At 37.4% G+C, this 167,264-nt stretch carries 159 protein-coding genes, 3 rRNA genes and 1 riboswitch; of the genes, 113 read left to right on the forward strand and 49 right to left on the reverse strand.

Features of this window, described 5'->3' with window-relative positions; translation table 11 throughout:
• Positions 1-265 precede the first annotated feature (265 nt).
• Both mutT and ACZ11_RS23855 read left to right on the forward strand, forming a co-directional pair.
• Positions 266-664: an 8-oxo-dGTP diphosphatase MutT gene (gene mutT, locus ACZ11_RS23850; protein ID WP_049669030.1), complete on the forward strand. Its 399-nt coding sequence runs from the start codon at positions 266-268 to the stop codon at positions 662-664.
• 24 nt (positions 665-688) lie between these two features.
• Positions 689-3,580 carry a DUF3427 domain-containing protein gene (locus ACZ11_RS23855; protein WP_049669031.1) on the forward strand — a complete coding sequence of 964 codons (2,892 nt, stop codon included), beginning with the start codon at positions 689-691 and terminating at the stop codon, positions 3,578-3,580.
• Between the two features lie 726 nt (positions 3,581-4,306).
• On the opposite strand, the gene ACZ11_RS23860 is transcribed toward ACZ11_RS23855, so the two are convergent.
• The 7 genes from ACZ11_RS23860 to ACZ11_RS23895 all read right to left on the reverse strand — a co-directional run bounded on the left by ACZ11_RS23860 (position 4,307) and on the right by ACZ11_RS23895 (position 9,208).
• Positions 4,307-4,525 carry a hypothetical protein gene (locus ACZ11_RS23860; protein ID WP_049669032.1) on the reverse strand — a complete coding sequence of 73 codons (219 nt, stop codon included), beginning with the start codon at positions 4,523-4,525 and terminating at the stop codon, positions 4,307-4,309.
• 151 nt (positions 4,526-4,676) lie between these two features.
• Positions 4,677-5,117 carry a hypothetical protein gene (locus ACZ11_RS23865; RefSeq protein WP_049669033.1) on the reverse strand — a complete coding sequence of 147 codons (441 nt, stop codon included), beginning with the start codon at positions 5,115-5,117 and terminating at the stop codon, positions 4,677-4,679.
• A gap of 402 nt (positions 5,118-5,519) precedes the next feature.
• Positions 5,520-5,882: a hypothetical protein gene (locus ACZ11_RS23870; RefSeq protein WP_082172881.1), complete on the reverse strand. Its 363-nt coding sequence runs from the start codon at positions 5,880-5,882 to the stop codon at positions 5,520-5,522.
• A gap of 15 nt (positions 5,883-5,897) precedes the next feature.
• Entirely contained in the window at positions 5,898-6,593 is a 696-nt protein-coding gene (locus ACZ11_RS23875) for a hypothetical protein (protein ID WP_053093243.1), read from the reverse strand.
• Positions 6,594-7,420: 827 nt separating this feature from the next.
• A complete protein-coding gene (locus ACZ11_RS23885) occupies positions 7,421-7,861 on the reverse strand; it encodes a cell wall hydrolase (RefSeq protein WP_049669035.1) in 441 nt (146 codons plus the stop codon).
• A 192-nt stretch (positions 7,862-8,053) separates the two neighbouring features.
• Entirely contained in the window at positions 8,054-8,494 is a 441-nt protein-coding gene (locus ACZ11_RS23890; protein WP_049669036.1) for a cell wall hydrolase, read from the reverse strand.
• Positions 8,495-8,656: 162 nt separating this feature from the next.
• Positions 8,657-9,208 carry an ECF transporter S component gene (locus tag ACZ11_RS23895; RefSeq protein ID WP_049669037.1) on the reverse strand — a complete coding sequence of 184 codons (552 nt, stop codon included), beginning with the start codon at positions 9,206-9,208 and terminating at the stop codon, positions 8,657-8,659.
• A 189-nt stretch (positions 9,209-9,397) separates the two neighbouring features.
• On the opposite strand from ACZ11_RS23895, the gene ACZ11_RS23900 reads away from it, so the two are divergent.
• The 4 genes from ACZ11_RS23900 (at position 9,398) to ACZ11_RS25420 (ending at position 13,518) form a co-directional block, all read left to right on the forward strand.
• A complete protein-coding gene (locus tag ACZ11_RS23900; protein ID WP_049669038.1) occupies positions 9,398-10,246 on the forward strand; it encodes a pyridoxamine kinase in 849 nt (282 codons plus the stop codon).
• A 92-nt stretch (positions 10,247-10,338) separates the two neighbouring features.
• Complete coding sequence (locus ACZ11_RS23905; protein WP_049669039.1) at positions 10,339-10,632, forward strand: hypothetical protein; 294 nt, start codon at positions 10,339-10,341, stop codon at positions 10,630-10,632.
• A 266-nt stretch (positions 10,633-10,898) separates the two neighbouring features.
• Positions 10,899-12,092, forward strand: a complete 1,194-nt coding sequence (locus tag ACZ11_RS23910) for an alpha/beta hydrolase (protein WP_049669040.1) — start codon at positions 10,899-10,901, stop codon at positions 12,090-12,092.
• Positions 12,093-12,160: 68 nt separating this feature from the next.
• A protein-coding gene (locus ACZ11_RS25420) for an IS3 family transposase (RefSeq protein WP_134008815.1) occupies positions 12,161-13,518 on the forward strand; the annotation gives its coding sequence in 2 pieces (ribosomal slippage) (positions 12,161-12,632 and positions 12,632-13,518; 1,359 coding nt in all).
• Between the two features lie 65 nt (positions 13,519-13,583).
• Here the strand turns inward: ACZ11_RS25420 and ACZ11_RS23925 are convergent.
• Together ACZ11_RS23925 and ACZ11_RS23930 are read right to left on the reverse strand one after the other, a co-directional pair.
• Positions 13,584-13,919 (reverse strand): CHY zinc finger protein, encoded by a 336-nt coding sequence (locus ACZ11_RS23925; RefSeq protein WP_049669041.1) that lies wholly within the window; start codon positions 13,917-13,919, stop codon positions 13,584-13,586.
• Positions 13,920-13,975: 56 nt separating this feature from the next.
• Complete coding sequence (locus ACZ11_RS23930; protein ID WP_049669042.1) at positions 13,976-14,548, reverse strand: DinB family protein; 573 nt, start codon at positions 14,546-14,548, stop codon at positions 13,976-13,978.
• Between the two features lie 115 nt (positions 14,549-14,663).
• Here ACZ11_RS23930 and ACZ11_RS23935 point away from each other — a divergent pair, with 115 nt between their 5' ends.
• On the forward strand, positions 14,664-15,161 hold the full coding sequence (locus ACZ11_RS23935) for a GNAT family N-acetyltransferase (RefSeq protein ID WP_049669184.1): 498 nt from the start codon (positions 14,664-14,666) through the stop codon (positions 15,159-15,161).
• 135 nt (positions 15,162-15,296) lie between these two features.
• On the opposite strand, the gene ACZ11_RS23940 is transcribed toward ACZ11_RS23935, so the two are convergent.
• Both ACZ11_RS23940 and ACZ11_RS25425 read right to left on the reverse strand, forming a co-directional pair.
• On the reverse strand, positions 15,297-15,506 hold the full coding sequence (locus ACZ11_RS23940) for a hypothetical protein (protein WP_049669043.1): 210 nt from the start codon (positions 15,504-15,506) through the stop codon (positions 15,297-15,299).
• A gap of 555 nt (positions 15,507-16,061) precedes the next feature.
• The gene (locus ACZ11_RS25425; RefSeq protein WP_082172883.1) at positions 16,062-16,223 is read right to left on the reverse strand and encodes a YvrJ family protein; all 162 of its coding nucleotides are present in this window, start codon (positions 16,221-16,223) and stop codon (positions 16,062-16,064) included.
• 357 nt (positions 16,224-16,580) lie between these two features.
• Here ACZ11_RS25425 and ACZ11_RS23950 point away from each other — a divergent pair, with 357 nt between their 5' ends.
• Positions 16,581-17,171 (forward strand): sigma-70 family RNA polymerase sigma factor, encoded by a 591-nt coding sequence (locus tag ACZ11_RS23950; RefSeq protein ID WP_049669045.1) that lies wholly within the window; start codon positions 16,581-16,583, stop codon positions 17,169-17,171.
• A 3-nt stretch (positions 17,172-17,174) separates the two neighbouring features.
• On the forward strand, positions 17,175-17,375 hold the full coding sequence (locus ACZ11_RS23955) for a hypothetical protein (RefSeq protein ID WP_049669046.1): 201 nt from the start codon (positions 17,175-17,177) through the stop codon (positions 17,373-17,375).
• 314 nt (positions 17,376-17,689) lie between these two features.
• Here ACZ11_RS23955 and ACZ11_RS23960 read toward each other — a convergent pair whose 3' ends face one another.
• The 3 genes from ACZ11_RS23960 to ACZ11_RS23970 form a co-directional block, all read right to left on the reverse strand.
• The gene (locus ACZ11_RS23960; protein WP_049669047.1) at positions 17,690-18,589 is read right to left on the reverse strand and encodes a 3-hydroxyacyl-CoA dehydrogenase; all 900 of its coding nucleotides are present in this window, start codon (positions 18,587-18,589) and stop codon (positions 17,690-17,692) included.
• Positions 18,590-18,804: 215 nt separating this feature from the next.
• Positions 18,805-19,455 (reverse strand): hypothetical protein, encoded by a 651-nt coding sequence (locus ACZ11_RS23965; RefSeq protein WP_049669048.1) that lies wholly within the window; start codon positions 19,453-19,455, stop codon positions 18,805-18,807.
• A 17-nt stretch (positions 19,456-19,472) separates the two neighbouring features.
• Positions 19,473-20,105, reverse strand: coding sequence for a LexA family protein (locus tag ACZ11_RS23970; RefSeq protein ID WP_049669049.1), 633 nt, complete (start codon positions 20,103-20,105; stop codon positions 19,473-19,475).
• A gap of 317 nt (positions 20,106-20,422) precedes the next feature.
• Here ACZ11_RS23970 and ACZ11_RS23975 point away from each other — a divergent pair, with 317 nt between their 5' ends.
• From ACZ11_RS23975 to ACZ11_RS24055, 18 genes are all read left to right on the forward strand, one after another.
• Entirely contained in the window at positions 20,423-20,821 is a 399-nt protein-coding gene (locus ACZ11_RS23975; RefSeq protein WP_049669050.1) for a DUF1492 domain-containing protein, read from the forward strand.
• 411 nt (positions 20,822-21,232) lie between these two features.
• Positions 21,233-21,541, forward strand: coding sequence for a hypothetical protein (locus ACZ11_RS24770; RefSeq protein WP_053093244.1), 309 nt, complete (start codon positions 21,233-21,235; stop codon positions 21,539-21,541).
• A gap of 250 nt (positions 21,542-21,791) precedes the next feature.
• Positions 21,792-22,139, forward strand: a complete 348-nt coding sequence (locus ACZ11_RS23990; protein WP_049669052.1) for a hypothetical protein — start codon at positions 21,792-21,794, stop codon at positions 22,137-22,139.
• 20 nt (positions 22,140-22,159) lie between these two features.
• Positions 22,160-22,735 carry a major tail protein gene (locus ACZ11_RS23995; RefSeq protein WP_049669053.1) on the forward strand — a complete coding sequence of 192 codons (576 nt, stop codon included), beginning with the start codon at positions 22,160-22,162 and terminating at the stop codon, positions 22,733-22,735.
• A gap of 108 nt (positions 22,736-22,843) precedes the next feature.
• Positions 22,844-23,167 carry a phage tail assembly chaperone G gene (gene gpG, locus ACZ11_RS24000; RefSeq protein WP_134008643.1) on the forward strand — a complete coding sequence of 108 codons (324 nt, stop codon included), beginning with the start codon at positions 22,844-22,846 and terminating at the stop codon, positions 23,165-23,167.
• A 188-nt stretch (positions 23,168-23,355) separates the two neighbouring features.
• Positions 23,356-28,395 (forward strand): phage tail tape measure protein, encoded by a 5,040-nt coding sequence (locus ACZ11_RS24005; RefSeq protein WP_049669054.1) that lies wholly within the window; start codon positions 23,356-23,358, stop codon positions 28,393-28,395.
• The gene (locus tag ACZ11_RS24010) at positions 28,392-29,204 is read left to right on the forward strand and encodes a distal tail protein Dit (RefSeq protein ID WP_049669055.1); all 813 of its coding nucleotides are present in this window, start codon (positions 28,392-28,394) and stop codon (positions 29,202-29,204) included. Before ACZ11_RS24005 ends, ACZ11_RS24010 begins: the two co-directional genes overlap by 4 nt.
• A gap of 23 nt (positions 29,205-29,227) precedes the next feature.
• Positions 29,228-32,020 carry a methyl-accepting chemotaxis protein gene (locus ACZ11_RS24015; RefSeq protein WP_049669056.1) on the forward strand — a complete coding sequence of 931 codons (2,793 nt, stop codon included), beginning with the start codon at positions 29,228-29,230 and terminating at the stop codon, positions 32,018-32,020.
• A 34-nt stretch (positions 32,021-32,054) separates the two neighbouring features.
• On the forward strand, positions 32,055-32,297 hold the full coding sequence (locus ACZ11_RS26475) for a hypothetical protein (RefSeq protein WP_049669057.1): 243 nt from the start codon (positions 32,055-32,057) through the stop codon (positions 32,295-32,297).
• Positions 32,298-32,606: 309 nt separating this feature from the next.
• On the forward strand, positions 32,607-33,347 hold the full coding sequence (locus ACZ11_RS27145) for a hypothetical protein (RefSeq protein ID WP_049669058.1): 741 nt from the start codon (positions 32,607-32,609) through the stop codon (positions 33,345-33,347).
• Between the two features lie 96 nt (positions 33,348-33,443).
• Entirely contained in the window at positions 33,444-33,629 is a 186-nt protein-coding gene (locus ACZ11_RS26100) for a hypothetical protein (protein ID WP_134008646.1), read from the forward strand.
• A gap of 12 nt (positions 33,630-33,641) precedes the next feature.
• Positions 33,642-34,082 carry a hypothetical protein gene (locus tag ACZ11_RS24030; protein WP_049669059.1) on the forward strand — a complete coding sequence of 147 codons (441 nt, stop codon included), beginning with the start codon at positions 33,642-33,644 and terminating at the stop codon, positions 34,080-34,082.
• Positions 34,082-34,192, forward strand: coding sequence for a CD1375 family protein (locus ACZ11_RS27325; RefSeq protein ID WP_269079341.1), 111 nt, complete (start codon positions 34,082-34,084; stop codon positions 34,190-34,192). The genes ACZ11_RS24030 and ACZ11_RS27325 overlap by 1 nt, the downstream gene beginning before the upstream one ends.
• Before the next feature lie 164 nt (positions 34,193-34,356).
• A complete protein-coding gene (locus tag ACZ11_RS24035) occupies positions 34,357-36,189 on the forward strand; it encodes a phage tail spike protein (protein ID WP_049669060.1) in 1,833 nt (610 codons plus the stop codon).
• Positions 36,190-36,209: 20 nt separating this feature from the next.
• Positions 36,210-36,404, forward strand: a complete 195-nt coding sequence (locus ACZ11_RS24040) for a hypothetical protein (RefSeq protein ID WP_049669061.1) — start codon at positions 36,210-36,212, stop codon at positions 36,402-36,404.
• A 92-nt stretch (positions 36,405-36,496) separates the two neighbouring features.
• On the forward strand, positions 36,497-36,901 hold the full coding sequence (locus ACZ11_RS24045; RefSeq protein ID WP_049669062.1) for a phage holin family protein: 405 nt from the start codon (positions 36,497-36,499) through the stop codon (positions 36,899-36,901).
• Positions 36,898-37,566: a M15 family metallopeptidase gene (locus ACZ11_RS24050; RefSeq protein WP_049669063.1), complete on the forward strand. Its 669-nt coding sequence runs from the start codon at positions 36,898-36,900 to the stop codon at positions 37,564-37,566. Before ACZ11_RS24045 ends, ACZ11_RS24050 begins: the two co-directional genes overlap by 4 nt.
• A 514-nt stretch (positions 37,567-38,080) precedes the next feature.
• Positions 38,081-39,091, forward strand: a complete 1,011-nt coding sequence (locus tag ACZ11_RS24055; protein WP_049669064.1) for an S-layer homology domain-containing protein — start codon at positions 38,081-38,083, stop codon at positions 39,089-39,091.
• Between the two features lie 39 nt (positions 39,092-39,130).
• Here the strand turns inward: ACZ11_RS24055 and ACZ11_RS24060 are convergent, their stop codons facing one another.
• The gene (locus ACZ11_RS24060) at positions 39,131-39,817 is read right to left on the reverse strand and encodes a ZIP family metal transporter (protein ID WP_236690941.1); all 687 of its coding nucleotides are present in this window, start codon (positions 39,815-39,817) and stop codon (positions 39,131-39,133) included.
• Between the two features lie 323 nt (positions 39,818-40,140).
• On the opposite strand from ACZ11_RS24060, the gene ACZ11_RS24065 reads away from it, so the two are divergent.
• On the forward strand, positions 40,141-41,829 hold the full coding sequence (locus ACZ11_RS24065) for an FAD-binding protein (protein ID WP_049669066.1): 1,689 nt from the start codon (positions 40,141-40,143) through the stop codon (positions 41,827-41,829).
• Between the two features lie 121 nt (positions 41,830-41,950).
• Here ACZ11_RS24065 and ACZ11_RS24070 read toward each other — a convergent pair whose 3' ends face one another.
• The gene (locus ACZ11_RS24070) at positions 41,951-42,631 is read right to left on the reverse strand and encodes an NUMOD4 domain-containing protein (RefSeq protein WP_049669067.1); all 681 of its coding nucleotides are present in this window, start codon (positions 42,629-42,631) and stop codon (positions 41,951-41,953) included.
• Positions 42,632-43,250: 619 nt separating this feature from the next.
• On the opposite strand from ACZ11_RS24070, the gene ACZ11_RS24075 reads away from it, so the two are divergent.
• From ACZ11_RS24075 to ACZ11_RS24105, 8 genes are all read left to right on the forward strand, one after another.
• Entirely contained in the window at positions 43,251-43,694 is a 444-nt protein-coding gene (locus ACZ11_RS24075) for an SACOL1771 family peroxiredoxin (protein ID WP_049669068.1), read from the forward strand.
• A gap of 445 nt (positions 43,695-44,139) precedes the next feature.
• Positions 44,140-44,778 carry a sugar transferase gene (locus ACZ11_RS24080; RefSeq protein WP_236690936.1) on the forward strand — a complete coding sequence of 213 codons (639 nt, stop codon included), beginning with the start codon at positions 44,140-44,142 and terminating at the stop codon, positions 44,776-44,778.
• 90 nt (positions 44,779-44,868) lie between these two features.
• Positions 44,869-44,991, forward strand: coding sequence for a glycosyltransferase family 4 protein (locus tag ACZ11_RS27330; RefSeq protein ID WP_135811380.1), 123 nt, complete (start codon positions 44,869-44,871; stop codon positions 44,989-44,991).
• A gap of 300 nt (positions 44,992-45,291) precedes the next feature.
• Entirely contained in the window at positions 45,292-46,974 is a 1,683-nt protein-coding gene (locus ACZ11_RS24085) for a GNAT family N-acetyltransferase (protein WP_236690937.1), read from the forward strand.
• Positions 46,955-47,701, forward strand: coding sequence for a hypothetical protein (locus ACZ11_RS24090; RefSeq protein ID WP_236690938.1), 747 nt, complete (start codon positions 46,955-46,957; stop codon positions 47,699-47,701). Before ACZ11_RS24085 ends, ACZ11_RS24090 begins: the two co-directional genes overlap by 20 nt.
• The gene (locus ACZ11_RS24095; RefSeq protein WP_049669071.1) at positions 47,689-48,714 is read left to right on the forward strand and encodes a polysaccharide deacetylase family protein; all 1,026 of its coding nucleotides are present in this window, start codon (positions 47,689-47,691) and stop codon (positions 48,712-48,714) included. Before ACZ11_RS24090 ends, ACZ11_RS24095 begins: the two co-directional genes overlap by 13 nt.
• Before the next feature lie 393 nt (positions 48,715-49,107).
• A complete protein-coding gene (locus ACZ11_RS24100) occupies positions 49,108-50,097 on the forward strand; it encodes an agmatinase family protein (protein ID WP_049669072.1) in 990 nt (329 codons plus the stop codon).
• 134 nt (positions 50,098-50,231) lie between these two features.
• Entirely contained in the window at positions 50,232-51,119 is an 888-nt protein-coding gene (locus ACZ11_RS24105) for a 5'-3' exonuclease (RefSeq protein ID WP_049669073.1), read from the forward strand.
• 592 nt (positions 51,120-51,711) lie between these two features.
• On the opposite strand, the gene ACZ11_RS24110 is transcribed toward ACZ11_RS24105, so the two are convergent.
• Positions 51,712-52,215 (reverse strand): C39 family peptidase, encoded by a 504-nt coding sequence (locus tag ACZ11_RS24110; protein ID WP_049669074.1) that lies wholly within the window; start codon positions 52,213-52,215, stop codon positions 51,712-51,714.
• A gap of 162 nt (positions 52,216-52,377) precedes the next feature.
• The gene (locus ACZ11_RS24115; protein ID WP_328008647.1) at positions 52,378-52,722 is read right to left on the reverse strand and encodes a thioredoxin family protein; all 345 of its coding nucleotides are present in this window, start codon (positions 52,720-52,722) and stop codon (positions 52,378-52,380) included.
• Positions 52,723-53,086: 364 nt separating this feature from the next.
• On the opposite strand from ACZ11_RS24115, the gene ACZ11_RS24120 reads away from it, so the two are divergent.
• From ACZ11_RS24120 to ACZ11_RS24215, 21 genes are all read left to right on the forward strand, one after another.
• The gene (locus ACZ11_RS24120) at positions 53,087-55,471 is read left to right on the forward strand and encodes a 3-hydroxyacyl-CoA dehydrogenase/enoyl-CoA hydratase family protein (protein ID WP_049669076.1); all 2,385 of its coding nucleotides are present in this window, start codon (positions 53,087-53,089) and stop codon (positions 55,469-55,471) included.
• 310 nt (positions 55,472-55,781) lie between these two features.
• Positions 55,782-56,954, forward strand: a complete 1,173-nt coding sequence (locus tag ACZ11_RS24125; protein WP_049669077.1) for an acetyl-CoA C-acetyltransferase — start codon at positions 55,782-55,784, stop codon at positions 56,952-56,954.
• 120 nt (positions 56,955-57,074) lie between these two features.
• Positions 57,075-58,859 (forward strand): acyl-CoA dehydrogenase family protein, encoded by a 1,785-nt coding sequence (locus ACZ11_RS24130; RefSeq protein WP_049669078.1) that lies wholly within the window; start codon positions 57,075-57,077, stop codon positions 58,857-58,859.
• 531 nt (positions 58,860-59,390) lie between these two features.
• Positions 59,391-59,564, forward strand: coding sequence for a hypothetical protein (locus ACZ11_RS26110; protein WP_161804490.1), 174 nt, complete (start codon positions 59,391-59,393; stop codon positions 59,562-59,564).
• 101 nt (positions 59,565-59,665) lie between these two features.
• Entirely contained in the window at positions 59,666-60,022 is a 357-nt protein-coding gene (locus ACZ11_RS24135) for an arsenate reductase family protein (RefSeq protein ID WP_049669079.1), read from the forward strand.
• A gap of 261 nt (positions 60,023-60,283) precedes the next feature.
• On the forward strand, positions 60,284-60,664 hold the full coding sequence (gcvH, locus tag ACZ11_RS24140; protein WP_049669080.1) for a glycine cleavage system protein GcvH: 381 nt from the start codon (positions 60,284-60,286) through the stop codon (positions 60,662-60,664).
• A gap of 185 nt (positions 60,665-60,849) precedes the next feature.
• Positions 60,850-61,191 carry a toprim domain-containing protein gene (locus ACZ11_RS24145; protein WP_049669081.1) on the forward strand — a complete coding sequence of 114 codons (342 nt, stop codon included), beginning with the start codon at positions 60,850-60,852 and terminating at the stop codon, positions 61,189-61,191.
• Positions 61,192-61,207: 16 nt separating this feature from the next.
• Positions 61,208-61,510, forward strand: coding sequence for a thioredoxin family protein (locus ACZ11_RS24150; RefSeq protein WP_049669082.1), 303 nt, complete (start codon positions 61,208-61,210; stop codon positions 61,508-61,510).
• A 64-nt stretch (positions 61,511-61,574) separates the two neighbouring features.
• Positions 61,575-61,679: riboswitch (SAM riboswitch) on the forward strand.
• A gap of 101 nt (positions 61,680-61,780) precedes the next feature.
• On the forward strand, positions 61,781-62,809 hold the full coding sequence (locus tag ACZ11_RS24155) for a methionine ABC transporter ATP-binding protein (protein ID WP_049669083.1): 1,029 nt from the start codon (positions 61,781-61,783) through the stop codon (positions 62,807-62,809).
• Positions 62,799-63,467, forward strand: coding sequence for a methionine ABC transporter permease (locus ACZ11_RS24160; RefSeq protein WP_049669084.1), 669 nt, complete (start codon positions 62,799-62,801; stop codon positions 63,465-63,467). Before ACZ11_RS24155 ends, ACZ11_RS24160 begins: the two co-directional genes overlap by 11 nt.
• A 111-nt stretch (positions 63,468-63,578) precedes the next feature.
• Positions 63,579-64,427 (forward strand): MetQ/NlpA family ABC transporter substrate-binding protein, encoded by an 849-nt coding sequence (locus ACZ11_RS24165; RefSeq protein ID WP_049669085.1) that lies wholly within the window; start codon positions 63,579-63,581, stop codon positions 64,425-64,427.
• A gap of 497 nt (positions 64,428-64,924) precedes the next feature.
• A complete protein-coding gene (locus ACZ11_RS24170) occupies positions 64,925-65,809 on the forward strand; it encodes a response regulator (protein WP_049669086.1) in 885 nt (294 codons plus the stop codon).
• A complete protein-coding gene (locus tag ACZ11_RS24175) occupies positions 65,806-66,852 on the forward strand; it encodes a HEAT repeat domain-containing protein (RefSeq protein WP_049669087.1) in 1,047 nt (348 codons plus the stop codon). Before ACZ11_RS24170 ends, ACZ11_RS24175 begins: the two co-directional genes overlap by 4 nt.
• Positions 66,849-68,273 carry a glycosyltransferase family 2 protein gene (locus ACZ11_RS24180; protein WP_049669088.1) on the forward strand — a complete coding sequence of 475 codons (1,425 nt, stop codon included), beginning with the start codon at positions 66,849-66,851 and terminating at the stop codon, positions 68,271-68,273. Before ACZ11_RS24175 ends, ACZ11_RS24180 begins: the two co-directional genes overlap by 4 nt.
• A complete protein-coding gene (locus ACZ11_RS24185; protein ID WP_049669089.1) occupies positions 68,270-71,446 on the forward strand; it encodes a hypothetical protein in 3,177 nt (1,058 codons plus the stop codon). Before ACZ11_RS24180 ends, ACZ11_RS24185 begins: the two co-directional genes overlap by 4 nt.
• Positions 71,447-72,048: 602 nt before the next feature.
• Positions 72,049-73,215 carry a dicarboxylate/amino acid:cation symporter gene (locus ACZ11_RS24190; RefSeq protein ID WP_049669090.1) on the forward strand — a complete coding sequence of 389 codons (1,167 nt, stop codon included), beginning with the start codon at positions 72,049-72,051 and terminating at the stop codon, positions 73,213-73,215.
• Between the two features lie 730 nt (positions 73,216-73,945).
• Positions 73,946-75,271 carry a nucleotide sugar dehydrogenase gene (locus ACZ11_RS24195; protein ID WP_049669091.1) on the forward strand — a complete coding sequence of 442 codons (1,326 nt, stop codon included), beginning with the start codon at positions 73,946-73,948 and terminating at the stop codon, positions 75,269-75,271.
• A 10-nt stretch (positions 75,272-75,281) separates the two neighbouring features.
• Complete coding sequence (locus tag ACZ11_RS24200) at positions 75,282-76,718, forward strand: polysaccharide deacetylase family protein (RefSeq protein WP_236690939.1); 1,437 nt, start codon at positions 75,282-75,284, stop codon at positions 76,716-76,718.
• A gap of 5 nt (positions 76,719-76,723) precedes the next feature.
• On the forward strand, positions 76,724-78,586 hold the full coding sequence (locus ACZ11_RS24205; protein WP_049669092.1) for a glycosyltransferase family 2 protein: 1,863 nt from the start codon (positions 76,724-76,726) through the stop codon (positions 78,584-78,586).
• The gene (locus ACZ11_RS24210) at positions 78,583-80,334 is read left to right on the forward strand and encodes a polysaccharide deacetylase family protein (RefSeq protein ID WP_049669093.1); all 1,752 of its coding nucleotides are present in this window, start codon (positions 78,583-78,585) and stop codon (positions 80,332-80,334) included. Before ACZ11_RS24205 ends, ACZ11_RS24210 begins: the two co-directional genes overlap by 4 nt.
• A gap of 21 nt (positions 80,335-80,355) precedes the next feature.
• Positions 80,356-81,402, forward strand: a complete 1,047-nt coding sequence (locus ACZ11_RS24215; RefSeq protein ID WP_049669094.1) for a glycosyl hydrolase family 18 protein — start codon at positions 80,356-80,358, stop codon at positions 81,400-81,402.
• 199 nt (positions 81,403-81,601) lie between these two features.
• On the opposite strand, the gene ACZ11_RS24220 is transcribed toward ACZ11_RS24215, so the two are convergent.
• Together ACZ11_RS24220 and ACZ11_RS24225 are read right to left on the reverse strand one after the other, a co-directional pair.
• Positions 81,602-82,504: a LysR family transcriptional regulator gene (locus ACZ11_RS24220; protein WP_049669095.1), complete on the reverse strand. Its 903-nt coding sequence runs from the start codon at positions 82,502-82,504 to the stop codon at positions 81,602-81,604.
• A 130-nt stretch (positions 82,505-82,634) separates the two neighbouring features.
• On the reverse strand, positions 82,635-82,922 hold the full coding sequence (locus ACZ11_RS24225; protein WP_049669096.1) for a hypothetical protein: 288 nt from the start codon (positions 82,920-82,922) through the stop codon (positions 82,635-82,637).
• A gap of 564 nt (positions 82,923-83,486) precedes the next feature.
• On the opposite strand from ACZ11_RS24225, the gene sufC reads away from it, so the two are divergent.
• The 6 genes from sufC to ACZ11_RS24255 all read left to right on the forward strand — a co-directional run bounded on the left by sufC (position 83,487) and on the right by ACZ11_RS24255 (position 90,517).
• Positions 83,487-84,266, forward strand: a complete 780-nt coding sequence (sufC, locus tag ACZ11_RS24230; protein ID WP_049669097.1) for a Fe-S cluster assembly ATPase SufC — start codon at positions 83,487-83,489, stop codon at positions 84,264-84,266.
• An 18-nt stretch (positions 84,267-84,284) separates the two neighbouring features.
• Complete coding sequence (sufD, locus tag ACZ11_RS24235; RefSeq protein WP_049669098.1) at positions 84,285-85,592, forward strand: Fe-S cluster assembly protein SufD; 1,308 nt, start codon at positions 84,285-84,287, stop codon at positions 85,590-85,592.
• Positions 85,592-86,821 (forward strand): cysteine desulfurase, encoded by a 1,230-nt coding sequence (locus tag ACZ11_RS24240; RefSeq protein WP_049669099.1) that lies wholly within the window; start codon positions 85,592-85,594, stop codon positions 86,819-86,821. Before sufD ends, ACZ11_RS24240 begins: the two co-directional genes overlap by 1 nt.
• Positions 86,811-87,239 carry a Fe-S cluster assembly sulfur transfer protein SufU gene (gene sufU / locus ACZ11_RS24245; protein WP_049669100.1) on the forward strand — a complete coding sequence of 143 codons (429 nt, stop codon included), beginning with the start codon at positions 86,811-86,813 and terminating at the stop codon, positions 87,237-87,239. Before ACZ11_RS24240 ends, sufU begins: the two co-directional genes overlap by 11 nt.
• A gap of 103 nt (positions 87,240-87,342) precedes the next feature.
• Positions 87,343-88,740, forward strand: a complete 1,398-nt coding sequence (gene sufB / locus ACZ11_RS24250) for a Fe-S cluster assembly protein SufB (protein ID WP_049669101.1) — start codon at positions 87,343-87,345, stop codon at positions 88,738-88,740.
• A 418-nt stretch (positions 88,741-89,158) separates the two neighbouring features.
• On the forward strand, positions 89,159-90,517 hold the full coding sequence (locus tag ACZ11_RS24255; protein WP_049669102.1) for a lytic polysaccharide monooxygenase: 1,359 nt from the start codon (positions 89,159-89,161) through the stop codon (positions 90,515-90,517).
• A gap of 124 nt (positions 90,518-90,641) precedes the next feature.
• Here the strand turns inward: ACZ11_RS24255 and ACZ11_RS24260 are convergent, their stop codons facing one another.
• Entirely contained in the window at positions 90,642-91,517 is an 876-nt protein-coding gene (locus tag ACZ11_RS24260; RefSeq protein WP_082172885.1) for a ferritin-like domain-containing protein, read from the reverse strand.
• A gap of 369 nt (positions 91,518-91,886) precedes the next feature.
• On the opposite strand from ACZ11_RS24260, the gene ACZ11_RS24265 reads away from it, so the two are divergent.
• The 3 genes from ACZ11_RS24265 (at position 91,887) to ACZ11_RS24275 (ending at position 93,694) form a co-directional block, all read left to right on the forward strand.
• Positions 91,887-92,324, forward strand: a complete 438-nt coding sequence (locus ACZ11_RS24265; RefSeq protein WP_049669190.1) for an Rrf2 family transcriptional regulator — start codon at positions 91,887-91,889, stop codon at positions 92,322-92,324.
• Between the two features lie 88 nt (positions 92,325-92,412).
• Positions 92,413-93,012 carry a DsbA family oxidoreductase gene (locus ACZ11_RS24270; RefSeq protein WP_049669103.1) on the forward strand — a complete coding sequence of 200 codons (600 nt, stop codon included), beginning with the start codon at positions 92,413-92,415 and terminating at the stop codon, positions 93,010-93,012.
• A 79-nt stretch (positions 93,013-93,091) separates the two neighbouring features.
• The gene (locus ACZ11_RS24275) at positions 93,092-93,694 is read left to right on the forward strand and encodes a nitroreductase family protein (protein ID WP_049669104.1); all 603 of its coding nucleotides are present in this window, start codon (positions 93,092-93,094) and stop codon (positions 93,692-93,694) included.
• Between the two features lie 63 nt (positions 93,695-93,757).
• Here ACZ11_RS24275 and ACZ11_RS24280 read toward each other — a convergent pair whose 3' ends face one another.
• Positions 93,758-94,582 carry a GNAT family N-acetyltransferase gene (locus ACZ11_RS24280; protein WP_049669105.1) on the reverse strand — a complete coding sequence of 275 codons (825 nt, stop codon included), beginning with the start codon at positions 94,580-94,582 and terminating at the stop codon, positions 93,758-93,760.
• 364 nt (positions 94,583-94,946) lie between these two features.
• On the opposite strand from ACZ11_RS24280, the gene ACZ11_RS24285 reads away from it, so the two are divergent.
• The 9 genes from ACZ11_RS24285 to ACZ11_RS24325 all read left to right on the forward strand — a co-directional run bounded on the left by ACZ11_RS24285 (position 94,947) and on the right by ACZ11_RS24325 (position 102,818).
• Complete coding sequence (locus ACZ11_RS24285) at positions 94,947-95,804, forward strand: DUF72 domain-containing protein (protein WP_049669106.1); 858 nt, start codon at positions 94,947-94,949, stop codon at positions 95,802-95,804.
• Positions 95,804-96,625 carry a sulfite exporter TauE/SafE family protein gene (locus tag ACZ11_RS24290; protein WP_049669107.1) on the forward strand — a complete coding sequence of 274 codons (822 nt, stop codon included), beginning with the start codon at positions 95,804-95,806 and terminating at the stop codon, positions 96,623-96,625. The genes ACZ11_RS24285 and ACZ11_RS24290 overlap by 1 nt, the downstream gene beginning before the upstream one ends.
• Positions 96,626-96,686: 61 nt before the next feature.
• A complete protein-coding gene (locus tag ACZ11_RS24295; RefSeq protein WP_049669108.1) occupies positions 96,687-98,051 on the forward strand; it encodes a bifunctional metallophosphatase/5'-nucleotidase in 1,365 nt (454 codons plus the stop codon).
• Between the two features lie 41 nt (positions 98,052-98,092).
• Entirely contained in the window at positions 98,093-99,196 is a 1,104-nt protein-coding gene (locus ACZ11_RS24300) for an HD-GYP domain-containing protein (protein WP_049669109.1), read from the forward strand.
• A gap of 123 nt (positions 99,197-99,319) precedes the next feature.
• On the forward strand, positions 99,320-100,033 hold the full coding sequence (gene yunB / locus ACZ11_RS24305) for a sporulation protein YunB (RefSeq protein ID WP_400959842.1): 714 nt from the start codon (positions 99,320-99,322) through the stop codon (positions 100,031-100,033).
• Between the two features lie 145 nt (positions 100,034-100,178).
• Positions 100,179-101,102, forward strand: coding sequence for a lipoyl synthase (lipA, locus tag ACZ11_RS24310; RefSeq protein WP_049669110.1), 924 nt, complete (start codon positions 100,179-100,181; stop codon positions 101,100-101,102).
• 32 nt (positions 101,103-101,134) lie between these two features.
• The gene (locus ACZ11_RS24315) at positions 101,135-101,491 is read left to right on the forward strand and encodes a YutD family protein (protein ID WP_049669111.1); all 357 of its coding nucleotides are present in this window, start codon (positions 101,135-101,137) and stop codon (positions 101,489-101,491) included.
• Positions 101,492-102,031: 540 nt separating this feature from the next.
• Complete coding sequence (locus tag ACZ11_RS24320; RefSeq protein WP_049669112.1) at positions 102,032-102,559, forward strand: D-glycero-alpha-D-manno-heptose-1,7-bisphosphate 7-phosphatase; 528 nt, start codon at positions 102,032-102,034, stop codon at positions 102,557-102,559.
• Positions 102,560-102,599: 40 nt separating this feature from the next.
• Positions 102,600-102,818, forward strand: a complete 219-nt coding sequence (locus ACZ11_RS24325) for a hypothetical protein (protein ID WP_049669113.1) — start codon at positions 102,600-102,602, stop codon at positions 102,816-102,818.
• Positions 102,819-102,984: 166 nt separating this feature from the next.
• Here ACZ11_RS24325 and ACZ11_RS24330 read toward each other — a convergent pair whose 3' ends face one another.
• Entirely contained in the window at positions 102,985-103,251 is a 267-nt protein-coding gene (locus ACZ11_RS24330; RefSeq protein WP_049669114.1) for a DUF3055 domain-containing protein, read from the reverse strand.
• An 88-nt stretch (positions 103,252-103,339) separates the two neighbouring features.
• Here ACZ11_RS24330 and ACZ11_RS24335 point away from each other — a divergent pair, with 88 nt between their 5' ends.
• Entirely contained in the window at positions 103,340-103,792 is a 453-nt protein-coding gene (locus ACZ11_RS24335) for a DUF86 domain-containing protein (RefSeq protein WP_049669115.1), read from the forward strand.
• Positions 103,789-104,550, forward strand: coding sequence for a TIGR01457 family HAD-type hydrolase (locus ACZ11_RS24340; RefSeq protein WP_049669116.1), 762 nt, complete (start codon positions 103,789-103,791; stop codon positions 104,548-104,550). Before ACZ11_RS24335 ends, ACZ11_RS24340 begins: the two co-directional genes overlap by 4 nt.
• Positions 104,551-104,689: 139 nt before the next feature.
• On the opposite strand, the gene ACZ11_RS24345 is transcribed toward ACZ11_RS24340, so the two are convergent.
• Positions 104,690-104,926 (reverse strand): YuzB family protein, encoded by a 237-nt coding sequence (locus tag ACZ11_RS24345; RefSeq protein ID WP_049669117.1) that lies wholly within the window; start codon positions 104,924-104,926, stop codon positions 104,690-104,692.
• A 358-nt stretch (positions 104,927-105,284) separates the two neighbouring features.
• On the opposite strand from ACZ11_RS24345, the gene ACZ11_RS24350 reads away from it, so the two are divergent.
• Complete coding sequence (locus tag ACZ11_RS24350) at positions 105,285-106,349, forward strand: NAD(P)/FAD-dependent oxidoreductase (RefSeq protein ID WP_049669118.1); 1,065 nt, start codon at positions 105,285-105,287, stop codon at positions 106,347-106,349.
• A gap of 62 nt (positions 106,350-106,411) precedes the next feature.
• Here the strand turns inward: ACZ11_RS24350 and ACZ11_RS24355 are convergent, their stop codons facing one another.
• The gene (locus ACZ11_RS24355; RefSeq protein WP_049669119.1) at positions 106,412-106,747 is read right to left on the reverse strand and encodes a YuzD family protein; all 336 of its coding nucleotides are present in this window, start codon (positions 106,745-106,747) and stop codon (positions 106,412-106,414) included.
• An 83-nt stretch (positions 106,748-106,830) separates the two neighbouring features.
• On the opposite strand from ACZ11_RS24355, the gene ACZ11_RS24360 reads away from it, so the two are divergent.
• Positions 106,831-107,067 (forward strand): NifU family protein, encoded by a 237-nt coding sequence (locus ACZ11_RS24360; protein WP_010857481.1) that lies wholly within the window; start codon positions 106,831-106,833, stop codon positions 107,065-107,067.
• 49 nt (positions 107,068-107,116) lie between these two features.
• Here the strand turns inward: ACZ11_RS24360 and ACZ11_RS24365 are convergent, their stop codons facing one another.
• Entirely contained in the window at positions 107,117-107,809 is a 693-nt protein-coding gene (locus ACZ11_RS24365) for a DUF2225 domain-containing protein (RefSeq protein ID WP_049669120.1), read from the reverse strand.
• Positions 107,810-107,994: 185 nt separating this feature from the next.
• Here ACZ11_RS24365 and ACZ11_RS24370 point away from each other — a divergent pair, with 185 nt between their 5' ends.
• A complete protein-coding gene (locus ACZ11_RS24370) occupies positions 107,995-108,366 on the forward strand; it encodes a HesB/IscA family protein (RefSeq protein ID WP_049669121.1) in 372 nt (123 codons plus the stop codon).
• A 121-nt stretch (positions 108,367-108,487) separates the two neighbouring features.
• Here the strand turns inward: ACZ11_RS24370 and ACZ11_RS24375 are convergent, their stop codons facing one another.
• The 3 genes from ACZ11_RS24375 to ACZ11_RS24385 form a co-directional block, all read right to left on the reverse strand.
• Positions 108,488-108,874: a hypothetical protein gene (locus ACZ11_RS24375; RefSeq protein WP_134008648.1), complete on the reverse strand. Its 387-nt coding sequence runs from the start codon at positions 108,872-108,874 to the stop codon at positions 108,488-108,490.
• Positions 108,875-109,072: 198 nt separating this feature from the next.
• Positions 109,073-109,462 (reverse strand): hypothetical protein, encoded by a 390-nt coding sequence (locus ACZ11_RS27150; RefSeq protein ID WP_049669123.1) that lies wholly within the window; start codon positions 109,460-109,462, stop codon positions 109,073-109,075.
• Between the two features lie 313 nt (positions 109,463-109,775).
• Entirely contained in the window at positions 109,776-110,267 is a 492-nt protein-coding gene (locus ACZ11_RS24385; protein WP_049669124.1) for a CarD family transcriptional regulator, read from the reverse strand.
• Between the two features lie 144 nt (positions 110,268-110,411).
• Here ACZ11_RS24385 and ACZ11_RS24390 point away from each other — a divergent pair, with 144 nt between their 5' ends.
• Complete coding sequence (locus ACZ11_RS24390; RefSeq protein ID WP_049669125.1) at positions 110,412-110,855, forward strand: MarR family winged helix-turn-helix transcriptional regulator; 444 nt, start codon at positions 110,412-110,414, stop codon at positions 110,853-110,855.
• Positions 110,856-111,187: 332 nt separating this feature from the next.
• Here ACZ11_RS24390 and ACZ11_RS24395 read toward each other — a convergent pair whose 3' ends face one another.
• The gene (locus ACZ11_RS24395; RefSeq protein WP_049669126.1) at positions 111,188-111,739 is read right to left on the reverse strand and encodes a hypothetical protein; all 552 of its coding nucleotides are present in this window, start codon (positions 111,737-111,739) and stop codon (positions 111,188-111,190) included.
• A 182-nt stretch (positions 111,740-111,921) separates the two neighbouring features.
• Between ACZ11_RS24395 and ACZ11_RS24400 the strand changes: the two genes are divergently transcribed.
• The 4 genes from ACZ11_RS24400 to cstA all read left to right on the forward strand — a co-directional run bounded on the left by ACZ11_RS24400 (position 111,922) and on the right by cstA (position 116,857).
• Positions 111,922-112,419 carry an NUDIX hydrolase gene (locus tag ACZ11_RS24400; RefSeq protein WP_049669192.1) on the forward strand — a complete coding sequence of 166 codons (498 nt, stop codon included), beginning with the start codon at positions 111,922-111,924 and terminating at the stop codon, positions 112,417-112,419.
• Between the two features lie 23 nt (positions 112,420-112,442).
• On the forward strand, positions 112,443-114,194 hold the full coding sequence (locus ACZ11_RS24405) for a sensor histidine kinase (protein WP_049669127.1): 1,752 nt from the start codon (positions 112,443-112,445) through the stop codon (positions 114,192-114,194).
• A 4-nt stretch (positions 114,195-114,198) separates the two neighbouring features.
• Positions 114,199-114,945, forward strand: a complete 747-nt coding sequence (locus ACZ11_RS24410; RefSeq protein WP_049669128.1) for a LytR/AlgR family response regulator transcription factor — start codon at positions 114,199-114,201, stop codon at positions 114,943-114,945.
• Positions 114,946-115,063: 118 nt separating this feature from the next.
• Positions 115,064-116,857, forward strand: a complete 1,794-nt coding sequence (gene cstA / locus ACZ11_RS24415) for a carbon starvation protein CstA (RefSeq protein WP_049669129.1) — start codon at positions 115,064-115,066, stop codon at positions 116,855-116,857.
• A 60-nt stretch (positions 116,858-116,917) separates the two neighbouring features.
• Here cstA and ACZ11_RS24420 read toward each other — a convergent pair whose 3' ends face one another.
• On the reverse strand, positions 116,918-117,157 hold the full coding sequence (locus ACZ11_RS24420; protein WP_134008651.1) for a hypothetical protein: 240 nt from the start codon (positions 117,155-117,157) through the stop codon (positions 116,918-116,920).
• A 541-nt stretch (positions 117,158-117,698) separates the two neighbouring features.
• Between ACZ11_RS24420 and ACZ11_RS24425 the strand changes: the two genes are divergently transcribed.
• Positions 117,699-118,028, forward strand: coding sequence for a YuiB family protein (locus tag ACZ11_RS24425; RefSeq protein WP_049669131.1), 330 nt, complete (start codon positions 117,699-117,701; stop codon positions 118,026-118,028).
• 352 nt (positions 118,029-118,380) lie between these two features.
• Here ACZ11_RS24425 and ACZ11_RS24430 read toward each other — a convergent pair whose 3' ends face one another.
• Positions 118,381-118,863: a divergent PAP2 family protein gene (locus ACZ11_RS24430; protein WP_049669132.1), complete on the reverse strand. Its 483-nt coding sequence runs from the start codon at positions 118,861-118,863 to the stop codon at positions 118,381-118,383.
• A 113-nt stretch (positions 118,864-118,976) separates the two neighbouring features.
• Between ACZ11_RS24430 and ACZ11_RS24435 the strand changes: the two genes are divergently transcribed.
• The 7 genes from ACZ11_RS24435 (at position 118,977) to cysI (ending at position 127,245) form a co-directional block, all read left to right on the forward strand.
• Positions 118,977-120,485 (forward strand): leucyl aminopeptidase, encoded by a 1,509-nt coding sequence (locus ACZ11_RS24435; protein ID WP_049669133.1) that lies wholly within the window; start codon positions 118,977-118,979, stop codon positions 120,483-120,485.
• Positions 120,486-120,552: 67 nt separating this feature from the next.
• The gene (locus ACZ11_RS24440; RefSeq protein WP_049669134.1) at positions 120,553-120,744 is read left to right on the forward strand and encodes a hypothetical protein; all 192 of its coding nucleotides are present in this window, start codon (positions 120,553-120,555) and stop codon (positions 120,742-120,744) included.
• 288 nt (positions 120,745-121,032) lie between these two features.
• Positions 121,033-121,809 (forward strand): uroporphyrinogen-III C-methyltransferase, encoded by a 777-nt coding sequence (gene cobA, locus ACZ11_RS24445; protein WP_049669135.1) that lies wholly within the window; start codon positions 121,033-121,035, stop codon positions 121,807-121,809.
• Between the two features lie 12 nt (positions 121,810-121,821).
• On the forward strand, positions 121,822-122,559 hold the full coding sequence (locus tag ACZ11_RS24450; RefSeq protein ID WP_049669136.1) for a sirohydrochlorin chelatase: 738 nt from the start codon (positions 121,822-121,824) through the stop codon (positions 122,557-122,559).
• Complete coding sequence (locus ACZ11_RS25435; protein WP_082172886.1) at positions 122,559-122,708, forward strand: YezD family protein; 150 nt, start codon at positions 122,559-122,561, stop codon at positions 122,706-122,708. The genes ACZ11_RS24450 and ACZ11_RS25435 overlap by 1 nt, the downstream gene beginning before the upstream one ends.
• Before the next feature lie 905 nt (positions 122,709-123,613).
• Entirely contained in the window at positions 123,614-125,401 is a 1,788-nt protein-coding gene (locus ACZ11_RS24455; protein WP_049669137.1) for an assimilatory sulfite reductase (NADPH) flavoprotein subunit, read from the forward strand.
• 122 nt (positions 125,402-125,523) lie between these two features.
• Positions 125,524-127,245 (forward strand): assimilatory sulfite reductase (NADPH) hemoprotein subunit, encoded by a 1,722-nt coding sequence (gene cysI / locus ACZ11_RS24460; RefSeq protein WP_049669138.1) that lies wholly within the window; start codon positions 125,524-125,526, stop codon positions 127,243-127,245.
• Between the two features lie 41 nt (positions 127,246-127,286).
• Here the strand turns inward: cysI and ACZ11_RS24465 are convergent, their stop codons facing one another.
• The 4 genes from ACZ11_RS24465 to ACZ11_RS24480 are packed head-to-tail and all read right to left on the reverse strand — an operon-like array spanning position 127,287 to position 131,153.
• Positions 127,287-128,357 (reverse strand): sulfate/molybdate ABC transporter ATP-binding protein, encoded by a 1,071-nt coding sequence (locus tag ACZ11_RS24465; RefSeq protein ID WP_049669139.1) that lies wholly within the window; start codon positions 128,355-128,357, stop codon positions 127,287-127,289.
• Positions 128,358-128,373: 16 nt separating this feature from the next.
• On the reverse strand, positions 128,374-129,249 hold the full coding sequence (gene cysW / locus ACZ11_RS24470; RefSeq protein WP_049669140.1) for a sulfate ABC transporter permease subunit CysW: 876 nt from the start codon (positions 129,247-129,249) through the stop codon (positions 128,374-128,376).
• Positions 129,250-129,258: 9 nt separating this feature from the next.
• Positions 129,259-130,092, reverse strand: a complete 834-nt coding sequence (gene cysT, locus ACZ11_RS24475; protein ID WP_049669141.1) for a sulfate ABC transporter permease subunit CysT — start codon at positions 130,090-130,092, stop codon at positions 129,259-129,261.
• A gap of 11 nt (positions 130,093-130,103) precedes the next feature.
• Complete coding sequence (locus ACZ11_RS24480) at positions 130,104-131,153, reverse strand: sulfate ABC transporter substrate-binding protein (protein ID WP_049669142.1); 1,050 nt, start codon at positions 131,151-131,153, stop codon at positions 130,104-130,106.
• Positions 131,154-131,822: 669 nt separating this feature from the next.
• On the opposite strand from ACZ11_RS24480, the gene ACZ11_RS24485 reads away from it, so the two are divergent.
• From ACZ11_RS24485 to cysC, 4 genes are all read left to right on the forward strand, one after another.
• A complete protein-coding gene (locus ACZ11_RS24485) occupies positions 131,823-132,524 on the forward strand; it encodes a phosphoadenylyl-sulfate reductase (RefSeq protein WP_049669143.1) in 702 nt (233 codons plus the stop codon).
• 12 nt (positions 132,525-132,536) lie between these two features.
• Positions 132,537-133,601, forward strand: a complete 1,065-nt coding sequence (locus tag ACZ11_RS24490) for an inorganic phosphate transporter (RefSeq protein WP_049669144.1) — start codon at positions 132,537-132,539, stop codon at positions 133,599-133,601.
• A gap of 204 nt (positions 133,602-133,805) precedes the next feature.
• Positions 133,806-134,945: a sulfate adenylyltransferase gene (sat, locus tag ACZ11_RS24495; protein ID WP_049669145.1), complete on the forward strand. Its 1,140-nt coding sequence runs from the start codon at positions 133,806-133,808 to the stop codon at positions 134,943-134,945.
• Positions 134,942-135,535: an adenylyl-sulfate kinase gene (cysC, locus tag ACZ11_RS24500; RefSeq protein WP_049669146.1), complete on the forward strand. Its 594-nt coding sequence runs from the start codon at positions 134,942-134,944 to the stop codon at positions 135,533-135,535. Before sat ends, cysC begins: the two co-directional genes overlap by 4 nt.
• 72 nt (positions 135,536-135,607) lie before the next feature.
• Here the strand turns inward: cysC and mnhG are convergent, their stop codons facing one another.
• From mnhG to ACZ11_RS24535, 7 genes are read right to left on the reverse strand one after another with little or no spacing between them, the layout of a single operon-like run.
• Entirely contained in the window at positions 135,608-135,976 is a 369-nt protein-coding gene (gene mnhG / locus ACZ11_RS24505; RefSeq protein ID WP_049669147.1) for a monovalent cation/H(+) antiporter subunit G, read from the reverse strand.
• A complete protein-coding gene (locus tag ACZ11_RS24510) occupies positions 135,960-136,241 on the reverse strand; it encodes a Na(+)/H(+) antiporter subunit F1 (protein WP_049669148.1) in 282 nt (93 codons plus the stop codon). Before ACZ11_RS24510 ends, mnhG begins: the two co-directional genes overlap by 17 nt.
• Positions 136,238-136,717, reverse strand: coding sequence for a Na+/H+ antiporter subunit E (locus ACZ11_RS24515; RefSeq protein ID WP_049669149.1), 480 nt, complete (start codon positions 136,715-136,717; stop codon positions 136,238-136,240). The genes ACZ11_RS24510 and ACZ11_RS24515 overlap by 4 nt, the downstream gene beginning before the upstream one ends.
• A gap of 4 nt (positions 136,718-136,721) precedes the next feature.
• Complete coding sequence (locus tag ACZ11_RS24520) at positions 136,722-138,209, reverse strand: Na+/H+ antiporter subunit D (protein ID WP_049669150.1); 1,488 nt, start codon at positions 138,207-138,209, stop codon at positions 136,722-136,724.
• Complete coding sequence (locus ACZ11_RS24525) at positions 138,202-138,543, reverse strand: Na(+)/H(+) antiporter subunit C (protein ID WP_049669151.1); 342 nt, start codon at positions 138,541-138,543, stop codon at positions 138,202-138,204. The genes ACZ11_RS24520 and ACZ11_RS24525 overlap by 8 nt, the downstream gene beginning before the upstream one ends.
• A complete protein-coding gene (locus tag ACZ11_RS24530) occupies positions 138,543-138,965 on the reverse strand; it encodes a Na(+)/H(+) antiporter subunit B (RefSeq protein WP_049669152.1) in 423 nt (140 codons plus the stop codon). Before ACZ11_RS24530 ends, ACZ11_RS24525 begins: the two co-directional genes overlap by 1 nt.
• Positions 138,952-141,366 carry a Na+/H+ antiporter subunit A gene (locus ACZ11_RS24535; RefSeq protein WP_082172887.1) on the reverse strand — a complete coding sequence of 805 codons (2,415 nt, stop codon included), beginning with the start codon at positions 141,364-141,366 and terminating at the stop codon, positions 138,952-138,954. Before ACZ11_RS24535 ends, ACZ11_RS24530 begins: the two co-directional genes overlap by 14 nt.
• A 154-nt stretch (positions 141,367-141,520) precedes the next feature.
• Here ACZ11_RS24535 and ACZ11_RS24540 point away from each other — a divergent pair, with 154 nt between their 5' ends.
• The gene (locus ACZ11_RS24540; RefSeq protein ID WP_049669153.1) at positions 141,521-142,084 is read left to right on the forward strand and encodes a DUF5366 family protein; all 564 of its coding nucleotides are present in this window, start codon (positions 141,521-141,523) and stop codon (positions 142,082-142,084) included.
• A 173-nt stretch (positions 142,085-142,257) separates the two neighbouring features.
• Here the strand turns inward: ACZ11_RS24540 and ACZ11_RS24545 are convergent, their stop codons facing one another.
• Both ACZ11_RS24545 and ACZ11_RS24550 read right to left on the reverse strand, forming a co-directional pair.
• Entirely contained in the window at positions 142,258-144,108 is a 1,851-nt protein-coding gene (locus tag ACZ11_RS24545) for a transglycosylase domain-containing protein (RefSeq protein WP_049669154.1), read from the reverse strand.
• Positions 144,109-144,616: 508 nt separating this feature from the next.
• Positions 144,617-145,324 (reverse strand): hypothetical protein, encoded by a 708-nt coding sequence (locus tag ACZ11_RS24550; RefSeq protein ID WP_049669155.1) that lies wholly within the window; start codon positions 145,322-145,324, stop codon positions 144,617-144,619.
• A 100-nt stretch (positions 145,325-145,424) separates the two neighbouring features.
• Here ACZ11_RS24550 and ACZ11_RS24555 point away from each other — a divergent pair, with 100 nt between their 5' ends.
• The 3 genes from ACZ11_RS24555 (at position 145,425) to ACZ11_RS24565 (ending at position 146,624) form a co-directional block, all read left to right on the forward strand.
• The gene (locus tag ACZ11_RS24555; protein WP_049669156.1) at positions 145,425-145,670 is read left to right on the forward strand and encodes a hypothetical protein; all 246 of its coding nucleotides are present in this window, start codon (positions 145,425-145,427) and stop codon (positions 145,668-145,670) included.
• Positions 145,671-145,801: 131 nt separating this feature from the next.
• Positions 145,802-146,389: a peptidylprolyl isomerase gene (locus ACZ11_RS24560; RefSeq protein WP_049669157.1), complete on the forward strand. Its 588-nt coding sequence runs from the start codon at positions 145,802-145,804 to the stop codon at positions 146,387-146,389.
• A gap of 22 nt (positions 146,390-146,411) precedes the next feature.
• Entirely contained in the window at positions 146,412-146,624 is a 213-nt protein-coding gene (locus ACZ11_RS24565; protein ID WP_049669158.1) for a hypothetical protein, read from the forward strand.
• Positions 146,625-146,870: 246 nt separating this feature from the next.
• Here ACZ11_RS24565 and ACZ11_RS24570 read toward each other — a convergent pair whose 3' ends face one another.
• Positions 146,871-148,043, reverse strand: coding sequence for a MalY/PatB family protein (locus ACZ11_RS24570; RefSeq protein ID WP_049669159.1), 1,173 nt, complete (start codon positions 148,041-148,043; stop codon positions 146,871-146,873).
• A 72-nt stretch (positions 148,044-148,115) separates the two neighbouring features.
• Here ACZ11_RS24570 and ACZ11_RS24575 point away from each other — a divergent pair, with 72 nt between their 5' ends.
• The 4 genes from ACZ11_RS24575 to yugI all read left to right on the forward strand — a co-directional run bounded on the left by ACZ11_RS24575 (position 148,116) and on the right by yugI (position 151,454).
• Positions 148,116-148,376: a DUF1871 family protein gene (locus ACZ11_RS24575; protein WP_082172888.1), complete on the forward strand. Its 261-nt coding sequence runs from the start codon at positions 148,116-148,118 to the stop codon at positions 148,374-148,376.
• Between the two features lie 424 nt (positions 148,377-148,800).
• Complete coding sequence (locus ACZ11_RS24580; RefSeq protein ID WP_049669161.1) at positions 148,801-149,349, forward strand: RNA polymerase sigma factor; 549 nt, start codon at positions 148,801-148,803, stop codon at positions 149,347-149,349.
• Positions 149,342-150,988 (forward strand): hypothetical protein, encoded by a 1,647-nt coding sequence (locus ACZ11_RS24585; RefSeq protein ID WP_134008654.1) that lies wholly within the window; start codon positions 149,342-149,344, stop codon positions 150,986-150,988. The genes ACZ11_RS24580 and ACZ11_RS24585 overlap by 8 nt, the downstream gene beginning before the upstream one ends.
• An 88-nt stretch (positions 150,989-151,076) precedes the next feature.
• On the forward strand, positions 151,077-151,454 hold the full coding sequence (gene yugI, locus ACZ11_RS24590; RefSeq protein ID WP_049669163.1) for a S1 domain-containing post-transcriptional regulator GSP13: 378 nt from the start codon (positions 151,077-151,079) through the stop codon (positions 151,452-151,454).
• A 229-nt stretch (positions 151,455-151,683) separates the two neighbouring features.
• Here the strand turns inward: yugI and ACZ11_RS24595 are convergent, their stop codons facing one another.
• Positions 151,684-152,991: a sigma-54-dependent Fis family transcriptional regulator gene (locus tag ACZ11_RS24595; protein WP_049669164.1), complete on the reverse strand. Its 1,308-nt coding sequence runs from the start codon at positions 152,989-152,991 to the stop codon at positions 151,684-151,686.
• 145 nt (positions 152,992-153,136) lie between these two features.
• On the opposite strand from ACZ11_RS24595, the gene pruA reads away from it, so the two are divergent.
• From pruA to ACZ11_RS24615, 4 genes are all read left to right on the forward strand, one after another.
• Positions 153,137-154,681, forward strand: a complete 1,545-nt coding sequence (pruA, locus tag ACZ11_RS24600) for an L-glutamate gamma-semialdehyde dehydrogenase (protein ID WP_049669165.1) — start codon at positions 153,137-153,139, stop codon at positions 154,679-154,681.
• A gap of 239 nt (positions 154,682-154,920) precedes the next feature.
• Complete coding sequence (locus ACZ11_RS24605) at positions 154,921-156,114, forward strand: ornithine--oxo-acid transaminase (RefSeq protein WP_049669166.1); 1,194 nt, start codon at positions 154,921-154,923, stop codon at positions 156,112-156,114.
• Between the two features lie 83 nt (positions 156,115-156,197).
• Positions 156,198-157,442 (forward strand): Glu/Leu/Phe/Val family dehydrogenase, encoded by a 1,245-nt coding sequence (locus ACZ11_RS24610; protein WP_049669167.1) that lies wholly within the window; start codon positions 156,198-156,200, stop codon positions 157,440-157,442.
• A gap of 233 nt (positions 157,443-157,675) precedes the next feature.
• Positions 157,676-158,839: an iron-containing alcohol dehydrogenase gene (locus tag ACZ11_RS24615; protein WP_049669168.1), complete on the forward strand. Its 1,164-nt coding sequence runs from the start codon at positions 157,676-157,678 to the stop codon at positions 158,837-158,839.
• Between the two features lie 162 nt (positions 158,840-159,001).
• On the opposite strand, the gene ACZ11_RS24620 is transcribed toward ACZ11_RS24615, so the two are convergent.
• Both ACZ11_RS24620 and ACZ11_RS24625 read right to left on the reverse strand, forming a co-directional pair.
• Positions 159,002-159,997: a cation diffusion facilitator family transporter gene (locus tag ACZ11_RS24620; RefSeq protein ID WP_049669169.1), complete on the reverse strand. Its 996-nt coding sequence runs from the start codon at positions 159,995-159,997 to the stop codon at positions 159,002-159,004.
• Positions 159,998-160,012: 15 nt separating this feature from the next.
• Positions 160,013-160,732 carry an MgtC/SapB family protein gene (locus tag ACZ11_RS24625; protein ID WP_049669170.1) on the reverse strand — a complete coding sequence of 240 codons (720 nt, stop codon included), beginning with the start codon at positions 160,730-160,732 and terminating at the stop codon, positions 160,013-160,015.
• A gap of 512 nt (positions 160,733-161,244) precedes the next feature.
• On the opposite strand from ACZ11_RS24625, the gene ACZ11_RS24630 reads away from it, so the two are divergent.
• The 4 genes from ACZ11_RS24630 to rrf form a co-directional block, all read left to right on the forward strand.
• The gene (locus tag ACZ11_RS24630) at positions 161,245-162,144 is read left to right on the forward strand and encodes a DMT family transporter (RefSeq protein WP_049669171.1); all 900 of its coding nucleotides are present in this window, start codon (positions 161,245-161,247) and stop codon (positions 162,142-162,144) included.
• A gap of 283 nt (positions 162,145-162,427) precedes the next feature.
• Positions 162,428-163,979, forward strand: a 16S ribosomal RNA gene (locus tag ACZ11_RS24635).
• Positions 163,980-164,158: 179 nt separating this feature from the next.
• Positions 164,159-167,086: ribosomal RNA gene (locus tag ACZ11_RS24640) — 23S ribosomal RNA — on the forward strand.
• Positions 167,087-167,202: 116 nt separating this feature from the next.
• A 5S ribosomal RNA gene (gene rrf, locus ACZ11_RS24645) occupies positions 167,203-167,264 on the forward strand; the annotation flags it as partial.

Genomic DNA, 167,264 nt, shown 5'->3' on the forward strand with positions numbered 1-167,264 from the left:
ATACAAATATTTAATATTTATCTAAATAGTAGTTTAAAAAACTTAGTTTTTCTTTTGAATTGCACCCTAATTGTTAGATGGTTTCTATCAATTAAGGTGCAGTTCACTTATGATACGGTTTCTCCGTAAAGCATCTACTGAGGTTTTATACTACTTACATTTTCTTTTATATTGATACTTCGAACCCCTCACTAAACTCCTTACTTAACTCCTTTACTAAAATAAGCTAAACTTAAATTAAAAAAGAAAATAAAGGTGATTTATTATGAAAAAAACAGTCCATGTCGTTGGTGCAATTATCGAAAACGAAAAAAATGAAATCTTCTGTGCGTTAAGAAGCCCAGAAATGAGTTTGGCGAATTATTGGGAATTCCCGGGCGGTAAAATTGAAGTTGGAGAAACACCTGAACAAGCGTTAAAACGAGAGATTCAAGAGGAATTTACTTGTACGATTCAAGTAGGAGCAAAAGTAGAAGATACAACATATGAATATGATAGAGTAATTGTACGACTTGAAACATACAAAGCGAAATTAGTAGATGGACAACCGAACGCATTAGAACATGCTGCTACGAAATGGGTTACGCGAGACAAACTTACACAACTGAATTTCGCCCCTGCGGATGTCCCTGCAGTAGAGAAGATTTCAAAGGAAGAAAAATAAATAAATGAAATGATGTGAATTTAAATGGAGCAACAGCAACTGATTCGAAAAATCGAAAACTCCCTTTACAAAGGATTTATCGATCAAAACAAGACAGTCTCAGCACAATTTAAACCAAAACTTTTAACAAACAAGCATCATGAAAATGTCTTATCGACAATACTTCAAGAATTAAAAACATGTAAAACATTTATTTTTTCTGTCGCCTTTATTACTGAAGGTGGTTTAGCAACCTTAAAAACAATGCTTTACGACTTAAAACAAAAAGGGATAAATGGACGCATTTTAACCTCGACGTTTCTAAACTTTAACCAGCCGAAAATGTTTAAAGAGCTTCTTAAACTTGATAACGTTGAAGTGCGTGTAACTAGTGAAAAAGGTTTCCATTCAAAAGGCTATATTTTTGAACATCAAGATTATTATTCTTTAATTGTCGGAAGCTCCAATTTAACGGACAGTGCTTTAAAGGCAAACTATGAGTGGAATGTATTTTTAACTTCATTAGAAAGTGGAGAAATTATTAATCATTTTAAAAATCAATTTGAAGATGCTTGGGATGAAGCGATTCCTTTAAAGGAAGAATGGATTGCTAATTACAAACAATATTATGAGCCACAACCTTTTGTTAAATATACTACTTCAAATACACTTGAACTAAAAGCTGAGTATTTAACAAATGCGCTTACTGAAAGCTTAGCCATTCAACCAAATAAAATGCAGACAGCTGCGCTGGAACAAATAAATGCTCTTCGTGCAACAGGCGCTAAAAAAGGATTAATTATCTCTGCAACAGGTACAGGTAAAACGTATTTATCTGCTTTTGATGTTCGAAGCTTTTCTCCTAAAAAAATGCTATTTATTGTACACCGTGAGCAAATCTTAAAGAAAGCGATGCAAGATTATCGGAAAATTCTAGGTGGACATGAAGATGATTTTGGCATTCTTTCCGGTACCTCAAAAGATGTTCATGCTAAATACTTATTTGCAACCATCCAAACAATTTCAAGGGATGGCTACTTTCAACAATTTGCAAAAGATCAGTTTGATTATGTGTTGATAGATGAAGTACATAAAGCAGGTGCTGAATCCTATTTAAAAATTATCAATTATTTTACTCCGAATTTTTTACTCGGTATGACCGCAACACCTGAACGAACAGATAGATTCAACATTTATGAGTTGTTTGATTACAACATCGCCTATGAAATCCGTCTACAAGCAGCTCTTGAAGAAGAGATGCTTTGCCCTTTCCATTATTTTGGTGTTTTGGACTATGAAAAAGATGGTTTAACCATTGATGATACAACAGAACTTCAAAAACTAGTATCTTCCGAACGTGTAAAACACATTATTGAGAAAATTAATTATTATGGCTATTCTGGTGATCGTATTCGTGGATTAATGTTTTGTAGTTCAAAGGAGGAAGTTCATGAACTTTCTACCTCTTTAAACCATGAAGGTTTAAAAACGATTGGTTTAACTGGTGACAATTCACAAAATGAGCGCGAAGAAGCAATTCACAAATTGAATAGTGGTGAACTCGAATACATTTTAACGGTTGATATTTTTAACGAAGGAATTGATATCCCATTCTTAAATCAAATAGTAATGCTCCGCCAAACACAATCGAGCATTATATTTATACAACAGCTTGGTCGTGGTCTACGTAAACACGATTCTAAAGAATATGTAACAATTATTGATTTTATCGGAAACTATAAAAATAACTATCTGATTCCGATTGCCCTCTCTGGGGACCAAACCATGAACAAAGATAACGTCCGCAGAAAGACGGTAAATACAAACTATATACAAGGTGTTTCGACGATAAACTTTGAGGAAATTGCCAAAAAGAAGATTTTTGATGCTATTAACAATACAAATTTATCGACATTAAAAACATTACGAGATGCTTATACAGAAATGAAAAATCGTTTGGGTCGAATCCCTTTCCTCATTGACTTTATTGAGCAAAACTCAATCGACCCTGAAGTTATTGTAGGTTATTCCGATAACTACTATAATTTCATATTGAAAATGAAGGAGTCAATTCCTTCTCTCACTGAATATGAACTATCTGTTTTGGGAATGTTTTCAAAAGAGTTTTTGAATGGAAAACGGGTACACGAAATTCTTTTAATTGAAACTTTACTTTCTGATGAATCAATTTCCAGAGAGTCTTTCGTTCAAAGATTAAAAGAATTTGGAACATATGTAGATGATGCAACAATTCAATCTGTTGAAAACATGTTCTCACTAAAATTCCATGTTCAAAATGATGTGAAAAAGTATAAATTTAAGCCGATTATTGAAATCGTTGATGGACACTATCGATTCAACAAGGAAATTCAAGGAAGTTTGAGAGATTCAAATTTTAAAGGATATATTGAGGATATTGTAAAATGTGCTTATGTAAAAAATGAAAAGTATGATAAAACAAAAGCAATGACATTATTCGAGAAATATTCACGTCGGGATGCTTGCCGATTATTGAATTGGCCCCATGATGATTCATCAACCATTTACGGTTACCGAGCAAAACATAACACTTGTCCAATCTTTGTTACGTACCATAAAAAGGATGAAGTCGAAACAAGTCAAGCTTATGGTGATGAATTTTTAGCACCCGAAATATTTAGATGGTTCACCCGTAATCGTTTAACACTGGATTCCGTTGAAGTAAAGAACATCTTAACTTATAAAGAGTCAGGAATGAAAATTCATCTATTCATGAAAAAAGATGACGGCGAAGGCACGGATTTCTATTACCTAGGCCAAGCAGAAATTGTAGATGGTAGTGCAGAAAACGAAAAAATGCCTGATGGAAAAGGCAATCATCTATCAGTCGTTACGATGAATTTAGTACTAGAGCAACCTGTGAATTATGATATCTATCATTATTTGGTAGAGGAGTGAAAGTTAAACTCGAAGTGAACTAATTGCTTCGGATTTTCCTCTTTTTAATTTCCTGTTGCTTATACAAGGCATAAAAATTTATTCAATAATATAATAATGGAGTGAGGCAATGACTAACTCCATAACAACATAACTCAGGAAGTAGCTTAAGTGTTAGAGTATCTGGCGCGGGTTCAAAATAAGGCTTCAATTTAAACTATGAGGTTAAGAGACAATTAAAAAACTCAATAGATATGGTGGTATAACCATGACTATTGAGCTTTTTGTGTCCAGAGAATTCCACCATGTTGTAGCTTGCTCACATAGATTCTTTATATTCACAGAAAATGTATCTAATACAAGTAGTAATCCAAATAAAAAAATTATTCGATTTTTTTTATTGCCCTTCTCCTACAGATCTTAGTTGTTTTCTTTTTTAAAAATTTTTTTAAACGTATCAGGAATGATAGAAAAGAGAACTATTCCCGATATAATAGCTATGAAGAGTGATAGCGAAATAACCTTACTTATAAGTAATAACACTAATACTAAGATAATGAGAGATCGCCAAACCAATATCACTTCTTTGACATCCATATCACAACCTTTCATGTATCATGCTTAAAAACATAATTAAATAAGTAAAATATTTTATATTTACTAAATGTAGTGCAATGAGTAAACAACACGATAGTTTAGTACATTTTTTCTCAATCTTTTAAATCTACATAAAACTAGAGAGAAATATCAAACAACCCACTTTTTTAGTAATCTAGATAACACCAAATAAATAATTAAAGTATTTAAGCCTAATAAAGTAAAATCAAAAAATAAATTATTAATCCCTAAATCTAATATTTGAAGAATTGATACATTTTCTGATCCTTTATACTGAATCCATTTAAATGGAATTCCTAAAATGAATGCAATCACCAAACTAATATTAGCAATATATTTTCTCTTCATATGCCAACACCTCGGGAGTGTATGTTGTAAACATAGTTTCTTAATTTTATCGAGTCATTATTATTTTCCTTTGGCCCTTAGTTAATATACTTCATTGAGTTCCTGGGCTTAAAAATTTTTAGTTAGATGAATTTTATAGAAAAATTACTTTTTAATCTAACTCTTTGTGAGGCATTGTTATTCTCACAGCTAATTCTACTAATGGTTTAGAAAAAGTACTTGGAATCATCGGACTTAGTAATTCCCCTTTATAGTTTGCAAGCCCAAAAGACGCTTCACCAATTTTAATCCAATCTATTTCATCTGTTCCTTGTATGGCTCCAATAAAGTGGTAATCAGCAGTATAAGAATCAAAACCATCTTTATTAGGATTAAATCTCCAAACTTCAGCTTCTTTAGTTGGATCAACTCCGAATTGTCGGAAGAAATTCAATACCTCTTGACTAGCATTTTGAATTTGCTGAACAAAAAGTTGACAATCCCCACATCCACAATGCGCATCTTCAGAAACTTTTGGAAGTCCTTTATATAAATCAATATTATTCCTCCTATCTATTCTTACTCTGTAATTATTTAGGGTAATTTCGTCCATAAAATTTTCACCTCACTAACCAATTATCATTGTGTAACTAACCATAATGGTTATAAAAAAAATTATCTTCATAAGAAAGACGGTGGAGTTTATTATATAACTGAAGATAAAGGCAATTACAAAATTCCATGGAACATCACAGATAGGAAATACACCTGGTAGAGGAAAAACCACTATAAAAGAAGCGGATCCAAAAAAGGCTTCAATTTAAACTATGAGGGTAAGAGACAATTAAAAAGTTCAATAGATGGAGGGGATAACCATGACTATTGAGCTTTTTATATCATACTTTTTTAGATTGACTTGGCACAAATGTGTACAAGTATTTCAGAGGCTAACCTTCAAAAAAGTCAGCCACTTTTACAATTTTTCTCAAAAAAGAGGTTGTTGCTCAATCAATTTCTAATTACTACGGTTTACTACTTGATTAGCAATATATAATTTACCCTCTCGTTTATACACTACAGATTTTGGAAACTCATCTCCATTTTTTCTTTCATATATAGGAGTACCCTCATTTAAAGAATTAGACTCAAAATTATTATCCGGAATTTGATATCTATTTATTTTTTGCTTAATCTCCCCCAATTTCCTTACTACTTGGGATTTTTCAACTGGTTCCCAGGTTACGACATAGACTGTATCTTGAATTTTCAGCATCTCCACAAGATTGTGTTTGCTCTCGTAAACCTTATCAACAGTTATAAGCAAGGCAATTATAAGTATTGTTGTACCAATAATACAAATCTTTTTTTTGTTTTTCATATTGCATACCACTCTCTATTTATTTCTACTCTTAACATACGTACTTGATGCTTTGCTTATATATTTCGTCGTGGAACCAATGTATATTCCTGCTACATTATATTTCTTCACATTGTATTTAGTCACATCTACATTTCCATAAACACCCGGTCTTGTCCATTTTTTGGGATCAGCTTTAATAGATTGCCCACTAGATCCTGCTTTATCTACAGAAATAGAAAAATATCCATATCCAATACTTACACTAAATGAAATAGAATCGTTGCTAAAATAATAATCCGAGATATTGTATTGATATTCACTCCAACCTGGATGCCAAGCAATAAAGCCATCAGAAATTTTTCTAGTAGTTGATTCCTTCGTCCATTTTTCAGTCCCTGTTGTTGCAGGACTTCTTAACAACGAGTTCGTATTTTCATTTCTGTTAACAATAAATTCATCTGGAAGTTCTGTACCGTCATTCATATATCCGCTTTCTGCTTCTTCTTCACTAACTACTGGAGTTGAAAAATCATAGGACTCCATACTCTCAATGCTTTCACCTTCACTAATCGTTTCTGGAGTTGAAAAATCATAGGACTCAGTACTCTCAATGTTTTCATCTTTACTAATCGTTTCTGCTGAACTTTTCATTACCCCTACATTTAGCATCAATCCCGATACAAAAAATACTGCTACAACTAATTGTTTCAACCATTTTTGAGATTCCATCTTTTTATTTTCCTCTCTTTTCTGTTTTTGGTCTTATTTGATAATTAGAAATATTCTAGTGATTTGAATTTTAAGGTTTTGTGATGTTTACTGTTAACTTAATCCATATTTTGTGTTTTTATCTACAAGGAGATAAATCTTAATTGAAAACACAGATAAAAAATCTTAGAATGGAATTTCCTCCTTCTTTTACCTTTCACCGGGTATGTTAGTAACATATCATTAGCTATAAAAGTTTCAAAATCAATTTTTGCTCCGAATTGAGTAAAAATTGATAAAAATCAGAAAAACAGGCTCTTCTTGGAGTTTGAAATCACAGATAATCTTTATAAGAAAGAAAAGAATCCTGATAAAAATTAGACTTTTTCGTTTAATTTGTTATTGAAGTAATTATAAAGTCCTGTATAGAACCATATTCCACAAGTCTATAAAAGTTTCAAAATCAACTTTTGTGATAAAGTGAACAAAAGTTGATAAAACTCAGGAAACTAACCTTTTCTTTCTAAAATGTGAATTTTCATAATTACAGTAGAGTACTGTTGCTAGACAGCATTCAATGTATTTTCACACAAAAAATACGGCAATTATTGAGGTGTATGACGATTGATAAGGAATGGATTTTGAAGTGTTGCAGAACTAATGGGTTGTTAGTAAAGGGAATAGAGTGGTTCACTTTGGAAATAGCAATTAAAATAAGTATTTATGAAGAAATGGAGCAAATGATTATTTTGAAGAATAGGTATAGCCAGACCACGCAAAATCCCACGGAAAGGGTGTAGACTTTTTCCGTGGGATTTCTTTTTAAAGATGAAAAATAAAATGACTACTTATCCTATATAAACACCATCACATGTATCAGGTGCTGGTTCATAGAAACAATGATTTTTAAATTGACCTGCAAAAGGTTGACCGTACCATGTTGGAGGACATGGGGCATATGGATTGAAGTACCAAAGTGCATATTTCGCTGGATGATCTCGCCAATAATCCAGGTTCATTTTTGCTAATCTTTTTTCATTAGATCGAGCTCTTTGGTAAAATAAATTCCCTTTTTGAACAGCTTCAAAAGAATAATTTCCTCCTTGTACCTGATAAATGACATCTTCTACTGTTCTTAAATCTTCAAAGTCTAAACAATTTGATACAAGACGATTCACAATAACATTGCCAACATATAACATTCCTTGATTTCCTTCACCTTCAGCTTCTGCTCTCATCAACCTTGCCATTAAATCAACGTCAGATTCTCGGTATTTTGCTCTTGGCATTTTTCACCTCCAACATATAGTACGGGAAAATTGCCAACAGTAGTTCATTCGAATTTCTCCCCCTAAGGTGTTTTTAGGGTTTTGAGGTTTTCCCAACCGATAACTGTTATCTACGGAGAATGAGTATTGTTCGCTGTAAGTACCTGGGACTAAAAATGTTGTATTCGCAGCATAAAAACGCAAAACGGCTACCTATCCTAGATAAACACTTTCACATGTATCAGGTGCTGGTTCGTAGAAGCAATGATTTTTAAATTGACCAGTGAAAGGTTGACCGTACCATGTTGGAGGACATGGTGCGTACGGATTGAAATACCAAAGTGCGAATTTCGCTGGATGATCTCGCCAATAATCCAGAGTTAGTTTTGCTAATCTTTTTTCGTTAGCTCGCGCCCTTTGGTAAAACATATTACCTTTTTGAACAGCTTCAAAAGAATAATTTCCTCCTTGTACCTGATAAATAACATCATTAATTGTTCTTAAATCTTTAAAGTCGGGACATTCTGCTACAAGACGATTCACAATGACATTACCAACATATAGCATGCCTTGATTTCCTTCACCTTCAGCTTCCGCTCTCATCATTCTTGCCACCAAACCAATGTCAGAATCTATATATTTTACTCTTGGCATTTTTTCACCTCCACCATATAGTATGAAAAAAAGCCTTCATTATTGTCTTTTGGAATTATAAACATAGCCACAATCCTAAACATAATGGTTCTATTAACAAAAAAACACGCCATTTCTATGCTGTAAGGTAAACAACAAGATAGCGTGCTTGATTTTGTAGTATTAGAAATTCTTTTTGAAATACGGCGTTTTTTTCATCACGATACATACAGGAATCGCGATAATTAAACCGACAACGTTTTGAATTATGTCTCCTGGAATGGATGCCATAGGGGCAACCCAGCTTTTGAACATAATTGCTTGCCCGATATAGTAGACCGCAATCATCACAGGCATTGAAACAACTGCTGCGAAAATGTTTAATCCAATGTTATCGCCTCTATGTCCTTTAGACCAAGCGATTTTTCCGACGATGGCGCCTTGTAATGCGCGGGAGATAATTGTAGTTGGCGCCCAAATTAACCAGCCACCTACGATATCGAATAAGCCCATTCCGATTGCTCCAGCAAGTGCTCCTTTTTTAGGGCCGAATAAAATCGACGTAATCAAAAGCATGGATGTCCCTAAGTGAATAAGTCCGCCTTGCCCGAATGGTAGTTTAATATTGATGAACATTGTCGCAACGAAAACAAGAGCTGCAAGAATTGATGTAATGACTAAATCAAATGTTTTCGTGCGTGGTTTTGTATAAGATTGACTTTGTATACTTTGCATCTGAATATCCTCGCTATGATGAATTTTTTGATAATTTTAATTTAGCAAAGGACTGACTATCGTAAAAGTGCCAATTTGATAAAAATATTAAAGGTCAGTTTGTTTTTCTATAGTGAGTGCATTTTCGCACCTATCTAATTATGATACGATGAGTAGAATACAAGCTGGATTAGTTAGGTGGAGAGTATGATGAAAAAAGTTGCTGTAATTCAGGATATGTCATCCTTTGGGAAGTGCTCGTTAACGGCTGCGATGCCTGTGCTGTCAGTGATGGGTGTTCAGGCGGTGCCATTACCAACTGCGATTTTAACAGCGCAAACAGGGTATTCTAGTTTTTATTGTGAGGATTTAACTTCAAAGATGGATCATTTTGTGGATGAGTGGAGCAAGCTTGATGCGACCTTTGATGGCATTCATACTGGCTTTGTGACAGGGAAGGAGCAAATCGATAATATTTTTCGATTTTTAAACGTCTTTCATTCGAGTAAAACGACTTTGCTTGTCGATCCGGTAATGGGTGATTTGGGCGAAGTGTATAAAATGTATTCTGGCGAGTTGCTTGATCGTATGAAAGAGCTCGTGAAGAGTGCGGACATTATTACGCCAAATATTACAGAATGCTGCTTGCTTACAGGTTTGTCATACGAGAAGTTACAGAGCTATCAGGACGATTCAGATTATATTCAAGCTTTAGAGGAAGCGGGCCATCAGCTGCAGCAGGAGACAGGTGCGAACGTCATTATTACTGGTTTGAATCCGCCGCCAACAGATGCGAACAAGCGCTATGTAGGGAATATGTATGTCGATGCACATCGTTCATTTTCTAGCATCCGAGAATACAACGGCGAGAGCTATTCAGGCACAGGTGATTTGTTTGCATCCGTCATTATGGGTGGCATGATGCGCGGGCAAGATTTAGTCGAATCGATGAAACTTGCCGAGACGTTTTTAGCCGCTTCAATTGAAGCTACATCAAAGGAGCAAATTCCGCGCGAAGCAGGCGTGAATTTTGAAAAGTTTTTACGAATGTTACTTTAGAACTCTCAGAGTTTTAATCACATTTTGAGTATGGTGGGTATTCATCAGTTTATAAAGGATATAATTAAAATCATGACTTGGGGAGGTGTATAATGGATTCAATTAGATATTACGTAGTGCAAGTAGATGAGCGCTATTACCAGGGGGAAATTGACCTTCTAACATTTACGGATGACGAAGAACAGGCCTTTGCGTTTACGGATATTGAAGCTGCAAACCAGTTGGCTAATGAGGTCAAAGGAATCGTCCTGACAAGAGAAGTCAGTTATATGGAGCTTGAAGACTTTTCAGCACAATATCTGGTTGAGTACGAAGCATTGCCAAAAGAAGAGCGTGACACTATAGAATCATTTTGTAGGAATCTTAGTATAGGAATGCTTGATTAATGCCGAATCGAATCTTTTCGGCTCTTTTTTATGCAGTTATCGACTGAGCTTAAGCATTCTATCTCTCAATAAAATAGTTAACGGCCCGTAGCCACGATTAATGGTTGCGGGCATTTTTTGTAATATTAAGTGTGATTTGTGCGTGTAGAATTAAAATGTGGTGAAGAAATTGGGGCTGCATTTTTAAATGGAAATGATAATAACATATCGTATGAGTTAAACCGTCGAACGGGTGAAGTTCTTTGGAATATGGGAGGTTTTAAAAAATGAATCAGACATCAAATTGGCGACCTAGAGGTTTTCTTCAGTGGCAGCTCACATTCCTCTCTATGATAGTATGTTTCATTATCAGTATAGTGGCATACTATATTTTTAATCCAAGTAATATGGATAAAATAATGAGTTTGCTTGCATGGGGGGCTGCTATATTTCCTATTCTTCTAGTAGTTGCAATATTAATAATAATAGTTTTATTAGCTCTTTCTTTTTGGAAGAAAACCTTCATTGCTCTTACAGTTCTAATTCCTACTTTGTTGTTATTAATCTTTTTAATTGTGCAGCCAATTAGTAATATGAAAAGCTATGCTAAAAGCGAGAATGTATCGGTTTCTCTTAGCCCACATTTTTTCTTTAAACAAGATATCTCAACAAAGCCTAGTATAGATGTGGTGTATGGGAAAACTATGGACGGCATTGAATTAAAGCTCGATGTGTGGTCAGCAAAGGAAAAATCAGAGGATGTTTTAACACCTGTCATTGTTCAAGTGCATGGGGGTGGTTGGGTAAGTGGAGATAAAGGCCAAGTTCAAGACTGGAATCAGTGGATGAATGATCAAGGGTACACCGTTTTTGATGTCCAATACCGTATGCCTCCTGAAGCAAGTTGGAAAGATGAAGTAGGGGATGTTAAATCGGCGGTAGGTTGGATTTTGCAAAATGCAGATACGTATAAGATTGATCCGCACAGAATCATTTTAATGGGAGAGTCTGCTGGGGGGAATCTAGCTATGCTTGCTGCATATAGTATGGGGAATAAGCGTTTACCACCATCAACGGATGTTCCGGATGTACCGATCAAGGCGGTGATTAACATGTATGGACCGTCAGATATGACTGAGTTTTATAAGAGCAATCCAAGTAAGAATTATGTCCAAGATGTTATGAATAAGTACATTGGAGGTTCACCATCTGAATACCCCGAGCGTTATGAGATGCTTTCACCTATAAGTTATATCCAGGGAAATACGCCACCAACAATTACGTTTTTGGGAACGAGCGACCGTATCGTTCCTGTTGAGCAGGCAACCGTACTGGATGAAAAATTGACTAAGAATGGTGTAGCGCATGAACTTTATCTTCTTCCAAAGGTCGATCATGGCTTTGATGCAAAGCCAGGTAGTTTGAGCACACAATTTGCCAAGGAGAAAGTAAAAGCATTTCTTAAAAAATATAATAAATAGGAAAACCTTTGAAGTGAACTGCGCCCCAATTGTTAGACACATCTAACAATTGGAGGTGCAGTTTTTGTATGGTCAAAAAATATACTGCCAAAGATAAATTACAAGCTGTTGAGCGTTACTTAAATGGAAAGGAAAGTTCCTATGATATAGCTAAATCTATGGAGACTGATAATAAAGCAATCCTTAAATGGGTTAAGCAATATGAATACAATGGTGTTGAAGCTTTTATTCAGCCATATACAAATTACACACTAGAGTTTAAAATGGATGTACTAAATTTTATGATTGAAAATGGTACGTCCTTAAACGAAACGGCAGCGATTTTTAAGATACCTGCCCCTTCAACAATTAGTGTTTGGAGAAAGCAATATGAAATTCAAGGATTAGATGCCCTTCAATCAAAGAAAAAGGGGCGTCCATCCATGAAAAAAGAATTTAATAAACAATCGAAACAAGCACCAGTTGAAGGCTCTACCGAAGCACTTGAAGCACGTATTAAACAACTAGAAATGGAAAATGAGTATTTAAAAAAGTTGAATGCCTTAGTTCAAAACAAAGAAAAATCACCAAACAGGACAAAGCGCAAGTAGTCTATGAATTAAGGCATAAATATCCGGTGAAAGCACTCGTAAAATTCGCTGGCATTCCACGAAGTACGTACTATGATTTAGTAAAACGTATGAATCGACCAGATTTAGATGCCGATTTAAAAGAGGAAATTAAGGCGATTTATGAAGAACATGAAGGGCGTTATGGCTATCGCCGTATTCGTGACGAGCTAGCGAATCGTGGGCAAAAAGTGAATCATAAAAAAGTGCAACGTATCATGAAAGAACTGGGTTTAAAGTGTGTTGTACGTATGAAAAAATATAAATCCTATAAAGGAAACGTTGGTAAAATTGCGCCAAATATTTTAGACCGCAATTTTAAAGCAGATGCCCCAAATGAAAAATGGGTAACAGACATTACAGAATTTAAATTGTTCGGTGAGAAACTTTATTTATCGCCAGTTTTAGATTTATTTAACGGGGAAATTATCACGTATACAATTGGCTCTAGACCAACCTATTCACTTGTTTCAGATATGTTGGACAAAGCGTTCGAACGTTTACCTGAGCACCACCAGTTACTCATGCATTCCGATCAAGGCTGGCATTATCAAATGAATAAATATCGTCGCGCCTTAGAATCAAGAGGGATTGTTCAAAGTATGTCTCGTAAAGGAAACTGTTACGACAACTCTGTCATGGAGAATTTCTTTGGAATTATGAAATCTGAATTCCTTTACATGAGAGAATTTGAAAGTATAGAGCATTTTAAAATAGAATTAGAAAAATATATAAATTACTATAATACGAAACGGATCAAGGCAAAATTAAAAACGAGTCCGGTACAATACCGAACTCATTTTACCCAAGCTGCCTAATGAAATAACCGTGTCTAACTTTTAGGGGTCACTTCAAAGGCATTAACCCTTCAAAGGTTTCCTATTTAGAAAGTACATGTAGAATTATTATCCGTCCCAAAGTAAATATGAAAATGCTTACTGCAATTTGGATTAAAAAGAGTATTACAATGCTTACAGTTTGTGTGATTCATATATTCATGAATAGTTAACTCCTTTTTACATACGCCACAAAATATTGCCTTTTCATCAAAATCCTCTTTCTTCCATGGCTGAATTTTATGATTAGCATTTTCCTCATGACATTTATAGCAAGGATAATACTCTCCACAACATTTAAATTTAATTGAAATCGTATCTACCTTATTAGAATAGTGCGTACATCTTCCTTGATTATCAATAACATTTCCTAGAATCTTCATATTTCAAACCTCTTTTCATAAATAAAATCTATTTAAATGGATTCATTTCAAAACGTTTAAATTAAAACTTCGCTAGACGTAATCAATCGATTATATTGCCCCGTCATTATTCTAAAATGATGCTTTTCGTGGATTGCAAGTAGCTGGATCGATTGAATAAGGTTAGGATAATGAGCAAGAGGATCTGGAAAGACAATATGCCCGGCAATATCCTCCTCTATATTTTTTACTAGTTCTTGTATCATGCTCGTTTCGTTCACTAGTAATTGTTCTATTTCATCACTGCTTAGCGTAAAACATATTTTTGAGGGAGGTACTAATATTCTTGGAGCCCGCATGCCTCTGCCTTTTTTGTTTTTATATTCCTCGTAAATATCATGTATTTCAGTGGCGAATGGTTTGTTTCTTCGCATTTTCGCGTAAGGCGTTAGAATTAAGGAAAACTTCGTTGCTGTTTTAAGCATTTTTAGGATCAGATAAAGGTGGTAGAAGTGTTCACCGATAGACCATTTTCCTTCTTTCTCACGATGCCATAGTTGTTCCTGTGAGAGTGAATGAATGCAAGGTAGGTAGTGAGTTCGCTGCTCCTGTAATAGATGAAAATGATGCGCCATACTTTTTGATTTCATATTTTTCATTCCCTTTTATGATGTTATTACCATTTTAGGGAAATATCTTATGAAAGTATATAAAACACTATTAGGAATTGTCGATAAAAATGAAAAGTTCGAAGGGGGAATAAGATTGAATAGTAGACTTATAACAGCTGCAGATGCTAAAGCCTATCGGAATTTAAGATTAGAAGGGCTACAAAATAATCCCGAGGCATTTGGTTCAAGCTTTGAGGAGGAAAAGGATTATCCGATCGAGCAGTTTGCCGACAGATTTGAATCACAGGGTTCTTATACGATAGGGGTATTTGATCATAATGAATTAGTGGGCGTTGCTACGTTAGTTCAGGAAAGTAAGCTTAAGTTAAAGCATAAAGCGAGTATTTTTGCTGTTTATGTTTCTCCGAAAAAGCGAGGGCTTGGCATTGGTAAGCATTTAATGGTCGAAGCAATTAATAAGGCGAGGGAGTTAAAGGAAGTTGAACAGCTTACGTTAACGGTTGTGTCAACGAATGCTTCGGCAAAAGGACTGTATTCTTCTTTAGGGTTTGAGGTTTTTGGAACTGAGAAGAGGGCATTAAAAATAGGTCAGCAATATTTTGATGAGGATTATATGGTTTTGTTTCTATAACTTATTTCAGTTGTTCCCGGACGCATTGATAAAAACTCCAAAGAGCTTTTTAGCCTTTGGAGTTTTTTAACTTTTACGGTGAGCCCCAATGAAATAATGAAAACAAGGTAATGATTAAATTAATCACAACAATATCTAGCGCTTACCCGTCGTTTTATTTTTCAGTAGCTTTAATCCCAGTACTATATTAATTATTGATAATGGGAATGCTAGCCAAAACCCTAGATTACCTAAGCGTTCAATTTGAATTGGTGATTGATTGTAAAAATAATAATAGGTGATACCAAGAACAAGTAAAATTGCTAGCACAATATTAGTCGTTGCAATTTTATTGTTGCTAATCATAATTGCCTCCAATCGATCCTGTTATTGCTGTATAGTATGCTTGAAATAAAAATCTGATAAAGAATTAAAGCTTCTCGGATTTGATTACATTACTTGAGATGTTAATCGGAATATTCGGTAAATTCTGCAGGTAAATCATCTAGGACCTATTCTTCCACCCTTTGTTAACCAACTCCAACATATCTCGAAAAACCGCACCTTTTCTTGAAGTAAATAAGGAAAACCAATAAAAAACCAATACAAAAAAGCAAGAATCAATACACCAGTTAATATACTGTTCATCTGTGTAGCAATAAAAATGCTAAGGAACATAATAAGAAAATATAGTACTGCAATTCTCCTGTAGGCTATCATAAATTTCCCCTCCTATTAATTTACAATCATACCGAAGAGGTAAGCCTTTTAGCAATGAATTACATCCATCAAATCATTTGTGGGTTTATCTCATATTTCATTAGCTTGTTCTGACAGCTATAAAAAGACTGTCATTAGTTAAACAATTTGTATAAAATGATTGAATTTTTCTCGCATTACAACATTTGATCATACTCCTTTTTAGAATTTCTGATATTTAATAATTTCAGATAACTCCATGATGATAGCTTCTAATTTATCTATTTTCCTTTCAAAGCGAATGAACAGATAGACTGTTATGGCAATTGGGAACCCAAAATTTCCTATTAAGCTTATCCACATTGATACATTCTCCGGTGTCATAATGTAAATCACCCTCCTGATTAATTCAAAATAGTAGAATAAGGTGATCCTCAGATTGGAACGAGGATCTATTTCACCTTGGCTATATCGCCAAAATTTAAACTGTAATATGTAAAGAGAATCCTTCCTTAATAAAAACAACCTTACAGATAAAAAATATTATGTGATGGTTTCATTACTAAAACTGCTGTTTTATTCCTCCACTTAATACTAATAAAGCTGAATTAACTCATCTATTTGTATATAAAGGTGATTTTTTTACTTCTAGATAAGAACATTTGTTCTTATTTTGGTTTATAATATAGATACTACATTCACTTTATATAGAAAGAGGGCGGATATAGGAGGGATTATTAAATGGAGAAAGATAATCAAAAAATAGAGGATTTCTTCTATAGAAATAATGAGCAGGTTAACAATCCAATTATAAAAAGCTTTTTGTCGGATTCCCAAAATCTTTATTTGGTGCAAAAAGCAATTTTATATCCAACTGATATTAATAAGAAACTCGTTGATGAATCTTTTCAATCTCACTATATAAATGTTAGGAAGACCAAATACGTCAGTAATTTAATTTATTTCTTTAGTTTAGATTTTGATAAAAAAAGAAGAAGGTTACAAAATCGCTCTTTATTAATATTAGATAAGGGCTTATCAGAAAAGGATGGCAAGACTGCTATAGAGGGAATAGAAGATGCAAGCAATGAAACTGAGCTTGATAATATAGTTGGGGAAGGGTTACTGGACAATATTGAAGATGAACAGTTATTAAAGTCCCTACAAAAACTAACGGTTAAACAGCTTCAAATTTTAGAGATGATTTATGTAAAAGAGCTGTCTATAAAAGAGATCGCTCAAACATTACAAACTACACCACAAAATATTTCAAACCTTCACAGGAAAGCTTTAAATAAACTCAATAATACACTCAGAAAAAAGGGGGAATGACTTATGGTGAATTTAGGAGATCAACATAACGAAGAGACTCTAACAATTATCGAGAATTTCATACCTAAAATTAAACATTGCTTACACAATACAGACTATCAAGAAAGGGAAGACCTGGAACAAGAAATTAAACTAAAAATTATAGAAAAGCTTGCAACGGTAAGGTTTCAGGATGCACCTAGTTTTTGGGATTTTTTCTCGTGAACTGTATCCCTTGATCAGTTCGAGTAAATAGTTAATCACATTCTTGGTAAACCCGAGCGTAACGTGCAGACACCCGATCGCATTCGCAGTATACCCGAGTAGATTAAGGCACTACCTGATCATTTTCGCAGCCTACCCGAGCAGATTAAGTAGCCACCCGATCACATTCTCATCATACCCGATCGGATTGAGTTACGACCTGATCATTTTCACGTCATACCCGATCACTTCAAATTGCTACCGATGTCGACACCTCGAAAATTAAAAAACGATGCACATAGCTATGACACTATGTGCATCGTTTTATTGATTGATTAACCTTTAAGGAAATCAGGTTTTGCGAAGTTTGGGTTTGGATATTTATAGAAGCCTTCGCCTGTAGCGCGGCCTAGTTTGCCTTTATCGATATACTCTGTTTTTAAGAGGTCGGCTAATTTTTTAAAGTTTTCTTCACCAGTAGCAGCGGCTTTTGCTTCTACAATGTTGAAAGCAGTATTTATACCAACAATGTCAAGGATGGCGAATGGACCTAGTGGTGCGCCTGTTCCGATCATCCATGTTTTGTCGATTGTTTCTGGGTCTGCTACTTCTTTTACTAATAGTGATTCAGCAGCATCTAAAAATGGAACTAGTAATGAATTCAAAATATAGCCTGGTTGTTCTTTATATAATGGAAGTGGAACCATGCCGATTGCACGTGCAAATTCTACAACTTCATCGAACACTTTCATATCAGTGCCTGGGTGTTTCATAATTTCGGCTGTGTTGTTTTTCCAAATCGTATTTGCAAAGTGAAGTGCTATAAATTTCTCTGGACGACCAGTTGCTTCTGCAAATTGGCTTGGTAATAAAGTAGATGAGTTTGTCGCAAAGATTGTTCTAGCAGGGGCAACTTTGCCAAGATTTGTGTAAAATTCTGTTTTAATTTTAACAACTTCAGGAATCGCCTCAATCACAAGATCAGCATTTGCAACCGCTTCTGATAAATCACTTTTAAATGATAAGCGTGCATATGCAGCATCAACTTCTTCTTGAGTTGCCCCCAAATCTTGTTGGTATAAAGGTTTTAATTTTGTAATACGATCTTGTGCATTTGTTAATGCCTCATCATTAATATCGTATACCGTTACATTAAAACCTTTAAAAGCTGATTGATAAGCAATTTGACTACCTAGAACACCGCTACCTGCAACCGTAATGTTTTGATAATTCATCCTAAATTCCTCCTTCGGAATTGTTACATTAAAATAATTGTTTGGATATGTAATGTATCCCTTATTACAACTCCATACTACTTCTTTCAATATTGAAAAATCAAATGAAAGCCTCAATTATTATAATGATATAAAGAATTCTACAATGGATTGAATTTTCTAAAAGCAAGTGTGGACGTATAACAATAAAAAAATGTCACCCGAGAGAGCGACATTTAGTTTTCCATGGCTGTTAATGCATTATCCATTTGACGTTCATTATATTTTATTGCATTACTATTAATGGATTCGAGCCCCTTAAAAGTATAATTCGAGTTTTGATAAAACCCAAAGACAAAATCGTTAATAGGCGTTTCTTCTTCTCCATAGTATCTATTCACTACATATGCCTTAAATATATTTCCTAGCATATATTCATTATTTTGTACATCTGCTAAATATTTTTTATTTTTATATTCGGCAACGATGTAATCCTCGAATTCTTTGATTTCAGCCTTTGTAGCTGGATATTTTTTAGCGTAGGCTTCAATTGTATCGAACTTTTTTGAAGGAGTGCTATTAAAAGAAGCAACCTCTTTTACTTTACCCTGCCAAGTTACATCTTCTGTTGATTCTACTTTAGCTACTGGTTTTTTTTCATGTTTCTCGTTAGGAGATTCTTCTTGGCTTACTTTATAAGACTCAGGTAGAAATTCACTAGCACCTAAAGCAGAAAGACATAAAATAATAATAGAAATTCCCGTAAACTTTAGCATTTTAATTCCTTTTATTCTGTCCAATTTAATGAAATTAAAAATTGCAAGAAGAAGGGAAATCACTCCCGTTATACCACTTAGTATAAATATGCCAGAAAGAATTTTAAACAAGTATAAAGCCCCCTTTCTTATAGCGTTACTTTAAAACTGATAGCTTTTCCAATAATCTTTGCAGGATTATTTTGGTCTACTATATAAGGTTCATGTTTTGGGTTATCTGGCATAAGTAAAATGGTATCACCTTGTTTTTTAACACGCTTAAGAGTTGCTTCTGTATCTCCGTTTACAAGTACGGCTGCTATCTCACCGTATTCTACTTCACTTTGCTCTCTAATCAAAACCCTAGAGCCATTTGGTATAGTCGGCTCCATCGAATCACCTTTTGCCACTAAAGCAAAAATATTTCCTGCGGGTAATAACTCGGAAAACTCGTACATATATCCTTCTACATTTTGCTCCGCTAGAATAGGCTCTCCACAAGCGATGGTACCTAAGATTGGAATTTTCGCAAAGTTAGGTTGTATTTCAATTAAATTTGTCGGCTGCTCTTCCGTTAACTCAGAACGCCTAATATTAAAGTAGTCAGCCATTAACTGAATTTTATCAGGCCTAGGGTATGTGCTAGCTTTCATCCAATTAGAAACGGTTGTTTCTGGTAAATTTAAATCTCTAGCCATATCTGTTTGATTTAAACCTCTTTTATCCAATTGCTGTTTTAAGTTTATGGAAAAGACGATTTTTAGTTTATCCGATTTATCCATATTAAAGCACCTCCTTTTATATAATGATACCGATAATCAGTAGTTGTGTAAACTTTAAAGTACCTTTTAAAGGAATTTTTTACTTGACTATACCGTTTAAAGGTATTACAATAAATTTACATTGTAAAAGATATTGATTGAGTAGTAACTGAATCTATTTAAGAATAAGGAGCGGGATTTAGAATGCAATAAAGTTAAGAAGCGTGTAGAAGAAGCAGCAATAGAGAGAAATTACGGCGGATAAAAATTTTTTATACAATAGTACCGTTTAAAGGTACTTTGCCGTTGGTTAAATAAAAATAAAGTGGGTGCTAAGTATGTACGAATGGTTAAGAGATTATCAGCAAATTGAAGATGAAATTACATATTTGGAATATAATTTAGAGAGATCACAAAAAGAGTTGAAACGTTGGGTCAGTGGCGATTTAGCAGGAGTAAAACTGACTGCAGAATCTGATGGCGCGAAACTAGAGGACCGGATAGAGCGAATTGAAAAAGAGTTACAGATTAAGCTTACTGAACAGAAGAATTTTATGGAGCTTATTAGTAATTTCAGTGGATTGAATCACAAAATTTTAAAAATGAAATATGTAGATGGCATGACATTAGAAGAAATAGCTGAAGAGTTAAATTACAGTGCAAGTTATATTTATAAAAAACATGCGGAAATTGCCAAGATGATTAGATTTGCTCACGAAATAAAACTAACACATTGATTGCTAATGAATTGTATCTAGAGACCACTTGTAAAAAGTGGTCTTTTTTTTATGGACAACGGTAGATGAGTTTCCCTGAACTGACACCCAGCAGTATGAATAGAAACGATTGAAAATCCATTATATGATGGTAGTGTAAAAGTTCGGTTAATGAACAACATTTACTTTAGTTAGAGATCACTTAGAAAAAGGTGATCTTTTTTATTGGGAAGTTCAGAAAAGTGAACTTTCCTTTAACTGACACTCAGTAATGAGAATAGAAACGATTGAAATTCCGTTATATGATGGTAGTGTAAAAGTTTGATTGACGAGCAACATACAAAGTAAAGATAAATAACTACCAGCTAGAAACCACTCCAAGCCGAGTGGTTTTTTGCTCATTAAAATTAATAAATAGAAGGGTGTGAGTAGATGGAGCCTATTTATGCAAAGTGCAATAAATCATGTGGTCACAAATTCTATGTTCAGCATTTTAAGAAAGACAAGCTGCAGGCTGCGATTGAGAAAACTTATTTTACTTGTCCAAACTGTGGTCGAGAGTATGTATGTTTTTACACGGATGAAAATACACGTAAACTTCAAGCTACTTTAAGAGAGCTGCATCGAGAAATGAAATGGATTGAAAAAGACGAGCTAGATGGGCTGAAGAAAAAAGAGTCTGACTTAAAACAATTAATTTCGAAAGGTATGGCTAGTGTTAGAAAATTAATTGAAGGCTAATTGAATCAGTGCTCTTGAAAGGAGGTGAATAAAGTGAATAGGAACGCAAGAATGAAAACGTCTACTGGTTTCTTTTCAGTAGGCGTTTTTGATATTCCAAAAATCAGTAATTGTAAACAGCTTTTATATTCCGAGAAGCCAACATCATTAGAACTCTTACTTTATTTAAGAAGTTCAATATTTCATTCACTGAAAGGAGATACTATTTTTAAGTCTTACCTACATTAAAAAAGTAGATTAGGAGAAAAATATGAGAGATCTAATGAATCACATTCCCTCTATATTAGAGCCATTAGGTCTGCCCATCATCTTTAATGGATATCCTACGGGCTCAGAAAAGCCAAATCAGTTCATTACCTTTTTAGAGATAAGTGCAAAGCCTATCTTTGAAGTAGATGGAGATGAACTGGAAATCGAGAGGATTATACAAATCAATGTATGGTCGAATTCGAGTTATCATCAGCTTGCAGAGAACATCAAACGATTGATGGGAAGTGCGGGCTATGAGCGAACTTTAGAATATGATGAACCAAATACTACAGGCGAGTCTCACTATAATAGGGTGCTACGATTCGTCTTTTTTGATGAAAAATTATAAAAAATCAGGAGGTCATGTAAATGACAACAGTAAATGAAAAACCACAAAAAATTAGCTTAAAACGTATTCACTATGCACTAATGACAAATGAACAAACAGAGACATGGGGTGAAGTGAAAACTTTAACAATGCCTATTTCTATGACACTGACACCAAACTTCTCAGAAGCGCATTTAGATGCTGGGGATCGAGTAGTGGATCAGGAAGCACAATTGGATTCTATCACAATTGCTGGTGAAACTGCTGATTTACCAACAGATGTGCTAGTAGATTGGTATGGACACAAAAAATCTGCTGAAGGCGGTATTATTACAAACGCAAATGATACACCAAACTCGATTGCAATTGGTTTCGAATCAGGCTCTAAGCTGGTTTGGTTAGTAAAAGCAAAATTAAAACCAGGTGAAGAAACAAATACAACTCGTAAAAAAGGTGAGACAAGTTATAAAGTATATCCATTCGGTGGTGAAGCATTACCACTAATCGATGGTGTTATCAAACATACGGTAGATACACGAGATGCAGGAGTAACAGTGACTGCAGAAACATTCTTTAAATCGGTTGCAAAACCAAGTGAAACAGTTGAAACACCATAATTAGAGAGAAGCCCTTTAAGGGTTTCTTTTCTTTTTATTTCAAGACTCTGTGACTAACTATAATGACAGCATTATTAATGAAGATAACTAGAAAAGGATGGATGAATTATGCAAATTACTTTAAAAATTAACGGACAAGAAAAAATTTTCTCGAATGACTTTGTGAAAGCACGAGTGTTCCGAAATGCACTAAAGATGAACGAAAAAATGCGAAATGAAGGTAATGAAATTTCTGTAGAAACATTTGATGAGATGATTTCCTTTGTTGTAAACGTGTTTGATAATCAATTCACAATTGATGATGTATGGGATGGTTTAGAGGCTGGAAGATTACAAGAGGAAATTATGCGAGTTTTCAATAACGTGCTAAATATTGGCGGCCTTGAAACAAAACCGGCTCTTAATGATGCTGAGGGAAAGCTAGTGGAATAACTCCTTATGAGTATATTAAAAAATTTTATCGGGATTTGATAAAAGAAGGTTATAAATTACATGAAGTCGACGAAATGGATATTCATTTTTGGTTTGAACTTACAAGTGATTTTGATGAAATGGAGGAGGTTACTGCTGATGAAATTTCTTGGTTGTGATCTATTCTCCAAAAAAGGCGGTGATGAAAAATGGCGGAGATTGGTGCTGTTGAACTTAGTCTAAATACTTCTAATTTCGATGGATCCATTGAGCAATCTATTAGGCGATTAACCGCAATGGGGGCAGAATTACAGGCTTTACAGGCGCTTGGTACTAACTACGAAAACTCTATGGAGGGTTTATCAAAAAAACAAGATATACTCACACGATCAGTTGAAGCATCGAACCTTAAACTAACGGAGCAACGTAATAAATATGAAGAATTAATAGCCTCCGAGTCAGCGAATACAGAAGCAATTGAACAACAAGCAATCGCTGTTAATGAAGCTCTTGCTGAATACAATCTTTTAACTACACAGTTAAAAGATGTAGATAATCAATTAAATGTACAGACGTCAACTTGGGATAAATTCCAAGAAGCTGGAGGCAAAGTAAAATCTGTTGGCGAAAGCATATCCTCTATTACAGCCCCTATTAAAGATTTTGGTTCATTTGCTTTTAATGCTGCAGTAGATTTTGAAAGTGCTTTTGCTGGAGTTCGTCAAACGGTAAACACGAGCGAGGAAGGTTTTAAAAAGCTTGAAGATGGTATACGAGGTATGGCTAAGGAGCTGCCAGTTAGTGCTACCGAAATTGCGGGAGTTGTTGAATCAGCTGGACAGCTAGGAATTGCTGAAGAACACCTATTATCTTTCTCACGAACAGTTATTGATATGGGAAATTCCACGAGTATGACCCGTGAGCAGGCTGCAAAGGAGTTTGCTGATTTTGCAAATATTGTTGGAATGGGGCAAGGTGATTTTGACCGTTTAGGCTCTTCAATTGTTGAACTTAGCAGCAAAACGGGTGTTGCTGCTTCTGATATTATGAAGATGGGAATGGGATTTGCCGAGCAAGCTTCTAAAGCTGGTCTAACAGAGGCGCAAATCATGGGACTAGCGGCTACTATGTCTAGTCTAGGGATTAACGCTGAAACCGGGGGAGCGGCGATGACTTCGGTTCTTCAAAAAATCCAAAAAGCAGTAGGAGATGGTGGCGATAGCTTATCAGGATTTGCTAAAGCGGCCAACATGTCTAGTGCAGATTTTAAAAAGGCCTTTGAAACAGATGCTACCTCTGCATTAGATGCCTTAGTGAAGGGGCTAGCTGAGTCATCAGAAGGTGGAGCAAACCTAAAAAGTGTACTTGCAGATCTAGGTGTTAACGGTGATGAAACAGATGTACTTTTAAGCATGGCTGATGCCTCTGATTTGCTATCATCGGCTGTTAATTCATCCTCAGCTGCGTGGGAGGAAAACACGGCTTTATCAGATAAAGCAGCTGAACGCTATAAAACGACAGAATCTCAAATGGCTACAATGAAAAATGAACTAACGGATATTGGAATTAGCATCGGGAATATTTTAATACCGATCGTGAAGAGTTTTTTAGAAAAGCTTAAGCCATGGATTGAAAAGTTTTCTAATCTTAGCGATGGTACCAAAAAGCTAATTACGATTATTGGTGGGATTGCGGCGGTTATTGGGCCAGTTCTTGTAGTATTTGGAACATTAATATCAACGGTCGGTACAATCATTGGAGCAATTAGTAGCCTAGGATCTGTTTTTGCAGTATTAAGTGGACCAATAGGATGGGTTGTAGCTGCTATTGCCGCACTTATAGCTGGCGGTATAGCATTATATAAAAACTGGGATGTAGTTAGCGCAAAAGCAGTTGAAATATGGGAAGGCATAGCAAGCTTTTTCTCAGAATTGTGGACAAGCATTACAGAAGCGGCTTCCGCTGCATGGGAAGGGTTTACCCAACTACTCTCAGACTTATGGACGGGATTAGTAGTAGGAGCTGAAGCAATATGGACAGGCTTGGTAGATCAGCTTGCAGGCATATGGACAAGTATTACAGATGCTGCCTCAGCTGCATGGGAAGGATTTACCCAACTACTCTCAGACTTATGGACGGGGTTAGTAGTAGGGGCTGAAGCAATATGGACAGGCTTGGTAGATTTGCTTGCAGGCATATGGACAAGCATTACTGAATCGACTTCAGTAGCATGGGAAGAGTTTACCCAGTTACTTTCAGATTTATGGACGTCAATAATAGAGGGAGCTATAGAAATATGGGAAGGTATGGTAACCTTCTTCTCGGAATTGTGGACAAGTATTACAGAAATAGCTTCTATCGCATGGGAAGAGTTCACGCAGTTACTCTCAGACTTATGGACGTCAATAATAGAAGGAGCTATAGAGATATGGGGAGGCATAGTAGAGTTCTTCTCAGAATTGTGGACAAACATCACAGAAATAGCCTCTATCGCATGGGAAGAGTTTAGCCTACTACTTTCAGAATTGTGGACGTCAATTGTAGATGGTGCTTTAGTAATATGGGAAGGCATGGTGACCTTCTTCACTGAATTGTGGACAAATATCACAGAAATAGCCTCTATCGCATGGGAAGAATTTAGCCTGCTACTTTCAGACTTATGGACGTCAATTGTAGATGGTGCTTTAGTAATATGGGAAGGCATGGTAACCTTCTTCTCAGAATTGTGGACAAGTATTACAGAAATAGCCTCTATCGCGTGGGAAGAGTTTACTCAACTACTCACAGACTTATGGACGTCAATTATAGACGGAGCGATAGAAATATGGACTAGCTTTGTAGAAAGCCTATCAAATATCTGGACATCAATAGTTGATGTAGCTACCAATATATGGGGCTCTATTTCTTCTGCGATTATCGAAATAGTTACAACTATTATTAATGGAATAGAAGTTGGATGGAATAAATTAAAAGAAACTACCGAAATTGTATTTAACGCTGTTAAGTCATTTTTGAGTGATGTATGGAATAACGTGAAAAATGCGATTGTAGGCACGGTAGGAAGTATTGTTGATTTAGTCGTATCGGGATGGACAAGGTTCAGCCAGATGACAACAAATACATTTAATACGATAAAAAGCTTTTTGAGTAATGTCTGGGAATCTATCAAAACTACGGTAGTAAATACAGCAACTCAATTAGTAACGAGCACTATCCAAAAATTTCTTGATATTAAAGTGGCAATAGAAACAAAGATGAATGAGGCTAAAAGAGTCGTTACTGATATTTGGGATAAAATACTTAGTATTTTCAGAGCCCTCGATTTGCGTAAAATTGGTAAAGATATTATTCAAGGTCTAATTAATGGTATTGGCGACATGGCAGATCTTGTCTGGGATAAAGCTAAATCAATTGCAACATCAATAGGAGATGCAATAAAGAGAACTTTAAAAATAAATTCTCCTTCACGAGTAATGATTGCAATCGGTAAAGGCGTTGGTGAAGGCTTAGCAATAGGGATTGAGAAAGGCAGTGATGGAGTTAACAGAGCCGCTGAGAAATTAGCAGAGGCTGCAATTCCAGATTTAACCGAGCGTTTATCAATTTCTAAAGAGGCCATCGAAAAAGCCCAGCAAATTATAAGCAATGTAATAAAAACCAATGCAGCTGAAATTCAGGCCTTGCATAAAGAAGCTGAGAATAAGAAAGCTGAGATTTCTCAACAGGCTTCAGATAAAATTACAGCGATCAAAAGCAATGCAGCAAAAAAACATGTAGCTCTTACAGCAGATCAGGTAGCCCAAATCAAGAAGATAGAAGAACAATCATTAAAAGACCGCGAAGGAATTACAAATCAATATGCTGAAAAAATGGCAAAAGCAGAATCTAGGTCTGCAGATGTAAAATTCAAAGCCTTAAAAGAATATGTTGAAGCTCAGAAATCGGCTGGAGAAATGTCGGCAAAACAAGAAGCTGAATTTTGGCGCTATAGTGCAACGGCGTTTAAAGAAGGTACAAAAGAAAAAACAAATGCATTAAAAGAGTTCAAAAAAGCGTATTCTGAAATGGTTAAGGAACAATTCGAAAAAGAGAAGGACTCCGTTGAAAAACGTAAAAAGTACAATTCAATCTCTCTAGCAGAGGAATTGAAAATTTATGAACGCTATCTAGGACAATATGAGGCTGGTACAGACGAACGTACGTATTATGAAGAAAAATTTTATAATACGAAAAAAGAAATAAGCGAAAAAATTAAAACTATCAACAACGATTATTTAAAGCAGACGCAGGATGTTAACAAAAAATTATTGGATGAAGAGCAAAAACTTAATGATGATTACAATAAGGCTTTAGATAGTCGTATAAAAAGTATTAAAGGTTACTTTGGATTATTTGATGAAGTTAAAGTAACCGATCCAATTGATTCTTCCAGCTTAACGCAAAATTTAAGTGAGCAAGTGAATGCCTTATCTCAATGGCGAATTGAGTTATCAAAACTTGAAATTCGTGGATTATCAAGTGATATTATCGATGAACTCGAGGCAATGGGCCCGAGTGTCCTTGCACAGCTAGAAGCTTTAAATCGAATGACAGATGCAGAATTGAAGCAATATAAAGACTTGTATGAGAAAAAGCTGCTAATAGCAAGTGAGTCAGCAGTTAAAGAGCTAGAGCCATTAAAAGCTAAAACGGAGGAAAACATTGAGGTTCTACGTAAAACAGCAAATTCGGAATTGAACACTCTAGATAGCGAGTGGCAAAAGAAAATCAAGGATGTTGTTCTGGGAACAGAAGAAACCCTAGGCTCAATGAATGAAGTTGGGAAAAATGCTATTCAAGGTTTAATTGATGGCATGAATGGAATGCAAACAGCATTACAGCAAACCGCAAATAACCTTGTCCAAAATGTTTCGGATACATTAAGTGATGCGCTAAATCTAAAACCAAAATCTTCTCTATTGAAAAAGGTTGGAGATAGTGTAGTCGATGGGTTTGACTCTATTATGAATAAAGCTACTAATGTTAGTAAACTTCTAGCAAATAGTGTTACCCACGAGTCTTCTTCTTTATTGCCAATACAAAAATCCAAGAATAACAAAATATCACAAAATTCAGGGCCTTCAACTATTGTTGTACAATCCATATTAGATGGACAAGTTTTAGGAGAATCTGTTGTAGATGTCGTAAGCGGCAAACAATATAGCAATGCAAGCATTCATGCATTGACGAGGGGGTTAAGTGGTATATGAAGATGATTTTAAAGGATGGCCGTGAAATGCTGATGAGCGACTACAGTTTAAAATTATTAAAATATTACATTCCTTCTGTATCAATAGAGCATCAATCGTCTGAGGTCGATGGTAGTGATGGAGCAATCTTCACGAGCACACGTTTTAGTGGACGAACGATTACTGCGAAATTTATGTATAAAGCATTTGATTATCATGATTTTAAATTGTTTATTGCAGACATTAATATGCTGTTTGCCCGAAAAGAATATTTTTATATTATTTTTGATGCTGAGCCAGGGAAGCGCTGGAAGGTACGTCTTGCAAACAGCTATCAACCAAATGAGCTACTACGAAAAGTAGGAGAGCTCGAAATACAATTTATTTGTGAAAATATTTATGCAGAATCGGTTCCTACAACTTTAGATTTAAAGGAATGGGACATTGATAAATGGGCATGGGGCATGGGTCTTGATTGGGATGAAGATTTAGCCTACTCATTTAATAGCAACCACTTCACAATTAAAAATTACGGAAATGTTGCGGTGGATCCACGCCAAAATGAGCTTGCTATTACTTTAAAAGGTATTTTCAACGATAGCGTTACTATTACAAATAACACTACAGGAGAAGTGTATCAATTGAATGGTGCTTTATCTTCTTCTGATGAATTAAACATTAGCGGAATTCGCTCATTTAAAAACGGTACTTCCGTTTTTAAACAGACAAATAAAAAACTCCTCTCACTAGCAGTTGGAGATAATAGTTTCTCAATCTCAGGCGGTACTGTTCACAGTATCGTTTTTAATTTTAGATTTTTATATATGTAAATAAGGATGGTGAAGAAAAAGACATGGTCATTAATTTACACACGACACAATCACCAGTCAGTCGATCAGAACGAATGAAAATAAATGAAAACTGGCAAAGGATTATTGAAGGGTTATCAAGGTTACAATATCAAGTCAATGTTTTAGCTGGTGGCAAAGAAGTTGAAGATTTACTACAACGTATTGAAGATGCAATTAATAATGCTTATACATCTGTAACAGCGGCAATTAAAGAAAATAATGATGCTACACAAGAGGCAATCAACAATGTAAATATATCATTGGAAGAGGCTCTAGAGAAAATTGCTACAGCTATACAAGAGATAAACACAGCAATTACTAATGCAAATGAAGCTACAACCAATGCTAATCAAGCAACTAGTAATGCTAATACAGCTGCACAAATAGCTAACGACAAAGTGACAGAAGCAACGCAAATGATTGAAAGTTTAGCATCGCTCAAAACTCAATTAGAACAAATCAAACAGCAATTAGTAGCAGTAAATAAAGAAGCGGAAATAGCCATAACAAATGCAAATAATGCTACGCTTGAGACACGTAATGCAATACAAGATACAAATACAGCAATCACGAATGCCGAAGTGGCAACTCAAAAAGCTAATCAAGTTGTGCAAGATATTAACGTAGTTAAAGACGATTTAACACAAACTGTGAATGATAAAATCACCGAAGCAGATACAGCGATCACAAATGCTAATCATGCAACTGATCAAGCTAAACAAGCGGCTGAAAATGTTAAAGGTTGGGGTACAGCCGCAGTATGGAGTGCTACTACACAGTACGAAAAGAATAACATCGTAACTAATAACGGCTCAACATGGCAATCATTAACGACTAATATAAATTCAGTTCCTTCAGAATCTAATACGGACTGGATTTTACTTGCTCAACGTGGAGTAGATGGTACTGGCTCTGTTTCGAAGGTTGCTAGTAAATCTCCTGACGTTGACGGGAATGTATCATTAATTCCAGCCGATATTGGCGCAGAAACTCCTCATGGAGCGCAGGAAAAAGCAAATGGAATTAAGGAGTGGGTGCAGGCACATGGTTTAGGTACTGACAAACCAGGATTGATTGCTTCACCTGATTCTTTATTAAATAAAACTGAGTCAGGCTTTTGGAATGTTAAAAATACACCAGGATCAACTGTATTACCAAACGATACCGAAGATTTTCATGTTTATGTGGGCATGAAAGCGAATGAAACAAACAAAAAAAATTATCAAACATTATTAGCGATCTCTCAAGAAACGGCTAAGACATATACAAGGGTAATTACAAAGGATGGACAAACAAAAGGTCATATAGAAGATTCTGGATGGATTGAAGGTGGAGGCTCAGGAAGCGAAGGGCTTAAAATTAGTGCCGTACCATATGACTTGACTACAACAGAAGAAAACCAAAAATCATGGAATTTACCTGAAAATTCTTATGTTAAAAATAACGACTTCATTATTGTTTTTCATAATGGTTTTTACCTATCCCCTACTTCATGGAATATTTCAGGTGACGCAATTAATGGATATACCTTAAACATCCCTGATAATCCTATAAAAGAACAAATAGAAAACAACGTAAGAATCATAATTTTCAATAACGTCCCTATAGATGGAACAGAACGCTTTAGTGGTAACTTGCTAGAGGATGGTACGGTTTCTATCGAAAAATTAGGTAAGGAAGTTCAAGATGCCATTAGCAATGCAGGTGAAAAAGTAGAAATAGTTAATGATCTTACAACTGGTGGAGCTGATAAGGTATTATCTGCTGAAATGGGTAAAGATTTAAAAAAACAAGCTGATGAAGTCACGCAAACCGTAACAAATTTAGAGCAAATTGTTAATCAGAATCATGAAGAAGTTACTGAACATTTGGCAGATTATGTGAAACACCCCGCGGTGGCCACAACTACATTAGTAGGCAATGTGTATCAAGTGATGCTTAATCCAGCACCTAAAGAGTATGTAAATAGCATGGGATTAGTACTAACGATTGACGCTAGTTACGCTAATGACTATTACATTAAAGTTAATGGGTTGGAAAGCAAAGTGGTTTATACGAGCAAAATAGGTTTAGCTAAGAATGCTAAAGCTGGTGCTATATTATCCTTTAGATACAGTGCTACAGCAAACGGAGGGCAAGGGGCTTTTATCTTACAGGGTGAAAGCGAGGTGGAAATAGGTCAACAAATAATAACTCCGAAGACAACCAATCAAGCGATCCTACAAGGTGTTCACGATGGTACTGGTTATGTCGTTGGTAGTCCAAATTTGCTTTCCTCAAACATAAAAAGTGGTGTTAATCTTTTTGGTGTTGTCGGTAATTATGAACCTTTTGCACTTGGCTTTGGTAGTGGTGCAGAATTCAAAATAGGTTCGACATATAACACTAACCTTAATTTCTTGGGATTGCCGAATTATTTTGGGGATATTCTGACAGGTGAAGTTAAAAGCATGAAGTTTGTATCTACGAAAACCGTGACGGCGAACATTGTTTTCACACTAAAGAGAAGGAAAATCACCGAGATATACCAAGCAGATTGTGATTCTTTTAGTGTGAAAAATGTTACAAAAGGTATTTATTATAGAAATGCATCGGTTATCTTTTCAAGTGGCAAAGATAAAATGGACATAGATGTACACAACGTGGAGTTTATAGAGGGTGACACCTATGAAATTTCATTGTCAGGAATTCGTGACAGCAATTCTGACTATAGAGGAATCGTGACCGGGTGGGAAGTTACATCAAATAGTAATGTAAGTATTTTTATTAATCCACATCTATTAAAGATTATATAATGAGGAATTTGTATTTTAGGTTTTAAGATATATTATGAAAAAGATACAGGAGGTATTATTTTTTATCAATTCTCGAGAAACACAAATCGAATTCAATAGCTACAACATAAACTCAAATCCAGAAACTGTAGAAATTATCAAACTATCTTACGGACAGTATCGAAGTGATTTTGAAATTGAAAACACATGGAAGGTTGATTTAGAGATAGGTCAGATTTTAATTGAGTATCCAACATTTGAAACTCCACTAACAGAACCAGTCAAGCACTTGTTATAGAAAATAAGGAACCGATAGTCAGAAATGATAAAAAATACAAGTTGTCCAAAGCGAATCACTTATGCAATTAATGTTACTTAGAGTAATTAATTTGAGTGCTGTATACAATCTATTTTTACGCAATTGGGAAAAAAGTAGGGCTATGGAAGAGAAAATTGATTTGGGGGTTTCTGTTAATTGCTGTGGAGAAGGGACCGTTAAAATAAAGGAAACTAAGCAAGACAAAATGATGTAATTGTTCCATATTAGTTCAACTAATGCTACTTACTAAGGGTAGCCTATTTTTTATTAAATAAAGGAGTTGATAAAATGTATAGCGGAAATCAAGCTTCATACCATAACCTTAGTGAAAATATGAAGCAAAAACTTGAAGAATTAAAGACCTCTATCGTCAATGACTTAACTACGGGAGGTTCTGACAAGGCATTATCGGCTGAGAGCGGTAAAGAACTGAAGAGTTTAGTTGATGAAAAAGCGAACGGTAAAGATTTAGAGTCTTTGCAAACAGAAGTTACTGAACATTTGGTGGATAATATTTCACATACAGAATGGATAGAAACAGTAGGAGGCACAGCTAATGCATTAACAGCAACCATTGCTGGTATTACAAGCTATAAAAATGGTTTGGGTGTGTCTTTTCCCGTTAAATCAAATAGCACAGCGGCTATGACATTAAATATTAATGGATTAGGAGCTATTCCTATCAAGAAAGCGAATGGCACACCGTTTAGTAATGGTATTACTAACGGTGTTTATACTGTTCGTTACCGTGATGGGGCTTTTATCTTACAGGGTGAAAGCGAGGTGGAAATAGGGCGGCAGATCATAGTCCCAGGCACTACCAACAAAGCGGTCTCTGCAGGTCTGCATGACGGCACAGGTTATGTAGAGGGTAGCCCGAATCTCATAGCCAGCAACATCAAGGTTGGAATCAACATGTTCGGTGTTGTTGGGACCCTTAAGGATGTATCCAGTAATAACTTAGTATTCTCTGAGCACAGCATAAGACCGTCTGATAGGAACCCGAACCCGCAGGTCATCACCCAATAACTACCGGTAGGATATGTACCATTAGGGTTCGTAAACACGATTACATGGTTCCAATATGGCTATCAAGAGAAAGCCGGGTATGGCTACGGGGCTGTGATGTCGACATATGGTTATGTATCGGTAATAGGGTCTAACCGTAATATCAGTATAACAGCTCATGCCACACTAGACGGGGACAGATACAAAGTGACGTACAGCATCTCTGGATCGCCAGTAGATTTTGTTGATATGAATGACGGATACTTCACTGGCGGTATTCAATGGATATGTATCAAACCTTAAGGAGGAGATTATATGATCGGATTCAAGATCTATTACGAAAAAGACACAGGGGACGTCATTCTGACGATTCCAGAGCAGAACGCGGTAGGGGCAATGGAGACAACGAAAGAGCAGGATTTCATCATGTTTTATGTACTGCAAGCCCGCAATCCATCGGCAGTGGACTTCATTCAGCTACCGTATGGTCAATACCGCAGCGATTTCAAAATCGCAAATAGTTGGAAGGTTGATTTAAAGACAGGGCAGGTTCTATTCGAATATCCAAAATTTGAAACGCCTATATCTGAACAGATACATCTTCTGCGGCAAGAAAACGAGGAACTCAAAGTTGAAAATAAAGATTTGAAATTAGCGTTGGCAGAATCAGTAGAAGCACAACAACCAGATAAACTTGAGAATCAATTAGCTGTTGCTGAATTAGTAGAGATACTAACAAATAAGGGGGTTTTATAATGGCTAAATTATATTGGGATTTAATTAAAATGAATTTGCGAACAATTGACCAGGTGCCATTGTTATGGCGAGAAGCTGTACAAGCATTACTCAATAACGAAAACAAGTAAACGCGGCATAAGCTAGCGTTATTTTTTATATCTGTGAAACTTTTAATAATAGAGGTCTAGGTAAGGATTTGTGTGAGTTAATTATTATACAAAAGTTCCATATTGTTCAGTAAACGCTTCTCACATCGAGTAGCGTATTTTTAATAAAAAGAAGGTGATATTTCTTGCTCATTGTATCGAATGGAACGCAAGTTGAACCTATTTTAGAAACAAATTATGAAAAAATTGAAGAGTTGAATGGGGCATTACGTATCTCATTCAGCTCTTTTTTACACGAAAAAAATCCAGGACATCCACTGTTAGATTTTGAAACAATTATTGAAGATGAGGATGGCCATGAATATGTAGTTAAAGATTTCGGTGGTGACACAATTTCTAAAAAGGCGACTGCTGTTCACATATATTTTTCTTTAGCTGATGAGTTTAAATATGATATTTATGGCGGCACACGGACTTTCGATGATTTTATGTCATTGGTTCTTGCTGGGACTGGCTGGACTTTTATCAATGAAGATGTAGACGGGCATCAATTGCTACAGAATTTCGGTGAAGCAAATCCAATTGTTTTGATTGACCAATTATGTGCAGCGTTTAATTGTGAACGTCAAATATTACCTGGTAAAGTTCTTCGCTTCACAAAGAAAATTGGGGCGGATAATGACATGCAATTCCGCTATCGTCATAACATCGAAACCTTATCATATAGCGTAAATACTGCAAATTTAAAAACACAAATTCGTGGGTATGGTGCAGAGGGAATTGATATAACTTATACTTCGCCATTAGCCGATTCACCTAGAATTGGAATCCGCGTTGCAGATCCTATTCATGACGAGAAGATAGAATCTGCTGAAGAAATGACAACACGTTTAGCTAGTGAGCTGCCTCCAGCACCTGAAACGAACATTAAAGTAAAGGTCACAACAGTAGACGGTAATATAGGGGACATGGTTTGGCTTATACATGAGGATCTTGCGCTAGAATACCAAACTCGAATTCTAAGTAAAAAGACAAAAAGAGATTATAGTAATTCAGAGGTAGAGGTTGGGAATACACAAGCGAAAAGTATTGTAGATGCCCTGTTAAATCAACATGCAACTATTAATGCTAACGATAAACGCTATCGTTCTAAATTTGAGCAAACGAATGATCGAATTGATTTAGAAGTAGAAGAAATTGACGCATCGATTGCTGCAATTCATATCCGTGCTGATAGTATTACTCAGAGCGTCACAGATTTAAATAACAATTTAAGTAGTCGCATCACTCAAACAGCTACTGAAATACGAAGTGAAGTAACTGCTCAAGTAACTACAATTAATAACAATATTCAAACAGTCCGAAATGATGTATCTGCTGTTACACAAACAGCATCACAAATACAGTCAACTGTGACTAGTCAACAAACTCAAATCAGTGGATTAGGAACACGAGTTAGCACAGCGGAGAGTAGTATTACACAACAAGCCGATCAGATAAAGTCAAAAGTTAGTGTCGAAGATTTTACGGGTAATACTGTCGTATCTCAAATTAATCAAACAGCAACAACTATTAGTATACAAGCATCAAAGATTAATCTTATAGGTGCTGTCACATTTTTATCTGATATTACGGGTAGGTTAGGAACAATTACAGCAGGAACTATTAATGGTGTTGATATTTATGGAGCTAACATTAACATTCAACAAGATGCTAGCATAGGAAGTACATTGTATTTGCAGGGTACTACTAACAGGGGTATCGTATTTCATGGTAATAATACAATTTATGCTAATGGTACGTATATGGAATTATCTGCTCCTTATGTAAGGTTAAATGGTAACTATAACGAACTTAACGGTTCTAATACTATTTATGGTCAATTAAATGTCCCGCAAGCTACAGGTCTTTCAGGTTTAGTACGAGCAAACTCTTCTGGGATTGGTATTTCAACATCAGGTGGTAATTTGTATGTACAAGTTAATGGTTCTACGATAGGTTCGGTTAAACTAACTTAAATAAAAGGAGAAAGATAACTATGGATTATCAAGTACAACTAAACAATGGACAAGCAATTAATTTGAAAAATGCTGAGTTTGATGCTACGGCATTTACAGCAACATTAAACGATCAAAAAATTTCTTTCGTAAATATTGGTGGGGCCATCATTAATAAGCATATTATCGTGAGTGTATTACCAGCGACAGCCACACAAACAGAAACGCAGTCTTAAGACGGGCGTTATTTTTTATTCAATTTTTAGTAGATGCCTTCCACATATGTGGAGGGCTTTTCTTATGGACTACAAAAGGAAGAAGTGGTGGAGTGGAAAAATGGATAGCGACTTGGAGTGGTTTTATTGGAGCACTTATTTCATATTTGGTGAATGGTTTAGGCATGGCAGTAACGGTTTTAATAGGATTTATGGCGATTGATTATCTCACTGGTATTTTGTCTGGTATAGCTAATCATAATTTGAATAGCCGAATTGGTGTGAATGGTATTATTCGAAAAATCTATTATTTGATGTTAGTTGGATCGGTTTATTTACTAGCTTTAGTGATACCTGGGATTGAATATGCAGGGGATGGAGCGGCGATTGCTTTTTGTGTTATAGAGTTTATTTCTATAACAGAAAATGGTACAAAGATGGGGTTTCCTACACCAATTTTCATTAAAAATATTTTAGCGATTGTCAAAGATAAAACAGGTGAGGGGGACAATAAATGAGTACGAATATAACAACAACATGCAGAGATTTGGCACAATTATTACCGGCTGCACAATTAGCATGTCGACTCTTATTTCAAGAATGCTACAAGGCAGGCATTCGTAACGTTTTTATTACCGAAACATATCGCTCTCAAGAAAGACAAAACTATTTATATGCCCAAGGGCGTACTCGACCAGGACAGGTCGTTACTTGGACGCTTAAAAGCAACCATAGTAGTCGTTTAGCTTGGGATATTGCCGTTGGTCCTCCAAAAACGCTTTATGATGTTACTACATTGAATAAAGTAGGGACTATCGCTCGCAAGCTTGACATTACATGGGGCGGGGATTGGAACGGTAGCATTGACCGACCGCATTTTGAAGTTAAATCGACTTGGAAGATGCCTACGGGTTATAAGTTAGAAGGACAAGTAATTGTTCCTAGCAGTAGCAAAATGACAGTGCAACTAATTGTAGAAGACAAGAAGGAGGTCAACAAAGTGACACAAGTATGGAATCCGGCATCACCAACAATGCGCACAGAAACAGAAAACTATATCGCGCGAGCAATCAAAGAAGGTATTATCCAAGATTCGCATTTAAAAGATTTACAAAGTGGTGTAATGACTACTGACCGATTATTGGGTCTGTATATTACAATTCAGCAACGTCGAGCTAATTAGTTTTAAAGATACCGCCATTATTTTGGCGGTGTTCATTGGCTTGGCGTTTTTTTATTTTTGGGCAATGATATTTTATTTCAAAAATGATTCTCCATTACTTACCTCTACAAACAAAATAGTGTTTAATCTCGGCTATTTCTTTAGATTTCTTCTAACTGGAAACCCCTTCGTTCACTACTAACTACTTTATACCTACTAAAGGGAAAATAGATTTACTACTTTTTCCACATAAATGAAAAAGGGAAATAAAGCATATTTATAGTAGAATGTTCATTCGAAATAAGAAATAATGATACATTTCGTAGGGTTTATTGAGAAAACTACCTAATTACTACCTAATATATTGTAGAAATTAGGTAATATATTCTCTGGGTTTACATGGATATTTAGTAATTTTTTAAGTTGTGAAAAATAGGACTTTTTTATAATTTTGAATAACTTACATATTTTTATAGATTTACTAACAGTTGTTTTAGTACACTGAATTTATGAATTGAAAGGGGCAAGAATAATAATGAAAAAGACACTTTTAGCTGGCGCACTTGGTATTGCATGTTTTACAGGAGGTTTTGGGGTACATGCAAATGCACAAGAAAATATAGATGTTGCTAGCTTTATCCATTCAAAACAGGAAGTTGCGGTGGTTATACCATTACAATCATTGACTTACCAGGACCTTTATAAACAACTGTTAATTTCCGAATTAGCTATTGATCATCGTGGTATTGTAACAACAAAAAATAGTATTACAGCAAAGTGGGCAATAGATTCTGAAATGACTCCACAGGAACAAAAAGAATTTAAAGAGTTGTACGGTAACGCTATGCAAGTAAAATTTACTCCATCTGGGAATTCATTTAAAGGAGAAGTTTTGGTTAAAGGAAAATGGATACCTTTAGATAAGGAAGAATTAAATGAGTTTATTAAAGAACTATTCCGAGATGAAACTATTGATTTAAAACCAGGCGGTTACTTCACAGATTCTATAGGTCACTGGGCTGAGAGCTATATCCAAGTACTTTATCAGTTTGACATTATTAGTGGTACATCTGCTACAACATTTAATCCAAACGGAAAAGTAACACGCGGACAACTAGCTTCTATGATTTTCCGTGCTTCTGGATTAGATGCGAAGGAAGAATATGAAGGTCCTGCTTCATATAAGGATTTGGGGAATTTTGCAGGTGCAAAAGAAGTAGCGATTTTAGAAGCATATGGCTTACTTGATATTTTTGATGGTGCTAATTTTGAGCCAAATAAACCTGCTACACGTGAGGAAATGGCATTTGTAACAGCAAGATATATTGAAGGAACGGACTATGATGTAAGTAAGGTTAGCAAAAATAACCCATTTACAGATAAAAATAAAATGCGTCAAGAAACTGTTGAATCTATCGGATTATTAAAGCAATTAGGTGTGGTTGATGGAGTGAACGGTCAATTTAATCCAAAAGGCAATCTTACACGTGCCGAGTTCTCTAAAATTTTCACACTAACATTAGCGTTATTTGATGATGCTGAGTAATTAATATAAAGCAATCCACATATTTGATGGATTGCTTTTTTATTCGACTAGCATATGAAATGCATGACTTAATAAATAACCTAATAAAATAAATGCTATAAAGGATTTTCGTGATACTGAACGAATATGATGCAAAATAAATTCTGAAATACTGGCGGTTGCGATTAACCCAATCGATACACCCATTAGTACGCCTTGTGCCTTATTAGATAACTCCCAATATTGGCCGATCTGTATAAAAGTACTAAAGAAAATCGAAAATGCTACAAAATAAAGAAAGAGTCTCCATATCCTTTCTCCTTGTGACAGTAATGCTGTTGAAAGTGCAAAGCCTTCTGGTAGATGATGTAGAATAATGGAAGCTGTTATTGCGATACTTAATGCGGAGCTCCCTAGTAACTGTCCGACAGTAAGGCTCATTGGAATAGTGTGGATAATTATAGCGATTGCGAGTAGTGATACAGAGGGATTTTGTGTATGGGAACTGTGAAATATACTATTAAGTATTTCAAACATAAAATAGCCCATCAAAATTCCAAGTAAAAGGCCAAATGATTTGTACATTTGAAAAGAAGAAGGAATGACGTCAACTACAAGTAAGCCAACTAAAAATCCGCCACATAATAATGATAATCCATGAGTTGTATGTTTGAATAGCCTAGAGAATACCCAAGCTAGGGCTCCTCCCATGCTAGCGCTTAAAAATAGAAAACCACCAAGTATCATTGCACTCAATTGCAAAATTCCTCCACCCTATATATTCTTTAAGTCGTTTTAAAAAATATATGCTAAGTAGAAATGAATATGATAGCCGTAAGTTTTAGAAAAATGTTCGTAGTATTAATTACTAAAAAGTAAAAGGTTATTTTATCGATAAATCTATTTTTAGGGGTATTTCTATCGAAACCTGCGAAATCGAACCGGAGAAGACACCAATTACAAAGTTGATGGTGTTAAATTGACTGAATATTATTTAAATTCTATACTCGTAAGTAGTAATACCAGATTCATTGATTTAGTAACTACTAATGAAGGTGAGGAATGTAAGTATGAAATGGGATGCGAGTTATGATGTGGTAGTAGTAGGTTCAGGGGCAGCCGGGTTAACAGCAGGTCTGACAGCAAAGCTACAGGGTATGAAATCATTAGTCATTGAAAAGACTGAGCGTTATGGCGGGGCATCTGCCTTGTCTGGTGGAGCACTATGGATTCCAAATAATCATGTGATTAAGAGTGAAGGTGTTCCTGATACACATAAACTAGCGCGTTTATACTTAGATTCAACCATTGGTGATCGTGTACCAGAGGCTTTAAAGGAGGCTTATATTAAACGAGGACCAGAAATGTTAAGGTTTTTAAATAACCATACTAGGCATATGCGTTTCCAATATGCTAAAGGATATTCAGATTATTATCCTGAAAAACCAGGTGGCTTACCTCAAGGACGGTCGATTGAGCCAGTTATTTTTGATTTGAAGAGAATGGGGTCATTAGCAGATACGATGCGTCGTTCGGCATTGTCTACTAAAGGCTTTACGATGAATAGCTATGAATTTCATAAGGTGAATATGATAAGACGCACGATAAAAGGGAAAACAACTGCCTTAAAATTAGGCATGCGATTGGTGAAGTCGAAAGTTAAAGGAAGTCTGCCTGTTGCATTAGGGGAAGCATTAATTGCTCGTTTACGAATGTCACTTGCAGAAGCGAATGGAGAGCTGTGGATTTCGACTGCATTTAAAGATTTTATCGTTGAAAATAATCGGGTGATTGGTATCGTAGTTGAACGAGATGGGCAGGAGATGCGCATCGAGGCGAAGCGTGGGGTTGTCCTTTCTTCAGGTGGTTTTTCTCATAATCAAGCATATCGTGAAAAATATTTGCCAGCACCAACAAACGCAAAATGGACTTCTACACCAGAAGGACAAACAGGAGATATTATCGAGCCAAGTGTGAAAATAGGAGCGACACTAGATTTAATGGATAAAGTATGGGGAGCACCTTCTGTTATTGATCCACAAGGACATCCTTTCTTCCTTGTTGCAGATCGCGGGGTTCCTAATATGATGGTTGTGGATGGTGCTGGAAAACGTTACTTGAATGAAGCGGCACCTTATCATGAATTTGTAGACAATATGCATTGTCACCATCAAAAAACGAACGATGCTATACCTTCTTGGATAGTAATCGATGCAACAGCAAAGAGTCGCTATATTTTCACAGGATTTTTCCCAGGACAAGCTTTCCCAAAAAGCTGGATTGAGAATGGCATAGTGAAAAGTGCACAAACAATTAAAGAGCTTGCCGAACAAATGAATGTTCCTCCAGAAAATTTAGTGGACACTGTAGAGCGCTTCAATGCCTTTGCTCGTAATGGCCGTGATGAAGATTTCCATCGAGGAGATAGTGCCTATGATAATTATTATGGAGATCCTACTTTGACGAATCCGAACCTAGCAGAGCTTAATAATGCTCCATTTTATGCACTCCCTATATATCCAGGAGATATTGGGACTAAGGGTGGCTTAGTAGTGGATGAGCATGCTCGCGTTGTAAAGTCGGATGGTACGGCAATTGAAGGGTTGTATGCATCGGGGAATTGCTCAGCCTCTATAATGGGCGAAACGTATCCAGGACCAGGTGCAACATTAGGGCCTGGTATGACATTAAGCTATATTGCAACAACGCATATGGCAAATGCAGTGAATCAGGAAGAATCGACTTTGCTAAAGGTATAAAGAGCCTGTAAAATTGATACCTTCAATCAAAAGGTGAAAATTATTGAACAACTATAGCAATTTACACTCTTAATTAAAAAAATCCCTAGCGTCAATGCAACGACGCTAGGGGTTAATATGATTAAAAGTGTATACCTGGTTTATCAGATAGCTTACAGCCTGTTCCGTATTTCGCTTTTAAGGCACCTTTAAAATTAGTTTGTTCAAGTTCTGAGAATGCTTGCTTCCAAATCTCAAATACATTGTGACTTGAAGCAGTACCTTCTTTTGTTAGTCGAACAATATGGAAACCATATTCATCGTTGCATCGAGCTAATGGACGATTTTCACGCACTGTAATGATTCGACCGCTCTCTGTAACATCGTATAAGCCCTCGTAACCTGAAATAGCACGTCTTTCTTCATTGATGTCAGCTGCTTTTTCTACTTTTTCTTTTTTTGCTTCTTTGACTTCCTTTTTTTCAACAGGCTTAGCAGCTTCTTTAATTTCAGCTTTCTCTGCAGGCTCAGCTATTTCGTTGACTTCAGCTTTCTCTACAGATGTAGCCTCTTCTTTATTTTGAGCTGCAAGCTGTTCCACAATGACGAAATCTTTATTAGAAGCTTTGTCGCTCAGTGTCGCCATTACGTTCATAATAGAACCAACATAACGTACTGGTTTATCTTTACCTTCTTCGAATACGAAAATATTATAATCGGTTTTATTCATCTTTCTCATAATAATATTACCTGTTTTAGTAGTAAAACCGATAAATTTGTTCTTTTTAAGTGCTTGTATTGCTTCTTGCTTTGTTAAAATCATTTTTTAAATCTCCTAAAGAATTGTTTTTTCTATTCTACCATAAAATCAGTGTTCCTGTTTTTCTTAAATATTGGATGTTTTATTATTGCCATGATAATTCTTTATGATGCCGAGAGAAGAAAAGTGTTTATTGCAATAGAGTGGGGTGATTTCCGTTCCGACTGGGCGTGTCCGATGAGCTGCTAATCTCCAATGAGTACATATCTACCATAAACCTTTTCCGATTTTTGGTGATGAGACTGGTAAAATCTTTCGTAGGGAGAAATTGAGTTGTATGTAAAATCGCTCAGGCAACCTTGCAAACTGAATAGGTAGGTAATAAAATTGGTCGGGTAATTAATAGAACTGCTCGGGTAGCCTCGAAAAGTGATCGGGTAGAACGTAGAACTGCTCGGGTAACCCAGAAAAGTGATCGGGTAGAACGTAGAACTGCTCGGGTAACCCAGAAAAGTGATCGGGTAGAACGTAGAACTGCTCGGGTAACCCAGAAAAGTGATCGGGTAGAACGTAGAACTGCTCGGGTAACCTCAAAAAGTGATCGGGTAGAGCATAGAACTGCTTTGATCCCAAAGGTAACTGATATAACCTATAACTACATAATCAAAAGGAGGATTTAATTATGGTACAACATTTATTTACTATGAATTTAAACTGGTCGGAGGGGAGAAATGGGACGGGGAATATTGTTGCGAACAATCTAAATACGAAAATTTCTATTCCTCGAGAAATGAATGGACCAGGGATTGGGACAAATCCTGATGAAATGCTACTTGGAGCGGCAGCAACTTGCTATTTAATTACACTGGCCACACTTCTTGAAAATTCGAAGATTGCTGTGTTGGATTTGTCTATGCAAGCTGAAGGTTTTGTTGATGTGACGAACGGTGTTTTTACTTATGAGAAAATCGTACATAAGCCAAGAATTGTTGTACAAAATTTATCTGAGCGAGAACAAAAAAGAATTAATCGCTTAGCTGAGAAGGCAGAACAAACATGTATGATTAGTAAGGCATTAAAAGGAAATGTTCAAATTACATGCGATGTACAAATTATCCAAGAGTGAAAAGGGACATCTCCATTGATTGGCTGAATATAATAAAGTTGGGGGTTATTCAAAAATGATTTTGAAATAACTCCTTTTTTGATTTATTACTAAAAATTTGAGACGAAATCTATTAAAATGTGTGGCATTTTTAGTAGGCAGATTGGGGTAGAGCTGGTGACTTCTTTGCTATAGCTTCGCATTCCGCACAGCAAACCCCGTTGTTGCCGCTTCGCTTTCGCACAGACAAACCCAGTTGTTGCTGCCGCTTCGCTTTCGCACAGACAAACCCCGTTGTTGCCCCGACACCCCTAGGAGAACGCCCAGTCGGAACTGAAATCAACCACGTTATAGTGATATGCTTCTTTTTTTACATATTATTATGAAATTGCTTTTTCAAAAGTAGTTCTATAAATGTCCCAAATGAATATATAAAGTTAAGTGCTAAAAAAATGCAAAGGATGATGTGTTGCAAGAGCAGTCGGCTCAGACTATTAAATTTTATAGTCAGTACGGGAAAAGAATTTTTGATATTGTGGGGGCACTCCTATTACTTTTTATTACCATTCCTCTTATGTTAGTAGTATTCCTCATTTTACTTATTAGCACAGGCCGCCCTGTTTTTTTTAAACAAATTCGTACCGGACAAGATCATCAGCGCTTTGTTATTTGGAAGCTACGGACAATGACCATACAGGCAGTTCCGGTGAATATGCCTACTATGTGTGCAGAAGGAATTCCGGATGATTACTTTTTTAAAACTGAACAGGATGTACGAATAACGAAGGTTGGGGCCTTTCTTCGGAAGTTAAGTATTGATGAAATTCCACAGCTCATTAATGTCTTAAAAGGAGATATGAGTATTGTTGGCCCACGACCAGAAGTACCAACCATCACAAACGCTTATAACACATTACAGGCACGGCGTTTAGAAGTAAAGCCAGGTTTAACAGGGCTTGCTCAAATTAACGGCCGCTCTAATATTTCTCACGGGCAAAAAATTTCATATGACCTAGAATACGTTGATTGTTATTCCTTTTGGATGGATTTTAAAATTATCATCAAAACACTTTATGTAGTTTTATCGAGAGCAGGTGCTTATTAAGGAGTATTAGGTTCTGAAAAAATTGCTCCTGCTCATAAAATGCAGACGATTCATAATGGCATTTACCAAATAAAGAAGCGAGTAGTACCTATGAAAGAAAAAGAGGAGCATCCATTAATCGTGATGGTCGCTCGTTTTGAAGTGCCAAAAAGACAGGATTTATTGCTAGAGGCTTTAGCGAGTTTTCTGATGTACCTTGGCGCCAGCAATTGATAGGTAATGTTCACTTCGCCCTAGTTTAGAAAAATTCGTTATCGATAAAGGATTAATAGATTGTGTCTCATTTTTGGGCAAATCTTTACTTGAGGAAAGTCATTTATTTGTCTTGCTATCATATTAGGGGGCTTACCAATTCCAAGTATTGAAGAACTCGAGCAGGACTTCCGATTATCGCCACGAATGTATGTGGGGGATGCTAGTGCACGTAGTTTTTTAAGGAATTTTACGTTTCTACCAATGTATTAAAAAACTCTATTTGTCTACGAAAGGCTGTATTAAAGTCGGCTAAGAAAGGTGATTAACTTGCAATTAATTCGCATTCGAACTGATGATGAGCTTATGTGGTACAAGGATATTTGGGATGAAATTTTAGCAGCGGAGGACAATGATAATCCATTTATAGAATTAGCATGGTTTTTTAACTGGTGGCAAATTGTTGGGCGAAGAGAGCGTGTGGAGCTCTATGCCGTTGAAGAAAATGGGACTATCATTGCCTTTTTCCCCTTCTTAGTCCGACTTCGATGGGGAATACGAATTTATGCCTTTGTGGGAGAAAATATTGCGAATTATTCAGGTGTTGTAGCGAAAAAAGAATGGCTGTTGCCCGCAACGACCTTTGTCTTTGAGCAGCTCATTGAAAAGTATAAACATCTACTATTTTCGTTTCATGGATTATTGGAAAGCAAAGACACTACAAAGGTCATCGAGCAATATTTTGTTGAAAGGCAGTTACGGCCGAGTATTTTTCGTGAAGTGACTCCGTATCTTGCCTTTCACGATGTAGATTTTGCTAACTATTTCAATCAACGTAGAAAAATGCATAGTGTGGATAAAAGAGAACAGAAGCTACAAAAATTAGGCTCATTAACGAGGAAAACCCCTTCGCAGGACGAGCTTTGGCAAATGTTTAGATTATTTGATCGACGATGGGCTAAAAAAATAGATACAAGTGATTTTACGAAAGGGAAGAAAAAGGATTTTTTCGAACGGTTAACGCTTCTTAAAGGGGAGACATTGCAAGTCGAGATAGACGCACTTGTTTTTGAAGATCAATGGATTGCTTTCACCTACGGAATTTGCTGTCGTGGACGTTATGTAACTTACGCACTTGCACATGAGCCGACATTTAATATATTTGGGCCAGGCAGATTAGTGAATCAGGAAACTATTAAGCGAACCCATTCTGAAAATTATCGCTTGTTCGATATGAGTATTGGCTACGAGCCAGATAAATTCGATTGGCGCTCTAATATTGATTTTACAAGGCGTATGCTCGTAAGCAGTGGCACGAAACGAGCAAAGCTATTGGCGAGTTGTTATACGCTGAAAGAGCGACTCAAGGAATTATTAAAAGGTAATCATCGTGTCGTGGAATGGAAGCGCAACACTCTAGGTCAATTACGTTACTTAGTAAAGTATGGAAAAGTAAAAGATTGGCTAGAATATGGGCAACTGTTCGTAGAAAAATTTATTCGTTTTAAGCAAGTGGATTTGTATGAATTATCCCCATCAGATAATGTTACACCGCAACGACCTGTAGGAGATTTGTTTGAGGAGTTGTCGATACAGGAGGCGATGCAACTCGATGAGGAAGAAATTATTTCTCTATTTTATAAGGGATACTCCATTTACAAAGATTCTTATGCAGAAACGAATAAGCCTGCGTTTGCGTTACATGCGGTGAACTGGCGTGTAGACGAATTGCAAATTGTTGAAGCATTGCCAAAGCAGACATATTTTTTAACCTATGATGTTTATAAAAATATCGATATTATCACAGCCTTTTTCAAAAAAATGAAACCTGCACAAACACTTTGGGTTACTGCAAGCTTTTGGCAATGGCGAAAGCGTAAACGATTATTGCAGCTAGGCTATAAACGTATTTCTCGAATGAAACATTTTAAATGTGCTCGTTTTGAGCGAAATCATGTAGAAAAATACACAGAGAGTGGGGGCGATGTTCATTCTGTCCATTAAAAGTAAGCGATGGAATATCGCAATGCAGCATTTTTATTTCGTAGAGAAGCCAGCCAATGTTAGAAAATCAATGAAGGTTGTTGGATATACAAATTCACTTGTACCTAGCCGTAAGCTTGTTAAAAGCGAAACGGTTCATATTCACCTTACAGATAGTGAGTTATCATTGTATCTTGCTCTTTCAGAAAGTAATCGGAAAATTCTTCGTCGTGCACAAAAAGAGTCCTATCAAGTTTTTATTTATAAAGAACCATCAGATGAAAATTTACGAGCCTTTCAACAGTTTTATAATAACTTCGCAAAAAGGAAAAAACTCGAGCTAATTAGTAAGTCTCAAATGGAAGCTATTACGCTCTTGAAAAATAAAGGAGCACTATGGCTTTCTGAGATTCGCAGTATTTGTGGACAAACACTATGCTATAGACTCGATATTGTATACGCTAAAAAAGCGATGTCCTATTATGTAGCGACTTGTCATTCACAATTGATGCCAGAGCATTTAAAAAGACCAGTTCGTTATGCAAATCGTTTCTTACTATGGCATAATTTATTGCATTTTAAGGAGCAAGGCTTTGTTTTATATGATATGGGGAAGCTGACAGATGATCAAAATGTTCGTGCATTTAAGCAAGGCTTCGGTGGACAAGTCGTCGATGTATACTCCGGCTACATTACCCAATCAAAAATACGTGCACTGTTACTGGGCGTGCAAAAATGGAGGAAGTAGTAATTGAAGTAAATCGTGGAGGTCTTGTCATATCATTGGATTTTGAGCTAAATTGGGGTGTCCACGATGTTTTTAAGTACGGACAATACAATAAAAATTTATATGGCGTGCGTGAGGCATTGCCTAAAATACTAGAGTTGTTTGAACAATATGACATTCATGCGACTTGGGCAACAGTGGGGCTATTGTTTGCAGAAACAAAAGCTGAAATGGCCCACTACTTAAGAGGTATTCCAATAAAATATAAAAACATGCGCTACGCGGCACATACACAACTTGCAAAAGTAGGAGAAAATGAGCAAGAGGACCTTTTACATTTCGGCAAATCTTTAATTGAGAAGATTAAACGTACGCCACATCAAGAATTAGGCAGTCATACATTTTCACATTTTTACTGTTTGGAAAATGGACAAACTGAAGCAAATTTCCGTGCAGATTTACATGCCACTGCAATGATTTGTGAAGAAAATATCAGACCGATGAAATCGATTGTATTTCCACGTAATCAAGTGAATGAAGCATATTTCCCAGCGTGTCAGGAAGTGGGGTTTGTATGCTATCGAGGAAATGAAAAACATCCGTTGTACGATCCTCAAAAATTTACGAAAAAAGGTCGACTAGTAGGTGCAAAAAAATGGCTGGATAGCTATGTTAATGTAACGGGAAATCATCTAGTAACGCTAGAAGAGATGCAAAAGGATTCCTTTATTAACATTCGTTCAAGTGCATTTTTAAGGCCCTATTTTAGCCCTTTACGATTTTTTGAAGGCTTAAAAGTCCAACGTATAAAAGAGGGAATGCATGAAGCTGCAAGGTCTAAAGCTTTTTATCATTTATGGTGGCGCCCACATAATTTTGGCAAGAACATTGAAAAGAATTTGGCTATGCTTGAGGAGCTTTTACAGTATTATCAGGAATTGCATAATCAATATAACTTTCAAAGCTATACGATGTACGAGGTCGCAGAGCTTTGCCGAACTTTATCCCGCAAAAGCCCGATTAGTGAAGACTAATAATTAGTGGGATGAAAAAATACCAAAAAGTAGCAAACTAGAAAACTGCCTAGTGTGCTGCTTTTTATGTTATAGGGGTAAGTTGGATGTATTCGAAATCAAGAGGGGAAGTACCAAACTTTGACGAAATTGTATGTACAAATGGTACTATTAATATCAAAGGTAATTCTCTAGGTATATTTATAGGAACAATAAAGTAGTATAGGGCAATTGACTTCAATTCGGCTCATCGGACGCTCCCAGGAAGCTTTGCTCTGTGTGAAAGCGAAGCGTCAGCGACAATGTTTTATCTGCGCGAAAGCGAAGCGTCAGCGACAAAAGCGCTCAGTCGGAACGGAAATCAACCCAACGATATGATAGTTATAGAAAAATGAAGTGAAGGTGGTCGGTTAAATGTTTATTCAACCAGAATGGCAGTATAAGCAAGAAAATGGTTCAGCTATGCATCAATGGATTAAGCAAAAAGAAAATCCACTTCCAAATGATGTAGATATTATTTTGTACGGTGCTTTATTATCGTATTCTAGTAAACCCTCACAAAAAGCGTTGTATCCAACAGCATTTCGAAAGGCTTGGCCAAGCTTTCAATCTTATAATTTAGATGAGCAAGTAGATTTGCGCTCGTTGGCAGTCGTTGATGTAGGCGATGTGGCTATCCATGAGACGGATAGAATGCTTTCAGAGTCAGCTATAGAAGCTGCGGCAGAAAACTTAAGCACTGCATATTCTAAAAGTTTCACGTGTCTTATAGGTGGAGATCATGCGATTACAGCTTGCTCTTTAAGAGGAATAAAGAATGCTTTTCCGAAGGATCGAATAGGGATTATTCAAATTGATACGCATTTGGATGCCCGGAATCAGGAGGAAATTGGCTTAGCTATGGATTCTCCAATACAGCAGCTCATTGCAGCAGGCGTTGTAGAGGGGAAACATGTTTATAATGTCGGATTACACGGCTTTTTTAATTCACCAGAAATGATTCACTACGCGAAAGAACAAGGAATACATATGATTACGTTAAAGCAAATGCGTCGTGATGGCATATCATTAACAATTCGCGAAATGCTTCGTCAGCTTATGTATGAGGTGGATCGTATTTATGTATCAGTAGATTTGGATGCACTCGATATTATATTCGCCCCAGATGTACCTGCAGCAACACCAGGTGGATTAACGGCCTATGAATTATTTGATATTCTAAAGCTCATTGGAGAAAATGAAGGGGTCCGCCATATTGACTTTGTCTACGCTGATCCAAAGGAGGGGGACCTACGCCCTGAAACAGTAAAGATGGGCGTGACGGCATTTTTGCAATGGTTAACAGGTATTCGATTGGATTACCGCAATCGTGTTTCAAAGAAAGTCAACGCTATGATTAGATAGTAATTAAATAAGACGTGGAAATTGCCTTGTAGATATTTACAATGAAGTTTGATGATAGTTTGCTATAATAGAACAATGCAAATTATATTATGAATGAATACATCATTGTATTGTTATAGAGAGGATTATTTATCATGACAACAAAACCAAAACTTTTAATTGTTGATGGAATGGCGCTATTATTCCGTTCATTTTTTGCTTCGGCTGCGATGGGGCATTATATTCGCCTTGCGGATGGGACACCGACTAATGGTGCTCAAGGATTTGTACGTCATGTATTGACGGCACAATCTATTATGAAACCAACCCATCTTGCTGTTTGCTGGGATATGGGTTCACATACATTCCGCAACGAATTATTTGATGGCTATAAGGCTAATCGTCCAGCACCACCAGAGGAAATGCTACCGCAATTTGATATGGCGAAAAATTTATCTCAACAAATCGGCTGGCAAAATTTCGGTGTTAAAGGGATGGAGGCAGATGATTTAATTGGCTCAATGATTACAAAATTTCAGGATGAGGCTGACATTACAGTAATTAGTGGAGATAAGGATTTACTGCAACTTTTAAGACCATCAACGGAAATTGCTTTTACGAAAAAAGGCTACACAGAGTATGACGTTTATACGCATACGCGCTTTAATGATGAATATGGCATTGAACCTATCCAATTTGCACAGGTCAAAGCTTTTATGGGGGATTCGAGTGACGGTTACCCAGGTGTTAAGGGAATTGGACCAAAGCAGGCACTTACGTTAATTCAAACATATGGTTCTATCGAAAATGTTCTGAAGTCAATAGACGAATTAAAACCTGGTCAACGCACGAAAATTAAAGAGAATCTAGACATGCTAAAATTGTCACACGAGCTTGCAACAATTCAAACGAACGTACCTATCGAGGCAGAATTAGCGAGCTTAGTATTACCTAATTATGAGCCTCAAACGTTCAAAGAAATAGAAGAACGTGGCTACACATTAATCGCCAAGCAGGTACGCTCACTGTATTCACTAATTTAATAAACATCCAAGGGAATCAACGCAGAGTATAGTAATATGCTCTGTTTTTTTTTTGCCCATCGGACGCCCCTAGGAAGCTTTGCTCTGTACGAAGGCGAAGCGTCAGCAACAAATGTTTTCTGTAGCGAAAGCAAAGCGACAGCTACAATGTTTTAACTGTGCGAAAGCGAAGTAGCAGCAACAAAACGCTCAGCCGGAACAGAGAATAAATCTTGAATTATTAATTAGAAAAAAGTGAATAGTTACACGGTTGGGTACTATTTTTTTAATAAAGGCTATTGTGTCAGAATAATTTAAAAAATAATTTACTATTATTGGGTATTCGGATATTATTGGAAATGAAAGGAGGGTAAGGATGTGAAAAACAAGACAAAAAACATTCTTATTTTTCTTCTAGGATTTATGACGTTTTCATTTTCTCAACCATTTTCAGATATTTCTCTTAGGATATAGAGGAATTTCTTAAATCAACTTCACCATAGCAATTTTTAGAATAACAAAAGAAAGAATTGGTTTTTAATATGATAAAATTTTTGACGTTTCTTTTGGCTAGGCGAGCACTAGTGGGAGATGGGCGACACGACGCTGTCATTTAGTTCGGTGTAATTTTCACGAAACTCAATATTTTTTCATTATCTTTAAAAGGAGCCGTTCGAATTTTACTTTCACGATTAAGGCGGCCGTTATCATGGAACATTAACCACAGCTCATCACTTCGTATTTCATAGCCAATGAGGGGTACCCAATGATAGGCGAAGGCAGATTTTTTATCGCACCAATTTAAGCTAAAATAGCGGTCAAAGCGTATGGCGACCGGGCGACCTGCATCTATTTCCTGCATAGCTTCCTTTAATGTACAATCGCGAATATCCCATGTCGGTCGAAGCCGGCGAAGATTGCGAATTAGACGCCATTTAAATAACCCGATTTTTGTGCCACCGAGAAGTTTATAAAGCTCATTTACCGAAGGAGCTTGATCTTCTAAATAGTTTAAGACTACGTGTACAGTTGTAGGACCACAAGCTGAATTACGGTATTTTGGTGAAATGGATGCATCATATTGTGATTTTCCTTGTAGTGACAATGAGTGGCGCATCATAATCTCCTTTCTAAAAAGAGCCGCATTTCAAAAAGAAATGCAGCTCATTTTTCCAGTATTGTTGTGTTGATAAGAATTCCGTTATTTGCAGCTGACGCTTCGCTTTCGCCACAGAATAGTAGCTTTTCTACATTAACTTTGCTATTTTAGCCTAGTTAATTATTGTTGAGCAGATAAGAATTCTGTAACTTGCTGAGGTGTTTTAGCATTTGCACTATGTAAGTGTGCTAATTTTTCACCGTTTTGGAAAATTAGTAGGCTTGGAATACCCATTACATCATATTTGTCCGCGATTTCTGGAAGTTCATCGCGGTTAAGTTCATACCAGTCATATTGGTTGTACTCTTCAATAATTGGATCGATGAACATATTGATGCGTGTGCAATCTGGGCACCATCCAGCGTAAAATTTCACTAGAACTTTTTGATCACCTGAGATCAGTTCATTAAATTGTTCAGCAGTTGTAATTGTTTTCATTAGTATTTCACTCTCCTTGCTTTCCATTCTACACATTTTTCCCTCAACCTGAAAGTTTTCTGTTTGGAATTATCGCTATCTACTTATTGTCTTGTTTTCGCTCGTAAAAAACAAAAAAAGTTGTATATTGCAAAAATAATTGGTGAAAAAAGATTGCTAAATTATACAAAATAATCTAAACTAAAAACAGAAAAAGTAGTTTTATCTTTATTCAGCAGAAGTTATTTACCTCTAAATCAAAATGGTAGCTGAATGAAGATAAGCCTCAGTCGTATGTCACAGATTACGTCTAAAATTATCTGGACAAAAATACACTAAGGCAAACTTGATATTTTTTTGGCCAAAAAATGAATGGCTATTCATTCAATGGGAGAATAAGGGGGAATTGCTTGTGACTTACAACATTAAAAAAGCGGCTGTTCTAGGTTCTGGGGTAATGGGCTCTGGGATTGCAGCACATTTAGCAAACATCGGTATTCCAACAATATTATTAGACATTGCACCGAAGGAACTAACAAAAGAGGAAGAAGCGAAAGGTCTTTCCTTAGAGCATCCTGCTGTAAGAAATCGTATCGTTAACGGGGCTCTTCAAAAGTTATTAAAGCAAAAGCCAGCACCACTTACTTCTAAGAAAAATTTATCACTACTAACGGTTGGTAACTTTGAGGACGATTTAGAGAAATTAAAAGATGTAGATTGGATTATTGAAGTTGTCGTAGAAAATTTAGCGATTAAACAAAACCTATATGAAAAAGTTGATGCTGTTCGTAAGCCTGGAGCAATTATTAGTTCAAACACATCTGGCATAAGTATTGATGCAATGGCAGAAGGGCGTTCAGAAGATTTTAAAATGCATTTCCTAGGAACTCACTTTTTCAACCCGCCACGCTATTTGAAATTACTCGAAGTCATTCCGGCAAACACAACAGCGCCAGAGGTTGTAAGCTTTATGAAAACATTTGGCGAAGATGTGCTTGGAAAAGGTGTCGTACTTGCTAAGGATACACCGAACTTCATTGCCAACCGTATCGGAACGTACGGTTTACTAATTACTTTACAAGAAATGATGAAGGGTAGCTATTCAATTGGTGAGGTGGATTCTGTAACAGGTCCACTAATCGGTCGTCCAAAATCTGCAACATTCCGAACGTTGGATGTTGTTGGTTTAGATACATTTATCCATGTAGCGAAAAACGTCTATGATCAAACAACTGGTGAAGAGCAGCAAGTATTTGCAGTACCAGAATTCCTACAGAAAATGGTCACAAACGGCTGGCTAGGAGCAAAATCAGGTCAAGGGTTCTTCTTGAAGCAAGGCAAAGAGATTCTTGAGATTGATCCAGACACACTAGAATATAGCCCAGCAAAAAAATTAAAAACACCTTCTATTGAAATGGCAAAACAAACTCGTGGATTAGCAAATAAAGTAAAAGCACTAACATATGCGAAAGATCGTACAGGAGAGTTATTATGGGGTATCTTCGCTCCGACGCTAATTTACTCGGCACAACTACACGGTGAAATTGCTGATGATATTGTTGCGATTGACAATGCCATGAAATGGGGCTTCGGCTGGCAGCAAGGGCCATTTGAAATATGGGATGCAATTGGCGTCAAAGATTCAGTAGCTAAAATGGAGGCTGAAGGTCGTGAGGTGCCAGCATTTGTTAAAGATATGTTAGCAAGCGGCTTTGAAACTTTCTATTCGGAAATTGACGGCGACCTAGCGTATTATAATGGCTCTGAATACGTAAAAGTACCAGTTAATGAAAAGGAAATTAACTTAAAACGCTATAAGAAAAAACATGGTGTTATTAAATCAAATACAGGTGCTAGCTTAATAGATTTAGGTGACGGAATTGCCTTACTTGAATTCCATTCCCAATCAAATGCAATCGGTTTAGACATTATTCAAATGATTAACTTTGCAGTCGATGAAGTAGAAGCTAACTATAAAGGCTTAGTCATCGGTAACCAAGGGAAAAACTTCTGTGTTGGTGCGAATCTAGGAATGATTTTAGTAGAAGCACAGGATGATAATATTTTTGAGCTAGATTTTGTTATTAAAGCATTCCAAGATGCAATGCAAAAGATTAAATACTCTCGTAAGCCTGTTGTGGCGGCGCCTTTTGCTATGACACTTGGTGGAGGAGCAGAGGTTTGCTTACCAGCTGCACATATTCAAGCAACAATGGAAACGTATATGGGCTTAGTAGAAGTCGGCGTAGGATTAATTCCTGGCGGTGGCGGTAATAAGGCACTATATCAAAAATTCCTCAAAGGTTTACCAAATGGCGTTGAGGTAGACTATCAACATATTGCTAATAAAGTATTTGAAACAGTTGCGATGGCAAAAGTTTCGACGTCTGGCGAAGAAGCCCGTGAAAATAACTTCTTAAACTTTGCTGATGGGATTTCTGTTAACCCAGATCACCAACTATATGATGCAAAACAAGCTGCACTAGCGCTTTATGAGGCAGGCTATCAATCACCTGTACCTACGAAAGTTCCTGTAGTCGGTGCATCAGGCTACGGTACGCTATTAATCGGTGCGCAAGGATTGTTTGAATCAGGCTATATTAGTGAACACGATTTAAAAATCGCTAAAAAATTAGCGTATGTCATTGCTGGTGGTAAAGTTCCGTATGGCACATTAGTAGATGAACAATACCTATTAAACCTTGAGCGTGAGGCGTTCCTAAGCTTAGTTGCAGAACCTTTATCTCAACAAAGAATGCAGCACATGCTTTTAAAGGGCAAACCACTGCGTAACTGATTTTAACTTCTTTCAGCAGGAGTCTCCTAACTCTATAGGTGGTGAGATGAATGCGAATTTAAGTCACTTTTCAGCAGGTATACAACATCCGCTGAAAGAAGTTAAAGCCTCCGGCGGATGTCACGGAATCGGAAAGGAGTTCAATAAAGGATGTTAGCCTAAGATCATCGCATCCATGCGATAACGGCTAACTGACCTGCATCACGCAGGCCTAAGCACAAAGCCGATTCCGGACGCAATTATGCCCGAGGCATAATTGATAACACGAATTTAACCATACTTGCACATGAAACAAAGGGGGATTAATACGATGCGTGAAGCCGTTATTGTAGCAGGAGCACGAACTCCAATTGGAAAAGCGAAGAAGGGTTCTTTAGCAACAGTTAGACCAGATGATTTTGGAGCGGTTGTTGTCAAAGAAACATTAAAAAGAGCGGGCTATGAAGGTCCGATTGACGATTTAATTTTAGGGTGTGCAATGCCTGAAGCTGAGCAGGGCATGAACGTCGCACGTAATATAGGAGCGCTAGCCGGGTTACCAGATACAACACCAGCACAAACCATTAATAGATTCTGTTCATCAGGTTTACAAGCAATTGCTTTTGCAGCAGAGCGTATTATGCTAGGACACTCTAAGGCAATTCTTGCTGGTGGAGTCGAATCTATGAGTATGGTGCCAATGGTAGGTAATACACCTCGCTTAAACCCAACATTAGCAGAAACTGCTCCTCAATATTATATGGGGATGGGGCACACAGCAGAGGAAGTGGCACGTCAATACAATGTAAGTAGAGAAGATCAGGATGCATTTGCTGTGCGTTCACATGAGCTTGCAGAAAAAGCGATTAAAGAAGGTAAGTTCAATGATGAAATCGTACCAATCGAAGTGGAGCAGCATTATGTAGATGACAACAACAAGCCACAGGTGAAAAAATTCACGTTTAGCATGGATGAAGGTGTACGTCCAGGTACATCTGTAGAAGGTTTAGCGAAGCTTCGTCCAGCCTTCCATGTTAAGGGCAGTGTTACAGCTGGTAATGCCTCTCAAACTTCGGACGGTGCAGCGGCAGTACTAGTGATGGATCGTGAGGAAGCAGAAAAGCAAGGGCTTACACCAATGGCGAAGTTTTTAGGCTTTGCAGTTGGTGGTGTACCACCTCAGGTGATGGGTATTGGACCAATCGTGGCAGTACCTAAAGCACTTGAAATTGCAGGGTTATCAATTGATGACATTGATTTATGGGAAATTAACGAAGCATTTGCATCACAATCCTTACAAGTCGTACGTCATTTAGGCATCGACCAAAACAAAGTAAATGTCAATGGTGGAGCAATTGCCATAGGTCACCCACTTGGTGCGACTGGTGCCATTTTAACATTAAAACTTATTCATGAATTGAAACGACAAGGTAAGAAATATGGTGTCGTGACAATGTGTATTGGCGGCGGAATGGGTGCTGCAGGAGTATTTGAAATTTTATAATTTTTGCTAGATCAGCTTGGGGTGCAGCGTTTTCGGTTGCCTCCGAACAAAGTGCTCCAAGCTTTTCTTTATATTGGGGATAAAAGCTATTAAAAATAGATATATAGGGAGGAATTTAGAATGACAGAAAAAACAACAGATTTCATTAAAGGCGGCGGATTTATTATTGAAGATGTGGAATTAGATCGTGTATTTACACCAGAAGATTTCACAGATGAACATAAAATGATTGCTAAAACAACTGAAGAGTATGTAGCAAATGAAGTGTTACCAGTCGTTGAAAATTTAGAGCACCATGAATTTGAGCATTCGGTTCGTTTACTAAAAAGTGCAGGTGAGCTTGGCTTGCTAAGCGCAGATGTACCTGAAGAATATGAGGGTCTAGGATTAGACAAAGTTTCTTCTGCATTAATCGCAGAAAAAATGTCTGTTGCTGGTGGCTTCTCTATTACACATGGTGCACACGTAGGTATTGGTTCTTTACCAATCGTACTTTTCGGAAATGAAGAGCAAAAGCAAAAGTACTTACCAAAACTTGCATCAGGTGAATTAATTGCTGCTTACGCATTAACTGAGCCAGGTTCAGGTTCTGATGCATTAGGTGCAAAAACGACTGCGAAGTTAAATGATGCAGGGACACATTATATTTTAAATGGTGAAAAGCAATGGATTACAAATGCAGGCTTTGCAGATGTATTTGTTGTCTATGCAAAAATCGATGGCGATAAATTCACAGCCTTTATCGTTGATCGTGCTTTCAATGGCGTTTCGGTTGGCGCAGAAGAGAAAAAAATGGGTATCAAATCTTCATCAACACGTACATTAATCCTTGAAGATGCAGAAGTACCTGTAGAAAACCTTTTAGGTGAAATAGGTCGCGGACACGTTATTGCCTTTAATATTTTAAATATCGGTCGCTATAAATTAGGTGTTGGAACAATTGGTGGCTCAAAGCGTGCATTAGAGCTAGCCATTCAATACACAAACCAACGTCAGCAGTTTAAAACGAAGCTATCTGATTTCAATCTAACAAAAGAAAAATTGTCGACAATGGCTTCACAATTATATGCGTCTGAGTCATTAAACTATCGTACAGTAGGTTTATTTGAAGACCGTTTAAGTCAGCTAAGCCCAGATGAGCAAAAACAAGGGAAAGTTATTGCTAGTGCAATTGCTGAGTATGCAATTGAATGTTCTATTGCTAAAGTATTTGGTTCTGAGACTTTAGATTACATTGCAGATGAAGCTGTTCAATTACACGGTGGTTACGGCTTTATGGCTGAATACGAAGTAGAGCGTATTTATCGCGATTCTCGTATTAACCGTATTTTTGAAGGTACTAATGAAATTAACCGCATGATTGTACCAGGTACATTTATGAAAAAGGCATTAAAAGGTGAATTGCCATTGCTACAAGTTGCTCAAAACTTACAACAGGAGCTACTTATGCTAATGCCTGAGGATGTAGGCACAGAGCCTCTAGCACAAGAAAAATATCTTGTGAAAAATGCGAAGAAAATCGCTGTATTAGCAGCAGGGTTAGCAGCACAACGCTACGGCGCGAAGCTTGATCAAGAGCAAGAAGTATTGGTGAATATTGCTAATATCACAAACCAACTATTCGCAATGGAATCAGCTGTATTACGTACAGAAAAAGCGATTGCTCGTGACGGTGCTGAAAAAGCTAATCAAAAATTACTATACACTCAAATCTTCTGCCAAGAAGCGTTTGCAGAAATCGAAAAAGAAGCAAAAGATACGATTCTTGCTTCAGCAGACGGCGACGCTGCACGCATGACATTGTCTGCGCTACGTAAGTTAACTCGCAACAACCCATACAACTTAATCGCGAAGAAACGCGAAGCTTCTGTTAAATTAATTGAAGCAGAAAAATTTGTAGTTTAATATTGCAGACTAACCTAGCTATCCGCATAGATGAGATAGCTAGGTTTTTTTGTTGAAAATAAAAGTAGGCTCTTGCAAAATGAGGGGTAATTTCCGTTCCAGCCTCCACTCCAATCAACTGATTCACATGACATACGTTTTAACAAAATGTCATCCAACTTTTGAGTTTTATCTACCAACTTTCACGATTTATCTACCAACTTTTGAAATTTAACGACTAACTTTCACGATTTATCACCCAACTTATGAATTTTATCGACATCCACCTGCAAAAGAGCAAAAAAAGGATTCATACACAAACTGTGTGTGAATCCTTTGTCGCGCAGTCCCCACTCCATTCAACTAATACGCATAGCATGCATCCTCTGACATTTGTTTTATAGCAAAAGGGTTTCGTCTGCACGAAAGCGAAGCGGCAGCAACAACGAAATGCATAAATTTAATAAAAGTTCTACACTATTGCTGATTGGAGTGGAAGGCTACTCGACTCCCGTGGGAAAGCGAGACAGGCGAGACCCTGAGGCCAACACGATGTTGGTCACGAAGGCGTTGTCACAGGACGTGACGCACTTAGCCTTCGTTCCTTTAGCGGAGGAAGCGGCTCAACGCTATCCCCCAGGAAGCTTTGCTCTGTGCGAAAGCGAAGCGACAGCAACAACAAAGCGCCCAGCCTGGAACGGAAATCAACCCCACGCTTTGGCATAATGAGTTTCATTTTGGCTCGTAACGGTTATGATGGTATACTACAGAAAATGAGGGATACACTGAAAATGTAGTTCCTAAAATGATAGTAGAGGAGCCTATATATGACGATTCAACTTATTCAATATCCGAAATGTACTACTTGCAAAAAAGCTCAGAAATGGCTAAATGACAATGGGGTATCATACGAAGAGGTACACATTGTCGAACAACCACCTACAAAGGACGAATTAACAAACTTATGGCAAGCTAGTGGACTACCTTTAAAGAAATTTTTTAATACTTCTGGTATGAAATATCGTGAGCTTGGCTTGAAAGATAAGCTCGCTGAAATGACTGAAGAGGAGCAGCTTGAACTGCTTGCATCAGATGGTATGTTGATTAAACGTCCGATTGTAACCGATGGAAAAAAAGTTACTTTAGGGTTTAAAGAATCAGATTTTGAGCAAGCTTGGAAATAACGCTTTTAACTTGTTTCAGCAGTCTCCTCCCTCTATAGTTGATGAGATGAATGCCGTTATAAGTCACTTTTCAAACATGCGCTGAAAGAAGTTAAAGCCTCCGGCGGATGTCAAGGAATCGGAAAGGAATTCTTTGTGCAAGCACAAAGCCGATTCCAGACACAATTATGCCGTGGCATAATTGATTCTTGCTTGTTTTTATGGAAGAAGTATGGCACACTGAAAGTGAATATATTACATATTTATGGAGGGGTTTTTTGCATGAGCACACCTAAAGACTTGCGTTACTCTGAAGAGCACGAATGGGTAAAAGTAGAAGATGGAAAAGTACGTATCGGTATTTCTCATTTCGCACAAGCTGAACTTGGAGATATTGTTTTCGTTGAACTTCCACAAGTTGGAGACGAAATCAAAACTGATGATCCATTCGGTAGCGTAGAATCTGTAAAAACAGTTTCTGAATTATATGCACCAATCTCAGGTACAGTAGTTGAAGTAAATGCAGATTTAGAAGATAGCCCAGAATTCGTTAATGAATCACCATATGAAAAAGCATGGATGATCGTTGTAGAGCCTGCTGATGCATCAGAAGTTGAAAAACTTATGACAGCTGAGCAATACGAAACAATGATTGCTGAATAAGACAAGCCCGTAATAGAAAAACGTCGGAAACTACCGACGTTTTTTATTATCTTCATGCATTCTTCCACTATAGTTGGTGAAGTAAATGCAAGTATATTCCCTTAACAGTAGGTGTCTAACTGTATCAACGACAAAGTTTATTGATATAATGAATATAAGGGATATGTCTAAATGGGGGTGGCGTGATGTTCGAGGGAAAATGCTTAATTGTTGAAGGCCGATCGGATAAACTTCAAATTGAACCTATTTTAAATGATGACGTAAAAATACTTTGTACAAATGGTACAATTGGTGTGCATCAATTAGAAGAGCTACTCGATCCGTATGAGGGTTGCGAGCTTTATACATTTTTTGATGCTGATACAACGGGAAATAAGCTACGGGCATTAATGGACAGACATTATCCAGAGGCTGAGCATTTACGTACGATGCCAACATATAAGGAAGTTGAGACAACTCCGAGGAAAGTGTTAGCGGCGATATTGCTTCGTGCACATTTCTCAATCCATAATGAATATATTTTGTAAGGTTGCGTGAAAAAAGATGGAAGAATGGTCAAAAGAGCAGTGGAACGCGGCTATCCAGTCCGGTGAAAAGGCTGCTTTTTATTTATATACACCAATGTGTGGAACGTGTGCAGTTGCATCGAAAATGATGATGGTTGTTGAACAATTGCTGCCACAGCTACAAGTCGGTAAAGCGAATATTAATTTTATAGAGCAAATAGCTTATGATAATAAAATCGAAAGTGTACCATGTTTACTCGTATGTGAAGGCGGAGAAGTTACAGAAAAGGTTTATGCCTTTCAATCCGTACCATATTTATACGAATTGTTAAAAAACTAATTGACTGAATATTAATCGCGTGGTAAAGTAACAAATATATTAAAAAAACAATAAAAATATCGAACTCTTATAAAGAGCGGCGGAGGGAAGTGCCCTATGAAGCCCGGCAACCATCACAATCGTGAAAAGGTGCCAAATCACCCAAAGATTTATCTTTGAAAGATGAGAGAACGGTCTAACGTATAAGTTACGTGACCCCTTCTACTTATCTATTAAGTGAAGGGGTTTTTTTAACTTCTATCAACGGGTATAAGAAAAGGAGAATTCGCTATGATCAATCTTCAAAATATTACGAAGAAATACAAAACCGCGAATGGCGAATTAATAGCAGTCAAAGACGTCAACCTTTCCATTAATAAAGGTGAAATTTTTGGCATTATCGGTTATAGTGGCGCTGGTAAAAGTACAATGATTCGCTTGTTAAACGGTTTAGAAAAGCCTACTTCTGGTACGGTGACGGTTAACAATCAGGAATTTTCATCCATAAAGGGGCAGAAGCTCAGAGATGCTAGACAAAAGGTCAGTATGATTTTCCAACATTTCAATTTACTTTGGTCTAGAACTGTTGCGGAAAACATCGCTTTCCCACTAGAAATCGCAGGTGTTCCAAAGGCAAAACGTGAAGCACATGTGAAAGAATTGATTACACTAGTTGGTTTGGAAGGGCGCGAAAAAGCATATCCATCACAACTATCAGGGGGACAAAAGCAACGGGTAGGTATCGCTCGTGCACTTGCTAATAATCCAGAGGTATTGTTATGTGATGAGGCCACATCCGCACTCGATCCAGAGACAACGGATGCTATCCTTGATCTACTTGTCGATATTAACGAACGAATAGGTCTAACGATTGTGTTAATCACACATGAAATGCACGTTATTCGTAAAATTTGTCATCGTGTAGCGGTTATGGAAGCTGGAGAAATCGTAGAACGTGGTGAAGTATTACAAGTATTCCAAGCTCCACAAGCAGCCATTACGAAAAAATTCGTTTCTCAAATTACAGATACGAAGGAAACTCAGGAAACTGTGGCACAAATTAAAGCAAATTATCCTGAGGGACAACTTGTTAAGCTAATCTTTGTAGGAGAAAAAACAGAGCAGCCTGTCATTTCACATCTTGTGAAACAGTTTGATGTAGAAGTAAGTATTGTACATGGTAATATTTCGCAAACGAAAAATGGAGCGTACGGTACACTTATTGTGCAAATTGATGGCTCAGAGGCCAATGTTGCTGCTGCACTTAGCTACTTAAATACAGTCGAAGTACAAACGGAGGTGATTGCAAATGCTAACTAGTCTTTTTCCGAATGTCGACTGGGAAAAAATGTGGGACGCTACGTATGAAACATTGTATATGACAACGATTTCTACGGTCATCACATTTATACTTGGATTAGTGATTGGAATCTTATTATTTTTATCAAGTCCCAACCAACTATGGGCCAATAAAATTGTGAACTTTTTAACAGGATCAATCGTTAACATTTTCCGTTCGATTCCATTTATCGTTTTGATTATCTTATTAATTCCATTTACGAAATTTTTACTCGGCACGATTCGTGGCGCAGACGCGGCTTTACCAGCATTAATTATTGGAGCTGCACCATTCTATGCGCGAATGGTATTAATTGCTTTACGTGAAATTGATAAAGGTGTTATTGAAGCAGCTCGTTCAATGGGTGCCAAAACATCAACGATTATTTGGAAAGTATTAATTCCGGAATCTTTACCAGCGCTTATTTCTGGTCTTACTGTAACGGCTGTAGCACTTGTTGGCTATACTGCGATGGCAGGTATTATCGGTGCAGGCGGTCTAGGAAACTTAGCATTCTTAGATGGTTTCCAACGTAATCGCACAGATGTAACATTAATGGCGACTATATTAATCTTAATAGTAGTATTTATTATTCAATGGATTGGCGACTTAATTACAGCCAAAACAGATAAACGCTAAAAATTGTAGTGAAGGAACTTGCTCACAAAAAGGAGCATCTCGCTATGAACATCAAAGAGGTTATCTCGGTTATATACCGCTAACATATAAGAAAAAAGGGAGAGTAATAAAATGAAGAAGTTATTAACAGGATTATTTTTATCTGTATTAGTACTAGCTCTAGCTGCTTGTGGTGCTGGTAAAAAAGAAGAAACAAGCTCATCATCTGATGCTGGTGACAGCAAAGAAAATGTAACATTAACAGTAGGTGCTTCTAATACACCACATGCTGTTATTCTGGAAAAAGCAAAACCAATTTTAGCTAAAGAAGGTATCGATCTTAAAATTGAAACATATCAAGACTATGTATTACCGAACCAACATTTAGATTCTGGAGAACTAGATGCGAACTACTTCCAACACCTACCTTTCTTAGAGCTTAGCATGAAAGAAAATGGTTATGACTTTGTAAATGCTGGTGCTATTCATATTGAACCAATCGGTATTTACTCTAAAAAATATAAAACTCTGGATGATCTTCCGAAGGGTGCAACAATTTTACTTTCTAGCTCAGTTGCAGACCACGGTCGTATGCTTTCATTGTTAGAAGCTAAGGGCTTAATTAAATTAAAAGATGGTGTTGATAAAACAGCAGCAGAAATAAAAGATATTGCAGAAAACCCTAAAAACTTAAAATTCGATGCAAATACAGCGCCTGAAATGCTTGTACAAATGTACGAAAATAATGAAGGTGATGCGGTTCTAATCAACTCGAACTTTGCAATCGATAACGGCTTAAATCCATTGAAAGATGCAATTTCTCTTGAAGATAAAGAATCTCCTTATGTAAATATTATCGCTGTACGTGCTGGCGATGAAACAAAACCAGAAATTAAAAAATTAGTAGAAGTATTGAAATCTAAAGAAATCCAAGACTTCATTGTTGAAGAGTGGAAAGGCTCAGTTGTACCAGTTAAATAATTGATATTTATCAAAAAGGGTATGTAAGTATGACAGCTTACATACCCTTTTTGCTTGTCGACAAAAGAATAATTGCGTATCGATTAACAATGATTGATGTTCACTCCGAGTTGGCGCTTGCCGTGGCTCTTGGCTTCAATCTCCGTGACAAATCTACGGTTTCTCTTCACAGGATGAGGCGACAAGCTGAATCAAAATAGTGTTTTTTTGTAGTCTGAAAGGGGATGTAAGTGATACAACTTACATCCCCTTTCTTCTTTTATAAAAGGGTTGTCTTTTATCAGAAAAATATAACATTTTATCAAAAAAGGTATTGTTCTGTAGTTTTTAGCAAAAATGTAATAATATTTTAAAAGAAATCGATTTACCAAAAATTTTGTATAGCAATTGTTTAGTCATCTTTATTACTATAGTTGTTGTGTTTATAAATCAAAAGAATGATATAAAAATAATGAAGGAGAATAAAATGCTTCTTCCATCAACTGGGGTGAACATCAATGAATAATTTAATTATTACAGAAGACATTATGCAGGAGCATGAGGTAAAAGGGTATTTTGAAATATTGCGTGAGAGTGTTATTCGCTCACGATTAACAATGACTGCAGTCTTTTTTAAAGTAGCAAATTCCTCACAAGGAACTGATATAGAACGAAATCAAGTGAATCATCAAATTTCGGCTTTTCTAAAATCAAAAATACGAAAAACAGATTTACTTTTCCAACTAGCAGATGGCATGCATTGGGGAATATTTTTTCTGCAAAGTAGTGAGGTAGAGGTAAAGGCGTTTTTAAAACGGATTTTCGCAATTCTAACGCAAGAGAGGGAATTTCAACAAATAGAGTTAAAAGCTTCCATTACTGAAATAAGAAATAATAGTGTTAACTTTGAAACATTGTTAGATAAAAATAAGCACAAACTAGCAGATGACGAACAGCCGACTTGGTCAGTAGAGCAGGTTACAGATTATCGTGTACAACCTACGGAGCAAGCAAAGGTTAGCATTATTGAACAAAATGAAATCTTTAGAAAAGTGCTAGAAACAACGCTCAAAAATTTAGACATTCATCATTATACTTTAGACGTTTCAACCTATGAAGATGGCTATAGTTTTTTACAGTCCGATAGCTATAAAACAGGCCATGTGCATTTAGTTGTGATGAACGATATTTTACCACGTAAAAATGGCTTAGAAATTTTGCACATTTTACGAGAAATGCCGAATGAGAAAAAGTTCATCATTTATATGATGTCAGAACGAAACTCAGAGAGTGCGACACTTAATGCTTATGAAGGTGGCGTCGATGAATATATCGTAAAACCGTTTAATTTACGTTTATTAGAAGCAAAAATTAAGCAGACTTTTGCGAGGTTTTGGCTATGATCAAGCTGTCGATTCCTTTGCTTTTAACGGTCTGCGGTGTTTTATTAGTAGTTTTATTTTTATTTACGATCTATATACTTGTTCAGCGCAAGCGAGAGATTCGTTTTGCAGATGTGCGTGATATTTTTTTACAAAACTCTGCACAGCATTGGTACAACTATTTGATCAATGATGAAATTTTCTCTGTAGTGCTTGTTCCTCGAGGAAGAGCTCAAGTAGCGGCTATAGAAACAATCTTTTCATCTTATTTGAAAAATATAACCAATGAAAAAGTTGAACATAAAATAAAGGAGTTTTCTAATCTCTATTTAAAAAAGTTTTATGAAAAGGATTTATCCAGTAAACGATGGAGCATAAGGATGAATGCTTTATATCGTATTGCTGATTTCCAGATAGAAGCATTATTAGATACTTGTCAACAATTCGAGAATACCAAAATTTCGGAAGAGGAATATTTTCAACTGTTAAAAATTTACTCTATCTTCCAACCAGAATTGTTTATTGAAAAAATTGAAGAATCGAGTGTCAATTATTCTGAAAGTGAATATAGAAGATTATTTGTATTGTTAGAGGATGACGTATTTATACGATTATTTGAAGACTTTAATAGCTGGACAAAAAAAATCCAATTTGCTGCAATTGATACTGCAGCTGTCAAAAGAAATATGCAATATATTGATCAGTTAAAACAGCTAGTAACACATGAGATGCCAGAAATAAAAATAAGAGCATTAAAGGGTCTTTATGAAATTGGTGTAATTGATGAAATCGATCCTTATGTTCCGTTTGTAACATCAGATATGTGGGAAATAAGATTAATGGTTGCGAAAATCTTTAAGCATGTACCACTTAACTATACCTATGCTTATTTAGAACAGCTTCTTCAAGATGAAAATTGGTGGGTACGCTCCCAGGCTGCTAAAACAATTGTAGAAAAAAGAGAAGGAATTGCAAAATTACAGCAATTTTTGGAGTCCTCAAATGACCTATATGCAATTGAAATGGCACAGGAAACAATAGTCAGAAAGCGAGGGAGCAAATGAAAGTATTTTTAGATTTTTGTATGTGGTTTTTTGGTGGCTTTATTCTGTTTTATATGTTAATTGTTATTGTTTCATATTGCGCAATGTTTGTCATTGCCATGTTAGCTATGCGAAAACGCTATAAATTAGATCCCTCGGAGTATGATGATGCGCATATAGATGCCTTTTACTCCAAACCAGTATCCTTATTAGTCCCTGCTTACAATGAAGAGATTGGTGTTGTAGACACAGTCTATTCATTGTTGAATTTACGATATCCACAAACGGAAATTATCATTATTAATGACGGGTCAACTGACTCTACACTACAAACCGTAATCGAGCATTTCCGAATGAAGCCCGTTGATAAAATTGTTCGTACAAATATCCCTACAAAACAAGTTAAACAAATTTATGAATCTGAAATCTATAAAAATTGTATTTTAGTAGATAAAGAAAATGGTGGTAAGGCAGATGCATTGAATGTTGGTATTAATGTATCTCAATATCCATACTTCTGCTCTATTGATGGTGATTCAATCTTAGATGAAAAGTCATTGCTTCGTGTGATGAAGCCGATTATTTTATCAGATGGAGAAGTGATTGCGGCAGGAGGAAATATTCGAATAGCCAATGGAGCGAAAATGCAGCTTGGTTCCGTTACTGAAACACACTTACCAAATAATCACTTAGTCATCATGCAAATAATAGAATATGCTCGAGCCTTTTTAATGGGGCGAATAGCTTTAAGTAAATACAATCTTGTGCTTATTATTTCGGGAGCATTTAGTGTGTTTTCGAAGGAATGGGCTGTAGAAGCGGGCGGTTATTCAACGGATATTATTGGAGAAGACATGGAGCTTGTCGTAAATATTCACCGTTTGATAAGAAAGAAAAAAGAAAAGAAACGTATAGAATTTGTTCCAGATCCTGTGTGCTGGACTGAAGCACCTCAGTCATTAGGGGTTTTACGAAACCAACGTAGACGCTGGCATCAAGGATTATTTGAAAGCCTATGGAAGCATAAGACGATGACGTTGAATCCTAAATATGGCTTAATAGGCTTGCTTTCATTTCCATATTTTTGGCTAGTAGAATGCCTAGGACCACTAGTTGAGCTAGGTGGTTATATTTATATCGTAGTGGCATTTTTCTTAGGGAAAATCTATTATGAAGTAGCCATAATCCTGTTACTACTTTTCGTCATTTATGGAGTAATTTTTTCAATAGCCTCAATATTATTCGAAGCATGGATCTTGAATACTTATCCGAGGCCGAGAGATCTACTACGCATGATACTTTTAGCATTTACTGAAATTTTCTGGTATCGACCACTTACTCTTTTTTGGCGATGCGAGGGATTGCTTGGATTTGTGTTAAGAAGAAGCGATTGGGGTAATATGAAGCGTGTCGGCATCGGTGAAAAGGAGAAAAGTGTATGAAGCGAATATATATAGGGATTATAGCTATTCTAATTCTCGTTATTACACCAATAGCTTGGTGGTATTTGAGCGATGAAAAACCGCTGAACGTCGCGATCCTAGATAAAACGGTTCCGAATGAAACATACCGAGAGCATTTAGGTGTTAACTGGTTTTTAAACCATTATAAATATACAATTGATCATCAACCATATGATGTACAAAAAAATTACTACGGTACGATTCCAAATGATAAAACGAAAAGAGTGTCAGAAAAAAAGTTTCCGACTGACTATAGTAATTATGATGTTATTTATTTGGCAGATACGTATGGTGTTTATAAGGATGATTTAAATGAAAAAAAGCGTCTAGGTAAACGCTCAGAAAAAATTGTTGGCGGCTTGGAAATGGATGAATGGCAGTCAATAGTAGGTCGTTTAGCAAGCAACAAGAAAAGTATGCTAATAGCTGAATACAATACATTTGCGTCACCAACATCAGAGGCAGTTAGAAAAGAGTTACAGGATTATTTAGGAATTTCATGGTCTGGATGGATTGGGCGTTATTTCGATGAGCTTGATTATCATAAAAATTCAGAAATCCCACAATGGGTCATCGATGAACATGGTGATAATTGGCCATATAAGGGCGGAGGCTTTCTTCTATTTAATGAAATAACAGAAAAGCTCATTGTGCTGGAACTGGACAAGCATGTAAAAACGGAAGGTATTCAGGTGCAGTTTACTGAAGAAGGGAAAAAATTCTTTAATACTTCTGCTCGTGCGGACTATGGCTATTGGTTTGATATTATCACCCCTAAATATGCGGAGGATGCTCTTGCTAATTATAAATGGGACTTAACAAAAGAAGGGGAAAAACTACTAGAGGACAACGATATTCCACAGCAATTTGCGGCTATTGTTTCACAGGATAAACGTTACACTACAAGCTATTATTTTGCTGGAGATTTTAACGATATGTCACGGGTACCGACCCTTTACAAAATAAAGGGATTACCGACCATTTATAAATACGCTGAGAAGTATGCAGATAGTTCATTTTACTGGTCAATTTATATACCGGTCATGCATAAAATTTTTGACACGTTTGAGCAAAAAGAAGTTCAAGAAAACGTTAATCATGACAAATTAAATTATAACGCACGTACTAAGGGCGAGTCATTTGAAGTCTTACGCGATGGGAAATGGGAGTCACTAGTCTTTAAGGGCGTTAATATTGGTATGGGTAAACCGGGAGCATTCCCCGGGGAAGCTGCTATTACGGAGGAAGAGTACTATCGATGGTTCCGTCAAATTGGTGAGATGAATGCCAATACGATTCGTGTTTATACATTACACCCTCCAGGTTTTTATCGGGCACTTGCAAAATACAATGAAGAAAATCCAGATAAACCCCTGTATGTATTGCATGGTGTATGGATTAACGAAGAAGGCTTGGTTGATTCATTAGATGCCTATGATGAAGCTACCTTAAAGGATTTTCAACTTGAAATGAAGCGCATGGTGGACGTTATCCACGGTAATACTTATGTGAAGCCAGTAGCAGGACATGCTTCAGGATTATACGATGTTGACGTTTCTAAATATGTTATTGGCTGGGTGCTTGGAATCGAATGGTATCCGCACATGGTAGTCGGTACGAACGAAAAACACGCTAATATTGGCGAATATAATGGGACGTATTTCGAAACGAAAAATGCTTCACCATTTGAGCATTGGCTAGCGGAGCAAATGGATCTTATTACTACTTATGAGAAGGATAAATATAATTGGATCCGTCCAATGAGTTTCACAAACTGGGTAACGACAGACTTACTAGACCATCCATCTGAGCCTTCTGAGGATGAAGATTTAGTAGGCGTAAATCCAAATGTTATCTATACGAAGAGTGAGATGCAGGCACCAGGACAATTTGCGTCCTATCATGTGTATCCATATTACCCTGATTTCTTTAACTTCGACCAAAAATATTTAAATTATAAAGATTTCCGGGGCAATAAAAATAGTTATGCAGGGTACTTAAAAGAACTACATGAAGCTCATAATATGCCCGTTCTTATTGCGGAATTTGGAATACCTGCAGCGCGTGGTATGACACATGAAAATGTTTACGGCTGGAATCAGGGACATATGTCCGAACAGCAGCAAGGGGAAACCCTTCAACATTTATATGAAGATATTATGCATGAAGGCTTGCTAGGAGGTCTTGTCTTTACATGGCAGGACGAGTGGTTTAAGCGGACGTGGAATACGATGGATTATGATGATCCAAATCGTCGACCGTTTTGGTCCAATGCACAAACGAATGAACAGCAATTTGGCGTACTAAGCTTTGATCGATTTAAAGTAAAAGTAGACGGAGATACAAAGGAATGGACAGGTACACAAATGTACAATACCACACCTTCTGACTCAACAGATTTTGCTGTCGATTATGATGAAAGATATTTGTATTTTAAAATAAAAAGTGATGTTTTAGAAAAAGCCTCACCGCGTATTTTACTTGATGTCGTACCAAACCAAGGAAATACGTCGGCAACATCAATAAAAGATATGACCTTTTCAAATGGCGTAGATTTTATGGTGGAATTAAATAAAAGTGGAGACTCTCGAGTTGTCATAGATGAATACTATGATTTCTATGATTATTTTTATGGCCATACTTTAAATATGATTCCGCCTCGAATGGCAGTTCCTACTAAAAATAGTGGTAAGTTTGCACCGATTAACTATGTGTTAAATAAACAACTATTCTTACCAGAGCAAAACATTACTACCGATTTTAGTGCATATGAAACAGGGAAGCTGCTTCAAGGGAATGCTAATCCAAAAGCAAAAGATTATAATTCGTTAGTAGACTATACGTGGACGGATGAAAATGTTATTGAGCTACGGATCCCTTGGCTACTGATCCAATCAAAAGACCCAAGTCAGCGTGAGTTTATGGGTGATTTATATAAGGATGGGAAGGAAGCTTCGACGAAAGTAGATAATATTTATATTGGTGCTGTCTTTGTAGATAAAGACGGCAAGGTTGTGAAATCTTTACCAGAGACCAAGAATCATGTTTTACCTGCTCTCTCAGCTTATTCTTGGGAAAAATGGCAAACTCCTAAGTCTGAAGAGCGTTTAAAACAATCATATTACATTTTACAAAAATTATTTAAAGATTAATCAATTATGCCTCGGCATAATTGCGTCCGGAATCGGCTTTGTGCTTAGGCCTGCTGGAGGGCCGACACGATGTCGGTCATTTCGGTAATGCCACAGGACGTGGCGTTTTTACCGATGCAGGTCAGTTAGCCGTTATCGCATGGATGCGATGATCTTAGGCTAACATCCTTTATTGAACTCCTTTCCGATTCTGTGACATCCGCCGGAGGCTTTAGGCCAACAGATGTTTTTTGTGCGAAAGCGCAGTGCTAACGTAGCGTCAGCAACACGATGTTGGTCACTCAGTCGTTGCCACAGGACGTGGCGTTCTTAGACTGAGTTCCTTTATTTCAGTGGATGTTTGCAACCTCGTTGTAAAGTAGCTTAAATCCGCATTCATCTCATCACCTATAGAGGTGGGAGAATTTTGCTGAAAGAAGTTAAATGGAACTTAGGATAGGTGAGTTTTGCCTATTCTAAGTTTTTTGTTTAGTTATCAGAAAATATAAAATAATTTTATAATTCCGCCTATTTTACGAGCTGTATATTCTCGCAACTGTTTATGTTAAATTACTTATAATACATTCGAGAGAGACAGTTGTTTTTCTAAGGAGGACAAAATCGTGAAGTTTAAATTTGGTCTATTGGCAAAAATTATTGTCGCTATTTTGTTAGCGGTAATACTTGGAGGATTTATGCCAGAGCCATTTGTACGTATATTTGCAACATTTAATGGCTTATTCGGTAATTTTTTAAATTTTGTTGTACCACTTATTATTATTGCATTTATTGCGCCGGGCATTGCTCAGCTTGGGAAAGGTTCAGGAAAATTATTAGGCTTGGCAACATTCTTTGCCTATTTCTCAACAATCATTGCAGGAATATTCGCCTTTTTGGTAGCGCGAAATGTGTTGCCTAATTTCATATCAAATGGTGCTATGGAAAGCATGAAAAACCCAGAGGAGTTTTTAGCACAGGCATTCTTTAAAGTTGAAATGCCTCCATTAATGGGTGTGATGTCAGCATTAATTTTTGCATTTATCGTGGGGATTGGTATGACTGCCATCAAAGGCGATGTGATGAAACGTGGTTTTGAAGAGTTTAATGTAATCATTGAAAAGTTAATTTCATTTGTCATTATTCCACTTTTACCATTTCATATTTTCGGGATCTTCTTGAACATGACATATGGAGGACAAGTAGCAAAAATATTATCTGTCTTCGCAATTGTCTTCGCACTTATAATTGTGATGCATTGGGTAATATTGCTAGTGCAATACACTACTGCAGGAACTTTAAATAAGAAAAATCCACTTAAGTTACTTCGAACAATGCTACCTGCGTATTTTACAGCATTAGGTACACAATCTTCAGCTGCAGCTATTCCGGTTACATTGCGACAATCACAAAAAACAGGAGCTTCAGAAAAAGTAACGAATTTTACAATCCCGCTGTTTGCTACCATTCATTTATCAGGTAGTACCATTACAATCGTAACTTGTTCTTTAGGTGTTATGATGATGAACGGTATGGATATAGGTTTTGCGCAATATATTGGCTTTATATTTATGCTAGGTATTACGATGGTTGCTGCACCAGGTGTCCCAGGAGGAGGAGTTATGGCAGCGATTGGTTTACTCCAAACAATGCTCGGCTTCGATGAAACAATGGTCGCACTAATGATCGCACTGTACTTAGCACAAGACAGCTTTGGTACAGCTACAAATGTAACGGGAGATGGTGCATTAGCGATGATTGTCGACCGTTTCAACAAAGAAACTAAATCATAAACACCAGAGTGAACGGATAGAATCACTAAAGAAAAAAATCGCCTGTTATGGCGATTTTTTTGTTTAGGTCGTGAAATAATGTTGGAGTTCTCTTAAAGATTATTTAGAGAGTGCTACTTTTCAAGATAAATAGCTAATGGTGAACATAAAGCGTTACGGGTTTAATAGTTAATGAGATAGCACACAGTTTTTTAAGACTACTAAAATTTTTTTGTGATAAGTGATTAAAATTTTTACTTGCTGAAATTTAATAAAATTACATGTTTATGTAGGGATATATCGAAAATTTATAGTTCTAAAGAAAGACGATATGGATTTAGTTAGGAGACTGGTTATTGGTAAAATAGTTATTTTTTCATTTAAAAAGGAAATTGTATAGAAAATGTTAAGTTTTATTTAGTACTATATATGTATTAGAGAGGTGCATGTTTTGAATTTTAGGATAATGTTGCTTTATTGGATGTGCGATGAGGAAATACATGTACAAAAAGTGAATCGTAAAAGAAATAACAGTTGTAGAGATAGTCTTTGAATTAGGTTTTTAACTTCTTTCAGCAAATGTTTTCGTAGCGAAAGTGAAACGTCAGCTACAAATGTTTTCGTAGCGAAAGTGAAACGTCAGCTACAAATGTTTTTGTAACGACATGCAGGCCTAAGCGCAAAATCGATTCTGGACGCAATTTTGCTGAGACATATTTGATAATAACTTAGACAAAGGAGGAATTTGTTTATGGGGATAAAAATTGAGTCAAGTGGATTAGTTTTATCAAAAAAAATCAAAACAAGAAGTGCAACAATTGGAATTGTTGGACTTGGTTATGTGGGGCTCCCGTTAGCCTTGGAAATCGTCAATAAAGGTTTTGCAGTAATTGGCCTCGATAAAGACAATGAAAAAATTACTAAATTAAAAAGCGGTGATAGTTATATTGCTGATATGTCTAATGCAGTCATAGAGAAAGCGGTTAATGAACAGAAATTTGAGCCGACAAATGATTTTTCTAAACTTGCACAAGTAGATATTATTATTATTTGTGTACCAACACCTACAACTGCAGATGGAACACCTAATATCTCGTATATTGTTGATGCAGCAAATGCGATCGTACAGAACGTATCCTCAAATACTTTAGTTATTCTTGAAAGTACAACTTACCCTGGAACAACAGAAGAAGTAGTTCAACCAATCTTAGAAAATGGTAACTTTGTTATTGGACAAGATCTATTTTTAGCTTATTCACCTGAACGTGTCGACCCTGGAAATTTTAATTTTTCAGTTTCGAACACGCCTAAAGTAGTTGGCGGAATAACACCATCTTGTTTAGAAGTTTCTAAGCTTTTTTATGAATCAGTGATCAATACAAATGTATTTGCTGTAACAAGTCCAAGGGTTGCCGAAATGGAAAAGTTACTAGAAAACACATTTAGGCAAATTAATATTGCTCTTGTTAATGAATTAAGTCAGATTTGTCATAAGATGGATATTGATGTGTGGGAAGTTATTGAATCAGCTTCGACAAAGCCTTATGGTTTTATGCCATTTACACCTGGCCCTGGAGTAGGTGGTCATTGTATCCCGGTGGACCCTAAATATTTATTATGGGCTGGCCAGCAACATGGTATTGCTGCAACTCTAATTGAGACCGCAGATAAAATTAATGATTCTATGCCAAGGTTTGTAGTTGCAAGACTTGAAAGTTATTTAAATGCGCAAGGAAAAGAGATAAGTTATGCAGAAATTGTGGTGATTGGAGTTTCTTATAAGCCAAATATTAATGATTTTAGAGAATCACCAGCAGTACGTGTCATTGACGAATTAATGGACAAGCAGTGTGGTCTAAAAGTTATTGATCCATTTATTGAAACGTTTACAGTTGGTAATTACATGTTTAGCACAGTCTCACTTACAAAAGAAATCATTCAAAAAGCAGATGCTGTAGTCATTTTAACGAATCATACAACTATTGATTATTCATTGATTGATCAACACGCTGCTTTAATTTTTGATACACGTAATACCCATTATTTATTCGAGAATGAAAAATACTACAAATTATAGGAGGGGTTCTGTGAACGCGAGTCGACTAAAAATATGTAGTCTATTATTCATTTTATTTTTAGCTGGATGTCAATCGTCAGCTCAAACTAATCAGGTTCAACCAATTGATTCAACAATTGAGGTAAAGGAACATGATGGAACAATGAGTGAAATTTATAGTCACGCAAGCATTCTTAGTCCGAAGGTAGCATTAACCTTTAATGGGCTTGCAGACAATGAAACAATGCAGAAGCTATTAAAGGTATTAGATCAATGTAACATGAAGGCAACATTTTTTGTAGAAGGTACGCGAGTGGCACAAGATCCTGAGTTATTGAAGGACATTTTAGCTAAAGGACATGAAGTAGAAAATGGTACGTTGACATTTTCTGACATGAATGACTTAAATTATGAAGAAACCTATGAAGAGATTTATTTAGCGAATCAAGTTTTTGAAGAACATCTAGGTTATACACCAAAATATGTTCGCAGTCGTACTGGTGACTCAACTGACAATATGCGTTTAGCGACTAAAACGCTCAATATGAAGGGAGTCGTAGAATCCTCCATTAATCCGAAAGATCGAAATATGCAAAGTGCAGAAGAGATAACGGATTATATACATCGTTTTATCAACAGTGGATCAGTCATTCATTTAAACACATACATTAATCCTGCAATTATTGATGTTGTACCACTATTGTCTCAATTGGGGAAAGAACAAGGCTATGCTTTCTCTACATTAACAGACGTATTAGATGAGCAATATATAGTAAAACCCTTAGAGGAAATAGAAGGCTATGACGCTATTAAAGTGAATCCGGATTATGAAAATGTACAACCAAATATGTACTACCGTAAAAATACTTCTAAAAAGGAAATTGCATTAACCTTTGATGATTGGGCGAGTGAGGAGAGACTTAAAGAAATTTTAGATGTTCTTGATAAGTATAACGTTCACTCTACATTCTTTTTAATTGGCAAAGGTGTGGAAAAGGATCCACAACTAGCGCGATTAATTGTCGAGAGAGGCCATGAGGTTGCAAGCCACTCCTACAATCACCTTGATGTTACGACAATGACACCGGAGGAACTTCAAGAGGATGTCGTGAAGGCACATAGGGCGTTAACATACGCCTTACAGGAAGAACCTTTACTGTATTTCAGACCTAATAAAGGTGCTATTAATGAAGAATCAGCGAAAATTATTGCCGCAACAGGTGTCAAATCCATTGCTATGTACGATATTGCATCATTCGATTGGAATTTAGAATTTACCGTTTCAGATATTTATAATCGTGTGATGAGTAGGATTGGTCCAGGAAAAGTAATTGTTATGCACATTTTAGATGGTACAAAAACAGTTGAGGCTTTACCAGTAATCATTGAAAAGCTGCAAAAAGATGGGTATAGCTTTGCGAAAATGTCGACTTGGATTGAAGAAGATTCAAATAAGAAAGTGAATTGATAATCATGAATAAGAAAAAAGAGATTTTAACGATACCGCGCTCTGATCGACGAATTTTATCGAATATTCCTGACCCAGAAAATGTACGAAATCTCGTTAATCGACGAGGTGCTTCGTATCAAAAGGAAGAAATCGATCCTACAGATGTCAATGAAATATATCGTTTACAGCTGTTAAGTTTACGCTATGAAACTAATTTTGAAGTACAAATTAAAAGAGCAAAGCAAAAGGTTAGTGACAAATATTATGCGGAGGATATTTCGGTTACAGGTATCCTTATATTTTCAAATAGTCCTAATAATTTTGTAATAGATGAAATTATTGCGATGAAATTCACCATACCTGGTGGTGCGATGCCAGAGGGCTATGAATCTAAGGTAAAGGTAAAAGCGAAAGTTGTTCGTCATTTTACGAAAGAAGTAGATGGTGAAACTAGATGCTATTATGCATGTGAATTTCTACAGCCTTTAAATGACTATATGACTAAAAAACGTTGGGGACTATCAATCTTTGTGGCAAGTTTATTTCTATTGATTGTTTCTCTTATTGTGGTATTAATGAGGGCTGAAAGTGTTATTTATTTCAGATTCAATAAATTCCTATATCTATATAGTATTATTGCTGCAACATTTCTTTTAAGTCGATATTTATTCGGTATTTTCTATAGGAATGTCCCAATAAATCCTAAATTTGAACCGGGCGTTTCTATTATTATTCCAGTGTTTAACGAAGAAGAGTGGATTCATAGAACAATTTTAAGCTGTATTAATCAGTATTATCCTGTAGACAAATTAGAGGTTATTGTTGTAGATGACTATTCAACAGATAGAACTGAGGAAAAAGCAAAGGAAATGATTGAACTTATTCATAGTGAGGGTGAGCGATTTAAAACAAAGAATCGCTTAAGTTTCCATAAGCTACCTCAAAATGGAGGGAAACGTGAAGCTCTAGTGGCGGGAGTGCATCTAGCCAAACACGATTTAGTCGTTTTCGTAGATTCAGATAGTTTTTTAGAACCTCATGCTATTCGAAATATTGTGCAGCCTTTCCAAGATCCTAAAATGGGCGGTGTGGCTGGAAGAACAGAGGTTGAAAATAAATTTACAAATGCTCTGACAAAATTGCAAACCGTTCGCTATTATATAGCCTTCCGGATAATGAAAGCTGCTGAGTCTTGGTTTGATACAGTAACTTGTTTATCTGGTCCATTAGCATGTTATCGAAAAGAGCTTATTTTAAAGAATGAAACAGCATGGTTAAACCAAAAATTTCTTGGACAACCCGCAACATTCGGTGATGACCGTAGTATGACAAACTATATTTTAAAAACACATCGAACGGGATATCAAGACAATGCCGTATGTTCTACAATTGTTCCATCAGATTCAAAAGTCTTTTTATCTCAACAAATGAGATGGAAACGATCATGGCTACGCGAATCGTTACGAGCATTTTTATTTATGTGGAAGAAGGAACCTTTTATGTTTCTTTTCTTCATCATCGGTTTAATCGTACCAATAGCAGCCCCTATTGTTGTTGTTTACAATCTACTTTATGTGCCAATTATGCATGGCGTTTTTCCAACTACGTTTTTAATGGGCTTGTTATTGATGGCAATGCTAATGAGTTTGGCCCATCTTTTCTTTAGAAAAAGTAAGTTATGGACATTTGGATTTATCTTTGTACTTTTCTATGAATTTATTTTGCTGTGGCAAATGCCTGTTGCATGGGTTACATTTTGGAAATCAACATGGGGTACGAGAGAAACACCTCAAGATGTCATCGCTAAAGAAAAGAAATTGGAAAAACAAAAATTACGAAAATCCCGATTTTCGATTCTAATTAGAAAAATGGGTGAGAAGAAATGAGTGAAAAAAATGGTGTATTAAATCCAGCCAAAAAAAATCGAAGGAAAGTAATACGATCCATTGTTCAAGCGATTATCGTTATATTTTTAGCGATTATTTTAATACGTGTGGTGTTTTTAACAGAAAAAAGGGTAGAGGAAACGGCTTCTTTAAAAAATAAAGATGGTTTCATCGCATTATCTTATTTTGGTGTGAGCAGAGGTGAATCTCCCAAATACGTATCTAAAGAGAATTTAAAAAAACAACTAGCATTACTTGAAAGTCAGGGTTATCAAACGATTACTCAGCAAGATATTTTAGATTTTTATCAGAAAAACAAACCATTGCCAGAAAAAGCTTTGTTTTTATCATTTGAAGATGGACGGACGGATTCTAGTATATTTGCTCAAAACATCATGGAGGATCTAAACTATAAAGCTACGATGTTTACGTACGCCAATAAAATGGATACACGGGACAACAAATTTTTAAAGCCGAAAGACTTATTGCTCATGGAGAAAAGTGGGTATTGGGAGCTGGGCTCTAATGGATACCGTCTCACTTACATTAATATTTTTAATAATAAAGGACAGTCGTTAGGTGTAATAGATGAAAATAATGTGCCGAATAAAACGACTATCGAATATTATAATCATTATTTAATGGACTTCATTCGTAATCAATATATGATTCCAAGTGAAACGCGACAGGAAATGGAAAAACGTATCCAAAAAGATTACGAGCTAATGGAAGATATTTATGAGGAGGAATTAGGGGAAGTTCCTAAAGCTTATGCTATTATGCATGCCAACTCACTTTATAATAATATGGATTCGTTAGTTGAACGTGCTAATGATAAACAAATTAAGGATATGTTTAAAATGCATTTCAATTTGGAGCTAGGGGCATATAATGATGCGGATGCTAATCTCTACAATTTAAGTAGATTACAAGTATCGCCCTATTGGTCTACCAATCACGTGATGATGAAAATCCGCCAAGCTAGTAAGCAAAATGTAGAATTTGAAGTGGGAGATTCTAAACGAGCAAAAGAATGGTCTGTCATGAATGGTGCAGCAGAATATGAAAATAATGCGATAACTATAACATCTGCACCTGCTAGTGAAGGTCGGGTAATATTGAAGGAAACACTTCCAGAGCAATATAATATAAACTTTGCCTTTAAAGGGAATGTCGTTGGACAACAATCTATTTATTTAAACTATGATGAAAAAAATGATAGCTATATTCGGGTTGCATTAATCGATAATGAGATTGTTGTTTCTGAGAAGTTACCAGAATCAAGCATTGTTGAGAAGGAGCGTTTCCCGTTAAATGAAATAAAGTGGAATGAAGAAGAGTATGCATTTAATAAGGCTACTGTTTACAATTATAAGGATACGCAAAAAGGCTCTAGAATTGACGAGGAAGAGTATCCACGAAACCTAACAAAAACAAGAGAATTTAACATTGCTGTTAATAAGGAAAAAATAAAGATAGATGTAGATAAGGTATTATCCAAAACAATACAAGTAAATCCTGACATTCAAGGATCACAAATTGGATTTGGTGCGATGTTCAGCAAAAAAGAAACTTCGCATGAACAGTATGCAGATGATATTTATGATACATTCATCGAAGATATTTTGATTACAGATAGTAACGATCGTACACTTTTTACTAACCAATACACGAACTTCAATAAAGTAAAGCACAAAACAATGACTTTAATTAATAACGTTGTTGATTTCTTTATTGAAACCTTCTAAAACGGGGGGAACTAAATTCAAGTGAAAAAAATTTTATTGTTTATCTGTCTAGCACTACTAATTATCACAGCCTGTAGTAATAGCAAAGAAGAGCCTGTTAAGGCAAGAGAACAGTTGAAGAACAAAGAAAAGCTTCAATTATCTATTTGGTTACCTGAATGGCAAATCGAATCTGCCATCAAGGATGTGGAAAATTCAGAACAGGGCTTACAAGACATTCGCGTTTTTGGTGCTTATTTTAATGAGAATGACCAATTATTATTAACTGAAGATACGATAGAAATGTTGAAACAAACACAGCAACAATTTAATGATTCTCATCAAGTGATACTTACGTTAATTAACGATACTGTTACAGATAACGCCCCTTCAGTTCAGAAGGATAGCGCGTTATTAAATCGATTGTTTCAAAGTGCGTCATCAAGGCAGCGACATATTGATAATATTATGCAAGTTGTTGAACAATACAATGTGAATGGTATCGAAATTGATTATGAAAAGGTTGCTAAAGAGGATCTTCCTGGATATGTCCACTTCCTAAACGAACTTTATAAACAGCTATCAAAAAAAGGTATTTCATTACATGTCGTACTAGAGCCTAGCTTTCCGTTTGATGTTAAATTGCCAAATGGACCTAAATATACAGTGATGGCTTATAATGTGCACGGATATCATAGTGGTCCAGGTGCAAAGGCAGACTTTTCATTTTTAAATGACTTAATAAAAAAAATTAAGAAGTCCAATCAAAAACTAGCGATTGCTTTTGCAACTGGCGGATTTGAATGGGTGAATCAAGGCAAAACAGTTGCATTAACAGAGATAGAGGTAGAGGAATTACTGAACAAAACGAAAGCGGTTAAACAACGAGATAAAGCAAGTGGTGCTGTATATTTCACATTTGTAGATGAACAAAAAGTGAAGCATGAAGTTTGGTATGCCGATCAGGAAACACTTGAAAAATGGACAGCACACGTACGAAAGAAACGCTACAATGAGATTGTTTTATGGCGTGCCGGAGGTCTAAGTTCGAAAACGTTACAATGGATTAACGAACAATCAGAGGAGTGACGGATCGGATTGCCAGAGAGACGGATGGAACAGTCGAAGTCGTGGATAGAGAAGCCAGAGTTGTGGATAGAAACGTCAAAGCGACGAATAGAACGGACGAAGTGATGGGAAGAATCACCAAAGCGACGGAAAGAATCGCTAAAGCGACAGTAAGAATCACCTAAACCCTAAAAAAAATCGCCTGCTACGGCGATTTTTTTTATTGGAATTGAGAAAGACGTGAAAAGAAATTTGTAACGAAGTCTAAAAATATTTTTTCTGATGGTGCAATCTCGCGGTTTACAGGTGAAATAATACCGACTGTTCTTGGAATTGTAGGTGATTTAATCGGTACTTTTACTGTGAAGCGGGCTGCTGAATCATACAGTGAGCTTTCTGGTAATAAGCTGACCCCGATACCTGCAGCGACAAGGCCCTTTAGTGCATCTAAGTCTTCACCCTCGGAGATGACTTTTGGCGAGAAGCCGGCAGCTCGGCAGGCATCCATAGCTACTTTATGTAATATGTATCCATCTGGGAATAATACAAATAAATCGTTACGTAAATCAGCAAGCTGAATACTTTCCCTTTTGGCTAATGGATGATTTGCTGGCAGTAATGCGGCGATATTTTCAGTAAATAATATTGTTGAAGTGATCGATTCATCCTTTGGTGGAAGCGGGCCTAAAAAAGCTAAGTTTAACTCGCGATTTTTGACTGCATCGATTAAAAAACGATAGGAGCCTTGACGGAGCTGGAATTGCAAATCTGGATATTCACGTTTAAAGGCTGAAATAACAGTTGGCAATACATAGCTAGCCAAGCTCGTTGGGAAACCGATTTTTATTGTACCTTTAGCAGGATCTAAATATTCTTCAACTTGCTTTGCGGCAAAATCAATGGCTTTTAAAGCTGTAATTGTGTGCTCGAGAAATGTTTTTCCAATCGGTGTCAATTTAACATTTCGTCCTACACGTTCAAAAAGTGGTGTGCCTAATTCATCTTCTAAATTAGCAATTTGTCGACTTATTGCAGATTGAGCAACATGAAGATGTTCGGCAGCTTCTGAAATGTGTTCACGCTCAGCAACTTCAACAAAATAACGTAATTGACGTAACTCCACTAGATATCACCTCTATTAATCGAAAAATACGATTGATTATACCTCAATTATATACTATTTAAGATGAAAAATGACCGTAAATAAATGTTAGCTAGCAAGTATTTATGATTAAAAGATAATCGGATTATCTTCAATTATTTATTTGGCTCATCATCAAAAGTAAGTGATGACATTGGTTAAATCGAATGCCTTGTATAAAAGTTGATTGGAGTGGAGGCTGGGCGACTCCTTGGGGATCAGTAGTATAGGAACGAAGGCTAAAACCATCACGTCCTGTGATAACGCCTTCGTGACCAACATCCTGCTGTTGCTGTCGCTTCGTTGCACTACGCTTTCGCACAGAATGAACCCCTATTGCTGCCGCTACGTTAGCACTTCGCTTTCGCGCAAAAAACACCTGTTGCCCCAAGCGGCTCATCGGACGCCCCCAGGAAGCTCTGCTCTGCGCAAAAGCGAAGCGACAGCAACAAATGTCTTATCTGTGCGAAAGCGAAGCGTCAGCAACAAATGTCTTATCTGTGCGTAAGCGAAGCGACAGCAACAAAGCGCCTAGCCGGAACGGAAATCAACCTCACATTATGATGGTGAGCCTTATTTACCAACTAGTGCGCTAGAGATTTCTTTCCTTTAATTGATTCCATTCTAATAAAAAAGGTTATAGTATTGATATTGTTATTTATGCAATTCTGTCACAAAACCGCTACATTTAGCGGTTTCTGCGGGGTTTCCACTATGTAGCTAGATGAAATCAATTCTCAATTAGATTTATTTCATTGAAAATGAGGAAAGTTGATTCTCATTGTCAATAACGATTAGCAATAATCTGAAAATGCTTACAAACTCTTTATTTTTAAGGATTGTTTCGGAGAAAAATGAAAGTGATTGAAATGGTTTGCATAGAGAACGATTTTCAGTTAAGATTAGAATGATGATAATTAAGGAATGGTACACCATTCACTGAACACACTATGGAGGTATTTTCATGTCAACTTTAGTTATTAAAGATCTTCACGTTGAAATCGACGGGAAAGAGATTTTAAAAGGCGTAAACCTTACAATTAATACAAATGAAATTCATGCAATCATGGGACCAAACGGAACTGGTAAATCAACACTAGCTTCTGCAATCATGGGTCACCCTAAATATGAAGTAACTTCTGGTACAGTAGAACTTGATGGCGAAAATGTACTTGAAATGGAAGTGGACGAGCGTGCTCAAGCAGGTTTGTTCCTAGCAATGCAATATCCTTCTGAAATCGCTGGTGTAACAAATGCTGACTTCTTACGCTCAGCTATTAATGCACGCCGTGAAGAAGGCGATGAAATTTCTCTAATGAAATTTATCCGTGAATTAGATAAAAACATGGAATTCCTTGAAATGCACGAAGATATGGCACAACGTTATTTAAATGAAGGTTTCTCTGGCGGTGAGAAAAAACGTAACGAAATTCTTCAATTAATGATGATTAAACCTACTATCGCAATTTTAGATGAAATCGACTCTGGTCTTGATATTGACGCGCTTAAAGTTGTTTCAAAAGGAATCAATGCAATGCGTGGAGAAGGATTCGGCTGCTTAATGATCACTCACTACCAACGCCTACTTAACTACATTACACCAGACCATGTACACGTAATGATGCAAGGTCGCGTTGTTAAATCAGGTGGCGAAGAATTAGCACAACGTTTAGAAGCTGAAGGCTATGACTGGATTAAAAAAGAATTAGGTATCGAAGAAGAAACTGAAGAACAAGAAGCATAAGAGGGAGGACGAACTAGCATGACAGTGGAACTTAACTTGCCTGTAACAGTACAGGACGTGCGCTCGTTCTCAGAAGCAAATGGAGAACCGGCGTGGTTTACAGAACTTCGCGCGGCAGCACTAGACAAAGTAACTGGTTTAGATTTGCCAAAACCAGATAGAACAAATATTACAAAATGGGATTTCGTAAATTTCCCAACTCACACAGTTGACAGTGAAGGATTTGCTTCACTTGATGCATTACCAGAAGAAGCAAAAGGTTTAATTGATTTTGAGGCACAAGAAAACCTTTATATTCAACGCAATAACACACCAGCTTTCATTAAAACATCACAAGAACTAGCTGATAAAGGTGTTATTTTTACAGATATTTTAACAGCGGTTCGTGAACATGACGACCTTGTTAAAAAGTACTTTATGACAGAAGCTGTAAAAGTTGATGAGCATAAATTAACAGCACTTCATGCGGCACTTGTTAATGGTGGTGTTTTCGTATACGTACCTAAAAATGTAGTTATCGAACAGCCGCTTCAAGTAGTATTCTTAAATGATAACGCAGAAGCTTCATTATATAACCACGTGTTAGTTGTAGCTGAAGCAAATTCAGCTGTAACTTATGTTGAAACTTATATTTCAACAGTTGAAGAAGCAAAAGGTCAAGCAAATATTATTGCAGAAGTAGTAGTTCAAGATAATGCACAAGTTACTTACGGTGCGGTTGATGTGCTTGCGAAAGGATATACTACTTATGTAAATCGTCGTGCACGACTAGCTCGTGATGCAAAAGTAGATTGGGCTCTTGGCTTAATGAATGACTCAGATACTATTTCTGAAAACATTACACATCTAATTGGTGACGGTTCTCATGCTGATACAAAAACAGTAGTTGTTGGTCGCGGTGAACAAAAACTTAACTTTACTACTGAAGTTCGTCACTGGGGTAAGAACTCAAATGGTCATATCTTAAAGCATGGTGTAATGAAAGACGCAGCACAATCAATCTTTAACGGTATTGGCTACATCGAACACGGTGCGACAAAAGCGGATGCACAACAAGAATCACGTGTGTTAATGCTTTCTGAAAAAGCTCGTGGCGATGCAAACCCAATTCTATTGATCGATGAAGATGATGTAACAGCAGGACACGCAGCATCTGTTGGTCGAGTTGATCCACTACAACTTTACTACTTAATGAGTCGTGGTATCTCGAAAGCAGAAGCAGAGCGCCTTGTTATCCATGGATTCCTTGCGCCAGTTGTTACGCAATTACCAATCGAAGGCGTACAAAAGCAACTGACGGAGGTTATTGAAAGGAAAGTTCGCTAATGATGAATAAAGACATTAAAAGCTATTTCCCAATTTTAAATCAGGAAGTAAACGGTCATAAACTTGTTTACCTTGATAGCGCAGCAACTTCTCAAAAACCTATTCAAGTGATTGAAGCAATGAAGCATTATTATGAATTTGATAATTCTAATGTTCACCGTGGTGTGCATACATTAGGTAATCGTGCTACTGACAAGTATGAGGGTGCACGTGAAAAAGTTCGTAATTTTATTAATGCTACATCAACACAAGAAATTATTTTTACTCGCGGTACTACAACTGCTTTAAATACAGTTGCATCAAGTTATGGTCGTGCTAATGTTGCTGAAGGTGATGAAATTGTCATTACTCACATGGAGCACCACTCTAATATTATTCCTTGGCAACAACTAGCGAAGGAAAAAAATGCAACGCTGAAATATATTGAACTTGAAGCTGATGGCACACTTAACCTAGAAAAGGTTCGTGCGACAATTACACCTAAAACAAAAATTGTGTCGGTGTCAATGGCGTCAAACGTCCTTGGAACTATTAACCCTATTAAAGAAATCGCTCAAATCGCACATGATAACGGTGCTGTAATGGTAGCGGATGGTGCACAAGCGGCACCACATATGAAAATCGATGTACAGGATTTGGATGTAGATTTCTTAGGGTTCTCAGGTCATAAAATGTGCGGACCAACTGGAATAGGTGTACTATATGGTAAAAAGGAACACCTTGAAAAGATGGAGCCAATAGAATTTGGTGGCGAAATGATTGACTTTGTTGGACTTTATGATTCAACGTGGAAGGAATTACCGTGGAAATTTGAAGGTGGAACTCCTATTATTGCAGGTGCAGTAGGTTTAGGAGCCGCTATTGATTTCTTAACTGAAATTGGGCTAGATAACATTGCGGAGCATGAGCATAAGCTTGCAGGCTACGCGATGGATCAGCTTGAAACAATTGACGGACTAAAAATTTTCGGCCCACGTGACCCAATGAAGCGTTGTGGCCTTGTAACGTTTAACCTAGACGATGTACATCCACATGATGTGGCAACTGTTCTTGATATGAATGGTATTGCCGTTCGTGCAGGACATCATTGCGCACAGCCACTAATGAAATGTCTTCAACAAGTAGCGACAGCGCGTGCAAGCTTCTATATGTATAACACAGAAGAAGATATTGACCGCCTAGTTGCGGGGTTACGTTCGGCGAAGGAGTATTTTGGCGATGTCTTTTAATAATTTAGATCAACTATATCGTTCAGTCATTATGGATCACTATAAAAATCCTCGTAATAAAGGATCTATTGAAGATGATGCTGTTACGATCGATATGAACAATCCGACTTGTGGAGACCGTATTCACTTAACGCTAAAAGTGACTGACGGTATTGTAGAAGATGCGAAGTTTGACGGTGAGGGCTGTTCGATTTCCATGTCTTCTGCTTCTATGATGACGCAGCTCATTAAAGGGAAAAATGTTGAGGAAGCATTAGAGCTTGCTGAAATTTTCTCTAAAATGATGATGGGCGAAGATTATAGCGAGAAATATGACCTTGAGGATGTTGAGGCGCTACAAGGTGTTTCTCAATTTCCTGCACGTATTAAATGTGCGACATTAGCTTGGAAAGCGATGGAAAAAGGTGTAAATCAATAATAAATTCTAATTTTGAGTGAAAGTCACTATATGTGCTTTCACTCAAAGTAAGATATCCGAGCTTAAAACAAAAGAACAATAATACATGAACGGAGGAGAAACGATGGCTAAAAAAATGCCTGATATTGGCGATTACAAATACGGATTCCATGACAAGGACGTATCAATTTTCCGTTCAAAACGTGGTTTAACTGAAGAAATCGTCCGTGAAATTTCTAATATGAAACAAGAGCCAGAGTGGATGCTTGAATACCGCTTAAAAGCACTTGAAACTTTCTATACAAAACCAATGCCGCAATGGGGTGGCGACCTAGGAGATTTAGATTTTGATGAAATTACGTATTACGTAAAACCATCAGAAGCTACACAAAAATCTTGGGATGAAGTACCTGATGAAATTAAAGCTACTTTTGATAAATTAGGTATTCCAGAAGCAGAGCAAAAATACCTTGCAGGTGTATCTGCTCAGTACGAATCTGAGGTTGTTTATCACAACATGAAAAAAGACCTTGAAGATCTTGGTATTGTGTTCAAAGATACTGACTCAGCTTTACGTGAAAACGAAGATATTTTCAAACAATACTGGGGCAAAGTAATTCCTTACACTGACAACAAATTCGCTGCACTAAACTCAGCTGTTTGGTCAGGTGGATCATTCATCTATGTACCACCAGGTGTAAAAGTGGAAACGCCATTACAAGCATACTTCCGTATTAACTCTGAAAACATGGGTCAATTCGAACGTACGTTAATTATTGTAGATGAAGGCGCTCACGTACACTACGTTGAAGGTTGTACAGCTCCTGTTTATACTACAAACTCTTTACACTCAGCAGTAGTAGAAATTGTTGTACGTAAAGATGCATACTGCCGTTATACAACGATTCAAAACTGGGCGAACAACGTTTACAACTTAGTAACAAAACGTACAGTTGTTGAAGAAAACGGTACAATGGAATGGATCGACGGTAACATCGGTTCTAAGTTAACAATGAAGTACCCAGCTTGTATCCTAAAAGGTGAAGGCGCTCGTGGTATGACATTATCAATCGCATTAGCAGGTAAAGGCCAACACCAACACGCAGGTGCGAAAATGATTCATATGGCACCAAACACATCTTCAACAATCGTTTCTAAATCGATTGCTAAACAAGGTGGTAAGGTAACGTATATGGGTCAAGTTCGTTTCGGCCCTAAAGCAAGTGGTGCACGTTCTAACATCGAATGTGATACGTTAATCATGGACAACCAATCTACTTCAGATACAATTCCATACAACGAAATCTTAAATGATAACGTTTCTTTAGAGCATGAAGCGAAAGTTTCTAAAGTATCAGAAGAACAATTATTCTACTTAATGTCTCGTGGTATTTCTGAAGAGGAAGCGACAGAAATGATCGTAATGGGCTTCATCGAGCCATTCACAAAAGAATTACCAATGGAATACGCAGTAGAAATGAACCGCCTTATCAAGTTTGAAATGGAAGGTTCAATCGGTTAATACGCCGATAATCGTTGGTAAATAAGGGTTTTACGCTAAATGCAAAAACCCCTTATTGCCCACAAATTTCTTGTATAAATCGGGTGCATTGCACTCGATTTTTTTTATGCAGATGTTGTTAAATAGCTTACCGACCTATTTTACGCGGCATAAATACTTGTGGAGAAGATCATTAAATAGACAAATTTTAATTTGGATATTTTATGAACACTTTATCAAAATATATAGCTCTTTTAAGTTAAAAGGCACAAAATTATAAGATATTTATTATGTTTAGAGCTATTAATATACATCTTTTGCGAAAAAACATAACAGGGTAATGAGACTTTTATCACATTTATACATAGTTTGCTTAATTTTTAATCCATAGCTATCATACGAGTAGAAATACATTTTCATTGATAAGGAGACTACTTATATGAATACTAAATTTACAAAATTAAGTAAAAGTAAAAAGGGATTAAGTGCGGCAATATTAGCAGCCGGAATCATGGGGATTGCAATGGCACCAAATGCATCTGCACATGGGTTTGTTGAAAAACCAGCTAGCCGTGCTGCTTTATGTAGCCAAAGTTATGGCGCGCTTAACTTGAGTTGTGGAAACGTTATGTATGAGCCACAGAGCTTAGAGGCACCAAAAGGATTTCCACAAGCTGGACCAGTTGATGGTAAAATTGCATCTGCAGGAGGTATGTTTGGTGGTATCCTCGATCAACAATCCGTAAATCGCTGGTTTAAGAATACGATTACCGGTGGACCAAATACCTTTACATGGAAGTACACTGCGCCGCATCTAACAAGCAAATGGCACTATTATATTACAAAAAAAGGTTGGGATCCTAATAAGCCATTAACTCGTGCTGATCTTGAGCCAATTGGAACTGTTGAACATAACGGTACTGCTGCATCAACTAATTTAACTCATACAATTAACGTACCAACTGATCGCAGTGGCTACCACGTTATTTTAGCTGTTTGGGATGTAGCTGATACTACAAATGCTTTCTATAATGTAATTGATGTTAATTTGGTGAATAATGTGGATGTAGATAAAGAAGCTCCAACTCAGCCAAATGGATTACAGGCAACGAAAATCACTGCTAACAGCGTCGAACTAAAATGGAATTCTTCTACAGACAATGTAGGCGTAAAAGAATATCAAGTATTCCGTGATGGTAAAGCAATTGGAACTGTACCAGGAACAACTTTCACAGATAAAAATTTAAAAGCGAATACAAATTATACATATACAATAAAAGCAGCGGATGCAGCTGGAAATGTTTCTAAAGAAAGTGAGTCTATAGCTGTAGAGACAATGAATGCAGTTCCAGACACGGAAGCGCCAACGCAACCAACTTCACTTCACACGATGGGAGTAACAGCCACAAGTGTAGACTTAATGTGGGGTGCCTCAGAGGATAATGTAGCAGTTGACCATTATGTTATATATCGAGGGACACAAGTAGGACAAATGTCTGTAGTTGGAACATCTAAAACTACATCCTTTATGGACATGAATCTACAATCAAATACAACATATAAGTATGCAGTCACTGCCGTTGATACTGCTGGAAATGAATCTAACAAAAGTTCCGTTTTCACTGTAACTACAAAAGAGCAAGGAGCGTCTTATGAGCAATGGAGTCCAAATAAGGCGTACACAAAAGGCGATAAAGTAGAGCATCAAGGTAAAATTTATGAAGCTGTGCAAAGCTATCAAGGATATGGAGATCCAAATTGGATATTCGCATTGTCTTTATGGAAAGAAATTAAATAAAAAATATAGCCTACTGTAGTTTTGGGTAAGGTGAAAATCAGCGAAAACTCTTGTGGAAAAGCAAGAGCACGGAGCATTTGATTGAAGGAGACGAACTTTGAAAATCGTCTCCTTCTTTTGTTCTTCAAGGTAAGTACCTAATGTTGTTTGGGTGGTTCAAAGAGTCTTTATAAAGTTGTGTAAAAAAGGTTGGAAAGTTATCAGTAGGAATATTAAATGCCATAAACGATTCATACATAGAAATATTGTCTTTTTCCTTATGACTCCTAGTCGCATAAGCTATTTTATTGTTTTCTAAGTTAGTTACGTATAACTGCGATTCATCATTAGAGAACGGTACCCAATTATGTCCGAAAAACGGCAATAAAGCATTTATATGCCCAAATGTATTATTAATAAAGTTAAAGTTTCCTAGAGAATTATCAAAAATTGATTGATTCAAGTTTTCATCCAACATTTGAGGGGATGTTATTGCAGGAGGATGCAATAGATCTGGATAGCCGTAATTTTGAGTTTGCTTATTTATATGTGTTATGTCGGGGCTTTTTGAAAAAAAAAACAAAAACCATACAGCATGATTTTGCTCGTCCGCTGCTGCACGTCGAAATCTTTCTTTAATCATCAGATCATTTGCTTTATCTGCTGTTTCTAAATAAGAATCAACAGTTTCTTGTTCATCTTTAAAAGCAAATTCGATTCCGGCCCTATAGTTGTCCGGACATTCCTCAATTATTTGATAAGAAGGCTTTCTTCCTGTTAAATGCGAATAAATTTTGCTGAATTCCTCAAGATGGCGTATTTCATCCTTTTGAATCTCAAGTATTCTATTCTTTTCATCCTCTGTAGGTGCCATCTTTGCTAACTTCTCATAACAAGCAACAGCACTATACTCAGCATTAATTGCCTTCTGAATATCATTTACAAGTTGAGTATCGTTTAGCATAGGATAAGTACTATTATGCTGTGGAGCATAATGATAATAGTATTGATTTGGATACATCATTGTCCTCCTTTAGTTTAACTTCTTTCAGCGGGTGTCCAAACATTTGCTGCTGACGCTACGCTTTCGCGCAAAAAACATCTGCTGCTGACGCTATGCTTTCGCGCAAAAAACATTTGTACCTGTCGCTACACTTTCGGTACAAGAGACATCCGCTGCTGCCGCTGCGTTAGCACTTCGCTTTCGCGCAAAAAACATCTGCGGGCCTAAGCACAAAGTCGATTCCGGACACCATTATCCCGAGCCATAATTGATCCATCAACTTATCTTATGCTTTGTGTATAGGTAATTGTGCAAAGTCGTTTTTATAAAACAGTTGACTTATTTTCTAGTTGTAACTATAATGGTTACAGGTTGGAGGTGATGAAGATTAAAATTAGCAGTCGTTTTACAATCGCTGTTCATATTTTATCAATCATCAAACAAAATCCATCGACTATTTGCACATCAGAATTTATGGCGGAAAGCGTAAATACAAACCCAGTAGTGATTAGGAAAATATTATCCTATCTTAAAAAGGCAGGTATAGTGCAAGTGCGCCGGGGAACAGGTGGAGCTTCTTTAGTCAAAGATCTAGATGCTATCACTTTGCTAGAGGTTTTTCGTTCAGTAGAAGTTGTAGAAGAAGATAAGTTATTTCATCTACATGAAAATCCAAATCCTGATTGTCCTATTGGTGCAAATATACAGGCTGTGTTAGAGCTAATTTTAGTGCAGGCACAAGAAGCGATGGAGCAAGTATTAGCCAACATTACTATGGAACAAGTGATTACATCTTTAATCCAAGAAATTCAACAATCACAATAAGTGCATGCATTCTTTTCGAATGCATTATTTATTGACTTAGTTGTAACTAAAGTGGTTACAACAGAAAAAGAAAGGAAGGTTTTATTGGGTGACTCTTAAAATAAAAGCATATTCGGATTTTATTTGTCCTTTCTGTTTTTTAGGGAAAGGGCCATTAGATGAAATTGCAAAAGAAAAGGATATTGAAATAGAGTGGATGCCATTTGAATTAAGGCCAAAACCATATCCAAAAATCGATCCTTGGAAAGAGCCTGCTAAATTAGGGTCGTGGGATTCCTATATTCTCCCTACAGCTAAAAAGCTAGGGATTGATATGCGATTACCAAGAGTATCCCCACATCCTTATACAAATTTAGCTTTTGAAGGATACCAATTCGCTAAAGTATATGGAAAAGGAAATGAATTTCATCATAGAGTTTTCGTAGCGTTTTTCCAAGAGGAACAAAATATTGAAGATGTAGAAGTGTTAACTCAATTAGCGAATGAGGTAGGTCTGCAAAAAGAAGAATTCAAAGAGGCTTTGCTTTCAGGTAAATATCGTGAAGTACATCAAGATGCTTTAAAGCATGCATATGAAGAAGCAAATATTACGGCTGTTCCTACACTAATTATTGGTGATGAAATAATTCAAGGATTAGCTAGTAAAGAAAGAATAGCACAAGTTATCGATCAGCAATTAAAAAAATAGGTAATGTAAGGTAGCTTATAAAATAAAGCTGCATGTAAAAGTCTATAAAAAAATTGATTAAAATTTGGAGGAAATACAAATGTCAGTAACAACAACTAATTTAAAAGAAGCAATTATTAATCGTCGCTCAATCCGTAAAGTGAAAAAGAACGCAGCGATTACAAAAGAAAAGATTGAAGAACTATTAAAAATTAGTGTACATGCACCATCTTCATTTAATATGCAAAGTGGACGTCTAGTAGTTTTAATGGATAACGAGCACGAAAAGTTTTGGGATATTGTCAAAGAAACATTACGTTCACGAGTTCCAGCAGAAAATTTCGCTGCAACAGAAGAGCGTTTACAAGGCTTTAAAGAGGGCGTAGGAACAATCTTATTCTTTGAAAACCAAGCAACAATCAAACAAATGCAAGAAAATGCACCTTCTTATAAAGAGCAATTCCCATTCTGGTCACATCAAGGAAATGCTATGCTACAATACGCAACATGGATGTCTTTAACTACTGAAGGAATTGGAGCATCTATTCAGCACTATAATCCAATTATTGATGAGGAAGTTAAACAAACTTGGAATATTCCTGCAGAATGGAGTCTAGTAGCTCAAATGCCATTTGGTGAACCAAATGAGCAACCAGGAGAAAAAACGTCATTACCTTTTGAAGATGTAGTGAAGTTTTATTAATTAAAGCCTAATTACAATTATGCCCCGTTAAGTGACACGTTCACTTAACGGGGTTTTAACATATTAGTTAAATGAAAATTCGTATCCTACATAGTTAAAAACATTGGTAAACCCTATATTTTCTGCTACAGCGATGGAAGGCTTGTTTGAATCCATACAATCCCAATATGGGGTCGAACCTTGCGCTAAACAATCTTTTACAAAATAGTGAGCTAACTTTTGGGCTAATTTATTTCCTTGGTGAGCTTCTAATGTTTCAATGTCAATGCAGTGAACATTTTCAACGACAAAGCCTGAAAAACAAAGACTAATAATGTGATGATTGTAAACGACACAATATCCAATTCCATTATTCAAGAAACACTCAGAAGATGACCAACACGAAAGAATTTTTGAATGTAAAAATTCAAGATTTTTAATTGCATTATCGTTAAATAGAGCGTTATCTATTTTTAAAACAGTGTATCCTTCTTTAACATCGGGCTCATTATTTACTATATAGTTATTTTTATGAAGCTTATATACTCTTTGCTTCCAACTACCAAGTTCACGATACTTAAATATTTTTTCAATCGTTTGATTCCACTCCGGATGGTTACCGATGCCTTCGAAGTAATGTAACCCCACTTTCTTCGCTTCGGGTACAATTACTCGATCAACAAAACCATTTATTTGATTATTAAATTGTTCATTACCTTCATTCCCTATAAATAAAAAACCATCGTTGTTGCCTAACCAAATAAGTGCTGTACGTGGTGTGTCGACAGTATCCACAAATATTCGTCCGGGATTAACTCCCTCTACGACTGCTTTTGCTTCTAATTGACCTTGCTCATTCAGCAGCTCTTTACACCTGTGAAATTCATTTTGCTGTAGTTCAGTAATCATTTATATCACTATCCTTTCGCATTAATTTTGCTATATTTTGACTAAGAGTTCGGAATGATATTTATTAAAACGTATACCATGTGCTTAGGTTGATTGGAGTGAAGGCTGAACGCCCCCAGAAAGCTCTGCTCTGCGTCAGCGGCAAATGTTTTATCTGTGCGAAAGCGACAGCTACAAAAGCGCCCAGCCGGAATGGAAATCAACCCCACGCTATGATGAGATAATCCTTTGCTTTATCATATAGGAAAATGATGGTAACATCTATCTTTGCCGCCCTAAATTATGAGGTGTGTTTTTTTACGATACGTTCATATTTCATTAGAAAGTGTATGCTATGATAAATGTACATGGAGGAGGGGGTCACATGATTATAGTTGGATTAACTGGTTGGGGTGATCATCCTTCGATTTATAGTGAAGTGACTGCCTCAAAGGACAAATTATTCGATTATACAGGTCATTTTTTAACGGTTGAAGTAGATACTTCCTTTTATGCCATACCTTCTAAAGAGAATGTTCGGAAGTGGTGTGAGGATACACCCGAAAATTTTCGTTTTGTTGTGAAGGTTTATCAAGGGATGACTGGTCATTTACGTGGCGACATACCGTTTGAATCGAAGAATGACATGTTTAATGCCTTTATCGAATGTGCCAATGAATTTAAACGCCATGGGAAGCTGGCGATGGTACTAGCACAGTTCCCACCGTGGTTTGATTGTCAGACTAAGAATGTGCAATATTTATTGTATATTAGGCAGCAGCTCAAAGACTTTGACGTAGCTATTGAGTTTCGCAATCGAACATGGTATGCGGACAATGTCGTACAGCAAACAATGGATTTTTTACGAGAGCAGCAATTTATTCATACGATTTGTGATGAACCACAGGCTGGAGTAGGTTCTGTACCATTTTATCCTACGGTTACTGCGACTAAGGCACTTGTACGTATTCATGGACGTAACATTCATGGGTGGCGCAATACTGGTAATGCCGAAAACTGGCGGAAGGTTCGCTTTTTATATGATTATAATAGTGAAGAATTGCAGCAGCTTGGACAGCATTTAAAACATCTCCAATCAGAAGTACAGGATCTGTATGTATTATTTAATAATAATTCAGGACTTCATGCTGCGAAAAATGCTAAGGAATTACAAGGTATTTTAGCGATTAGAGATGTAGGGTTAGCGCCTAAACAATTAAATATGTTTGAAGGGGAACTATAATGGAATTTTTTGTTTTAGTTATTATTGCATTATTATCTGGGGTAATTGGCTCGTTGGTTGGGCTTGGTGGAGGAATTATTTTAGTCCCAGCAACATTATACGTTGGGTTAAATTTAGGGATGATTCCAGATATAACTCCTCAAAAAGTGGTTGGTTTATCTGTTGTCATGATGATTTTCACTGGACTTGCCTCTACGTTAAGCTATATGAAATCTAAAACAGTTGATTATAAAAGCGGTTGGATATTTTTTATAGGAAGTATTCCTGGAACAATGCTAGGTGCATGGGTAAATAAAGGGCTAGATTTACCATCATTTAATTTGTATTTTGGTATTTTACTAATCATTTTGGCGACGATTTTACTTGTAAGGGATAGATTGAAACCTGTAGAATGGTTTGTAAAAAACGGTATGCAAAGGGAATTCGAAGATAAAGAAGGAAATACCTTTGTATATGGGTATCCAATTTGGTTTGCCATTGTATTAACATTTGGGATAGGCTTTGCCTCTGGATTATTTGGTATCGGCGGAGGCTCGATGACCGTGCCGGCCATGATTCTTTTATTTTTATTCCCTCCGCATGTTGCAGTGGCAACATCGATGTTCATGGTATTTCTATCGTCGATTGTTAATTCAGCGAGTCATATTTATTTAGGACATGTGCCATGGCTCTATACGATTCCTGTTATTCCAGGTGCTTATATTGGAGCAAAGCTTGGGGCAGCATTAAATAAAAGAATTAAATCAGATACTCTTGTAGTAGCACTTCGAGTTATTTTATTATTATTAGGAATTCGTTCCATTATCGAAGCTTTATTGTAATATTGATTTAAAGCAAGTCTACTACAGACATAGAAGCTATTTTAAAGAAGAGGTGGCTTAATTGCTGGAAAAAATCCATATTTTTCACACGAATGATTTGCACAGTCATTTTAAGTATTGGCCACGAATGCAAAGCTATGTGAGAGAAATTCGTACTAAGCTTGCAACCATGGGAGAAACAAGCTATTTATTTGATGTCGGCGATCATTTGGATCGTTCAAATATTTATACAGAAGCAACAGTCGGAAAGGGCAATGTGAAGTTATTGAATGAAGCTGGTTACGACGTGGTAACAATTGGTAATAATGAAGGTATAACATTGTCCCATAAGGAGCTTTATCATTTGTATGATGAAGCAGCTTTTGACGTATTAGTTGCTAATGTAAATGCCTCACAAGGACCAAATCCAGCGTGGATGAAGCCGTATGTTGTATTAACAACTACTTATGGCACAAAGGTTGCAGTGATTGCAGCAACGGCTATGTTTGAAATTTATTATAAGGAATTAGACTGGGAGATAGATGAGGCACGAAGCACACTCATTCGCTTAGCGCTCCAGCTTCGTGAAGAAGTGGATATTATTGTTTGTTTGTCACATTTAGGGATAACAGAGGATGAGCTTTTAGCTGAGGAATGCCCAGAAATAGATGTTATATTCGGCTCACATACACATCATGTTCTCCCTAATGGAAAGTTAATTAATGGCGTTTTATTAACGGGTGGAGGAAAATTTGGACAATATACTGGCCATCTTGTATTAGAATATGATACAAAATCTAGGGGAATTGTTGAAAAAAAGGATGCGTTAATTCATAATAAAGATTTGCCTACGATTAAAAATGAACATGAAATCGTTCAATCTTTAGAAATAGAAGGCAAACGATTACTTGATATTCCAGTATTCACTACGGAAAAATCGTACAATAAGGAATGGTTCCATTATTCACAATTATCCGATTTGTTCGCGCGTGCCATTTTAGAGAAAAGTGGAGCGGATTGTTCGTTATTTAATGCAGGTATTTTTTTAGATGGTTTACCTAAAGGAACAGTGACAGCACTTGATTTGCATAGAATTTTCCCACATCCTATAAATTTATGTACGATTGAATTATCAGTTGCCGAAATGAAAGAAATTTTTCAGCAATCTAAAAATGAAGAATGGCCTTATATTGAGCTAAAAGGATTAGGCTTTAGAGGCGTTATTTTTGGGAAGATGTTAACCTATGGCTTTTCTATGAATGAAGATCGCCAATTACTGATCAATGGGAAGCTTGCAGATAATGATCGAATTTATAAATTAGTAACACTTGATTTGTTTACGTTCGGTTATTTTTATCCTAGCTTTAAATATGCTAAGAAAAAATATATTCTACCAGAATTTTTACGAAACATTATGATAGATTATGGGCAAAGGTTCTTTAAGTAATAGTAGATAAAACGCTTTTAGAATGGATTGGGGAAAAGGTCATGCGTTTAATTTCAATCGATGTATTAAAAGAAGGAATGGTATTAGCAAGAACCATTTGGAATGAGGCGGGACACCCTCTTTTAAAGAAAGATGTTGTCATTAATGAACGTATCATACAAAGACTTCAACAATTAAATATGCATTATTTATATATTGACGATAAAATTTCTAAGGGTATTGAGGTACAGGAAACAGTTCCAACTGTTATTCGAAATAAAGCAATTTCAACCATTAAAGATTCTTTCCAATCAATCAATGGTTTAAATCCAGTAAATGCCTCTTATGTGCTTGACCAGCAATCAAAAGCAATTGTCTCAATTGTAGATGAATTACTGTTGGCAGTTAGAGGTAATGATGAAATTTTAACAATACTAACAGATGCGTATTTATTTGATGAATATTTATATCAACACTCTTTTCAAGTCACACTTTACTCGATAGCGATTGCTAAGGAGCTTGGATATTCAGCTGAGGATTTACGTTTAATTGCAATAGGCGCATTATTACATGACATAGGAAAGCTTATGGTACCAAAAGAAATTCTGACTAAGCCTGATCGCCTATCGTGTGAGGAATTTGAAACGATGAAGCAGCATACTCGATATGGTTTTGATTTGTTACGTAATTTACATTCCATATCATTGATTGTTGCACACTGTGCCTTCCAACATCATGAACGGATTGATGGGAGTGGCTATCCACGGGGCTTAGTTGATTTTGAAATCCATCCGTTTGCCAAAATTATTGGTGTAGCAGACGTCTTTGATGCGGTGACTACAAGTCGTGTATATCGTGAAAAAATGTTACCTTCTCAGGGCCTAGCAATTTTAGAAGCAGGCGCTGGAACTATATACGATGCACGTATTGTGAATGCATTGAAAAGGTCTGTTGTCCATTATCCTAATGGTGTTATTTTAAAATTATCGGATGGGCGTCGGGGTATTGTATCAAGACAAGATACATTGAATGCCGCATTTCCGTGGATTCGTATTTTTGAAGAGAAAAATCAAATATTAACAGCTACATATGAAATTAATTTAGTGGGCTACCCTACCATAACAATTGAAAACATAGAAGTGGATTATGTTGTACAATCGAAATAGAATAAAAATCTCCTCCTGTTCATACTTTATGAAACAGGAGGAGATTTTTTGTTTTTCCCTCGAAAAAGGATGAAATTACGATCATATAGTAATCAGGGCAACTATAGAAAAAAGGGAAGTCGGTTGAATCGATTAACCTTATTAGTTGTAGGCACTATTATCGGTGTTTTTTTATTTATTTATTATTTAAATGAGCAGCTTATGCCGACATACTTAGAATATGCTGAAGTACAAACGGGTAAGATTGCATCTTCCGTTGTGAGTAAAGCGATTGATTCTCGTACATCAAGTGTTATGGATGTTAATGATATTCTTGTAGAAGTATCCCCTAACAACCAGGCTGATTTGAAGATTAATACAGAAACGATTAATCGAGTTCGAACAGAAACGGTCAATCAAGTAAAAGTGTATTTAGAGCAGGCAGAGCAAGGGGAGCTGTCACATTTACCAAATCTTGATAATGTTGAATATGATTTTAACAAGATAAATGAAGGCAACGGGGTCGTTTTTTATGTACCTATCAGTCAGGCGGCCAATATGCCTATACTTGGGAACTTAGGCCCTAAAATTCCGATACGTTTTCATGTAATTGGCAATGTGCATAGTGAAGTTACTTCTTCAATAACTGAATATGGTATTAATAGCGCTTATGTGGAGGTAGGTATTCATATAGAGGTAAATGTGCAAATTATTGTCCCGTTTGCTAGTAAAACTACAACAGTTACTCAGGATATTCCGGTGGCGATGGGCTTAGTAAGGGGAAAAGTTCCAGATGTTTATTCAAATGGTAGTTCAGAGGTTCCTTCAATTCAAGTACCTGTTTCTCCTAAAAAGTAGAAATGTTTGCCTTCTTTCAGTGGACGCAATTTTGCCGAGGCAAAATTGATTATGATAGTTGTTGGAGTTCATTTATTATGTTACATTGACATCAGTGAAGATAGTAATATAAAAACTGCACATATTTGATAGGGGCGATATCCGTATGACATCTTGTAAACCTACAAGCAAAGGAAAAGAAGAATATTTAAGAAAACCAGATTGGCTAAAAATTAAATTAAACACAAATGATGAATATAAAGGGCTAAAGAAGCTCATGCGTGAAAAAAATCTGCATACAGTATGTGAGGAAGCTCGCTGTCCTAATATTCATGAATGCTGGGGTGAACGACGTACAGCAACAATGATGATCCTTGGATCTGTTTGTACGCGTGCTTGCCGTTTCTGTGCTGTTAAAACAGGTTTACCAAATGAATTAGACCTAGCTGAGCCAGAACGAGTAGCAGATTCTGTAGCTATTATGAACTTAAAGCACGTTGTTATTACAATGGTAGCACGTGATGACTTAAAGGATGGCGGTTCGGAAGTATTAGCTGAAACAGTACGTGCGATTCGTCGTAAAAGTCCGTTTACATCGATTGAAGTTTTACCGTCCGATTTAGGTGGTTTGCAAGAGAATCTTCAAATTTTAATGGATGCGAAGCCAGATATTTTAAATCATAATATTGAAACAGTGCGTCGCTTAACGCCAAGAGTCCGTGCACGAGCAAAATATGAGCGTTCATTAGAGTTTCTTCGTTTGGCAAAAGAAATGCAGCCAGATATCCCTACAAAGTCATCTTTAATGATAGGCTTAGGTGAAACAGAAGAAGAAATTTTAGAAGTAATGGACGATTTAAGAGCAAACGACGTAGATATTATGACAATTGGTCAATACTTACAGCCAACGAAAAAACATTTGCCTGTTAAGAAGTATTATTCTCCAATAGAGTTTGGTAAACTGCGTAAAATCGCAATGGAAAAAGGATTTAAGCATTGTGAAGCAGGCCCACTTGTACGTAGTAGCTATCACGCTGATGAACAAGTTAACGAAGCAACAAAAGAACGTCAACTACAAGCAGAACAGTAAAAATAAATGTTGAATTAGAAGGCGGTGCCACTTTGATCAATATTGAAGGATATGAATACGAGCTTATTGAAGATTACAAAGAGGCTTTTCAAGAAGAAGTGTTCAAGGAACGATACTCAGATATTTTAGCTAGATATGATTATATTGTGGGCGACTGGGGCTATAGTCAATTACGCTTAAAAGGCTTTTTTGACGATAAAAATCAGAAAGCCACTTTCGATACGAAGATTAGTACACTACAAGATTACTTATACGAGTATTGTAATTTTGGCTGTTCATATTTCGTCTTGCACAAAACGGGTAAATCTACTCAACAGCCAGAAGAAGCTGTAGTAAGTGAAGATCATGAAGTGACAAAGATTGTTGAGCATGAACAAATAGCAGAATAAACTTTTAAAACCTGATGCGAAATTTGCATCAGGTTTTTACTTTGAAGTAATAGGTTTTTTTAATTTGGTAATAATAAAAATGTGGCTTATAAACATAGCGCGAGGTTGATTTCCGTTCCGGCTGGGCGCTTTGTTGCTGTCGCTTCGCTTTCGCACAGATAAAACATTTGTAGCTGTCGCTTTGCTTTCGCTACAGAAAACATTTGCCGCTGACGCTTCGCTTTCGCGCAGAGCAGAGCTTCCTGGGGGCGTCCGATGAGCCGCTTGGGCCAACAGGTGTTTTTTGCGCGAAAGCGAAGTGCTAACGTAGCGACAGCAACAGCAGGATGTTGGTCACGAAGGCGTTATCACAGGACGTGATGGTTTTAGCCTTCGTTCCTATATTGCTAATCCCCAAGGAGTCGCCCAGCCTCCACTCCAATCAACTTATTTATAAGTTATACGTTTTAACGAATAACATTCCTAATTTTTGGTGAGGAATCGAAAAGGACGGATTTTAAAATTAATTCTAGTTTTATATTAAAGGTGTGTGTTGTTTAGATGAAAAAAGCTGTATTTTTGGATCGTGATGGGGTCATCAATGAAGTATTAACGGATCGCGTTAAATTTGTAAATAAACCAAAGGATTTTTATTTCCTACCGCATGTTCCGAAAGCTATAAAAAAATTGAATAAATACTTCGACTATATTTTTGTAGTAACCAATCAAGGCGGGGTTGGATTAGGGTTTATGAAAGAAACGCAGCTACAAAAAATACATGAACATATGGTAAAAGAATTGAAGAAGGAAGGGGCCACTATTCACGAAGTTGTATATTGTCCTCATAAACCCAAATCGGGCTGTGCCTGTCGTAAACCAAATAGTAAATTAATCGTTGATCTTGGTGAAAAATATAATATAGACTTAGCAAAATCCTACATGGTGGGAGATACGGATACAGATATAATAGCAGGCAAACGAGCAGGAACTAAGGGGGTATTTTTAGGTGCGAAAGATCCGCTAGCAGATGCGGTTTTTCCAGATCTAATTAGTGCTGCTGATTGGATTATTAAAGATGCAACAGCATAATGCTAGTATTGTTGAAGTGGAAAGTCAAAGCGTATAAATCATGAGAAAAAGGATAATTTATTTATTGGAGGTGATTAATTTGACTAAAGAAAATAAAAAAGGGTTAGATCGAGAAGAGTATGGATTTGGTTTTGATATTAGTGTCGATGACTTAGCAGTTATTGGGCAAAATCAACAAGCCAAAAAACAAAACGATAATGAAAACAAAGACAAGCCTCGCAACAAGGATAATCCTGCTAAAATAAATAATGAAAAGTAAGTGCACAATACAATGCTCCTTGATTTAGTATTAAGATACTTACAAAAAAATTCCGCCAACCTTCTGTTGCACAGTGCGCAAAGTAGAACCCTATGTCCGCAGAAAAGCGGAATTTTTTTGTATTAAATGCTTAATTGCTATGGAAACACCCAATCTTTGAAGAGTGTTAATTTAATAATTCACGTAAATATTCACGTAGCTCGACCGTGTCTTCCTCTGTGCGATTGTATACATGTTCAAGATAGCCAGGTTCTTCTACATCATCTGGACCAATTATAGCAAAGCGTCCAAATTGAATATCCATGACAAGCACTTTCCCAAAGAAACGACCCGATTGCAAAATAGCTAAATCATAGCGTAACTTATCCCCTGCAAAACTAACAAAGCGTGTTTTCGTATCTTCTACATCATCATATAAAAAAAAACGTTCCATCTTTTAATCTCCTTCCAGTCCTATAGATATGGTACTATAGAAGAGAAATGACTATCAACTTTTAAAGATTTGAATGGGGGCTTTCCTTGTGTATTTTGTAGATCGTAATAAAATCACAAAAAACTTACAGTACTTAGATGGACTATTAGAAATTTTAGAGTCAGAAGATAGCTGGCTAGAAAATGATATTAAGAAATTAGCAATCGAGCGAATTGGTCACAATGTGATGGAGTCAATGATGGATGTAGGAAATTTAATGATTGACGGCTTCATTATGCGTGATCCAGGAAGCTATGAGGATATTATTGATATTTTAATCGATGAAAAAGTCGTATCTACTGAAATGGAAGCACCGTTAAAAGCAGTAGTTGGCTTACGTAAAATGCTTGTTCGAGAATTTACAGAAGTAGATGTTCAGGAAGTTGTTAATGTGTTAACAACGACTTTACCAGCATTAAAGCAATTCTCACCAGCTGTGAATAGTTATTTAACAAATGAACTCGGCCCTGTTTCAGCTTTTTTACCAGAGGATCATCAATGAAAACCTACAAGGCGTATTGCTTTGATTTAGATGGTACAGTGTACCGTGGAAAGGACGGCATTCCTTCTGCGATTACTTTTATTCATCGGTTACAACAAGCAGGAATTGAGCCATTTTACGTAACAAACAATTCTTCTAAGACAAGAGAGCAGCTACAGGAAGCTTTAAGTGCTATAGGTGTGAATGCACCGATAGAACATATTTACTCAAGCGCATTAGTTACAGCAAAATATGTAGCCTTGAATTTCCCTGGCAAAAAAGTAGCCATGCTAGGTTCTGATGGTATTCGGAAAGCGTTATTTAATGAAGGCATTGAACCTACCGAGGATGAACCAGAGGTTTTTGTTATGGGGATTGATCGAAATCTTGATTATATGGCACTTGCAAAGGCGACGATTGCTGTGCAAAATGGTGCGACGTTTATAGCAACGAATCAAGATATTAAATTCCCGACAGAGTATGGATTTCTACCAGGTAATGGGTCATTTGCCCGCTTAGTAGGTGAAGTTGCAGACGTTGAGCCAATCTATATCGGAAAACCATCACTTGCAATGCTTGAAGTTATTGCAACAGAGCATGACTTTACGAAAGATGAAATGGTGATGATTGGCGATAATTACGACACAGATATTATGTGTGGGATTCGCTTTGGCTGTGACACAATCCATGTAAACACAGGTGTTACACCGACAAAGGCTGTACTTGAGAAGGAGCAGCAACCTACCTATGTGGTAGAGGATTTAATAGCCGAGGCATAATTGATTAATTCAAAAATATAGCTCAAACATAAAAAAAGGATGCTTATGTCGATTTTTTTGGCATAACATCCTTTTTTTATGTTCAAATTTAGTATTAGTAAGTGTTTCATCATTATATGAATGAGGTATTACGCCTTCATTACCATAACGGATTTTCTTCTATAAATTGATAAATTGCCTTCGTCAACTCTTCAGGAGAATCAGCCTCAACTAATTCACCATTGACGATTGCATAAAATGATTCTGAACATTTTGTACAGTAACTAAGGCAGCCATATTCCAAAACGTCGATGTTCGGATCGCGTTCTAGTACTTCATAAGTTTTTTGAGAGCCATTTGCCAAATTACTTATACAAAATTCAACCATTGGATTCATACATGTCACCTCACCAAAATAATGCTACTCGCTTTTAAAACATTCGTCAATGATTTGAGTTGACCTAGAAAGCAAATATTAAGTAGTAAGGTTGGTCGCGTTAATATGCTACAGTGTTAAACAATTTTTTGCAAAAATGAAGAAAAGGAAACGATATTTAAGGAAAATTCGAACAATAGCGATGGTTTATCGAAGCCCAAATGATTCAAAAATCATTCGAAAAAGGCAAGTTAGCATTTGTTTTGTGAAATCTTTCACAAAATTGCATTCTGATATTGTGAAACTTCTCACAATCGGTTATACTCATTTGTGGATACTTTGTGAACAATTATTACAAGAGATATAAAAGGAGACTATTATGGGTAAATTAGTACTTTTAGGTGGCGGCTACGGCAACATGCGTCTTATGCTTCGATTATTACCAAACATTCCATTAGACACAGAAGTTGTGCTAGTAGACAGAGCCCCTTTCCATAGTTTAAAAACAGAATTTTACGCATTAGCAGCAGGGACTGCAACAGATAAAGAAATTCGTGTAAGCTTCCCTGAGAATGAACGTTTATCGGCTGTATATGGAGAAGTTGTTGAAATTGATCGTGCGGAAAAAGTAGTCATTCTAGAAGATGGACAACGCATTGAATATGATGATTTAGTAATTGGTCTTGGCTGTGAGGATAAATATCATGGTGTACCAGGTGCAGAGGCGTACACATATAGCATTCAGACAATGGCGAAATCACGTTCAACATTTCAATCACTTTGTGGTTTACCAGCAGGCTCTACTGTCGGAATTGTAGGAGCTGGCTTAAGTGGTATTGAGCTTGCAAGTGAGTTACGTGAAAGTCGATCAGATTTAAAAATAAAGCTATTCGACCGTGGTCCTCGTATTTTGAAGGACTTCCCAGAAAAGTTAAGTAAATACGTGAAAGACTGGTTTGTAAAACATAATGTTGAAGTCATTGCCAATTCAAATATTACAAAAATTGAGCAAGGTAAAATTTACAATCACGAAGAAGAAATTGCACTCGATACTGTAGTTTGGACTGCGGGTGTACAGCCTGTCAAAATCGTTCGCGATTTGGAGGTTGAAAAAGATAATCAAGGTCGTCCACTTGTAACACAATATTTCAATCTTCTTGATGATGAGCATGTATATGTTGTAGGTGACTGTGCTGCTTCAGACTTACCTCCAACTGCTCAGTTAGCTGAGGAGCAAGCAGAACAAATCGTCAAAGTACTTCGCATGCGTTGGAAAGGCGAAAACTTACCTGAGAAAATGCCTGACATTAAATTAAAAGGTTTCATGGGAGCTCTTGGTAAAAAACAAGGCTTTGTTTATTTAGCAGATACAACAGTAACAGGACGTATCGCTCGCTTGATGAAATCAGGATTATTATGGTACTACAAACGTCAAAATGATTAATTAGCTAGTTTGATTCTTATAAAAAGGAATTGTTTCAATTGAAACAATTCCTTTTATTTCTTTTATACGGTTTCGTCAGGAACGAAACCTAAATTTTCAAGTGCAGTAAATACAGGCTTTAATTGCACATAGCCTTCGCCCACTACTTCATCATTTATAAGGACAAGCGGATAAAAAAATTCATCTTCTTGAATGCGTGAAGCATAATCTTGGTCGCGTTCATTCTCAATTGGTCCTTCAATATCGATATAGCGAATATCATATCCTTGGTTTGGATATTTTCGATCTATGGCTGCTTGTAGCCACTCATATGTATCCTTTGAAGATGGCGCATTGACACAACTTGCGCAGATTACCGCTGTTCCGTAAATTTCAATCATTGGTTTCGTTTGACTCATTTCATTTCCACTCCTCGGATTCTATATTGGATTTTTTCTGTTGCTAACATTATAATCATTATAAGGAAAGGAGTCGAGACAAAATGGCAGAAGCAACAATTAACGATCAAGTTCAAGAGGTATTAGATAAATTACGTCCATTCTTACTACGTGACGGTGGAGACTGTGAATTAGTAGATGTAGAAGACGGCATTGTAAAATTACGTTTATTAGGTGCATGTGGTAGTTGCCCAAGTTCAACAATTACACTTAAAGCTGGTATCGAGCGCGCATTATTAGAAGAAGTACCAGGTATTATTGAAGTAGAGCAAGTATTCTAAAACGATTAAAAAAGTTCTAGCTGATTAATCCAGGCTAGAACTTTTTTTCTTAAACTTGGCGTGCATGTTCTTTTTCTTCTCGAATAATTGCCCATTGTTCTTTAGCCATATCAATGATCTTCGCTTCTCCACCAATACTTTGCTTTTCAATGATCTTTGAAAAGAAGCGTGTAGCATTTTCTAAATCACCGATACGTCGTGATAGTTCTGCAATCATATACATAATTCGTATATCTGACATTTGAGTTGAGCTGTAATCCTCAGTTGAATAAGAATCCATATAGTAATCTCGGGCCATTGTCATAAAACGTTGCTCTTGTCCTTCGTTTTTTAGTGAACGATATAGCCATGCAAGACGTAATGTAAGACCAGCTATTGCGACAAACTTTTCTTTTTTAATCGTACCGCAAAGGAACGCTAATTTATAAGCTTGTATTGCTTGGAATACGGTGCGTTCTCCCTTAAAATCATGGTGTACCCATTTTTCAGTAATTTGCGTGCGAATTTCATCTTGCGTGCCAGGAGCAAAATACTTTGAAAAGTCTTCTGTAAATGAAAATCCGCAATGCTCACAAACAAATACATTATAATAAAGGGCATTTACACCGTCTGCATAGATAGGATGAAAATCTGTTTCTGTGTGATCTACTTTAATGAATTTAGAGCGTACTTTTAATGTTGGAAATTCTTTTTTGCAATTAAGACATTGAATTTTTTTTTCGTAATAAGGTGAATTCTCCATATTTAATACCTCTTTCATCGACTTATTACAACTATTATACCAATGTGGATTTCATAAACGTGGATAAAAAATACTAAAAATGTGAAAAATATTAGAATTTTTACTAAAAATCCTTTTGGAGCTGAATGTTTGTCATACAATAGTCAAAATTGATATGATAATAAGTAAGAAGGAAGGTGATTGGGATGACAAGTAAGCAAGTAATTGAAGTTACTGAAGCGGCTGCTTTTCATATTAATGAAATGATGGAGCACAATGAAGAGCAAGGTTCGTTTTTACGTGTAGTTGTTAATGGTGGCGGATGCAGTGGCCTATCATACGGTATGCATTTTGATAAAGAGAAAAAAGAAGATGATTTTGAAGATGTACAACATGGTTTAACAATTCTTGTTTCCCGTGAAGATGCGCCGATTATAATTGGGACAAAAATTGATTATAAGCAATCGCTAATGGGCGGAGGCTTCACAATCGATAATCCAAATGCCATCGCATCATGCGGCTGTGGCACGTCTTTCAAAACGGCGAAACGTGAAGGTACACCTGAGATTTGTGACTAAAAATAAATTGTCTAAATGTGTTTAGATACCAAGCCTTTTTGATTTGTATGTTGAAAAACATAACGAATTGAAAAGGCTACTTTTATGGCTATATTAAAATTTAATCTTTGAAAATTTGTGATCATTCATAAACAAACTTTGAACAAAGCCCCCAATAAGAGCTATAAGAGCTATCATAGTATTCCGGATATTCAATGAGAAATTGAGAACGTTCGATCCACAATTTAAGTTCTTTTGATTTGGTTGTATTTTCAATCGTATCTAGTAATTGAGATAGCTTTTGAATTTCTCTACCTACCCGAACCATATCTCCAGTGAAAACATATAAAGTATTAAGGAAATAAGAAGTACGTTCACATCGCTCATCCTCAACAAATGTACAAATCATGGGTATATTTTCGATTTTATAGATAGCGAGTTCCCAATCTTGCTCAGGTTCCATTTCATCACTATATGCCCATTTTTTTATCTCTTCTTGCGTAGGATTCCAAGGGTCTTTAAACATCATTTTGTGCTCCTTTAAATTTAAACTAATATTAATCTTTCTTCAAAATTATAACATGGAATATTATTCATTGGTATTGGAATGGTAAATGTGCAGCAAGTCTTAAAGCTATGTGTTGAGTTAAATGGGGTATAAGAAAAGGACTCGTAAATCTGAGAATTACTCATCAATACAAGCCCCAATTTTAAAGATCCTGTTAGTTCAATAATATTTTTTATTTTTCGCTAAGAATGGTAAATCCGATAAAATAAAAATGAGTGATATAACAAATGGTGAAATTACAATATTGTAAAAAGATATTTTGGATGGTTCTCTTAAATAGTAAAAAATAAAGTTACAACAACTAATTAGAATGGTAATAATAATAATTTTAAAGAACCGTTTTCTTTTATCCATCTTATTTAATTTTCTTAAATTTATTATAGATACGGTTACTATATAAATAAGGAATAAAACAAGAAAAATTAAATAACCAAATACAAATTTAGCTAAAAATAAATTATCAATATCCTTATATACAACAAATAATGTGATGATCATACCTACAAAAGCTAGGATATACAAAATGCTTGTAAAAATATTTTTCTTCAAATAATTACTACCTCGAAATCTTTATGTATTACAATTATTTTCTCAAAGATAAACGATTTTGTTAACTGGAAAAATAATGAATACAAATGGTGGTTAGGAACTCCTATTGGCGGTGAATTACAAACGAGTTGTGAAAGTTTAGAGGTGGCTTTTGAAGGAGGCATTTTTATTAATAGAAAATGAAGATTTTAAACATGAACTATTACTTTGCTTAAACTATGGAGCAGAACCTTTTTATATATTTCTTTTTAAATATTAATAAGGCCACGATTATTTTTTATCGTGGCCTTATTAATGTACCGACAATACAAAATTAGTGAAGTTGTGTTAAAACATATTTATAAATTTCATCGGATGGTTTATTAAGAGCTATTGAAAACTCCGAAAAGATAGTATCTTGTAAAGATTGCAATATTTTTTCTTCCTGGTTAGGGAATTTTTTTTCATTGGTCTTATATTCGAGCTTTTTTCGTAGCAATGTGTTTAAAAGCTCTGCTTGTTTTTGGCGATTGCCGGATTTAATGATTTCTAAATGAAATCTCATTCGATGCGTATTTTGTTCAATCCATTCCACACCAGGGGATGTGAATGAATGTAAAATACTGAGGGCTTCTTCTTCTTTAATAATATCTCTAAGCTGTTTTTTTGAATTATCAATAGGGGTACGAATTGTTAATTGTGGTTCATTTAGTGGTTGTAAAACGTAATAAGATTTAGTAATGTCGTTAAAGGTTTGTTCGCAAATATCTTCAATAGAACAAAGTCCATGTGATGAGTAAATGACTACATCGCCAACGTTGTACATGTATATCCCCTCCAACAAACTATTTTGTCAACTAGGTTGACTAAATTAATTGTAAGCAATTAGAAGGTTTTTGTCAACTTAGTTGACGATTGCTGCTGTTTTTTGTATATTAATAACGAAAAAAATGAAATGAAGGTGAAATAGTTGAAGGACGAATTGCAGAATCGAGATGTCATTGATTTGTTGAGCGAACGTCACGAACTACTTCGAAGACTTGCAGAAGAGAAGTGGCATAAGCATAACGATATTTATATTTCAAATTCGGAATGGTATATTTTGGGGATAGTTTATAAAAAACAACTTACGATTTCAGATGTAGCTAAAAATGTTAAATTTTCAAGACAAGCAACCCATAAAATAATAAAGAGTTTGGAAGTTAAAGGGTTGGTGACAGTTATGGGTGTCGAACATAGTAAAAAACATAAAGCTATTCGTATGACTGAATTTGGTGAAGAATGCTTTGAAAAAAATCAATATTGTAAAGCAGAAATAGAAAAACAACTGGTCAATACAATTGGAGAAGATCAGGTCATTAGATTAAAAAATATATTAAAACTTAATTGGGATATGGAGCAGCTGGAAGCGTAAGTATTCGTAGTTTAGGTATGGAAAATGTTTGGGACATTGCTTGTAACATAATAAGGTTAGGCAACTATTTTAGCAGGTAGATGCATAGAAAAATTTCGTAAGCCACTTTCGTTCTGCTCGAAAGTGGCTTCTTTTTAACTTCTTTCAGCGGGTGTTCAAACACCTGTACCTGCCGCTACGCTTTCGGTACAAAAAATACTTGCTGAAAAGAGGAACTCAGGCTAACTGACCTGCATCCTGCTGCTGCCGCACGCTTTCGCGAAATAACATCTGCAGGCGTAAGCACAAAGCCGATTCCAGACGCAATTATGCTGAGGCATAATTGATAATCGTTACTTTACCTTCTCGCGTTCTATAAATGAAGCGCCATTGTCATTTGCTAAATTGTAAATGGCACTTTTTGCCTCTGGGTCAAATTGTCCGTTTTCTTCAATGACAAACTTTTCGTTATTTTTCGTTTGGAAATAATAAGTGCCTACTGTACCTATTTCATACTCATAAATGACTTCCTTAATATCCTGCCATTCATGTGTAGTTTGATGATGAAAATCTTTGAAAACAATTTGTGTATTCTGTATAGCGGTATAACTTAAAACAGAAAAATAGACTAAAACTAGACTGCTTACTATTACTAAAAGCGTAATCAAATAGGTGTATTTATTTCTTTTGAACCCAAGTATGACTAACGTTAAAATAATTAGCGCAATTGCTAGGAAAAGCATAATGAAGTTGTATGTTGGAGTGATCAGTACGATATTATCTTTACTAAAATAAAACGTTTGGGAAATCGTAAATGGCAACATGAAAACAATGATAGGTGATAATAAAAGCAACACTATCGCAAAAATAAAAAGTTTTGCACGAGGTGATAATACGTTTAACATGAAATCTCCTCCTTTTTTAAAAAGTGAATATTCTGCATTTTAATAAGTGTAACATATTTCCAATATTGGAGCGCATGCATACTTTATGTTTGAAAGTGAGATGTAACCATAAAATTCTGAATTAATACTTCTATATATGGAAAATTGGCCGTTATAATAGTGATATAGAGGTGAAAATGATGATGAAAAAGGATAGAGGAAAAGTTTGGTTAGGTGTTGCGGGGGTTACTGTCAATGAGCTAGGACAATGGCTTGTTGTCAAAAAGGCATACAGCGGATTAAAGGGAAGATGGTCATTGCCAGCAGGTTTTGTCAATGCTGGTGAAACAGTAGATGAAGCCGTTGTTCGCGAATTAAAAGAAGAAACGGGTATCGATTGCTACGTATCAGGCTTAATTGGTTTTCGAACGGGTGTGATTCGTGGTGACATTAGTGATAATATGGCGATATTTTATTGTTGTATGAAGGATGAGCAGCAGAAGATTTGCATTCAGGAAAATGAATTATTAGAAGCGAAATGGATGTATCCAAAGGAGCTTGCTCAGGATGAAATGACATCAGTGATGTTAAAAGAAATGGCATCCAACCAATTCGAAAAGCATCAATTAGAGGGGATTGAAGGTATTAATCCAGGAGATGTCTTTGGTTATTCCTCTTATAAATTGTTCTTTAAAAAATAAAGTGACAAAGGAGAGGACCTATGATGGAGCTATTTTTATTTATGTTAGAGCGAGTAGGGCTAATCATTGTGTTTGCCTTTTTAATGTCAAGATGGCGGCTCTTTCGGGGAGTGTTATTTAAGGATCAAGGGGTTAAGGAAAAGGTTTGGCTCATTATTATTTTTAGTGCTTTAAGTATAGTGAGCAGCTATACAGGGATAAAAATCGAAAGCGGTACTATCAATCCTTTAAATCAAATGATACATAGCACTATAAATGCAGAGGAAGCCATTGCAAATACGAGGCTAATTGGGGTAGCGATTGCTGGTATTTTTGGTGGGCCACTTGTGGGTGTTAGCGTAGGTATTATTGCGGGGGTTCATCGTATTACCCTTGGCGGTTTTACAGCGATTGCCTGTGGTATATCGACAATATTAGCAGGATTCATTACAGGTGGTTTAAGTAATCAATTAAAAATTCGTCAAACCTTCTCCTATAAAAAGGCTGTTATCATCGGAATTTGTGCAGAGACTTTACAAATGATTGTTATTTTACTAGTGGCAAAACCATTTGAACAAGCTTTGCAATTAGTTTCTATAATAGCGCTACCGATGATTTTTATGAATGCCTTTGGGATTTTGATATTTTTCATTATTATCAAAACTTTTATTGATGAGGAAGAGCGCACAAAAGCATTACAAACACACCAAGCATTTTCTATTGCCCAACAAACAATTGAACATTTTCGGAAAGGGTTAAATGAAGAATCCTGCCGAACGGTTGCGGAAATTATTAAGAGAGAGATTGAAGTTGATGCAGTTGCGATTACGGATACAAATGGGATTTTAGCACATGTAGGAGTAGGCGAGGACCATCATGTAATTCATCAAGAAATAATGACGGCTTTAACGAAACGGGTATTAGTAGAAGGGCGCATTCTTACAGCGACGTCCGCAAAAGAAATCAGTTGTCCAAATGAAGATTGTCCGTTAAGTGCTGCGATTGTCTTACCTTTAAAAGTACAGCATAAAACGGTAGGTACCTTAAAGCTATATTTTATTAATGTTTCTTCATTAACCGGGGCGAAAAAGGAGCTTGCTGAGGGCCTCAGTCGACTATTTTCATCGCAGCTTGAATATGCTGAAATTGAGCAGCAAAGAAAGCTATTAAAGGATGCAGAAATTAAAGCGTTACAAGCGCAGGTTCATCCCCATTTCTTTTTTAATAGTCTCAATACTATTTCAAGTTTGATTCGAACGGATGCTGATGAGGCTAGAGCATTATTGATAAAGCTTAGTACGTTTTTTAGGAGTAATTTACAGGGAGCTCGTCAAATGCTAATTCCGTTAAAAAATGAAATTGACCATGTGGAGGCTTATTTGTCGATTGAACAAACAAGGTTTCCGAACCGCTATGATGTGCAATTTCACTTAGATGAATCACTTTTTGACGTACATATTCCCCCATTTACCTTACAGCCACTTGTTGAAAATGCCATTTATCATGCCTTTAAAAATCGTAAGGAAGGCAAAATTGACGTTAAGGTGCAACGAATTAATAATAAGCTATTGCTGTTAGCAGAGGATAATGGCTGTGGGATGAGAGAAGAGCAGGTTAAACAGCTTGGCAAAACAATTATGGAATCCGAGCAAGGGACAGGGACAGCTTTATGGAATATTTATCAGCGTATTCATGAAATTTATGGAACTGAGGCAGATTTTCACATTTCAAGTACGTTGGATGTAGGCACGAAAATTATGATCCAGCTGCCGTTAAAAGCCACAAGATGGGAGTAGAGAAATGTTAAATGTCTATATAGTAGATGATGAACCGTTAGCAAGGGCTGAATTGCGATATTTATTGGAGCAAACAAAGTTAGTCCAGATCATTGGAGAATCGGAGGATTTAGAGGACATACTGCAGGATCCACAGTTTGAGCAGATTGATTGTGTGTTTTTAGATATTCAGCTAGGCGTAAACAATGGCCTCGAATTAGCAAAACAACTGCAACAAGGCATACTTAAACCCGAAATTATTTTTGCTACTGCTTATGATGAGTATGCATTACAGGCATTCGAGGTGAACGCCTTTGATTATATTTTAAAGCCATTTGAGCAAGAGCGTGTACAAAGTGCAGTTGAAAAGCTGGTGGCCAAAAGAAGAGAGACGCAGGCTAAAACGATTGAGAAGTTAAAGCATTTACAATTGGACAAGCTTGATAAATTAACAGTTTATGTGAATGATCGAATTTTACTTATTAAAATACAGGAAATTTTATATTGTACGTCTGAAGAAAGTAAGACGATTGTTGTTACTGAGAAAGGGAGATATTTTGCTTCAGAGTCGTTAGCCGTTTTGGGGAAAAAGCTCACTTTAAAAGGTTTTGTGCGTGTCCATCGGGCATTTATCGTCAATTTAGAACATATTGTAGAGCTGGAGCCTTGGAGTAGTTCTAAATACAATTTGATTTTGCATAATAGACATTCGATACCTGTCAGCAGGCTTTACATGAAAGATGTGCGCAAGATCTTTCAGCTATCAAAATAGCTGCATTTCAACAGTAGAAAACACCCTTTCAACTTAAAATTCTGACATTTTGGTGAATTTTACGAATAATCGTATAATTCATTTGCTATGATGTGGAAAACGTAAAAGGAGTGATAACATGAATGCTATTACAATTGTAATAGGTTCCATTTGTGTACTGATGATTAGCTATCGTTTGTATGGCATATTTTTCACAAAGAAGGTACTTAAGATAAAAGATGATACGCCCACCCCAGCACACGCTATGGAAGATGGTAAAGACTATGTTCCGACGAATAAATGGGTAACATTTGGGCATCATTTTGCAGCGATTGCAGCAGCTGGACCGTTAGTCGGACCTATTTTAGCTGCTCAATTTGGATATTTGCCAGGGCTCCTTTGGTTGTTAATTGGTGCGGTAATCGGTGGTGCAGTACATGATGCTGTAGTGTTATTCGCTTCTATGCGCCATGGAGGAAAGTCGTTATCAGAGGTTATGAAGAAGGAGTTAGGACCTGTTGCGGGATTCTGTACAGGCCTTGCAATGCTTTTCATTATTACAATTACAATGGCCGGGCTATCGATGGTTGTCCTTGGTGCGTTGGAGCGAAATCCATGGGGAACTTTTGCGGTAGGGATTACTATTCCAATAGCGATGTTTGTTGGCATTGCTTATCGTAAAACAGGAAATTTAATTGTTACGTCAACAGTTGGCTTTATTTTGTTAATGATCGGTGTATTTATTGGACCAATGATTCAAGGAACGGCATTTGGTGATTTTTTAACGTTTGACCGTGATACTTTAGCTATTATTTTACCTATCTATGCATTCTTTGCGGCGGCATTACCTGTATGGCTCTTATTAGCGCCGCGTGATTATTTAAGTAGTTTCATGAAAATCGGAGTATTTATTGCGTTAATCATCGGGGTCTTTTTCGTGAACCCTATCATCCAATTCCCACCACTTACAGAGTTTATTCATGGTGGTGGTCCAGTAATTGCTGGTCCAGTATGGCCATTCGTCTCTATTACAATTGCCTGTGGGGCTATTTCTGGCTTCCATGCGTTTGTAGGCTCTGGGACAACGCCGAAAATGATTGATCGCTGGGAAGACATTCGCATCGTAGGTTTCGGTGCTATGCTCGTAGAATCTTTAGTAGGTGTAATGGCTTTAATCGCAGCAACGGCTCTTCATCCTGCAGATTATTTTGCGATTAATTCAGCTCCAGCAGTATTTGCTACATTAGGAATGGAGCCGGTTCATTTACATGCATTAGCCGAAAGTATTGGGATGGATTTAGAAGGTCGTACAGGTGGAGCTGTAACTCTAGCAGTTGGGATGACTGATATTTTCACGGGGATTCCTTGGTTTGCTGAACTGTCTTCTTACTTCTATCAATTCGTTATCATGTTTGAAGCGGTCTTTATTTTAACGGCTATTGATGCTGGAACACGTGTAGCGCGCTATTTAATTCAAGATTTTGGCGGCAATGTCTACAAGCCACTGAAGCGTACAAATTGGCTTCCGGGTACAATCTTTGCAAGTGCACTTGCATGCTTTATGTGGGGCTATTTATTGTATTCAGGAGATATTAGTTCGATTTGGGTATTATTTGGTGTGTCGAATCAGTTAATGGCGACAATCGGTTTAGTATGTGGGGTAACAATGGTCTTAAAAGTTGCAGATAAGCGAATCTACGCTTTAACATGTTTTATCCCATTAGCCTATCTATATGTCACTGTAAATGTAGCGGGCTTTTGGATGATTAAAAATGTTTATTGGAATACAGCGGCAGCTGGTTACAATATGTTAAATGGTGTATTATCTGTTATTATGTTAAGTTTAGGCTTTATAATTGTACTAGCAGCCATTAAAAAATGGGCAGAGCTTTGGAAGTCACCAAGATTTGTATTATCACAAACAGCTTCATAATGAAAAGCAAGAAACTATTGGAAATTAGTTGTATACTAGTTTTCAATAGTTTTTTTATTGCTAAAATATGGATAATAACCATGACATGTGGTTGATTTCCGTTCCGACTGGGCGCTTTGTTGCTGACGCTTCGCTTTCGCACAGATAAAACATTTGCCGCTGACGCTTCGCTTTCGCGCAGAGCAGAGCTTCCTGGGGGGCGTCCGATGAGCCGCTTTTATTGTTGCTGTCGCTTTGCTTTCGCACAGATAAAACATTTGCTGCCGCTACGTTAGCACTACGCTTTCGCACAGAAAACATCCGCTGCGCTCCAGGGTCTCGGGCCAACACGATGTTGGTCACGAAGGCGTTATCACAGGATGTGATGGTCTTAGCCTTCGTTCCTCTATTATTGCTGATCCCCAAGGAGTCGCCCAGTCTCCACTCCAATCAACTTATATCATAGCAAATGTTAGTTACTACTAATTTTTGGCAATAATCCTTTTTATTTTAGGAATTCACATAAATGTACAATGTGCATCCCGTGGAGTGAACAGCTCCTGCGAACTGTATTGTGTAAATGAAATGCAGTGACAGGAGTAAGTGTTTTACGTAGTGGAGAGTGAGGGATGCATGTTAAAGGAACGAAGGTTAAAAACATCACGTTCTGTGATAACACCTTTGTTTTGCCGCTTCGCTTTCATATAAAAAACACACCTTGCCATAAGGGGTGTCTATCTGTAATGGAATATACTTAATGATTGTCCAAAATATGACGAACAAGCGAAATCAAGGATATGCTAATTGAAAGCATTGTAGTAATCATGTAAACTAATGAGAGGAAAACGGAGGTTATACATACATGGATGGTCCAGTTTCATTAGTACAGTTAATCATTTCAATTTTGTTATTTTTCGTCATGTTCTTTGGTATTGGATTTTTATTGAATATGCTTCTGCGAATGACATGGTTAATGGCAATAGTGTATCCAATTGTTGTTATCTTTATTGTCGATGATGTAAGCTTTTTAGATTATTTTTTCAAGCCAGGTTCCGCATTTCCAGCACTTTTAGATAAGTTGCAAGCACTGCATTTAGTAGATATTTCAATCTTATCTGGTGGCTTTGCCGGTTCAATTGTTGCGGGAATTGTCATGATTTATTTGCGTAAAAGTGGTTATCGAATGTTTTAACTTCTTTCAGCGGATGTTTAGTCATCCGCTGAAAGAAGTTAATGCCTCCGGCGGATGTCACGGAATCGGAAAGGAGTTCTTTGTGCTAGCATAAAGCTGATTCCGGACGCAATTATGCCGAGGCATAATTGATCTTCTTTCAGCGGGTGTTCTAACATTCGCTGATTTTTTTTGAATGTTTCCGATAAATCGTGAAAAGCTTCTGATAAAACGTGAAAAGCTTCCGATAAAATCACAAAAGTTTCCGATAAATCGTGAAAAGCTTCTGATAAAATCACAAAAGTTTCCGATAAAACGTGAAATGTTTCCGATAAATAAAAAACACATCCTCGATATGAGGATGTGTCTCTTTTCACAAAATAAACTGGTATGTGATGATGGCGATAAAAATGCCAGTTAATGCCCCGAAAAATACCTCGCTCCGTTTATGGCCTAGCAATGTTTTTAGCTCTTCCATTTTTTCTTGCCCATCCATTTGTGGCCATTTCTTTAAATCATGAAGCAATGTTTGAAAGTCTTTACGCAGTTGATTTAATACAGCTGCATGCTGACCCGCCTGATAGCGTACACCACTCGCATCATACATGACGATAAATGAAAACATAGCGGCTACGGCAAAAATTGGGGAATCTAATCCTGTTTCATAGGCAATAGAGGTTGTAAGTCCTGTTACGGAAGCGGAGTGTGAACTAGGCATTCCCCCGGTGGAAGTAAATAATCCCCAGTTAATCTTTCTTGTCATTAAAAAATGAATAGGGATTTTAACAAACTGTGCAAAGAGGACTGCAAAAAGGGCAACGAGTAAAGGGGTATTTTGAAGTAAACTCATAATCATCACAACCTTCACTTATAATTGTCTTTATTATAACATTCATTATTTTCTAAAAGCTAAATATTACGCGTTTTCTGAAACTTAGGTATAATAGAAAAATGAATGGAGGAATTTACATGCATATTGTAAGAGAAGCAAAAACATTTGAAACGATTTCTACTGAGGTGTTAGTAGTAGGGGTCACTAAACATCGTGAGCAAATGCAGGATTGGGCAAGCTTTTCATCATTTTATGGAGAAACCCTTGATGCGTGGATTAGTGCAGGGGATGTTTCTACTGAGCTAAAAAAAATTACGAAATTACCATTCTTGAAGAGTCACCCAAATCTTAAACGTATTTTATTTGTTGGTTTAGATGAGCGTAAAAATTTAACAGAAGACGATGTTCGTGCAGCATTTGGATTGCTTGGCAAGGAACTAAGAACCTTAAAGGTTGAAGAATATTCCATTTGGCTTGAGTCGTTTACGACAGAGTCGATTACTGTAACAGATGTTGCCTTTTTAGCTGGTGAAGGAACGGGTCTTGGTTATTATTCAATTCCTCATTACAAAACAACATCAAATGAAGTAGAGAAACGTATTGACGCTGTTCACCTTGTGACTACAGCTAATGATTTAGATGAAGTTGTGGCAAGTTTTGAGGTTGGTGCTATTTATGCAAATGCAGTAAATGAAGCACGTAGCTTAATTAATTTACCACCAAACTTACTGACAGCGACAGACTTAGCCAATTACGCAGAGTCCCTTGCAGTCGAGTATGATTTTGAAGTGGAAATTTTAGATAAAGCACAAATAGAGGAGGTTGGTATGGGTGGTATTTTATGTGTCAATCAAGGCTCCCATGAAGAACCTCGTTTAATAACATTAAAATATAAAGCGACTGAAGGTTTTGAGGATCCGATTGGCCTTGTCGGCAAAGGAGTTACGTATGATACAGGTGGCTATTCCTTAAAGCCAAGAGATGCAATGGTAGGCATGAAGGGCGATATGGGTGGTGCAGCAGCTGTGCTAGGTGCCATGAAAATCATCGGTGAATTACGTCCTAATAAAAATGTCGTTGCAGTTATTGGTTCTACCGATAATATGGTATCTGACACAGCATTTAAGCCGGATGATGTCATTACGACATATAGCGGTAAGACGGTAGAAGTTTTAAATACCGATGCGGAAGGACGTTTAGTATTGGCAGATGCTACTACATATGCTAAGCAACAAGGAGCTACTTCCCTGATCGATGTTGCAACATTAACGGGTGGAGTAATTACTGCGCTTGGTATGGATAAAACAGGTGCACTTTCTAATGACGATGAATTCTTTGCTACTTTCATGGAAGCTGCACAGGAGACTGATGAATTTGTGTGGCGCATGCCTTTAACAGAAAATGATAAAAAACGAATTCGTAAGTCAGACGTCGCTGATTTAAATAACTCTCCTGGTCGTGATGGACACATGATTTTTGGAGGAGGCTTTGTTGGTGAGTTTGTTGGTGATACACCTTGGATTCACTTAGATATTGCGGGAACGTCAGATGCGATTGCTGTACATGACCTAGGCCCAAAAGGTGGTACAGGTGTAATGGTACGTACACTAGCTAATTTTGTGCAACGTTTAGGAGAAGAAAAATAGATTAGGCGATAGACATGTGATATATGTATCCTCCCACATACGATAGATTAAAAAAGGGAGGAAGTTTATGACATTCTTCGGAGGTTATCCAGGAGGAGGAGGTTTATGGACAATCGGTGGGCCGTTTTTGGGAGGGTTTTTAGGAAGTTTTCTTGGATCACAGTTTAGCCCATATCCATTTTATCCGCCGTTCTATCGTCCATTTCCGCCATTTTACCGACCTGGTCCACCATTTAGACACCATTTTAGACCATATTAATTCAAATAAGACATAGATTTCAATGAAAATATATAACCAGTTGTCGGCAATAATAACGACACCTGGTTTTTTCTTTAGTTAAATTAAATAAATATCAGATTCTAGTCATTAAATAAAGTGTTGACAGAATATACTAAATTATTTATTATTCTTATTGTATTACTAAGAATTAAATACGTAGCTGACTAGCAAACTAGAGGCTCTTATTATTCGCAGGCATTGCTCTGCCTATGGATAATTTGAGTCCTTTTTTTATCTCTAGGGAAAGACGAAAGGGAGTGAAATCAAATGGGGAAAGTTTTTATAGTGGGTGCTGGGCCTGGCGATGTTGATCTTATCACAGTAAAAGGATTACGGTGTATCGAATGTGCTGATGTCATCCTGTATGACAGACTCATTAATAAGAATTTACTATCCTATGCTAAACGAGAGGCTAAACTTATCTTTTGTGGTAAGCTACCTCAGCAGCACGCCATGATTCAAGAGCAAATTAATCAATCACTTGTTAACTATGCACAGCAAGGATTGATTGTGACGAGATTAAAGGGAGGCGACCCATTCGTTTTTGGAAGGGGGGCTGAGGAAGCTGAGGTACTAGCGCAGCATAATATTCCATTTGAAATTGTGCCTGGCATTACTTCAGGGATAGCGGTGCCGGCATATGCAGGGATTCCTGTTACACATCGTGATTTAAGCTCAAGTTTTGCAATGGTTACTGGGCATATGAGAGAGGGCAAGGATGATGGAATTCAATGGGAAAGTCTTGCAAAAGGGATCGATACGATTGCTATTTATATGGGGGTCGGTAACCTTCCCTATATCCGTCAGCAACTACTTAAATATGGGCGAGATAAAGAAACACCAATAGCACTCATCCATTGGGGTACATTTTCTCAACAAAAAACAGTCACGGGAACTTTAGCTAATATTGAAGAACTAGTCCAGCGAGAAAATATTCAAAACCCAAGCATAATTGTAGTAGGAAAAGTTGTTACTTTGAGGGAAACAATTCAATGGTTTGAACAAAACATTCCGCAGCCACAGTTAGCAGAAGTTTCTTTGTAAGGATGTGGGTTCATGCAAGCCATTTTATATATCGCCCATGGAAGTAGAGTAAAGGCAGGGGTGGAGCAAGCAGTAAACTTTCTAAAGAGCGTACAACAGGAGATTGAAATACCGATTCAAGAAATTAGTTTTTTAGAACTCGCGACGCCGACAATTGCTGAAGGTATAGCAAGCTGTATTAACCAAGGGGCTACAGCTATAGCGATCGTTCCTATTTTATTGCTTGCTGCTCAGCATGCAAAGCACGATATTCCAAGTGAGATTGATAAAGCAAAAAAACAGTATCCACAAGTGCGATTTACATACGGTGAACCACTTGGTGTCCATGAATTATTAATTGATACATTACAGACTAGAATTTTAGAAGCAGGGTGTCCTACTAAAGATGCAAGTGTTTTAGTTATAGGTCGTGGGAGTAGTGATCCTGCAGTAAAGAGAGATTTAGATAAAATTGCAACAAGACTACGTGATAAATATGATTATGAAGCTGTAGACACATGCTTTCTATATGGCATGGGTCCTACGTTTGAAGAGTGGTTACAACAAGAGAATAAGGACAGTCAAGTATTTATAGTGCCGTATCTGTTGTTTACTGGGGTTTTGCGCCAAAACATAACAAAGCGATTACAAGATTATGAGAATAAGAACGTTATTTTATGTGAAAGTTTAGGCTATGACGACAATGTAAGGAAAGTTTTAGTGGAACGTATTTATCAATTAATAAAATTTACTAAGAAAGGTGTTTTGTAATGGTAGATAAAAGGACTGAAAATGTAAATCTAGCATTAGATAATGTACGCCAAATTTTAAATACTGTGAGCCACGGATCGATTACATTGATTGTGCAAAATTCCTATGTGGTTCAAATTGAAAAGAAAGAAAAAATACGACTTCGATAATTTTAACTTCTATCAGCGGGTGTCCAAACATCTGCTGCTGACGCTACGTTAGCACTACGCTTTCGCGCAAAAAACATCTGCTGCTGACGCTACGTTAGCACTACGCTTTCGCGCAAAAAACATCTGCTGCTGACGCTACGTTAGCACTACGCTTTCGCGCAAAAAACATCTGCTGCTGACGCTACGTTAGCACTACGCTTTCGCGCAAAAAACATCTGCTGCTGACGCTACGTTAGCACTACGCTTTCGCGCAAAAAACATCTGCTGCTGACGCTACGTTAGCACTACGCTTTCGCGCAAAAAACATCTGCTGCTGACGCTACGTTAGCACTACGCTTTCGCGCAAAAAACATCTGCTGCTGACGCTACGTTAGCACTACGCTTTCGCGCAAAAAACATCTGCTGCTGACGCTACGTTAGCACTACGCTTTCGCGCAAAAAACATCTGCTGCTGACGCTACGTTAGCACTACGCTTTCGCGCAAAAAACATCTGCTGCTGACGCTACGTTAGCACTACGCTTTCGCGCAAAAAACATCTGCTGCTGACGCTACGTTAGCACTACGCTTTCGCGCAAAAAACATCTGCTGCTGACGCTACGTTAGCACTACGCTTTCGCGCAAAAAACATCTGCTGCTGACGCTACGTTAGCACTACGCTTTCGCGCAAAAAACATCTGCTGCTGACGCTACGCTTTCGGTACAAAAGACATCCGCTGAAATAGTGGAACTCAGTCTAAGAACGCCACGTCCTGCGGCAATTTATCTGTGCAAAAGCGAAGCGGCAGCAACAACAACAACAACACACGACTGAGTGACCAACATCATGCCGAGGCATAATTGATCTTTTTTTAGCAAGACAAATTATCAACAGTAGAAAATGATACGAATACGTGAGGTGGCAAGGTTGAAACTACAAGTAGTAAACAGTCCATTTAATGAGGAGCAGGTAAAGCTATTAAATGAGCTGCTCCCTCAACTAACAGGAGAACAGAGGATTTGGTTAAACGGCTTTTTAAGTGCACCACTAGCAACTATTAATCCAGTTGTCGAGGAAGTAACTCCGATAGTAAAAACAATCACCAAAACAGTAACGATTTTATATGGTTCACAAACAGGTAATAGCCAGGGGTTAGCTGAAAAATATGCCTCAGCCTTGAAAGACAACGATGTGGACGTAACGATTTCGTCGTTAGCAACTTTTAAACCAAATAATTTAAAAAAGGTAACAAATCTTTTACTCATTGTTAGTACACACGGTGAAGGGGATCCACCTGATCAAGCGATACAGTTCTACGAATTTTTGCATAGCAAGCGGGCTCCTAGGTTAGAGCATCTTCATTATTCGGTGCTAGCCTTAGGTGATAGGTCTTATGAATTTTTCTGTAAAACAGGAAAGGATTTTGATGAGCAGTTTGCAAAATTAGGGGCAAGTCACATCGTTCCTCGCACAGATTGTGATGTAGATTATGATGACACTGCAGCACAATGGTTCTCAGCTGTTCAGCAGGAGTTGCTACAACAGAAGGATATAACAGTTACATCTACTTCACAAAATCAGACAGCACAAAGAGACACTACATATTCTCGAAAAAATCCGTTTTATGCCGAAGTACTTGAAAACATTAATTTAAACGGCCGAGGATCAAACAAAGAAACACGTCATATTGAATTATCCATCGAAGGTGCAAGTTTCCATTTCGAACCAGGAGATAGTATCGGTATTCAACCAGAAAATGATGAAAAACTAGTCAATGCTTTAATCACAGCATTACAATTTGATCCACAAACTGAGGTAAACGTCTTTGAAGAAACGCTGACATTAAAGGATGCATTACAAAAAAAATTAGAAATTACAGTGTTGTCTAAGCCATTGTTACAAAAAATTGGTGCCTATACGGTCCATCAGGAATTTACAAAGCTACTTGAAGACTCGAATTCTTGGAAGGACTATGCGAAAGGAAGAGACTTACTTGACGTTGTGGAAGACTTTGCACCATTTATATGGGATGCGCAGCAATTTGTAAATTTATTACGTAAAATTCCAGCACGTCTATATTCCATTGCTAGTAGTCAAAAGGCAAATAGTGAAGAGGTACATTTAACAATTGGGAAAGTAAGCTATGAGACGAATGGACGTCAACGTCTTGGAGTTTGCTCCGGAAGCGTTGCTGAGCGTGTTCAAATTGGTGAAACATTACCGATATATGTTCATAAAAATCCGAACTTTAGATTACCAGAGCATGAGGATACACCACTTATTATGATTGGTGCTGGAACAGGTGTAGCCCCGTATCGTGCATTTTTGGAGGAGCGTGAGGAATTAGGCGTCGAAGGAAAATCGTGGCTAATTTTGGGTGATCAACATTTTGTCACAGATTTTCTTTATCAAACTGATTGGCAGCGTTGGCTTGCTTCAGGCACACTTAGTCAAATGCACGTCGCTTTCTCACGTGATACAGATAAAAAAATATATGTTCAACATAAAATTGAGGAAAATGCTGTTGCTTTTTATGAATGGCTAGAGCAAGGAGCTGTCATTTACGTCTGTGGCGATAAAAAATCGATGGCGGCTGATGTTGATGCAACAATACATCGCGTTATTGAACAACAGGGACAAAAAACGCCAGAGGAAGCTAAAGCCTTTGTCAATGAGCTAAAACAGCAGAAACGCTATCAACGTGACGTTTATTAACTTCCTTTGGCAGTGTTTTATGTAGCGAAAGCAAAGCGACAGCGGCAAAATGTTTTCTGCGCGAAAGCAAAGCGACAGCGGCAATTCTGCCGAGGCATAATTGATTAAAGGAGCGATAACAAATGACAGGAAAAATTATTTTACCTCCACAACCAGGGAAGCCTAGTGATGTAGAGCGTATTAAAAACGACAGTAATTATCTACGCGGAACATTAGAGCGTACAATGAACAATCCATTAAGTTCAGGTATTCCAGAGGATGATAACCGTCTAATGAAGTTCCATGGTAGTTACTTACAAGACGATCGCGATCTTCGTAATGAACGTCAGCGTCAAAAGCTTGAGCCAGCCTATCAATTTATGGTGCGTGTACGTACACCGGGCGGAGCAGCAACTTCAGCACAATGGCTAGTGATGGATGAAATGGCGAGAAAGTATGGTAATGGCTCCTTAAAATTAACGACACGTCAGGCATTTCAAGTGCATGGCATTTTAAAATGGAATGTTAAAAAATATATGCAGGAAATTAATGAGGTGTTATTAGATTCTCTTGCAGCCTGCGGAGATGTCAATCGTAATGTGATGTGTAATGTGAATCCAAACCAATCTGCATTACATGAGGAAATCTATAATTGGTCTGCCAAATTAAGTGAGCATTTATTACCTAGAACACGAGCTTACCATGAACTATGGCTAGATGGTGAAAAGGTAGTTGATAGTCAGGATGAAGAAGTTGAACCTATATACGGTGCGCAATATTTACCGCGTAAATTTAAAATTGGTATTGCGGTTCCGCCAAGTAATGATGTGGACGTATTTTCACAAGATATAGGGTTAATAGCAATAGTTGAGGATGATAAGCTAGTAGGCTTTAACGTAGCTGTTGGTGGAGGAATGGGCATGACACATGGCGATCATGAAACATACCCACAGCTTGCTCGCATAATTGGCTTTATCACACCTGATAAACTACTGGAAACAGCGGAGAAAATTATTACGATTCAGCGCGATTATGGGAATCGTTCGGTTCGTAAAAATGCACGTTTTAAATATACAATTGATGCAAGAGGACTTGAATGGTTTAACGAAGAACTAACTCGTCGTCTAGGTTGGAATATCCAAGAGGCTCGTCCATTTACTTTTAATCGCACGGGTGATGAGTTTGGCTGGATTCAAGGTGCAGAAGGTCAATGGCATTATACATTATTTATTCAAAATGGTCGTATTAAGGACTTTGAAAATTATGAGCTTCTAACAGGATTACGTGAAATTGCGAAGGTGCATACAGGTGATTTCCGCTTAACACCAAACCAAAATTTAATGATTAGTAATATAACGCCGCAAAAGAAGAAAAAAATCGCTGCGATTATTGAGCAATATAACCTTACAGATGGAGCGCACTATTCTGCATTGCGCCGAAATTCGATTGCTTGTGTATCATTACCAACGTGTGGTTTAGCCATGGCAGAAGCCGAGCGTTACCTCCCTTCTCTTATTACAAAAATAGAAACAATTATTGATGAAGCGGGCTTAAACGATACAGAAATCGTTATTCGCATGTCAGGCTGTCCGAATGGTTGCTCGCGTGCAGCAATGGCTGAGATTGGCTTTATCGGTAAAGGTCCAGGGAAATATAATATGTATTTAGGAGCAAGCTTTACTGGTGATCGTCTCAATAAAATCTATCGTGAAAATATTGGTGAGGAGGAGATATTAGCGGAGCTTCGTCCAATCCTACTCCACTATGCGAAGGAACGTCTAGATGGTGAACATTTCGGTGATTTTGTTATTCGTGCGGGTTATGTAACATCTGTTCATGACGGACGAGATTTTCATCAAAAATAAAATAATAGCCCTGTAGCAAATTTCTTTGCTACAGGGCCTTTTTATATGGAAAAATCCTCGGGGATAAAGACTTTTAATTGCTTTGGTTTGATAAATACATGGTCACCAACCTTAAGCTGAAGATTAGTAAATTGTTCTTTAGTTAGTTCTGCCTCTAAAAATTCATCCATATCTTCACGACGTAGCTCAACTTGCACGATAGGTCCAAGCAAGTGGATATGGCTTACTTTGACAGGGACGGTGCCCGATACATTTGTTCTCTCAATTTGAATATCATGGGGACGTACATAGCCTACTGCTTGATCCTCTGTATGTACCTGTAAGTCAGGTACATCAATCGCAAATTCACCATGCAGGAGCTTACCATTATGTAACCGTCCTTTAAAGAGATTCACATTACCTAAAAAATCATAAACAAAAGGGCTCTTTGGATTTGTGTATACGTCGTCTGGGCTACCAATTTGCTCTATCTTGCCGTTGTTCATCACGACAATTCGGTCTGCAACATCAAGAGCCTCTTCCTGATCGTGTGTGACAAAAATGCTTGTAATATGAAAATCGTCGTGAAGTTTTCGTAGCCAACGACGCAATTCCTTGCGCACTTTAGCATCAAGTGCTCCAAAAGGTTCATCTAATAAAAGCACCTTGGGCTCCACGGCGAGAGCTCTAGCAAGTGCAACTCGCTGACGTTGCCCACCTGAAAGCTGTGTTGGGTAACGATCAGAAAAATTTTCTAGTTTGACTAGTCTTAGAAGCTCCATCACTTTGTTCTTTATTTCTAACTTAGATGGTCTTGTTTTACGAGGGCGTACTTTAAGACCATAAGCGACATTATCAAAAACTGTCATATGGCGAAAAAGCGCATAATGCTGGAACACAAAGCCTACATTTCGCTCCTTTGGATGGCGATCTATCATCGATTGACCGTCAAATAAAATCTCACCAACATCTGACGTTTCAAGTCCAGCAATAACGCGTAATAAAGAAGTCTTGCCAGAACCAGATGGGCCGAGAAGGGCAACCAGTTCCCCTGATTGAATATGAAGAGAAACATCTTCTAAAGCTTGAAAGGAACCGAATTTTTTAGATACATTATTTATTTGGATGCTCATGTTGACAATACCTCCTTTAAGCAGATTTTGATTTCCAAGCAACAATATCTTTAACGATAAGTGTAATAATGGCGATCACACTCATTAGTGAAGCGACGGCGAAGGCTGCTGCAAATTGGTACTCATTGTATAAAATTTCAATATGAAGGGGCATCGTATTTGTCATCCCTCTAATATGCCCTGATACAACAGAAACGGCACCAAATTCACCAATTGCCCGAGCATTACATAATACAAGGCCGTACAATAAGCCCCATTTGATATTTGGCAATGTCACATACCAAAACGTTTTAAAACCATTGGCACCAAGTGAAATGGACGCCTCCTCCTCGGAAGTACCTTGTGTCTGCATAAGAGGAATGAGCTCCCTTGCAACAAAGGGCAACGTGACAAAGACAGTAGCGAGGACAATACCAGGTAGCGCAAAAACAATTTTAATGTCATGTTCAAATAGCCAATCCCCAAATAGTCCCTGTGAGCCAAATAACAAAATAAATACTAATCCTGCAATAACAGGAGATACTGCAAAAGGAAGATCGACAATCGTAAGTAATAGATTTTTCCCTTTAAAGTTGAACTTTGTTAAAGCCCAAGCAGCCATAACTCCAAAGATCGCGTTTAATGGTACTGCAATCGCGACGACAGTTAAGGTTAACTTAATAGCTGCCATTGCATCTGGATGTGTGATAGCTGCTACATATACGCCTACTCCTTTTTGAAAGGCAGTGGAAAAAATTGATACTAGCGGAAGCACGATGAAAAATGCTAAAAAAGCTAGCGCAATAAATGTTAGCGTATATCGGACAAAACGTGGCTCTTGTAAGGCAGCAGACTTTGTCACTGCATTATTTTTTTCAGAAGCAACTTGCTGAATAAATGTAGACTGTTCCATAAATACCTCCTAATGTACAAAGCGACGATTTGCCAACCATTGTATTAAATTAATGCTAAATAATAGGATGAAGGACGTGACAAGCATGACCACTGCAATAGCAGTTGCACCAGCGTAGTCATATTGTTCGAGCTTTGTCATAATAATTAAAGGCGTAATTTCAGTCTTCATCGGCATATTCCCGGCGATAAAAACAACAGAACCATACTCTCCTAGCGCACGTGCAAATGCTAATGAAAAACCTGTTAAAATAGCAGGAGCAAGCTCTGGAAAAATCACTTTACGAAAGGTTTGTAGACGAGTTGCTCCAAGGCTTGCAGAGGCTTCCTCAACCTCAGCACTAATATTTTGTAAGACAGGCTGCACAGTACGGACGACAAATGGTAGCCCGATAAATGTAAGGGCAATGATAATGCCGAGTGGCGTAAAGGCAATTTTAAAATTAAAAAATTGACCAATCCAACCATTTGGCGCATAGAGTGACGTTAAGGCAATCCCTGCTACAGCGGTAGGCAAAGCAAATGGTAAATCGACAAGTCCATCGATGATTCGTTTAAACGGAAAGCTGTAGCGTACAAGCACCCAAGCAATGATTGTGCCAAAAATAACATTTAATAAACCAGCAGCGAGTGCAGTACTGAAACTTACCTTATAGGAAGCGACTGCACGAGGAGCGGTTACAATATCAATAAACTCTGCCCAGCTTAAGGACATTGTATGAATAAAAATCATCGATAGCGGCAATAGGACTAGCAAGCTAACATATAACATGGTGTAGCCAAGAGAAAGGTGGAAACCTGGAATAATGCGGCGTGTCTTTTTATTAACAGTTAAACTACTCATTACATGCCTCCTTATTGAGGTACATAAATTTCATCGAATGTACCATCATCTTTAAAATGCTTCGCTTGTGCTTCTGCCCAACCACCGAAATCATCGATTGAAACGAGTTCAAGTGTTGGGAATTGCTCTTGATATTTTGCTAGAATTTTTTCATTTCGTGGTCTATAGAAATTCTTCGCAGCAATTTCTTGACCACGCTCACTATATAAATGCTTTAAATAAGCCTCTGCTACTTCGCGTGTACCTTTTTTATCAACAATTTTGTCAACAATTGCCACAGGTGGCTCAGCTAAAATACTTAAAGAAGGTGTAATGATATCAAATTCGTCACCCAATTCTTTGAGCGTTAAATAGGCTTCATTTTCCCATGCAATTAAGACATCACCAATTTTACGTTCAACAAATGTTGTTGTAGCACCACGTGCACCAGAATCCAGTACTTCAACATTGCTATATAGTGCTTTCATAAATTCTTTTATTTTTACCTCATCATTTTTATATAATTTCCCTGCATAGGCCCAAGCGGCTAAATAGTTCCACCGTGCACCACCAGATGTTTTAGGATTTGGTGTGATGACAGATACATCGTCTTTTATTAAATCATCCCAGTCTTTAATACCCTTTGGATTGCCTTTGCGTACTAAAAAGACAATAGTAGATGTATAAGGTGTAGAGTTATTTTCAAATTCTGTTTGCCAATCTTTATTTAATAGGCCTCGAGCTTGTGCAATCTCATCAATATCGTAAGCTAGTGCTAGTGTAACAACATCAGCCTCTAGACCATCAATTACAGCTCGACCCTGTTTACCAGAGCCCCCATGTGATTGGTTTATCGTTACATCTTGACCGGTTTCATCCTTCCATTTTTTTATAAAATCTTTGTTAAATTCATCGTAAAGTTCACGTGTTGGATCATAGGATACATTTAAAAGTTCTACAGATTTTTTTGTATCCTGAGCACTTGTATTCTTTTCTGAAGAGCTACTGCCGCAACCTGTTAATGTCAGGGCTAATGCAGATATAAGTGCTAACGATTGGAGAAAATGTTTCCTTTTTTTCATAAAAAATCGCTCCTTTTTTGTCTAGTGAATACAAAAGGCCACCTACCAGTACGATTTATAATCGTCTTAAGTAGATGGCCTTCAGATTCTCTGATCAGCATTTTATCTTCACTCAGCAAATATTTTTTTATTAAAGTGCAACGGAAGTTACAAAAGAACTCCACTTGTTCCTTTTCAAAGGGTGTCCAAACATCTACTGAATGAAGATAAAGCCTCCGGACGCAATTACGCCAAGGCGAAATTGATTGGCTTGGTTCAAAGCTTATTTTTACATTAAACATATATTTCCTATTAGTCAACAAGGAATTGAGAAAATATTGCTTTTGATCATTATCATATGCAAGAATACAGTATGAAAATTTGGGCTCATTGAAATGATTTTTTTGAAAAAAGCCTAGTTGACTACTAGGTGTACTTTAGTATATATTTGGTAATAAGAAAAATGATTGTAGAACGAGGTAGCTAATACTAGTGAACAATTAATCAATTATGCCTCGGCATAATTGCGTCCGGAATCTGCATTCATCTCACCACCTATAGAGGTGGGAAATTTCTGTAGTTGAAAGAAGTTAATAATAAGCTGGCTAGTCAAACTAGAGGCGTTTTAACGAAGACATATCTATATATGTCTTTCGTTAGAACGCCTTTTTTCGTTACGAGGGGGATTATATGTTAACATATGCAACTTGGCATGAGCCAACATTGAATTTTAAGGTAGACGAAACTTATAAGGCTGCACTGGAGGTTTTGCAGTGGAGTTATGCTGATTATGGCGAGGATATCGTCTATGCATGTAGCTTTGGGATTGAGGGAATGGTCTTGATTGACCTTATTTCAAAGGTGAAGCCCGATGCTACGATTATCTTTTTAGATACAGATGTTCATTTTAAGGAAACATATGAAACGATTGATAGAGTAAAAGAAAAATATTCGAAGTTGAATATTATTATGCAAAAACCAGCACTTACATTGGAACAACAAGCAGCTGAATATGGTGATGAATTATGGAAGTCTAATCCAAACAAATGCTGCGATATTCGCAAGATTGTACCGTTACATGAAGCGTTATCGGGCGCAACAGCTTGGATTTCTGGCTTACGTCGTGAACAATCACCAACCCGACAAAATACGAACTTTATCAATCGTGACGATAAATTTAAATCCATTAAAATTTGCCCACTCATTCATTGGACATGGAAGGATGTTTGGCGATATGTCTCAAAGCATAATTTGCCGTACAATCCATTGCATGATAAAGGCTATCCAAGCATCGGCTGCGAGCACTGTACAAAACCAGCATTTACAATGGATGATTTACGTTCAGGTAGATGGCAGGGATCTGGTAAAACTGAGTGTGGGTTACATGAGTAAAGGAGTCTTGCCATGCTTGAATATGTAGCAATAGCGATTAGTTTATTTTTTGCGATGAATATAGGTGCTAGTGGAGCGGCAGCCTCAATGGGAGTTGCTTACGGAGCAGGTGCTATTAAAAAAGCTTGGCAAGCATTGCTTATTTGCTCAGTGGGCGTTTTTTCTGGGGCAGTTCTTGGAGGGGGAGAGGTAGTAAAAACAATCAGCTCCGGCATAATGCCACAGGAGTACATTACAGTAAAGATTGTCATTATTATTTTGATTTCTGCGACAAGCTCACTATTATTCGCTAATCTTTTAGGCATCCCATTATCGACGAGTGAAGTGACAGTAGGAGCAGTTGTAGGTGTAGGGATTGCCTATAAAGTGCTATATATTAAGTCATTACTTGTCATCATATCGTTTTGGGTAATAGTGCCGATCATAGCATTTATCATTGCATTTGTCTTTGGGAAGTGGCTGTATAAATTACGAGTTAAGGGCTTGTTAAAGGATCATTTAATATTAACGATTCTCCTTGTGTTCGCTGGATTTTTTGAAGCATTTTCAGCAGGGATGAATAACGTAGCAAACGCAGTTGGACCTCTTGTTGGTGCAGGAATGATAGGTGTAACAACTGGAATATTGCTTGGCGGGGCATTTGTAGCGCTTGGCGCAATGCTACTTGGAAAAAGAGTGCTTGAAACAAACGGTAAAAAAATTATGCGCTTTGAGAAGGCAGAAGGAATATTAATTTCGAGTACAGGTGCACTACTAGTCGGTATAAGCTCTATCTTTGGGCTACCCGTGCCATTAACACAAGTAACATCGTCTTCGATTATCGGAATGGGGATGGCCAAAAACGGGAAACAAATTTTTCATAAGCATATTGTGAAAAAAATAATCCGTATTTGGATTGTCTCGCCAATCTTTTCTTTAGCCATCTCCTATTTTTTAGTACAGCTATTCTTAGAAAAAGATTTCTATACCATCGTATTAATTGGCAGTATTATTGTTGGAACGCTTGGTGTAATTAGCTTAATGCGAACAATGCGTGAAGAAGAAAATTCAATATACGATTCAGGAGAAGGGATTTAAATACCCGAAAAACTATTGAATCGGCCGGGGTGTCGATCACTTTTAACGGGGAGCTGATCAAATCAGAGTTGGACCCGATAACCTCTGTAAGGAAGAAAATTAATCGCAGAAGCCTCGATTTGCCTAAGAAGATAAATCAATAAAATATGCAAATACACTTAACTATAAAACTGAGTAATTCGATAAAACTAGGAGGAGATTTTGGTGAGTTTACTACCACATGGAGGACTATTAGTGCAAGCCTTTAATCCAGAGAAGGATGTTACGCATATTAATAAAGTTATTGAGCTTGATGCCATTTCACTTAGTGATTTAGAGTTAATTGCTATTGGTGGTTACAGTCCGATTGAAGGATTTTTAACGCAGGAAGATTATGAATCAGTTGTTGAACATACACGTTTAGCGTCAGGCGTGGTATGGAGTATTCCGATTACATTACCTGTAGCAAAGGATGTAGCGGCAACATTGCAGCCGGGTGATGAGGCAAAATTAGTATATGGTGATGCTGTTTATGGCGTTATTGAAGTCGCGGATATTTATGAGCCAAATAAACGGAAAGAGGCGTTGTTAATATATGGCACGGAGGATTTAGAGCATCCTGGTGTTAAGAGGTTGCATGAACGTCCAAGTATTTATGTGGGCGGAAAAATTACATTAGTAAAACGTCTAGAGCAAAAGTTCCCAGCCTATTCATTTGATCCGTTTGAAACACGCCAGCTTTTTGCGGAAAAGGGCTGGAAAACAATTGTTGGCTTCCAAACACGGAATCCTGTGCATCGAGCACATGAATATATTCAAAAGGCAGCGCTTGAAACAATTGATGGATTATTTTTAAATCCACTAGTTGGAGAAACGAAGTCAGACGATGTTTCGGCCGCAATTCGCATGGAAAGTTACGAAGTTTTACTAAAAAATTATTATCCTGAAAATCGCGTTCAATTAGGGGTGTTTCCAGCTGCAATGCGTTATGCAGGACCAAAGGAAGCTATTTTCCATGCACTTGTACGAAAAAATTATGGCTGTACTCACTTTATCGTTGGGCGTGACCATGCAGGTGTTGGCGATTACTATGGCACATACGATGCACAAAAAATCTTTGAACAATTTACGGAAGATGAATTAGGAATTACTCCATTAAAATTTGAGCATAGCTTCTATTGCAACAAATGTGAGGGAATGGCAACGACGAAAACGTGTTCACATGATAGCTCGGCGCATGTCATTTTATCGGGTACTAAAGTTCGTGAAATGTTACGTAATGGCGAAGTACCTCCAAGTACATTTAGTCGTAAAGAGGTTGTGGATGTACTAATTAAAGGAATGCGTCAGGAGGTTATTAAGTGAGTTCAAACATCGTTTGGCACGAAGCGTCTATTACGAAAGAGGAGCGTCGTACACAAAACAAGCATCAAAGCTTTATTTTATGGTTCACCGGTCTATCAGCTTCAGGAAAATCTTCTGTGGCGAATGCCTTCGCACGCCGACTCTTTGAACGTGGCAATCAAGCATTTGTCTTAGATGGTGATAATGTTCGCCATGGCTTAAATAAGGATTTAGGATTTGATGAAGCAGGTCGAAAGGAAAATATACGACGTATTGGAGAAGTCTCTAAGCTTTTTGTGGAAAATGGACAAATTGTTCTAACTGCTTTTATTTCACCTTACCGAGAAGATCGTCAAGTTGTCCGTGAGCTTGTGGAAGCAGGGGAATTTATAGAGGTCTATGTGAAATGTTCCGTTGAAACGTGTGAAAAGCGTGATCCGAAAGGTCTTTATAAAAAAGCACGCAATGCGGAAATTACTAACTTTACGGGTATTAGTGCGCCATATGAGGAACCTGAACGTCCAGAAATTATTTTAGATACAGAAAAATGCTCAATAGAAGAATGTGTTGATCAGCTAACGAGTATTTTATTTTCCAAAGGGTATATTTAAGTTGAATAATAAAAAAATCTGCTCGATTTATTAATTAAAATCGAGCAGATTCTTTTTGTCTTTGTATCAAAGTTATTTAATGCCTTGTTCCTTTTTCATCCGGTCAATTTCAGGTCCAAGTTCGTCGTGTATTGTGCCTTTCCAAGGTTTTACGCCAGCGATGTACGAGGAGCGAGTCATAATATGCCCTCCAACAGGCCCTGTGATGAACAGGAACAGTATACCGAGTAAAATGCGGGGATTAAAGTGATCTTCAATAAGCCAAAAGTGAAAGAATACGCCAATGAGTATACACATGACGCCGAGCGTTGCACTTTTTGAAGCAGCGTGAGCGCGTGTGTACAAATCAGGTAAACGGACAAGACCAATGGCTGTCACGACAATAAATAGCACCCCTACAGAAATGAAAAAGATAACTAAACTATTAGCGAGAATTGTCACGTTTAATGATATCTCCTTTCTCTATGAATTTAGAGAAAGCAACAGTACCGATAAACGATAAAATCGCTAACAATAATATAATCTCAAGGAAGAAGCTTGTTTCAACCAATACTGAAAACAGTCCAATGAGTGAGATTACTGACACGCCCAATGAATCCAATGCTACCACACGGTCGGATGCAGAAGGTCCTTTAACCATTCGATAAATGACTGCAATCATCGATAAGCAAATCACCACAATTGCAGTAATAATAAACGTTGTCATGATTTACTCACCTCCAAAATCGCTTTCTCAAATGAATCTCGAATTGCTGTAATCGCTTCATCGACATCACTAATATCAATGGCGTGTACATACAATGTTTTTGCATCATCTGATACGTGCACTACTACTGTACCAGGTGTTAACGTAATAAGACTTGATAATAAGGTAATTTCCCATTCCTGTGTTAAAACAGTCGGATAGGCAAAGAATGCAGGCTGCATATCCAACTTAGGCTTTAAGACCACTCGAAGAACTTGTACATTCGCTAACACTAACTCCTTAAAAAAGAGTATTGTCAGTTTAATGATTGCCCAGATGCGGTAGACGTAAAGACGAGTAGTAAAAAATCTACGCATAATAATGAGCAATATAATACCGAGAATAAACCCAATAATAAAGCCTGTTGCTGTGTAATTAGAAGAAAGGAACATCCAAACGAAGGCAAGTACAAAATTTAAAATAATTTGAAATGCCATATTTCTAATCCTCCTTCATTACAGCATCTATATAAATAGATGGATCACTTAATATTTTTGCCGCATCGTCCATAAATGGAGTAATCCATTCAGAGCCTACACCATACGCTACAGTAATGAGCACTAAAAGAACCGTAGGCACAAATAGTGTATAGTAGACTTTTTTATCAACAGTACCCGTTGTTTCTTTTTCTTCACCCCAGAAGGCATAAAGGAAAATTCGAATAACCGATAATAAAACGAGAAGTGATGAAGCCAATATAAAAATACTACTCCATTTACTGCCTGCTTCAAATCCTCCCTGTACAATCAATAGCTTTCCAACGAAGCCACTAAGTGGGGGAATCCCTGCTAAACCAAATGCTGCAATTAAATAGCACCAACCGAGAGCAGGATATTTATTCATAAGACCGCCCATTTTACGTAAATCAGATGTGCCAGTAATGTAGATTACTATACCTATTAACATAAAGAGCGCTGCTTTTATAAGCATGTCATGAATTAAATAGAACATTGCACCTTTTAGGGCGATTTCATTCATTTGAGATACGCCGAATAAAATAACACCTACAGCAATGACAATATTATATATAATGATGAGCTTCACATCATGGTACGCAAGTGCACCAATACAGCCCGCAATTATTGTTGCAACTGCTAATGCCATCAGTAAATCATGTGTATACGATAAATCATGAACAAAGAACAACGTATATGTTCGAGTAATCGCATAAATACCAACCTTTGTTAGAAGTGCACCAAATAGCGCTAACACTGGTATTGGAGCTGCCGCATAAGAAGTTGGAAGCCAGAAATAAAGCGGGAAAATAGCTGCTTTTAATCCAAATACCATTAAAAATAGTACAGCTATAACCGTAACAATACCTGGCTGATTGATGTCAGCAATTTTTACTGCAATGTCTGCCATGTTTAATGTACCTACTACAGAGTATAGAAAGGCAACTGTAATAACAAATAATGCAGATGAAATAACATTAATTAGAATATATTTAATGGAACCTTTAAGCTGTCCTTTTTCGCCCCCAAGAACGATGAGCAAATAAGAGGCCATTAACAATACCTCGAAGAACACGAAAAGGTTAAAAATATCGCCTGTCGTAAATGCCCCGTTAACCCCAGTTAAAATAAACATAACGCCAGGATAATAGAAGAAGCGTTCACGTTCCTTCGTAATGGAACCAAAGCCATACCAAACAACAAAAAGAGCGATCAGCAACGTTGTTGTGACAAGCAGTGCGGACACCATATCAGAAACCATAGTAATACCATACGGCACAGGCCAATCTCCGAACGTCACCTTTTGTATACCGTCATTTTTTACCTTTGAAAGCAGTGAAATAGCTGATATAAGTGCAAGCCCTATACCAAGTAATGCGAATGAACGCTGGTATTTTAAGTTTTTCTGCCCAAACATTAAAATTATACCGAAGAAGAACGGAATGATAATCGGCAATAGAAGGAAGTTATTCATCCTCATCACTTCCTCTCATTAAGCTTATATCATCTGTCTCAAGCTCCTGATAAGAACGGTAAGCAAGGACGAGGAAGAAAGCTGTTACCCCAAAGCTAATAACGATCGCTGTTAAAATAAGCGCCTGTGGTAATGGGTCTGCAAAAGTTTTAGCCCCTTCTTTTAAAACAGGTGGTGCTTCTCCACCAAGCCCGCCCATCGTTAAAATGAGAAGATGAGCGCCATGACTTAAAAGACCTGTTCCGATAATAATACGCAATAAGCTTTTGGATAAGATTAAATAAATCGCTGCCATAAACAGAAAGCCTATGACAAACGCCATCAATATTTCCATTATTCATCCTCTCCAATCGTTTGAATAATGGTCATCGTAACGCCGACAACAACCAAATAGACACCGCTATCAAAAAGCATGGCCGTGTGTAATGACTGTTTGCCTAGAAGCGGTAAATCGAAATAATCAAAGAAATGAGTAAAAAACGGTTTACCTACAAACATTGGGAAAGCGGCTGTTGCAAGTGCTAATAGTAAGCCAATTGCAGTTAAATACGTATAATTTATTGGTAAAACCTTACGAACCGTATTTAAATCAAAGGCAAGGACTAAGAGCACAATAGCACTCGATGTCAAAAGTCCACCAACAAAGCCGCCTCCAGGTGTGTAATGACCAGCAAGGAAAATATGAATGGAGAAGAAGAAAATAATGAAGAATACAATTTTTGTTGTAAATTGTATAATTACATCATTTGTTTTCATGTGATTTCTCCTTTCTATTCATGCGTAGCTTGATCATTGCTAAAATGGCCATTCCAGCAATACCTAGCACTGTAATTTCAAATAATGTATCGAAGCCACGGTAGTCTACTAAAATTACGTTGACAATGTTTCCACCGCCGGCCTTTGAATAAACTGTTTCCTCATAATACTTCGAAATAGTTGGAATCAATTTTTGTGAATGTGCAGACAGTGCCAAAAGCGTAACCATCACACCGACTGCAATGGAAACAATCGCGCGATTTAATTGGAATCTCATGCGCTCTTCTCGTTTTCCAAGCTTAGGCAGATGATAAAACGCTAGTAAAAATAGCGCAACAGAAATCGTTTCAATGACAAGCTGTGTTAATGCTAAATCAGGAGCATTAAAGATAACGAAGAATAATGCTACTGTGTAGCCCACAGCACCAAGGCCTATAATAGCTGTTAAACGTGACTTTGCTAAAATTGTAATGGCTGTTCCAATGACTAACACCACAACTAAAATGATTTCGTAAGGGCGAATAGGTGAAGTGTCTTGGAAGGAGATTGTAAAAGCATTCTTCACAAATAAAGAGCCGATTACAATCGCCGCAATGCTACTAAACATATATAGCAGGTAGTGACGCATAGATCCCGTCATATAAATACGTGATACACGATTTAACCCAACATCTAGTCCGAGCATAATTTTGTCGTATGCATTATTTAACGTTAAAGCTCGTGGGAAGTTTTGATAAATGCCCTGCCATTTCGGTAATGCTACAAACAATAGAACCCCAAGAAGTACTATGCCAAATGTCATGATTAATTCAGGTGTAATTTCACCATGCCAAGCAGCCACGTGAATATCAATATCCTTTGGTGAATCATATAAGAATGGCTGAATAGCTTGTACTGCTGGCTTTACAAAAGTATCCCCAACTAGGTTCGGAATAAAGAATATTGTTACGACTAATGCTGCTAAAATCATCGGCGAAATTAGCATGCCAATCGGTGCCTCATGTGGTTTATGAGGTAATTTTTCTGGTTTATATTTACCTGTAAATGTTCTGAAAACAAAATAGAAGCTATAAACAAATGTAAATATACTAGCAATCCAAGCTACAATCGGGAAGAGTGCTCCCCATGTATCAAAGCCGAAAAATTCAAAATTTTGTAGTGCAAGCATTGCAGTTAAAAACATTTCCTTACTTAAGAAGCCGTTAAATGGCGGTAGACCAGCCATTGATAAGCTTCCGATTGCCGCTACTGTAAAGCTAAGCGGCATAATACTCATTAAGCCACCGAGCTTACGAATATCACGCGTACCTGTTTCATGATCGACAATACCAGCAATCATGAATAGGCTTCCTTTAAACGTTGCATGGTTGATAAGGTGGAAGATCGCCGCAAAGGCAGCATATTTAATAGTATCTGTTGGCCCATTGCCGTGAAACGCTAAAGCACTAGCGCCGAGCAAAGACATAATAAGTCCAAGCTGACTCACTGTAGAGAAAGCGAGGATTCCTTTTAAATCTGTTTGCTTCACTGCAAAGAACGAACCCCAGAATAGCGTTAAGATACCTACGCCTGTAACGAGCCATACCCAAAGTTCAGAAACAGCGAAAATCGGTGTAAAGCGTGCAACTAAATAAATACCCGCCTTTACCATAGTTGCGGAGTGGAGGTATGCACTAACTGGTGTTGGCGCTTCCATTGCATCTGGTAACCAAATGTAGAATGGGAATTGGGCAGATTTCGTAAATGCTCCTAGAAGTATTAAAACGAGCGACCAAGTGAACAGCGGATGCTGCACTAAATTAGGTGCCATTACAATAAGTTCGCGGATTGAATACGTTCCTCCCATTATATAAAGAAGGATGAATCCTCCTAACATCATTAAGCCGCCACCGACTGTAATCATCATTGACTTAAGTGCACCAAAGCGAGAGGCATCACGAGAATACCAATAGCCAATCAGTAAAAATGATGAAATAGATGTTAGCTCCCAAAAGAAGTACAGAGAAATTAAATGATCTGACTGTACTACTCCTAGCATTGCGGTCATAAATAATAATAGGTAAACATAAAAATTATGTAATTTTTCTTTATGTTTGTCTAAGTAAAAAATAGAGTAAAGTACGACCAATGAGCCAATTCCAGTAATTAGCAATGAGAATAGCAAGCTAAGTCCATCTAAATAAGAAACGATGGAAATATCGAGCGATGGAATCCAAGGAAGCTCTTGAAGAAATACTTTACCATCTGCTACTTTTCCGATATAAGATGCGTAAATAATAGCGAGTGTAGCGGGTACTGCAAGAACAAACCAGCCTGTGTGAATATTTTTAATGCTTTTATATAGAAGCGGCACAAATATTGCAGCAAGCATTGGAATGAAAATATAAAGTACTTGTAACAAAAAAACCCTCCTTTATGCAGGTAAGTATGTTAATTATAACGCACTTTTTGTATGAATGCATATGCACTCATATGATTTAGCTTGCGATAGTGGAAGAACCTCGGATATATTATAAATAGGAAGTTATCAATAATAATAGAGGATAAAATTTTTTATGAAGAACCCTTATATTTATGGTTATCTACCATTAATTACAATTTTATTGTTTAGTTTGACATTTGGGATGTATGCAGTAAGTGAATCGTTGCAAGTTTTTCATGCAATTGGTGTGTATTCCGGTATGCGTGAGTTTTTATCCGATTTCGAGCTCCGTGTATTCTTGCTAATTGTCTTTGCCGTAATCTTTTTTATGCTATTTTCAGCATTGAAATTAGTAGGGGAAACTATTCATGAGCTAGGAATGTTATTTTTCTCAAAGGATCATGATGGTGCGACAGTGAATCAAGCCCGAGGCGGATACATCATTTTATTAGTTGGGGCAATCTGTTCAGCCTTTGCTATTCAATTTATTTACGTTTTAGTCGGTATTTTTGTCTTAACCGTTTTTATCTACTTTATTTACCTTATCTATAAAATGAGTCATTATATGTCGATGGGTGGAACGATTGGCTTACTTGTATTTGAGCTTTTTATGTGGACAATACTATTAACGCTATTAGTTTATGTTGTTTTAAAATTGTATAATGGCATTTTGGCAAGTTTACCGTTTGCTCATTAAATGCCTCGGTTTCATTAAGTGTTTATTAAATAAATAACAAAGAAAGGAGCGGCCCCAGTCTTAGGGCTGCTCCTTTTAACTTCTTTCAGCGGATGTCCAAACACACAAAGCCGATTCCGGACGCATTGTTTATCTGCGCGAAAGCTACAATTATGCCGAAGCATAATTGATCTTTATTCAAGTAATACATTAAATAACTTGTGATGAATCTTATAAGATTCTAATCTCTCCATAGATTGTGGCTTATCGTAGCCAAGCCATACTGCTGCAGTGTATTCATCATTTAATCCGGCAAGCCAGTAGTCGCGATAGTTGTTAGTTGTTCCTGTTTTGGCACCGACATAGTTACTTCTACTATAAACGCCTTGCCCGGTACCTTTAGTAACAACATCTGTAAGCATCGAACGCATATAATTAACGGTTTTCGGTGACCAAATTTGATCGCGTGCTGAATCCCAGCTGTAAAGCTCCGTGCCATCAGATGCTGTTACTTTACGGATGCTATGGGCAAGTACGTATGAGCCGTCTATAAAGCTTGTATAAGCATCTGCTAGCTCAAGTGCTGTAACACCATACGTTAATCCTCCTAAAGAGGCAGAATAATTATGATCTTTTGCTACGATGGAGCGGAAATTAAAGCGATCTAAGTAACTAAAGGCTGTATCAATTCCGACTGTGTTAAATAAACGGAGAGCCGATGTATTGTAGCTATTTCGAAATGCTACTCGAATTGGTACATCACCGTATTTAAAGCCTCCATAGTTTTGTGGACAAAATGAACCGACGCAATAACTGCCGCCACTGACAATAGAATCAGGTGTATGTGCTGTTGTCTCAAAGAAAGGAGCATATACCGCAAGCGGCTTAAAGGCAGAGCCTGGCTGACGCGTACCTTGAAAGGCACGATGAAAACCAAATTTTTCGTAGTTTTTCCCAGCATAAAGACTAACAACTTCACGGGATGTGTTATCAATAACTGCTCCAGCGGCTTGCAATTTGCCTGAGCCTAAAATTGCAGTCATTTTATTCTCATCATGTGCTTGTTTGTCTGGATCAAGCGCGGTATAAATCGTTAATCCATTTTGGAATAATGTATTGAGTCGATTGTCTAGCTGCGCTTTGATTTTCTTCTTCTCTTCGTCGCTTTGTGTTTTGGCAAGACGATCCGAATAGCCTTCTTTTTCTGCAACTAACCATTTAAGCTCTTGTAGGACGTAAGTACTGTACATAGGGTAGCTTTGCGCTTTATTCTTTACATTTAATGTTATCGTTTCAGCTTTATATGTAATGGCATCTTCTTTTGTTATAGCGCTGCTCGTTGCGAGTGTATCTAATAACCGCTCCTGCCTTGCCTTTGTTTTATCAAAGTTTTTTAAAGGATTATACAGTGAAGGGTTATTTGGAATGGCAGCAATAAATGCAATTTCTGCTATAGATAATTCTTGGAGTGGTTTTTGAAAATAATATGTAGCTGCTCCACCGATTCCATAAACTTGATTGCTAAAATAGGCTTCATTTAGATACATCGTTAATATCTCGTCTTTATCAAATTCTTTCTCAAGCTCATGGGAGTAAAAGATCTCTGTTAATTTTCGTTCATATGTTTTTTCGTCGGATAAATAACGCATACGAACGAGCTGTTGTGTAATGGTGCTAGCACCTTGAGAAGTTGAATTTGTGCTTGAGTTAGCAACAACTGCACGGACGATAGCACTGAGGTCAAAGCCGATATGCTCATAAAAATGAGCGTCCTCACTTGCGATGAAAATTTCCTGGGCAATTTTTGGGATTTTCTGTAATGTTAGAGGTTGACGCCATTCGACATATTCCTCGCTAAATGTTTTGCCGTTTCGATCAACAAGTGTTACTGGAAGCTGTGGCTGTATTTCCGGTAAATGAATAGCGCTTGCAATTTGCTCTTCATGGGCTTGTGCCGCATTGATTTCTGACCTAATGTTTGTAGTAATCCACCAAAGGACAGGTAAGGATAGTAAAATGATAAAAAAACCAAAAGCCTTTTTCATGTGTGCCTCCACTCTAAATATGAGTCACTCAACAGAATAACATAATTTGGATAGTTTCCAAATACGCGTTCCGACCTATTTGTTTTTATCAAATAATTTTGCCATGAAGTTGGAGATAACGGTTGTTAAAACGTATCTTCATTTAATAGAAAACTCCTACCTGTAAAGGTGGTGAGATGAACGCGGATGTGATTCCTTTGCAGTGAGTGTCCGAAAACTACTGAAATAGAGTAACTCAGTCTAAGAACGCCACGTCCTATGGCATTACCGAAATGTTCGACATCGTGTCGACCCTGGCACAATTCATAATCCCGACGTATTGTTTAACTGCGCGAAAGCGAAGCATCAGCGGCAAATGTTTTCTGTAGCGAAAGTGAAACGGCAACTACAATTACGTCAAGTCGAAATTGCTTAGAGTTGATTGGAGTGTAGGCAGCGCGACTAGCACCACAGCTGAGACCTTGGAGAGAGCAGGCAGAGGAACGAAGGCTAATAGCATCAACAAAGCTTAAGCTATTTTTTCTTGTCTGTAACTTATGAAAAGTGGAATTATACATAACAATCCAAGGAGAATGGACAGGATTAAGGTGTTGATTGGATTATCTTTTACTTTTGTATCTTCTTTGTGTTTTTTTTCAAATTCCTTTACTTCTTCTGTTGTATTTACTTTATTGTTTGGAACAAATTCATTTTTATTTACATCATAGTAATAGAATCCGTGTTTGTTAAAGGTGAAAAAGTCATCTCTAACCGTCTTATATGAACTTGAAATCATCGCTAAGTCCACTTTTTCCGTATCAATCTTTGGTTTTACATATTTTTCACTTTCTGCTGTAAACAATTCTTTTTCTTTTTTTAATAAGTTGGCTGCTTCACTCTTTACTTTTTCTACATCTTGAAGCGTTGTTGCTTTTTTCAAACCCTCTTCGATAAAGGCTATTTGTTTCGTTTTCATTTTTTCTTCAAATTCTTTGGTTTTTTGCTCTAATAATGATTTATCCTCTTTTTCTGTTTTTATCAGTACCGTTTTTGTTTCTTGTGCTAATATTTTGGCGGAGTCGTTTTTGTAATAATGAACTTCTTTTTTATTTTTATTATTTACTGAATTCAAGTGCTCTTCTGTAGCGATTTTTGTTGCCATGCTGGCAGATGAAAAAACGATACTCAACATACATACCGACAGACCGATTAAACTTATTTTTTGTATAAATTTCATTGCAATCCCTCCGTTTTTTCTACTTTTATCCATATAATCCATCTTTATTATCAATCAAGGGGATATATGAACAATCATAAAAAATATAAGGAGGGTTAATATGAAAGAATATTTCTTAACCGAAGAACAGTACTGTGATAACGCCTTCGTGACCAACATCGTGCCGCTGCCGCTACGCTTTCGCGCAAAAGACATCGTGCCGCTGCCGCTACGTTTAGCACTACGCTTTCAAAACATCTTCAACTGTCGCTTCGCTTTAGCACAAAAAACACTTATTGGCCTAAGTGGCTCATCGGAGGCCCACAGGAAATCAACCACACATTATGGTGATAAGCTAAAAAATTAAAAGTGCAAAAAATCGTCAATACTTTGGTGAAGAAAACCAGTAAGAAGTATGTTAGACTAAAATGAGGTCAGAAATGATAGTACTATCATTTTCATTGAAACTGAAATTTTACATTTAAAGGAGAGACTTCAATGTTTCCACAATTAACAACAGAAGTACTAGAAGGCGAAGTACTTGTAGAAATGAAAACAACATTAGGTGCCATCAAAATTAAATTATTCCCAGAGCATGCACCGAAAACTGTTGAAAACTTTTTAGGCCATGCAAAATCAGGATACTATGACGGCATCATTTTCCACCGTGTAATCCAAGACTTTATGATTCAAGGTGGTGACCCAACTGGTACAGGTATGGGCGGCGAATCAATTTGGGGTAACTCTTTCGAAGATGAGTTCTCTGACAAAGTATTTAATCTTCGCGGTGCCCTTTCAATGGCAAATGCGGGTCCAAACACAAATGGTTCACAATTCTTTATCGTACAAATGAAGCACCTTCCAAGTGATATGCTTCGTCAATTACAAGGTGCTGGCTTCCCAGAAGAGATTATTGAAGCATATGCTCAAAATGGTGGTACTCCTTGGTTAGACCATAAGCATACAGTATTTGGTCATGTTGTTGAAGGTATGGACATCGTTGACAAACTTGCAGACGTAGAAAAAGACATGCGTGATAAACCAGTAGAAGATGTGAAAATCGAGTCAATTACAGTTTTTGAATAATAATTGTAAGGACGTGTAAAACATGAAACATTTAATGTATCAATTTTTATATTTCCCTGAAGATAAATCAGGCTATGTTCCTGCAGCTTTTGAATTTTTAATAATGCTTATATTATGTATTGTTGTCTTTACCGTTTTCCGTAAGATTTCTAAGAAACAAGAAATGAAATCAAAGGAACTCGAAGCACGTATTCTTTCAGAGAAAAATAATACAAACAATCAGCAAAATATTTAACTGCATTCAGCGGGTGTCCAAACACCCACTAAAATAGAGGAACTCAGTCATTATGCCGAGGCATAATTGATTGTACCAGATGCCCCGCTGTCTTTTATGACTGCGGGGCATCTGACTTTCTCATTAATCTTATGTTAAAATACCTCAAGTATTATTTGTCTTCGCACCCTTCTCCATTTGAGATATATTTTCTAAACAAAAAAGGATATCTCAGAAAAACTTGAGATATCCTTCACTATTTACTTTCTATTGTTCAAGTGCTTTCTTAAAGCGCTGAACACCGTCTTTCACTGTGTCAAATGAGCAAGCGACGTTCATACGCAGGAAGCCGCAACCCTCTTCGCCATATTTTGATCCTGGCTCTAATGCTAGCTTGCCATTTTCCAGCAAGCGTTGCATGATTTCTTTTTCATCAAGACCTAATTCTCGGTAATCAATCCAAAGTAAATAAGTGCCTTGAGGTTTATTAATATGGATACCAGGTAATTGTCCTAATTCAGCAATTACATAGTCCATATTGTTTGAAATGTAAGTAAGCATGTCATTTAACCATGGGGAACCCTCTGTATAAGCATCCTGAAGTGCAACAGAAGCAAAGGTATTTACTGAGCCTTGCCCACTAGCCATATGAACTGCTTCTAGTAGCATACGCTTTTCCTTATCAGGCACAATCATATAGGCAACTTGAATACCAGCTAGATTGAATGTTTTTGTCGGTGCCATGCACGTAATAATACGATCAATTTCATCACCAGCGATTTTTGCTAATGGTGTATGTTTTGAGCCATCCAACATTAAATCGGAATGAATTTCATCGGAAATAATCACTACATCATATTTTGCACATAGTCGTACGATTTCCTTTAATGTAGCTTCATCCCATACATAACCTCCTGGATTATGTGGATTACACAATATGTAGGCTTTCACATTTTGAGCAAGTGCTTGCTCAAAGGCTTCAAAGTCGTAAATAAATGTCCCATCTTTTTCTACTAAAGGACAACTAACAATCTCTCTACCATTACTTTTTGGGATATTATAAAATGGCGGATAGACAGGTGCGGAAATAAGTACTTTATCTCCTGGATTTGTAAATGCCTTGATACTGTCCGCTAAAGCGGCAACAACACCGTTACAGAAAACAATGGATTCTTTGTCAATGTGCCAATCATGATGAGCATTCTGCCAGTCTACGATCGCCTGCACTGCTTCATTACTAACAAAGCTATAGCCGAAAACAGTCTTTTCAGCATGCTCTTGTAGTGCTTTTGATACGGCTGCTGGAGCGGGGAAATCCATATCGGCTACCCACATTGGTAGTATGTCTGAAGCATCTTGTAGCCCATATACATTTTCCACTGCGTCCCATTTTACTGAGTTTGTACAACGACGTTTAATAGTTTGATCGAAATTAGACAAGCAAATCACTCTTTTCTTTTTTATTTACTATGGTATCATACGAGTATGATAAAAGGATAATAGGTGAGTATTTTGGAAAATATAAAAATGAATCAAGCAGCCGTACATCTGCTAGAGGAGTGGGATCCATTCCACTTAGGTCCAGATCATTATGATACTGAAACCGCTGATGTTGTAGCAGCATTGCAAGGTATTGATGATCCATCTACTCTTGCAAAGGTTATTCAAGAAACATATGAGCATTCGTTTGAAGAATGGATTCCATTTGAAGATTGTGTAGCCATTTCGTACAAACTTATTGCGATAAAATTTGAAGCAAAATGCATTATTTAACTTCTTTCAGTAGGTATCCAAACACCTGCTGAAAGGTGTTATGCAAGCGCAAAGCCGAATTTTGACGCAATGATGCTTTTGCTTTTCTATAGAAAACGAGGTTGTCTTTCAATTTTGAGACAACCTCGTTTTTTTGTGTTTGGATTTATTCTTAGAAAGAAAAAACTGTTTAACTTCTTCAGCGGTGTCCAAACATCCGCTGAAAGAAGTTAAAGCCTCCGGCGGATGTCACGGAATCGGAAAGGAGTTCTTAGAGGATGTTAGCCTAAAACCATCGCATCCATGCGATAACGGCTAACTGACCTGCATCGTGCAGGCCTAAGCACAAAGCCGATTCCGGACGCAATTATGCCATGGCATAATTGATATAATATGTAACAATTGGGAGGAATGATTCGTTACATGTGCAAAAGGGGGAATGACGGTGACAGAAACTGAGTTAATAGAACGAGCTCAGCAAGGAGACAAAGAAGCCTATATAGAGCTGATTAGAATATATCAAAGCACAGTTGAAAAATTTGCCTTTCAATGTGGCGTGCAGAGTAATGATTTAGCAGATGTTTCACAGGAGGTATTTGTCAAGCTCTATCGTTTTTTAGACCAATTTAAGCAGGATCGTTTTACGACATGGCTCTATAAAATCACATTAAATGCAACGCGTGATTATTATCGCAAAGAACAACGAGAGCAAGCTAAGGAAGAAAGGCTAAGTGCACAACAACAAATGCCCTCATCTTCAGCAGAAAAGCATGTCCTTAATTTTGAGGAGGATAGGCTATTACATAATGCTATTAAAGAACTCGATGAAAAATATCGGTATCCACTCATATTATTTTACTTCCATGAATTAAAGTATGAGGAGATTGCGGAAGTACTAAATATTTCGTTATCAACTGTTAAAGTTCGTATATTGCGTGCAAAGGAAAAGCTCAAAGTGGTGTTAGTGCTGGAGGGGAGTGTTGAAAATGGATGATAAACAGTTTGAAAAGCGAATGGAGCTTCTAAAAAAATCCTATAATCGCATGAAACCACAGTTAGATCCAGAAGCCGTTTTCGCACAAATCGAGGCAGAAAATGCAACACAAAAAGCACAAGAAACAGTAACAACACAAAAGCCCCCCTCAAGATGGCAAAAGCCAGCTATCTGGATAGCAAGCATTGCTAGTGTACTTTTATTAAGCGTTCTTGTTTCGTCGTATGTCATTAATCAACCAGAAAGCATTAATGGTAAGAAAGATGTTTCGCAGAAAGAAAAACAGGAAGTTGGAATTCAAGAATGGATCGAAAACATTACTAAAAAATATAACAGTAAAAAAGAACAAATAAGAAGAGAATTAAAAGTTTCTATTGATGAACTAAATGCATTTGAATTTATTAAAGAGGCTGACTACATGCTAGACTTCTATACAAAAAGGAGTTCTCATGTAAAAGAAGAAGATGTACAGATTTTAAAATTTAATGAGGAATCTATACTTAATAAATTAATGACACCAAGAAGAGCCCTAGAAGCCATTGATGAATATAATAATTTAACGTTCGATGAATCTTTAGAGATATATCGTTTATATGAAAAAACTGCACTGGAATTAGAGGATTTTTACAGTGGTCTTCTTAAACCATATGAATCTCTTCTAAAGAAGTCAAAAGATATTAATGCATATCCGTCAGATTTAAAGATAATTATTGAGGCCGCAAATAATCAATTCATGGAATTGAAAGAGAATGAAGAGGGAGCGTTTTATTTTAAAGCCACGCCAATTTACGGTGAATTTTCGCCACCCAATATCAATAAATTGCATCCTGATACTTTTGGTTACTTTGAGTATTTAGAAAAGGGGCAGTTATTATTAGCAGATGATTTAAGGTATACACGAGAAGAAACCGCTAAATCCTTGAAAATAATGGAGCGTACGTTACTAGCTGATGTGAACGCTGATTCACCTACTTATAAGGTTTTAAGACAAAACTTTGAAAATACATGGTTGGTGTTGATGAAGGGAACTGCAAGTTATCCTGCTCTTACAAAAAATGGGGAACCTCATAAAGATTATATGGATTTTTTACAAAAAGTAGCTAATGGAAACTATGGGGAAGTAATGAAAAAAACTGCTTCAACAATTTTAAATGAACTACAACAAGACAATCGTTCAGATACTTTAACTCAGTTATCAGCTTACGATATTTGGACTATCATATTGCAAACTCGAGAAGAAACAGCAGGATTTATTAATGATAGTGATTTTACTATTGTAAGTATTGATGAATCACAAATAAAGAGTGTATATGAACAATATAAAAAAAGTGATAATGAAGCATTTATCAATCAACTAAGCCCATTGAATATGGTTTCTCTTTATTTATTTGCAATAACAATTGGAGACGAATCTTTGCAAAAAGCTATATTATGGCCAAAAACGAACATTAATACAAGTTCGTTAGACAAAGTTAAAAGTTTAGATATCTTTAGCCAATTAGGTGAATATGATGGTATTTATCCAATGGTTGCTGCTCGTGTTTCTGGAGAGTATCAGGATATGTATGGAAGGCAATTTCTTATTAAATTAGCGAAAAACAAAGAAGGTAATTATCGCATAACAGGGATCATTGATTGATGGGATGATTTTTTGCCCCACTAAAACACGTATGTTATAATTTATGGTGATATATACGTAGCAAACAAAAAGAAAGTGGGCAAAGTTTATGGGAAAAAAATATGAATTAGGGGACGTGTTGACTGGAAAAGTTACAGGTATACAGCCGTATGGTGCATTTGTTGCACTTGATGAAGATACACAGGGCCTTGTGCATATTTCCGAAATTACGTACGGCTTTGTAAAGGACGTTAGTGAATTTTTGTCAGTTGGGCAAGAGGTAGAAGTAAAGATACTTGAAATCGATGAAGATGCCGAAAAAATTAGTTTATCGATTCGTGCTTTGCAGGAGCGCCCAACTACATTGCGTAAAAAAGATCCACTACCACGTAAATCATTGCAGGACCGTGTAGATGAATCGGATGCGAATGGTTTTAATTCCCTAAAAGATAAATTGCAGGACTGGATTGAGCAGTCAGGACAATAATGTACTTTAATCAGTGGGGGTTTTCTTTATCGCCCACTGGTTAATAGTCTTCACCTATCGGGCTTTTACAGGCAGTTATTTTTCCTAACTTCTTTGCTTTTGCTGAATTTGAGGCGGGAGTCTTATACTATACAGATAAATTACTGCCTGTTAATGCGAGATAAAAAACGAGGATGCTTTCAAATATGAAGGTATCCTCGTTTTTTTTTTATTCAAATATAGCTGAAAGTTATTGGTTTTTTATTTTTCGAATTCGATATTGTAAGTTTTGTCGACTCATTCCAAGTGCACTGGCGGCCTTTGTAATATTGCCTTCATATAAATTTAAGACGTTTTGCACATAATATGATTCGGCTTCACGCAAATAAGCATCGAGCGGCATAACATCATTCTGTTGCTGGAACATAAAGAATTCCGGCTCGTGATTGGATGTGTCTTGCTGCTGTACCTTGAAGCGGAAATGCATTGGTAATAAATCTGAAGTAACTGTTGATTCAGTGGTCATAAACGACACAATTTCATCTAGTAATAGCTCAAGTTCCTTTAAATTTCCTGGCCAATCATATTGCAAAAATAAATCCTGTACATCAGGTGCTAGATCCGCGACATTTGAAGCAAAGCGTTCTCGATGGCGGTTAAAGTAATCATCTACGAATGGAAGAATATCTTCTTTACGATCTGTTAGATTTGGGATGGTAATAGCCATTGTAGCAAAGAAATAATACAGTGATTTTGAAAGTTTCTTTTCCTCGATCAATGTAATGGGATCGCTTCCTACACTTCCAATAAGCATGTATTTAGACTGTGGAAGAGATTGTAATATCTCTAATAGTTGCTCTTGAATGTCTAAACTTAAAAAGTCAATGCGTTCAAAGAAAAAAGTGTATGGCTTGTCATCCTGTAAGAGCTCCTGCACTTTATCTAAAACAGATGGAACAGAGCGACGACTCACTAAGGTTACAAATGCTTCAGGGTCAGGCGATGCTGCATGGTGTATCCCCTCTGCGACTAAATCTTTTCCTGTACCCGATTCTCCAATTAGTAATACCGGTAATTTCACAGCTGCTGCTTTTTTTGCGTTTGCGATAATTTGTCGCATCGATTCGGAAACAGCTGTAATCATATCGAATGTTAAAGGTTCATCATATCGACGAAGGGGTTGATAAACTAGCTTTTCGAGTGATGTAATGTCACGAGCAAATTCAATCGCTCCAATTAGTTTATTTTCAACATAAAGTGGAAAAGTATCATTAATAGTTGTAATTTCATGACCATTTTTATTCCAATATGTTTGTTTAACGTTAATTTCCTTTTTACCTGTTTGTAATACACGCATTAAAGTACTTTCATGCTGGCGGAAGGAAAACATTTCAATAATAGAACGATCTGCTAATTCATCAAAATGGAAGCCTTCAATTTCTTTCATCTTTGAATTATAAATAATTGTTTTGCCAGAAAGGTCTACAGCATGGATACCAACAGAAACATTTGTTGCAATGAACTTATAAAAAGGGAGTAAAGGTTCGGAATTTTTCATAAAATGTGCACCTCAAAAATTTTTTACTTGAAATATGCAACAAAATTTTGCATTATAATAAGTGTAAGAATATTCTAAACGCAAAGATATTTTGCGTCAATGTTTTTTGCACACTTAAAACACATCTCACGAGGGAGGATAAAGTATGATTTCATACAAACACGAACCATTCACAGATTTTACTCAAGAGGCAAATTACAACGCATATTTAGAAGCATTAAATAAAGTAGAGAGTTATTTAGGTCAAGACTACCCACTAATTATCGGTGGAGAACGTATTACTACAGAAGATAAAATCGTTTCATATAATCCGGCAAAGAAAACAGAAGTAATTGGCCGCGTATCAAAAGCAAACAAAGAACTAGCTGAAAAAGCAATGCAAGCTGCAGACGAAACATTCAAAACTTGGAAAAAAGTAGATCCAGCTATTCGTGCAGACGTACTATTCAAAGCAGCGGCGATTATCCGTCGTCGTAAACACGAGTTCTCTGCACTTTTAACAAAAGAAGCAGGTAAACCGTGGGCTGAAGCTGATGCAGATACTGCAGAAGCAATTGATTTCTTAGAATACTATGGTCGTCAAATGCTACGTATTAAAAACGGTCAACCTGTAGAAAGCCGTCCTGGTGAATATAACCGTTATGACTATATTCCACTAGGTATTGGTATTGTTATTTCACCATGGAACTTCCCATTCGCTATTATGGCAGGGACAACGGTTGCAGCTTTAGTAACAGGTAACACTGTATTATTAAAACCAGCTTCAACAACACCTGTAGTTGCTTATAAATTTATCGAAGTGTTAGAGCAAGCAGGTCTTCCAGCAGGTGCTGTGAACTTTGTACCAGGATCAGGTGCTGAAGTAGGTGACTACTTAGTTGATCATCCAAAAACACGCTTCATCAGCTTCACTGGATCTCGTGATGTAGGTTTACGTATTAACCAACGTGCATCTGTATTAAACGACGGTCAAATTTGGATTAAACGTGTTATCGCTGAAATGGGCGGTAAAGATACAATCGTTGTTGATAAAGAAGCAGACCTAGAGCTTGCGGCACAATCTATCGTAAAATCAGCATTTGGCTTCTCAGGTCAAAAATGTTCAGCATGTTCTCGTGCTGTTATTGTTGAAGATGTATATGACACAGTTGTTAATCGTGTAATTGAGCTTACTAACACGTTAACAGTTGGTGATCCATCAGACTTCAACAATTTCATGGCAACAGTTATTGACCAAGCGGCATTCAATAAAGTGACAGAGTACATTGAAATTGGTAAAGGAGAAGGTCGCCTTGTTGCAGGTGGTACAGCTGATGATTCAGTTGGTTACTTCGTTCAACCAACAGTATTTGCAGACGTAGAGCCTTCTGCGCGTGTTATGAAAGAAGAAATCTTTGGACCAGTTGTAGCTATTACAAAAGCTAAAGATTTCGATCAAGCAATTGATATTGCAAACGATACTGAATACGGTTTAACAGGTGCCGTTATTACAAATAATCGTATGAACCAAGAAAAAGCACGTGAAGATTTCCATGTAGGTAACTTATACTTCAACCGTGGCTGTACTGGTGCAATCGTAGGTTACCAACCATTCGGTGGCTTCAACATGTCAGGTACTGACTCAAAAGCAGGCGGTCCAGACTACTTACAATTACACATGCAAGCAAAAACAACTTCTGAAATGCTATAACTTCTTTCGGCTGACTGAAGGAGTTATGCTTCGGGACGCAATTAGTTGAGGCATTATAAGAGAATCTGCGAGACTCCTCCTGGTAAAGTGAGTCCTGTCGAGGCGGCTTACCTAGGAGTAGTGAGCAGATTCTTGCTTTTTATATTCAGAAAATGCTGAAATTGTTCTATTAATTTTACTTATAGAGAAACATAGTCTGCCAAAGATTTTTCATCATGAACGTAAGGAGAGAATACTATATGACAAAAACAGATCAAGTTATTGAACAAACTCAAAATTATGGTGCTGCAAACTATCATCCGCTGCCAATCGTTATTTCAGAGGCTGAGGGTGTTTGGGTAAAGGATCCAGAAGGTAACAAATACTTAGATATGCTATCAGCTTATTCTGCTGTGAATCAGGGACACCGTCATCCTAAAATTATCGCCGCGTTAAAAGAACAAGCTGATAAAGTAACATTAACTTCTCGTGCATTTTATAGTGAAAACCTTGGTGAATGGTATGAGCTTGTTGGTAAATTAACGAATAAACAAATGGTATTACCGATGAATACAGGTGCGGAAGCGGTAGAGACTGCATTTAAAGCAGCTCGTCGTTGGGCATATGATGTAAAAGGTGTAGAAGATGGCAAAGCTGAAATCATTGCATGTAATGGAAACTTCCATGGTCGCACTATGCTTGCTGTATCTTTATCATCTGACGAAGAGTATCGTCGTGGCTTCGGTCCAATGTTACCGAATGTTAAGTTAGTAGATTACGGTAACCTGGAAGCTTTAAAAGCTGCAATTACTCCAAATACAGCAGCATTTTTAATTGAGCCAATCCAAGGCGAAGCTGGTATTGTTATTCCATCAGAAGGCTTCTTAAAAGCAGCTCGCGAGTTATGCCGTGAAAACAATGTTTTATTCATTGCAGATGAAATCCAAGCTGGTTTAGCACGTACAGGTAAAATGTTCGCATGTGATTGGGAAGAAGTAGAGCCTGATATGTACATCTTAGGAAAAGCTTTAGGCGGCGGCGTATTCCCGATTTCTTGTGTAGCTGCAAATCGTGAAATCTTAGGTGTATTCAATCCAGGATCACACGGTTCAACTTTCGGTGGTAATCCTTTAGCGTGTGCTGTATCAATTGCTTCAATTAAAGTATTACTAGATGAAAAATTAGCCGAGCGTTCACACGAACTTGGCGAATACTTTAAAGGTAAATTAAAAGAAATTAAGAACCCAGTCATTAAAGAAGTTCGTGGTCGTGGTTTATTTATCGGAATGGAATTAACAGAGGCGGCACGTCCGTACTGTGAAAAGCTTAAAGAGTTAGGCCTATTATGTAAAGAAACACATGATACAGTCATTCGATTTGCGCCACCACTTGTTATTTCTCAAGAAGATTTAGATTGGTCAATCGAACAAATTGAAAAAGTATTTAATATTTAACAAAATGTTCACATTTTAATTCGGAAGTATGTTACAATGATGCCGATATACTATCATTATAAAAAACAAAGAGGCGATTTAATATGTCTGAAAACTTAAATCTGTTCACATCAACTCAAGAAGTCATTCAAGAGGCACTAAATAGACTTGGTTATGACGAAGCTATGTATGAATTATTAAAAGAGCCGCTTCGCATGCTACAAGTACGCATTCCAGTGAAAATGGATGATGGTACAACAAAAGTATTTACTGGTTACCGTGCACAACATAATGATGCTGTAGGGCCAACTAAAGGTGGGGTACGTTTCCATCCAGCAGTATCTGAGGAAGAAGTTAAAGCGCTTTCAATGTGGATGACATTGAAATGCGGTATCGTGGATCTACCTTATGGCGGTGGTAAAGGCGGTGTCATCTGTGATCCTCGTCAAATGTCTATGGATGAAATCGAAAAATTGAGCCGTGGATATGTACGTGCAGTTAGTCAAATCGTAGGACCAACAAAAGATATTCCTGCGCCAGACGTATTTACGAATGCACAAATTATGGCTTGGATGATGGATGAATACAGCCGTATGGACGAATTCAACTCACCAGGTTTCATCACAGGTAAGCCACTAGTGCTTGGTGGTTCTCAAGGTCGTGACCGTGCAACTGCACAAGGTGTAACGATCGTTATCCAAGAAGCAGCGAAAAAACGTGGTATTGAAATTAAAGGTGCACGTGTTGTTATTCAAGGCTTCGGTAACGCAGGTAGCTTCCTTGCAAAATTCATGCATGATTTAGGTGCGAAAGTAATCGGTATTTCAGATGCTTATGGTGCACTTCATGATCCTGAAGGTTTAGATATCGACTACTTATTAGATCGTCGTGATAGCTTCGGTACAGTAACAACATTATTTGAAAATACAATTTCAAATAAAGAATTATTAGAGCTTGATTGTGATATTCTAGTGCCAGCTGCTATCGAAAACCAAATTACTGCTGACAATGCACACAACGTTAAAGCAAACATCGTAGTAGAGGCAGCGAACGGTCCAACAACTGCTGAAGCAACTAGAATTCTAACTGATCGTGGCATTCTACTTGTACCAGACGTATTAGCATCGGCTGGTGGTGTAACAGTTTCTTACTTCGAATGGGTACAAAATAACCAAGGTTATTACTGGACAGAAGAAGAAGTTGAAGAACGTCTATACAAAAAAATGGTTGAAGCATTTGAAAACGTTTATACAACAGCGACAACACGTAACATTAACATGCGTTTAGCAGCTTATATGGTAGGTGTTCGCCGCACTGCAGAAGCTTCACGCTTCCGTGGATGGGTTTAATCAATATATATAAGAAAAACGGGTCATTCCTAGTCGGATGATTCGTTTTTTTATGTATACGTCCGGTTTTTATTCTTTGAATAAGTTGTTTAGTTTGTTGCACCATGAAGATCTTTTTTCTTTGCACTTTTTGTAGAGTGAATACAATTATATTAGAGCCAATATTTTGGTTTTAATTCTTTGCTTTCATCAATAGAAATATGAGAAAATCCAACTAGAAAGGGGCGAATTGAATGGATTCATTTACATTTTATAACCCAGTGAAGTTACATTTTGGTGAAAATGCACTGGAAAAGCTTTCAAATGAGTTAGCACAGCATGGTAAAAAGGTGTTAGTAGTATATGGTGGAGGCAGCGTTAAGAAAAATGGTGTATACAATGCTGTCATCGAAAAGTTACAAGAAGCCGATAAAACAATATTTGAACTTAGCGGTGTTGAGCCAAATCCACGTGTGGAAACAGCAAGACTTGGTATTGATCTTTGTAAAAAAGAAGAAATTGATCTAGTCATAGCTGTTGGTGGCGGTTCCGTAATTGACTGTTCTAAGTTAATTGTTGCGGGTGCAAAATATGATGGCGATGCTTGGGATATTGTAAAGCGTAAAGTAATTGTGGAGGACGCTTTACCACTCGGAACGGTATTAACACTAGCTGCAACAGGTTCCGAAATGAACTCGGGCTCTGTCATTACAAACGCTGCGACAGAAGAAAAACTAAGCTGGGGTAGCCCTGCTGTATTCCCGGATTTTTCGATTTTAAATCCAGCGTATACAGTGACAGTACCGAAAAATCATACAGTTTACGGTATCGTTGATATGATGTCTCATGTATTTGAACAATATTTCCATAATACGACGAATACACCGATTACAGATGAAATGTGTGAAGGGGTATTACGAACGGTCATTACAACTGCACCTAAACTAATAGAAGATTTAGAGAATATCCAGTTGCGTGAAACAATATTATTAGCCGGAACCATTGGGTTAAATGGATTCTTATCAATTGGCTCTCGTGGTGATTGGGCGTCACATAATATTGAGCACGCTGTATCTGCAGTTTACGATATTCCGCACGCAGGTGGTTTAGCAATATTACAACCACATTGGATGCGTCTAAGTGTACCCGTAAATCCAGAGCGTTTTGCAGGTATTGCAACACGCGTTTTCGGTGTCGATGCAACAGAGAAGTCTCCAGAAGAGGTTGCATACGAGGGGATTGATCGTTTATCGGCATTCTGGACTTCACTAGGAGCTCCAAGTAGTTTAGCCGATTATGAAATTGACGGTTCAAAATTCCAGCAAATTGTAGAGCATGCTATGCAAAATGGACCCTTTGGAAACTTCAACAAATTACAGGAAGAAGATGTGCGAACTATTTTACAAAACTCCCTATAACTTCTTTCAGTAAATGTTTTGCAACTTCAGTTACAGAAGTATACAGGATTGCTTAATAGAAGGTACAACAGAAGTAAAACAAGAACAGTGTTATCTGGTACTTATATAAAAAATAGCCAACTGCCCGAAATATGGCAATTGGCTATTTGATTATTAATGATGTTATTGTTTAAATGTTGAGTTTCCCGGTCTTTCGCCAATATGCTTCCAATCTAGTTTCCCATCATCCTCATCAAATAAAATAGCCACTTTTGATACACCCTTCTGACATAAAATGACCTCTGTTAAATGGTCACGTACATCATCCAGATAAGCGAGTGATAGGCTAGCGTCAGCTTCGGCAACTAATTCCACATGTAAAAATTCGCCTTCTTTAACGACCTCTAAGCGAACAATATCTTTAATGTTTGGGTCATCCATAACAAGGTGAGCAATATGATTTAGCATTTCTTCGTCTGTTTCACCAATAACTCCACGTGCATTATCAAGGAAAACTTTTGCTACTACATAGAACATCATACAGCCAATAATCATTGAAACAAGTCCTTCGATTCTTGTCCAGCCTGTAAAATGTGCGATTAAAATAGCAGCGAAGGCCAAGAAATTACCCCCTGTAGCAACTAAGTCTTCCATAAATACTAATTTTGTAGCTGGTTTCGCACGATTTAAATAGGGAATGGCTTTAGGAATAGCTGTTATTATCCCCGTTTTTTCCTGCCCAGCCTCATGTAGTATTTCAACGGCAGCCTTCGCAAGAACTGACCCTTCTAAAACAATACCGATTAATAGTACGCCAAGTGCAATGAGCATTCCTTTAGATTCTCCAGCTGGGTGTATAAAATGATGCCAGCCTTCTTTTACAGTTTCATAAGAAAGGATCGCCACAATTATAACAGCAAAAAGACAAACTAAGTTTACAATTCGGCCAAAGCCTCCGGGAAATTGTTTTGTCGGTGCTTTTTTCGAAAGCGCTGAGCCGATATAAACGAATAATTGGTTTGCTGCATCTCCTAGTGAGTGCATCATTTCTGCAAACATGGCAACATTACCTGTAAAGAAGAAGGCAACACCTTTAATAATTCCTAAAAAGGCATTGACAACTGCTGCAAGCAGAGAAGGTTTATTCCCATTTTTTAATAGTTTTAATAGTTCTACCACGAAAGAATCCTCCAACTAGTTTAAAATTTCCATTTCGATTTTTTCTATATAGGGTAGTGCTCGTAATGAACGATAAAATGACAGTAAGTTATCAGAAACTATTAATGATAAGCGTAAATCTAATTCGTGAAAAACATTACTATTATTTGGAATATCTTTAATGCGTATGTTTTCAATAATAATATTGTTTTCCTTTAGAAATTGTAAAAAGGATTCACTATTTTCATCATTGTTAATCTGAACCTTCAATGATATTTCTCGCATACGAATTCTTTTTGGTCCTATTTTCATTAGAAATGGCGATAAAACTTCAATTCCGAAGACAATGATAATTACAGCTAAAGTAGCATCCATATAGAAGCCTGCACCAACTGCAATTCCTATCCCAGCCGCTCCCCAGATCATTGCTGCAGTTGTTAAACCTGAGATACTATCATTCCCGCGTCTTAAAATAACACCTGCTCCAAGAAATCCAATGCCACTTACGATTTGGGCAGCCAAGCGTAGAGGGTCCATTGAAATATTGATATCTGATCTTGGGGGTGTTGAGTAGGCGGTTTCAATAGAAATAACAGTTAATAAACAGCTGAATGTAGCAATGACTAAGCTTGTTTTTAATCCTACAGGTTTCTTTTTTAATTCCCTTTCGATGCCGATTACTAAACTTAATGTGGCTGCAATTACTAATTTTATGCCAACTTCATATGTAATCGTATTTCCAAGTAAGGCTTCCATAGGCAACCCTCCACAGGTATTTCGTATTGATAAGAGATATGCAAGGTGTCATTATTATATGTACATTACTTTTTTGTATTGTACAACACGATAGTAATGAAGTATAAGTATTTTTATTTTCATTCAGTACTTATTTTTTCGTAGCTAAAGTGAAGCGGCAGTTATTAATGTTTTATGTAGCGAAAGCAGAGCGTCAGCTACAGATATCTTTACCTCTATAGGTAGTGAGATGAATGCGGGTATAAGTTAAAGTTTCCGGCAGATTTCACGGAATTTGAAAGGAGCTCTTAGAGGATGTTAGCTTAAAATCATCGCATCCATGCGATAATGGCTAACTGACCTGTGTCATGTGCTTTCGCACAAAGAACATCTGTTGCTGCCGCTGCGCTTTCGCACAAAAAACATCTGTTGCTGCCGCTGCGCTTTCGCACAAAAAACATTTGCAGGCCCGAGCGCAAAGCCGAATCCAGATGTAATAATGCCGAGGTAAAATTGATTGGAGGTTGGGTTTAATGGAGAAACCAAAAATTCATCCATACATTCCTATTTTTATTGGCGTAATTTCAGTATCCCTATCTGCCATATTTGTAAAATTAGCAAATGCAGAAGCAGGGGTTATTGCGTTTTACCGTATGTTGTTTTCAGTGTTAATAATGGCGCCTCTGTTTTTTTGGAAGTACACTAATGAGATAAAGGAATTAAGAATACGTGATTGGCTATTTTCTTCAGTTGCAGGTATATTTTTGGCCTTCCATTTCATTTTGTGGTTTGAATCACTCAATTACACTTCTGTAGCAAGTTCTACAGTTTTGGTTACACTACAGCCATTGTTTGCATTTGTAGGTACATATTTTTTCTTTAAAGAGAACATCACTCTGAAAACCATATTTGCAGGAGTGATTGCTATTGTCGGGAGTATTTTAATTAGTTGGGGAGATTTTAAACTTAGCGGTACTGCATTTTATGGAGACTTGCTTGCTCTTGTTGCGTGCGCACTCGTTACAGCTTACTTTTTATTTGGACAAGATGTACGGAAAAGATTATCTCTCGTGACATATACAATGGTTGTTTATGCTGTTAGTACAATTACATTATTTATCTATGTTCTTATTAAGGGGGAACCGTTCGGCCCTTATCCTACTATGGACTGGATATGGTTTATTTTATTAGCGATAGTTCCTAATTTATTAGGTCATACTCTATTTAATTGGTCTATTAAATACGTTAGTACAAATGTAGTCTCCATTGCTATATTATTTGAACCAATTGGCGCTGCCATTTTAGCTCTTCTAATTTTTAAAGAGTATTTAATAGCCACGCAAATTATTGGGGGATTCATTGTTATAGTAGGAATTCTCTTGTTTGTAGTCGATGAGAAAAAGATTTTTAAGTTTTTTTCAAAAAAAGCTTGATTTTTAGATTGCTATATTATATATTATTACTTGTCCTTAACAAGAAGGACGACTTGAGAAAAGATTTGAAAAAAAGATTTTTAAAAAAGTTGTTGACTTCTTGTTGAATACAAGTTATGATAATGAAGTAGCTGAAAAACAGCAACGAAATGAACCTTGAAAACTGAACAAGCAAAACGTAATCAATAAAGTTTTTAGTAGCTAACCTCGAGTTAGTGAACAAAACAAAATTTTGGACATCAAACATGATGCCAGCAAAACAATTTGAGCTAATCAAATTTCTTTTATGGAGAGTTTGATCCTGGCTCAGGACGAACGCTGGCGGCGTGCCTAATACATGCAAGTCGAGCGAACAGAGAAGGAGCTTGCTCCTTCGACGTTAGCGGCGGACGGGTGAGTAACACGTGGGCAACCTACCTTATAGTTTGGGATAACTCCGGGAAACCGGGGCTAATACCGAATAATCTATTTTACTTCATGGTGAAATACTGAAAGACGGTTTCGGCTGTCGCTATAAGATGGGCCCGCGGCGCATTAGCTAGTTGGTGAGGTAACGGCTCACCAAGGCGACGATGCGTAGCCGACCTGAGAGGGTGATCGGCCACACTGGGACTGAGACACGGCCCAGACTCCTACGGGAGGCAGCAGTAGGGAATCTTCCACAATGGGCGAAAGCCTGATGGAGCAACGCCGCGTGAGTGAAGAAGGTTTTCGGATCGTAAAACTCTGTTGTAAGGGAAGAACAAGTACAGTAGTAACTGGCTGTACCTTGACGGTACCTTATTAGAAAGCCACGGCTAACTACGTGCCAGCAGCCGCGGTAATACGTAGGTGGCAAGCGTTGTCCGGAATTATTGGGCGTAAAGCGCGCGCAGGCGGTCCTTTAAGTCTGATGTGAAAGCCCACGGCTCAACCGTGGAGGGTCATTGGAAACTGGGGGACTTGAGTGCAGAAGAGGAAAGTGGAATTCCAAGTGTAGCGGTGAAATGCGTAGAGATTTGGAGGAACACCAGTGGCGAAGGCGACTTTCTGGTCTGTAACTGACGCTGAGGCGCGAAAGCGTGGGGAGCAAACAGGATTAGATACCCTGGTAGTCCACGCCGTAAACGATGAGTGCTAAGTGTTAGGGGGTTTCCGCCCCTTAGTGCTGCAGCTAACGCATTAAGCACTCCGCCTGGGGAGTACGGTCGCAAGACTGAAACTCAAAGGAATTGACGGGGGCCCGCACAAGCGGTGGAGCATGTGGTTTAATTCGAAGCAACGCGAAGAACCTTACCAGGTCTTGACATCCCGTTGACCACTGTAGAGATATGGTTTTCCCTTCGGGGACAACGGTGACAGGTGGTGCATGGTTGTCGTCAGCTCGTGTCGTGAGATGTTGGGTTAAGTCCCGCAACGAGCGCAACCCTTGATCTTAGTTGCCATCATTTAGTTGGGCACTCTAAGGTGACTGCCGGTGACAAACCGGAGGAAGGTGGGGATGACGTCAAATCATCATGCCCCTTATGACCTGGGCTACACACGTGCTACAATGGACGATACAAACGGTTGCCAACTCGCGAGAGGGAGCTAATCCGATAAAGTCGTTCTCAGTTCGGATTGTAGGCTGCAACTCGCCTACATGAAGCCGGAATCGCTAGTAATCGCGGATCAGCATGCCGCGGTGAATACGTTCCCGGGCCTTGTACACACCGCCCGTCACACCACGAGAGTTTGTAACACCCGAAGTCGGTGGGGTAACCTTTTGGAGCCAGCCGCCGAAGGTGGGATAGATGATTGGGGTGAAGTCGTAACAAGGTAGCCGTATCGGAAGGTGCGGCTGGATCACCTCCTTTCTAAGGATATTTTCGGAATACAAACCTAGGGTTTGTAAGATTACGTTTTGCGTTCAGTTTTGAAGGTTCATCATAGAATGAAATACTTCAAAACTTGTTCTTTGAAAACTGGATAAAACGACATTGAAATTGTAACAAACACATTTATTTTTTAAGTTTTTTTATAGGCTTAATAACTTGGTTAAGTTATTAAGGGCGCACGGCGAATGCCTTGGCACTAGGAGCCGATGAAGGACGGCACTAACACCGATATGCTTCGGGGAGCTGTAAGTGAGCTTTGATCCGGAGATTTCCGAATGGGGGAACCCACTACGTTTAATCGCGTAGTATCTTGACGTGAATACATAGCGTCTTGATGGCAGACCCAGGGAACTGAAACATCTAAGTACCTGGAGGAAGAGAAAGAAAAATCGATTCCCTGAGTAGCGGCGAGCGAAACGGGAAGAGCCCAAACCAAGAGGCTTGCCTCTTGGGGTTGTAGGACACTCTATACGGAGTTACAAAAGAGCGAGTTAGATGAAGCGACTTGGAAAGGTCCGCCAGAGCAGGTAAAAGCCCTGTAGTCGAAAGTTCGTTCTCTCCTGAGTGGATCCTGAGTACGGCGGAACACGTGAAATTCCGTCGGAATCCGGGAGGACCATCTCCCAAGGCTAAATACTACCTAGTGACCGATAGTGAACCAGTACCGTGAGGGAAAGGTGAAAAGCACCCCGGAAGGGGAGTGAAATAGATCCTGAAACCGTGTGCCTACAAGTAGTTAGAGCCCGTTAATGGGTGATAGCGTGCCTTTTGTAGAATGAACCGGCGAGTTACGATTACGTGCGAGGTTAAGCTTTAGAAGGCGGAGCCGCAGCGAAAGCGAGTCTGAATAGGGCGAATTAGTACGTGGTCGTAGACCCGAAACCAGGTGATCTACCCATGTCCAGGGTGAAGGTGAGGTAACACTTACTGGAGGCCCGAACCCACGCACGTTGAAAAGTGCGGGGATGAGGTGTGGGTAGCGGAGAAATTCCAATCGAACTTGGAGATAGCTGGTTCTCTCCGAAATAGCTTTAGGGCTAGCCTCGTGATGAGAATACTGGAGGTAGAGCACTGTTTGGACTAGGGGGCCATCCCGGTTTACCGAATTCAGACAAACTCCGAATGCCAGATATTTATACACGGGAGTCAGACTGCGAGTGATAAGATCCGTAGTCAAAAGGGAAACAGCCCAGACCACCAGCTAAGGTCCCAAAGTAATCGTTAAGTGGAAAAGGATGTGGCGTTGCACAGACAACCAGGATGTTGGCTTAGAAGCAGCCATCATTTAAAGAGTGCGTAATAGCTCACTGGTCGAGTGACGCTGCGCCGAAAATGTATCGGGGCTAAACGATTCACCGAAGCTGTGGATTGACATCTACGATGTCAGTGGTAGGAGAGCGTTCTAAGTGCGTTGAAGTCAGACCGGAAGGACTGGTGGAGCGCTTAGAAGTGAGAATGCCGGTATGAGTAGCGAAAGACGGGTGAGAATCCCGTCCACCGTATGACTAAGGTTTCCTGAGGAAGGCTCGTCCGCTCAGGGTTAGTCGGGACCTAAGCCGAGGCCGATAGGCGTAGGCGATGGACAACAGGTTGATATTCCTGTACCACCTCCTCACCGTTTGAGAAATGGGGGGACGCAGTAGGATAGGGTAAGCGCGCTGTTGGATATGCGCGTCCAAGCAGTAAGGCGTGTGTGTAGGCAAATCCGCACACTATAACGTTGAGCTGTGATGGCGAGTCCGTATGGACGAAGTTCCTGATTTCACACTGCCAAGAAAAGCCTCTATCGAGGTGAGAGGTGCCCGTACCGCAAACCGACACAGGTAGTCGAGGAGAGAATCCTAAGGTGTGCGAGAGAACTCTCGTTAAGGAACTCGGCAAAATGACCCCGTAACTTCGGGAGAAGGGGTGCTCTTGAGCGTGCAAGCGCATGAGAGCCGCAGTGAATAGGCCCAGGCGACTGTTTAGCAAAAACACAGGTCTCTGCAAAACCGTAAGGTGACGTATAGGGGCTGACGCCTGCCCGGTGCTGGAAGGTTAAGAGGAGTGGTTAGCGCAAGCGAAGCTGCGAATTGAAGCCCCAGTAAACGGCGGCCGTAACTATAACGGTCCTAAGGTAGCGAAATTCCTTGTCGGGTAAGTTCCGACCCGCACGAAAGGCGTAACGATCTGGGCACTGTCTCAACGAGAGACTCGGTGAAATTATAGTACCTGTGAAGATGCAGGTTACCCGCGACAGGACGGAAAGACCCCGTGGAGCTTTACTGTAGCCTGATATTGAATTTTGGTACAACTTGTACAGGATAGGTAGGAGCCAGAGATCTCGGAGCGCCAGCTTCGAAGGAGGCGTCGGTGGGATACTACCCTGGTTGTATTGAAATTCTAACCCATGCCCCTTAGCGGGGCAGGAGACAGTGTCAGGCGGACAGTTTGACTGGGGCGGTCGCCTCCTAAAAGGTAACGGAGGCGCCCAAAGGTTCCCTCAGAATGGTTGGAAATCATTCGTAGAGTGTAAAGGCATAAGGGAGCTTGACTGCGAGACCTACAAGTCGAGCAGGGTCGAAAGACGGGCTTAGTGATCCGGTGGTTCCGCATGGAAGGGCCATCGCTCAACGGATAAAAGCTACCCCGGGGATAACAGGCTTATCTCCCCCAAGAGTCCACATCGACGGGGAGGTTTGGCACCTCGATGTCGGCTCATCGCATCCTGGGGCTGTAGTCGGTCCCAAGGGTTGGGCTGTTCGCCCATTAAAGCGGTACGCGAGCTGGGTTCAGAACGTCGTGAGACAGTTCGGTCCCTATCCGTCGTGGGCGTAGGAAATTTGAGAGGAGCTGTCCTTAGTACGAGAGGACCGGGATGGACACACCGCTGGTGTACCAGTTGTCTTGCCAAAGGCATCGCTGGGTAGCTATGTGTGGACGGGATAAGTGCTGAAAGCATCTAAGCATGAAGCCCCCCTCAAGATGAGATTTCCCATTACGCAAGTAAGTAAGATCCCTCAAAGACGATGAGGTAGATAGGTTCGAGGTGGAAGTGTGGTGACACATGGAGCTGACGAATACTAATCGATCGAGGACTTAACCAAAACGTTTGAAACATTCAATGCACGTTTATCCAGTTTTGAAAGAATAAGAAAAGTTTTTAAAAAAAGCTTGCAATTATAACGGAAATGAGTTATAATAAATCTTGTCTTTGAAATAGTCTAGTGATGATGGCAGAGAGGCCACACCCGTTCCCATACCGAACACGGAAGTTAAGCTCTT

This window comes from Lysinibacillus xylanilyticus, from assembly GCF_001183605.1.
Lineage (GTDB): Bacteria > Bacillota > Bacilli > Bacillales_A > Planococcaceae > Lysinibacillus > Lysinibacillus xylanilyticus.

Bases quoted from the DNA above. Each gene is read 5' to 3' on its own strand.
- mutT (WP_049669030.1), top strand. From the start codon at position 266: ATGAAAAAAACAGTCCATGTCGTTGGTGCAATTATCGAAAACGAAAAA.
- ACZ11_RS23855 (WP_049669031.1), top strand. From the start codon at position 689: ATGGAGCAACAGCAACTGATTCGAAAAATCGAAAACTCCCTTTACAAA.
- ACZ11_RS23860 (WP_049669032.1), bottom strand. From the start codon at position 4,525: ATGAAGAGAAAATATATTGCTAATATTAGTTTGGTGATTGCATTCATT.
- ACZ11_RS23865 (WP_049669033.1), bottom strand. From the start codon at position 5,117: ATGGACGAAATTACCCTAAATAATTACAGAGTAAGAATAGATAGGAGG.
- ACZ11_RS23870 (WP_082172881.1), bottom strand. From the start codon at position 5,882: ATGAAAAACAAAAAAAAGATTTGTATTATTGGTACAACAATACTTATA.
- ACZ11_RS23875 (WP_053093243.1), bottom strand. From the start codon at position 6,593: ATGGAATCTCAAAAATGGTTGAAACAATTAGTTGTAGCAGTATTTTTT.
- ACZ11_RS23885 (WP_049669035.1), bottom strand. From the start codon at position 7,861: ATGCCAAGAGCAAAATACCGAGAATCTGACGTTGATTTAATGGCAAGG.
- ACZ11_RS23890 (WP_049669036.1), bottom strand. From the start codon at position 8,494: ATGCCAAGAGTAAAATATATAGATTCTGACATTGGTTTGGTGGCAAGA.
- ACZ11_RS23895 (WP_049669037.1), bottom strand. From the start codon at position 9,208: ATGCAAAGTATACAAAGTCAATCTTATACAAAACCACGCACGAAAACA.
- ACZ11_RS23900 (WP_049669038.1), top strand. From the start codon at position 9,398: ATGAAAAAAGTTGCTGTAATTCAGGATATGTCATCCTTTGGGAAGTGC.
- ACZ11_RS23905 (WP_049669039.1), top strand. From the start codon at position 10,339: ATGGATTCAATTAGATATTACGTAGTGCAAGTAGATGAGCGCTATTAC.
- ACZ11_RS23910 (WP_049669040.1), top strand. From the start codon at position 10,899: ATGAATCAGACATCAAATTGGCGACCTAGAGGTTTTCTTCAGTGGCAG.
- ACZ11_RS23925 (WP_049669041.1), bottom strand. From the start codon at position 13,919: ATGAAGATTCTAGGAAATGTTATTGATAATCAAGGAAGATGTACGCAC.
- ACZ11_RS23930 (WP_049669042.1), bottom strand. From the start codon at position 14,548: ATGAAATCAAAAAGTATGGCGCATCATTTTCATCTATTACAGGAGCAG.
- ACZ11_RS23940 (WP_049669043.1), bottom strand. From the start codon at position 15,506: ATGATTAGCAACAATAAAATTGCAACGACTAATATTGTGCTAGCAATT.
- ACZ11_RS25425 (WP_082172883.1), bottom strand. From the start codon at position 16,223: ATGACACCGGAGAATGTATCAATGTGGATAAGCTTAATAGGAAATTTT.
- ACZ11_RS23950 (WP_049669045.1), top strand. From the start codon at position 16,581: ATGGAGAAAGATAATCAAAAAATAGAGGATTTCTTCTATAGAAATAAT.
- ACZ11_RS23955 (WP_049669046.1), top strand. From the start codon at position 17,175: ATGGTGAATTTAGGAGATCAACATAACGAAGAGACTCTAACAATTATC.
- ACZ11_RS23960 (WP_049669047.1), bottom strand. From the start codon at position 18,589: ATGAATTATCAAAACATTACGGTTGCAGGTAGCGGTGTTCTAGGTAGT.
- ACZ11_RS23970 (WP_049669049.1), bottom strand. From the start codon at position 20,105: ATGGATAAATCGGATAAACTAAAAATCGTCTTTTCCATAAACTTAAAA.
- ACZ11_RS23975 (WP_049669050.1), top strand. From the start codon at position 20,423: ATGTACGAATGGTTAAGAGATTATCAGCAAATTGAAGATGAAATTACA.
- ACZ11_RS24770 (WP_053093244.1), top strand. From the start codon at position 21,233: ATGGAGCCTATTTATGCAAAGTGCAATAAATCATGTGGTCACAAATTC.
- ACZ11_RS23990 (WP_049669052.1), top strand. From the start codon at position 21,792: ATGAGAGATCTAATGAATCACATTCCCTCTATATTAGAGCCATTAGGT.
- ACZ11_RS23995 (WP_049669053.1), top strand. From the start codon at position 22,160: ATGACAACAGTAAATGAAAAACCACAAAAAATTAGCTTAAAACGTATT.
- gpG (WP_134008643.1), top strand. From the start codon at position 22,844: ATGCAAATTACTTTAAAAATTAACGGACAAGAAAAAATTTTCTCGAAT.
- ACZ11_RS24005 (WP_049669054.1), top strand. From the start codon at position 23,356: ATGGCGGAGATTGGTGCTGTTGAACTTAGTCTAAATACTTCTAATTTC.
- ACZ11_RS24010 (WP_049669055.1), top strand. From the start codon at position 28,392: ATGAAGATGATTTTAAAGGATGGCCGTGAAATGCTGATGAGCGACTAC.
- ACZ11_RS24015 (WP_049669056.1), top strand. From the start codon at position 29,228: ATGGTCATTAATTTACACACGACACAATCACCAGTCAGTCGATCAGAA.
- ACZ11_RS26475 (WP_049669057.1), top strand. From the start codon at position 32,055: ATGAAAAAGATACAGGAGGTATTATTTTTTATCAATTCTCGAGAAACA.
- ACZ11_RS27145 (WP_049669058.1), top strand. From the start codon at position 32,607: ATGTATAGCGGAAATCAAGCTTCATACCATAACCTTAGTGAAAATATG.
- ACZ11_RS26100 (WP_134008646.1), top strand. From the start codon at position 33,444: ATGTCGACATATGGTTATGTATCGGTAATAGGGTCTAACCGTAATATC.
- ACZ11_RS24030 (WP_049669059.1), top strand. From the start codon at position 33,642: ATGATCGGATTCAAGATCTATTACGAAAAAGACACAGGGGACGTCATT.
- ACZ11_RS27325 (WP_269079341.1), top strand. From the start codon at position 34,082: ATGGCTAAATTATATTGGGATTTAATTAAAATGAATTTGCGAACAATT.
- ACZ11_RS24040 (WP_049669061.1), top strand. From the start codon at position 36,210: ATGGATTATCAAGTACAACTAAACAATGGACAAGCAATTAATTTGAAA.
- ACZ11_RS24050 (WP_049669063.1), top strand. From the start codon at position 36,898: ATGAGTACGAATATAACAACAACATGCAGAGATTTGGCACAATTATTA.
- ACZ11_RS24055 (WP_049669064.1), top strand. From the start codon at position 38,081: ATGAAAAAGACACTTTTAGCTGGCGCACTTGGTATTGCATGTTTTACA.
- ACZ11_RS24060 (WP_236690941.1), bottom strand. From the start codon at position 39,817: ATGATACTTGGTGGTTTTCTATTTTTAAGCGCTAGCATGGGAGGAGCC.
- ACZ11_RS24065 (WP_049669066.1), top strand. From the start codon at position 40,141: ATGAAATGGGATGCGAGTTATGATGTGGTAGTAGTAGGTTCAGGGGCA.
- ACZ11_RS24070 (WP_049669067.1), bottom strand. From the start codon at position 42,631: ATGATTTTAACAAAGCAAGAAGCAATACAAGCACTTAAAAAGAACAAA.
- ACZ11_RS24075 (WP_049669068.1), top strand. From the start codon at position 43,251: ATGGTACAACATTTATTTACTATGAATTTAAACTGGTCGGAGGGGAGA.
- ACZ11_RS27330 (WP_135811380.1), top strand. From the start codon at position 44,869: ATGAAAGAAAAAGAGGAGCATCCATTAATCGTGATGGTCGCTCGTTTT.
- ACZ11_RS24090 (WP_236690938.1), top strand. From the start codon at position 46,955: ATGTTCATTCTGTCCATTAAAAGTAAGCGATGGAATATCGCAATGCAG.
- ACZ11_RS24095 (WP_049669071.1), top strand. From the start codon at position 47,689: ATGGAGGAAGTAGTAATTGAAGTAAATCGTGGAGGTCTTGTCATATCA.
- ACZ11_RS24100 (WP_049669072.1), top strand. From the start codon at position 49,108: ATGTTTATTCAACCAGAATGGCAGTATAAGCAAGAAAATGGTTCAGCT.
- ACZ11_RS24105 (WP_049669073.1), top strand. From the start codon at position 50,232: ATGACAACAAAACCAAAACTTTTAATTGTTGATGGAATGGCGCTATTA.
- ACZ11_RS24110 (WP_049669074.1), bottom strand. From the start codon at position 52,215: ATGCGCCACTCATTGTCACTACAAGGAAAATCACAATATGATGCATCC.
- ACZ11_RS24115 (WP_328008647.1), bottom strand. From the start codon at position 52,722: ATGGAAAGCAAGGAGAGTGAAATACTAATGAAAACAATTACAACTGCT.
- ACZ11_RS24125 (WP_049669077.1), top strand. From the start codon at position 55,782: ATGCGTGAAGCCGTTATTGTAGCAGGAGCACGAACTCCAATTGGAAAA.
- ACZ11_RS24130 (WP_049669078.1), top strand. From the start codon at position 57,075: ATGACAGAAAAAACAACAGATTTCATTAAAGGCGGCGGATTTATTATT.
- ACZ11_RS26110 (WP_161804490.1), top strand. From the start codon at position 59,391: ATGTTGGTCACGAAGGCGTTGTCACAGGACGTGACGCACTTAGCCTTC.
- ACZ11_RS24135 (WP_049669079.1), top strand. From the start codon at position 59,666: ATGACGATTCAACTTATTCAATATCCGAAATGTACTACTTGCAAAAAA.
- gcvH (WP_049669080.1), top strand. From the start codon at position 60,284: ATGAGCACACCTAAAGACTTGCGTTACTCTGAAGAGCACGAATGGGTA.
- ACZ11_RS24145 (WP_049669081.1), top strand. From the start codon at position 60,850: ATGTTCGAGGGAAAATGCTTAATTGTTGAAGGCCGATCGGATAAACTT.
- ACZ11_RS24150 (WP_049669082.1), top strand. From the start codon at position 61,208: ATGGAAGAATGGTCAAAAGAGCAGTGGAACGCGGCTATCCAGTCCGGT.
- ACZ11_RS24155 (WP_049669083.1), top strand. From the start codon at position 61,781: ATGATCAATCTTCAAAATATTACGAAGAAATACAAAACCGCGAATGGC.
- ACZ11_RS24160 (WP_049669084.1), top strand. From the start codon at position 62,799: ATGCTAACTAGTCTTTTTCCGAATGTCGACTGGGAAAAAATGTGGGAC.
- ACZ11_RS24165 (WP_049669085.1), top strand. From the start codon at position 63,579: ATGAAGAAGTTATTAACAGGATTATTTTTATCTGTATTAGTACTAGCT.
- ACZ11_RS24170 (WP_049669086.1), top strand. From the start codon at position 64,925: ATGAATAATTTAATTATTACAGAAGACATTATGCAGGAGCATGAGGTA.
- ACZ11_RS24175 (WP_049669087.1), top strand. From the start codon at position 65,806: ATGATCAAGCTGTCGATTCCTTTGCTTTTAACGGTCTGCGGTGTTTTA.
- ACZ11_RS24180 (WP_049669088.1), top strand. From the start codon at position 66,849: ATGAAAGTATTTTTAGATTTTTGTATGTGGTTTTTTGGTGGCTTTATT.
- ACZ11_RS24185 (WP_049669089.1), top strand. From the start codon at position 68,270: ATGAAGCGAATATATATAGGGATTATAGCTATTCTAATTCTCGTTATT.
- ACZ11_RS24195 (WP_049669091.1), top strand. From the start codon at position 73,946: ATGGGGATAAAAATTGAGTCAAGTGGATTAGTTTTATCAAAAAAAATC.
- ACZ11_RS24205 (WP_049669092.1), top strand. From the start codon at position 76,724: ATGAATAAGAAAAAAGAGATTTTAACGATACCGCGCTCTGATCGACGA.
- ACZ11_RS24210 (WP_049669093.1), top strand. From the start codon at position 78,583: ATGAGTGAAAAAAATGGTGTATTAAATCCAGCCAAAAAAAATCGAAGG.
- ACZ11_RS24225 (WP_049669096.1), bottom strand. From the start codon at position 82,922: ATGAGCCGCTTGGGGCAACAGGTGTTTTTTGCGCGAAAGCGAAGTGCT.
- sufC (WP_049669097.1), top strand. From the start codon at position 83,487: ATGTCAACTTTAGTTATTAAAGATCTTCACGTTGAAATCGACGGGAAA.
- sufD (WP_049669098.1), top strand. From the start codon at position 84,285: ATGACAGTGGAACTTAACTTGCCTGTAACAGTACAGGACGTGCGCTCG.
- ACZ11_RS24240 (WP_049669099.1), top strand. From the start codon at position 85,592: ATGATGAATAAAGACATTAAAAGCTATTTCCCAATTTTAAATCAGGAA.
- sufU (WP_049669100.1), top strand. From the start codon at position 86,811: ATGTCTTTTAATAATTTAGATCAACTATATCGTTCAGTCATTATGGAT.
- sufB (WP_049669101.1), top strand. From the start codon at position 87,343: ATGGCTAAAAAAATGCCTGATATTGGCGATTACAAATACGGATTCCAT.
- ACZ11_RS24255 (WP_049669102.1), top strand. From the start codon at position 89,159: ATGAATACTAAATTTACAAAATTAAGTAAAAGTAAAAAGGGATTAAGT.
- ACZ11_RS24260 (WP_082172885.1), bottom strand. From the start codon at position 91,517: ATGTATCCAAATCAATACTATTATCATTATGCTCCACAGCATAATAGT.
- ACZ11_RS24275 (WP_049669104.1), top strand. From the start codon at position 93,092: ATGTCAGTAACAACAACTAATTTAAAAGAAGCAATTATTAATCGTCGC.
- ACZ11_RS24280 (WP_049669105.1), bottom strand. From the start codon at position 94,582: ATGATTACTGAACTACAGCAAAATGAATTTCACAGGTGTAAAGAGCTG.
- ACZ11_RS24285 (WP_049669106.1), top strand. From the start codon at position 94,947: ATGATTATAGTTGGATTAACTGGTTGGGGTGATCATCCTTCGATTTAT.
- ACZ11_RS24290 (WP_049669107.1), top strand. From the start codon at position 95,804: ATGGAATTTTTTGTTTTAGTTATTATTGCATTATTATCTGGGGTAATT.
- ACZ11_RS24300 (WP_049669109.1), top strand. From the start codon at position 98,093: ATGCGTTTAATTTCAATCGATGTATTAAAAGAAGGAATGGTATTAGCA.
- lipA (WP_049669110.1), top strand. From the start codon at position 100,179: ATGACATCTTGTAAACCTACAAGCAAAGGAAAAGAAGAATATTTAAGA.
- ACZ11_RS24320 (WP_049669112.1), top strand. From the start codon at position 102,032: ATGAAAAAAGCTGTATTTTTGGATCGTGATGGGGTCATCAATGAAGTA.
- ACZ11_RS24325 (WP_049669113.1), top strand. From the start codon at position 102,600: ATGAGAAAAAGGATAATTTATTTATTGGAGGTGATTAATTTGACTAAA.
- ACZ11_RS24330 (WP_049669114.1), bottom strand. From the start codon at position 103,251: ATGGAACGTTTTTTTTTATATGATGATGTAGAAGATACGAAAACACGC.
- ACZ11_RS24340 (WP_049669116.1), top strand. From the start codon at position 103,789: ATGAAAACCTACAAGGCGTATTGCTTTGATTTAGATGGTACAGTGTAC.
- ACZ11_RS24345 (WP_049669117.1), bottom strand. From the start codon at position 104,926: ATGAATCCAATGGTTGAATTTTGTATAAGTAATTTGGCAAATGGCTCT.
- ACZ11_RS24350 (WP_049669118.1), top strand. From the start codon at position 105,285: ATGGGTAAATTAGTACTTTTAGGTGGCGGCTACGGCAACATGCGTCTT.
- ACZ11_RS24355 (WP_049669119.1), bottom strand. From the start codon at position 106,747: ATGAGTCAAACGAAACCAATGATTGAAATTTACGGAACAGCGGTAATC.
- ACZ11_RS24360 (WP_010857481.1), top strand. From the start codon at position 106,831: ATGGCAGAAGCAACAATTAACGATCAAGTTCAAGAGGTATTAGATAAA.
- ACZ11_RS24365 (WP_049669120.1), bottom strand. From the start codon at position 107,809: ATGGAGAATTCACCTTATTACGAAAAAAAAATTCAATGTCTTAATTGC.
- ACZ11_RS24370 (WP_049669121.1), top strand. From the start codon at position 107,995: ATGACAAGTAAGCAAGTAATTGAAGTTACTGAAGCGGCTGCTTTTCAT.
- ACZ11_RS24375 (WP_134008648.1), bottom strand. From the start codon at position 108,874: ATGATGTTTAAAGACCCTTGGAATCCTACGCAAGAAGAGATAAAAAAA.
- ACZ11_RS24385 (WP_049669124.1), bottom strand. From the start codon at position 110,267: ATGTACAACGTTGGCGATGTAGTCATTTACTCATCACATGGACTTTGT.
- ACZ11_RS24395 (WP_049669126.1), bottom strand. From the start codon at position 111,739: ATGTTAAACGTATTATCACCTCGTGCAAAACTTTTTATTTTTGCGATA.
- ACZ11_RS24400 (WP_049669192.1), top strand. From the start codon at position 111,922: ATGAAAAAGGATAGAGGAAAAGTTTGGTTAGGTGTTGCGGGGGTTACT.
- ACZ11_RS24405 (WP_049669127.1), top strand. From the start codon at position 112,443: ATGGAGCTATTTTTATTTATGTTAGAGCGAGTAGGGCTAATCATTGTG.
- ACZ11_RS24410 (WP_049669128.1), top strand. From the start codon at position 114,199: ATGTTAAATGTCTATATAGTAGATGATGAACCGTTAGCAAGGGCTGAA.
- cstA (WP_049669129.1), top strand. From the start codon at position 115,064: ATGAATGCTATTACAATTGTAATAGGTTCCATTTGTGTACTGATGATT.
- ACZ11_RS24420 (WP_134008651.1), bottom strand. From the start codon at position 117,157: ATGTTTTCTGTGCGAAAGCGTAGTGCTAACGTAGCGGCAGCAAATGTT.
- ACZ11_RS24425 (WP_049669131.1), top strand. From the start codon at position 117,699: ATGGATGGTCCAGTTTCATTAGTACAGTTAATCATTTCAATTTTGTTA.
- ACZ11_RS24430 (WP_049669132.1), bottom strand. From the start codon at position 118,863: ATGATTATGAGTTTACTTCAAAATACCCCTTTACTCGTTGCCCTTTTT.
- ACZ11_RS24435 (WP_049669133.1), top strand. From the start codon at position 118,977: ATGCATATTGTAAGAGAAGCAAAAACATTTGAAACGATTTCTACTGAG.
- ACZ11_RS24440 (WP_049669134.1), top strand. From the start codon at position 120,553: ATGACATTCTTCGGAGGTTATCCAGGAGGAGGAGGTTTATGGACAATC.
- cobA (WP_049669135.1), top strand. From the start codon at position 121,033: ATGGGGAAAGTTTTTATAGTGGGTGCTGGGCCTGGCGATGTTGATCTT.
- ACZ11_RS24450 (WP_049669136.1), top strand. From the start codon at position 121,822: ATGCAAGCCATTTTATATATCGCCCATGGAAGTAGAGTAAAGGCAGGG.
- ACZ11_RS25435 (WP_082172886.1), top strand. From the start codon at position 122,559: ATGGTAGATAAAAGGACTGAAAATGTAAATCTAGCATTAGATAATGTA.
- cysI (WP_049669138.1), top strand. From the start codon at position 125,524: ATGACAGGAAAAATTATTTTACCTCCACAACCAGGGAAGCCTAGTGAT.
- ACZ11_RS24465 (WP_049669139.1), bottom strand. From the start codon at position 128,357: ATGAGCATCCAAATAAATAATGTATCTAAAAAATTCGGTTCCTTTCAA.
- cysW (WP_049669140.1), bottom strand. From the start codon at position 129,249: ATGGAACAGTCTACATTTATTCAGCAAGTTGCTTCTGAAAAAAATAAT.
- cysT (WP_049669141.1), bottom strand. From the start codon at position 130,092: ATGAGTAGTTTAACTGTTAATAAAAAGACACGCCGCATTATTCCAGGT.
- ACZ11_RS24480 (WP_049669142.1), bottom strand. From the start codon at position 131,153: ATGAAAAAAAGGAAACATTTTCTCCAATCGTTAGCACTTATATCTGCA.
- ACZ11_RS24485 (WP_049669143.1), top strand. From the start codon at position 131,823: ATGTTAACATATGCAACTTGGCATGAGCCAACATTGAATTTTAAGGTA.
- ACZ11_RS24490 (WP_049669144.1), top strand. From the start codon at position 132,537: ATGCTTGAATATGTAGCAATAGCGATTAGTTTATTTTTTGCGATGAAT.
- ACZ11_RS24510 (WP_049669148.1), bottom strand. From the start codon at position 136,241: ATGACAACGTTTATTATTACTGCAATTGTGGTGATTTGCTTATCGATG.
- ACZ11_RS24515 (WP_049669149.1), bottom strand. From the start codon at position 136,717: ATGGCATTTCAAATTATTTTAAATTTTGTACTTGCCTTCGTTTGGATG.
- ACZ11_RS24520 (WP_049669150.1), bottom strand. From the start codon at position 138,209: ATGAATAACTTCCTTCTATTGCCGATTATCATTCCGTTCTTCTTCGGT.
- ACZ11_RS24525 (WP_049669151.1), bottom strand. From the start codon at position 138,543: ATGGAAATATTGATGGCGTTTGTCATAGGCTTTCTGTTTATGGCAGCG.
- ACZ11_RS24530 (WP_049669152.1), bottom strand. From the start codon at position 138,965: ATGAAAACAAATGATGTAATTATACAATTTACAACAAAAATTGTATTC.
- ACZ11_RS24540 (WP_049669153.1), top strand. From the start codon at position 141,521: ATGAAGAACCCTTATATTTATGGTTATCTACCATTAATTACAATTTTA.
- ACZ11_RS24545 (WP_049669154.1), bottom strand. From the start codon at position 144,108: ATGAAAAAGGCTTTTGGTTTTTTTATCATTTTACTATCCTTACCTGTC.
- ACZ11_RS24550 (WP_049669155.1), bottom strand. From the start codon at position 145,324: ATGAAATTTATACAAAAAATAAGTTTAATCGGTCTGTCGGTATGTATG.
- ACZ11_RS24555 (WP_049669156.1), top strand. From the start codon at position 145,425: ATGAAAGAATATTTCTTAACCGAAGAACAGTACTGTGATAACGCCTTC.
- ACZ11_RS24560 (WP_049669157.1), top strand. From the start codon at position 145,802: ATGTTTCCACAATTAACAACAGAAGTACTAGAAGGCGAAGTACTTGTA.
- ACZ11_RS24565 (WP_049669158.1), top strand. From the start codon at position 146,412: ATGAAACATTTAATGTATCAATTTTTATATTTCCCTGAAGATAAATCA.
- ACZ11_RS24585 (WP_134008654.1), top strand. From the start codon at position 149,342: ATGGATGATAAACAGTTTGAAAAGCGAATGGAGCTTCTAAAAAAATCC.
- yugI (WP_049669163.1), top strand. From the start codon at position 151,077: ATGGGAAAAAAATATGAATTAGGGGACGTGTTGACTGGAAAAGTTACA.
- ACZ11_RS24595 (WP_049669164.1), bottom strand. From the start codon at position 152,991: ATGAAAAATTCCGAACCTTTACTCCCTTTTTATAAGTTCATTGCAACA.
- pruA (WP_049669165.1), top strand. From the start codon at position 153,137: ATGATTTCATACAAACACGAACCATTCACAGATTTTACTCAAGAGGCA.
- ACZ11_RS24605 (WP_049669166.1), top strand. From the start codon at position 154,921: ATGACAAAAACAGATCAAGTTATTGAACAAACTCAAAATTATGGTGCT.
- ACZ11_RS24610 (WP_049669167.1), top strand. From the start codon at position 156,198: ATGTCTGAAAACTTAAATCTGTTCACATCAACTCAAGAAGTCATTCAA.
- ACZ11_RS24615 (WP_049669168.1), top strand. From the start codon at position 157,676: ATGGATTCATTTACATTTTATAACCCAGTGAAGTTACATTTTGGTGAA.
- ACZ11_RS24625 (WP_049669170.1), bottom strand. From the start codon at position 160,732: ATGGAAGCCTTACTTGGAAATACGATTACATATGAAGTTGGCATAAAA.
- ACZ11_RS24630 (WP_049669171.1), top strand. From the start codon at position 161,245: ATGGAGAAACCAAAAATTCATCCATACATTCCTATTTTTATTGGCGTA.